Consider the following 162,314-nt stretch of genomic DNA (forward strand, 5'->3'; position numbering starts at 1 on the left):
AGGCGCCGGTGGTGCGGTTCTCGGCGAAGGGATCGAAGGCGATCGGCGTCCGCGTCGAGATGTTGCAGATGCCGACTTCGTTCATTTCGAGCGACTTGGCCGCTTCATGGGCAAAGTCGTTGACGTTGATCCGGTATTTCAGATCGGTGACGGTGGCGCTGGTCTGATCGGTCTCGGTGCGCAGGATGTAGGAGCGACCGGGCAGCAGCGCATGCTCGTCGAACCAGACGATGTTGGCGGCGAATTGGTCTGCGACCTGCGGCCGTGCGGCAGGCGAAACCAGCATGTTGCCGCGTGATATCTCGACCTCGTCGTCAAGGACCAGCGTGACGGCCTGGCCGGCAGCCGCCTGGGCAAGGTCGCCGCCATACGAGACGATCCGCTTGACGCGCGAGGATTTGCCGGACTTGGCGACAACGACTTCGTCGCCTGACGCAACCGAGCCGGAAGCGATCGTGCCGGCAAAGCCGCGAAAGTCGAGATTAGGGCGATTGACATACTGAACCGGAAAACGGAACGGCAGTTCGACCACCGCCTCATCGACCGACACGGTTTCGAGATGCTCGATCAGCGTCGGGCCGGAATACCATTCCATGCTGTCCGAGCGGCGGCTGACATTATCGCCGTAACGGGCCGACATCGGGATCGGCACCATGGTCTGGAAGCCGAGATCGCGCGAGAATTGCCGGTAGTCTTCAACGATCCGGTCGAAGATCGCCTGATCGAAATCGACGAGATCGATCTTGTTGACGGCCAGCACGATGTGGCGGATGCCGAGCAGCGAGGCGATGATCGAATGGCGCCTGGTCTGGCGCAGCACCCCTTGCCGGGCATCGATCAGCACGATCGCCAGGTCGGCGGTCGAGGCGCCGGTCGCCATGTTGCGCGTGTACTGTTCGTGGCCGGGCGTGTCGGCAACAATAAACTTGCGCTTCGGCGTGGCGAAGAAGCGGTAGGCGACGTCGATGGTGATGCCTTGCTCACGCTCGGCCTCGAGACCGTCGACCAGCAAAGCGAAATCGATGTCGTCACCGGTGGTGCCATGCTTGCGCGAATCGCGCTCGAGCGCGGCGAGCTGGTCCTCGAAAATCTGCTTGGTGTCGGAAAGCAGGCGCCCGATCAGCGTCGACTTGCCGTCATCGACGGAACCGCAGGTCAGGAAGCGCAGCAGCGATTTCTTCTCTTGCGCCGCCAGATAGTCGCGAACGCCGTCGGTGGGTGCGAGGCTCTTTGCCATGATGTGGCGCATGGTCAAAAGTACCCCTCGCGCTTCTTCTTTTCCATCGAGCCGGCCTCGTCGCGGTCGATCAGGCGGCCCTGGCGTTCGGAGGTGCGCGCGGTCAGCATTTCGCCAACGATGGCTTCCAGCGTATCGGCATCCGATTCGATGGCCCCGGTCAGCGGATAGCAGCCAAGCGTGCGGAACCGCACCAGCCGGTTTTCCACCGTCTCGCTGGGGCGCAGTTTCATGCGCTCGTCATCCCTGAGGATCAGCATGCCGTCGCGTTCCACCACCGGCCGCTCCTTGGCGAAATAGAGCGGCACGATCGGGATACTCTCCTGCAGGATGTACTGCCAGATATCGAGTTCAGTCCAATTCGACAGCGGAAAGACGCGGATCGATTCGCCCGTTGCGATGCGGGTGTTGAATATCTTCCACATCTCGGGGCGTTGATTCTTCGGGTCCCATACATGCTGGGCGTTGCGGAAGGAGAAGATGCGCTCCTTGGCGCGCGATTTCTCTTCGTCGCGACGGGCGCCGCCAAAGGCCGCGTCGAAACCGTATTTGTCGAGCGCCTGGCGCAGCGCCACGGTCTTCATCACATGGGTGTGCGTGTTCGAACCATGGTCGAACGGATTGATGTTGTCGCGTACGCCATCTTCGTTGACATGCACCAGGAGATCGAAGCCGAGTTTCTGCGCCATCTGATCGCGAAAGGCGATCATCTCGCGGAATTTCCACGTCGTGTCGACGTGAAGAAAGGGAAACGGCGGCTTAGCGGGATAAAACGCCTTCATCGCCAGATGCATCAGCACGGATGAATCCTTGCCGACCGAATAGAGCATGACCGGCTTGGAAAAAGCGGCCGCAACCTCGCGGAATATGTGGATGGATTCGGCTTCAAGCCGCTGGAGATGCGTAAGCGCTGTTGTCATGGACCGTGAGCGTTCTTTCGTGCCTTCCGACAGAAGATCTTGCCTCAAATCATCGAGCTTTGCGCCCGGTTCAAGCCTTGCTTCTGGACAATCTCTCTCGTGCCGGCGTTCTAGCAGATCGCCGTTGTCTAGAACAATGCAAGACTGGCCCTGGGGCGCATGGTTCGGGAATGAATTTTCCACGAATGCCGGAAAAACCGGAAATTCCTGCTCGCTAGGCTGACAGCTGAGAAAATGCCGGAAAAATATTGCTTGAATAGACCGGCTAAGGCCCTTCCGGGAACCTCCCTCCGATCGACCCCGCGCCGGCCGCTGTTTTTCGGTGACAATCGACCCAACATACTATCGAAAAAGAAGCCCAGCCGCTATACCAGCCCCAGGAAGCGGGCAAGTGCATCATGAGGCATGGGCAGTCTCGAGGCGAGCGCATTCTGCTTCGCTAAACAAGATCCGCCGCATGAAACTTCCCGAAAATAGCGAGCCCGAAAATTTGAGCCGGCTTTCATCCCTGAGACAGCAATTCACGCCTTCGCGGGTCAATATCTACTTCTCCATCCTTTGCTTCTTTTTTCCACCGGTTCTGGGATCGGTGGTCAGTTTTGTTTTCAACGGCGGAGCCCTGGCTTCCGTCGTACTGATTGCTTCTGGGAAAAGGCACTTCAACGCGGACCGGCCAATGATTTGGCTGACGGTCGCGATCTATGCCTACTGCGCGGCCAATCTCCTGGCCACCATCGTCAACAATTCGTTCGTCCGCGATGCGCCACACCTTATACCGCTCGTCACCTTCCTGTTTTTCCCCGTCTCCTATTCGACCTGGAGCATCACGCAGAAAACCATGCTTGCCCGCACCATCGTTCTCAGCTGCATGGCCGCCTGTTTTGTCGCGCTGCTCATGGCCGTCATCCAGCAATATTGGATCGGGGTCAGGGCCGAGGGCGGGGCCGGCAACCCGATCGTCTTCGCAACGGTCGTCTGCCTTGCCGTGGCGGTCTGCGTGGCCGGCGCCTTGTCAGGCATAGAGCGAGCCCGTAACCCCCTTTTCTACGCCGCATTGGCTGGGACGATCGCCATCATCTATTCCGGTTCGCGTATTGCCTGGCTGGCTCTGCTGATTGCCGGCATCGCTGTTTTGCTTATCAACCATCGGAGGCTCAGAGGCAGGAATGCCGTTCGTGTGCTTCTGCTGCTGGTGGCAGTCGGCATCGTGGTCGCCGCTTTCGGCTTCCAGGCGATATCCGGGCGCATCGACTTTCTGCAATCCGATTGGAATGCGCTGGGCGCGCAGGGCAATTACGACAGCTCGTTGGGAATACGTGTCGCGCTTTGGGAGATCGGCCTCAGAGCATTCCGTGACATGCCGCTGTTCGGACATGGGGTGGGCGCGACCCAGCTTTTGATCAAGCAGGGCTTTCATGATCAGTTCGCAATGGAGACAGGCTTTAACCATTTTCACAATGGCTTCCTGACCGCCTTGGTGCAAGCAGGAATTCTGGGCGCCGCAACGCTGGCGGCGATCTTTGTCGTTGCCGCTGGAAATGCCGCCCGGGTCTTGCGAAACAGCAGCGATCCTGTCGAGCGGTTCGGCGCCACCATGATTGTCATCGTGGTGATAACCTATCTCACCGCCGGGATGACGGGTATCCTGGTCGGCCATGACATTGTGGACTCGGTGCTGATGGTCTTCCTGGTGTGTGGAACGTATCTTGCCTCCGGCCGTCAGGCTCCGTTGATGGAAAAGCATGCACCTCCACCAGTGATGGAAGAGCAGGAGCTTCCGGCAGCCAGCCAAGAGTTGTTGCGGGCAAGGCAATGAAGGTCCTGGTCACCGGCGCGACGGGTTTCATCGGGCGCCTTGTCGTGCACAAACTTCGCGAATCCGGCGCCGAGCTTCGTCTCGCTTCCCGCCATCCGGAAAGGCTTGGGTCGGGGGACGGCGCGGTGCTGTTGCCCAATTTCGATGCACCGGCCGCGGCCTTCCTGGCACTCACCAGGGGTGTGACCCACGTCGTCCATTGTGCCGGCCTCAACAACGATCAAGGCAATGCCACCGAAGCAGACTATTGGGCGGCCAATGTGGAATTGAGCGCACGGCTGGCGCATGCCGCGGCCGCGCAGGCAAGCGGACGCTTCATCCATCTCTCCTCGATCCGGGCCGTGATCGGCGCTCGCGTCAGCGCGACGATCGACGAGAACACGCCTCCCGCCCCGCAATGCGTCTACGGGCGCTCGAAGCGCGAAGGCGAGATCAGGATCCTGGAAGCCTATGCATCGCATGGCCGCTCCGACGCCGCCGTGTTGCGCCTGCCGCCGGTCTATGGGAGCGGCATGAAGGGAAACCTGGCGACGCTGATGCGCTTGGCCGATACGGCGATGCCGCTGCCGACCGGCGCCTTGACGGGAATCCGCTCGCTGATGTCCCGCGAGGCCGTGGTGCGAGCAGTGTCGCATCTGTTGACCCATTCGGCGCCACTTCGCCCGATCTATGTCGGCGCCGATGTACCACCGGTCACCCTCGAAGCCATCATCGCCGCCTTTCGCCGGGGTTTGGGGCGGCCGATGCGCCTGATGACCGTGCCGGCAGGCCTGATGCGGCCGGCAGCAAGCGTGCTGGGCAAGCAGGCATTTTGGGACGGCCTGACCGCGACACAGATATGCGATCCCGCCCTGCTGATATCGCAGGGATGGGCACCCGAAACCGACCCGCTGGGGCGGCTGGCCGAACTGGCGCGGCTCGGTAAGTCTAGCTTCCCATCACTTTTGGGATCGTGGTTTGTTCAGCCTCGGTAGAGCGTTCCGAGCAGGATCCGAAGGTCAAGCCGGAACGACGCCATGCGGAGATACGCGGCGTCCGTTTCAGCCAGAAGCCGCGGGTTCGACATGTCGATGCCCCTGATCTGGGCCAGGCCGGTTATGCCTGGAACTGCCGCCAAAACCCCCAGCCGCCTGCGACACTCGATCAATTCCGTTTGGGTCGGCAGGCAGGGGCGCGGCCCGACCAGGCTCATCTCGCCCTTCAACACGTTCCAGAACTGCGGCAGTTCGTCGAGCTTGAATTTCCGCAGCACCTTGCCAACCGTTGTGACGGAATTCGCGGGCGCCTCATGCGAGGGCAATGACGGCGTCCCGACATACATCGTGCGCAACTTGTGACAGCGAAAAAGCCTGCCGTCGCAACCGACCCGCGTCTGCGAAAAAATAGCCGGACCAGGCGACGATACCCGAACGGCAAGGACGGCGAGCGCCAAAACGGGAGATGTGACCACCAGCAGCAGAGCCGCGCCGGCAAGATCGAAAATGTGCTTGGCTGCTTTCATGAACGGCCGATGGCGCTCCCTGTCAAAGTCCCGAGGCAACGCCGCGGGCCAAGCCCGTCAATCCGGTCGACGTAGCATGAGCTCATATCTTGACCAAGCGTGCCACGCAGCCCTTCGATGCTCAGATGCGCCCGAGGATGAAAGCGAGATAGAGCCCCAGGGTCCCGGAAAAAGTCTGCCGATAGACACCGCTTTTGCGCAAGGCTGCCAGGCGGCGAAAAAGACCGCCCTGCCGACCCCTGGTGAACAGGTCGAGGCATTGCGCCGCGTCCTCGGTCAGGAGGTCGCGATTGACGACAAGTCCTTCAAGGTTGAGGTCCGTCCAGTCGGCAAACTCGCCCTTGAACAGGCGGCCAAGCCGGGAAACCCTTGCCCTCCACGACGCGTTGGCGCCAACCAGGTTTGCCGCATGCTGCCGGTAGCGCACCAGTGGCCGCGGATCGTAGCGGACGATGCCGCCGGCGGCGGTCACGATGAGATAGGCCCACCAGTCGTGGCTGACGAACCCGGTCCGCGCGGAAGCCCTGGCCAGCAGGTCGCGCGCCGCGGCGTTGAGCAGGATGGTGTTGCCGCCGGCGATGCTCTGCACAAGTGCGTTGCGAAAGGATGGCGGCCGGGCAAACAGCGGCGAATGGCCAACAAGGCTTCCCGTTTCCGTCATGGTCGCGGTTCGCGAACAAAACATCAGCGGAGTTTTTGCGTCATGGGCCTGCATCCAGCGGATGGCGCTTTCCAACCTGTCGGGCTCCCAGATATCGTCCTGGTCGCAGAAAGCATAGCCGTCCGCATCGATGCGTCGATCAAGGATCATCGACCGGAAATTGGCGGCGAACCCTTGCCGCGGCCCCTCCACAAGGGTCATTCGACCCTTGGTCCAGCGGGATTTCCATGCCTCGATGATGGCGATCGTGCCATCGATGGAGCCATCGTCGGATATCCACAGGTCGACCAGAGGGTGCGACTGGGCGAGCAGCGACCGCAGCTGCTCATCGATGAAGGCGGCGCCATCTTTCGTGCCCATCAGGACCGCGATGCGCAGATCTGCTTTATCCACGAACGTCAAACACCTTGCATATGCCCGGGATTTTCAGATCCCCGAATCATGATCGCGTCGGAAGAGGAGCGGCCTAGCCCGCCTGCCCGACCGTTTTCGGGATCACGTCCTGACGAATGCTCCCCCTGGCCTTCTTGGCGCGGTCAAGGCCTGCCAGCACGGCGAGCGCGGCAGCCTTGTCCTGGTTTTTCGCCGTCTGCTGCAGCGCCGTGAGCGCGATCTGGACATCCGACCATTCCACCACGTCCGTGCTGAGGCCAAAAATCTTCGAAATGCCGAGTTCGACGAGTTCCTCATCTTCGCCATGCAGCGTTTCGTGGAGTTTTTCGCCCGGCCTTATGCCGGTGAACCGGATTGCGATGTCCTTGTATGGGCTCTTTCCGGACATGCGGATCATCGTTTCGGCCACTTCGAGAATCGGCACCGGCTTGCCCATGTCGAGCATATAGACGGCATAGTCATCCCCGCTCCGCCGCGACGCGGCATCGGCCGCCGACATGATGACGAGATCGACGGCTTCGGCCACGGTCATGAAATAGCGTGTCATGCGCCGGTCGGTGATGGTGACAGGTCCTCCAGCCTCGATCTGCGCCTGGAATATGGTCGCCACCGAACCATTGCTGCCAAAGACATTGCCGAACCGCACGGCTATGAACCTGGTGGCGGAGCGACGCCCGCCCGGCTCGGTCGCTGGCATCCCATGCAAGGCGCTGACGATCTGTTCGGCGGCCCGCTTCGTCATGCCAAGCACCGATGAGGGATCCACCGCCTTGTCGCTCGATATCAGGACAAATTGCGCAACCCCGCACTTGGCGGCGACCTCGGCACAGACGAGCGTTCCGAAAATATTGGTCTGGATGGCCGAATCCCAGTTTTCCTCGAGCAGCGGAACGTGTTTGAGCGCCGCGGCATGAAAAATGATATCCGGCCGGAATTCCGTGACGACACGCGTTATCTGGCGTCGGTCGGCGACATCGACGATACGGACCTTGAGACGGTCGTGGTCCTTCTCGTCGATATACTGGCTCAGCTGGAAGATGCCGAACTCGGAGTTGTCGGCGACCAGCACCGCCTCTGCTCCCAGTTCCAGCGACCGTTTGACCAGCGTTCGGCCGATCGAGCCGGCACCGCCCGTCACCAGAACACGTTTGCTGCCGACAAAGGCACCGATGCGCTCGATATCGGACGCGACTGTCGGACGGCGCAGGATCGTTTCCATCTCGACGGTGTCGAGAACCAGCTTGCCGTGCCGTTCCAGCTCCGAAAGACCGGAGAACTGCACCACACTTATATCGCCATGCCGGGCGACGCGGACGAGTTCCGAATACTCCTCGATCTCGTGCTCGGCGCCGCTGCCGAAAATCAGCAGATCCAGGCTTTTGGTGCCGCTCGCATAGTCTTCCAGGACATCGATCAGACGCGGCCGGGTCGCCACCACGGGAACACCCTGGATCCGCGTGCCCAACGGCGCGCCATGCTCGGTCGCCATGATGCCTGCGATGGAATAGTCGGCCGGCTGTGCCGTGCGCGTGAAGCGAATGATCAGGTCGGCTTCGCCGAGACGACCGACGAACAACGCTCGCTTGGCCTGCGTCCCGTCGGTCTTGCGGCTCAAAATGCCCCAGCTCGCGCCGTCACGCAGGAAGCGGTAGAACAGCCGGGGCGCCGATATGATCGTGAAGGAGACGAGGAAGAAGACGATGAACTGGCGCTCGTTGAGCCCCTGCACAGGCTGGAAAGAACGAACCAGCAGCGAAGTGGCATACAGAGCGAACGTCAAAATCGCGCAGCTTTTCAGGATGTTGAAAAAGTCCGGCGTCGACGCAAAGCGCCAGACGGTCGTGTAGAGGCCACAATATCTGAATAGCAAATGGCTGATGAGAACGACGCCCGCCCAGGTTGCCAGCCCCTCGTTGGAGAGCGCTTCGAACGAAAGATCCGACCGCGAAAGCACGAGGCTGAGCGCCACGGCGACCAGGACCATGACCACGTCCTGGACCATGATGAAGGCGCGCCGCATCTGTGGCCGGAGCCCGAATACTGATTCGAGGTAAGAATTCATTGGACGGCACTAGACTCCAGGCTCACGGATATGAACACCAGAAAAAGTGCGAACACGAAGATACTTCGTGGCCACTTTCTCAAAGTGCCATCCCCGGCCCCCGCCGTCCTGTATCGCATACTGCGGGGTTGAAGGCATAGCTAGATGTTTTTTTGGAAGTCGTATCCAGCTTCAGGCCGGGGCGTCCGCGAACGGTTGCGGTTCATGGGAACTTCTTGGGTCGTCAAAAAGATTGATGTAAAGGAGATGAATGCGCAGAGCCGAAATCGCCCAGAAATTCCCGTTCCTTCGACGACCAGTCGGTTTGATCAAAGAACTTGCAGGTAGGAGCCACAAACGCGTGATCAAAACAAATGAAGATGAGACGGTAGAATTTTGGTCAGAACGCTCACATGACGAACTAGCTCGAGTAGCGGCTGCGCTCCATCGCGATCGTCGCCAAGTCGAAGATAGAACCGGGCTTCACGAGGTCATCGGCGCAAGAACCATGATTTCAAATGCCTTTATCAGGGGCGTCGGCATTGAGGTCGGGGCTGGCAACAGGCCGTTTCCAGTGCCGCCCACGGCCACCGTGATGTACGGCGATATCCGCGACAATGAGACGTTAAAGACTCACTTTGCCGATCGAAACATCACCGAAGGCGGGTTTATCGATGCAGAAACTTTTGCAGGGACCAAGCCCGAAAGCCTCAACTTCATCATCTCCGCCCATGTGATCGAGCATCTGGCCAATCCTCTCGGCTCAATTCGTGAAGGGATGGCGCGGTTGAAGCCGGGGGGGATTTACATCATCGTTGTGCCGGATATGAGGTTCACCACCGACCGCGACCGACCGCCGACTTCATTTGATCATCTGAAGGAAGACTTGGCGACCGGTGGTGAGCCGACGTTGCTGGCTTCCTATGTCGAACATTGCCGGTATGTGCACCCGCTTTCGCAACCCGCATTCTCAAACGATGAACTGATGCCGGCGGCCGAAGATGGGCTAAAAAAGCGGATCGATATCCATGTTCACGCATGGACCAAAGAGACATTCTCTATGCATCTCGACCAGTTGGCGGAGCCGTTCGGCTTTACGAAGTGCTTCGAGTCGGCGATTCGAAACGAAGCGTTGTTTGTGCTTCGAAAGAATGCCGAATAGGGCTATTTCGCCGCAGCGACTGGCTCATTCGGACCCACTTCACTTTGTCTGACGGCGCAGTTTGGAAACGGCAGTTACGCATCGAAAGACAAGGCTAGTGATAATCGCGAGTACGCAATCGTCCGATAGAGCAAATGAAAAGAAGATGGCATATAAATGATACCAATTAATTACTTTCTGCGGATTAATAACGTTGGCGATAAATTCTCCCCCGAGATAGTACGAGCCATATCCGCGAAGGAACCAATCTGGACTTCAGACTTGGGGCGCCGACACTTGCTGGGCGTCGGCAGCATTCTCGCAAGCGCCACCGAACATTCATACGTTTGGGGTAGCGGAATCATGAACCCAAGGATGGGGGTAGGAAATCCCGCACCGTCCAGGGTTTTGGCTTTACGCGGGAAACTTTCCTATAGGGAATTGTCGCAGACTCTGCCGATGCGGCTGTTCGACATCCCACTCGGAGACCCAGGCTTTCTTTCCAATATTTTGGTGGACAAACCACAGCTAGGGGACCGAATTGATCTGGCCGTCATTCCCCACTACGTCGACCAAACAAATCCCTACGTGCAGCGCCTATCTGAATTGGACGGTGTAAAGGTTCTGGACGTGCACCAAGAGCCAAAGACATTCCTTTCTACTCTTGCGCAGTGCCGGTATGCGATCAGTTCGTCGCTCCATGGCCTGATCTTCTCCGAATCACTTGGCATCCCTAATGCTTGGGTCGAATTCTCCAATCTGGTGGCAGGCGAGGGTTTCAAATTTCAAGACTGGTTTTCGCTAGCAAGGAGACCGCAAGCGAACGCTGTTTCCATCAACCGCGCATGGTCACGATCAGAGCTGGTTGATCTCTGTCAGATCCACGAAATGGACATTGATCGCAATGCTCTGTCCGGAGCGTTAACAAAAGGAATAGATGAGCTTGAGTTAGAAATTCTTCCCAGTAAGCGCATATACGCCTTTGGCGAGTGCCGGTCTAGACCCGTGCCAATCTTCATAATTTCGTTCAATCGGGGCGATCAGTTGCTAAGATCGATCGACTCTTACAGGCGACTTAACACTGCCGTTGATATCGTTGTTCACGACAATGGAAGTTCCGACAAATATACACTAGGGATACTCGACGACTTAGAGAGATCCGGCGTAAAACTATTCCGATCTACTGCAATTACATCACCTGACGAGCTGAATAGTATCAACAGCACGATAGAGACGTATTTCTCAGACTGGGCTGAACCAAGTCGGTATGTGGTAACGGATGGCGACATTGACCTAGGGGGTGCCGATCCAGACATATTGTCGATTTTTGATGTTTTATTGGATAACTTTCGGGATGCGGCCTGCGTAGGGCCAATGTTAAAGATTCACGATATCCCCTCGACCTATGCCCTCTATAATCACGCAATGAATCGCCACATCGATCAGTTCTGGCAAAAAGAACCTTTATGGTTCACGCACGACGAAATTATGATCGCCTACCAAAGAGCACCAATCGACACGACCTTTGCCCTTTACCGCGCCGGAGAGCGCTTCCATCGATTGCAACAGGGATTGCGAGTTTACTACCCCTACGAAGCAAGTCACCTGGATTGGTACGAAGGCGAGGCCGAAGGCGTGGTATATCGGATGACATCGTCTCCGACCATTTCACATTGGAACTCGCAGGAACAGATCGATGCAAAGAAAAATGAGCCCCTGAGATTTTCTCAATATATACGGGTGGTGCCATCACCTGACGGCACCTTAGTCACACAAGATGAATTATTATAGAACCGCCGCCTTGATAGACGGTCCTAGGTCAAAATGCCCAGACGCAAGAAGATCAGACTCTGGTGCAACACGAAACACAATAGCATCAACGATACGATGCATTAGATTCTCATCAAAGGACGACTTCCCAAAAACGGAACCGCCAATAAAGTATGTACCCGGGAGCATCAAACAGTTAAACTCAAAGCAAACCGAAATTGTTGTTCCGGATTTCACTTTCATCAGGCGAAAAATATCTCTGTCTTTATTATTCGCTCCCGCTAAAATTAAACCAGAGACGGTTTTCAGAGCCATACCAAAAGCGATGTTGGTTGCATCGACTGAAAAACTGACTTTGAAGTCAAATGCATATCGTTTGCCTAGCTGAAGAACATTAACCTGATTGCCGGCCGTCGTCAGTATGCGAAGGTCGTGAATACGCGCACCGTGCTCTTCTGTCGCCGTCGCCGATTGAGTCTGTAGACTCTTGTCAAAATAGTCGGCGAATTCTGTTCGATCTTGCAAGAACGACGATATTGAAGGCGATGGGGGGGCATCCATTTCGCCGACGGTCTCCTCCCAGACAGAGGAGCCCTCTTTTTCAACGCTTCCTTCCACTGCGCTGTGGGGCTTGGCGGCAACCGACCGTGCAATGCTCTCTCGCATTTGCGCTGCCGTGTCGCCAGAGGCATTTACTAATCTCTGATATTGATTGACTACCGCTTTGGGACGCCCTTGGGAAATCAGTTCGCCGCCATCGATCAGCATAGCCCTCGAACACAGTTGCACTATAGTCTGGGCGGCATGGCTGACGAACAGGATAGTGCCACCTTTGTCCTTAATGTCCTCGATGCGGGCAAAGCACTTGCGCTGAAAGGCCTCATCACCCACCGAAAGCGCCTCGTCCACCACAAGAATATCCGGATCGACATTGATGGCCGTGGCAAAGGCCAGCCGCACATACATGCCTGACGAATAGGTCTTCACCGGCTGATCGATGAAAGGGCCTATGTCAGCGAAACGGGCAATGTCGTCAAAACGCCATTCCATTTCTTTGCGCGGCACGCCGAGGATCGCGGCGTTGAGGAAAACGTTCTCACGTCCGGTGAACTCGGGATTGAACCCGGCACCGAGTTCGAGCAGCGCGGCGATGCGGCCGTTCACTTCGACCGAGCCGCTGGTCGGCTGAAGCGTCCCACAGATGGCCTGCAGCAACGTCGACTTACCGGACCCGTTGCGGCCGATGATGCCGACGGTTTCGCCGCGACCGACCTCGAAAGAAATTCCAGACAGGGCGGCGAAGTCACGGAAATAGCGACGCGGCGGACGGCCTATAAGCTGTTCCAGCCGCGGAATTATCATTTGTTTGAAGCGGTCCTCGGGCCGTTCGAACATCACATAATGTTTGGACACATCACGCACGCGAATGGCGAAATTCGAGGTTTGCCCGTCCGCCTCGACGGCGAATTCATTAGAGAACATCGGCGAAGCCTCTACGGGTCTTCTGGAAAAATTGATAGCCGAGAAATGCGGCCGCAATCGCCACCAGTGAGTAATTGCCAAGGGCTACCCAATTTGGCTGCACGCCGAAAAGAACGACATCGCGGAAACTCTCAACGGGAATCGCGAGCGGGTTGAGCGACAGCCAAGGCTGCAGCCAGGTCGGCAGCGACGTCCTCTGAAAGAAAACCGGCGAGAGGAACATGGTCGCGGTCACCAGCGGTGTCACGATCTGACTCATGTCACGAAAATAGACTCCGATCGATGCCAATATCCAGGCTATCCCTAGCACCAGGACAATCAGCGGCGCGAAAACCACCGGCGCCAAAACCACCGTTGCGGGGATGCCGCCGAAGACGATGTAGGCGAAAACGAGTAACACCAGCAAACTGACGGCCGCGTGAAACAATGCTGCGCCAGCCGAAACCACCGGCAGAACCTGGATCGGAAACACAATCTTCTTGACGTAGTTGGCGTTGCCCACAATCAGGCTGGGTGACAGCGAAACCACTTCCGCGAAAAACTGAAAGACAATCAACCCGCAAAACAGGATGACCGCAAACTCGCCGGTTGAATGTGTCGCGCTCTGCTGGTCAGGCATCGTCCAGCGCGACTTCATCACCACACCGAACACAAAGGTGTAGACAGCCAGCATGAACAAAGGATTGAGCAGCGACCACAACAATCCTAGCGCAGAGCCACGATAGCGACCGGCCACCTCCCGACGAATAAGAGAAATACTAAGTTGAGTAAAGTTCATGATGCTGCTTGAATCTTTTTCTCATAGTCCGATACAAAATTCTGTATTGCATCAGAGATATCAAAATCCGTCCTCCAACCCGTATCACGCTCAATGGAGTCACAATTCAACTCCACGTCTCTGACAAGGAACGACTTCTCGGGAACATAATTTCGGCGGATTGGTCGCCCACAGACGTAAGAACAAAGATCTACTACTTCATTCACACTTAGCGATTTCCCCGCACCGACATTGTATATAGCTTGTTGCTGCCCTTTCTGCCTCAGTACCGTGTCGATCGCGGCACAAAGATCTCGAACGTCGATGTAGTCGCGCAATGCCTCTCCGTCGCCCCATATATCAATCGCAGTCCCCAGAAAGGCGGCCCGGACGGCGGCAGCCACCACACCTTGCCCCTTTTCAGACGACTGGTATTTTCCAATAGGGTTCGAAGGGCGGAGGATCGAGTAGCTCCATCCCTCCCCCACAGACAACGTCCTTATGGCGTTCTCGACCATCAACTTGCCGCATCCGTAGCTGCTTATAGGTAGAGTTGGGTGCTCTTCGCCAATCCTAGGCTGCTGGGGGATCCCATATATTGTCCCACCGGACGAAAGATAAACCACGTGCCGGATCGAGCTTGCACGGATACTTTGCAGAAATTTGACATGCGGGACGACATTCCGACTCACCTCGGAAACGAGGTCATTTGCAAATGTCGCTGGCACAGACGCGCTAACGAGTAACACGACTGCGCTCAACCCTTCGAGATGACGACGATAGGTTGCCGGATCATCGAAATCGATAAGTGTCATATTGGCGAGCTGACCAACGCCTTGTCGCCGAACAAAACCTCGGAACGGGATTTCTCTTTGATTGAAATAGTCGACGAGATTTCGTCCGATAAATCCGGATGCCCCAAAAATACCAATCATTCGCCACCCCTATTTAGAGGGGAGTGGGCTCCGACTCGTTCGCGCCGCTCGGAGCGACCGATTTCCGGACACACCCTCTGGCAAGACAAGATTCGCACATGAATCATGCTGCGCGATTCCAGTTATTGCCTAACTTCGATTCCAAACGCTGCAGTATTTCTCCTGCAAAAGCTTCGGACGAGAAATTGGCCGCGAAAACTGCCCTGGCGGCGTCCCCAATCTCGCGCCACTTCTCTCTATCGTCGAGAGCCCTCCTTAGAGCGGCTGCGAGGCTGGTCGGACTGGCATCTTTCGCGACATAGCCGGACACGCCGTCCTCTATAAACTCTGCGGTCCCAACAGCGGTGGAGCAAACTAGAACCTTGCCGGACCTCAGCGCGTCGATCGAAACCAAGGGCAAGGTGTCATCGCGTGAAGAGACAAGAAGTATGTCTGTTTCGTACAACGCTCTTTCGTATTCCGCGTGACTGAGAGCCCCTTCCGTGGAAACACCAACTCTGATGTTTGCCATCTGATCGATCTGCGCGTGGTAACCCGCGTTAAGGATTCGCCCTGCCAATCGCAATTCACACATACGCCGAACGCTCTTCTCCAGCTCGTCCAACGCCAGAATCGCCAAATCCTGTCCCTTGCGTGGCTCGTATGAGCCCAGCACTGAAACGACAATGCTTTTGCCAGCGCTCCAGTCTGGGTCGGAGGGTTCGGAAACTGCACCGATCGTCGACGTGCCATACGGAACAACGGAATAGTCTCGAAAAAACGGCTCGACGGCGCGGCCGGCAATGTTACTTCCGACCCAGACGCCCGCAGCTTTCTCAAGTGCCAATTTGGCCTCGGAATTCGAAGAGAAAAGATCCTTCGCGAACTCGCTTTCGTGAATATACCAAAAAACCGGAACCGACTCCGCGAGTTGGGATACAACCGGCCATCCAAGCACCGTGTTGACGATCACCGCGTCGAAGTTTCGGCCAAATTTGAGAACGGTGTCATGTCGATCGAACAGAATCTCATCAATAATCACCGTGATCCCTAGTTCATTAATATATGTACGCATCGGGCCATCTGCCGGCGCCGCCACGACAACAAAATTGTCCGCTGAAAGCGCCTTGGCCAGATCAAGAACAACACGCGGCGCGCCGCTCTCAGTCATGTCATGGGATACGATCAATATATCCAGACCACCTCGACGCCAGCAATCCGGAGTATCAAGAGTACCGAGCCCCGGAAAAACCTGAAACCCTTCCTGAGAATCACGATACAATAGCTCCTTCATCTTCTCTGTATAAAAAGGGTCCCGGCTAATTGCTTGCGGCCATCTCTTTAAAAGATTTATATCAGACTTATCTTTTTTAAATATCTTACTCTTTCTTTCTTTCTTCTCGGTCTCGCCTATAGAGGCGTGCCCCACATGATATAGACGTGAGTAAGGGGAATACACACAATCGTATCCCTTTTCTCGCACCTTCAAGCAGACATCAACGTCAGAATGAGAGACCGGAAAATTCTCCGCATCGAACCCATCGATCTCGATAAATATGTCGCGATCAACCATCAAGCATGCGCCGCAAATTAACGACACATCGCGAACGGATTGCGCAAAGTTGTAATGGTCCGTCGTCATATCGGGCAGACAGTGAAACGCGGTCCCCACTAGACCCCGAACACCGGTGACCATCCCTGCATGCTGGATCAAATTATTTTCGTAAAGCAACTTTGGGCCAACAACACCCACGTTCCCCAAAGTCGCTATCTCAAGGAGACTTGAAAGCCAATCCTTTGAGATCACCCGCACGTCATCATTAAAGAATACAACGTACTTTCCTCTCGCCTCGCGGGCTCCCTGATTGCACTTATCAGAAAAATTGAACGCCTTATCATACGTTGAGAATTTAACTTTCTCCGAAATTCCGGCAAGATCTCGTACTATTTCCCCGTTCGTAACTACAATAATTTCGAACAAATTGTAATCGGTATCATTAAGTATTGAGCTTATCGACGATCTGATATTTTCGATGCTATCCGAGGGAATTACAATTGACACGAAATTCCCAGATACCAGATCTGAGTCTCGATAGACTCTGTTCGCATAGGGTAATGCCAGTGCCTGGCCGCCGTAGTTTCGGCGTCGGATCGCATCTTCAAGTGCCTTGATGTTTGAGGTTCGAGCATAATCCTTGCCGCCTACGGACGCAGATCCCTCAATCATACGCCAGCCATAGAGCACGTGCTCTATATGCATGACCTTCTTAAAGTGCTCCGACACACGCAGCGCGAGATCGTAGTCTTGCGAGAAATCATATTCGCTGCGGAAGCCACCAACTTCCTGAACAAGGCTCTTTCTATATACGGTTAGATGAGCGGTATACATGCAGTTGAAAAGGAGGTGAGGACTCCAATCCGGCTTGCGAAAAATTTCAACAGGACGATCGTTTGCGTCAACCTTGCATTCGTCTGAATAGATAAAATCAACAACGGGGTCACCAACTATAACCTCTGCAACCCGTAGAAGTGCATCCTTGGTGAGAATGTCATCATGATCCAAAAGGGCAATGTACTCTCCAGACGATCGATCTAGCGCATGATTAGTTGCCTTTGATATCCCCCCGTTCTCAGCTAGACTACTAATCTTTATTCGCCGATCAAGCGATGCATATCTATTTAGAAGGCTTGATATCCCATCATCCTGCGAACAATCATCGACAATCACGAGTTCCCAATTTTGGTATTCCTGGGCTATCACGGACAGGACCGCCCGCTCAAGAAAATGGAGCGGGGACCTGTAAACTGGCATCAGTACGGATATGGCAGGGCCGGAAAAGCTCGATGGAGAAAAGGCGGACAGCGCAAAGCGAGAAGACACCTCTTCCCTTTCCCTGAACAAGTTTTCTGCGATACGCGCATCAGGAACACGAAGAAGAGAGACCCCGTCAAGCGTTGCCTGCTTCAGCCCCCTCGAGATCACCCGGCCATAGACGGCTTTTGCGACATTTAGCCAGCTGCCGCGGTGGATACGAGACTGCCGAAGGCGCTGAACAAGTTCATTAGAATTCAATCGCTCGGTCCAGCCTATGCGTAAGGATCCAGTCGCTCCGTCAGAGCTATTCGGAGGGCTCTCGCGCGCAATATAGGATTCCAATATCTCCTTCGAGCCTTCCGACAAAACTCGATTTCTTTCCACATCCAACTCTAATTTGGTCTTTTCAATAATTTCCGCCAGCTTGACATTGCTTTCGGTTGCGCTCGATAACTGGGAATTAAGTTGTCTTTTCTCTTCGATACTACTTTCAATAATCTTCTCTGAGGCGGCACGCTCTTCCGCTAGGCTATGACGATATCCAGCTATTTCCGCTTCTTTCTGCTGAAGCTCATCTGCAAGCTGAGTAGCCTTGGTCGCCTCCGCTTCGAGAGCACGCTGCAAGTTCAGCTGCGTTTCGGAAGAAATCTGCTGTCTGGCTCGAAGCTCCGGAAAGAATGCCTCACCGAAGACCGGCGAGACAGCATCGAACTCAGCTTTGACACGATCTAGGTCAGCCATAGCTTCAGCATCGTTGGCGTCTGTTTCTAGAGCCCTGAGTGCCGAGTACGCATCCTTTACCCAACTGGCAATTCGCTCGTCAGCGAAGAGCGCGCCGTCCGTCGCCGCATGGTGCTGATAGTCCTTTGATATATGGCCATCAATCTCGACCGCCGCCACCTCGGTCGGCCGTGGCCAAGTAACCGAGAGCGCTGTGGCGATCTTGTCCAACCTTGGCCGCCAACCTTGCATCATCCCTTCATAGGAGACGAACACACGTGGCGCGCCGCGTGTCGAGCGCTCCGCGTCCAGTTCATGGCGAAGCCAGAGCAGAGCACCGAAGCCGGGTGTTGAGCGATCCCGTTTGCCGAGCGAGGCGACAACCGCAAGCGGGTTGCGACTTGCGAGAACGTATCGCAAGTCGATTTTCATGGACTTAAAAATGAGCGCATAGAGCTGCACAAAACGGGAGATGCGCGGCTCCTTAAGCACCAATAGTGAAGCATCGCCATACTCCTCGTCTATAAGACGAGCGATTTCGGCCTTGTAGAATTGGGCTCGCGCCCTCGGCAAGTCGCCGAGATCGAAGCGCCGCCAGTCATCCCACCTGCTGCCGACCTCTGCGAGCATTCGGTCGTGCAATTCGATCAGCTTCAAGGGCTCCCAGTGGCCTGTTGGGTTTGTCGGATTTGCTCCCAACAGGTTCTTCGGCAGCTCCGCGCCAAGCAGACTGATCGCGCGCGTCAGCGCGCTGGTGCCCGAGCGATGCATTCCAAGCACCATGATGCACGTGCGTTTGGTCGCTTTCGGCTTTGCCTTGCGTGCTTTTGGCTCGTCAACGGGCGTCGCATCGCACGTGTTTTCCGGTGAAGGGTGCTTGTTCATGCCGTCAATGCCTGTTTCGTCCCGCCGATGAGAAGCCGGTGCACCACCGCTTCCGTCGATTGCCGCCACTCCGGCGCATTCCACCCAAAAGCCGAGGCGAATTTTGCGCTGGATAGCCGAGAATTGGCGGGACGGCGCGCCTTGGTCGGATAGTCCATCGTAGCAATGTCCCGTACCCGCGCCCAAGGACCACCAGACACGCGGCTTGTGTCCAGGATATGGCGCGCAAAGCCGCTCCAGTTCGTCTCGCCCGTGCCAGCCAGATTATAGGTGCCAAACGCATCGAAGGCCTTGTCGTCATGCAGCATCGCTGCCGCATGCAGGATTGCGTCGGCGATATCAAGTGCTGAGGTGGGGTTTCCCCACTGATCGGCCACCACCGCGATCTCGTCGCGGTCGGCGGCAAGCCGCAGCATGGTCTTGACGAAATTCTTGCCGAACGGGCTGTAGACCCATGCCGTGCGCAGGATCAGATGGCTCGGATTGGCTGATGCCACCGCCTGCTCGCCGGCAAGCTTGGAGGCGCCATAGACGCTGGCTGGCGCGGTCGCGTCGGTCTCGACATAGGCACTGTCCTTCGAGCCGTCGAAGACATAGTCGGTCGAAAGATGGATGACGGGAACGCCAAGCCGCCTTGCCGCTTCCGCCACCTTGCCGGCGCCGACGGCGTTCACCGCGAATGCCAGATCGGGTTCATCCTCGGCCTGATCCACCGCCGTGTAGGCGGCGGCCGACACGACGATGTCGGGCTTCGCGGCCGCGATGGCTTCGATCAGAGTATCGGGTTTTGCCAAATCGAGTTCCGGCCGGCCAATGGCGATGACTTCCACGGCGGCGCGTCGCTGGCCGGCCTCCAGAAGGCTTGCCGCGACCTGGCCTTCGCGTCCGGTGACAACGAGCCTCACGCCACCCCCTCGCGGGCCTCACCCAACCGTTCACCGGCGTAGCGCTGTTCGCGGATCGGCCCCCACCACCATTTGTTGTCGAGGAACCAGTCGACTGTTCTGGCCAGGCCGCTGTCGAAATTCTCCTTCGGCGTCCAGCCCAGGTCCCGGCTTATTTTCGAAGCGTCGATGGCATAGCGGCGGTCATGGCCGGGACGGTCGGTGACGAAAGAGATCAGGTCGCGATAGCTCTTGCCACCGGCCCGGGGACGCCTGATGTCGAGCAAATCGCAGATCGTCTCGACGACACCCAGGTTCGTCCGCTCGGAATTGCCGCCGACATTATAGCTTTCGCCCGGCTGCCCTTTCGTGGCGACAAGCTCCAGAGCCCGCGCGTGATCCTCGACGAACAGCCAGTCGCGCACATTGGCGCCGGCGCCATAGACCGGCAGTGGCTTTTCGTCGAGCGCGTTGAGGATGACCAGCGGGATCAGCTTTTCGGGAAAGTGGTACGGTCCATAATTGTTCGAACAGTTGGAAAGCACGACCGGCAGGCCATAGGTTTCGTGCCAGGCGCGCACCAGATGGTCCGAGGCCGCTTTCGAGGCGGAATAGGGCGAAGACGGCGCGTAGGGCGTTTCCTCGACGAACATGCCGCCATCGAAAGGAAGATCGCCGAACACCTCATCGGTCGAGACATGATGGAAGCGGAAGCGGCTCTTCCTGTCCTCGGGCAGGCCGCGCCAGTATTCCAGCGCGGAATTGAGGATCTTGTAGGTGCCGACGATGTTGGTCTCGATAAACGTACCCGGCCCGTCGATCGAGCGGTCGACATGGCTCTCGGCGGCAAGGTTCATGACGATGTCGATATCGTCCCGGCGGAGGATGTCGAGCACAGCTTTCTCATCGCAGATATCGGCCTGCGCGAAGCGGTAATTGTGCGCGTTCTCGATCGGCCGCAGCGAGGCCAGGTTGCCCGCATAGGTGAGCTTGTCGAGATTGGTCACCCGATAGGACGGGTTGGCGCACAAATGCCGGCACACCGCCGAGCCGATGAAGCCAGCACCGCCCGTCACCAGAAAATTCATGCCGCTGTCCTCATCCTTTGGCGATCCATCAGGCAAACACCTCGGCGGCGGCCAATAGCGGCGCCTTGAGATCCTTGTCGGAAAGCTGGAACCCGCCGGTCAATGACGGCCATTCGATGCCGATGGCGGGATCGTCGAAACGGATCGACCGGTCATGCGCCTGCGAATAGGTGTCGGTGACCTTATACAGGACCTCGGTGTCGGGCACGAGCGTCACGAAGCCGTGCGCGAAGCCTTTCGGCACCAGAATCTGGTTGCCCTTTTCGGCCGACACTTCGAGAGCGACCCATTTCCCAAAGGTCTTCGAGCCGCGGCGAATGTCGACCGCGACGTCGAGAATGCTGCCCCGGATGACGCGCAACAGCTTGTCCTGGGCCCGCGGCGCGAGTTGGTAGTGAAGCCCGCGCAGGACACCCGCGGCGGCGGAATAGGAATGGTTGTCCTGCACGAAAGCCAAGTCTATGCCGGCCTGCGCAAAGCGCTCGGCATTGTAGGTTTCCACGAAAAAACCGCGCGCGTCGCCATGCCGCTTCGGCACGATTTCCAGCACGCCATCGATGCCAAGGGACCTGACTTCCAGCATCTAGCCCTCCGACAGGTCCACGACACGCCGGCGCAGATAGGCGGCATATTCGTTCTTGCCCAGGCGGTCGGCGCGACGCAGAACCTGATCCGCAGTCAGCCAACCCTGTTCAAGGGCGATCTCTTCCGGACAGGCGACCTTGATGCCCTGGCGATGCTCTATGGTGCGCACGAATGAGGAGGCTTCATGCAAGCTGTCATGCGTGCCGGTGTCGAGCCAGGCGTAGCCACGCCCCAGCCGGTGCACATGCAACTGGCCACGCTCGAGGTAGACGTTATTGACCGCCGTGATCTCGAGTTCGCCACGCGCCGAGGGCCGGATGGAGGGAGCGATGTCGACGACGTCATTGTCGTAGAAATAGAGACCGGTGACAGCCCAGTTGGATTTCGGGTTCTGCGGCTTTTCTTCGATCGTCAGCGCCGTTCCGGTGGCCTTGTCGAAGGATACGACACCATAACGCTGGGGATCCTCGACGTGATAGGCGAACACCGAAGCGCCCTTTTCGCGCGAGGCCGCGTCGCGGCAAAGCTGCGACAGCCCATCACCGAAATAGATGTTGTCGCCGAGGATCATCGACACGCTGTCCTTGCCGATGAAATCCCGGCCGATGATGAAGGCTTCCGCAAGACCGTTGGGTTGCGGTTGCTCGGCATAGGACAGATCGAGCCCGAACTCCGATCCATCGCCAAGCAGATCGCGAAAAACCGGCAGATCACGCGGCGTTGAAATGACCAGAATCTCGCGGATGCCCGCGAGCATCAAAACGCTCAGCGGGTAATAGATCATCGGCTTGTCGTATATCGGCAGAATCTGCTTAGAGATCGCTAATGTTAGCGGATAGAGACGCGTTCCACTGCCTCCAGCAAGGATAATTCCTTTCAAGAAGCTCTCCTCGACATGCCAAAGCCCCCCGGCCCTGCCGCCCGTGCTTAGGTTCCAAGCAATGGCTTGTCAATCTCGGCAATCGACAAACGACCGGGCCACGTCCGGCACCGATGCCGGCGGCCAATTCCCGGCGAACCCACTGCTGTCATCTTGCCAAAGCCGACGGCCTGACGGGAACCAGCAGTTTGCCATGATGGGCGTCGGGCGACTCGCCTCTTGGGTTCAACCGCTCAGCAAAGCCCTTGTGAAAAATGATACCATTCATATAGGCAAAAGTCATGGCGAGCGCCGCTGTTCGCAAGGGATAGTCGACCAGCGAATGAACGAGAAGAAACGATACCGAGAGAAACGCGGCTTTCTGCAGCGGCACCCGCCGAACCCCGAGAGCCGACGCGAAAAGTAATATCAGGTAAACCGCGATCAGAAAGACAACAGGCGCGCCACCCTCGAGTGCCAGTTCCAGATAGTCGTTATGAGCGTGATTCACGTAGGGCTTGAAGATCATCTCGCCCTTTTCGTAAATCTGATAGACCTTCTGAAAACTGCCGAAACCCACTCCGATCGCCCAGTTTTCTTCAATTCCCGCGATCGTCGTTCGGGCGAATTCGGCTCGCCCAAATTCCGGATCAACCACCTCCGCATCGATCTTCGTCCACGCGCCCATCGAGTAGAGCGAAAGACCGATGAAGACAGCGAGGACGCCATAACCACCTAGCCTGGAGCGAGCGGACAGAAAGACCACCGATATTATGGTGATCGCCAATCCTATCAGGATACCTGCGCGCGAACCGGCGGCCAGAAGCAGCAGCAGCAGCGATATCAACCCGAGCGATCCGGACAGAAGGTGCCCGCGGAACAGTCCGTAGTAGACAACGAAAGGGATGGAGACGAAGAGCAACGCCGAAAAATGATTCTGGTTGGCAAACAGCCCAGCATTGATCGTGAACGGCAACAACCCCTCTATGGCAACCGTATCGGAGAGTGAATATTGGATCGCGGCGGCCAATCCGTTACAGATGACACCCATGAAAAAGAAAGGCAGAAGGCCGTAGACCTGATCCGGGCGCAAACGGATGACGCTCAGAAAGAATGCCGCCGCCGCCGAGAAATACAAAAAACACTCGATCGTGCGCCCCACGCCAACACTGACGAAACGCAGTCGGGTTTCGCCGGCCAGCCATGGATTTACGAGCAGCACCTCGGGCCGCAATCCACTCAACAGGGCTGCGGGCAGCGGCACGATTTGAAAACAGAACACGGCAAGGGCCAGGGCAAGCAGCCATGGGACCGGACGAGGGATCCTCTGCCCCGATGGCCTTGAAAAGACGGCCGCGGCCGAGACAATGGTCGCAAGCTCGATCAACGTTTCGGTGTAAAGGCCGCTCGCCGTGCCGCCGCCGATCAGCACCGACAGGAAAAGAACCGACCCAAGCAGATACTTTTCCCATTCCGTGGACGGCTTTGACCGCTCTCTCACAATGAAACTCTTTCGATGCTCAGCTTGTGCATGACCAACGTGCCGACGTATCGAAATCGCCAGCTCTCAGCGATGGCGGCTGTTTCCAGCCGCAGCAATTGCATCGGACACGCGCTCGGTCCGATCGCGAAATCCAGGCTCAAATCCTGCCGGTTGAATGTGCCTTCCGGAATGTTGAACCGGGCTATTTCGCTTGCCGGATCCGCGCAGCGGATGGACCAGAACAGCTGCTTTGGCAGCTTCAGGTTTCTCCCGGAGGCGGTCAAGGAAATCCTGTAGGAGCCGGGAGGCAGTTCGATATATTGCTGGAGCGCGGCATTCTTCACCGGCGTATTCAAAAATCGAACGGTCGCTCCGCTGTCGCTTTCGCCGACATCGCGCGACCCGGCAAAGGTAATTTCCAGACCGGAGCGATCGTGAACCTGCCAGTCGAATGGCTTGCCGCTGTGGACCGGTTCAAAGCCGCCGTTGAAAATGTAGCCACCCAGCGTCCGCTCCTGGTCGGACAGGCTGAAAAGGAACAGCCGATAGGCCGGCTCGTAGTCCTTTTGCCTGATATAGCCGTTGATCACCGCGGACAGATCCTTCGATGTCGGTGGTGAACTCGATCCGGCAAGGTCGAGCAACAGTTGGCTTGCGGCGCGAAGTCCCCGCGGATCCTGGCCTAGGGCGGAGAAAAGATTGGACCTCCACGGAGCCTCGATCTTCATGGCTGCCAGAACAGCCTGATATCCGTTTGGATTTGAAAGAATGGCCGGCATGCCCGCCGCGATGACTGGAAAACGGTCCGGCCACCGGCGCAGCAAGGTGTCGATCTCGCCGACGGCCATCGACAGATCACCTCCCTCGATCGAACGGTCGATCGATCTCTGAAGCGCATGGATTTCAGTCTTGGACAGCTTTCGAGCCTGATCGAAGAGTTCAAAAGCCTCGTCTTTCTCGCCTTGTCGGCACTTGATCTCGCCTATCAGGCTGTAGAGCCGGGCGTCCGCGACATTGAAGCGAAGCGCGCCCCTCGCCTTTTCAGCCAAAACGTCAAAATCAGCACCGTTGCCCGTTTCGTTCAACTGACCGGTTATTTCACCTATCAGGGCATCTATGTTCAACGGGTCGAGCGCAAGCGAGACGGCCGGCGCTCGGGTCTCAAGAAGCCGACTTAGCCCGATCGACGAAGCCGCCAACAGCAGAACGGATGCGACGAACCAAACGCCTGAACGCCGGAGATTTCGCGTGAGCGGGCTGACCTGCTCCGTCATCGACTTTGCCCTCAATTTTCGGGGTACTCGCGCCGTAGTCGTAGTACTGGTAGTTCATGTATTTGTAGGCATAGTTGTAGTCGAACTTGTTCACCGCAAACTTCGACATTGCCGCTCCGATGACATTCGCACCGGCCGCGCGCAGACGCTTGAGCGCCGTCTTGGCTGATTTGCGCGTGACCTTGTTGGTGGAAACGACCATCAACGTGCCTTCCGCAAGCCGGCTGAGGATTGGGCCGTCGGAAAGGCCGACGACCGGTGGGGCATCGATGATGATCAGATCGAAGCGTTTGCCGAGATTGGTCAAGATCAGCGCCATCTTCTGCGAAGAGAGCAGGTCGGCCGGGTTCGGCGGAATCGTCCCGGACGTCAGCACGGTCACGTTAGGGTATTTCGTCGTCCTGAAAATGCCCGCCAGATCATCCTTGCGAACGGTATTTGTCAGAAGGTTGCTCAGCCCGATCGCATTATCGAGGCCAAACAGCCGATGCAGGTTCGGTTTGCGAAGATCGCCATCGACAAGCAGAACCCTTGCACCGAGCGCCGCGAAATCCTGGCAGAGCTTGAACGAGGTGGTCGACTTGCCTTCCGAAGGTTCCGAACTGGTCACCAGCAGCGATCGCGGCGCGCCTTCCGCACCGGAGAACTGCAGCGATGTTCGCAGCGAACGATAGGCCTCCGAGAGCCCGGATTTTTGATCGGCGATGCTGGCTGTGAGTTCGCGGTCGTCGACAAGCGGCAGGATGCCGAGCATCGCCAGCCCCAGCTCTTTCTCGATCTGCTCCGGATTGGTGAAGGTGTTGTTCAGCAGCTCGATGATGTAGATGATCGATGCAGTCAAAGCCATGAAAAGCGCCAGGGCGATTGCAAGATTGATGCTCAGGCGTGGAGAATAGGGGGCGACGGGCAGCGAAGCGAAATCGACGATCGCAACGCTTTGCGTCTTGAGTTCCGAGCTAACCCCGACTTCATTCAGCTTGGCGATAAGGCTGTCGTATTGCGACCGATTGGAATCGACCTCACGCTTCAAGATCGTGTATTTGATATTCTTGTCGTTGAAGACGACCTGCTGTCTCTCCATCTCAGCGAGCTTGGACTTGAGGTCGGCCTCCTTGCTCTGCGCTTCCTGGTATTTCAGTCGTAACGAATCGGTTATGGCCAGCACGCCGTTGTTGTAGAGCCGCCGCAGCTCCTTGATCTGCGCTTGCAATTGCTGCATTTCCGGATAGCCAGGCTTCAGGATGCCCAGTTTCTGCTGATACTGGCTGGTCAGGTCCGCCAGTTTTTCGCTGAGCTTCTGCAGACCTTCGCTTTCCAGAACCGGGCCGAGGCTTGACCCGCGCCCCTTTTCTATCTGATCCACCACCCGTCCCGCATCGAGGCGCTCCTGGATTGCCGTCGCCAGCGCGGTGTTCAGGGCCTCGATGTTCGATCCGATCAGCGATTTGTCGTCGCCAGTGACCGTGATGCCGGCGTCTTTTGCGTAGGTGACCAATTCCTCCTCGGATTTCTGCAGCTTTTGCTTCACCTGCAAAACCTGTTCCTGGATGAATTGCCTTGCCAGATCAGAGGTTTCGCTGGTCTGGTCCAGGCGCTGGTCGATAAAACTCTGCGCGACCTGATTGGCTACGTCGCTTGCATATTTCGGTTTCTGATCGACAAAGGTGATCGACAGCAGGCTTGTATTGGTGACCAGATTGACCGTCAGGTCTTCCAGGATCCGCTTGATGGCAATTGCTTCGCGCTCTTCGGGCGTTTTCTCCTCGATGGAAGGCGACTTCGACATTCCGAATGCCCGGTAGACAATGTTGCTCAGCGAAAAGCTCGGCGTCGGAAACAGGAAGTCCGGCTTTTCGCCAAGCCCCAGCTGGAACGCCACGCGCTGAGCCAGCGCGCGGCTCTTCAGCTTTTCACGGGCGGTCAGGAAGGCCCTGACGTCGCTGTTTTCGGAAACAACCTCGATGTCCTGAAAGACCTTCGCCGAAGGGACCAGAACTTCAAGTTGCGTCGTTGCCTGATATTTTGGTGTCTGCATCATTGTCACGATGACGCCGGCAACAAGCCCGGCAGCTGCCATCATGACGATCAGCCAACGATACTGGACAATGTAGAACAGCAGCTTGAGCGGGTTGAACCCTTCATCCTGACCGGCATGGTCACCACCATAAGGACCGTAGTTTTGCGGCGCGTCGTAATAGAGGGCCGCGGACGGGGCCTGTCCGGGTCCGGCAAATTGGGATTGCCTGTTACGATCGAGCATGCGCGAGGTGATCCTGGGGTTGTTCGTATCGTGACCTGTCCTACGGAATGACCGCAATGCGGGCCGCGCTGGAGGCGAGGCCCAAGGCATCCTTCAAATTGTTCATCGCGATTTTCGACTTCGAAGCAAAAACGACGATCACATCGCCGCCATAGATGCGTGGGTTGCGATTTTTGCCGGCGCGGATTTCCTCGACATTGTAGTTTGCCACCAGCTTGTTTTGGCCGACATTGCGATAGACGAAGACCTTGCCGGCATCACCGACCGGATTGAAGCCTCCGGCAAGGGCGATCGCATCGAGCAAAGAAGCGCTGCTGGACACCGGATAGATGCCGGCCTTGTTGACTTCCCCATCGACCGTGATGCGCTGGCCAATCGATTCCTTGACGAAAATCGTCACATCAGGCGATTGCAGGTATTTTTCGCCATAGGCGGTCTCGATTTCCTTCTCGAGCTGACGCACGGTCCTGCCGGCCGCCGTCATCGTTCCGATCAGCGGAAGCGAAATCTGCCCGCCTGCGTCGACCTGAACAGTCCTGTTCAAATTGTCGACCTGGAACACGTTGACCTCCAGCACGTCATTGGCAGACAGGGGTTGCTCGCTGCCATTCTGCGTATTTTGCGGCGGCGGCAGATCCTTCACCATCTGCAGTGTGCCGCCGCCAGAAAGAGCCGTGGAGGACGCCGCCGGCTGAAGGGCGCTGACAGAATTTGTGGATGACGTCGATGTCAACGGGGTGCCGGCGCAAGCGGATATCGCCAGCGATGCGAGCAACGCTGACAGGATGCTTGCATGACGCCTTGCAAAATCGAAAATGCCCATCACAGGGACCCGCTCTTGAACAGCCGGCCAAATCCGCCGAAACGGCCTACGCTGCTGACACCCGACTTTTTCGCACTGTGCTTTCCAATGGGCACGAGCGGCCGGCAGGATGTGGTGTGGCGTTTCGAACAGGAAATAGCGGGATCCGTTCAACGCCGGCACGGTGCCAAGCATCAGTCGATCGGGAAGATCAGGCGCGATATGAACATCGGCGCCGACGTACAGGGTGAGCGGTATGGCAGCGTTACGGAGTTCCACCTCCAACGCCTGAACTGCCTCGGCAATGTTCGGCGTGGCATTCCTATAGACGCCCGGCATCACATGTGGTGTGCATGCCATGTGCGTCGTGCCGTCGGCCACTGCCAGCCGCGCCATCTCCAGCGACTCGGCGAGATCAGGAGAACCATCATCGAGACCGGGCAGGATATGTGAATGCAGGTCGATCATTGGCGTTTCTGGCTGCGGGGAGGCAAAGCCTCGGCTCGACAAAACACAAATGCGCCACCCGCATGAAGGCGAATGACGCGTTTGACAAAATTGCGCAAAACAGCGGGTGTCGGATCTCGGCTACCGGCTGACAGCGTCATCGTCGTCCTGCAGCCCAATAACAAGAGCGGCGGCGCCACCAACCGCGGCCCCGCCCAAGAGAGCTGGCAGCATGACAGGCTCCGAGCTGGCAGGCACAACCGTCGCAACTGGCGTATCGAGCGAAACGCACATGCCACCTTCGACAGGATCGACCTTGATCGTGGTGTTGCCAGGAATATCGAATGCGCAATTGGCACCCACCGCCAGCAAAGCGGACGCCTCTGCCCCGGTCATGATGCGCGCGCCCGAATACACTGGCGCTTCGGGACCCACGCCAGCATAGCCGCCGGCCTGGGACATCTGAACGTTACCATGGACCTGCGTAAGGCGACCTATCGCACCGGCGGACGCCGGCACGGTCGCAAGACAGGAACATGTCTCCTGAGCGAAAGCGTCGGGCGTTGCAAACAGAATGCCCTCTGCGGCGAGTACAACAAAAACGAAAACAGCCCCGAGCCCATGACGAATCGTCATTTTTACCCACCCAACCCTGCAACTCACCCTCTTGGGACGCTGACGTCGTCCTGCGTAGCCGAGAGCACGCCAGCGATCAGAAGCGCGCCGGCAAAAATCGCTTCCGGCAGGTCAACCCCATCACCAGACGGCTGAATGGCGGCCGTCTGTTCGAAAAACAAGCTTGAGACAAATGTTGTCGTCGAAGTGGAAAACATCGAGACTCGAATTGGCCTGCACATCCAGGTTGCAGCCGCCGAACCCGATTGACGCAACAAATACGGCAGGCGCAGTTTTGCTCACAGATTCATCTGCCTTTGATCCCCTCTGCATCACCTTTCTGACGCACCAATTCAAAGATAGCAGATCAGCACGTAGCAGTTTTTCGATCACAATTCCAACACATTTCGCGCGCGAGGCAATTTAGATCGATTCGTGACTGTCCGAGCACAGTACTTTAGCAAAATCGCATGAACAGTTTCGACCAAAAAACTCAGGAACCGGCGTTACCCAATAGAAGACCCACAATTACCCAAATGCAGGAGCCTGTCGGCCGGGGTTGGGCAGATCCATTCACTTCGCCGTAAGAGCACCCAGTCCCTACCGTTCAGCAAGACTTGTATCTTGGACCGGCTTGAACCGGCTGGTCGCAGAGAATTCGACCCTGCCTAGATATGGTAGCCAAGTCTTCCCCCTCGGCCGTCAAGCACTGCACAACAAGGGTATCGCCAACCCTGGAAGCGATCTTGCCATCGCAAGGCGTGCCGGCACCAACGGGTCTGCAGGTCAGGATCATCCCCTGATAGTCCCGGCGCGCCGCTTCCGTCACCAGGGCGCGCATCGCCTGGGGCCCGGAAAACGTCGCGCCGCATAGCAGGATCTTGCGACCGCCGACGCGAAGATCGTCGATCGAGGGAATGGCGAGCTTACCGTCAAACGGCTCGAGTACCACGACCGGGCGGCGGGCTGCCTCTCTGAATCACACCTATAGAGCCGGCAGCAAACAGAATAGCTACAATGGCAAGGAACGCTTCGCTCTTGGCTGACAAGACCGTCCTCCATCCGGCCCAACTGTCAGTCTGGCCCGTTCATTCATTTCGCCGCGCGGCCATCCAGCTTTTCTATCTGCTGGATGTACTTCGCGATGACGATCGTCTCCGAAAACTGCCGCTCCACCTTGTTTCTGCTCTCCACTCCCATCCGGCCCCTGGAGGCATCATCCATCTTCGCAAACTCGACCATCTTGCTTGCCAGATCATCAGGGTCCCTCACCTTGCACAGGAGGCCGTTGATGGCGTGGTCCACCACCTCCCTGCACCCGGGCACGTCGGTGGTGATCAGCGGCTTGCCCATCGCGGCCGCCTCGAGCAGCGAACGCGGCGTCCCCTCCCTGTAGGAAGGCAAGACGACACAATCGGCGGCACGCAGAAAAGGCCGCACATCGTCGGCGGAGCCTAGGTATTCGACCAATCCCTCACCGACCCATTGCTCGACATTCTGCCGGCTGACGGCGGTTCGGTTCTCTACATCAACAAAGCCGAGCAGTTGGAAACGGACTCCGGGCATCCCCCGGCGAACCAGACGGGCCGCCTCTATGAACTCGCCGACGCCCTTGTCCCAGAGAAGCCGGGCCACGAGAAGAAACACAATCGCGCCAGACCTGGTGCGATTTTCGGACGACGGAGCAAAACGCACGAGGTCGATGCCGGAGCCAGGCAGAAGCCCGGTCTGCTCCTTGCGAACCAGGTGCCCGTCGACGAACAGCATCCTGTCGTCGTCATTCTGGAAGAAAACCATTCTGGAGCGAGCCAGCGCCACCCGATACAAGGCCTTGGCAATTCTGAGCAGGAGGCCACCGCGGACGAATGCCGTCCCCAGTCCGGAAATGTTGTTGATGACCGGGACACCGTTCAGATTGGCCGCGATGGAGCCGAACACGTTGGGCTTGATCGTAAAGCCGACAAACGCCAACGGCCTTTCACGCCGCAAGAGACGCCAGTAGCGCCACAGAAGTGCCATGTCCCGCAAAGGCGACGTGCCGGAATTGTCCATTTCGAGTTCGACATAGCGGCAGCCCATGGCCGTTATCAGCGAAGAGTATTCGTCTCTCGGCGCCGCGATGACGACGTCATAGCCATGGCTCCGCAAGGCCTCGATCAGACCTTTGCGGAAATTGACGACGTTCCAGGATGTGTTTATCGAGATGATTATCTTGTTGCGAGCAGCGGACTTCATCTCTGCCCGCCCGGATATGACGAAGGCGCTCCCAACAGCATATCCGCAAATCGCCCAGGCGATCGTTCCGATAAGGTCTCTCCATACAAGGCCGACCGATCGCCGGCGTGAATGACCTTCAACAGTGCATCCGCAATTTCCAGCGGGCCAAATCCGGCTGAAATCGCCAGGCCGGACAGCATGTCCAGATCTCCCGCACAGGGCGTGGTGACGATGCCGGGGATCCGGCAAGCCATCATTTCCAGAAGGACGTTTGGAAATCCTTCGGTCGCCGACGTAAGCAGGCCGGCCCGCGATGCGCGAAACAGCGGAAATGGATTGTCTCTCTGGCCGAGCAGATTTATTCGGGAGGCCAGATCGAACTTGCCGGCATAGGCTCTTAGCTCCGCTTCCATGGGTCCGGCCCCCACCATGGCCAGCTCATAATCTTCGCCGGTTCTTCGTCTGACCTCGGCGAGCACATCAACCGCGATCGTTGGGCGTTTCACTTCAATCAGCCGGCCGCACCAGACTATCTGTGGACGGCGGGAAAATATCCTGGCATCGCTCTCCGGCAATGTCTCGGCGGACATTTTGACGATGAGATCTTCATCGACCGGATTGGGCAAAGTGCACAGTTTAGCAATGGCGCGCTGGGGCAACACGTCGCGCAATCGTTCATTCATATAGTTCGTCTGTGCGACAACCATGTCCTGGCTGCCATAGGCCGCGTATAGCGCCCTGTAAGCCAGTGCGCGAGGGCCTTTGAAACGATCGAGGAGTACCGTGGATTCGCGAGCGACCAGCCTGCGGCTTCGAAGAACCCCGACACTTCGGGCGGCGGCCAGGAACGAATTCAGCCGCGCGTGGCTCGACAACACAAAATCGTACCGATGCCGGATCAGCTGCGGGGCAAGCAAAAGCTCGCTCATCGCTTTGCCACCGCCAAAGCCGTAACCGCGCCGAATTCCATCCTGGTATGATCCAACGGCGTCCCCCGCTGCCTGGCCACCCAGAAAGCCGATTTCGACGTCCCAGTCGGGCCGGCTCGCAAGTGCACGCGCAACCAGTTTCAGGATGGTTTCGGCTCCACCTCTGATGTCGAGCGGAATGGCGATGAGCGCGAGCTTCCTTTTCATGAGTTGCAAGGATTCACTGTCTTCGCCGAAAGACATAGGCGTAGGTTTCAGCAGCATCCTTGCCGAGAAGAAGGGCCGAAACGCCTAGCCAGATGCGCCAGGCGAGAAAGGCCGGCACGAAAAAATAGAAATAGGAACTCTTCCAGAACAGACGACGCTCGATGAGTTCCAGGCCGTTCCGTTTTGCGATTACCTCGACCTCGCTGGGCAGGCACTTGTCGTAGAAAGCCGGAAACCCATCATGACCCTTGCCTTTTTCGGGATAGATCGCAAAAAGCAGCCGTCGCTTCAGCCCCTCCGGCAGGGACCGATTTAATCTGGCGAAAACAGCGTTGCGCGAGGGCGAGAAAATGGCAACCACGCCTCCCGGCTTCACGCAACTGGCAATGCCACGCAAGGCACCCTCACCGTCGCGCACGTGTTCAAGCGTCGCCTGACAGATCACAACGTCAGCATCACCCCTACCCTGAAACGAGGTAAGGTCCGCTTCAATCTCCTCGTCGTATATTCCGCGCGGCGCTTTCGATAATTCATGCGCGTCCAGGTCGAGCCCAACGACGAAAAGCCTCAGGCGCCGCTTCTCGGGGAGACTGACGAACGGCCTTGCACCTCCGCCAAGGTCGTAAACCCGAGCGTTTGGGGTAAGTAACGGAGGTGCCATCTCCGTCGCAAAGGTCCGGTTGCCGTCGATGCGAAGGCGGAGCGGCAGAGCCCTGTCGAGGAACTCGGACATGGCCACGTTCGCGCGAACGAACTTTCGCAATCTCGACACTGCCTCACCATCAGTTTCGTTCGCCGATCTGTGTCCACCAGGACTAGACATCCGCGCTATATCCTGTGGAACACATAGAGCCGCGTATGATGCGAAAATGGGCCGAGCAACCGATCGGCGGCAGCCCGCAAACCTCTCAGGATGCCGTTCCTGCTGTCGTACCAGGCCTGCATCGGCTTTGTGAAAAAAGTCTCGTCCTTCAATCCCTTGAAGCCACCCCTTGGCCGTGTCTCCAGAAGCTTGAAGCCGTGCTGTTCGAACCCGGAAACAATCGAAGATGGCTCAAGGATGAATTGGTAAAATCCGGCCCGTTCGCCTGAAAACCTGGGATAGAGACCCATACTGGCCTTCAATCTTCTGAGAGGAGAAATGCTGGGCACCGTCACGAAGGCAATCCCTCCCGATCGGATTATGCGCCTCATCTCCAATACGATCTCGTCATACCCGTCGAAGAAGTGCTCGATCACGCCGAGAGACCACACGCCGTCGAAGAATTCGTCCGCGAAGCCTGTTGCCCGAACATCTCCAACCGTTACCTGCAAATGCGGCGCGGCGCGATTCACCATCCCCACGGTCTTCCGCGCAAAGTCGATTCCGTATGCGGAAAAGCCCGCCTGATGCAGGCCATGGGCCGTATTGGCCAGGCCACATCCGGCGTCCAGGACCCTGGCCGGTCCTGTCAGATATCGCTTGGTCGTTTCTACGACAAAGCGATCCGGCCTCGACACAGTCCCTTCGGCCCAGTGGGAATCCCAATAGTCGTCGTCGGCTATCGTGCCGACATGGACGATGCGGCTGTTCTTCTCGTCATAGAATGCCTTCTTCTCATTCATTTCCGGCATCCGACCCGGCCATAAAAAGGCCTCGCTGCGTTGCATCAGGCCCGTTGTTCGCAATGACGCCCCTTAACGCGAAGAACGAACAAGCCGCGGCTATGACATATCCGGACAGGAATGCCATTTCGCTGCCAAGCGGTAGCCGCCACCACAGACTCAACGCCGCCAAACAGCAGCAAGCCAATGCTCCTATCGCGTAAGAATAGGTCAGCGTCATCGCGTTGTTCGAGCGGAGCGCAAAGGGATCAATGACCACCTTCTTCGTCCTGTTTATCAGGACAGCGCAAGAAACGATCGCAAAGACCGCTGGATCAAATGACCTCCCCAGCCATCCGGACGCATGGCCTGAAAAAAACAGGCCGATTATCCCCGCGGCAGACGCAACCGCAAAAATCAGCGCGATGGTCGCCCCCTCGAACAATCCGCGCCGAAACTCCCTGATGTTTCCATTTGCGGCACTGAGAAACGCGGTTGGCACGAAAACGAAGCTGGCCGCGTTCATGAAGAAGCCGACCGAGCGTTGCGAAAGATCGACACAGAACGAAAAGACGCCGAGATGGGTCTCGGAGCCAAACATCAAAATAATGTATCGAATACCGACAAACACACCGCTCTCGGCCAGATTGCTCAACACAAATCGCCAGCCTGTGGCCAGCGACCCACCAAGGTAGGAAAGGCGAGGCCGCCTCAGATTCATCGGCCCCAGGAAAGCAAATGAAATCAGCGCTCCGGCGACGTAGCTGAGCGAAAAGGCCGTGAGGGCGGAGCCTACTTTTGCATCTCCTGCAAGCAGGACCACAGCTCCCGCCTGGTATGCGACAGCCTGGCCAATCGCCGACCAACCATATGCCCACAAACGCAGCTGTGACCGCAAGATCTCTTGAAGTGCGGTGTGCAAGCCGAACGAAACGATGATGGTTGCGGCAACGACATTGCCAAGTCCGAACCACGCCAGTGCCGATCCAGCCAGGACCACAAACAACGCCAGAATGGCCAGCGCAGTCAAAATAGACGATACGTACTCTCTACCCATTCCCGTGGCATGCATTTTTGCGGAAACCGGCATTATCGAATAGGTAGCAGCTCCAAAAACAAGCGTTGAAATAAATGAAACTGTCGCAATCGTCGTGCTGAAAATACCATACTGTCCAGTTTCCAGATGGCTTCCGATGTATAGTAAAGTCACTATATTCAGAAGACCAGGCGCAATTCGTATGACGATGGCCTCCGCAAATTTCCACAGACTGACTCTTTTCATGAGATCACCTGTGCGAATGACCTCTTGAGCAAGAATGGGAAACTTAAGGCACCAAAGCTCAAGCAGGCAAGGAAGGCCTTGCCCAGGAATCGAACCGAGCGATATCGTCCAATCCAGAATGCCCTGACGTAGTTCAAATTCAGCAACAACATCGGGTACGGATTTTGCCGCTGAAGAAGCCGAATTCTTGCGGTCATTCCCTCCGGCAGGTACCTTTTTCGCCCGATATCGACGTTGACACAGATAACGTCATATTCGATCGCCAACCTGGACCAGAGAAGAGAGGTTGGAACACGGCGGAACCGCCCCGCAGGGGGCACGGCAACCCGTTTCAGCAAGGGAGTTCTGATGATCTCCTTCTTGTCTCCGACCACACCTTCATCGGCTCGCATCCTGATCAGGTTTGTACGCTCAGACGGAAACCGGTTTGCTGCCGCATCTGATCCGGCGAGAACCATAGAGAACACAAATCCCGCGATCCTCTCATCGGCACCTTGCCGGGAGAGACGCTCACAAACCTCCGGCAGGCGATCGATGAAGAGATCGTCATCATCATCGAAAATCATGCAATAGTCGCCAGTGGCGGAAGCGATCGCCGAAAACATCGCGACCCCTCTGCCGCTATTTGGGCCAGTTGTGACCACCAATCTGGCATCGCGAGATGCGATCTCGGCAAGCGCTTCGCTTGTCCCGTCGGTCGAACCGTCGACATGGACACATACTTGCAGTGGGCACTTCACGCGCAGCAGTTCCTGGACCAGCGCAGCAACGCGATCCCGCCGATTGAACGTGGGGATGCAAACGCTCAACAGCGCCTGGGACTGCAATGGACTGCAATCTGCCTGTTTGCGAGCCGTATCGATCCCCTCTCCCCCTGGTTACGCGGTCATGGAGCGCAGCTATGCGCGGATCAGCCGGCAACCGCCAAGAACGGGCCTATCCCCGTCCAAAATACGCCTGGTACCACTCGACGAACCGCCCGACGCCCTCGGTCACCGTCGTCGTCGGACGATAGCCCACCGCCTGCTCCAGCGCCGACGTGTCGGCGAAGGTATCGGGCACGTCACCGGGCTGCAGCGGCAGCAGTTCGACGATGGCTTTCCTGCCAAGTGCGTTTTCCAGCGCCTCGACATAGGCGGTCAGCTTCACCGGGTTGTTGTTGCCGATGTTGAATATGCGCCAGGGGGCGCTGCTGGTGGCCGAATCCGGACGGCTGGAGTCCCAGGCGGCATTGCCCGTGGCCGGGCTGTCGCTGGCCCGCACGACGCCCTCGGCGATGTCCTCGATATAGGTGAAGTCGCGCGTGTGGTTGCCGTTGTTGAACAGCTTGATCGGCTCGCCGGCAAGGATGTTCTTGGTGAACAGGAACAGCGCCATATCCGGGCGCCCCCAGGGGCCATACACGGTGAAGAAGCGAAGCCCGGTCGTCGGCAGCCCGAACAGATGACTGTAGCTGTGCGCCATCAGCTCGTTGGCACGTTTGGTCGCGGCGTAGAACTGCAGCGGGTGGTCGGCCGGCCGGTGCTCGGAAAACGGCATGTCGGTGTTGGCGCCGTAGACACTCGAGGTGCTGGCATAGGTCAGGTGCGCAACGGCGCTGTTGCGGCAGGCTTCCAGCATGTTGGCGTAGGCGATGATGTTGCTTTCGACATAGGCATGCGGATTTTCCAGGCTGTAGCGAACTCCGGCCTGGGCGGCGAGATGGATCACGCGGTCGAATGCGTGGTCGGCGAAGCAGCCATCGACCACTCCTCTGTCGGCGAGATTGCCGCGGATGAACTGATAGCCCGCATTGGTCTTGCGGCTCGCCTCCTCCAGCAGCCGCAGCCTCGCCTCCTTGATCTGCGGATCGTAATAGCTGTTGACGTTGTCGATGCCGACAACCTCGTCGCCGCGCTCCAGCAGGCGCTTGGCCACATGATAGCCTATGAAGCCGGCGGCGCCGGTGACCAGAACTTTCATCAGAAACGCCCATCCGTAACATGCCTGAGGAACAGACCCTTGATGTCGTAGATGACGCCCGGGGTCTTGCAAAGCGCCTTCAGGCCGTCGACGCCAAGCGCGCGGAACTGCCGGTGGCCGACGGCCACGATGACGCCGTCATAGCGCTCGTCGGGAATGTCCTTCATGCTCGTTATGCCGAAGGCACGCGCGCATTCCTGCGCATCGACCCAGGGATCCCAGATGTCGATGCCGGCATTGTACTCCTTCAGCCGGGCGACGACATCGGCGACCCTGGAATTTCTCAGCTCCGGACAATTTTCCTTGAAAGCCGCGCCCATCACCAGAATCCGGCTGCCGACGACTGGTATCCCCTTGCGCATCATCAGGCGGGCCGTCTGATCCGCCGCGTGCCGACCCCTGCCGTCATTGATACGGCGGCCGGCAAGAATCACCTCGGGATGATAGCCGAGTTCCTGGGCCTTGTGGGTGGTGAACCTCAGCCGCGAAGCTGCACTGATCTCATCGCTGCCGGCTTCCAGCGTATGATCCTCGCCACGCTCCAGAGCATCCACCCGCGACTGGTTGATGTCGAACCCGACGACATCCCTGGTGGCACCGAAGGCGACCGCCAGCGGCAGGCCGACATAGCCAAGCCCGATGATGGCTATTTTCCTGGAGGCAAGGTCCATCTGCTTCCTGCGCTTGCTATTCCAGAGTCATGCTTCGCATTGGCTATCGCGCGCCAAACCCAGTAAGCATTGTTTTCATTGTCTTGAGCGTTATCAGAACATCCAGCCAGGGCGAAAAGTTCTTTATGTAATAGAAATCATAGTGCAATTTTTCCATCACATCGTCAACGGCAGCCACATGCCCTTGATTTACTTGTGCCCACCCGCTTATACCTGGCCTGACAATATGCCTGTAGCGGTAGAACGGCAACTCAGCCTCGTACCACTGCGACAGGACGACGGCTTCCGGCCGCGGCCCGATCCAGCTCATTTCGCCACGCAGAATGTTGATGGCCTGCGGCAGTTCGTCGATCCTGAATTTTCGCAGGAAACGTCCGACGCGGGTGATGCGATCGTCGTCGCGCTTGGTGATCGCCTTCTCCTTGTCGCTGTCAGCGTCGCCGTGCTGCCGCATCGAGCGAAACTTGTAGACCGTGCAGAGCTTGCCCCGGTACCCCATGCGTTGCTGGCGAAACAGCACGGGACCCTCGGAGTCCAGCCGGATCAGCAGCGCTATCAGCGCCAGGACAGGAGACAGAACGACAATCAAGACAACCGCGGAAATCCAGTCGGCCGCCTGCTTGATTTTAAGATATGCCTGGTTCGGGTTAAGGGAGCCAAGCGTGTTTTCGGACAGGTGCTCGATCTCGACCCGACCGGTCAACGACTCCCGCACCTGCTTGACATGGTATACGGGCGTTCCCGAAAGGGCGCGATCCGCGATGTATCGTTCCCATTCCGCGCCAAGATCGGCACGCAGATCAACGACCACGCCGCTGGCTCTTTCAATGACCGTGCTGGTCGACACGATCCAGAACCAGTGCACCCCGGGCAAGGTCTTGAGACGCTCGACATCTCCTCCGGGAATCACGACGAGCCGGTGTGGGTCGAGACGCCGCGTCAACAGGCTCAGGCCGAAATACCAGAGCGTGGACTGCGTGAAACTGGCGGCGGCCTGGAACCGGCTGTACTCGAACCGAAAAAAGAAGATGGTCAGGAAAACAGCCCCGTAGGACAAGGCAAATGTCGGCAAGATGTAGCTTGCCGCGGCCACGCCCGGAAAATTGCCGATGCGGCGATAGGAGAGGAAACCCGCCAGGTGCGCAATCGCCGCGGCGGTCACCGTCACCTGAAGGTTTGCCGAATAGATAAACTCAGGATTGAAGACAATCCGGATAATGGCGGGCGCAAAAATCGCGAATGTCAGTCCGCCAAGCAGCTGAAATCGAATCCTGAACAGGAAATGCCGGCTTCCGACAATAGTTGACGCCGTGACATTCAACGCCTTGCCCCTTCCCCCGAAGTTGCCGTGTCGGCCCAGCCAGCGCGATTCTGCATCTGACCTGCCCGTTCGTTCGTAGATCGAATCGAACGTTTTCACCCCCGGCGATTCGACATAGTCGAAGACCACGGGTCTACGACAGTGCGATTGCACCAGCAAGTATCTATTACATATCAATAGTTAGTAGAAGTTTTGATCACCAGCATTGTTTGATGCTTCAGAAAAGCCGCTGTGCACGCAGCGCCGATGCGAGATGATAGGGCCAATGACGCTGAGCAGTTTTCAGCATTGCTTCGGAGATCGCATCCTTTAGCGATTGCGAGTCGCGCGGGAGCTTAGGCGAGAGCGGGGGATATTGTGTTCCCGAAGCCTTGGACCTCGGCGTCGGCGTAGACGCCTATGGCCGGCGGAAGCCGGGAAGGTGCCAATGATCGGCCAGAAGATCGGCCAAACATCCTGGCAAATTCGAAATATATGTTTATAATTATGCACTTAGTGGAAGCCAAGGTCGGCCGAGCATAGAAGAAATAGCTCGAGGCATCGAATCGGCACGCCCGAGCGCACGGCGCGTCGCGTGTTCAATGACGTGATCGCGCTCGGTCTGTTGGCGTCGGAAACACCCAAAGGCCCGGTGTCGCTACGCTTTCCGGCCGACGCATTGGATGCGCTGTTCCCGAAGCTGTTTCCGGAAACCTAAGTGAGATTACTTGGCGGACAGCAGACCGAAATCCGCCAGTCCAGCCAGGACTTGATTGCTCAAGCCGCTGGCCCCTTCTTCGGCGGCTCGCGTTTCAGCCGCGCTTCAGCAGCGACCACACGGCCGGTACAAGGCTTGCCGCGAGCGCCACCTTGATCAGGTCGCCGACGATAAAGGGCACGACGCCGAACTGCCACGACTTTTCCGGGCCGATCAGCAGCGCCAGCCAGGCGAAGCCCATGGCCATCATGACGATTTCGGCAACCAGCATGGCATTGAAAAGCTTGATCGGATGGCGGTCCCAGCCACGATCTGCGGCCCAGCCGACAATCGCCGCCATGACCACGAAGCCTGCGAGATAACCGCCGGTCGAGCCGAGCATGTAGGCAATGCCGAGACCCTTTTCCGGGGTGCTCTGGAAGACGGGGAAGCCCATGGCGCCCTCCGCCATGTAGAGCAGCAGGGTGGCGACGCCGAGACGCATGCCAAAGGTGGCGGCGATCAGCAGCACGGCCAGCGTCTGCATCGAAATGTCGACCGGTCCGAGCATCACCTTGGTCTTGGCCGACAAGGTCAGCAGCAGCGTTCCGGCGATGGCCAGGAAAAACTGCGTTGCCAGCCGCGCCGCGCCATTTTGCGGCAGAGCCAGAGAAACAAGCGGACGCATCGTAGTTGCAATTGCCATGGTATTTCCCCAATCCGGTTGCCGCTATCCGATGTTCGCGGCCTCACGTTCTCCTATATTGGCTTGCGTGTTATGCGGCAATCGGTTTTGCCGTTTCCTGAAACAAGGCACCTATGCATCCGCCATGGCACTCAGATTCGACACCGGCTTCGACCCCCATTATGGCCAGGGGATAAGCGTCGCGCCCGACATCCGGCGCATCACGGCCCGCAATCCGAGCCCCTTCACCTTTCACGGCACCAACAGCTACATCGTTGGCCGCGATACGCTGGCGGTGATCGATCCGGGGCCGGATGACGAGGCGCATCTGCAGACCCTGCTTGACGTGATCGCGGGCCGGCCGGTCAGCCATATCTTCGTCAGCCACACCCACCGCGACCACTCCCAGCTGGCCGCCAGGCTGAAAGAGCGCACCGGCGCGCCCGTATTGGCAGAGGGACCGCATCGCCCTGCAAGACCCCTGCATATCGGCGAGACCAATGCGCTAGACGCCAGCGCCGACACGGCTTTCGTCCCCGATATCGCATTGCCCGACGACAAGGTGATCGACGGCGACGGCTGGTCGATCAGGACGGTTCTGACCCCGGGCCACACCGCCAATCACGCGGCTTTCGCGCTGGAAGGAACCGGCATCCTGTTTTCCGCCGATCATGTCATGGCCTGGGCAACCTCCATCGTCGCCCCGCCGGATGGGGCGATGGCCGACTATATGGCCTCGCTGGACCGGCTGATCGAACGCGAGGATCGTTTGCTGCTGCCAGGACATGGCGGGCCGGTAACCGCACCGCGCGCTTTCATGCGTGGATTGAAGACACACCGCAGAATGCGCGAGCGCGCCATACTGGAGCGGGTCAGAGCGGGCGACCGGACGATCGTGGACATGGTCAAGGCGATCTATCGCGACACCGACCCGCGGCTGCATGGCGCCGCCGGATTGTCGGTGCTCGCCCATCTAGAAGACCTGGTGGCGCGCGATCTGGTCACGACAGACGCCGCACCGGCCATCGACGGCATTTTCGCGCCGGCTGGCTAAAGCCTTCGGCGCCATTCGCTCTAGAATCGGCTGGAGCGCTCTGCTGGCTGAGGCGACTTCAAGCCCTGGCAAGAGCATTCGGGATCAGATGGAAGTCGTGCCGCAGTCTCCAGAGCAACTCGCGAGGCTGTCATAGAGAGCTTCGGCAGCACGTCCTTTTGCAACAATTCCTGGCGGTTGCGGTCCATATAGTCGTTGAAACCCGCGGTCACGAACGCAAAGGGCACGAAACACGCGCCGATCTCGCGCGACAGGGTCGCCTCAGGGGCGATCGAATGGTTGAGCACATCCGCTCCCATGCTTCGATACGCCAAGGCTTCGGCCGGGGTGGTCAGTCGCGGCCCGTAACAATGGGCAGCCACCAACTGCTGTTCGATGCCATGGATACGGCATTCCGCTGGCCAATGACGGCGGGCCGTTTGGACCAGAACCGCCGCGCATCTTGGACATACGATCTGCTTGCCCGAGCAGTCGAAGCTCTGTCGGCCGGGAAGGAGTGAAAACGGCGTCTGCGTCAGTTCGATGATATCGGCGGTCACAACCATGTCGCCGGGTTGGATCGCTTTGTTGACAGCGCCAATGGTCGAGCAGGACAGGACTTGCTTTACACCCGCGGTCATCAATACCCAGAACGCGCGGCGATGGCAGGAATGGTCGATATGGTCGCGCGGATTGCCGTGCGAATACATGCACAACGCACGTTTCGTTTTGCCTTCCGAGGTAATCGAGGCATCGAACTCGAGCAATTTCCAGTGGTCGCTGCGACCGAAAGGCGTTTCAAAACTCATGTCTCGCCGCAAGGTGCGCACGCCATCGACTTCGACATCTTCCGGGAAGGCAAGCCCCCAGTTTGCCGAACCGGTGATAATCGCCAACCCAGCCTTCGGTATGTCCGTTGGATGATCCGCCTGATCGTCGGCTGCGTTATGATTGTCGGGCATGTTTCCGGTCTCGATCATGATTTTTGGCGGAGAGTCACGATCAAGACTGCGACCACGACGATACCGGTCCACACTGTCGAGATCGCCGCGATGGTTGGATCGATCTGATCTCGCAGGGACAGAAACATGAGCTTCGGCAGCGTGCTGTTTTGGCCACTTGCGACGAAGATCGAAATGACAGACTCGTCGAGCGAAGTCAGGAAGGCCATCAATGTGGCCGACAACAGACTGATCTGAAGTTGCGGGACAATTATTCCGCCAATGGCCCTCGCCCAGTTTGCGCCGAGGCTGCGCGCCGCCTGAACCTGGTTCCAGTCAAAGCGGACCAGAGCGGGCAGCAACACAATGCACGCGACCGGGATGGCCAGCACCACATGTCCGACCAGCACGCCGAACAGCGTTCCGACCAGACGTTGCGCCGCCAGCACAAAGAAGAGACCGATCGCGAGCAGGATTCCCGGCACGATGGAGGGGATGAGCAGAATGCCCTGAATGGTAATGGCGGCTTTTCCGCCGAGCCGATTTATCGAAATGCAGGCCAGCAGCCCCAGGGGCACGGCGACCATCGCCGTCAATGTCCCAAGGATCAGGCTCGTCCTGAGCGCGGCCATCCATGTCGCCGAACCGAAGAAAGTCTCGTACCAGCGCAACGAGTATGCGCGCGGTGGGAACTCGAGAAGATTGGACGCCGAAAAGGAGAGCGGGACGACGACGAGCGTCGGCAGCATCAGGAACGCCAATACAAGCGCGCAGAAACTCCACAGAAGGATGCGGGCCAGCCTGTTGTCTGGATAGGCTTCAAGCATGGGCTGTGCCGACTTTGCGCCCGGCAATCAGCCGCCGTGCAGCCAGGAACATCACACCCATCAACGCCATTAAAATGAGGAGCAGAATACCCAAGACGCTCGCCGATCCCCAATCCTGAAAGGTCGACAGCGTGCGCTCGATCCGGATGGAGAGAGGATTTACCTTGCCGCCGCCAAGCACCGCCGGCGTGATGAAGAAACCTATGGTGTAGATGAAGACGATGATCGAACCCGAGAAGATACCGCCGGCCGAAAGAGGCAGAATGACCGTGCGGATCGCTTGCCCGATAGTGGCGCCCATGCTCGCCGACGCGCGAATGAGGTTTGCGTCGATATCGCGCATCGCGGCATAGACTGGCAGGAGAAAGAGCGGCAGCATGTAGTGAACCATGCCGATGAGCGTTCCCGTGAAGTTGTAGGCCAGCGGCAATGGCTCCGTTGCCAGGCCCGAACCTGTCAAAGCCGCGTTGATCAGGCCATCGCGCCGCAAGAGCACGAGCCAGCCATAGGTGCGCACCAGAATAGAGGTCCACAACGGCAGCATGACGAGGGCCATCAGCAAATTGGCCACCCTTGGCCTGGCGCTCGCCAAAGCGAGGGCCAGGGGGATACCGAGAAGAATGCAGATCGCCAGCGTGCCCAGGGACAGCTCAAGGGTTGTGACGAGTGCCGACCATGTCAATCCGCTCGAAAGCACCTTCTCGTAATTGCCGACGGTGTATTCACCCCCTGTGGTCAGGAAGGATTGTCGGATGATCCAGACGATGGGCAGTATCGCCGCCAGTCCAACGATGAAAAGCGCGGGCAGTGAAAGCGAGAGGAAGAACCGCCGCTCGCGTCGTGCGTCTGCCGCGAGCGCAGGATCCGCGAGGACGGTCACGCTTTCGCTCCCGGTATCGCGTGAACTTTCGCTGCTGGTGCATATGCGGTCATTTGCTGACCGATGGTAAGCTCGGCGCAGCCACTGGCCAACGCCGCCGGAATGCAGACAAGAATCTCTTGCCCGCCGTCAAGCGCCAGCGTCAAAAGCCAGTTTTCGCCGCGAAACGCCTTAGCGCACAGCGTTCCGTCGAGCGCCACCCCGTCTCGCCCGACGAGCTTCGCATCAAGATGGAAGCTCTCCGCGCGGATCATCAGAGCTTCGCGTGACGCATCGGCGCCGTCTATTCTGCGCACCGAGCCCGGGGCCACAATGTTGGCCTCACCCATGAACTCCGCGACGAAGCGGGTCGATGGACGATCATAAATCTGCTGTGGCGTATCGATCTGCTGAATGCGGCCGGAATTCATAACCGCGACCCGATCTGACATAGTCAATGCTTCGCGCTGGTCATGCGTCACATAGATTGTGGTGATCCCCAGATCATCGTGCAGACGCCGGATCTCGTACTGCATGGTTTCGCGCAGATTCTTGTCGAGCGCCGACAGCGGCTCGTCCATCAGCATCACGCGTGGTTCGAAGACGATCGCCCGCGCCAACGCCACCCGCTGGCGCTGGCCACCGGACAATGCGGCAATATTGCGCTCCGACAGACCTTCCAGCTTCACGCGGGCCAAGGTGTCAAGCGCCCGCTGGCGTGCCTCCGCTTTCGGCGTCTTGCGCAGCGCCAACGGATACTCGACATTTGCCAGAACGTTCATATGGGGAAACAGGGCGTAGTTCTGGAACACGATGCCGATGTCCCGCTTGTTGGGGGCCAGGCGGGTAATGTCCCGATCACCCAACAGGAGTTTACCGGAATCGGGCCGGACAAAACCGGCCAAAGCCATGAGCAGCGTGGTCTTGCCCGACCCCGACGGCCCCAGCAGCGTGAGGAATTCGCCGGCCCGAATGTCGAGCGAGACATCGTCCAGCGCGACGTAAGATCCATAGGTCTTGCGCACGCTGTCGATGGTGATCGGGAGCGACTTCATCATGCGCTCAAGCCTTAGAGCTGAGACTCAGCGGGCCATCATCTCATCAAAGGCTTTTTGCGCAGCCTCGCCATTCTTGACCCACCAGTCCGCACTCGAAAACACCGAAGTGCCAGCATTTTCAGGTGCGGTCGCCAGGGTCTTGAGACGGTCTTCGGGGATAAGGCCACCCTCATAGGCAGCGGGGTTGACCGGGCCATAGGCGATGAAATCGGTCAGCTTCGCCACGCGCGCGGGCTGTGTCATCGCCGCGATGAGCTTCATCGCTGCTTCCTTGTTCGGCGCTCCCTTCGGCACCGCAAGGCAGTCCGTGCCGATGACCGAACCCTTGAACGTGTAGTCGGCCGCGCCGCCATCCGCTTTCACGGTTTGGGCCCGTCCGTTCCAGGTAACGACCAGGTCCGCCTCACCATCTTTCAGCAATTGCGCGGACTGCGCTCCCGAGGTCCACCACACGGCGACATTTGGTTTGATCGCTTCAAGCCGCTTGATGGCGCGTTCTAGCCCCTCCGGCGTGCCGAGCACGGAATAGACGTCTGCCGGCGCCACGCCATCGGAGAGCAGCGCTATCTCGATCGAGTCTTGCGCATTGGCGCGCAGGGCGCGACGGCCAGAAAATTTGGCAACATCCCAGAACTCCGCCCACGTCTTCGGCGGATTCTCGCCATAGGTTTTGGTGTTCCACGACATGACGGTGCCGTAGGAGTCGAACGGATAGCAGTAATCGGACTTTGCACCATCCGGCACGGACTTGGGATCGATAATCTTGTAGTCAAGCGGCTCCAGGAGCGACTGTGCCGCCGCCTGCGCGCCTTCTGGTGATCCCAGGTGGATGATGTCGGTCGTCACCGCACCCGCGGTAACCTGCATCTTCAGGGCGGCCAGTCCGTCGCTTTGCGTCTCTTCTCGGACATCATAGCCAAGCTCTTTTGCAGCGGGGGCCCACATGGCCGTTTTCATGGCGTTGCCATAATCGCCACCCGCGGTCGTGATGGTGACTGTTTGCGCGTGGACGGGCAACGCAGCAGAGATTGCGAATGCTGTTAAGGAAATGCGTAACCAGGACATAGATTCTCCTCCCCACTTTTTCCAAATGTCGCTCGAAAGGGCCATTTATTTGTAATCGTAACGTTACGATTTCATCTTAACGCAAATGAGTCAAGCTGCTTTCCCAAGGGAGTTCGGATTGACCGGGATGTCGAATCCGGTAACGCTATGGAGGTCAGCAATCAGCCGGCGCTTTCGAAGTCGGGCGAACAATGGCCAACCTAAAGCAGATCGCAGCGGAACTTTCCCTGTCGGTGACCACGGTGTCCCGCGCTCTGAAGGATGGGCCGGAAGTACAGCCCTCGACCATAGCCCGCGTCAAGGAGGTGGCTAAGCGGGTTGGCTATGTGCCAGATCATCATGGCCGTGCGCTGAAAACCGGTCGGACGCTGACGCTGACGGCAGTGCTCCCGATGGAGACACGAGACCACCTGTCCGATCTGTTGAAGCTTCCCTTGATCGAAGGCATGACGCTGGCTGCCCGGCAAGCCGGTTATAGTCTGTCCATCTATTCCACCACTCCCGACGACGACCCCGTTGAGAGTGTGCAGCGGCAGCTTCAGGCGCGCAGCACAGACGGACTGATCATCACGCGCTTGGTGTCGGCCGATCCGCGCGTCAAGCTGCTGCTGGATCAACGCATGCCATTCGTCGCGTTTGGAAGAACCGACCTGGACATCGCATACCCCTATGTCGATGTCGACAATGAACAGATTGCGTACGAGGCGACCCGACGGCTCATGGATAAGGGCTGTCGACGCATTGCGCTGCAACTTCTCGTTCCGGAAGATCAGGCGAGTGCCATGCGTCTTTCCGGGTATGGAAGGGCAATGGCCGAGGCCGGTATTCCGATCGACCAATCGCTGATCGGTCATGGCATGTTCACGATGGAATCCAGCGCAGGCTGGTTCGATCACCTACTGGCGTCGTCAGATCCGCCGACAGGCTTGGCATGTGCCAACGAACTGGGCCTTCTAGGGGCGTTACATGCCCTTGGCAGAAGAGGTCTCGTGCCGGGGAGCGACGTCCACATAGTCACTCGTGACAGCACGCGGCTGGCACGCTTCCTGCCGGCAAAGATCGGAGTTCATTTCGTGGATATGGCGGCGGTTGGACGCAAACTTATCGAAGTCCTGGAGAGCCGGATCATCAATCCGCTTGGGCCGGTCGCAGCGATCTTGGTGCAGGGCAGATTCGAGCCCGCCGAATAGTCTGCCCACAAGCTGCATTCTGCGGCGATATGCGAATCCGCCTAACTACAACACTTTCTGAACATTACTCGACCGGCGCCGCGCCAACCTGACCGGCGACTTCCTGGTCGAGTTCGGCGAGGAATTCGACGATGCGCGCGGCGTTGTCGCCGAGGTCGAAGCGGCCGTATCGCGAGGCTGACCGCATGTCGACGATGACCGCATCGCCATCGTCGGTCACGCGGATCGCAACGTCGGCCGGAAGACCGATCACGAACCCCTTGGCGACGGCGGTAATGGTCACGTCGTTTTGCCCGGCGAGGTCGGGATAGGGTTCGGACAGATCCCAATCGCGCCGGTCAAGGACGGTTTCGACGGCATTGACGACAGTGTCGAATGGCAGGGCGTAGCTGCGTGCGCTGACCAGTGGATAGCTATCGGTCTGCAGCCGCTGTTCACCAGGCGTCGATGGGGAAAGCACGTTCATGTCCTTCGTCCGGTCGCCCACGTCGAGCGCCGGCGGCTCGTCGAAATCCGTCGAGATATCCCTGAGCGGCGGGTAGATTGTCGCCCAGTAGGCGGCGACGCCGTAGGGTGCGAGCACCAGCAGCGCCAGCAGGGCGCCGACCGTCAGGTCGCGACCGCCGCGATCACCGAAGTTCCACAGCCGCGAAAAGGCAAATCCGGCAAACAACAGTGCCAGGGCCGCCAGCAGCGCGACAATGCCCAGCACCCACAGGAAGACCGGTGTTTCCACGAGATCGAAGCGATGGCCGACGAAGACCGTCAGCAGCAGCACCAACGAAAAAGCGGCTGTGCGCCGCGACCATCCGGCCGCCTTCGACGTTTGCCGTTCAGGAATGCTAACCATCGTTTTCTGCGCTGCCCCAACCCGAACGGAGACTTAGAACCTTTTCGCGATGGCTTGAAGCCGAAACACGCGACATCCCGTCAATCCGTCGGCAAGCGATAGTCCTTGAACTGCTGGCGCAAGGTGATCTTCTGGATCTTGCCGGTGGCGGTGTGCGGAATTTCGCCGACGAAGGCGACATCGTCCGGCATCCACCATTTGGCCACCTTACCGTCCATGAAGTCGAGAATATCAGCCTTGGTCGGTTCCTTGCCAGGCTTGCGGACAACGACCAGCAACGGTCGCTCGCCCCATTTCGAATGATAAACGCCGATGGCGGCCGCCTCGGCGACATCGGGGTGGCCGACAGCCAGATTCTCGAGGTCGATGGTGGAAATCCATTCGCCGCCGGATTTGATGACGTCCTTGGCGCGATCGGTGATCTGCATATAGCCGCCGGCGTCGATATGAGCGACGTCGCCGGTGTCGAACCAGCCGTCCTCGTCGAACTGCTCCGCGCCGACGCCGCCATAATAGGCGCGCGCAACGGCCGGTCCGCGCACTTTCAGGCGGCCAAATGTCTTTCCGTCCCAGGGCTGCTCCTTGTTGTCGTCGTCGGTCACCTTCATTTCGACGCCGAAGGGCGGATAGCCCTGTTTCTGCTGGACATCGAGCCGGGCATCGCCCTCAAGACCGGCATAGTCCGGCTTCAAGGTGCACAGCGTGCCGAGCGGCGACATTTCGGTCATGCCCCAGGCATGGATGACCTGGACATCGTAGTTCTGCTGAAACTTCGTCATGATTGCGCGCGGACAGGACGAGCCGCCGATGACGACCTTGTTGAGATAGGGAAGCTTCTTGCCGGTCTCCTCCAGGTGCTGCAGCAGCATCATCCAGACGGTCGGCACGGCGGCGCTGAAGGTCACCTTCTCGGTGTCGAGCAGTTCATAGATCGAGGCGCCGTCCATCTTGCAGCCAGGCATGACCAGCTTGGCGCCGATCATCGGTCCGCTCTGGCCAAGCCCCCATGCATTGGCGTGGAACATCGGCACGACCGGCAAGATCGTATCGCGCGACGACAGGCCCATGGCGTCGGGCATGGCGGCGATCATGGCGTGCAGCACGTTCGAACGGTGGCTGTAGACGACGCCTTTGGGATCACCTGTCGTGCCCGACGTGTAGCACATGCCGGCGGCGGTGCCTTCGTCGAAGGTCTTCCAGGCGAAGTCGCCATCCGCCTCGTCAAGCCAGTCTTCGTAGGCGACCACGTTAGGCAGTGTCGTCCGTGGCATGTGCGCCTTGTCGGTCAGCACGATCACCTGTTTCAGCGATTTGACCGCACCGGCAATCTTCTCCAGCAGTGGCATGAAGGTCAGGTCGACGAAAACAGCCTTGTCCTCGGCATGGTTCATGATCCAGACGATCTGCTCGGGAAACAGCCGCGGATTGAGCGTATGGTAGATGGCGCCGATGCCCATGATGCCGTACCAGGCCTCGATGTGGCGCGCGGTGTTCCAGGCGAGCGTGGCGATGCGATCGCCCAGGCGATAGCCGTCACGCTCCAGCCGCTGGGCGACTTTCAGGGCGCGACGATGGATGTCGGCGTAGGTGGTGCGCACGATCGGCCCCTCGATCGAGCGCGACACGATCTCGCGCACGCCATGCTGCCGCTCGGCATTGTCGATGAGCTTATGGCAAAGCAGCGGCCATTCCTGCATCAATCCCAGCATTCGATCCTCCCTTCACGCTTTTGCGTGTGCTTTTTGTGCCATTGTGGAGCGAACCGCCGGATTGTCCAGCCGCCAGCGCGGCCTGGCGCTGCATTGGTGGAAAACCGCCACATTCCGGCCATCGTCGGCGTTAAGCTTCGTTAACGGGCAAGGGGCGATTGGCGACTGAAAGAGGTTCGCATGGACGCGCAGCTCGACGACGAAGCCCTTGAGAGTACGCTTGCCGAAAGTCTGGCCGATCTGTCGCCGGATACAAAGACTGTTTCCGAAGACGAATTTGTTGAAGTTGTCGGCGGCGCGCTCGAAGCGGTCGGCGGCACGCTGCTGTTCAAGATGTGTGTCCAGAACCAGGGCGAAGGCCAGCATGTCGCGGCCGCATCCGTCGGCGACGGCGGCAATCGCCAGTTCCTGCTGCTGACACTGCCGACCGGCGGCGGCCCATTGAAGGTCGAAACCGCGTCGAGAAGCAGCAACCCGGTCGCCGGCATCGCTGCTGCCTATGCCGGTCTCATGGACGTGTTCAAGGCCGCTGCCTGACTGCTGGCGGCAGGTATTTCAATTTGCTTCGAAGGCACAATCCGTTTGCTTCGAAGGCACAATCCGTCGGTATCCCCGATTGGGTGCGTGTTGTATGGCCACGGCGGGCCTTGAACAACGCCCTTGCGCGACACATCTGAAAATCGACGCAAGGAGACCCCGCATGGACCAGATCACCAACCCCGCCCCCGGTTTTCAACGCAATCCCGACAAGGTCATCACCATCGAGCCCTTTGCCGGCACAGTCACCGTGCGCGCCGGAGACGCGGTCATCGCTTCATCCACGAGGGCCAAGGTGCTGAGTGAGCCGCCCTATCCCGCGGTCTTCTACATTCCGTTCGCCGACATCGATTTCGGCAAGCTCGCCGGCACCGAACACTCGACCCATTGCCCCTACAAGGGCGACGCAAGCTATTGGAGCGTGCTGCCTGCCGGCGAAACCGGCCAGAACGCCATGTGGGCCTACGAGCATCCTTTCGACGAAATGGCTGAAATCCGTAACCACGGCGCGTTCTACGCCAGCAAGGTCGCGATCGAAACCAAACCGGACTGACCGACTGCGACCGCCGCGTGAGGTGCGTTGAGATTCAGGTCAGGCCGGCTTCACCTGAAGATCAAATGCACCGGTCAGTCGGTGGTGCCGTGATCGCCGATTCCATCGGCATCGGCATCGTCGAGCCGCACAAAGGTCAAGCCCTTGGCCTTGAGCGCCAGGAGCCCCTGCACCACGCCTTCGCCGGCGGCGTGGGTCGGCTGGTTGATGTGCGAGATAATCACGTCACCGTCCTTGGCCGCCGCGATGCGCCGCGCGGTTTCCTTGGCGCCAAGTAATGAGCCGCCGTCGCCGTTTATCGAGAAGCCCGCGATCTTGAAGCCAAGCTTGCGGATCATGGCGATTGCCGACGGACTGTATTCGGCGGTTGCGCCCCGAAACCATTTCGGCGCCGGCTCGCCGGTTCCGGCAAGAGCGGCGGCACCCGACTCGACCTCGGCCAGCACCGCGTCCGGGCTGCCGGCGCTGCGGATACCGTAGATTTTCCGTGGCGTGTCGACCGCCGGGATATGATGGCCGCCGTGATTTTCAAGCTCGAACAGATCGGGATGGGCCCGCATGATCTCGACGGCGGCGGCGTTTCGCTTCAGCCAGATACCGGTCACGAAAATGGTGGCGGGGATCTTGTTGTCCACCAACGCCGAAAGGATCCGGCTGTCGGTCTGCCCGCCGCAGGCATCTAGCGTGAGCGCAACGCGGCCTGCTCCGCTCGCCTCCGGCCTGATGTGCAGCGTGGGCTCGACGAGCGGCGCGGCATGGCCGGCGGATACCATCGCCAACGACATGGCGATCATGCAGAGATTTTTTTGCAGCAGGCGCATCAAACCGAATTCCTGACCGGTCGTTTCAAGCCGGCATCCCAAGACGTGCATGAAGGCGGAAATCGGGATGGTGGATAGCGGAAAAGTGGCTGTCGCGGCAATTTGACCGTTCGCGTGGTGAACGGGCCATTCCGCGATAGCGGTTGTCCGCGCGACCATGATTTCAGATGGCGCGCCCCAGCCTCATTTCGGAGCGCGAAAGAAGCTCGCGCACCGCGTCGACCACAGGCTTGACCTCCAGACCCCAGACGCAGCACGCCTTGCTGGGATCCGGCGCGCGGCAGAGGCCCTTGGCCAGGCAGTTGCAAGGCAACGGCGGCTGGAGCGAAATGCTGGGCACGCCGACGGGCCCCCAGCGCGACGGACGCGTCAAACCGAACAGCCCGACAACCGGGGTTCCGGTGGCGGCGGCCATGTGCATCGGGCCGCTCTCGTTGCCGAGAAACAGCCGGGCTTGCTTCAGCACCGCCAGCAGACTTTCAAGCGACAGGTCCCCGACGAGATTGACGACCGACGGCTCGGTCCTGGCGACGATACGTTCGGCAATCTCCTGCTCGTCCGGGCCGCCCACCAGGACGACGTCCAGACCGGTTTCGCCCATAATCTCGCCGATCGCCGCGGCAAACCGCTCGGGCTGCCAACGTCGCCCCTCGAAGCTTGCACCCGCATGCACGGCGATGAAACCGTTTGGCCGCAGATGGTGCTTATCCAGCAGCGCCAATGCTTTCGCCGTCTCCAATGGCAGCGGCTGAAGGCTCGGAATCACCTTGCGGAGTTCGATTCCGAGCGCTTCGAGCGGCGAGAGATAGCGGTACAGAAAGTGCTGGCCATCAAAGCCGTAGGGCTTGGCAAAGACGTTGGCGGGCTGGCGCTCCAGCATGCGCAAGGGTCTTTCGGAAGGATTGTAGCCGACGCGGGTTCTTGCGTTGACGAGCCCGCTGACAATGCGCGACGTCTTTGAATCGGTCACGTCGATCGTCAGGTCGAAGCGGAAGCGGCGCAACGCGCGGACCATGGCGTAAAGCTCCTTCCCGCGCTCGAGGTTGGTGCCGCGCATGCGGGCGCGCTTAAACGTGACCACCTCGGAAGCGATGCCATGAGCGATCACGAAGCTCTCGAAGCTAGCCTCGCACAGAAATACGATCCTGGCGCCGGGGAATTCGAGCCGCAAATTTTCCACAAGTACCGAGGCGAGGACGATATCTCCCATGAACTTCGTTTGAATGACCAAAATGGAGCGGAACGGCGCGGGTGAGGTCTGCAACATCGGCTTCCGGGGACAATCGCGGGGTATCCGCAAATTGGGCGGGAACAGTGTCGAAATTATGCAATGCCGTCGGCACGTTCGCGTGAATTGGCTTACAAAACGGCAAGCTCGTCCGGGATAGATCTATCCGCGGCCTGACTTGGAGCAGTTCACCGTTTCTCGAAACGGTTGACGCAATTCCCTACGGGAAAGCGCTACGCGCTTTCCCGGGAAAACCGTTTCACACTTTTCCTGGAATTGATCTAGCGACCAGCACCGCTGCCTGCGCGGCCGCCAGCCTTGCGATCGGCACGCGATAGGGCGAGCAGGATACGTAGTCGAGGCCGATCTCTTCGCAAAAGCGGATCGAGGCCGGGTCGCCGCCATGTTCGCCGCAGATGCCAAGCTTGATGTCGGGCCGCGTCGCCCTGCCCTTTTCGGCAGCCATGCGCACCAGTTCGCCGACGCCGTCGATGTCGAGCGAGACGAACGGATCCTGGTCGATTATGCCTTTCTGGCGGTAGGTTTCCAGGAACGAGGCCGCATCGTCGCGCGAAATACCGAATGTCGTCTGGGTCAGGTCGTTGGTGCCGAAGGAGAAGAACTCGGCGGACTGCGCGATGACATGGGCGCGGATCGCCGCACGCGGCAGTTCGATCATGGTGCCGGTGAGATAGTCGATCTTGACACCGGTTTCCTCCATGACGCTCTTGGCGACCGCATCGATGCGCGCCTTGACGTAGTCGAGTTCCTTCACCAAGCCGACCAGCGGCACCATGATCTCGGGGACCACAAGCGCGCCGGCCTTCTTGCCGGCCTCGACGGCCGCCTCGAAAATGGCGCGCGCCTGCATCTCGGCAATTTCGGGATAGGAGACGGCCAAGCGGCAACCGCGATGACCGAGCATCGGGTTGAACTCGTGCAGCGCCTCGGTGCGCTGCCTGAGCTTGTCCGGCGACACCTTCATGGCGGCGGCAACCTCGGCCACCTCTTCCTCGGTCTTGGGCAGGAATTCGTGTAGCGGCGGATCGAGCAGACGGATCGTCACCGGCAGGCCGGCCATGATCTCGAACAGTTCGAGAAAATCCGAACGCTGCATCGGCAAGAGCTTGGCGAGTGCTGTGCGCCGGTCCTTTTCGGTGTCGGCCAGGATCATCTCGCGCATGGCGACGATGCGGTCGCCATCGAAGAACATGTGCTCGGTGCGGCAAAGGCCGATGCCTTCGGCGCCGAAGGAACGCGCCATGCGCGCGTCGAGCGGCGTTTCGGCATTGGTGCGCACCTTCATGCGGCGTACCGCGTCCGCCCATTCCATGATGGCGGCGAAATCGCCGGAAAGTTCGGGCTGCAGCATCGGCACGGCGCCCTTCAGCACCTGGCCATTGCCGCCGTCGATGGTGACGATGTCGCCCTTGCGGAAGGTCGAGCCCATCGCCATCAGCGTGCCTGCCTTGTAGTCGACGCGCAGCGAACCGGCGCCCGACACGCAAGGCTTGCCCATGCCGCGCGCCACAACCGCGGCGTGGCTGGTCATGCCGCCGCGCGTGGTCAGGATGCCTTCCGCGGCATGCATGCCGTGGATGTCCTCGGGGCTGGTTTCGATGCGCACCAGGATCGCCTTGCGGCCTTGCGACTTCAACTCCTCGGCGTCGCCCGAGGAAAAGACGATCTCGCCGGTGGCGGCACCGGGCGACGCCGGCAATCCGATGCCGATGACGTCACGCGCGGCCTTGGGATCGATCGTCGGATGCAGAAGCTGGTCGAGCGATGCCGGGTCGATGCGGGCGACGGCTTCCTCTTTCGTGATCAGCCTGTCCCGCGCCATCTCGACGGCAATTTTCAGCGCCGCCTTGGCGGTGCGCTTGCCGGACCTTGTCTGCAGCATCCACAATTTGCCGCGCTCGATGGTGAATTCGAGATCCTGCATGTCGCGGTAGTGCTTTTCCAGGCTGTCGGAGATGGTGACGAAGGACTGAAACGCGTCCGGCATCAGCTTCTGCAGCGATGGCTTGTCCGAGCCCGCCGCTATGCGCGCCGCTTCGGTGATGTTCTGCGGCGTACGGATGCCGGCGACGACGTCCTCGCCCTGCGCGTTCACCAGGAACTCGCCATAGAGCATCTTCTCGCCGGTCGACGGGTTGCGGGTGAAGGCGACGCCGGTGGCCGATGTCTCACCCATATTGCCGAACACCATGGCCTGGACATTGACCGCCGTGCCCCAGCTTTCGGGAATGTCGTGCAGGCGCCGATAGGTGATGGCGCGGTTGTTCATCCAGCTCGAGAAGACGGCGCCGATCGCGCCCCACAGCTGCTCATGCGGATCCTGCGGGAACGGCTTGCCGAGCTCTTCCTCGACCTTGGCCTTGTAGAGCGCGATGACGCCTTGCCATTCGAGCGCCGTCAGTTCGGTGTCGAGCTCATGCCCAAGTCCGCCCTTCTGGTCCTCCAGGATTTCCTCGAACACCTCATGGTCGAGGCCCATGACGACGTCGGAATACATCTGGATGAAGCGGCGGTAGCTGTCATAGGCAAAGCGCGCGTCGCCGGAATCGGCGGCCAGCGCCTCGACCGTCTCGTCGTTCAGCCCGAGATTGAGCACTGTGTCCATCATGCCGGGCATCGACGCGCGGGCGCCGGATCGCACCGAGACCAGCAGCAGTTTCGACGGGTCGCCGAAGCGGCGGCCAGTCAGGTGTCCGATGTGATCGAGCGCAACCGCGACATCGGCTTCCAATCCGGCCGGATAGCTGCGGCCATTGGCATAGTAGGCGTTGCAGACCTCCGTGGTGATGGTGAAGCCCGGCGGCACCGGCAGGCCCAGGCTGCACATCTCGGCCAGATTGGCGCCCTTGCCGCCCAGCAGATTCCTGTCGCCGGCACGGCCTTCCGCCGCACCATCGCCAAAGGTGAAAACCCATTTGGTCATGCATTGCTCTCCGGTTGCAGGAGATTGGAAAGGTTGGCGAAACGGATAGTTCCGCCGGTCCGACCCTGGAGCGATATGATGCTGCAGTGCGAAAGGCAAGGCGTCGGCGAAGCCGCCCGGCTCCTACAATCGATTAAGCAAAACCCCGGCCCGAGGATGCGTCAAAAAGACTTGCCATTCCCGGGCTTTTAAAGTAGAACATATGGGGAACAAACAGGTGAGTCATGAAACTGTCTGGAAAACTCGACTATCTGGAAATGCCTGCGACCGGCGGAACGCTGGACCGGCTCAAGGCCTTCTACAGCAATGCCTTTGCCTGGTCGTTCACCGACTATGGACCGACCTATTCGGCTTTTGCCGAAGGCCTGGACGGTGGCTTCCAGGCCGACGCCGAGGAAGCGCCCGCCAAGCCGCTACCCGTGCTTTACAGCAAGGATCTGGAAGATACGCTCGGTGCCGTCGAGAGTGCCGGCGGCATGATCGTCAAGCCGATCTTTTCACTCCCCGGCGGCCGGCGCTTCCACTTTGTCGATCCGGCCGGCAACGAGATGGCTGTGTGGTCCGAATAGCCGCCGCATGTCGGCCGGCGGCGCTGCTTTGCCTGACCAAATTTGATCGTTCTGACTGTCGCTCATAAGGATTGTGCTTTTCGGCTGCTCTGCTAATAACGCGCCGCACCAGCGACTCTGACGGCAATTGGGGCGTCGCCAAGTGGTAAGGCATCGGTTTTTGGTACCGACATTCCCAGGTTCGAATCCTGGCGCCCCAGCCAATCTGGATGCCCTGTGGATAATTTCATCTTGGTGGCATCGCTCGACGCAGCAGCCGGCAATACTGTTCCCACAGCGCCGCGCGTGCCGACAGCATCGCGTCCATCAGTTCGGTCGACAGCGGATCGTCCGCCACTAAGGGTCGCCGTGCCGAACTCGATCCAGCCACGCTGCCGGGCACGGGACAGCGCATCGACTGGATACAGCGCTGCGCCGCCCATGCTTTCGAAGAGGACGGCGTCCGGTCCATCCGCCTGGCCTACCTTGAGCAATGGCACTTTGCCGGTCGGCGAAAGCGCCAGAAACCAGTCGGGCTTGCCCGCAAGATCGACGTCGATCTTGTCGAACGACACGCCCTTTTCAAGAAGGACAATCGCCGTCCGTTGAACGAACGGGCAAAGCAGGTGGCTGATGAGCGTGAGGCTGGTGTCGGGCATGATGGTCTCTCGAAGTGCCGGCAAGGAACGGGCGATGTTGCGCTGGCGCTACAGCAACTGCCCGCCCGAAATGTCGAAGGTCGTGCCGTTCGCCCAACCCATATCCTCCGACAGGATAGCGGCGACCGCGCTGCCGATGTCGTCCGGCAGGCCGACGCGGCCCAGCGCGATGCCCTGCGCCACATAGGCATTGACATCCTCATTGTCGCGCACCGCACCACCGCCGAAGTCGGTGGCGATGGCGCCGGGCGCGATCGCATTGACCCGGATTCGGCGCGCGCCAAGCTCCACCGCCATAAATCGGGTCAGCACCTCGACCGCAGCCTTCATCGCCGCATAAAGGCTGTAGCCCGGCAGCGTGAAGCGCACGAAGCCGGACGAGACGTTCAGGATGCGCCCGCCGTCCTCGATCAGCGGCAGCAGCTTCTGGGTCAGGAAGACGGGGCCGCGCAGATGCGTGCCGACCAACGATTCGAATTGCTCTTCGGTCGCCTCGGCGAAGTTGGCGAAAAGACCGTTGCCGGCATTGTTGACCAGGAAATCGAAGCGTTCGCGACCGAAATCAGTCTTCAGGGTTTCGACCACCTTCCCGGCAAATGTCGGGAAACTCGTCGTATCGGTGACGTCGAGCGCCAGCATGGCGGCCGTGCCGCCCAGCGCCTCGATCTCCTGGCGCAGCGCGTCGGCTTCCGCCGCGCCGCTGCGGTAGGTGCCGACGATGTGGACACCGCGTCTGGCGAGATGCAGCGCCATGTTGCGGCCGAGGCCGCGGCCGGCGCCGGTGATAAGTGCGATTTGCTTGGTCATGGTCTGCCCTCATTGGATGGTCACGGTGCGAAGCGGCGCCGCCAAGGCACCCTCCCGATGTCCCAAAGGTAGGCGACGCCGGCTCGACGAACCCGCCCGATACGCTCAACATCTTGCCCGATTGTCTCAATCGCTTGCCTGGCGGACTGACGATGGTATGGTCTGACGATGACAGACCATCTCAAGCCGCATCTCGACATCGCGCTGCGCCACGCGCCATCAGGGATAACCATCACGCCGATCCCGCGGCTGGAGATCAGCGTGGGACAGGCGACCACCGGCAAGGCACCGTGCCTGTACCGCTCGATGATCTGCTTCATCCTGCAGGGTTCGAAGCATGTGGCGATCAACGACGATCTTTTAAGCTACGATCCCGCGCACTACCTCATCAGCGCCCTCGATCTGCCGCTGATCGGCCAGATACTGGATGCCGATGACGGCCAACCCTATGTCGCGGTGTCGCTGGTCCTGGACCCTGCCATTCTGGCCGATGTTGCGTCGACCATGCCGCAGGTGCGCGACATTGATCCCCAAGGGATCGGCATTGCGATCAATCCGATGACGGCGCCGCTGCGCGACACCTTGCTGCGCCTGCTGTCGTTGCTCGACACCCCGGCCGACATTCCCGTTCTTGCTCCCATGGCGGAACGTGAATTGCTCTATCGTCTCCTGCAAGGTCCGCAGGGTCGCCTGTTGCGTCAGATCGCGCGGCCCGAGGGTGCGCTGGGCCGTATCCGGCGAGCGGTGGGATGGATAAGGGACAATCAGAATACCCGTTTGCGCATAGAGGCGCTATGCGATGCAAGCGGCATGAGCCGCGCCAGCCTGCATCGCCATTTTCTGGCAATGACCGGTCTCAGCCCGCTCCAGTATCAGAAACAGCTTCGGTTGCAGGAAGCGCGGCAGTTGTTGCTCGCTGGCGACCATAGCGCATCCGATGTGGCCTTCGCGGTCGGCTACGAGAGCGCCTCGCAATTCAGCCGCGAATATCTCCGGCAGTTCGGCGCACCGCCAGCGCGCGACGTTCGTCAGATCAGGCAGGCGATCGGGGAGCCGGCGTTGGCCTAGCCGGCATGTTAGGCCGACTTGCCAAGAGCTTTCAGGCAAAATCCAATCTGCGCGCGCAAGCCCACTTCGGTATCCTCGCCGTGTTCGAGGCAGCGCTCGATCAGCACCGGATGGAGGAACGGCGTGAACGCGGTGTGGACGGCACGCGCCGCCGCAGCGGAATCTTCGACGTTGAATTCACCCGATTCGATGCCCTCGCGGATGACGATCCCTAAAGTCGTTACCATGTCCTCGATATACGCCTTGATGATCGCCCAGTTCTCCTGCATGGCGGCGACAATCAGGTCGTGCATGCGCTTTTCCTTGACCAGCGTCCTCTTCTTGTGGTGGTGAACGGCGGTCAGTAGCTGGCCGAGTTTCTCCCCGGCTGGCGCGTTCGTGCGTGCGATTGCGAGGGCGATGTCAGCTACCTCGTTCAAAGCTTGGCCGCAGATGGATTCTTTGATTGCGTCCCTCGAGGGGAAGAAACGGTAGACGTTCGCCGTGCTCATGCCGAGTTCGGAGGCGATATCGGCAACCGAAGTCTTATGGTAGCCGATGCGGCGAAAGTGCTCCTCCGCCACCTCCAGAATGCGCCGGCGCACCTCGTTTCGATCAGGTCGCTTTCGATCCGGGCGATCCATTGATGTCTCCAGTGCTGATGCCCCTCTTCGCGGCTCGCGTGGACAGTCATCGGCAGACGGCAAGATCGTGCAGCTGGCTTGCAAATTTCAGGCCAGCGGGCAAGAACTTGAACCGTCTTTTCCGACAACAGTGCGCTATTCGGCCGCCATCGCTGTTTGCAATTCCGGTTCTTCGGTCGAAGCCTGATGGGCCTCATCTGCAGTCGGCTTGATCCGGAACCACGCGGCATAAAGAGCGGGAAGGAAGAGCAGGATCAGCACCGTGCCGGCCGCCGTGCCGCCGATCAGTGTGTATGCCATCGATCCCCAGAACACGGAGTGCGTAAGGGGGATGAAAGCCAGCACGGCGGCGAGAGCGGTCAGGATGACGGGCCTCGTGCGTTGCACGGTGGCCTCAATGACGGCGTGATAGTCGTCAAGACCGGCAGCACGGTTCTCCTTGATCTGTTCCGTCAGGATCAGCGTATTGCGCATCAGGATGCCGGCCAGTCCTATGAGGCCCAGAATGGCGTTGAACCCGAAAGGCTGGTTGAAGGTGAGCAACATCGGCACGACGCCGACGAGGCCAAGCGGTGCCGTCAGCACGACCATGAACATCGTCGAGAAGGATCGTACCTGCAGCATGATGACGATCAGCATGGCGGCGATCATGGCCGGGAAGATCTTGCCCAAAGCAGTGTTGGCCTTGGTCGCCTCCTCAATTGATCCACCCATTTCGATGCGATAGCCGGCCGGAAGGGAAGCGATCAGCGGCTGCAGGGCCGTCATGATCTGCTTGGAGACCTCTGGAGGCTGCGTTGCCTCATTGATATCCGAGCGAATCGTGATGACCGGCAGACGATCGCGGCGCTTCAGGATCGGCTCTTCCAGGCGGACCTCCGAATGACCGATCTGGTCGAGGGGAATCTGGCGGCCGTCCCGGCTCATCAGCGAGAAATCCGCCAGACGCGACGGATCCAGCCGCTCAGCCCCAGCGCTGCGCGCCACGATCGGGACATTGCGAATGTCCTCGCGGACCTGTGTGACGGGAATGCCGGTGAGCAGGAACTGGAGCTGCTGGGCCACCTCCGCCGGCGACAGCCCGATGAGGTTCAGTCGATCCTGGTCAGGGATGAAGCGCAGTACGGGCGTGCGGTTGCCCCAGTCGCGATTGGCCTGCCGCACGTCCGCGACGCCTCGCATCGCATCAAGTGCTTTTTCGGAGATGGCATATAGTTGCGCGGGATCAGGTCCCATGACCCGGAACTCGACAGGGAACGGCGTGTAGGGTCCGAACACAAGCTGCGTGACGCGGACATTGGCCTCGGGCGCGAGCCCCTGCGATACCGCCTCCCGGAGCCGGTGCTTCAGCGCCTCGCGTGCCTCCGCGTCCGGTGTCAGCACGACGATCTTGGCAAAGGCAGGATCAGGCAGTTCCGGTGCCATCGCAAAGAAGAAGCGCGGAGCGCCCTGACCGACGTAACTCGTGACGATCCTGGCTTCGGGTTGGCCGTCCAGCCAGTGCTCCAGCTTCTCCACTGTGGCGGTCGTCGTCTCGATGCTGGTGCCTTCCGGCAGACGAACCTCGACCAGCACTTCGGGGCGGTCGGATGTCGGGAAGAACTGCTGTTTCAGGCTGCCCATACCGACAACCGAAAGCGCGAAAACGATGGCGACGACACCGCAGGTCACGAACTTGTGGCGCACGGCAAAGATGATGAGCCGCCGCAGGCGCCGATAGTTCGGTGTGTCGTATATGGCGTGAACGCCGCCTTCGATCGGCTGGATCGCGGGCAGCATCTTGACGCCAAGGTAGGGCGTGAAGACCACCGCGACGATCCAGGAGACAATGAGGGCAAACCCCACGACCCAGAAGATGTTGCCGGCGTACTCGCCGGCCGTCGAGCGTGCGAAGCCCACGGGCAGGAACCCAGCGATCGTCACGAGCGTTCCCGACAGCATCGGCGCCGCGGTATGGCTCCAGGCATAGGCCGCCGCCTTGATGCGATCCATGCCCTCTTCCATCTTCACCACCATCACCTCGATGGCGATGATGGCGTCGTCCACGAGAAGGCCGAGCGCCAGGATGAGGGCGCCGAGCGTGATACGATCGAAGAACCGGCCGGTCTCCAGCATGATGAGGAACACGGCGGCAAGCGTCAGCGGGACGGCGGCCGCCACGACGATGCCGACGCGCCAGCCCATGCTGAGCAGGCTGATCAGCAGCACGACGCCGAGCGCCATTGCGAACTTCAACATGAATTCGTCGACCGCCGAGGTGATGTTGACGGCCTGGTCGGACACCTTGTCGAGCGTTATCCCAAGCGGCAATGTCCGTGCGATGGCCGCCGTCCTGTCCTCCAGCGCCTTGCCGAGCGCGCGACCGTCCCAACCCTCCTGCATAACGGCCGCGAGCATGATGGTGGGCTCGCCCTGGCGTCGGATGAGATAGGTGGGAGGGTCCTCGTAGCCGCGGCGGACCTCGGCAACGTCGGAAAGCTTCAGCGTCCGCCCCCCGGTAACGATCGGCGTGTCGGCGATAGCCTGGACACCGTCATAGGCGCCGTTGAGCCTGATGAAGACCTGCGGCCCCTGAGTATCGATCGAGCCCGCCGGCGTGACGGTGTTCTGCCTTTGCAAGGCCGCAACGATATCTTGTGCGGACACGCCGAGGGTTGCCAGCTTGGCATAGGAGAACTCGACGAATATCTGCTCCGGACGTTCGCCGAGTATGTTGATCTTCTTGACGCCGGGCACGTGCAGAAGATCCTGGCGAATGGTCTCAGCCTGCCTGGCCAGTTCACGCATCGGCATGCCTTTGGCCTTCAGCGCATAAAGTGCGAAACTCACATCCGAATATTCGTCGTTGACGAAGGGGCCGTAGACGCCGGGCGGCAGGTTGCGGGCTTCATCCCCGAGCTTCTTGCGGGCCTGGTAAAATTCTTCCTGCACGGCGGATGGCGGCGTGCTGTCCTTCAGCGTGACCGTCATATAGGCGTATCCCGGCCGCGTGGTCGTCTCGACCCGATCGTACCAGGTGAGCTCCTGAAGCCGCTTCTCCAACGGCTCGGCGACAAGGTCCTGCATCTCGCGGGCCGTCGCGCCCGGCCATGCCGTTGTGACCGTCAGGGTCTTGATGGTGAAGTTGGGATCCTCCGCCCGCCCGAGCATGAGGAAGGCGTATGCGCCGGCAGCCACCAGCAAGAGGATGAAGAACAGGGTGACGGCGCGTTCGCGAACGGCGATCGCGGAAAGATTGAGGTTCATCGTCAGTTGCTCCCGCTTTCGGAAGCAGTCCTGACGCGGGCCCCCTCCTGCAGGAGATGAGCGCCGAGCGAGACAATGGGAACGTTGGAGTTCAATCCGGAGATCACAGCGGTTTCGCTGGTTACACGAACAAGCTGGACGGGCTGAAAGTGTACGGTTGAGGTGGCGCTGTCCAACACCCAAACGCCGGTCTTGCGGCCGTCATCAAGCACGGCCCCCAGTGGCACCTGGACCTCTGGCTGTTTCACCTGGCTTGCGAGCCGAATGGTTACCGTCGCGCCAAGCGGTGCCGCGGCAGCCTCGCCGTCGAGCACATAGCGGGCCTCATACGTGCGGGTCTGGGCATCGGCGGAGTCCGACAACTGTCGGAGATGCGCTGAGTAACGACGCTCGTCGCCACCATACACGCTGGCCTCGGCCGCCGAGCCGATCGCCGGCCGAATGGTTTCGGGGAGCGCGACAATTGCTTCGCGCGGGCCTGCCTTGGCGGTCCGGATCACTGGCTGGCCGGCTGCGACGACCTGCCCCGGCTCGCCAAGCGTTTCAACCACCGTCCCATCCGCGTCCGCCAACAGGACTGCATAGGCCGCCTCGTTCTCGGCGACCCGTGCGTCGGCTTCGGCGGCGGCGAGTTGCGCTTGGGCTGTTTCCATCGCAGCCTTAGCCTGCTCGTAGCGCTGCGGTGTAATCCACCCACTGCCAAGCAAACTGGCGTATCGCCGTTCATCCGGCTGTGTCTGAGCGACTGTCGCGCGCGCTGCCGCGACGGCATTGCGTTTCGCCGAAAGCGCAAGGCGCAGATCGGTATCGTCAATCCGCATCAGCGGCTGACCGGCTTTAACTTCCTGACCGACATCCACCAACCGTTCCACGATCTTGCCTGGAACCCGGAAGCCGAGATTGCTCTGCACCCTCGCCGCGATGATGCCGGTGAAGCCACGTTCCGACCCGGTGACCGGCGCTGCCGACACAAGCCTGACGAATGGTGCTTCCTGCCTTGGATCGGTCACCAAAGAGGCTTCCTGCGCGGGAGTGGCAAGCGTGACGAATGCCGCCGCCCATGACATCGCCGTCAGGGTCGATCCCAATACGAAAACGGTTCTCTTTTTCACGCTCGTCGCCTCATCTCGAAATAGATTGCATTCGACCTCTATACCGATTATAGATTACGAACGCAATCAAAAAGGAGAGCGATGATGCGAGTGAGCCGAATTCAAGCCGCGGAAAACCGCGAGACCGTCATCAATGTGGCAAGCCGGCTTTTTCGCGAGCGCGGTTTTGACGGCATCGGCCTCAAGGATTTGATGAAGGGTGCCGGGCTGACGCAGGGCGCCTTTTACAAGCAATTCGCGTCAAAGGAGGACTTGGCAGCCCAGGCGTCCAGGCGGGCGATGGAGAGCGCCACCCACAGGTGGTCGGCCGCAACCGCGGCAAACCCTGAGAATCCGCTCGACGCAGTGATCTCATTCTATCTCAGTATGGACCATCGCGGAGAAAAGACGGACGGCTGCCCGGTCGTTGCGCTCGGCTCGGATGCTGCCAGACAGGGCGCCGAGGTGAAGGCGTCATTCGAGGCCGGAATCAGGGAATACCTCGAGATGCTCGGCCCTTGGGTTGGCGAGGCCGACGACGAAAAACCCGGCGATAAGGCCATGGCCATTCTCTCGACAATGGTCGGTGCCGTGCTCCTCTCGCGGGTCGTCAACGACCCCGACCTCGCGCAGGCCTTTCTGAATGCGGCAACCGATCAGGTTCGCGAAGCAGTCGCCGCTTGAACGGCGGCGGCAGCGCTGCCCGCGCACCCAAGTGACAGGAGAATCGATGCGACGGATTGTTGTTACAGGCATAGGGGCGGTCACGCCCCTTGCCGCCAATGTCGAAGCGTCATGGTCGCGGCTGCTGGCCGGTCGCTCGGGCATCCGTAGGCTTTCGGACGACGTCGTGGGAGACCTGCCGGCGAAGATCGGCGGCGTGGTTCCCTCCGTGGAAGAAGACCCCGACGCCGGCTTCGATCCTGACGGCATCCTGTCCGCGAAGGACCAGCGCAAGGTAGATCGATTCATTTTCTTTGCGCTGGCAGCGGCGGAAGAGGCCCTTGCGCAGGCGAAATGGAAGCCTGCCTTGGAAGCGGATCGCCTGCGCACAGCAACGGTCATCGCTTCAGGGATCGGCGGCTTCCCCGCCATCACCGAGGCGGTGCGCACAGTCGACCTGCGTGGCGCCCGCCGCCTGTCGCCCTTTACGGTGCCCTCCTTCCTGGTGAACCTAGCAGCGGGCCACATCTCAATCCGTCATGGCTTCAAAGGTCCACTCGGCGCACCGGTGACGGCGTGCGCGGCCGGCATCCAGGCGATCGGCGATGCGGCCCGTCTTATCCGCGCGAACGAAGCTGATATCGCCGTTTGCGGAGGCACGGAAGCGTGCATGAACATCGTCAGTCTTGGTGGGTTTGCTGCCGCACGCTCTCTTTCGACCTCCTTTAATCACCGTCCTGATCAAGCCTCTCGTCCGTTCGACGTATCGCGGGACGGCTTCGTCATGGGTGAAGGGGCCGGTGTCCTGGTCATCGAGGAATTGAGCCATGCGCTTGCGCGCGGTGCGAAACCGCTCGCCGAGGTCGTCGGATACGGCACGACGGCGGATGCGCATCATGTCACCTCCGGTCCCGAGGATGGCGATGGCGCGCGCCGGGCCATGGAGATCGCGATTGCGCAAGCCGGTATTTCATCGCGCGAGGTTCGTCATCTCAATGCGCATGCGACCTCCACGCCGGTGGGCGATCTGGGTGAGATCGAAGCGATCAAGAGCGTATTCGGGCGCGATTTCGCGATAGCAGTCAGCGCAACGAAATCGGCGACCGGACATCTGCTGGGCGCGGCCGGCGGGCTTGGTGCCATCTTCTCGATCCTGGCGATCAGGGACCAGGTGGCACCGCCGACACTCAATTTGAGCGCGCCCGATCCGGCCGCCGACGGCATAGATTTCGTCGCGAACGAGGCCCGGCCAATGGAGATGGACTACGCGATCTGCAATGGCTTCGGCTTTGGCGGTGTGAACGCCAGCGCCTTGTTCAGGCGCTGGACGGGATGATCCGACCGGCGCGAGCACCGGAGCGACCGGTGATTGAAAACTTCACCGCTGACCGCTTGGCAATCCGGCCGCTTGCGATCGCGGCCCTATTCCCTGCCGGAAACGGAAGTTTCCGGGATTCGTATGTTCCGCGCATGCCCGGCAAGGCTGATGGGCGTGCATCTTATGGAGATTCGCGATGACTGCCCTCCCCAACATCATTGAGCTGAAGCCAAGGATCACCGTGATCGGCGTGGGCGGAGGCGGCGGAAACGCCGTCAACAACATGATCCTCCAGAATCTCGAGGGCGCGGAATTCGTCGTTGCGAACACCGATGCCCAGGCGCTTGCCATGTCGAAGGCATCGCGCCTGATCCAGTTGGGCGCCAACACGACAGCGGGATTGGGAGCCGGCTCCCTCCCCGAAGTCGGCCAGGCGGCCGCTGAGGAATCGATCGATGAGATCATGGACCATCTTGCCGGCACCCATATGTGTTTCGTGACGGCGGGCATGGGAGGCGGAACTGGAACCGGGGCGGCACCCGTCATTGCCCATGCCGCACGTCGGGCCGGCATTCTCACCGTGGGCGTCGTCACCAAGCCGTTCGTCTTCGAGGGCGGGCACCGGATGCGGGCGGCGGAACAAGGTATCGAGCGCCTCCGCGAGTGCGCGGACACGGTTATCGTCATCCCGAACCAGAACCTTTTCCGGGTCGCCGATGCGAAGACGACCTTCGCGGACGCCTTCGCCATGGCGGATCGCATTCTCTATGCGGGAGTAGGCTGCGTCACCGACGTGATCGTGAAGGAAGGGTTGATCAATCTCGACTTCGCCGACGTGAGAGCTGTGATGCGCGATATGGGGCGCGCCGTGATGGGCACCGGCGAGGCGACCGGACTGAACCGCGCAAAGATCGCCGCGGAAGCCGCGATCGCAAATCCGCTTCTCGATGAAGCGTCGATGCGAGGTGCAAGAGGCGTCCTTGTCTCGATTTCCGGCGGACCGGATATGACGCTGTTCGAAGTGGACGAGGCGGCGACCCGCATCCGTGAGGAAGTCGACGCGGACGCCGACATCATCGTCGGCGCCACATTCGACGACGCACTCCAAGGAAAGTTCAGGGTGTCCGTCGTTGCGACCGGGCTCCGGCAGACGGCAGAGGTGATCGAATTCGGGCGGAAGTTCGCATGAAGGCGACATTAGACGCCATCGTACCGGCTCGCCACGGCTCGCACTTTCATCGACGCCGACAAAAGTTGAGCGAAGATCGCCCAGGGCCCATTCGAGAAACCCTCCAATAAAATAAAAGAGAGAGATAAATGCTAACCTCCTCGTCCATAATCGAACCAAGCCTCTTGCAAATATCGGACACGCTCAGTCTGCGTTATGAAAAGACCGGCAATGGGCCGCCATTGGTCCTTATGCATACGATCCGCACACAGCTCGAGTACTTTCGCGATTTGGCGCCCCTGCTCACCGAGTCGTATACGGTGTATGCCATCGATCTGCCTGGACACGGCCATTCGCCGATCGACCGGCTCGCGCGCTTCGATGAGCCGTATTTCAGGCAAGGCGTCATCGGCTTCATCGAGAAGCTGAACCTCACCGGCGTCACGCTTGTGGGCGAATCGATCGGGGGTGCATTGGCTCTCACGGTCGCGGCCGCAATTCCGCAGCGGGTCGAGCGCGTCTTCGCCAGCAATCCTTACGACTACGAAACCCGTTACGGAGATGGGCTCCGACGTGGCAACTGGTTCGCGAATTTCATCATCGGAAGTTTGCAAGTCCCAGTTCTGGGCCCGTTCAATGCGTGGATGGAAAACAAGATGGTGCTCGGGAAAATAATGGGCGGCGGATATCACGATCCGCGTAAACTTCCTTCCGACCTTCTCACCGAGTTCGGCCGGGTGGCCAACCGCCCTGGATACAGGCGCGTCGCGCGCAAGGTGCTGGCAGGGTGGCGATCCTGGAGCAAGGCGCGGGACCAGTATCGGCTCGTCTCAGCGCCCGTGACGCTGATCTATGGCGACAGCGACTGGTCGCGCCCGAACGAAAGGGAGCGAACCCGGGCACTGCTCCCTGACGCGCGACTGTTTACGCTCAAGAATACTGGACACTTTTCAGCGGTGGAGAATCCATCGGAACTGGCGGGCATCATACTGGGGACCAGCGCCCTTTGAGCCGTTCAGCCGAGTGGTCTTGCCCTTGGACATAGGGTCCGCTCCGTGTCGCCATTCGCAGTCTCTACCTCATCTGGCTCATGAGGGGTTGACCAGTCTCATGCCATCCCCTATATAGTTGAGTATCTACTCACTCAATATCGCTAGACGGAAATATGGCGCGTCCCCTCAGTGAAGAAAAGCGACAGGCACTGCTCGATGCAGCGGCCGAGTTCGTGGCCTGCCTGGGCACAGGCGCGTCCACGGCCAAGATCGCAAAGGCGGCTGGCGTTTCCGAGGGGACGCTGTTCACTTACTTTCCAACCAAGGACGATCTGCTCAACCAGCTCTTTCTCGAGATCGAGGCCAACTTCACAGAGACGATGCTGGCCCCATATCCGGCGGACTCCTCCGCCAAAGACCGACTATTCGCGTTTTGGAACCGCCTGATCGACTGGGGACTGGCTCACGCTACAGCGCGCAAGGCCCTTCGCCAGTTGAAGGTGTCGGATCGCGTGACAGCGGAAAGCCGGAACCGGTGCCACGCCATGCTGCGGGATGCGCGGACGATGGTGGAGGAGTGTCTCGCCGGCCATGCCGCGCCTGACAGGATCGCCTTCTACATCGATACCATTCTCTTCGACTTGGCCGACATCAGCATCAACGCGGTCACGGCCAGACCCCAGGAAAGTGACGCCATCCGGCAGGCCGGGTTCGACCTGTTCTGGAAGGGGTCCGCCGCCTGAGTTTTAACTGATAAATGAGCATGTAGGCACTCACACATAAGGATCGAAAATGTCGAATAGTAAGGGTTTTACCGAAGCCGACGTCCCCAAACAGACGGGAAAAAGCTTCATCGTCACAGGCGCCAACGCCGGCGTCGGGTTCGAAATCGCGCGGGTGCTTGCCGCCAGTGGCGCGCGCGTCCTGCTTGGCTGCCGCGAGCAAACCAGGGCGCTGGATGCCATCGCGCGGATCAAGCGGATCACGCCGAACGCCGATCTCGTCTGGTTGCCGCTCGACCTCGGTGACCTCGACAGCGTTCGCACCGCAGCCGAGATCGCCGCGAAGGAGCCACGGATCGATGCGCTCATCAACAATGCCGGGATCATGAACCCGCCGCTGACGCGCACGAAGCAGGGGTTCGAATCGCAGTTCGGCGTCAATCATCTCGGCGTGTTCGCGCTCACCTCGCTGCTTCTGCCTAAACTGGCGGAGACCCTGGGAGCGCGGGTGGTCGTGACCTCCAGCGTCGCGCATCTGAAGGCCAAGATCGACTGGGACGACCTCAACGCCGACAAGAGCTACATCAAGAACGATCGCTACGGCGCCAGCAAGCTGGCGAGCGCGCTGTTCTTCTTCGAACTGGATCGCCGCCTGCGCGCGGCGAAGTCGCCCGTCACTGCAATCGGCGTTCACCCTGGCATCGCCAGCACAAGTCTTGGCCGTCACATGGGAGTTGTCCAGATCGCAGGCCCAATCGTCGGCCTGTTGCTCAACAGCGCCGACAAGGGCGCGTGGCCGGCACTTCTGGGTGCGACCGGCAAGGTGAAGCCCGGAGGCTATTACGGTCCCACCGGCTTTGGCGGAATCCGCGGTGTAGCCGGCGAGGCAAAGCGCGCGCCGCATGCGGAAGATCCCGCGCTCGCAAAGCGGCTCTGGGACGCCTCCATCGCCATGACCGGCATCGATCCAGGCTTGCGGACCACACCCAGTTCGCCGTCGCCAGCTGCGGCATCGAGCATATCGACAACATCATGCGCCCATTGAATGCCGCCAGATTTGACGCTATATTACGTCATAATATGCGTCGATAGGAAGCAGCTGATGGGCTTAATTCAATATTCCGACAACGGGTTTTTCGTGCCGCGCAAGATCGCGGAGGCTCTGCGAACGACCAGCGAGGAAGTTGCGAAGACTGCCGGGCTTGGCAAGGACGCCGTCCAGCGCAAGGACCGCGTTCGGTCGGACAAAACCCAGCGCCGGCTGCGCGAAATGGTGGAGATCGTAAATAAGGTCGAGCCGCGCCTCGGCTCGGCTCTCATGGCCTATGCATGGTATCGATCCGAACCGTTGCCCGGCTTCTCCGGGCAGACGGCCATGCAACTGGTCCGTAGCGGTCGGGCTGACGAGGTGCTCGACTATATCGACGCCGTCGATGCCGGCATCCACGCCTGACCCGGTGAATGCAGTATCGAGGCAAGCTCTATCGGGCGCTAAACCCCATTTACGCGCGCGCGCCGCTTTCGGGTCGCGGTGCTGAGCTTTACGGCGGTCGGTTTAATCCGAAGGGTACTCCCGCACTCTATACATCTCTGTCCGTGCTGACCGCGCTGCGGGAAGCAAATCAGGTCGGCAATTTGCAGCCGACCACGCTAGTCTCCTACGACGCAGACATCGAGCAGATATTCGACAGCCGGGACGAACAGGTGCTTCTGGCCGAGAGTGTTGATGCCGGCGCGCTTGCTGATCGCTCCTGGCGCGACCAGATGAAGGCGACCGGTGAGGCAGTGACGCAGGCATTTGCCCGAAGACTGATCGGCCTTGGCTATCACGGATTGCTCGTCAGGAGTTTTGCGCTGGGCGCGACCGCGGACGATGTCAATCTCGTGCTCTGGACGTGGGGAGATGCCCCGCCCTCTCGCCTGACTCTTATCGACGATGAGGGTCGACTGTCGCGGTGAGCTGGTACGGCGGCCCGGAAGATCGGTCTCCTCGGCGGCATTCTCACCTGTGCAGTGGAGCTCGGGATCATCGAGCGGCACCCAGTGCATGGCGTTCGCACCGAAGGACAGCGTCAACGCCCGCCGTCTCAGCGAACAGGAGTATCGCACGCTCGGCGACATTCCGAGGCGGTCGACGACGGACAAGGCTTGCGGAAAGAACGAACTCCTGCCGTTGTCGGTACAAGAATTAGTCTGAACGGCTTTCGAAAATCCGGCCGAAGATATGCCTGAGAGTTACGCCAATGTTGGCGTTCAGCCTAATGTACACCTCGCTCCGCTACGGACACGCCGTCCATGACTCTATCACTCGGATGCAGCACCACGCGATCGCCTGCGACAATGCCTGACAGAACCTCCGCTGTCCGGTTGTTTCGCTGACCGATCTTAATGATGGTCGCCCTTGCACGGCCGTCCCTGACCGCGAACACCGCCCAGTCATCCCCCAGTCGGAACAGGGCGCCCACCGGCACGGTCAGGACGCCATCGGCTTTCCAAATCGTGACATGCGCGATCACCCGATAATCATGTCCTAGCGCCGACCATTTCGCGGGAGGGTCGGTGAAGTCGATGGTCGTGCGGACGCGTTGTTCCTCGATGCCAAGTGCGGAAACCTTGGTGAACCCGGCTGGATCGACTCGTTCGACGCGACCCTGGACCGCCGGCCCACCCCAGTTGTCTATCCAGACGGGTGCGCCAGGCTTGATCCGGACCGCATCGGTCGACAGCAGGTCCGCGACGATTTCGAGATCGAGTGGATCGCCGATTTCGATCAGGGGTGCACCAGCCTGGACGGCTCCTTCGCTCTCCTGGATGATGTTCAGCACGCTGCCGGTTACGGGAGCGCGCAACTGTATGCAGCAGGCCGGATCCGGCTCTGGCGCGGCGTCGGACTGTTCACCAAGCCGGGCTGCAACGCTGTCACGCTCGTTGCGGCGAACCTCCAGTTGAGCCTTCGCACTGGCCAGCGCTGCGTCATTGGTTTCGACGTCGAACTTGGCTCCGTCGAGGGCCTTGATAGAGATTGCCTCGGTGCGCGCAAGCGCTTCGGCCCGCCCGAGCTCCGTTCGCGAAAATACAAGTCCGGCCTTGATCCGGGCTATTTCGGCAGCTGCAAGGTTTATCGCGGCATCGGCCGCAGCCAGCGCCGCCCGCAGTTCTTCATGCGTGCGTGCATCGTGAAAGCTCGGCAACGTCGGTTGCATCACCGCCATGACCGTTTCGTCCTTGGTGACGTGGTCTCCGATGTGGCGGGGTGGAGAGATCCGTAGGACCTTGCCGGTGATCGGGGCTGACACTGTATAGACGTGACGTACGCGCGTTTTCGCTTCGTCGTCGATCGTGACTTCCATGGGACCTTTCGTCAGCGTTGCCAGATCCACTGCAATCGGCCGCGGCCATGCGAACCAGACGGCGCCGGCGCCCAAGATGGTCAACGCTGCAATGCCCAACGTTCGCTTCATCCAGATCGTGTGCATGGTTCAATCCCGTGTTTTGAGAACGCTGACAAGGTCCAGCTCGTTGAGCCTTCGGCGAACGACGAGCGCGGAAAGCACGGCCGCGGCGATCACGATCGCGCTGGCGAAGACGTAGGTGGACTGCTCAACGATCAGGCGTACCCGCATCAGCTCGCCGGCCAGGTTCTTCTGCATGATCCAGGCAAGACCATAGCCAATGAGCCATCCAGGCGGCTGCGCGATCAATGTGAGCAGGGCGAGTTCCAACAGGAGGATGCGCAACACTTCACCCCGGGTGAAGCCAAGGACGCGCAAGCTGGCCAACTCCCGCGCCCGTTCGGAAAGCGAGATACGTGCGCTGTTGTAGACGACACCGAACGCGATGACGGCAGCCAGCCCGGTGTAGATGCTGGCCATTGTCGTGATCAGAAGGGCAACCAGCTTGCGGAAATTCGCAAGCGACACACGCTGCAGAGCCAGGCCGCCGACAATCGGCAGGTTCTTGATGGCGGCATAGAACGTTTCCCGGCTGTTCTGGTCGAGGCTGACATTGATGCTGTTCACCGACGGCGCTTCGCGCATCAGGCGCGCGAGCGTCTCTGAATCCATCATCCCGCGGATGCCGAAGTAATCTTCGACCATGGCTGCCACAGGAACGACAACGGTCCGCCGCGTTCCTTCGAGCAAGTCGACCTCGACGGAATCGCCGACCCTCACCCCGAGAATTCTAGCAAGCATGCTCGAGATCGCCAGGCCCGCTTCCGGCAGGACGACCGGCCGCAGGTCGACATCAATGATGCGGTTGAGCTCGGCGTCACGCGGCCTGCCACTGATCATGATCCGTCGCTCGATGTTTCCGTTCCTGATGCGGACAGGCACCTCGCGGTAAGGCTCGGCGGCGAGAACGCCCGGAAGCCGCGCGATCTGCAGGACGACGTTCAGCGGGCGTTTTTCCACGAAGCTCACGGTGGCGTCCTGGCGGTCGGCCAGGAAATACGTCACATCGATCAACTCCTCCATCGCATCGCCGGTGAAAAGTGAAACAATCAGGATGGCTGTCGCCAATGCAATTCCAAGCGTCGTGAACAATGACCTGACTGGATGGCGAGTGATGTTGCGCAACATCATCGTGGTCGGTTGCGACATGAACCTGTCGACGCCGGAGCTCGCCGGCAGGAGTCGCCGATAGCGCGGAGGCGCCGGCGCCTGCATCGCTACGGCAGGCGCCAATCGCACGACCTCGCGAAGCGCGCGCACCGCCCCGATGATCGCCGCTACGAGGCTGAGCGCGGCGGCAATGACGTAAAGGTCCGGGCTCTTGGTGAAGACGAGGAACGGAAAATGGAAAAAGTCGCCGAACAGACTGGTGATGCGCATCCCCAGCCAAGTGCCCGCCGCACTGCCCATCACAATGCCGATCATCACGATAACGACGACGAATTTGAGGTAGTGCATGACGATGCCGGCATTGTTGTATCCCAGCGCCTTCATCAGCCCGATCTGCTCGCGCTCCAGCACAACGAGCCGGCTGAGGGTGAGATTGACCAGAAATGACGACACCAGAAGGAAGATCGGTGGCAGCGTCCGGCTCATATTGTTGAGCATATCGAGTTCGTGGTTCAGCCAGGCGTGCGAAGTCTGGTCCTTCCGGCCATAGGCCGCTCGGCCACCATAGCGCTCGAGCATCGCGTCGAGGCGCATCATGACCTCGCTCTCGGATGCGCCCCGCAGTAACTTCAACGAAACCGAGGAGAACGCATCATCGAGGTCATAGGCGCTGGCGAGCGCTTTTTCCGACATCCAGATGAGGCCGAAGCGGCGGTCGTCCGGCATGATGTCGCCTGGCCCGACCGCGTAGATAAACTCGGGAGACAGCGCGATCCCGACAATCGTCAATTCGCGCTTTCGGCCGTTCAATATTGCCGAGAAGCGGGCCCCGGGCTGAAAGCCATGGGACAAGGCAAAGCCTTCGTTGACGACCACCTCTTCGGCTCGTCCAGGCTCCGGCATGCGACCAACACGCATGTAGAGCAGGTTGAGCGAAGCCTCACCGATCTCCGGCAGGGAGATGACTTCACCCGTGGCCGGCTCCAGATAGTCTGGTATGTCAAGCAGCACGAGCTTGGCTATCCGCGCGTCGACCGAAGCAACCCCGGGAATCTCGGCAATCTGGTCGACAAGCGTCCTTGGCGCGCGGCTCACCGTGGCAAAGACGTCAGCAAACCGGTAGCGTTCGTAGTATGCGGTGCGCGTCTCGTCGAGAGAACGGTAGGAGCCGACCGCGAGAATGAGCGTCGCCACGCCTCCGGCAATGACGAGCGCAATCGCCAGCGCCTGCGCCCAGAGCCGGCCGAAATCGCGAAGAAGCTTGATGTCCAGCGCGCGCATCCGGATCACCAGACAAGCTCGGCGGCAGTCCGGCGCACCTCGTTCTTGGCAATTCTGGAGATTTGGCCATCGGCAAAAAACAGCACACGGTCGGCGACATCCTGGATGCTGGCGTTATGCGTGATGATAAGTGTCGTGGTGCCAAGCTGCGCATTGATGCTGAGCAATGCCTCGATCACCCGGATGCCCGTTTTGGAATCCAGCGCGCCGGTCGGCTCGTCGCAGAGCAAGACATCGGGACGCTTGGCGATGGCGCGGGCAATGGCCACCCGCTGCTGCTCGCCACCCGAGAGCTGAGCCGGGAAATGGTGCATCCTCGGTTCAAGTCCAACCAGCGCCAGGGCCTCGTCCGGGCGCATCGGATGATCGGAAATCTCCGTGACCAGGGCGACGTTCTCATAAGCCGTCAGGCTGGGGATCAGATTGTAGAACTGAAAAACAAACCCAATGTGCTGCCGTCGATAGGCAGTCAGCCCCCGATCGTCGAGGTTGGTTAGCTCCTGGTCCCTGAAGAACAACTGTCCGCTCGTGGCATGGTCAAGCCCGCCCATGATATTGAGCAGGGTCGATTTCCCGCTGCCCGACGGGCCAAGCAGGACGACCATCTCTCCCGCCGAAATCTCTAGGTCCAGCTTACGCAACGCAAACACCTGCGTCTCACCCGAGGTGTAGGTTTTGGTCAGCGCTCTTGCGGTGAAGACGGTGTCAGCCATGGCTGCTGGGAATCGGATGTTCGAGGCATTTGTCGCGTCGGCGCTAAGATGAATCCGCGATGTCGCGTGCCACAGTCACCCGTCGAGGTGCGCGCGACATTGATCCAAATCAAAACAGGGATTCGAAGGCCGTGACGTGTGTCGGCACCCCAATCGAAAAGTATTGGAAGTGACGGTTCAAGTCGCCCAAACACGTTGATTCTGGGCCGGTATTGATTTGCCTCAAAAAAGAAAGGGGGCGTCTACGCTACGATATCACGAATTGGCGCTCGGCGCCCGTTCACTCGAACTAAGCTGGGATGAAGGCGGATGAAAGCAAAGGATGTAATGACTGCAAAGGTTGTTACCGTGTCGCCTGACCACAGCATAAGACACGCAGCACGGATCATGCTGGATCATCGCATCAGCGGCATGCCGGTCCTCGACGACGACAGCCGCCTGGTTGGGATTGTGAGCGAAGGCGATTTCCTGCTCAGGTCGGAACTCGGTACCGCGGCGATCTCGCCAAGCGAGGCGCGTGGCTATGTGAAGAGCCACAGCTGGAAAGTGGCGGATCTGATGACTCCGGATGTCGTCGCGGCCGACGAGGAAACCCCGATAGAGCGAATTGTCGCGCTGATGCGGGAGCACGGCATCAAGCGCATTCCGGTCATGAGGGGGCGGCGCCTGGTCGGCGTTGTCAGCCGTGCCGATCTTTTGCGCGTCGTCATTGCGGCGAAATTCCACGATGATACCGCGGCAGGTGACGATGCGATCCGGCGCAGCATTCTTACGCGGTTGCAAAAGGACGCAGGCTTCAAAGGAGACGCCATAACCATTACGGTCAGCGATGGTCTGGTGCATTTTTCGGGAATGGTCTCATCGCAGAATGAACGGGACGCTGTCCGCGTGGTTGCCGAAGGCGTCAGGGGCGTCAAAGGTGTGTTCGACCACCTGTATCTGGCCCATCTTTGAACAGCGGTCCGGGAGGGCGTACAGCGATGCGATCGCATCCTCCCGAAACCGATCATCCGGTGAACACCTCTGCCATGCAAGACGATCTGGCGATATTGCAGCGGGAGACATTCGACTATTTTATCCATGAAGCAAATCCCGCCAACGGTCTCGTTCTGGACAAGACTGAAGCGAATTGGCCCGCAAGCATCGCGGCCACCGGCCTTGCGCTGGCGTCCTATCCAGTGGGAGTCGAGCGCGGATACATGAGTCGAAGCGCGGCAGCGGGACGCAGTTTGGCAACGCTGCGCTTCTTCTGGAACAGTCCACAAGGGCCTGAGCCAGACGCTACGGGATATCGTGGCTTCTACTATCACTTCCTAGACATGCAAACTGGCCGGCGGGCCTGGCAATGCGAGCTGTCGACGATCGACAGCACATTCCTGCTGGCGGGCGCGCTGGCTGCAGGGCAGTATTTCGATGCCGACACCGAGGCCGAAGCCGAGATCCGCACGTTGGCAGAGGCGCTCTATCACCGAGCCGACTGGCGCTGGGCGCAGGATGGGGGAGAGACCGTCACCCATGGTTGGACACCCGAGCACGGATTCCTGAAGTATCGCTGGGAAGGTTATGACGAAGCGCTCCTGCTCTATGTCCTGGGGCTAGGTTCGCCGACACACCCCTTGCCCTGGAGCAGCTACACGGCCTGGACCTCGACCTTCAGATGGGAGCACTGTTACGGCTACGACTATCTCTATGCGGGACCGCTGTTCATCCATCAGCTCTCGCACGTATGGATCGATCTTCGGGGCTTGCAGGATGCTTTCATGCGCAGCAAGGGAAGCGACTATTTCGAGAACAGCCGACGCGCCACCTTCGTCCATCAACGTTACGCAGTCGAAAATCCGCGTGGATTCGAGGGTTATGGCGAACACTGCTGGGGCATCACCGCAAGCGAGGGTCCTGGCCCTTCCACGCTCAAGCTGAACGGCATCGAACGCAGGTTCGAGGGCTATGTCGGGCGGGGGGTCCCGTATGGTCCCGACGATGGCACGCTCGCTCCGTGGTCCGTCGCCGCCTCCTTGCCGTTTGCTCCCGAAATCGTCCGACCGGCGATCAGCTTCTGCATCCACCAGGCCAAGCTCAAGGCCGCCAATGCCTATGGTTTCAAGGCGGCCTTCAATCCCACGCATCCGGGAACATCCGGAAACGCCTTTGGATGGTGGGTTTCGCCTTGGCATTTCGGCCTCAACGAAGGTCCCGTCGTGCTCATGATCGAGAACGAATGCAGCGGGCTCCTGTGGCGATTGATGCGCTCGTGCCGGTATATCCGCAGCGGCCTGCAGCGGGCGGGATTTGAAGGCGGCTGGCTGAAAGAATTTGGTCCGGAGCCTACGCCGGATGCTTGAGCGGCCCCGAAGGGGAGGAGCATATTTGGTGGGAGACTGCCCGCTAGGGAGCACTCCTTCCGGGAACGACCAAAGGGTCGGCCCGCTCTGGCACCGGCGGTAGCCGCAGCCTCTGGCTTGCGATTGCGGCGAGACCCATGGCTGCGGCAGCGACGAGGAAGGCGGCGCCTTCCAGATCGTGGTAACTGAACAGCAGGCCGGCGGCCGCGGAGCCCACTGACAGCCCGAGGCTGACAGCTGCCGACTGGATGCCGAGTTCCATACCTTGGCTTCGTGCGCTGATGCGCGACACCCAGTAGGCGAGCAAAGGGCTGATCACGCCGGCCGAAGCCGAAACAACGGAAACCGCAAGCAGCATTTCCGTGAGTCCGGCAAGTGTCGGCATAACCGCCAGACCGATCGCCATCACCAGGAAGGCAGGCGCCACAAGCAGCCTCGTCGCTGCCGGTTTGACGAGCGGCGAAAAGACGAGGCCCTGGACCGCAAACATCACAACGCTGCATGTCGCGAACATGAGGCCGAGCGCGGCTGGACCCATTGCGAGTTCAACGTTTCGCAGCGTGAGCCCGACCTCGAATGCACCAAGCCCTGCCGCGGCCACGGCGGCAAGAGCGAGCAGCCGTATCTCTCCAGATACGAACATTGAGGATCCGGGTTTGCTCGTCTCAACACGGGGGCCGGGCAGCATGTGTCCAGGCAGCGCAGACCACACGCCAAGAGCTGCCGCCACAGCGAGGCCGGACGCAAGGAGGAAGGGAATGGTCTGTGGCGGGACAGCCGCCACGCCCAAGTCAAGTTTCAGTTCTGCCACGAGCCCGCCGAGCATCGGCCCGACCAGAAAGCCCGCGATCGATGCCATGCTCATCCAGCCGAATATTCTTGTGCGGCGATCATCCTCACCTTCGGTGTCGGCAACGAACGCAAGAGCCGTTGGCCCCACGGCTGCCGCGAAGCCACCATTCAGGATCCGCCCGATATAAAGAACGGGCAAGCTCGGTGCCAGCGCCGATGCCGCCAAGGTCACGGCAAAGCCGATCAGGCCGATGACAAGGACAGGTCTGCGACCGATGAGATCCGACCACTTCCCCCAGAGGAAAGCGGCGACCACGGGCGCAGCGACATAGGCAGCGGTCAAAAGGCCAATCTGCCGCGCATTGAATGCCGGGTCGGTGGACCCGGCAAGCCGCTCGACCATCATCGGCAGGACCGGCAAGACAATTCCGTAGCCGAGCGCAACGACAAAGGCCGAGGCCAGGATCGCGCCCAAGCTCCATCGAGACGTGGGCAGGCGAGCTTGCATCGGCACGCTCATGCCATCGAGCCGCGCGGGTGCTGATGAGCGACGCCTTCGGTCGTCGATGCGGCGGCAGGTCGAATGCCTTCTAGCCTGGTTCGCTTGAGCAGCAGGGCGTTGATGGCCACGAGAGCCGAACTGCCCGACATTGCCAGCGCCGCTAGCTCGGGGCTCAGCAGGAACGGGTAGAACACGCCCGCCGCGATCGGGAAGGCGATGAGATTGTATCCGACCGCCCACCACAGGTTCTGGTGCATCTTGCGCAGCGTGGCGCGCGAGAGCGTCATCGCCCCGACCACATCGTAGGGATCGCTCCTCATCAGCACGATGTCGGCACTCTCGATAGCGACATCGGTGCCCGCACCGATGGCGAAGCCGACATCGGCTTGCGTCAGAGCCGGCGCGTCGTTGACGCCGTCGCCGACCATGCCGACCTTCAGGCCCTGGCCTTGCAGTTCCTTGATCTTTTCCGCCTTCTGCCCTGGCAGCACGTCCGCGAGCACGATGTCGATGCCGAGTGCGTCGGCGATGCGTTTCGCGGTGCCGGCGTTGTCGCCGGTGAGCATGGCCACGCGCACGCCCTGCTCGTGTAGTTTGGCAATCGTTGCAATGGCCGTCGGGCGCGGCGTATCGGCGATCGCGATCAGCCCGAGCAGCTTGCCGGACCGTGCAACATGGATGACGGTGCGGCCTTCGCCCTTTAGCGCTTCGGCTGTTTCGCCCAACGCCAGAAGATCAATCTTCTGCTCGTCCATGAGGCGCCGGTTGCCGAGGAAAGCCTGGTCTCCACCAATCGTGGCACTGGTGCCCTTGCCTTCGATATTCAGGAAGCCCGACACGTTGGGAAGCTTCATAGCCGTGGCTCGCTGGACGATGGCGACGGCGAGCGGGTGATCCGACCCTTGATCCACGGCAGCTGCGACCTGCAGAACCTCGTCGGGCGAAACGCCGGCAGCCGAGACGATTTCGACGACCTTGGGCTGCCCCATGGTGAGCGTGCCGGTCTTGTCGAAGACGATTACGTTGAGCTTGGTCGCCTCCTCGAGAGCGGCTGCGTTTTTGAACAGAATCCCTTTTGCGGCACCAAGGCCGGTGCCGACCATGACGGCCATGGGTGTAGCGAGGCCGAGCGCATCGGGACAAGCGATGACGAAGACGGTTATGGTCAAGGTCATTGCGAACAGCAGAGGCTGGCCGAGCCACCAGAACCAGACGGCGAAAGTCGCAAGCCCGATGAGGATCGCGGCGATCACCAGCCATTGCGAGGCGCGATCGGCGAGCAACTGCGCCGGGGCCTTCGAGTTCTGAGCCTCCTGGACCAGCTTGACGATCTGGGCAAGCGCAGTGTCGGCACCCACCTTGGTAGAGCGGTAGCGCAGCATCCCGCTCTTGTTGATCGTCGCCCCGATGACCTTGTCCCCGACCTTCTTGGTCACCGGCATCGACTCGCCCGTCAGCATCGATTCATCGATCGTCGATGTGCCCTCGATCACCTCGCCGTCGACGGGAAGCTTGTTGCCGGGTCTCAGGACCACGATGTCGCCGAGCACGACGTCGGCGGTCGCAACCTCGACCTCCTTGCCATCACGGAAAACTGAGGCCTTGGGCGGGGCGAGGTTGAGCAGGGCCCTGATCGCGGCCGACGCCCCGGCGCGGGCGCGCATCTCCAGCCAATGTCCGAGCAGAATGAACACGAGCAGCACGCTCGCCGCCTCGTAGAATTGCTGCCCCTCGAAGAAGAAGGTCGCGCCGACGCTGAACAGGTAGCCGGTGCCGACGCTCAGCACCACCAGCACGGCCATGTTGAGGACGCCGTTGCGCAGGGCTCGCCAGGCGGCGACCAGGAACGGCCAGACCGGGTAGAGGATCGCGGCGCTGGCGAGGAAGAACATCGCAAGGTCTTCGCTGAGGCCGAAGGGCGGACGCAGCCAGGGCTCGCCGAGGCCCATCGGCTCCATGGCGAAAATCGGCAGCGCGAAGACCAGGCTGATGAAGAACCGGTTGCGCATGTCCTCGACCATGCCCTGCATGTCCATGCCGGCGCCGTGTCCCATCTCATGGGCCATGGCGTCGTGCGGTGCCTTATCTGCAATCGCCCTCGGACCCGCTGCACCGGGTTCAGTCATGGCGGCGTGCCCCCCATGATCGTGCTCGGCGTGATCATGCACGACATGCCCGGAGGTTGCTTGCGGATACCCCGGCGGAATGGTCGTGCTGCCGGGAATGCACAGATGCCGCGGCACGACCTCGCCACGGCAATGGAAGCCGCAGGCCTTGATTTCCAGAGCAAGGGCTTCCGGGCTCGTCTGCCCCTCGTCAAATTCGACGGTCGCGGTCGTAGACCCCGCGTTCATGGCGACACCGGCGACGCCCGGCAGAGCCGCCAGACGTTTTTCGACCGCTGCGAAATCCATCATGCCGACAAGGTCGCGCACTTCCAGATTGACCTTTTTCATCATCGTTCTCCGTGCCGCGGTTCGGGGCGATCGCACCGCCTGAATTGTTTCAGCCTCGGTAGGCAAAGGTCGACATCATGCCGCTCGCCATGTGGTAGAGATGGTGACAGTGAAACGCCCATTTGCCCGGATTGACTGCATCGACGGCGATGGTGATCGAGCGCATCGGCGGCACCAGCACGGTGTCGCGAACGGCGCCCCGGAAGCGCTGCCCGTCAATCGCGACCACCTGGAAATGATGGCCGTGAAGGTGCATCGGGTGAGCCATCATGGTGTCGTTGCGCAGCGTGACCTCGACGCGATCGCCCTTGTCCACAAGGATGGGAGCACTGGTTTCGAGTCCCCAGCGATAGACAGCCATATCGCCGGTCAGCGCCATTTCGAACGTCTTTTCGGCAGGGCGTGATGCAAGCGGCGACATTGCCCGAAGTTGCGCCTCGAGCGTCAGGTCCAAAACCGGGGCGTCGACATCAGCCGCCGTCCCGAGCTTGGCCACCGCCGCCCCCGCCGGACGCAGGACCATTCCGGTGCGCTCCTTGCTTCCCTCGCGCAGCGCCAAGATCGGAAAGGAGGAGCTGAGGTCGCGCGGCAACCGCACGCGCACGTCGATGCGCTGTCCCATCGTCATTGGAAACCGCCGGCCTCTGACGGGTTCGACAGGCTGACCGTCGACCGCGATCAGTTCGCCTTCAAGTTCCCCGAAATCGATTGTAAACGCCGTCGCCGTAGCGCCGTTGATGATCCGCACCCGCACGCGTCCGCCTCGTTCGACCGGCACGATCTCGGGGTCGTTCAGGGACCGGTCATTGGCCAGATAGGCGTCATACTCGATGTCATTGATATCAGTCGTCATGCCGCCATCGTTCATCCCTGCCATGGCGTCGGCTTGCGCTCCCGACATATCCATGCCGTCCATCGGCATGGAGCCGCCGGTGTTCTTGCTCTGCAGCCCAGCCAGCAGTTCCTGAGGCGATGCGAACGAGAAATCGTGGAGCAGGATGACGACCTCCTGCTCGTCTTTTGCGTCATCGGCGGGATCGGCGACGATGAGCGGCGCGGCCAGCAGCAATTGTTCCTGCAAGGTATGAGCGTGCATCCAGAAGGTGCCGGGCTCGCCGACCGGAAAATCGAAACCGCGATCGGCGCGAGCGCCGATGAGCGGCAGTGGCGCGTCGGCTACTCCGTCGCTCGGCCACGGCGGCGTCAACCCGTGCCAATGTATGATCGTCGGCTCGGCAGTCTCGTTTCGAAGCAGCACGTTGAAGGCATCCCCCGCCCGCAAGCGCAGGCCGGGCGCGCCGTCAGCCCGTTGCAGGCCGAAGACGCTTGCAGCTTTGCCGTTCACCTCGATCGTGCGGCGCGAGATGCCGAGCGGCTGGCCGTCTGACTGACTGGCGGAGGCTGCCGAGAGCAAGCTCGATGGGATTGCAAAAACTGCGGCGCCTGCCACCGCGCCCTTCAGGATATCTCGACGTTTCATAATGATTTCCTCGCTTCGATTGGGAGTTTCGTTGTTTCGTTCAGCGCATAAAGATCAGGTTCAAACGCGTCGGCGATGAGCCGGTGCGATCAGGGCGCACTGCGCCCGCCGGCCGAACCGAACAACCTGGTCACATGCGGAAAAAAGGCGGGCACACGGGCCGCGTAACGGTCGTATGCGTCGCCGAATTCCTTTCTCGCTTCACGCTCTTCGATGAAGGAAAGCCGCACATACATGCCGACCAGTATAGGGAACATCGCCAGCGTCAGCAGCGTCGGCCATTGCACGAGGAATCCCGCCATGACGAGGACGAAGCCGACATATTGCGGATGCCGGATGGAAGCATATGGGCCGTCCGTTGCGAGGCGATTGTGATGCTGCGCGTCGTAAAGCACTCGCCACGCGGTCGAGATCAGCATGAAACCGGCGCCGATCAGGATGAAGCTGAGAACGTGAAACGGGCCGAAATGCGGATTGAGACGCCAGCCGAACATCATTTCCGGAAGGTGACCGGCGTCATGCGAGAACCAGTCGATGCCGGGGTATCCTGACTGCAGCCACCCCGAGAACAAATAAATCGTCAACGGGAACCCATACATCTCGGCAAACAGCGCCACCAGGAAGGCGCTGAATGCACCGAAGGAACGCCAGTCGCGGCCGGTCCGCGGCTTGAAGAAGCTGAATGCGAACAGGATGAAAATCGCCGAATTGATTATGACCAGGCCCCAGAGGCCGTAGGCGGGAGATTGCTCGACCATCGTCATGCTCCTTTATGGTGGGTGGTGCTGTCTTGCGCGCCCGGCTCGGGTTCCTTGTGCCTTGGATGACCGCTGTGACCGCCGTGCCCGCGGTGAAACATGTGAAGCAGAGGACAGGCGAGCAGCAACAGAAACGGCAAGACACCGAAGGTATGCGCCCGGTGCTCGGTGAGAAGGAAAAACGCGGCGATCAGCAGGAAAGCGATCGTGACCAGGCCGGTTTTCGAGGCCCAAAATCCGCCTGCCTCCGGTTCTGGTTCGGACCCGGTCGGGGGACCCGACATGCGGTGAACATTGTTGGTATTCATGGGATGGGTTCCTTATTTGTCATCGATTGTCGTTGCGGGAGCTTTCGAGCCCATACGCGATGAGGCTTACGGCCCAGACCAGCGCGCAGGCGAACAGTGGCCACCTGAAGTCGGAGCCGATCGTGAAGTTGACCATCGACATCAAGCCGATGGACGACGCTCCTCCGATCAGAGCGCCGGCCACCGCGACCGGATGGCGCGCGCGGAACGCGGTGATTGCCAGCGCAACCAAGAGAACGCCGGTGGCCAAGGCGTAGCCGCCGAGCACCCGGAAAACCTGGGTGAGCCACATGGCAAGCCGTGGACCGATGGCTTCGAGTTCGGCCGCCGAGAGGTTGATATAGCGGACGTCCTCGGGCAGCAGGGGTGGCCTGAGGGCGATGAAATACAGTCCGATCCCGGCGATGATCATCCCCGCCAGGGCAAGAGTGACGGACGACGTCGTCCATGGATTGACTGTGGCTTTCATGGGCTGAACCTCGACTTGCTTACCGGCGCCCTGTGGCGACGACATTGTAGATCGAGGCGTAAACGACACCCGCAAGCACCCCGACGATGCCAAGCCCGAGAACGCCGTAGAGAACTCGGACGGGGCTCATCGGCGCCGTAGACCTGACCGCGCTGAGGTCGAGCCCGTGCATGATGGCGCCGAAGAAATCGAGTGTTGCCTCTGGCCAGATAGCGACGGCCAAAGCGCAGAGCATGCTCATCAGGGCCGACGTCACGCCCAGCGCAATGCCGACGGACAGGACACTGAGTTTGTCCATGTCTTCCTCCTGTCATTTCGCGTGTTGCTTGAGCCATTCCTGCATGGCGGCTATCTCGGACTGCTGAGCCGTGATGATTTGATTGGCCCAAATCTTGACCTGATCATCCTTGCCGAATTGCAGGACCGACCGTGCCATATCGATGGCGCCCTGGTGATGAGGGATCATCGCCTGGACGAACGCGACATCGGGATCGCCGGCCTCGATGCCCCGCATCATCGGCGCGTCCATTCGTTTCATCGCCTCCATATAATTTCTGGAGGCCTCTGACATGTTGGCGGCGTCCATCGGCATGTTCGTCATGCCGCTCTGACCCTGCATCATCCCGCCTTGCCCACCCTGCATCATTCCGCCCTGCGTCATCTGCTGCATCATCGGCATCATTTGCTGCATCATGGGAGCCATCTTCTCCATCATGGGCATCATCTTCTGCATCGTGGACATCATTGCCGTGCACTGCTCGGGCGACCCGCCAGACATCGCCTCCGCGGCCGGTGCCGTTGTCGTGGTTTGTGGTGCGTCGGCCGCCGGATGGTGCGGATCTGTCTGAGCAAAAACCGCACCCGAAAGGGTTGCGCATACGGCAAGCGTGATCAATCGAAGGTGGGTTTTCATGGCTGTTTCCTTGTCGTTGATGTGAAAACCGACAGGCGAATTCAGGATGCGCAAGGCAGCCCGGATCGCCGCTACCGGTATGGTTTCGCGGATCGTTCGCTCGTTATGGGGACTTGATGGCACTGCTGGATTCAATAGTCCCGAGCACCCCGACGGCGCGATATCAGGCGAAGGTCTGGGGAGGTCGCAGGAGGGCCTCGGGGTCGATGCCCGTTGCCTGAAAAGCCTTGCCCGGCATGAAGCGGACGGCAACCGGCGCGTCGTGAAGAACGCCGCATTCGCCGGCGGAAATGCCTGCAGCACAACAGCCGGAGCCGGTCGAGTGCACGCAATCCAGGCAGCCATCACATGGCGCGCGATGGTTGTCTTGGTCTGTCAACGCGATGTGACCCATCACCTTGTGCAAGGCGCTCGTCGTGAGCGTCGCAACGTCAGTTGTGACGCCGGCATCGGCGCCAATTGCAGAAGCGGCAACGGCACCGCCCGCGATCAGGAGGATCACTGCCACCCATAACCGAAGCTGAGCCAACGCGATTTTCATGCATTCAGTCTAGCCCAACCGTGCGCCACCACTTTGATGCAAATCAATGCCGCGGCTCTGGGAGAGCGCCTAGTTTCAGCGAGCCTCTTTTCCCAGCTCTTCCTTGGGGAATGAACTGGAGCTGAAACCATGTCGGCAAAGCCGCGTTCCACCGAGACTCCCGTCAGGATAGAATCGCCGGCCGACCCTTCGTATTCATTTCGGCCTCATATGAGCGCTTCGTCATGGACGACGCTTGGTTCGAAAATGGACTACGAGTGCGACGCAGGCGAAGCTCGTTGGGTTGGCCCCAAGTTCGGATTCCATGGAACCGAAGGAGCACGCAATCCCGACGATCGAGCATCTAGAAGGTCAACCGAACAATGACGGACTGAATGGTGCGCGAACGCGTCCATTCGCTAGGGTTCGATAAGCGCGGGCGCGTCGCGATCCGGCGGCATTCCCAACCGGCAACGAGAGACAGGCATGACCCAGCACAAGACAATACCTATCCCCACCAGCCGGTTGTCCGAACACGAACTGAGTGACATCGATGCCTATTGGCGCGCCGCCAACTATTTGACGATTGGCCAAATTTACCTGCTCGACAATCCGCTGCTTCGCGAGCCACTACGGCTGGAGCACGTCAAGCCGCGCCTGCTCGGTCACTGGGGAACGTCTCCGGGCCTGAGCTTCATCTATACCCATCTCAACCGCGCCATACGGCTTCGAGACACGAACGTCATCTATGTCTGCGGTCCCGGCCATGGCGGCCCGGCCATGGTGGCAAACACCTATCTGGAGGGCACCTACAGCGAATTAAATCCCGACATTTCGATGGACGAGCAGGGAATGCGCAGGCTGTTTCGACAGTTTTCATTTCCAGGCGGGATTCCTAGCCACGCCGCTCCCGACGTGCCGGGTTCGATCCACGAAGGAGGCGAGCTGGGCTACGCACTATCTCATGCCTATGGTGCTGCCTTCGACAATCCTGATCTCGTCGTGGCCTGTGTCGTCGGCGACGGCGAGGCGGAGACCGGACCGCTTGCCACCGCATGGCATTCGAACAAGTTTCTCAACCCGGCACGCGATGGTGCGGTGCTGCCGATCCTGCATCTGAACGGCTACAAGATCGCCAATCCCACCATCCTGGGCCGCATTCCCGAAGAAGAATTGCGAGCGCTGTTCGTTGGCTATGGCTATGAACCGCTGTTTGTCGAGGGGCATGATCCGGTATTGATGCATGAGCTGATGGCGACCACGCTGGACGATGCGCTGGACCGTATCCGCGCGATCCAGCACGCCGCGCGCGCTGGTTCGGCGCCGGCGTCGCGACCAAAATGGCCGATGATCGTGCTGCGCAGCCCCAAGGGCTGGACTGGGCCGAAAGAGGTTGACGGGCTGAAGACCGAGGGCTTCTGGCGCTCGCACCAGGTTCCCTTGTCAGGCCTTGCCGAAAACCCGGCGCATCTGAAGCTGCTTGAGGAGTGGCTGAGAAGCTATCGACCTGAGGAACTGTTCGACGATGCCGGCGTCGCCATCGCATCGATCCGTGCCACCACGCCCGCGGCCACGCGGCGCATGGGATCCAACCCGCATGCCAATGGCGGCCTGCTGCGCAGGTCACTCGACCTGCCCGCGCTGCACGACCATGCGGTTGCGGTCGAACAGCCAGGTGCGGTGAAAGCGGAGTCGACGCGGGCCATGGGCAAGTTCCTGCGTGGCGTGATGGAACTGAACCAGTCAGCGAAGAACTTCCGCATCGTCGGGCCTGACGAGACCGCCTCGAACCGGCTTCAGGACGTATTCGAAGTCACCGAGCGCGCCTGGATGGAAGCGATCTTGCCCGAAGACATTCATCTCGGCCGCGACGGCAGGGTTCTGGAAATCCTCTCCGAGCATACCTGCCAGGGCTGGCTTGAAGGCTACCTGCTGTCCGGGCGGCACGGTCTGTTTTCCTGCTACGAGGCGTTCATCCATATCGTCGATTCCATGTTCAATCAGCATGCGAAATGGCTGGATGCCTCCCGACACATTCCGTGGCGGCGGCCGGTCGCATCCCTGAACTACCTGCTTTCGAGCCATGTCTGGCATCAGGAACACAATGGCTTTAGCCACCAGGATCCCGGCTTCATCGACGTCGCCCTCAACAAGAAGGCCGACATAGTGCGCGTCTACCTTCCGCCGGACGCCAACACCTTGCTTTGCGTGACCGATCACGTGCTGCAGACATGGAACCGCGTCAACATCATCGTCGCTGGCAAGCCGCCGTCGTGGCAGTGGCTGTCAATGGATAAGGCCATCGTCCATTGCAAGACAGGGATCGGCATCTGGGACTGGGCATCGACCGAGAATGGCGAAGAGCCGGACGTGGTCATGGCGTGCGCCGGCGACGTTCCGACCCTCGAAACGCTTGCGGCCGTGCAGATCCTCCGGCATCACGTCCCCGAGCTCAGGATCAGGGTGGTCAACGTCGTCGACTTGATGACACTGCAGCCCAAGGAGCATCATCCGCACGGGCTGCCAGATCGGGATTTCGACGCATTGTTCACCGCCGGCAAACCTGTCATCTTCGCCTATCATGGTTATCCCTGGGCCATTCATCGCCTGACCTATCGGCGCACCAACCACGACAACATCCACGTGCGTGGCTATAAAGAAGAGGGCACGACGACGACGCCCTTCGACATGACCGTTCTGAACGGCCTCGACCGGTTCCATCTCGTCAAAAGCGTGCTTGAACGCGTTCCGGAACTCAAGAGCGTTCAAGTCGGTCTCAAGCAGGCGATGGACAGCAAGCTGCTTGAACATCGAGCCTATATTCGCGCCCATGGGCAGGATATGCCGGAGATACTTGATTGGAAGTGGGATCAGGACCTGGATGTGGTGCAAATCCGCCCAGCTTGAGCCGATGCCGCGTCTTCAGCGAACTGCGTTGACAGCACATCGGACGGCTTCATGATTGACGCTATCCTCGTCCTGAACGGCGGTTCCTCCAGCCTGAAGTTCGCTGTCTTCGAGGCACGCGACGGCCTCCCCCCGCTGCTGCGCGGCAACATCGCCTCGCTTGGCGGACATCCGCAACTGAATGCCGAGGCTGCGGGTGACAGGCCGAAGATCTTCAGGAGCCTGGGCGATGGACCGATCGATATCGGCGAAGCATTCACTGCCGTAGTCTCCCTCCTTGCCGACCGCGATCTCCTGCGCCGCATAGACAGCGTGGGGCATAGGATCGTTCATGGCGGCCGCGACTTCACCCAAGCGACGCTTCTGGATGCGCCGGCGCTCGACGCACTCGCCCGACTCGAGCCGTTAGCGCCGATCCATCAGCGGATCAATCTCGAAATTGTGGCGCTGGCTGCCGATCTCCTCCCGCAAGCCATGCAGGTCGGATGCTTCGACACAGCGTTTCATTCAACCCGCCCGAGCCTTGCGAAGATCTACGGCATTCCACGCGCGATGACCGAGGCGGGTATCGTTTCCTATGGCTTTCACGGCTTGTCCTACAGCCACATCGCTTCGCGGCTGCGCGACCGCTATGGCGCTGGCGCCGGCGGCCGGGCAATCGTCGCCCATCTCGGCAGCGGCGCCAGCGTGTGCGCCATGGACGCCGGACGAAGCATTGCGACGACGATGGGGTTTTCGACGCTGGATGGCCTGATCATGAGCACGCGTTGCGGCGCGCTCGACCCGGGGATCATTCTCCACCTCCTGCAGGACAGGAAGCTGTCGGTCGGTGAATTGGTCGCACTGCTTTACGAGCAGTCAGGCCTGCTCGGCGTGTCGGGAATATCCGGGGACATGCGGACGCTCATCGGCTCGGACGACCCTGCCGCCGCCGAGGCGGTCGATCTATTCGTCTATCGCATTGGGCGCGAGATCGGATCGCTGGCCGCTGCCCTTGGAGGTCTTGATACGGTGGTGTTTACCGCCGGCATCGGTGAAAACGCGCCATCGATCCGGGAAAAGATCGGATTTGCTGCCGGCTGGCTTGGCGTCGGTATCGATCATGACCAGAATAGAAGAGGCGAGGAGATCATCAGCCTTGCCAATTCACGCGTCGAGGTTCTTGTAATCCCTACCGATGAAGAGAGAGCCGTTGCCAGCCAACTGCTCTCTGCGCCTTCGCCGAGGCGGGCAAGACCCAGCTTTGCCCTGCCGTCGCGGAGGAGACATTGACTTGCTTCCAGTCTCCGGCGTGGCGGAAGCCGCCATGGGCGAAGCCGCCGTCACGAGACAGCCACACCAAAACAGCACGCTACCAAAATAGCCGGCCTGAAGAAGCCTAAGCGGGACTCCGAGCCAAATCTTCCGGCCCCAATAAAAGTCCCGCCGGACCCTTGATCGCCAGAAAATGAATCCCAAGTGGGTACCAACCCGCTGGTCCGGGCCCCTCTGGTGAGAGCCTCGTACTCTTGCGATGTCGGACCGATTTTCTGACAGCTCGTGCCGACAGGGGATTGCCCTTGAGTTTCTCATTTTTGTTCGTCGAGTGGCTAGGAACGCCGCTGTGGATGTGGTCGAGCTTTTTTGTCCTCGTCATCGCTATTCTGTCGTTCGACCTTGGAATTCTTCACAGGCAGGACAAGGAAATCGGCGTCGGCGAAAGCGTGATGCTTTCCGGCCTCTATGTCACGCTCGGGCTCGCCTTCGGTGGCTGGGTATGGTGGTATCTCGGCTCCGACGCCGGCCTCGCCTATCTGACAGGCTTCGTCGTCGAAAAGACGCTGGCGCTCGACAATGTCTTCGTCATTGCCCTGATATTCTCATTCTTTGCTGTGCCGCGCATCTACCAACACCGGGTGCTCTTCTGGGGCGTCCTCGGCGTCTTGGTGCTGCGGGCCATCATGATCGGTGTCGGCGCGATGCTGGTCGCCGAGTTCGCTTGGGTTCTTTATATCTTCGCCGCGTTCCTGATTATCACCGGCATCAAGATGCTGATCGTCAAGGAGGCAGAACCCGACCTGTCGAAGAACGTCCTCTTCCGCTTCATGCGCAATCGCTTTAACGTCACCGACGAGCACCACGGCGAACGGTTTTTCGTCAAAAAGACGAATCCCGGGACGGGCCAGGCGAGCTGGTTCATCACGCCGCTCTTCATGGCGCTGGTGATGGTCGAGGTGGCCGACGTCATATTCGCCGTGGATTCCGTCCCTGCGATTTTCGCGATCACAACCGATCCGTTCATCGTCTACACCTCGAACGTCTTTGCGATCCTCGGCCTTCGCGCCCTCTATTTCGCGCTTGCGGCGATGATCCACCGCTTCCGCTACCTGAAGCCCGCGCTCGCTATCGTTCTGATCTTCATCGGCTCGAAGATCTTCGTCGCCGATCTCCTGGGCCTTGAGAAGTTCCCGGCCGCCTTCTCGCTCGTCATTACCTTTGCGATCATCGGCGCCGGCGTGGTCTGGAGTCTTGTCAAGACGCGGGATCAGCAGCGACAGTCTGCGCGACCGGGGCTGCAACGACGAACACCGTTAGCTAAGGAACAGCAAGGAAACAGATATGATTTCTGACTTCATCAGCTGGATTTTTGCCATGCTCGTCATCGGCCCCCTGGAAACCCAGATACAGGAACAAGCTGAGCGCGCGAGGCTTCCGGTGGAAATCGCTCGCCAGTCCCAGAACTGCCTGACGTCTCAGGGCCCGCAACTGATTGGGCGCGCCGCCGGCGACTACGGCTGGGCGGCGGTCACCGCCATCAACATAGCGATTGGCCGTACCGCGCCGGTGGAGCTTCTGGACAGCCAGGACCCGCAATGCGCAGCCCTTGTCCGCGCTCTGAACAGAGCTGGCGAGGATGCGTAAGGAACGGCTGCGTGCGTGAGATGTCCGATCAGGATGGGAACAGAAGACGTCAAACCAACAGGAGGTTTGGAACTGACGTCACGACACGGGAGGGACGCGATAAAGAGTCGATGTCTGGTCAAATTTCTCTAAAATCGAATCTGATATCCGAATTTCTCCCATAAGCGCATACAATCCCGGCGGGGGCGCGACCCAAAAAGTTCGAAAAGCTTCCAAGAACCCCAGCCATCCCTTTAAGGTCCGTTCCGGACACATGGGCTACGGTTTATACCGGAGACATGGGGGTAACACTTTTGGCCCGAAGGGTTTGGAGTGGCTCGAGCCTCCCAGTGCAAATCGCGGCAAACGGGGATCGTCACTTTGCACATGGTCTGAATAGTATTGAACATCTCCCTCTTTTCCATACAAGGTCGTCGAAGAATCGACCAAGAGGGGTGGCGGCTCAACATGGAACTTCAATGAACCTTCCTATCTTCGCCATCAACGTCGATCGCGAGACCGGTCGCTGGAGCGAATTGGTCGCCAGCGCCGAGGTGGCCGGCCTGACCTTGCAGCGCATTGCGGCCATCGACGGCCGCGCCCTCGCTAAGGAGGAATGGACGGAGATCGATCTTCCAACCGCGCGCAAGCTAAGCGGGCGCGACATTCTGGCCGGCGAATATGCCTGTTACCGCAGCCATATCCAAGCGCTGGAAACGTTCCTGGCCAGCGGCGGCGCCCATGGCCTGATTGTCGAGGACGACGTCCTCTTCAGCGAAAACACCATACCGCGCATCGAGGCCATCATCGCGGCGGTCCCGGATTTCGACGTCATCAAGCTGATCAACCATCGCATGAGCTTCTTCATGCGCGCCGTCGAGACGACGGAAGGCGACGAGATCGGTCGCGCGCTGCATGGCCCGCAAGGCTCAGCGGCCGCCTATCTGGTTACGCGGGAGGGGGCGCGGGGACTGTTGTCGGCGCTCGCCGTAATGAAAATGCCATGGGACGTCGCACTCGAACGATTTTGGGATACCGGCCTGAAAGTCTATTCGGTCCGCCAAAACGTGCTTGGCTTCGCCGCCAGCAGCAAGATTTCCGGCATAGCCGGTCCCTCGGGAAGCTACAAATTCGCAAGGCTTGGCGGGCCGAGCCGGCTACGCGCCGGGGCGTTGCGGGCCAGCGACGAGCTGCGCCGCCTGCATCACGTCCTGCTGCGGCCCCCTTTGCCGCGAGAAACCCCGGATTATGCCAGGGGCGCCGCGCCGCGCAACACCCTGCTTCTGTTGCTTGCGGCACTCGCTATTCTCGCCTTGGTCTCCGCGGTCTGGCGCGAGGCCGACACCTACCGCTATGCGGGGCTGGCGCTGGCCTTGGTCGCAGTCGTCCGCTGGTTCAGGGTGGACCTGTGGACCTACAGCAAACCGCTGATCGGTTGGGTCGGCGGTCTGTGCATAGGTTGGTCGCTCTATGTCTTCATCCGACTGGCGATCGTCTATTTCGGCACCCACCAGTTGGGTGGCGCCGAAGGCATTTACCTGTTTCCGCTGTTCTACGCGACGACCGGCTTCGCGTTTCTGCTGTTTGTCAGGCAGCCCGCGCGGCTCGTCCTCTGGTTCATGATCCTCAGTCTTGTCTTCCTGGCGGCGGACACCCCCTATTCGGACATGCTTCATGGCATCCAACCGGCGCCGCGGCTTTTCAACAATCCTATCCACGCGTCGGTGGCGGCCGGTTTCATCTTCCTTTGCACGCTACAATTCATGGCATACACAGCCCAAAGAACGGACCTGAGGAAAGCAACCAAGAACCTGCATTGGGCGCTGTCGACAGCCATCCTGCTGTTTGCCCTCGTCAACATCATTGGGATGCGGTCAAAGGGTGTCTGGCTTGCGCTTGCGCTGGTCCTGCTCTTGTTGGCGGTCATGACCCTGGCGAGAGGCCATCGCCGCGAACTGTTGGTTTCGGGTGGCGTTCTGGCGATCGTGGCGGCCGGCGTTGTAGCAACACACAACATCTTCTCGTCCACCGCCGGCGACACCATGATCTTCGCCAAGGCCCTGGTTCCGGATGTCTTGAGGCATGGCGTCCTCCCGGCCTTCGACCGCGCCATCGCGAGCGATACGGTTCCACTTGCAGCCAAGGAACGGCTGATGCTGTGGGCGGACGCGATCGAGATCTGGAAACGCCACCCGATCTTCGGAGCCAGTTCCAGCTGGCTGACCGAATGGGAGCACAGAACCTATCATCCCATGATCTTCAACGTCTTCCACAACGGTTATCTAGAGATTGCCGTGCGTTATGGTGTGGTCGGACTGGCGTTCTTCGCCTTTCTCTACACGTGGTCGGCCAGGCAGGTTCTGCTGGCCATGCGGGCCAAGCTTATCGCTCCGGCCGCATGGTCCTGCTACATCTCAACACTGGTCTTCTTCGCCCTAACCATCCTTACCAATTCAAACAACCGGCTGGCTATGGGTGAGGCTTTCATGTGGTTCGCCGCGGCGTTCGGCTTCTATTGTTTCTATGTTCGCCAGCAGAACAACCTTGTCGCGCCGCGAACCTATTTCTAGGCCAGACGGGCCGGCGTGGCGCGCGACGAGTCAGCTCGCCTCGCGCATCGCTTCGGCGGCCTGCAGGTCGACCGATACAAGCTGGCTGACGCCCTGCTCGGCCATGGTCACGCCGAACAGCCGGTTCATGCGGGCCATGGTGATCGGGTTGTGGGTGATTATGACGAAGCGCGTCTCGGTGGTGGCAGCCATTTCGTCCATGAGATTGCAGAAGCGCTCGACATTGTGATCGTCGAGCGGGGCGTCGACTTCATCGAGCACGCAGATCGGCGCCGGATTGGTCAAGAACACCGCGAAGATCAGCGACATCGCCGTCAACGCCTGCTCGCCGCCGGACAACAGCGTCATGGTCTGCGGCTTTTTGCCGGGCGGGCGGGCCAGGATTTCGAGCCCTGCCTCGAGCGGATCGTCGGATTCGATCAGCTGCAGCTCCGCCGTGCCGCCGCCGAACAGATGCGAGAACAGCCGCTGGAAATGGCTGTTGACGACGTCGAAGGCGGCAAGCAGCCGCTCACGGCCTTCGCGGTTGAGGCTCTGGATTGCTTGCCTGAGCTTGCGGATCGCCTCGATGATGTCCTCGCGTTCCGACACGATCGCCTCGAGCCGGTCGGAAAGCTCCTTCTGCTCTTCCTCGGCGCGCAGGTTGACGGCGCCCAGCCGTTCGCGCTCGATCTTCAGCCGATCGAGCTGACGCTCGATCTCGGCCATATCAGGCATCGGGCTGTCAGCCTCCAGACCGGTATGGCGGATGACCAGATGCGGCGGCGTGTTCAGCGTCTCTTGGATGCGTGCCTCGACCTCCAGCCGACGTTCGTCGGCCGCGGTCAGCCGCTCTTCGGCGCGAACGCGGGTCTCGCGCGCCTCGGCCAGGAACTGGATGGCGCCGGTGGCGGCCTTGTCCAGTTCGGATTGCCGGTTCTCGGCTTCCTGCAAACGGTCGGCCGCCGCCTTGCGCAAAGTCTCGGCCTCGGTGAGCTGCGACAGCAGCGCGCGCCGCTTGGCGTCGATTTCATCGGGCGCATCCGCCAACCGCTCGCGTTCGGCCTCGGCTTCGGCCTTGCGTTCGCCAAGCGATGCGATCTGTGTCGAGGCGTTTTCAGCCCGCTCCAGCCAGTTGCCGCGCTCGGCGCCAATGGCATCGAGCCGGCGCGCGCGCGCCTCGGCTTCGCGCCGCAGACCCTCGTGCACCGCACGCGCATCGGCAAGCGTGGCGCGGTCGCGGGCAACATTGGCCGAGGACTGTTCGAGCTCCAATTGCAGGTCGCCGAGATCGGGCGCGTCCTGCAGCAGCATTTCCGCCTCGGCGAAGGCCGCCGAGGTCTCCTCATGGCTGTCGACGATGCGCGCACGCGCCTCATCCAGTGCGGCGCGGCGGCTCTGCAATTCGCCGCCGGCCCGTTCGGCCTCAGCCAGCGCATTGCGGGCAGCGTCCAGCCGATGCTGGGCTTCACGACCGGCCTGGCGCGCATTGCGCTCGGCCTCGCTCGCCAGGCGAAGCGCCTGTTCGGCCTGCGCCAACGCTTCTTCGGCCTGACGCAGGACAAGCGTCGCCTGTATCGCCTCGGCATCGAGCTCGGCCAGCCGGTTCTTCTGCGCCAGCCGCTGTGCGGCGGCGGTCGGTGCGTCGGCACTGGCGGTCAAGCCATCCCAGCGCCACAGCGCGCCCTCGCGGCTGACCAGCCGCTGGCCGGGAGCAAGAAGGGCCTGCAGGCGGCGGCCATCGCCTGATACAACGATACCGATCTGCGCCAGGCGGCGGGCGAGCTGTGCCGGGGCGTGAACCACGCTTGCAAGGCTCCTGACGCCCTCGGGCAGAGCCGCGTCGCCGGGCTGGATTCCGCTTTCGCCCCAATGCACCGGCGCGCTGCGGTCGAGCGGCACGTCGAGGTCTTCGCCAAGGGCCGCACCAAGCGCCGTCTCGAAACCGCGCTCGACGCTGATCTGTTCCAGCACGGCCGGGAAAAGGTCGCCGCTGGCGGCATTGAGTATCTTGGCCAGCGTGCGCGCTTCCGTCTCGATCCGCGCCAACTCGGCCCTGGCATCCTGAAGCGGCGGCCGGGCAGCGCTTTCGGTGGCGCGGGCATCGATAACCGACTGTTCGGCCTCCAATACGGCAGCCTCGGCTTCCTCCAGCAGCGCCATGGCCTGTTCGACCAGCACGCGCTTCTCGGCCGGATCCGGCAGGCCGGCGACCTTGGAGAGTATCTCCGACAATTCGCGGTCGACGTCGGCAAGCTGACGCGCGAAGCGGTCGCGGCGCTCGGCGGTGTCGCGCAGCGTCCGTTCGATCTGGTTGCGCGCGGCGGCGGCCTCTGCCCGCTCGGCGGTCAGCGTGGCGAGCTTGGCTTCGCTTTGCGAAAGCGTCGATGCCGCCTGTTCGAAGGCGGCGCGGGTGCTCGCCTCGCGCTCGGCGGCACCGGCATTTTCGGAATTGAGCGTGGCTTCCTCGGTGCGCAGGCGTTCGAGGATGTCCGCATTGTCGCGAACCATGCGCTCCTCACGGGCGATGTCGCCGTCGAGTTGCTGCAGCCGGCGCTCGAGTTCGCTCTGACGGGCACGGATACGGCCGGCTTCCTCCTCGATCTGCGACTTGGCGATCGACAGGCGCTGGAAGGCAGCGGCCGCGGCGGCTTCCGCGTCGCGCAGATCGGGCAGGCGGTGAGCGCCGATGCCTTGCTCGCGGGCGGCGGCCATCTGTGCGGCGGCACGGTCGCCGACAAGTGCCGTGGCAACGGCAAGTGCCGAGCGCGCATCGCCCTCCTGGGTCTTGGCCAGCGTCCAGCGCAGATGCAAGAGCGTTGCTTCGGCCTTGCGGATATCGGCCGACAGGTTCTTGAAGCGGGAGGCCTGGCGCGCCTGGCGCTTCAGGCTTTCGATCTGGCTTTCCAGTTCGCCGACGACGTCGTCCAGCCGTTCGAGGTTCTGCTCGGCCGCCTTCAGCCGCAGCTCTGCCTCATGGCGGCGGGTGTGCAGGCCGGAAATGCCGGCCGCCTCTTCGAGAAGGGCGCGGCGCGCCTGCGGCTTGGCCTGGATCAGTTCGCCGATACGGCCCTGACCGACCATCGACGGCGAACGCGCGCCGGTCGACTGGTCGGCGAACAGAAGCTGCACGTCCTTGGCGCGCGCTTCCTTGCCATTGATGCGATAAAGCGAGCCCGCCTCGCGCTCGATGCGGCGCGACACCTGCAATTCGTCGGCATCGTTGAAGGCCGCGGGCGCCGAGCGATCACTGTTGTCGAGGAAAAGCGTGACTTCGGCGGTGTTGCGTGCCGGGCGCGTGCCCGAGCCGGAAAAGATGACATCGTCCATGCCGGACGCGCGCATGTTCTTGTAGGAGCTTTCGCCCATCACCCAGCGCAGCGCCTCGACCAGGTTCGACTTGCCGCAGCCATTCGGCCCGACAATGCCGGTCAGTCCGCGTTCGATGACGAACTCGCCGGGCTCGACGAAGGACTTGAAACCGAGGAGGCGAAGGCGCGAAAACTTCATTCGCGCCGCCCATTAAGAGGGTTTGCGCGGTTTTGCAAAAGGAATTCGCGGCACGACAAGAAGCCGCGCACGCCGGAGCGCCGCAGCCTCAGTGCTGACTGGACATCAGAGCAGAGGGTCGATGATGGCCGACATTTCCTCAATCGACATCGCCCCTTTGTAGGTCTTACCGTTGATGAAGAAGGTCGGCGTCGAGTCGACCTTGAATTCATTAGCGCCGCGCTTCTGGACCGATCTCACATCGTCCAGAAGTTTCTGGTCCGTCAAGCAGGCCTCGAAGGACTCCTGTGTAAAACCGGCGAGCTTCGAGATTTGCAGCAGCGCATCCTTGGTGTTCTGAACGCCAACCCAGTTCGCCTGCTGCCTGAACAGGACGTCGACCATAGGGTAATAGTTATCCTTGGCGCAGCGCGCCAGCATGAAACCGGCTTCGGCACTCGGATCGAACGGGAATTCGCGCAGGATGTAGCGCGCCTTGCCGGTGTCGATGTACTTGGTCTTCAGTTCCGGAAAGGTGGTCTCGGCGAAATGCGCGCAGTGTGGGCAGGTCATCGAGGCATATTCGACGATGGTAACCTTAGCGTCGTCCTTGCCAAGCTGCTTGTCGGGCAGCGCACCCGGCTTCATCAGTTCCGCCATATCCACGGTGCCCTGGGCTTCCGGCGCGGTTGCGGCGGCCGGCGTGGCGGGCTTCGCGGGAGTGGCAGGGTTCGCGGGCTTCACATCCGCGGCCTTGGCTTCCTCGCTGGAGTCGCTGCAGGCGGCGAGCAGGGCGACCGCCGGAATGGCGGCCAGCGAAGACAGGACGTTTCTGCGAGACAAGCTTTGGCCGAACGGGGGACGGTTCATACGAATCACCTGACAAGGGTTGGATTTTGCAATGCAAAGGCACGAAAAGGCGAGAGTTGGCGCGAATTAAGGCATCTCCATCCCCAATCCAATCGCGAAACCTGACAAGGGCGATCACGAATGCGAGATATTGACGACAAATCCATGACGTTCTTCAGGGGGTCTATGACTTCCTCTCCCCGATAATGGTCGCGCCAAGTCTTTCCAGCGAGGCGCGCAACTCATCATTGTCGACAAGGCCGACAGTGCCGGACAATTTCGTCTTCTCGGCCGCCGTCAGTGGCCTGAGGGCCGGTCTGCGCCTTCCCTTGTCGGCTGTCACCGGCTTCTGCAGGATCCGGATGCGGCTGATGGCGGTGAAACCGAGGAAGGCGTTGACCCGGTTGATGATCTCGCCGGTCTCGTGCTGCAGATGAAGCGCCGCCATGCCTTCGCAGGCGATGACCAGCACCGCCGGCTCGAACGGATCGTCCTCATGCATGCGGCGCGGCCACTGGATTTTTTCGGGGCGCGAGTGGCTGGCCAGCCGTGGCCCGGCAATCTCTTCCCATGACTGGACGAGGCCGATCGAAATGCCGGCCCGCTTGCGCAGCACCGGATCGAGGATCTTGGTCGCGAGATCGCTGACCGGGACGGGATTGCCGTAGGGCGTTCTCCCTGCCATGTACGTTCTCCAGCCACAACCTTCATCAGTATCGGCCAAGGCCAATTCCCGATCAATGGCACCAGCAGACCAGACCCGCAAGACCGCATCCCGAGATAGCAGCCCAGTCGCATCTGGAGATAGCGACGATATCGCATACCGCCTGCTCGGCTGGTATGATGTGCATCATCGCGAGCTGCCGTGGAGGATCACGCCACGCGAGCATGCGCGGGGCGTGAGGCCCGATCCCTATCGCATCTGGCTGTCCGAAGTCATGCTGCAGCAGACCACGGTCGAAGCGGTGAAGGCCTATTTCCGGGTTTTCGTCGAGAAGTGGCCTGACGTCGTGGCACTGGCCGCGGCGCCGACCGAGGACGTGATGAAAGCCTGGGCCGGGCTCGGGTACTACTCCCGCGCCCGCAATCTCAAAGCTTGTGCCGATCTGGTGGCCCTGCGTGGCGGCCGGTTCCCCGACACCGAGACGGGGTTGAGAGAACTGCCCGGCATCGGCGCCTATACGTCGGCGGCCATCATGGCAATCGCCTTCGACCGCCCTGCCGCCGTGGTCGATGGCAATGTCGAACGCGTCATCTCCCGGCTGTTTTCGATCACGACGCCGCTGAGCGAGGCCAAGCCCGATATCCGCGCCCATGTCCAGCGCATGGTGCCACGGACAAGGCCGGGCGACTTCGCCCAGGCGATGATGGATCTCGGCGCCACGATCTGCACGCCGCGCCGACCGCGCTGCATGCTGTGCCCGCTTAGCGAAGACTGCAGCGCGGTCGTTTCAGGCGATCCCGAGCACTTCCCAGTGCGCCTGCCCAAGGCCGACAAGCCCCTGCGGCGCGGCGCAGCCTTCGTCGCCGTGCGGGGCGACGGTGCCATTCTTCTGCGCAAACGGGCGGAGAAGGGCTTGCTTGGCGGCATGACCGAGGTGCCGACGACAGGCTGGACCGCGCGGATCGATGGGGGCACGACGCAAGCGGCCGCGCCTTTCCCTGCCAACTGGCGGCGTGCCGGCCAGATTGCCCATGTCTTCACGCATTTCGCTCTCGAACTCGAAGTCTTTCACGCCCACATCAAAGGTGATGCGCCGGAGGGGCATTTCTGGTCGCTCGCCCACGAGATTTCCGGCGAGGCGCTGCCCACTGTCATGAAAAAGGCAATCGAGGCTGCGATACCCGGCGCGACGAAAAAGCCGTCGCCACACCATGCAAAGAGGCCCCATGACTGAAATACGCCACATCGTTTTCGACATCGGCAGGGTGCTGATCCACTACGATCCCAACATTCCGTTCAACCGCCTCATTCCGGATGCCGAGGAGAGAAGGTGGTTTTTCGACAATGTCTGCACGCATGACTGGAACATCGAGCAGGACCGCGGCCGGACGTGGGAAGAGGCCGAGGCGCTGCTGATCGCGGACCATCCCGATCACGCGGAAAACATCCGCGGTTTCCGCCGCCACTGGCACGAAATGGTGCCGCACGCCTATGACGACAGCGTCGCCATCATGCTCGGCCTGATCGAGGGCGGCCACGACGTGACCATGCTGACCAACTTCGCCTGCGACACGCTGGCCGAGGCACGCGAGCGCTTCGATTTTCTCGACCGGCCACGCGGCGTGACCATTTCCGGCGAGATCGGCATGATCAAGCCGGATCGCGGCATTTACGACCATCACGTCGCCGCATTCGGCCTCGAACCGGCCGCGACGCTGTTCATCGACGACAGCCAGAAGAATGTCGACGGCGCCAAGGCTGCCGGCTGGCAGTCGGTGCTGTTCACCGATGCGAAGACGCTTCAAGCCGATCTTGAGCGTCTCGGAATCAAGGTGTGATTCCAGCGATCCGTTGAACCTTTGAACCAACGGAATTCGAAACCATTGGCAGGGGCTCAGGCCCCTGCCCGCTCCATGCCAAGCCGTGCGATGCGGCGAAGCTCGTCGATCGGGGTGAGGCCGCCGCTGCGCTCATAGTGCCAGAAGGTCCAGCCGTTGCAGGCATCCAGCCCCTGCACTTCGGCGCCGATCTTGTGGATCGAGCCGGCGCTGTCGCCGATCGCCACCGTGCCATCGGCGCGCACCTTGGCGGCCCAGCGCTTTTTGGCGTCGTAGAGCGTCGCGCCCGGCATCATCAGCCCGGTGTCGATCAGGCTGACGAAGGCAACGCGCGGCTCGGCTCGCTTGCCGGTAAGCACGGTGAGATCCGCACCGTCCAGCGGCCGCACCGCATCGATGCGCTCGTTGGCGGCGTCGATATAGGCCTGCTCGCGTTCGATGCCCACGAAATGGCGGCCGAGGCGTTTTGCGACCGCGCCGGTGGTGCCGGAGCCGAAGAAGGGATCGAGCACGATGTCGCCCGGTTTGGTCGAGGCCATCATGATGCGGGCGAGCAGCGCTTCCGGCTTCTGCGTCGGATGCAACTTGTCGCCATTGTCGTTCTTCAGCCGTTCGCCGCCGGTGCAGATCGGAAACAGCCAGTCGGAGCGCATCTGGATGTCGTCATTGGACGCCTTCATGGCTTCATAGTTGAAGGTATAGCCCTTGCCCTTCTGGTCGCGCGAGGCCCAGATCATCGTCTCATGCGCGTTCTGGAAGCGGCGGCCGCGGAAATTCGGCATCGGATTGGTCTTGCGCCAGACCACGTCGTTGAGGATCCAGAAGCCGAGATCCTGCATCTTGGCGCCGACCCGGAAGATGTTGTGATAGGAGCCAATGACCCAGATGGTGCCGTTGGGCTTCAGGACCCTCCGCGCCGCCAGGAGCCAGGCGCGGGTGAAGGCGTCATAGGCCTCGAAACTCTCGAACTGGTCCCAGTCGTCATCGACGGCGTCGACCTTCGACTGATCAGGGCGGTGCAGGTCGCCGTCGAGCTGCAGATTGTAGGGCGGATCGGCGAAGATGACGTCGATCGACTTTTCGGGCAGCCGGTCGAGCGCGGCAACGCAATCGCCCTTGAGGATCGTGTCCAGCCATTCGGATTGCTGGGGAGCATGGGATAGCTCGTCGAGAAGACGCACGGCAGACATTCTGACACCCAAGGCACGCGTTACTGTTTACTCTCCGTTATGGTTACCGATCAGCGTAAATATTCGGTGAAGACTGCAGAGTTTGCGAAGGTGGCCCTGTTGGTGTATGCCGCGCCGCCTGAGCCTCCCGAGCCCCCTTCATCCTCCCATTGTCCGGATCACCATGCCCCAGCCAGACCTTGTCATCTTCGATTGCGACGGCGTGCTCGTCGATTCCGAAATCATCGCCGCTCGCGTCGAGGCGGAACTGCTGACCTTGGCCGGGTACGAAATCTCCGCGGAAGAGCTCGCCGAGACCTACGCTGGTCTGACGTTCAAGGACATCATGATGCGGGTCGAGGAGAAGTCCAGCATCCCGTTCCAGGTATCGTTGATCGACCGCGCCGAAGAGCTGGTCGACCGTAAATTGCGCAGCGACGTACGCGCCATCGATGGCGCGCGCGAGGCAGTCGCCGCGGTGACCATGCAGCGTTGCATCTGTTCCAATTCACGCTCGGAGCGGATCGAATTCATGCTGGAGAAGGTTCACCTGATGCCCTTCTTCAAGGACCGCATTTTTTCCGCGATGGAAACACCGACCGGAAAAACCAAGCCTGCCCCAGACGTGTTCCTGTTCGCGGCGGAGAAACTCAACGCAAACCCGTCGAACACGTTCGTCATCGAGGATTCCGTGCACGGCGTCCACGGCGCCAGGGCGGCCGGCATGCGGGTGATCGGCTTCACCGGCGCCACCCATAGCTATCCCGGCCATGCCGACGCGCTGACCGAGGCCGGCGCCGAAACGGTGATCCGCCGATGGGCGGAGCTGAAAAGCGTGATCGCCGCGCTGTCGGAATGGTCGGACGCCTGAGAAGCGTGCGCCGCGACGCACGCCTCGTGCAACTGCCGCGATCAAGTCTAGTTCGTCGCGGCAGCTCTCTTCCTGTGGGTCTTCTTCGGCTTGTCCGTCGTTGCCTTCGGCGCGTTTTCATCATAGCCGGCAAAGGCCTGATAGTCCTGCGCCGTCGGCTCGGGCACGACGACATTGGAATCGGTGAAGACGAACTGGGTGGCGACCGAGGGGTCGGTGACCTGGACCTGATACTGGTGAAGCTGCGAGTAAAGGACCTCGGTGCCATGCATCACGGCGGTGCGGATCGGCATGGTGATGGTGCCGGGCGAGAATTTCGGTCCCGGCACGATTTTGCCGGCGACCGCGATCTTCATCGTCAACTGGCCGTTGGCACGGCTGCAGTCGCGTGTCACGTCGCTGACCGATGCCTGGTAGATGATGTTCGCCGACTCGTCGGGCGGAGTAGCAGCGGCGGCGGCGGCCTCAGCCTGGGCCGCGGCGTCCTGCGCGGCGTCTCCCGTCTTCTTGAGCCTGGGCTTGGGCTTCTGGGCGTCCTTGGAATAGGTGTTGTAGAATGCCGTGCCGTCTCGCACCGTCACCCTCGGACAATAGGCCTGCAGCTGGCTGGCCAGTATTTTGGGATCCTGCGGCGGCGGTGGCGCGGTTGGGTCCTTCTTGCCGATGCCAAGGTTCAGGATGCCATTGTCGCCCGATTGGCAGCCGGCGGCGGCAAGCATAAAGCCGGTGAGCGCAAGACCCGCCAAAAAGTGACCACTGAATGTACGAAACGCCATGAAACTGCACTTCCCTCTCGCAAAGCTGGTGACGTATATCAACCGCGCGGCAAAAATGCGACTGAGCCAGCGCGGAAATTAACCACCTTGCGGTGGACGGAAAAGCCAAGCAGTAACGGATTTGTGACATGCAATATGTGAGTACCCGCGGGGAAGCCCCCGTTCTTGGATTTTCCGACGCCGTGCTGGCTGGCCTGGCGCGCGACGGCGGGCTCTATGTGCCGCGCGAGTGGCCGCAGTTTTCCGCGGCCGATATCCGCGCCATGCGCGGCCTTGCCTATCCCGATCTTGCCATCCGCGTGCTGTCGCCGTTTCTCGGCGACGAAATCCCCGCACCCGTCTTCGAACGCCTGGTGCGCGAAGCCTATGCCACCTTCCGCCACGAGGCCGTCTGCCCGCTGGTGCAAACCGGCCCCAACACCTTCATCCTGGAGCTCTTCCACGGGCCGACGCTCGCCTTCAAGGACGTGGCGATGCAGCTTCTGGCCCGGCTGATGGACCATGTGCTTACCGAACGCGATCAGCACGCCACCATCGTCGGCGCCACCTCGGGCGATACCGGCGGGGCGGCAATCGATGCGTTTGCCGGGCGCAGCCGCACCGACATCTTCATCCTTTTCCCGCACGGTCGCGTCTCGCCGGTGCAGCAGCGGCAGATGACGACATCGACGGCTGAAAACGTCCACGCGCTGGCGATCGAAGGCAATTTCGACGATTGCCAGGGCCTGCTCAAGGACATGTTCAACGATCATGGCTTTCGCGACCGGGTTGCGCTTTCTGGCGTCAATTCGATCAACTGGGCCCGCATCATGGCCCAGATCGTCTATTATTTCTCCTCGGCGCTGTCGCTCGGCGCGCCGGACAGGCCGGTCTCCTTCACCGTGCCGACCGGCAATTTCGGCGATATCTTCGCCGGCTACGCAGCCAAGAAGATGGGCCTGCCGATCGAACGGCTGGTCATCGCCACCAACGACAACGACATCCTGGCGCGGACCTTCGCGACCGGCGAATACCGCACCAAAGGCGTCTTTGCGACCACCTCGCCGTCGATGGACATCCAGGTGTCGTCCAATTTCGAACGCTTGCTGTTCGAGGCCTCAGGCCGCGACGCCGCGACCGTGCGACGCTACATGGACGGCCTGAAGCAGTCCGGCGCTTTCACCATCGAACCCCAGCAAATCGCCGGGATGCGGTCCGATTTCGATGCCGGCCGCGCTGATATGGACGAGGTCGCCGCCACCATCCGCTCGACGCTCGCGGCCAGCAACTACCTGCTTGATCCGCACACCGCGGCAGCCGTGCATGTCGCGGCGGGCAAGGCGTCAGGCGCCGTGCCGATGGTGGTGCTGGGCACCGCCCACCCGGCAAAGTTTCCGGCCGCCGTCGAAGCAGCCAGCGGCGTGTCGCCCGCACTGCCCGCATGGCTAGGTGGGTTGATGACGTCGGAGGAAAAATACACGGTACTTCCATCCGACCTGAAAATGGTGGAAGATTACGTCGGCCGCCGTGCACGGGCGGCGCGTTAGGGAGTAGTAGCCATATGGGTGTTGAGGTAAGCCGTCTGTCGAACGGCCTGACAGTCGCCACCGAAACCCTTCAAAGCATCGAATCGGTTGCCCTTGGAGCCTGGGTCAAGTCGGGTGCCCGCAATGAACGTGACGACGAGCATGGCATGGCCCATCTGCTCGAGCATATGGCGTTCAAGGGTACGAAAAGGCGAAGCGCCTTCGAAATAGCCTCGGAGATCGAGGACGTCGGCGGCGAGATCAACGCCGCCACCAGCGTCGAGACCACCTCCTACTATGCCAGGGTGCTCTCCGACGATGTGCCGCTGGCCGTCGACATTCTTGCCGACATCCTGCAGGAGTCCGAGTTCGACCCACAGGAACTCGAACGCGAGCAGCATGTGATCCTGCAGGAGATCGGCGCCGCGCACGACACGCCCGACGACATCGTCTTCGACCGCTTCACCGAGACGGCGTTTCGCCACCAGACCATCGGCCGCTCGATCCTTGGCACGCCGGAAACCGTCAAATCCTTCACCTCGAAGCAGTTGCACGATTTCATCGAACGGCAATATGGCGCCGAGCGGATGGTGATCGTCGCTGCCGGCGACATCAAGCACGACAATTTCGTGCGCGAGGTCGAAAAGCAACTCGGCGGCTTCCGCAGCAAGGCCGACAGCACCATCCCGCAATATGCGCAATATGTTGGCGGCGACTTCCGCGAGGATCGCGACCTGATGGATGCGCAGATCGTGCTGGGGTTCGAAGGCCGCGCCTATCATGTGCGCGACTTCTACGCCTCGCAGGTGCTGTCGATGATCCTCGGCGGCGGCATGTCGTCGCGCCTGTTCCAGGAGGTCCGCGAAAAACGCGGCCTGTGCTATTCAGTCTATGCCTTCCATTGGGGCTTTTCCGACACGGGCGTCTTCGGCGTCCATGCCGCCACCGGCCAGAGCGACATCGCCGAACTGGTGCCTGTCATCATCGACGAACTGCAGAAGGCCGGCGAGAAAATCCTGCAGGAAGAACTCGACCGTGCGCGTGCCCAGTATCGCGCCGGGCTGATCATGTCCGCCGAAAGCCCGGCCAGCCGGGCTTCGCAGATCGCACGGCAACTGCTTCTGTTTGGCCGGCCGATCGCCAAGGAGGAACTGATGGAACGGCTGGCGGCGCTGACGATCGAGCGGCTGACCGATCTGTCGTCGCGATTGTTCTCGACCAAGCCGACGCTTACCGCTGTCGGGCCTGTGGGCACACTGGCGCCATACGAAACGATCCTCGAATCGCTCGCAGGCACGCAGACCACGGCCCGCAAGCTCGCCGTCTAAGCCCCTCAAAGCGCCATGTTCGCGCTCCCTTTCTTCCGCCGTGATCTGCCGGCGCTGAAAGGCGACCGCGTCACGCTACGCGTGCCATTCACCAATGATTACCGCGAGTGGGCGGCGGTGCGCGGTGAAAGCCGCGCCTTCCTCGAACCTTGGGAGCCCCGCTGGACTCCCGACGAACTCGACCGCAACGCATGGCGGCTGCGCATCAGCCGCTACCGCGAAGACTATGCGCAAGGGACGGCCATCGCCTTCTTCATCTTCGAAAGGAGCAGCGGCAAACTGGCGGGCGGCATCACGCTCGGCAACATACGCCATGGCGTCTCGCAAAGCGGCCATGTCGGCTACTGGATCGGCGAGCGCTTTGGCGGCCGCGGCTTGATGACCGACGCGGTCAAGGTGGTGACCCGCTTCGCCTTCGATACGCTGAGGTTGCACCGGATCGAAGCGGCCTGTATTCCCGACAACGCCCGGTCGATCCGCGTGCTTGAAAAAGCCGGATTCCGGCGCGAAGGACTTCTGCGATCCTATCTCAGGATCAACGGCATCTGGCAGGACCACTACCTCTACGCCCGGATCGCGGACGATCCGCCGGGCGTTGGAACGAAGGACTGATTTTGACGAATTTCCTGCGAAACGGGCCGCTGTTCGCCTTTGTCCTCACGACAATCCTGACGCTGTGCGCGGCGACCTCGGCCTTCGCCGTCGAACCGATCAAGATTGCCCGCGACGACGTCGCGCTCGATCTTTCCGGTGCCGTCGAGATCTACCGGAACCAGGGCGAGAATTTCCAGGTGTCGACCGCTCCGGGTCCGGATGGGATCGTGCGGCGCATCGAGGTCGAGGCCAATGACGCGCGTTCGACCGGCGACTGGGCGGTGTTCGCGCTGGCCAACACCACCGACCAGCAACTCGACAGGCTGATCGTCGCACCGCATTTCCGCCTGGTGAATTCGGGCATCTTCTGGCCGGATCTCGGCTCGACCCGCATCGCCGCCATCACGCCTAGCGAAGGCTTCGCGCTCGACCGCCAGACCAGCCCCGACGCCGACGTGTTCCGGGTGACGCTGAACCCCGGCACGGTCATCACCTTCATCGCCGAGTTGGCCTCGCCGAAGCTGCCGCAGGTTTACCTGTGGGATCCGGAATCCTACAAGGACTCGGTCAATTCCTACACGCTGTTTCGCGGCATCGTCATCGGCATCGCCGGCCTGCTGGCGCTGTTCCTGACCATCCTTTTCGTGGTCAAGGGAACCTCGATGTTCCCGGCGACCGCAGCACTTGCCTGGGCGGTGCTGGCCTATATCTGCGTCGATTTCGGCTTCCTCAACAAGATCATCGAAATCTCGCCCGGCAACGAGCAGATGTGGCGGGCGGGAACGGAGGTGGCGCTGGCGGGAACCTTCGTGGTGTTCCTGTTCGCCTACCTCAACCTCAACCGATGGCACGGCCATTTCAGCTACGGTGCATTGGTCTGGATCCTCGGACTGGTGCTGATCGCCGGCGTCGCCATCGTCGACCCGGCGGTCGCCGCCGGCATCGCCAGGCTGTCCTTCGCCGCCACGGCGCTGACCGGGCTCGGCCTGATCATCTTCCTCGGCATACGCGGCTACGACCGCGCCATCATGCTGGTGCCCAGTTGGGTCATGGTGCTGTTGTGGCTGTGCGGATCGTGGATGGCGATCACCGGCATGCTCGACAACGATATCGCCCAGCCGGCCTTGGGCGGCGGGCTGATCCTGATCATCCTGTTGATCGGTTTCACCGTCATGCAGCATGCCTTTGCCGGCGGCGCGCTGCATCAGGGCCTGTTTTCCGACCTCGAACGGCAGGCACTGGCCGTGGCCGGATCGGGCGACACGGTTTGGGACTGGGACGTGCTGCGCGACCGCGTCGTCACCAAACCCGATGTCAGCATCCAGCTCGGCCTGGCGCCCAACAGCCTCGGTGGTGCCGCACGCAACTGGCTGCCGGTGCTGCATGCCGACGACCGCGACACGTTCCGCACGACGCTCGACGTGGTGCTCGAACACCGGCGCGGCCGGGTGTCACAGAACTTCCGACTGCGCGGCGCCGACGGCCATTATCACTGGTTTTCGCTGCGCGCGCGCCCGGTAATCGGATCGGACGGCGAGGTCATTCGCTGCGTCGGCACCATGGTCGACGTGACCGAGCAGAAGAAATCCGAGGAGCGGCTGCTGCACGATGCCGTGCACGACAATCTGACCGGCCTGCCGAACCGCGAATTGCTGATGAACCGGCTGGAAGCAATCATCTCGATCGCGCGTACCGAAGAGAAAGTGCGCCCGACCGTCTTCGTCATCGACATCGACCGTTTCAAGCAGGTCAATGACGGTCTCGGCATCTCGGCCGGAGATACCATCCTTTTGACCATCGCACGCCGTCTGCACCGGCTGCTCAAGCCGAAGGATTCACTGTCGCGCTTTGCCGGCGACCAGTTCGCGCTGATGCTTTTGTCCGAACAGGACCCTGCCCGCATCGCGGCCGTCGCGGACGCCATCAAGCATGCCATCAACAACCCGATCACCTTTGCCAAGCGCGAGATCGTGCTGACGGCCTCGATCGGACTGATCACCTGGAACTCGCCGCAAATGTCGGCCGAGGACATGGTCAAGGATGCCGAGTTGGCCATGCATCAGGCCAAGCGCTTCGGCGGCGATCGGATCGAGCCGTTCCGCCCGGCCTTCCGCACCGTCGGCACCGATCGGCTGCAGTTCGAATCCGACCTGCGGCGCGCCATCGAGCGGCGCGAATTCACGCTCGCCTACCAGCCGATCGTGCGGCTGGAGGATGGCAGCGTCGCCGGCTTCGAGGCCCTGCTGCGCTGGGACCATCCGCGCCGCGGCATGATCCCGCCGGCGGATTTCATCCCGGTCGCCGAGAGCTGCGGGCTGATCGTGCAGCTTGGCCTGTTCGCCATGCAGCAGGCGGCGGAAGACCTCGCCGGCTGGCAAAAACAGATCGGCGACGCGCCGCTGTCGGTCTCGGTCAACCTGTCCAGCCGCCAGCTGATCCGCCGCGACCTGGTCAGCGACGTGCGCTCGGTCATCGCGCGCGCCAATCTGAAGCCGCGCTGCTTCCGGCTCGAACTCACCGAATCGCTTGTCATGGACAATCCCGAGCAGACCGCCCATGTGCTGACCAAGCTGAAGCAGCTCGGCATCGGCCTGTCGCTGGACGATTTCGGTACCGGCTATTCGTCATTGGCCTATCTGACGCGTTTCCCCTTCGACACCATCAAGATCGACAAGAGCTTCGTCGACGACAACACGCCGAAGCGCGCGGTGCTGCTCAAATCGATGGTCAACATGGCGCATGAACTTGGCCTGTCCGTCGTCGCCGAGGGCATTTCGGACGAAAGCGATGCGCTGGAATTGCGCCAGATGGGCTGCGAATATGTTCAGAGCTTCATGTTCGGCGCGCCGATGCCGGGCGACCAGGTGCTGAAGACGCTGAAGGAGCAATATCCGCTGACGCAAGCGTGAGAAGCTTAGGCGTGTCCGGCGGCGAGGCTGAGATGGGCGAGATCGATGCCGATCGCGGCAAGAATCCGGTCGTATTTGCGCTCGATGTCGGTGTCGAACAGAAGCTCGGCATTGGCCGGGCAGGTCAGCCAGCCATTCTCGGCGATCTCGGTCTCCAACTGGCCGGCGCCCCAGCCGGAATAGCCGAGCGCCATTAGCGCGTGACGAGGGCCGCGCCCGGACGATATGGCGCGCAATATGTCGACGGTCGCAGTCAGGCAGATGTCGTCCGAAACCGTCAACGACGATTCCACCCGGTAGTCGCCCGAATGCAGGACGAAGCCCCGGCTGCGATCCACGGGGCCGCCATTGCGCACGACGAAGTCGCGCGCCTGCGCCGGCAGGCGGATCGCCTCCTGTTCGTTCATGATGCCCAGTTGCACGAGCAGGTCCGGAAACAGCATCTGCTGCGTCTGGTTGATGATCAGCCCCATGGCGCCTTCATCGGAGTGCGCACAGATATAGACTACCGAGCGCGTGAAACGGTCGTCCTTCATGCCGGGCATGGCAATCAGGAACTGATCGTCGAGAAAGCCGCGGCTGGCGGCCGTCTTCTTGTGGCGCAACAAGTCCATGAAAGGGAGCGTAACGCGTTTCCAAAGCGCCGAAAAGATGCACTGTGCGCGATTCGACCAAAGCCCATGCCGGCGGCTGGAGCATTTCTCCCCTCAAGGTCACGCAAATATGATACCGGCAAGGTCATGAGATCATTGCGCGGCCACGAACGGACGATCAAATCACCGCCATGCAAAGCTTGAAAATCCTGCTGCTCGGCGCCGCCATCGGCTCGGCAACCGCTCTTCCCGCCGCCGCCTCCTCATCGGCATGGTACAACAGCGAAGGCGGTAAGGTCCGGCTGGTGACATCAGGCCAACCCGACGACGCCGGCCGCATCCAGGGCGTTCTCGACATAGCGCTCAAGCCCGGCTGGAAAACCTACTGGCGCGACCCGGGAGACGCGGGCGTGCCGCCCCAGCTCGACATTTCCGCCAGCACCAACATCGCCGACGCCGCTCTGTCGTTTCCTGCTCCCCAGCGCCACGACGACGGCTATGGCAAATGGGCAGGCTACAACTATCCGGTTTCGCTGCCCGTGACATTCACGCTGGCGACGCCGAACCAGCCGGCGGTGATCGATGCCGACATCTTTCTCGGTATTTGCGAAACGATCTGCATCCCGGTGCAGACGCGGCTGACCGTTGATCCTGCCTCCGACCCGGACAACGCCGAGGACGCGGCGCTGGTGAAGGCAAGTTTTTCGGCATTGCCGGCGCCCGCAGGGGCCGATTTCGGCATCAAAGTCCTGCCGGGCGACCACGAAACGCTGATTGTCGAGGCGAGTCTTCCCGGCGATCCGGAGGCGGCGGATTTCTTCGTTGCCGGCGAGCGGGATTATATGTTCGGCACCCCAGCGCGCAGCGAAAAGGACGGCAAGCTGATTTTCACCGTGCCGATCCTCAATCGCCCGTCGACGACGCCGACGGACGGCGGGCTTCACTACACGCTGACGAGTTCGGCGGGCGCGGTCGAAGGGCTTCTGCCTTTCCCTTGATCCAGCCTGCCCGAACGGTTGCAGGAAGCCATTGAGTTCGCTACGCAAAGACACACCCTTCCCGATTTTCCCAAGCGAGGAATTCATGACCATTTCCGTTGGCGACAAGCTGCCTGACGTGACCTTCAAGACAATGACCGCCGATGGCGCCAAGCCGATCACCGGGGCCGAGATCTTCTCCGGCAAGAAGGTGGTGCTGTTTGGGGTTCCCGGCGCCTTCACGCCGACCTGCAGTAACAACCATTTGCCCGGCTATCTCGAGAACCATGACGCCATCCTGGCGCGCGGTGTCGACACCATCGCCGTCGTTTCGGTGAACGATGCGCACGTCATGGGCGCCTGGGCGCGCTTCACCGGCGGTGAGGGCAAGATCCTGTTCCTCGCCGACGGCAATGGAGATTTCGCCAAGGCGACCGGCCTCGACTACATCAGCAACGATATGGGGCTGCGCTCGAGGCGCTTCTCAATGGTCATCGACGATGGCAAGGTCACCGCGCTCAATGTCGAGACCAAGCCCGGTGTCGACGAGTCCGGCGCGGCTCATATTCTGGGACAGCTCTGAACTTCAGCGAGGCGTCGGGCGTGGACCGCAACCACGATCGCGCCTGTAGTCCAGGGTTTGCCTCTGGGGAGACCTTAGCGATGTTTGACATCTTCTGGCGCGCTATCGCGATTGGCATCGGCGCCACCGTGGCGATGGACCTGTGGGCCATCTTCCTCCACAAGGCATTCGGCCAGCCACGGCCGAACTGGGGGCCGGTCGGTCGCTGGGTCTGGCATCTCCGCGACAAAGTCTTCCACGACGATATCGGCAATGCAGTCCCCTACGCGCATGAAAAGGCGCTGGGCTGGGCCTTCCACTATTTTGTCGGCATGGTCTACGGCATCATCCTGGTGGTGCTGGCCGGAGCGGGCTGGCTTGCAGCGCCGACCTTCCTGCCAGCCTTTATCCTCGGCATCGTCACCGTCGGCGCCGGCTGGTTCCTGCTGGCGCCCGGCCTGGGCGCCGGCTGGGCGGCCTCGAAGCGGCCCAATCCGATGCAAATCCGTGCCCTCAATTTGGTATCGCACACGGTGTTCGCGCTCGGGCTGTATGGCACGGCGTTGTTGATCCGTTAGAGCAGTTCACCGTTTCACGGAAACGGTAAAACTGCCGTCCGGCTCCCGGAATCAATAGCTCTGGGTCGAACGCCGCACCTTTGCGACGGCCGGCTGTGTTGCCTGCGCGGCTGGCTTTGGCGCTGCCGCAGGCTTGAACGGGCCTTTCTTGAACGGTGCCATGCCCTCGCGCGCGAGTTCGTCGGCGCGCTCGTTTTCAGTATGGCCGGCATGGCCCCTGACCCAGTTCCAGGTGACCTTGTGGCGCCTGTTGGCCTCGTCGAGCGCCTGCCAGAGTTCACCGTTCTTCACAGGCTTCTTGTCGGCGGTCTTCCAGCCGTTCCTCTTCCAGCCGTGGATCCACTTGGAAATGCCGTCCATGACATATTTGCTGTCGGTGTGAAGCTCGACCGAGCAAGGTTCCTTCAGCGCGTTCAGCGCCGAGATGGCGGCGAGAAGTTCCATGCGGTTGTTGGTCGTCTCGGCCTCGCCGCCGGAAAGCTCCTTGGTGGTGCCGTTGAAGCGCAGGATCGCGCCCCAGCCGCCGGGGCCGGGATTGCCCGAACAGGCGCCGTCGGTGAAAATCTCAACCTGTTTGCTCATGACACCCCATATTCGGCCAATCCATATTCCGAAGGAGATCTGATGGCCCGGTGAAAACGCATCCTGCGGATATACTCGGTCGGATCGCGTTTCATCACCAGCCCGCCATTCGGAACAGTCAGCCAGTCGTACAGCCGGGTCAGCATGAAACGTAGCGCCGAACCGCGCGCCAGTATCGGCAGCGCCGCCCTCTCCTGGTCGCTTAGGGGACGCACGCTCTGATAGCCGGCAAGCAACGCCTTGCCCTTGGTGAGGTTGAAGGAAAAATCCTTCTCGAAGCACCAGGCATTGAGGCAGGTGGCGACATCGTAGGCATAAAGGTCGTCGCAGGCGAAATAGAAATCGATCAGGCCGGACAGCTTTTCGCCGAGGAAGAAGACGTTGTCCGGGAAAAGATCGGCATGGATGATGCCTTGCGGCAGGTCTTTCGGCCAGTTCCGCTCGAAATCGGCGAAGTCGGCATCGACCTCGGCCGCTAGGCCCGGCTCGACCTCGTCGGCGCGATCGCGCGCCGCGTTCCAGAGCTTGCGCCAGCCGTCTATGGCCAGCGCATTCGGACGCGTCATCGAAAAATCGGCACCAGCTAGATGCAATTGCGCCAGCGCCTTGCCGACCTCGGCGCAATGCGTTGCTGTCGGCCGCCGCAGCGAAAGCCCTTCGAGGAAGGTGATGATGACCGCCGGCCGGCCCGCGAGCGTGCCGATGACGCTGCCGTCATCCGCGGTCACCGGCAGCGGGCAGGACACGCCCTTGTTGGCGAGATGGCTCATCAGCCCGAGGAAAAACGGCAGATCCGCCTTCTCGACGCGCTTTTCATAAAGCGTCAGGATGTAGGAGCCACTAGAGGTGTGCAGCAGGAAGTTCGAGTTCTCGGTGCCTTCGGCGATGCCCTTGTAGGACAGGAGCTCGCCGACCGGATAGTGCTTCAGGAACGCGCCAAGTTCGCCTTCCGCAACGTCGGTGTAGACCGCCATGTGCCTTACGCGGCTCCATTGACGAAGGCCATGTCGGCCCGCGTCAGTTCGACATCGCGCAGTACCCGCATGACCGGAAAATCCTCCGTTTCCGTGGCCGTGATGGCCAGATCGATCGTGACATCGAAGCGTTGCCGGAACGCATCGATGATCTCGTCGACGATGATTTCGGGCGCCGACGCGCCGGCCGACAGGCCAAGCGTCGAAATGTTGGCGATGTCATTCCACGGAATCTCGGCGGCGCGCTGCACGAGAAGCGACATCGAGGCGCCGGCACGTTCCGCCACTTCGACAAGCCGCCGCGAATTGGAGGAATTGGGCGCGCCGACGATCAAATAGAGATCGGCGCCAGCCGCGGTCTCCTTGACCGCCTCCTGGCGATTGGTGGTGGCGTAGCAGATCGATTCCGCCGCCGGCGCTTGCAGGGCCGGAAAGCGATCCTGCAAGGCGCGGATGATGCCGGCGGTGTCCTCGACCGACAGCGTGGTCTGGGTAACGAAACCGAGCGCCCGCGGGTCGGCGGGCGCGAGCTTTGCCGCATCGGCTTCTGTCTCGATCAGCGTCACCGCGCCGTCCGGGAGTTGCCCCATGGTGCCGATCACCTCGGGATGTCCGGCATGACCGATCAAGAGCACATGCCTGCCAAGCCGCTGATGGCGCATTGCCTGCTTGTGGACCTTCGACACCAGCGGGCAGGTGGCATCGAGATAGAAAAGGTTGCGCGCCTGGGCATCCGCCGGCACCGACTTCGGCACGCCATGCGCCGAGAACACGACTGGCGACTGCCGGTGTTCGGCCGGGATCTCGGAGAGCTCCTCGATGAAGACGGCGCCAAGGCTTTGCAGTCCCTCGACGACGTAACGGTTGTGCACGATCTCGTGACGGACATAGACCGGCGCGCCATATTTCTTCAGCGCCAGCACGACGATCTGGATGGCACGGTCGACACCGGCGCAAAAACCGCGCGGCTGGCAAAGCCGGATCGTCAGGGGTGGTTTGGTCGTTGCTTGAAGCATGAATCCAGGCCGGTTGATCAGAGCCGAAATGAGGTGCCTACCCCCGCCCTGTCAAGGGCATCGGTAGAGAGAGGGGGCGTCGGGCGCGTTCATTCCTCTTTCGCGGGACGGCGAAGCCGCAGGATGAGCACGGCGGCGAGTGCCGCGGCAAGGCCATACCAGGTCATCGCATATTGCAGATGGCTGTTCGGCAGATCGATGATGGTGACGCCGCCAACCGGCAATCCGCCTGGATTTGGCGTCTTGTCGGCATCGATGAAGATCGGCACCAGCGCGGCGCCCGCCGGCAGCCCGGCGCTCGCCGCCATCGCGTCGCGGTCCTTCCAGTAGAAGATGTTCTTCGCCACATCATTGTCGGGAAGCATCATCGACGGCTTTGCCGGCAGCGGATTGCGGGCAAGGCCCATGATCGTCACCCTGCCCGTCACCTGTCCCTTGGCGCGCTTGGCGGCATCCTTCAGCTCGTACGGTACGAAACCGCGATTGACCAGGACGAAGCGGCCATCGTCGAGGCCAAGCGGCGTATAGACGTTGAAGCCGGCTTCGCCTTCCCAGGTCGCGTAGAAATGCCGTTCGCCTTGATGCAGGAACGTGCCGGTGACGGTGACCGGCGTGTAGTCGACGTCGCCGGTGGCGGCGAATTCTTTCTCGATTTCGGCTAGCGGCCGTGGCGCTGAATGGGTGCGCTGGTCGATGGTCTGGAGAAGACCTTCCTTCCAGTACAGGCGCTGGACCTGCCAAGTGCCGAGCGCCAGCAGGATCAGGAACAGCGCCAGACCAAGGCCGAACAGCAATGCCGTCCGTGGCCGCGAGCGGCCACCGGCTTTGATGGACGCCTCGCTCATTCGCCGCGATCCAGCCGCCCCTCGGCCGCCTTGTTGCGGTATTGCAGGGTGAGCAGAACGCCCTTGATCAACCGCAGCGCCGTCAGGCACAACACGACAGCCAGCGGGATCCAGACCAGCAGATGCAGCCACAGCGGCGGGCTCAGCGTGACTTCAACCCAGAGCGCCAGACCAACAATGAGGAAGCCGATGATCAGGATGACGAAAACCGCCGGTCCATCGCCGGCATCGGCGTAGGAATAGTCGAGGCCGCAATTGACGCAGCGCTTGCCGACGGTGAGGAAACCGGAAAACAGCCGCCCCTCGCCGCAGCGCGGGCAGCGGCCGTGCAGGCCGGCCGAAATCGGGTCGACCGGCGGCCAGATCGCCCTATCTTCACCCATTGAAGCGTCGTCGTCGCTCATTGCTTACCGCTCGATCTCGATCGGTGTGCCATCGGCCACCATTGCCCAGATTTCGTCCATGTCGGAGTCCGTAACCGCAATGCAGCCGTCGGTCCAGTCGACCAATTGAAGCAGCTCGGCAACATCGTGAGCATGAATGCGCAGATGGCAGGGAAGTGTCGGCCGCATCGTCCATCGATCGGCGATCATTGCGCCGGAAAGAAGAAGGCGGCCACGTCGCCGCGGCCGCCCCTCCCCAAATCGAAATCCTAAAAGCTAGATCAGTGGGCTTCGACCACCGCGCCGACCGATCCCCACACGTAGATCGATGCAAACAGGAACAGCCAGACCACGTCGACGAAGTGCCAGTACCAGGCGGCCGCCTCGAAGCCGAAATGCTGCTTTGGGGTGAAATCACCCTTCATCGCCCGGATCAGGCAGACAGCCAGGAAGATGGTGCCGATGATGACATGGAAACCGTGGAAGCCAGTCGCCATGAAGAAGGTGGCGCCATAGATGGAATCCTTGAAGGCGAACGGAGCGTGCATGTACTCATAAGCCTGCACCATGGTGAACAGCATGCCGAGGCCGACGGTCAGCACCAGCCCGTTGATCAGTCCCTTGCGGTCGCCATGGATGAGCGAGTGGTGCGCCCAGGTTACCGTGGTGCCTGACAGGAGCAGGATGACGGTGTTGTAGAGCGGCAAATGGAAGGGATCGAGAACCTCCATGCCCTTCGGCGGCCAGACGCCGCCGGTAAACGCGGTGCGGGCGTATTGCTGGGCTTCGCCGGCGAAAAGGCTGGCGTCAAAATAGGCCCAGAACCAGGCAACGAAGAACATCACCTCCGAGGCGATGAACATGATCATGCCGTAGCGCAGATGGAGCGACACGACGCGCGTGTGATGGCCCTCGTGCGCTTCCTTGATCGTGTCCGACCACCAGGCGAACATGGTGTAGAGGACGATCACGATGCCGATGAAGAACAGCCACGGATTGGCGATGTTGAGGCCGAAAATCGGGAAGCTGCCGCCCTTCAGATATTGCATCAGACAGACGCCGCCAAAGGCGGTGACGAGCGCTCCTACCGATCCCAGGAAAGGCCACGGGCTCGGGTCGACGAGATGATAGTCATGCTGTGGTTTTGCGTGCGCGTCTGCCATATCAACCCCCGAGATTTGCTTCGGTATTCGAAATTGTTTTGCTCTTGCCTTGAACCGGCTCCGACGACGCTACCGGCTTGTTCTTCTCGACCGGGAACATCGTATAGGACAGAGTGATCGTCTTTACGTCCTTCAGTTCCGGCACGTTGACGATGTCAGGATCCACGTAGAACAGGACCGGCATGTCCAGGGTCTCGCCGGGCTTCAGCGTCGTGTCGGTGAAACAGAAGCACTCGACCTTGTTGAAATAGGGCCCTGCCAGTTCCGGTTGCACATTGAAGGTGGCGCGGCCGGTCACGGGGCGATCGAACTTGTTGGTCGCCTTGTAGTGCGCTTGCACCGTCTCGCCGATCTTCATCGTCATCGAGCGCTGGACCGGCTGGAAGTCCCACGGCACGCCGGCGATGTTGGCATCGAAGCGAACGGTGATCTCACGGTCGAGCACACGGCCGGCATACTGCTTCTCGGCACGTTGCGTCGTGCCGCCATAGCCTGTCGCCTGGCAGAACATCTTGTAGAGCGGCACCGCGGCATAGGCCATGCCGATCATGCCGGTGAAGAAGGCAAGGCAGACGGCTGCGACGACGACGTTGCCGCTCTTCCCGGCAGGCCTTTTAGACGTCTCGACGCTCATCACATCGTGCCTGACAGATTGTGGCCGAACTTCACGATCGTCGCGATATAGAAAATGACGACCAGCACAGCCAACGCCACGCCGATGGCGACCGAACGGTTGCGTCTGGCCTTCCTCTGCCGCTCGGTCAGCGTGACCAGTTCGAGCTTTTCTTCGATCATGGTCATGCTCCGCTCATGGCAAGCGCGCGCTCGACGACGCTGTCGGCCAGATAGGCAGCGAAGATGGCGAAGAGATATAGCAGCGAATAGGCGAACAGAGCCTTGGCCGGTTTCATGACTCGGTCGTCATCGGCCATGCCAAGCACTTTCCAGGCATACCAGACAAAGCCGACCCCGAGCAGCGCGGCGGCCACGCCATAGACCGGCGTGGTGTAGCCAAGCAGCCAGGGCAGCACACCGACGGGGGCCAGAACCAACGCGTAAGCGAAGATCTGGCGACGGGTCGAAGCGTGTCCGGCGACGTTCGGCATCATCGGGATACCGGCCTTGGCGTAGTCCTCGGACTTGAACAGCGCCAGAGCCCAGAAGTGCGGCGGCGTCCACAGGAAAATGATCAGGAACAAGACAATGCTTTCAAGACTGACCGTCCCGGTCGCCGCGGCCCAGCCGATCACCGGCGGAATGGCGCCCGCGGCACCGCCGATGACGATGTTCTGCGGCGTCCAGCGCTTCAGCCACATCGTGTAGACGACGGCATAGAAGAAAATGGTGAAGGCCAGCAGCGTTGCCGCCAGCCAGTTGACCAGCACGCCGAGCGTCATCACCGACAGCACCGACAGCACCAGACCGAAGCTCAGCGCCTCGTGCGGCTGGATGCGACCGGACGGCACCGGACGGCTGGCGGTCCTGGTCATCACCGCGTCGATGTCGGCGTCGTACCACATGTTGAGCGCGCCCGAGGCGCCAGCACCAATGGCAATAGCCAGGATGGCGATCACGGCCAGCAGCGGATTGATGGTCACGGGTGCCGCGACCATGCCGACAAAGGCGGTGAACACCACCAGCGACATGACACGCGGCTTCAGCAGGGCGAAGAAATCGCCCGCTGTTGCTTCCGACATGCGAAAGCCCGCTTCGTCAATCAATGGGTCGTCGACAAGGGCCATGCGTACTTAAGTCCATTATTCCGTTGGCCAAAACCGCCGGCGTACCGGCGGTTTCGTATTCGAGCGGGCAGCCGCCTTACTTGATCTTCGGCAGTTGTTCCCACTGGTGGAAAGGCGGCGGCGAAGGCAGCTGCCATTCGAGAGTCGTTGCACCCTCGCCCCACGGGTTGGCACCGGCGATCCGCTTCTTCTGGAAAGCCTCGAACACGCAATAGAGGAAGATCAGGACGCCGACGGCCGAGATATAGGAGCCGATGGACGACACGTAGTTCCAGCCGGCAAACGCGTCCGGATAGTCGATCGTGCGGCGCGGCATGCCGGCGAGGCCGAGGAAATGCTGCGGGAAGAAGATCAGGTTGACGCCGACGAAAGTGACCCAGAAGTGGGTGTTGGCGATGACCGGCGAGTACATGTAGCCGGTCATCTTCGGGAACCAGTAGTACCAGCCGGCGAAGATGGCGAACACCGCGCCCAGCGACAGCACATAGTGGAAGTGGGCAATGACGAAATAGGTATCATGCAGCGAGCGGTCGAGACCGGCATTGGCCAGCTGGACGCCGGTAACGCCACCGATGGTGAACAGGAAGATGAAGCCCAGCGCCCACAGCATCGGCGTCTTGAACGAAATCGACCCACCCCACATCGTCGCGATCCAGGAGAAGATCTTCACGCCCGTCGGCACCGCGATGACCATGGTGGCGAAGACGAAATAACGCTGCGTGTCGAGCGACAGGCCGGTCGTGTACATGTGGTGGGCCCAGACGATGAAGCCGACGGCGCCGATCGCGACCATGGCGTAGGCCATGCCGAGATAACCGAACACCGGCTTCTTCGAAAAAGTCGATATGACGTGGCTGATGATGCCGAAGCCCGGCAGGATCAGGATGTAGACTTCCGGGTGACCGAAGAACCAGAAAAGGTGCTGGAACAGGATCGGATCGCCGCCGCCATCGGGAGCAAAGAAGGTCGTGCCGAAATTGCGGTCGGTGAGCAGCATGGTGATGCCGCCGGCCAGAACCGGCAACGAGAGCAGCAGCAGGAAGGCGGTGATCAGCACCGACCAGGCAAACAGCGGCATCTTGTGCAGCGTCATGCCAGGCGCGCGCATGTTGAAGATGGTGGTGATGAAATTGATGGCGCCAAGGATCGACGACGCACCGGCGATGTGGATCGACAGGATCGCCAGATCCATCGCCGGTCCGGGCTGGCCCGAGGTCGAAAGCGGCGGATAAAGCGTCCAGCCGCCGCCGACGCCAAAGGCTCCCGGCGCGCTCGGCACGAACATCGAGGTGAGCAGCAGGATGAAGGCCGGCGGCAGCAGCCAGAAGGAGATGTTGTTCATGCGCGGGAACGCCATGTCGGGCGCGCCGATCATGATCGGAACCATCCAGTTGGCAAAACCGCCGATCAGCGCCGGCATGACCATGAAGAAGATCATGATCAGCGCGTGCGCGGTGGCGAAGGCATTGTACATGCTCTTGCCGCCGTCGATCGCGGCGTCACCGTTCATGCCGTAGACCATCTGCGCCAGACCGCTGAAGATCTGGATGCCGGGCTCCTGCAGCTCCATGCGGATGGCGACCGACAGGGCACCGCCGATGATGCCGGCCATGATCGCGAAGATCAGGTAGAGCGTGCCGATGTCCTTGTGGTTGGTCGAATAGACCCAGCGCACCCAGCCGTGATAAGGCTTGTGGTCGTGCCCGTCGTGAGCTGCAGCGTCTGCCATGTTCCGCTCCGTTCCCTGATCTTTTCTGGCCGCGGCATCAGTTGCCGGCGGCCGCTACCTTGTTCTGGCCGTCGACCTCGGCCATCAGCGTCTTGTTGGCGCCGGGCAGATCGGTCTTGGCCGCCGTCAGCCAGGCCTTGAACTGCGCATCGGAGACGACACGGATGGCGATCGGCATGAAGGCATGGTCCTTGCCGCAGAGCTGCGAGCACTGGCCGTAGTAGAGGCCTTCCTTCTCCGCCTTGAACCAGGTCTCGTTGGTGCGGCCCGGAATGGCGTCGATCTTGATGCCGAACGACGGCATGGCAAAGGAGTGGATGACGTCGGTCGCGGTGACAAGCACGCGGGTCATGGTGTTGACCGGCACCACCATCTCGTTGTCGACGGCCAGCAGGCGCGGATATTCCTTGCGGTCCTCTTTGCCGGCGGCGGTGCGGTCGGTGTCCTGGAGGATCGCGGAGTTGAAGGAGAGCGTGTTCTCGGTCTGGTACTCGTAGTCCCAGTTCCACTGGTTGCCGGTCGCCTTGACGGTCAGCTTTGCTTCTTCCGGCGGCGTGTACTGCGCGGTCAGCAGCTGGAACGAGGGAATGGCGAGGCAGAGCAGAACGACGACCGGGCCGACAGTCCAGATCACCTCGATCAGCGTGTTATGGCTGGTCTTGGACGGGACCGGGTTCGCACTGGCGCGGAATCTCACGATGCAATAGGCGAGGAGAAGCAGCACCAGGATGGTGATCGGGACGATGAACCACATCGTGTAATTTCCGAACCATTCGATCTGCCGCATCATGTCCGTCGCCGGCGCCTGGAAGGTTGTCTCCCAGTTCTTTGGCTGGTCGGCATGGGCGGAAGTGCCGGCGAAAAACGTGATAGCGGCACAAGCACTTAGAAGCTTGGCACTTGCTGGAAACTTGGCGTTTGCCAGGAAATTTCTCATCGCCCTCATCGTCTCCCAGTTCCTCGCAGCTGTACCCACGAGAATAACGAACAACGCCGGGACGGGAATCCCGACTGTCTCAAGTTGGTTCAAACCATACTCTTTTTCCCTCCGCAAGAAAGGAGCGGGCAAAACCGTGCGGCATTTTTGCGCGCAAGCCCGGATGCGCCTTTGAAGGCAGCGGCGGCGGCCCCGAATCGCCTATGTTGGGCCAACGGTTGCATTCCTGCGGGCCGCTCGTACCGGGCGTCGCAATTCGGGCGAATTTGGCAGGGAAAAGCGCCGGATTGGCCTTTTCAGGGCAGACCGGTTGCGGTCTCATCCTTTACTTGGCTTTGGCGCGGCTTAAAGTGCCGTGATTCGCAATGGAGCCGTCATGAACTCTTGGCTTTCGAGAACCTTGGCGAAGGTCATCTTTCTCGCCGCCTTGTCCACGACGGGCCTGCCCGGCACGGCCACTGCCGCGCAGCCGAGCGGCACCGTCCGCTCGACGCACGGTGCATGGTCGATCATTTGCGACACGCCAGCTGGCGCCACGTCGGAACAATGCGTGATGATGCAGAACGTCGTCGCCGAGGATCGTCCGGAGATGGGGCTGTCGGTCGTCGTGCTGCGCACCGCCGACAACAAGGCGGAGATCCTGCGCGTGCTGGCGCCGCTCGGCGTGCTTTTGCCCAACGGGCTCGGCCTCAATGTCGACGGCAAGGATATCGGCCGCGCCTATTTCGTGCGCTGCTTCCAGGACGGCTGCTATGCCGAGGTCATTCTCGAAAAGCCGCTGCTCGACACGCTGAAGACCGGCACGTCGGCCACCTTCATCGTTTTCCAGACCCCGGAAGAAGGCATCGGCATCCCCGTCGATCTCAAGGGCTTCGCCGACGGTTTCGCCGCCCTGCCCTGACAGCTTAGCACTCGCTGGAAACCCAGCTCTGCAACTGGGATTCAATGGCTAGCGACATCAAGGACTTCATCAACCAGGAGTGACGTCGAGAAGCTGTCGGCGGAACGCATTTGTCTTCGCAATGCGACGGGACGATTGTCTCGACGCGCCTTCGCGCCTACATCGTGGCAAAGACCCATTCCTCCTGTGAACGGACGCGCCATGAACAGCCTGATCGGCCAATTCGACATTTCAGACGATCGCATCAAGCAGATCGTCGCCGAGACCATCAATGGTACCGACGACGGCGAACTGTTTCTCGAATACAGCGAAAGCGAAGCGCTGATGTTCGACAATGGCCGGCTGAAGACCGCCAACTTCAACACCGACCAGGGGTTTGGCCTGCGTGCCGTCGCCGGCGAAGCCAGCGGTTACGCGCATTCCAGCGATCTTTCCGAGGCCTCGCTGCTGCGCGCGGCCGACGCCGTTTCAACCGTCAAGGGCGGTTATTCCGGCACGCTGGCCGCCGCACCTGCCCGCACCAACCGCCATCTCTATGGCGACGAGAACCCGATCCCCTCGCCTTCCTTCGAGGCCAAGGCAAAGCTTTTGCAGGAAATCGACGCCTGGCTGCGCGCCGAGGATCCGCGCGTGCGCCAGGTTTCGGCCTCGCTCGCCGCCTCCTGGCAGCATGTCGAGATCGTGCGCGCCGACGGCCATGTGGTGCGCGATATCAGGCCGCTGGTCCGCATCAACGTCTCTGTCGTGGTCGGCAATGGCGACCGCCAGGAGAGCGGCTCCTACGGCATGGGCGGTCGCAAGGCCTTTGGCGAATTCCTGGTCGAGGACAGCTGGAAGCACGCCGCCAAGGAGGCGCTCAGGCAAGCCCTGGTCAATCTCGAGGCGATACCAGCGCCGGCCGGCACCTTCGACATCGTGTTGTCCAGCGGCTGGCCGGGCGTCATGCTGCACGAGGCTGTCGGTCATGGGCTGGAAGGCGATTTCAACCGCAAGAAGACCTCGGCCTTCGCCGGCCTGCTGGGCCAGCAGGTCGCCGCCAAGGGAGTGACCGTCGTTGACGACGGCACCATGCCCGAGCGGCGCGGTTCGCTGACGGTCGATGACGAAGGCACGCCTTCGGCCCGCAACGTGCTGATCGAGGACGGCAAGCTGGTCGGCTATATGCAGGATCGCCAAAACGCCCGGCTGATGGGCATGAAGGCAACCGGCAACGGCCGGCGCGAAGGCTATGCCCACCAGCCGATGCCACGCATGACCAACACCTATATGACGGCGGGCGACATGGAGCCGGACGAAATCATCGCCTCGGTCAAGAACGGCATCTATGCCGTGTCCTTCGGCGGTGGCCAGGTCGACATCACGTCGGGCAAATTCGTCTTTGGCTGTACCGAGGCCTACATGATCGAGAACGGCAAGGTGACGCAGCCGATCAAGGGCGCCATGCTGATCGGCAACGGTCCGGATGCCATGCATCGCGTTTCGATGATCGGCAACGACATGAAGCTCGACACCGGCATCGGCATGTGCGGCAAGGCCGGACAGGGCGTGCCGGTCGGCGTCGGCCAGCCACATCTGCGCATGAATCAGATGACGGTCGGCGGCACCAGGGTCTGATGCGATGGCCACTGGAGAAAAGTCCGTTGCCTCCAATTCAACCGACGATCAGGTCACACGGCCTGCTCCGGTCTTTCCCCCAACGCGACCGGAGGATGTGTTCGGGTCGCTGCCCAACAGAGGCAAGTCGAAAACACTGAGAGAAATGGAAACGGGCGTGCTCGCGGAAGCACGGCGTCGCCAAACCAGCGAATGATCTACCGTCGCCGTTTCGGCTTCTCCAGCAGCGCCACCGCCTCGACATGTGGCGACCACAGAAACTGGTCGATCGGGGTGACGCTTTTCAAGGTGTAACCGCCGTCGATGAGGATGCGCAAATCCCGCGCGAGCGTCACCGGATTGCAGGACACCGCGGCAACGTAGGGAACATCCGAACGGGCGATCTGCTTCGACTGGTCCTCGGCGCCCGCCCGTGGGGGGTCGAACACCAAGCCGTCGAAGGCATTCAATTCCTTGAATGTCAGCGGTCGGCGGAACAGGTCGCGGCGTTCGCCCGTCACCCGCTTCAGCCCGGTCGCGAAGCGCGATCCCCGGTCGAGTGCCGAAAGGGACGCCGCATCACCTTCCACCGCATGGACTTCCGATTTGGTCGCTAGCCGCAAGGCAAAGCTGCCGCAACCGGCGAAAAGATCCGCTACCTTCTTGGCATGCTTCAGATGTCCGCCGACGATATCGGCCATCGCCTGTTCGGCGGCCTCGGTCGCCTGCAGGAAGGCGCCCGGTGGAATGGCGACGGCCACGCCGCCGAACATAACCACCGGCTTTTTGGGTTCGATGACGATCTCGTCGTCGATCGAAAGCCGGGCAAATCCCCGGGCCATGACGAAGTTGGAGGCGACCCGACGTTGGTTCTCGCCCAGTTTGCCTGACTCATAGACCGCGACATCGAGCCCCGAACCTGTCACGGTGACCGCCATGCGGAACGATTTGGTGGTGGCGCAGACCAATTCAGCGAGTGCCTTCAAGCGATCGAGCGCGGCGACGATCTTCGGCAGCGAGATCGGGCATTCCTCGATGGAGATGATCTCCGGCGACAGATGCCGATAGAAGCCGAGCAGCATGCCCGTGTCGGTGCGCCGGGCGGCAAGCACGACACGGCGGCGCGTGTGCGGCGCGCAGGCGACCAGTTCGCCGATCTCGCAATCGATGCCTTTGCCCTTCAGCGCGTGCACCACCTTTTCGCGTTTCCACTGACGATAGGCTTCGGCTTCGAAATGCTGGAGGGCGCAGCCGCCGCATTCGGTGAAATGGCGGCAGGCGGGATCGATGCGCAGCGGCGAGGCTTCCAGCACCGCCATCAGCATGGCGCGATCCCTTTCGCGCGCGGCGGTGACCGTTTCGCCGGGCAGTGTGAAGGGGATGAACAGATCGCCTGTCTCGGTCTCGGCGATGCCGTCGCCCTGGGCGCCAAGTTTCCTGATGCTGAAGCGCGCGCTCATCGATCCTTGATCCCACCGAGCAGGAATTCGCGATTGCCGTCGCCGCCCTCGATCGGCGACAAATGCAGCCCGAGCGCGCGCCAGCCGGGAACGGCGTCCAGCCAATCCTGCAGCAGGCCGGCGACACGGGAGGCGTTGTAGGGATCTTTCAACAGACCACCCTTGCCGATCGCTTCGCGACCAGCCTCGAATTGCGGCTTGACCAGAAACATGGCCTTGGCGCCAGCTTTCGCAAGGCCAAGCGCCGGCGGCATCGCCAGTTTCAACGATATGAAGCTGACGTCGGAAACGATGAAATCCGGAATACGGCCGCCAAGATCGGCGACGGTGAGATCGCGTGCGTTCAGACCTTCGATCACCGTCACACGCGGATCTCCCCCGACATCAGGGTGCACCTGACCATGCCCGACATCGATGGCGGTGACGTGGGCAGCGCCGCGCTCCAGCAGAACCTGGGTGAAGCCGCCCGTCGAGGCGCCGATGTCGAGCGCCTCACAGCCGGCGGGATCGAGGCCGAAATGGTCGAGCCCGCCGATCAGCTTGAGCGCCGCGCGCGACACATAGCCTTGCGCCGGATCATCGATGGCGATGAGACATTGCGGCGAAACGCTCTGACCGGGCTTGCGGGCAAGGACGCCGTCGACAGTCACCGTGCCGCGTTCGACCGCGTCGCGGGCGCGCGAGCGGCTGGCAAACAGCCCGCGCTGAACGAGCAAGTCGTCGAGCCGCTGGCGTGCGCTGGCTGGCAGAGGTGAAGTCATCGGCCTTCATGGCGAAAGCGGACGACGATGGCAAGGGCACTAGCCCGGCATCGACGGGAAGCATTTCGTCTCCCATCCCTACCACCATGCCAAGCATTGGGCTTGAGACGACGGCGAGTATTTCTGTCACGCCCACCATCCTTTGAAAACTACACGCGGTGGCGCGCGTGGCTGCCGAAGCACCAGGCGTCGCCGTTTTGCGGACCACTGTCCCGAGTTCCAGAAATCTCATGGATCGTTAACCTATTTTTGTCGCATTTGCTTGAGGACTTAAATGTTATGACTGCGACAGCCCGCAAAACGGAATGAAGAGGCGGCAATCTTGGGAATGGCCAGCGAAATCGTCTACAAGGTGCTTGACCGGATTTCCGGTGCTGGCCTGCTGGCGACCGGACTTCTGTTGCTGACCGCTTTGCTCAGCGCTCTCGTCGCCTATTGGCGCACGGTCGAGAAAAAGAGCTGGAAAGAATTCTTCGAGTTCGCGGTCCCGCACGAGGTGATCACTCATCCCTCGGCTAGGGCTGACCTTTTGTTCTGGGTGACGAGGAAGGCCCTGATGCCATTCCTCATGCTGCCTGCCGGCATCGTCTTCGTCAGCGCCGTCGGCTATGCGACGAACTGGCTGCTCTCGACGCTCCTGGCGATCCAGCCGCCCCTTGTGGAAGGCCCGGCAGGGCCAGTGACGGTGACCATCTTCACCATCACCATGCTGCTCGCCTACGACATTTCGTACTATCTCTATCACGTCGCCCAGCACCGCTATCCGGTGCTCTGGGAACTGCACAAGGTGCACCATTCGGCCGAGGTGATGGTCGGCATCACCAAGGATCGCGTCCACCCGCTCGACGAATTGATGAACCGGGCCTGGGACGGCGTCATTCCCGGCATCTGCTTCGGCATCTGGTCGCTGGTCGCGTTGAACCTCGTCGAACTGACGATCTTCGGCGTCAACGTCTACATCATACGCAACATCCTGATGATGGATTTCGTCAGGCACACGCATTTCAAGATTTCGTTTGGGCCGTTGAACAACCTGATCTTGTGCCCGCACTGGCATCAGTTGCACCACAGCACGGACCCGCGCCATTACGACAAGAACTTCGGGCTGCTCTTCTCGTTCTGGGACCGGCTGTTCGGAACTCTATGCGTCCCCAGACCGGACGAGGATTTCAAGTTCGGGTTGATCGAACGCAACGCGCGCGACTATCAGTCGCTCGCAGGCCTCTATATCCTGCCGCTGAAACGGATGTGGCGGCAGATCGCCAGACACTTCCGCACCGACAAGCCCGAGCCACGGCAATTGCCGCAAAGGGGCGAGCCTTGAACGGGCCTGTCGTGTGCCGGCTGCCGCGAACGCACCGGATCGAGGTCGCGACCTCGGCCGCGCGCCTGGCGGAAATAGCGCCGGCCTGGACGGCGCTCTGGCAACGCGCCGGCGGCCTCGTTTTCCAGCATCCGGACTGGATCTCGGCCTGGTGGCGCACGACGCCGCATCAGGACCGGCGCGGCCTCAGGATCGGGTTGGTCTGGAGCGACGAGCGGCTTGTGGCCGTCATTCCACTCGCGACCTTCAAGCGCTCCGGCATCCGCATCCTGGAATGGGCGGCGAAGGATCACTGCGACTATGGCGATGTCTTGCTCGCCCCCGACTGCGATCCGCAGATCCTGCCGCAGCTCTGGCAACGCATTGTCGACGATGGCGGCTTCGACGTCGTCTATCTGAATCGTTTGTTGCCGGATGCCCGGTTCCAAGCCCTGCTCGATCCCGCCGTCCCAGGCCGCGGCACGATCCTGCAGCCAAACCATCGCAGCGAGATCAGCTATCGTGTCGTTGGCACCTGGCAAGACGGCGCGCAATGGTTCGAAAGCCAATCGAAAAAAACCCGGCAAAACTATCGCCGTGGCCACAAATTCATGGAGGAAGGCGGCGCGCTGCGCTTCCGGCTGATGGATGCGCACGAAGACCGCGAGCCGGTGCTCGAGCGCGTCGCGGCGCTGAAGCGGCTATGGTTGGCAAAGCACGGCCGCGCGTCGGACCTCTTCGACGAAGGCTCCACCGCTCTGGCGGCGCTGGTCTCCGTCCTGGCCGGGCTCGGATTGCTGCGCATCTTCGTGCTCGAACGCGACGATGCGATCATCGCCATCTCGATCAATTTCGAGCAGCATGGAACGATGATGGCTTTCGTCACGACCTATGACCCGGCCTTCGAGCGGGCCTCGCCGGGCATGGTCTTGATGATGGACTATATCCAGTGGTCGCTAGACCAAGGCTTGACCACGGTCGACTTTCTCTGCGGCGGCGAGGATTTCAAGCGCCGCTTTTCGACGCATTCGGTGACCTTGTCGTCGGTGATGGGTGGGCGAAGCCTGCGCGGGCGCCTCGCTGCCTTGGCCGACCGGGCCCACCACGCCACGAAATCATGGCGCTCGGAGAAACCGTCGAAACGAGCGGAACTGGCGGAGGAGTAACGCCGGCATGGCGGCTGGGACAATGAAAAGGCATCGGCCGGAAACCGATGCCGATCATACCTTGCTAAGCGGCTCCCAGGCTTACTGGTCTCATTGGAACTTAGAATTAGAATATGGTTCGGGAAACCTGCCGTTCCACGGCGGGCGACAGACCGTCATCCGGCTTGCCCGTGGCTTCCTCGAGTGGGCGTTCGGTCACGGCCGCCGGCGCTACGCCCGGCACGACCACAAGCTGCGGCACCTGCTTGTAGGAAAAGCCGCCGCGAATATCGCCCATCTTGCCGGCGACAATGCCCATGGCCGCCTTTTCGAGGCTGCGATCATAGCGCGTCTCGGCGGCGGCCGGCGCGACGATGACGGCGCAAAGCGCTACGCCGCACAGAAGCGTTTTCATTTGTCGTCTCCCTGCCTGATCAACGATCTAGCAGGGCGTCGTTGAAAAACGGCCAAGAGACACGGTAAGCGAAAAGCCAAATTGCAGCGTAAACAATGGGTTAAGGTCGCGGTCCGGCTAACTTATTCGTTGAGGCTTTGATTCAGGCGCGCTGAGCGCGAACTGTATGACCGAGCGCGACGAACACGGTGCGCACGATGCCGGCCGCGTCTAGCCCGGCATCGGCGTACATCTTTTCCGGCTTGGCGTGGTCGGTGAACGCGTCGGGCAGCACCAGCGGACGCACCTTCAGGCCGCTTTCCAGCAGACCTTCATGGGCGAGGAACTGCAGCACGTGGCTGGCGAAGCCGCCGACGGCGCCCTCCTCCACCGTCACCAGAACCTCATGCGAGCGGGCCAGCCGCCGGATCAGATCCTCATCGAGCGGCTTGGCGAAACGGGCATCGGCGACCGTGGTGGAAAGTCCGGCGGCACCTAATTCCTCGGCGGCGATCAGACAATCCTGCAGCCGCGTGCCGAAGGACAGCAGCGCCACCTTGGTGCCCTCCCTGACGATGCGGCCCTTGCCGATTTCGAGAACCGAGCCACGCTCCGGCATGTCGACGCCGATGCCGTTGCCGCGCGGATACCGGAAGGCGATCGGGCCCTCATCATAGCTCGCCGCGGTCCGTACCATGTGGCGCAGTTCCGCCTCGTCGGCCGCCGCCATGACGACGAAAGCCGGCAAGGTCGCCAGGAAAGTGGTGTCGAAGGCGCCGCAATGGGTCGCGCCATCGGCGCCGACGAATCCGGCGCGGTCGATGGGAAAGCGCACCGGCAATTTCTGGATGGCGACGTCGTGGACGACCTGGTCGTAGGCACGCTGCAGGAAGGTCGAATAGATCGCCGCGAACGGCTTGTAGCCTTCGGTGGCAAGGCCGGCGGCGAAAGTCACCGCGTGCTGTTCGGCGATGCCGACATCGAATGTCCGCGACGGAAACGCTTCGCCGAACAGGTCGAGGCCGGTGCCGCTCGGCATGGCGGCGGTGACGGCGACGATGCGGTCATCCTCGCGGCCTTCCTGAACCAGGCTTTCTGCGAACACCTTGGTGTAGGCAGGCGCGTTGGCCGGCGCCTTGGCCTGCGCGCCGGTGATGACATCGAACTTGTTGACGCCGTGATATTTGTCGGCGGCGGCTTCCGCCGGTGCGTAGCCCTTGCCCTTCTGGGTGACGACATGGATCAGCACCGGGCCTTCGCCATTGTCGCGGACATTTTTCAGGACCGGGATCAGATGCTCCAGATTGTGACCGTCGATCGGGCCGATGTGATAGAAACCGAGCTCCTCGAACAGCGTGCCGCCGGTGACGTAACCGCGCGCATGCTCGACCGCCCTTGTGATCGCGCGGTCGGCGCGCTTGCCGAGGTAGGACGTCAGTTTCTTGCCGAAGTCGCGCAGGCCGATATAGGCCTTGCCCGAGGCCAGACGCGCCAGATAGGCACTCATCGCGCCGGTCGGCGGCGCAATCGACATGTCGTTGTCGTTGAGGATGACGATGAGCCGCGCGTCGAGCGCGCCGGCATTGTTCATCGCCTCATAGGCCATGCCGGCAGACATCGCACCGTCGCCGATGACGGCGATGACATTGTTGCGGCCGCCGGAGAGATCGCGGGCGGCGGCCATGCCGAGGCCAGCCGAAATCGATGTCGAGGAGTGGGCGGCGCCGAAGGGATCGTACTCGCTCTCGGCGCGGCGGGTGAAGCCCGACAGACCGCCTTCCTGGCGCAACGTGCGGATGCGGTCACGGCGACCGGTCAGGATCTTGTGGGGATAGGCCTGGTGGCCGACATCCCAGATCAGCCGGTCATCGGGGGTGTTGAAGACATAGTGCAGCGCCACCGTCAGCTCGACCACGCCAAGGCCGGCGCCAAGATGACCGCCGGTGTGGGAGACGGCGTCGATCAGCTCGGCGCGAAGCTCGGCTGCCAATTGCGGCAGCTCGCTTTCGGCAAGCGTGCGCAGGTCGGCAGGGATGCGGACCTTGTCGAGAAGCGGCGTATGCGGCGTTGCGTTCACGGGTGCCCAGGCTTTCTGTTCATTGGCGAAATAGGCCGCCGGCCGGAGAATGTAAATGCATGTCAGTGACGCGGATCAGGCCGTGGTTTTTGTTTTGATGCACGCCGTTCGCCCAAAAACCGGGGCCACCTTTGGGCGACATGCATCAGCTTTCCGGCAGAGGAATGAACTCTTCTTCATCGCCAGGAACAATATCGAAGCGTCCCGTCTTCCATTCCTGCTTGGCCTGCTCGATGCGTTCCTTCGACGATGAGACGAAATTCCACCAGATGTAGCGCTGCGAGCCGAGCGAAGCGCCGCCGAACAGCATGAAATGCGCGCCGGTCCGCGACGATACGACGATCTCGTCACCGGGCCGAAACACCAGCAGCCGTTCGGCCGGGAAAATGTCGCCCGAAATCGAGACCTCTCCTTCCAGTGTGTAGATGGCCCGTTCTTCCGCATCGGCCGGGATCTTCACGCCGGCGCCTGGCGCAAGGCGCAGGTCGGCATAAAGCGTCTCGGAGTCGGCCCTGACCGGGGACCGCAATCCCTGGAAATCACCAATGACGATGCGCCCGCTGACGCCTTCGGCGTCGATCTCGGGCAACCGAAGTGCTGCGGTGTTCTCGAAAACCGGGGCTACTTCTTCCTTGCCGTCCGGCAGCGCCAACCAGGTCTGCAAGCCGGAAATCGACATCGGCGCGCCGCGCAGTTCTTCGGGGGTGCGCTCGGAATGGACGATGCCGCGGCCGGCGGTCATCAGGTTTACGTCACCGGGCTGGATGACCATTTCGGTGCCGAGTGAATCGCGATGCCTGATCCTGCCGTCGAACAGATAGGTGACCGTCGACAGGCCGATATGCGGATGCGGACGGACATCGAGCGCCTGCCCGGCGCGCAGGATCGCGGGGCCCATCCGGTCGAAGAAGATGAACGGTCCAACCAACCGCCTCTTGGCGGTCGGCAGGGCGCGGCGCACCTGAAAACCGCCAATGTCCTTGGCATTCGGGATGACCATCAGTTCGATCTGGTCGCTGGCGAAGGCGTCGCCGACTTCAGGGTCTTTCCCCGGGAAAAAGCTCATGAACTCTCCTCGTCGACGCCAGAGGCAGCCTGGACGCATCAGGCAAACCGGATCGCCGATTTCGCCCTTAGTTTGGCCGCCACTTCTTCGCGATTGCGCGGATGCTGATGGGTTTCGAGTGAATCGAGCAGTTCGCGCGCCGATGCCGCGATGGCTTCGACCGCGTGGTCGAAGGCATGCTGATTCTGCTTCGAAGGCCGCGTCGTTCCGCTCAGCTTGCGGACGAACTGAAGGGCTGCGTCGCGGACTTCGTCGTTGGTAGCGGGCGGATCAAAATTGAACAGGGTCTTGATGTTTCTGCACATCGCTTCCGTATCTCCTCTTGTCCTGGAGCGCTTTCAATCGGGACGCGTTCTATCCTCGATCATGATCATGTCCAAAAGCCGGTGAGGCAAGACCACCGTTCGGACCGCCTCAATCCGCGTCAAGCGGCTCCGTTCCGACCGGCTTGCCATCGCGCGACAGCCTGATCTTCTCGACCTTGTCCTCGGCGGCCTTCAGCAGCCGGTCGCAATGCGCTTTCAGTGCCTCGCCGCGCTCATAGATCTTAATCGACTGGTCGAGCGGCACGTCGCCACGCTCAAGATCATCGACGATCTTTTCGAGTGCGTCGAGTGCCTGTTCGAAGCTCATCGCCTTGACATCTTCGTTGGTCTCACCGGCCATCATTCATCCTTTCATCAGTCGCCCGACATGGGCGGCGACCGAAAATGCCAATCCCTGCAGATCGTAGCCACCCTCGAGCAGGCTGACGAGCCGGTTGCCGCTGTGACGCGCGGCGCGCTGCATCAGCTGGCCGGTCGCCCAGTCGAAATCGTCCTCGGTCAGGTTGATCTCGGCCAGCGGATCGCGGTGATGCGCGTCGAACCCGGCCGAAATGATGATCAGATCGGGCGCGAAATTGTCGAGCGCCGGCAGCACGCGCGACAGGAAGGCATCGCGAAACACCTCGCTGCCGGTCTGCGGCGCCAGCGGTACGTTGACGATGTTGCCGGCGCCGGTTTCGTTCTTCGCGCCGGTGCCGGGGTAGAGCGGCATCTGGTGCGTCGAGCAATAGAGCACCGACGGATCGTCCCAGAAAATATCCTGCGTGCCGTTGCCGTGATGCACGTCCCAGTCGACGACGGCAACCCGCTCGACACCATGCTTCTTCTGCGCATAACGCGCCGCGATCGCCGCGGTGTTGAACAGACAAAAACCCATCGACGTGGTTTTTTCGGCATGGTGGCCGGGCGGCCGAGCGGCTACGAAGACATTGTCGGCGCGGCCTGCAAAGACGTCGTCGACGGCGGCGTTGGCTGCACCGATCGCGGTGATCGCCGCCTGCCAGCTCTTCGGGCTGGCGGTGGTGTCGGCGTCGATGCGGGCGATTCCCTCGTCGGGAATGGCGGCGCGCACGCGGGCGACGAAATCGGCGGGATGGGCATAGAGGATGGTGGCCTCGTCGCCTTCCGGCGCCTGGATACGATCGAGCGCGGCAAAAGCTTCGTCGTCCAGCACGCGCTCGATGGCGCGCAAGCGGTCCGGCCGCTCGGGATGGCCGGGCGGCGTGAGGTGCTCAAGGAAGACTGGATGCGTATAGAGACGGGTAGCCATCGTCCTAATCTAGTGACCCGGATCGACAAAGGCCATGCACGGGCGGCCGATGATTGGGGAAAATCGCGCCTGCGTCCATTCGCGTCGCTGCAGGCATTGGCGTCGTCCGCGCTTCGGCGTAAGGTCCGTGGCACTGCCTGGTGCCCGCCGCAAGCGGGAGAATCGGGAACACGGTTGAACTCCGTGGCGTGCCCAACGCTGTAAGGGGGACCGCGCCGGTATGTGCCACTGTCGATGACGGGAAGGCACCGGACGCGGGTTGATCCCAAGCCAGAAGACCGGCCTGGCAGGCATCGTCATCCGCATGGTCAGGCGGATGGCATTGATTGCAATCGCAAGGGGACAAGCGATGCCGGAACACATGACCGCTGCCGTTGGCGATGGATTTGAGCAGATTGCGCGCGATGCGGTGTATCGCGCCATGTTCACGCGGCGTGATGTGCGCAGCCACTTCCTGCCCACCGCGCTCGACGATGAGGTGCTGGCGCGGCTGCTGCTTGCCGCTCATCACGCGCCGTCGGTCGGCTTCATGCAGCCTTGGAATTTCATCGTCATTCGCGATGCCGAACGACGGGAAAAGGTGCGCGACCTGTTCCTGGCGGCGCGCGAGCAGGAATTGCCGGCCATCGAGGAAGAGCGCCAGGCGCTCTACCGCAAACTCAAGCTGGAAGGCATTTGCGAAAGCGCGCTCAACATCTGCATCACTTGCGACCGGCAGCGCTCGGAAGGTTCGCCGCTGGGACGCTGGCACAATCCGGAGATGGACCTCTACAGCACGGTCTGCGCAGTGCAGAATTTCTGGCTGGCGGCGCGCGCCGAAGGCGTCGGTGTCGGCTGGGTCAGCATCATCGAGGCGCGAGCGCTGAAAGACCTGCTGTCAATTCCGGAGCATGTGACCCCGGTCGCCTATCTCTGCGTCGGCCGTGTCTCGGAGTTCGCGCCAAAGCCGGACCTTGAAACGCATGGCTGGGGACGGCGGCTGCCGTTGCCGGAACTGATCATGAGCGAGGTTTTTTCCGGGCAAGGTGAAGCGTTGCTCAAATCGACCGTGGCGCGCCTCAACACCGTTGCTGCCACGCCGGCGAGCCTCGCCGATCAGCTTGTCGCGCCGGCCGTGCCCCAACGCGAACCGCCGAAGGAGGCCAGCGCCTTATCCCTAAGCTCCCTGAACTTCGATGACGCCTCGGCCAGCCGGGCATCCCAGTCGGGATCGGGCACCTGGCCGGCGATGGTCTTGAAATAGACCTGCATCAGGCAGGCGATGGCGAAGGGCTCGATGAACGCCGCCTTGAAAGCCCAGGCGAAGACGATGGCGAGCACGAAGGCCCAGCCGGCGAGTTGGCCGGGCATCAGGAAAAGAATGGCGGCGGCCGGGGCCAGCATGAGCAGGAAAATGACGAAGGACACGCCCCACATGATGACCGCCAGCCAGACGGCGTTCTTGACCATGACCTTGCCGTTCTGGGCATAGAGCACGACGCCCTGGCGCGCCGTCTCGAACGGCGAGGACGAATTGATGCGGATGTTGTAGCCGAGGATGATCTCGTCGACATAGGTCAGGGACAGGCGGATCACCGTGTTGATGAAGGAGACCAAGCCGCCCAGGCCCGGGATAGGCAAGAAGGCGGCGATGCCGCCGATGAGGCCGGTGATGGCGCGGATGGCGCCCTTGACCAGTTGGTCGACGACGAAAAGGATGTTGGCCTCCGCGAAACGCTGGGTCACGATGTCCTTGGCGTAGGCGATCTGGTCCTGGCCGCCGGGAATGTCACGGCCGTCGATCAGATGGACCATGACGGCGATGTGGCCGGCCTTGACGACATAGAGGATGTATTCGCGGATCCAGTAGACGGCGATCGAGACGATACCGAAACCGACCACGCCGCCCCACAGGGCAAAGGACAGCGGCCCGTCGGGATCGGTGGAGATATGGCCGACGCCATAGCCGACGCTAGCGCCGGTGCCCGTCGCCATGATGTAGGCCAGCGTAATGCCGAAATAGACGATCATGCGAAAGACAATGAACGGCCAGGTTCGCATCATGATGGACACCGACCCGCCGATATCGAAATCCCACATGCCCCGAATCTCCCCTCAGAGGTGGTCGGAAAGGATGGACCCAACCCGGCGATTGTCAATTGCCGGGTTGGCGCCCGGGCAACGAACTCGGGTTAACGGGTTTCCTTCGCAGCCTTCGCCGGCGCGTTGGCTGACGGAGCATCAACCGAAAAACCCGCCTGTGCGGCGGGTCACTGGCGCAAATCAGCACCATGGACGAATATGTACCATAGCTGAGGTCATGGAATCAAGAAAAAATTCCTATCGTGAAAAGCTGCCGGCACCGCCGAACTGGCTGTCGTAAGGTCTTTTGAGTTCGAAGCCCTACCGTGGCGCCGGGCCACCGATGGGATTTCAGTTCGATTGCGAACCCGGCTTTTTGAGCAGGCCTTCGAGCAGTTGCTTGAACGCCGTCACCACTTTCTTCGAGGTCGCTTCGGGGTCGTTCGAATTGGCGATCCGTTGCGCCGCCTGGCTGCTCGCGCCGTTGATCAGCCGCGAGGCCGTTTCGGGGTCGAGGCTGGAGACGACGACTCCCTCCTCCTGCAGCGCCGTCAGATGGCTGGTCATTGAAGCGATGCACGCATTGGCGTTCGGCCATTGTGCCGGATCCCCGAGAACGGCCGGGCCATCCCGGAACATGATGCGCTGGATTTCCGGCTCAAGCGCCATCTCGATATAGGTCGTGCATTCGTCGACAAAATGCTGCCAGCGGGTCGGCGCTCTCGACGCGACCTCATTGATGCGTGCCGCCATCTCGCCGTCGATTTCGGCGATAACCGCCTGCAGCAGTCCCTTCTTGTCGCCGAAGTGATGATACAGCGCGCCGCGCGTCAGCCCGGCTGAGGCAGTGAAGTCATCCATCGAGGCTTCGGCATAGCCGACCGTGCCGAAGGCATGGCGGGCGGCCGCGATCAGCTTGGCGCGCGTCTCGGCAATCATCTCCTTGCGAGGTTTGTGCATGGCTCTGGCCCTACCAACATACGTGCCGTATGCCAATTGACATACGCGGCGTATGCTTTATTTGATATTCATACGCACCGTATGTAATTGTCGAATCGTGCTTTGTCGAGGAACCAACCCATGCAAAATCCCTATGCGGAGATCTTTCGTGCCCCCGGAGCCAAGGGCTTTGCCGCCGCAGGCTTCATAGCGCGCCTGCCGATCGCCATGGCACCAATCGGCATCGTGGCAATGCTGTCGCAGACGCGCGGCGAATATTGGCTGGCCGGCGCCGTCGCCGCGACATTCGCGCTCGCCAACGCTTTCCTCGCGCCGCAGATATCAAGACTGGTGGATCGCCTTGGCCAGACGCGGATCGTAGTGCCCACCACCATCATTTCCGTGCTGGCCTTCGCCGTCCTGATAGCGGCGGCAAATCAGGACTGGCCGGTATGGACGCTGTTCGTGTCGGCACTGCTGGCTGCCGCGATGCCCAGCATCCCGGCAATGGTGCGCGCGCGCTGGACCGATATTTTCCGCGGGCGGCCGCAGATGAACACCGCTTTCGCCTTCGAGTCGGCAGCCGATGAGCTGGTCTATATCGCTGGGGCATCGCTGTCGGTGGGCCTGAGTGCCGCCCTGTTCCCGGAAGCGGGCATGCTGGTGAGCACCTTGTTCCTTGCCTTCGGCTCGACCGCCTTCATCCTGCAGCGCTCGACCGAGCCGCAAGTGCAACCGGTGGAACAGGGCTCTAGCGGCTCGGCAATCCGCCTGCGGCCGGTGCAGATCCTCACCTTCGCCCTGATCTTCATCGGCGCGACGTTTGCAACGACCGAAGTAAGCACGGTGGCGATCACCAAGGAGCTTGGCCAACCGGGGGCCGCGAGCCTCGTCATCGGCGTCTATGCGCTGGGATCGTTCGTGTTGGGCATCGTCGTCGGCGCGCTCAACCTGAAAGCGCCGCTGCAACGCCAGTTGGCCATCGCAGTCGCCCTCGTCGCGCTCGGCACGCTGCTGCCGCTCACCGCCGACACCGTGCCTCTGCTGGCGCTGACCGTGTTCATCAGCGGCGTGGCGATCTCGCCGACCTTCATCACCGCCTTCGGCCTGATCGAGCGGCATGTGCCGGAAGCGATGCTGACCGAAGGCATCACCTGGGTGATGACCGGGATCGGCGTCGGCATGGCCATCGGGTCCTTCGCCGCCGGTGCGGTGGTGGACGTGTTCGGCGCCCAGAACGGGTTCTGGGTCTCGGTGGCTTCAGGCACAATCGCACTGGCCACCGTGCTGCTTGGGCAGCGCAGCCTTGCCACTCAGGAGTGCGAACTGGACGGATGCGAAGCCACCGCGATTGCGGCGGAATGATCGACGGGCGCCCGGTTTGAAACCGGGCTCTGTCGGCCGGAGGCTCAGAGAATCTCGGTCTTGGCGATATGGATGCCAAAGCCCTCGAGGCCGACATAATGGCGTTCGCGCGAGGCGATCAGGTTGATCGAGGAAATGCCGAGATCCTTGAGTATCTGCGCGCCGAGCCCGATCTCGCGCCACTCGTTTTCGCGGCGGCGCGCCTCTTCGTGATCCTCGCGGTCGCCGCTCGCCGGCCGCTTGCGCTCCTGATGGGCGACGCCGACGGAGCCTTCGCGCAGATAGACGATGACGCCGCGCCGGCGCTCGCCCATCGCCTTCATGATGGCGTCGAGCCGGTGGCTGGTGCCGAACACATCCGTCACGACATCTTCTGAATGCAGGCGCACCGGCACGTCCTCGCCGTCGCGGATGTCGCCGAAGACAATCGCGACATGATGCATGGAGTCCCAGGGCAGCGTATAGGTGAAGACCTGCGCCTTGCCGCCGAGCGTGTCGATTTCGGAGCAGGCTACGCGCTCGACCAGCGTCTCCTTGCGCTGCCGGTAGGCGATGAGATCGGCGACCGAAATCTGCTTCAGGCCATGCTCCTGGGCGAAAGCCTGCACCTGCGGGCCGCGCTTGACGGTGCCGTCATCATTGACCAACTCGGAAATGACGCCGACCGGCGGCAGGCCGGCGAGCTTGCAGAGATCGACCGCGGCTTCGGTATGGCCAGAGCGCATCAGCACGCCGCCCTCGCGCGCGATCAGCGGGAAGATGTGGCCGGGCCGGACGAAGTCCGAGGCGCCGACATTGCCGTTGGCAAGGTTGCGCACGGTCAGCGTGCGGTCCTCAGCCGAAATGCCTGTGGTCGTGCCATGCTTGAAATCGACGCTGACGGTGAAAGCAGTGGTGTGGGCCGAATCATTGTCGGCGACCATCGGCTGCAAGTTGAGCCGCTTTGCTTCCTCGCGCGGCATCGGCGTGCAGACAATACCGGACGTGTGGCGGACGATGAACGCCATCTTTTCCGACGTGCAGTGGACGGCGGCGACGATCAGATCACCCTCGTTCTCGCGCCCGTCATCATCCATGACGACAACGATCTCGCCGCGTTCGAAAGCGCGCAGGGCTTCGACGATTTTCTTCTGATCGTAAGGCATGAACGCTCGCTTCGCTCGCAGGGAATAGGGAGTAGGCAGTAAGGCAGTAGGGAAAGGAAAATGACTGTATCGTGCGGCCTACTGCCTATTCCCTACTGCCTATTCCCTTCCCTGTCTGTCCCCGATGACGCAGATAGTGATCGGCGATCGCGCAGGCAACCATCGCCTCGCCGATCGGCACGGCGCGGATACCCACACACGGGTCGTGGCGACCCTTGGTCATGATCTCGACGTCCTTACCGTCCTTGTCGATCGACTTTCGCGGCGTCAGGATCGACGAGGTCGGCTTGACGGCGAAACGGGCGACGATCGCCTGGCCGGTCGAGATGCCTCCCAGGATGCCGCCGGCATTGTTGGACAGAAACACCGGCTTGCCGTCATTGCCGATGCGCATCTCGTCGGCATTCTGCTCGCCGGTGATGCGGGCGGCCTCGAAGCCGTTGCCGATCTCGACGCCCTTGACGGCGTTGATCGACATCAGGCCGGACGCGATGTCCTGGTCGAGCTTGGCATAGATCGGCGCGCCGAGGCCTGCTGGAACGCCGTCGGCGACGATCTCGATCACCGCACCTACCGAGGAGCCAGCCTTGCGGATGCCGTCGAGATATCTAGTGAAGACGGGAACGGAAGCCGGATCGGGGGTGAAGAACGGATTTTCGGCGTCGCCGAGGAAATTCCAGTTCCAGTTGGCGCGGTCGATGGATTTTTCCCCCATCGACACCAGCGCGCCGCGCACCACCACGCCCGGCACAACCTTGCGGGCGAGCGCGCCGGCCGCCACGCGCGCCGCGGTCTCGCGAGCCGAGGAGCGGCCGCCGCCACGATAATCGCGCACGCCATATTTGACGTCATAGGTGTAGTCGGCATGGCCGGGCCGGTATTGGCGGGCGATCTCGCCATAATCCTTTGAACGCTGGTCGACATTCTCGATCAGCATCGAGACCGGCGTGCCGGTGGTGATCATCGTCTCGCCGTCCTCGTCGAGGATGAAGCCTGACAGCACTTTCACTTCATCCGGTTCGCGACGCTGCGTCACGAAACGTGACTGTCCCGGCCGGCGCTTGTCGAGTTCCGCCTGGATGTCAGCTTGAGTAAAACGGATGCCGGGCGGACAGCCGTCGACCACGCAGCCGAGCGACGGGCCATGGCTTTCGCCCCAGGTGGTGACGCGGAAGAGGTGGCCGAACGTGTTATGAGACATAAATGACCCTGCCCGGCATCGGAGCCTGCTTGGCGCATGACCCCGAAAATCGGAGCGATTTTCGGAAAGGATCATGCGCAAAATCAAAAGTGCTACAGCGTCCTTTGCGCGTCCAAGAGGACGCGCGGCGCTGTAGCTTGCCTTCTATTGGCGTTTTTCACAGGGGTCAAACTGTGATCTGGCGGATTTAGTTTTGACACATTCGGTTGGTTTCTGCTCTGCTCCATCCGCCGTTGAACGTCCGCCGCCATGCCGGTGCAATGATAAAGAGGAACGATTATGCGTACCCTGATTGGCGCCGTTGCCGCCACACTGCTGCTTTCCACCGCCGCTTTCGCCGGCCAGACCGAAGGCTTGATCAAGAACGTCGACAAGGACGCGCTGACGCTGACGCTGGATGACGGCAAGTCCTACAAGCTGAACTCCGAGACCGATCTCGACGCGCGGAAGCCGGGCATGGACATCGTCATCGCCTACGACGTGACCAATGGCGAAAACGTCGTCACCGACATGGAACTGCCGGACAGCTCGGCGAATTAAGGCTTTCTGCCAAGATCGGAGCGATGGTTCCGCACCTCTAAGCGCGTCGCGTTCGAACGGATTCAGGCGACGCGCTTCGGGTCATTGATTTTGCGCATGTCATTCCCCCATTTTGGGTAACATACATTCAGTGGCTTACAGCCACTCCAGGCTCTTGCCTTCGAGCTTGAGCAGGCGATCGTGCGGTATGTCCAGGTTCGCTGCCTCGTCCTCGGCCAGTCCCAGAACGAAGCGAAACAAGGCGCGCATGACGCCGCCATGGGTCACGCAGATCGTCGGGCGTTGGATCGCGTCGAAGCAGGGCCTCACCCGTTCGAGCAGCATCTGGTAACTCTCCGCGCCTTTGCCCGGCGGCTGAAAGTTCCATTTGTCCAGCGCGCGCGTCCTGCTCGCTCCGGGATACCGTGTCTCAAGCTCGGCAAAGGTAAATCCCTGCCAATCGCCGAAATTGACTTCGACGAGGCGCGGGTCGGTTCGATAGGCATCCGGATCGAGCTTCATCGCGGCGCGGACCCGCTGCATCGTTTCGCGCGTCCGTTTCATCGGGCTGGCGACGAAGTCGAATTCCCAGGAATTTTGGACCAGTCCGGCGAGCCGCTGGCCGTTTCCGGTCGCCTGTTCGCGGCCAAGAGCGTTGAGATCGGTGTCGGCCTGCCCCTGAAGCCGGAATTCGGCGTTCCACGCGGTTTGGCCGTGGCGCGCGATATAAACCAGCGGATACATCAAGTCTTCCGGTGCGGGATCGGGACGGACGACGGTTGGCGGTTAGTCCTTGACCGTCGAAATGTCGGGCGCGTCGACCGCCTTCATGCCGACGACGTGGTAGCCCGAATCGACGTGATGCACTTCACCGGTGACGCCGCGCGACAGGTCGGACAGGAAGTAGACGCCGGAATCGCCGACTTCCTCCTGCGTCACCGTTTGCTTCAGCGGCGAATTGTACTCGTTCCACTTCAGGATGTAGCGGAAATCGCCGATGCCGGAAGCGGCCAGCGTCTTGATCGGGCCAGCCGAGATGGCGTTGACGCGGATCTTCTTGGCGCCGAGGTCGACGGCCAGGTAGCGCACGCTGGCCTCGAGCGCCGCCTTGGCGACACCCATGACGTTGTAATGCGGCATTACCTTTTCGGCGCCGTAGTAGGTCAGGGTCAGCAGCGAGCCGCCATTGGTCATCAGCGCTTCGGCGCGCTTGGCAATGGTGGTGAAGGAGTAGACCGAAATGTCCATGGTGCGCAGGAAATTGTCGCGCGTCGTCTCGACATAGCGGCCGGTCAGCTCGTCCTTGTCGGAGAAGGCAATGGCGTGGACGAGGAAATCAAGCTTGCCCCAATGCTTGGCGACATTGGCGAAAACCTCGTCGAGGCTCGCCGGATCAGTGACGTCGCAATGGCCGGCGACAAAGGCGCCAAGTTCCGCCGCCAGCGGTTCGACGCGCTTCTTGAACGCCTCGCCCTGATAGGTCAGCGCGATCTCGGCGCCATGATCGACGCACGACTTGGCGATGCCGTAGGCGATCGATCTGTTGTTGGCGACGCCAAGAATAAGGCCGCGCTTGCCGGCCATTAGGCCCTGTCCACCCGCCATGTGAGCGCTCTCCGCAAGGTTTCTGCTTTGTGGAGTGCCCTATCGCACAGGCACAGAGCCCCTTCAAGCGCTCAAACCGGACAGTTCAGGGGACAAAAGCCGTCGATCAGCCTTTTTGGCCGCGCAACAGCGTTTCGAGCGCGCTATCGCCGCCCTCCGGCAGCATGATCCGCACATGGGCGTAGAGATCGCCGTGGCCGCCGGCCTTTTCCGGCAGGCCCCTGCCCTTCAGCCGCAGGACCTTGTCCGAGCTCGACCAAGCAGGGATGTTGACCGCGAGCCGGCCGGTCGGCGTATCGACCGGCACCTTGGCGCCGAGCACCGCATCCGCCAGTGCCACCGGCAGATCGGCGTGCAGGTCGCGGCCCTCGATGCGGTAGCGCGGGTGGCGGCGCAGATGGATCTTGACCAGCGCGTCGCCCGGCTGGCCTGGCCCTTGCTCGCCCTGCCCCTTCAGACGGATGGTCTGGCCGTCCTCGACATAGACCGGCAGCTTCACCGCCACCTTGCGGCCGTCAGGGAACATCGCCGTCACCTTTTCGGCGGTCGCCGCTTCCTCGATGGTCACGTCGAGCGTCACATTCAGGTCGGCAGCGGTCGCCGGCTGACGGCGATCGCCCGTGCCGGCACCGCGCGCGCCCGAAAAGGCATCACCGAATATCTGGCTGAAGATGTCGCTGTTGCCGTCGAACGGATCGCCGCCCGGGCGGCCGGAGCGGAATTCGAATCGCGAACCGCCCGGACCTTGCTGCCGGCGAAATCCGCCGAAGGGATCGCCGCCACCGGCAGCGCCCTCGAAGCCCTGGAATCGCGGCTTGCCGTCGGCGTCGATCTCGCCGCGATCGAAAGCGGCGCGATTCTTCTCGTCGCCGACGATCTCGTAGGCCTGGTTGGCCGCGGCAAAACGGTCCTTCGCCTTGGGATCATTCGGATTCTGATCCGGATGATGCTTCTTGGCGAGTTTCCGATACGCCGATTTTATGTCCTTGGCCGATGCGTTCTTGGCAACGCCCAGCACCTCATAGGGGTCGCGCATGCTTACTGCCCTGGAGAAGAGTTGAGTCTCTGGTTGCCCCCTATATGCGCTCGCATAGGAAGAAATTCCAGTGCTGGAGCAGCATATCAAAAGCGGAAAATCAGAGCCTGATCCGAAAGTCGGCGGCTGAGGATTGGTGACGGATTTTTGTCGGTCCGGAAGGAGCCGATCGCAGCCGATATCGGGATATCGGCAAGATTGGCGACGCAGCGGCCGGCGAAAAGACCCACCGAGCCGACCCGATCGACTCTCGGATCAAGCTCAGAGCGCCTTGAAGTCCTGCATGCGCCAGCCGCCGGCGCTGGCGAGGCACAGTTCGCCCTCGAACATGGCGACGCCGTCAAAGCTCTCGCGCGAGACCTTGAAACGGCGGCATATCTGGCCGTTGTCCTTCAATTCGGCCAGCCCGGTGATGGAACCGCGTGACCCGGTACCGGCATTGGCCCACGGCACGGCCTGCCCGCCGAGCTGCTCGATGTCGGCCGAGGACACCGCGTTGCCGATCGTCGTCTGGTCGGAGTCGCGATCCAAATTGGCCGGCGCGGCCGAGGCCGATGTGCTGCTGGTCAGGATCGAGCGGTCGACTTCGGCCTTTTCCAGGCTGAAGCCACCGGCGCCACAGGCGGCAAGCGGCAAGGCGAACGCCACGATCGCGACTTTCGTGCTGGCCGAAGCGATAACGCCCCATTGCCTGCTGTCAAAAGCTTGCGCGATACGCGACAATCGGCAACCTCCCCCTGCTTCTTGAAAATCTGGGCTTCGTAAAAAATTCTGGGCTTCGTGACAAATTGAGAAAAACTATGAGTGACACAGAGTTAACAAGCGGTGACTTTACCGAGGCCGCGGAGCCGTTTCGCCTCTTTGCCGCATGGCTGGAGGACGCCACGAAGAGCGAATTGAACGACCCCAACGGCGTGGCGCTGGCGACCGTCGATGCCGACGGCATGCCGAACGTGCGCATGGTCCTGCTCAAGGGGTTCGATGAAAGCGGGTTTGTCTTCTATACGAATTTCGAGAGCGCCAAGGGCCAGGAAATTCTTGGCAGCATGAAGGCGGCGATGTGCTTCCATTGGAAATCGCTGCGCCGGCAGGTGCGCATTCGCGGACCGGTCGAGATCGTCAGCGACGCCGAGGCCGACGCCTATTACGCAACGCGGCCTCGCGGCAGCCGCATCGGCGCCTGGGCCTCGAAACAGTCGCGACCGCTGGAAAGCCGTTTCGCCCTGGAGAAGGCGGTGGCCGAATACACAGCGCGCCATGCGATGGGCGAGATCCCTAGGCCAAAGTACTGGTCGGGCTTTCGCATCGTCCCGCGGACGATCGAATTCTGGCACGACAGGCCGTTCCGGCTGCACGACCGCGTGGTCTTTTCCCGCGATGCGAAAGGCGGCTGGGACAAGACGAGGCTTTACCCCTGAAAGAGAGGCTCAGGCCTTCTTTCTCGTCATGAACGCCGTGAGCGCCGCGCGCGCCTCATCCGATTTCAGCCGCTCGCGAAAATGCTCGCTTTCCTCGCCGATGCGGGCGAGGAGATCGTGGCGCGAGCCGCGCATCAGGTCGCGCGCGATCTTCAGCGCCTGCGGCGGCTTGGCCGCGATCTGGCCGGCGGCCGCCAGCACCGCGGCTTCAAGTGCTGCTTCCTCGACCACCTCGTAGATCAGGCCGGCGGCCTTCGCCCGTTCGGCCGAAAAGCCCTCGCCGAGGCCGAGCAGCGCAAACGCGCCCTGCTGTCCCAGGATTCTCGGCGCCAAGAGGCTGGATCCCGCCTCCGGCACCAGGCCAAGATCGACGAAAGGCGTCCTGAACACGGTGCGCGGCGTGGCGAAGGTCAGGTCGCAATGCAGGTTGAGGGTCGTGCCGATGCCGACCGCGATGCCGTCGACGCCGGAGACGATGGGCTTTTCCACCCTGGCCAGCGCCATCAGAAAGTCCCAGACCTCGGTGCCGCCATCGCCGCCGGTGGCGACGACCATGAAATCGGCGAGATCGTTGCCGGAGGAGAAGGCGCCGGGCACGCCGAGGAATACATGGACGCGGATCGCTGGATCGGCGTCGCCTTCGGCCAGGGTTTTTGACATTTTCTCATACATGGCGCGCGTCAGCGCGTTCTTCTTGTCCGGCCGGTTCATGCGGATGATCTGGATGGCGCCCTGGCGCTCGACGAGGATATGATCTGTCACGGTCTTTTCCTTGTGAACGTCAGGCAGAAATGAGCGTCTTGCCGGCTACGGCGAGGCTCTCGGCGCCTTCGACGACGCGCTCCTTCAAGGCACTGACCTCGCCGAGCAGGTTTTCGGCGAAGAAGCGGCAAAGAGCGATACGGCCCTGATCGGCAAGAGCGCCCCGCGCCAGATAGGCGCCGCCGGCGGCCAGCGAGATCAGCCTGAGATAGGGCGTAGCACCCGCCAGCGCCTCGTCCGAGCGGCCGTCGGCCGCCAGTTTTTGCAGGAAACGGGTCGCTTGTGTCAGATCAGCAAATGCTGCGTCGAGAGCATCGGCGGTGCGGCCGAAACCCTGCAGGTTCGAGGTTCGCACCGCTCCTGCCACCGCTGCCAGTTCATCGATATAACCATGCACATGGTCGCCGCCGCCGAGCGGCAGCTTGCGCATGACCAGATCGATCGCCTGGATGCCGTTGGTGCCCTCATAGATCGGCGCGATGCGCGCATCGCGGTAGAAGGCGGCCGCGCCCGTCTCCTCGATGAAGCCCATGCCGCCATGCACCTGGACGCCGAGCGACGCAACCTCGACGCCGACATCGGTCGAGAAAGCCTTGGCCAGCGGCGTCAGCAGATTGGCACGGTCGCGCCAGTGCGCCGCCTCGTCGCCGTCCGAGACGCGGGCCAGGTCGATGGCGTGGGCACAGGAATAGCTGATCGCCCGCGCGATTTGCGTCAGCGCCTTCATGGTCAGGAGATTGCGCTGCACGTCGGGGTGATGGACGATGGGCGCCATGCCGGCACCAGCGTAGCTTGCCGCTTTGCCTTGCCGGCGCTCGTTGGCATAGGCTATCGCCTTCTGGGTCGCGGCTTCCGCGACCGCGACGCCCTGCATGCCGACACAAAGCCGCGCATTGTTCATCATGGTGAACATGCAGGCGAGGCCTTTGTTCTCCTCGCCGATCAGCCATCCGACGGCACCCGGCTTGGCGCCCTGGAAGCCGTCACCATAGATCATGGTGCAGGTCGGCGAGGCATGAATGCCGAGCTTGTGCTCGAGGCCGGAACAGAAGACGTCATTGCGCGCGCCGAGCGAGCCATCGTCGCCGACCAGGAATTTCGGCACCAGGAACAGTGAGATGCCGCGCGTGCCGGCCGGCGCATCGGGCAGCCGCGCCAGCACAAGGTGGATGATGTTGTCGGTGAAATCGTGCTCGCCATAGGTGATGAAGATTTTTTGGCCGAAGATGCGGTAGCTGCCGTCGTCGGCCGGCTCGGCGCGGGCACGCAAGGCGGCGAGGTCGGAGCCGGCCTGCGGCTCGGTCAGGTTCATCGTGCCCATCCATTCGCCGGACACGAGCTTTTCGAGATATTTTGCCTTGAGGTCTTCGGAGGCGTGTTTGTCGAGCGCTTCGACCGCGCCCATGGTCAGCGTCGGACCGATGCCGAAGGCCATGGCGGCGGAGTTCCACATTTCGAGCGCCGCCACGCCAAGCATGGTCGGCAGTGCCTGGCCGCCATACTCCTCGGGCCCCGAGAGCGCGTTCCAGCCGCCGTCGATCCAGCGGCGATAGAGCTCCTTCCAGCCGGGCGGCGTGGTGACGGCGGCACCCTTCAGCACCGTACCTTGTTCGTCGCCGATCTTGTAGAGCGGTGCCACCTCCTCGGTGGCGAAACGGCCAGCCTCGGCAAGGACGGCATCGACCAGATCCTCGCCTAGATCGCCGAACCTGCCGGCGTCGAGGGCGGATTTCATGCCCGACACGTGCTTCAAGGTGAACGCGATATCCTCGACCGGTGCTCGATACATGCCGCTTCCTCCTCCCGATACATCGGCCCGGTCAACCCTGGAGCCGGTGCCGCTGCAAAACCATCCGCCCTTTGGTCAGTCTCTCTTCTTCTTTTTACGTAAACGTCAAATTTTGTCACGCTGATTTTGCAATCGCGTTCGCATGCATTAGATTCGATCAGGCACAAACCATCGACCCGAATGTCCCATGCTCGCCAGACCCGACGCCTATCGCTGCAGCGAATGCGGCCTGCCCTACCGGTCGGAGGGATTCTGGTATTATCAGGGCAAGATCGAGAACGGCGCCGCCTACTGGTCGGATCGCGGCATATTGTGCTCGCCGCAATGCTCGCTGGCCCACCACCGCAAACGCGCGACCGATGGCACGTTGCGGCAAGAACCAGCGCCTGACCCGTTCGAGGTTCAGCCATTCACGCAACGCTGAACGCGGCACTTGATATGTACGGTCAAAACCCGTACATATCGTCCTAGAGGTGATCGTGATGCCAAACCAACAGACCCGTACCGCCCGTCTCGAAGCTCGGATCTCACCGGATATGCTGAGTGTGGTGAAACGTGCCGCCGAAATCCAGGGCCGCAGCGTCAGCGACTTCGTGGTCTCCGCAGCGCAGGAAGCTGCACAACGCACCATTGAGGAGACTGCTATCATCCGCCTGTCCATCGAGGATCAGCACGCTCTGGTAGAAGCCATTCTCAATCCACCCGAACCCAATGAAGCGCTGCGCAAAGCTGCCGACGCCTACAAGCGACTTGTCGTCGAATCCCGGTGAGTCTAGACCTGATCATCGCGCCGCTGGGCGGATCGTATGATCGTAAGGCATTCAGTTGTGGCGTGCTGGCACTCGACCACTATCTACGCGAGCAGGCGAGCCAGGACGTCAAACGCCGAATCAGCAACTGCTTTGTCGCCGCAGACCGTGATGTCGATCTCATTGCCGGATATTACACTCTTGCAGCGTCAAGCGTGCCCATAGCTTCGCTGCCACAAGACCTGACAAAACGCCTACCGCGTTATCCAGTCCTGCCCGTCATATTGATCGGAAGGTTGGCAGTCGATACCCGATATCAGGGACAACGAGTTGGATCGATATTGATCGTGGATGCGCTCCGGCGCTGCGCTCAAGCTGCTCCTGCCTGCTTCGCGCTGATCGTCGACGCCAAGGACGACAAGGCTGCGGTTTTCTATCGCAAACATGGTTTCACGCCATTTCAAGGCCACCCATTGTCGATGTTCCTATCGGTAGCGACGGCGTTGAAGCTGTTCGACTGACGCACCGCATTGCCTTGAAAGCATTTCCTTAACCATAGCGGTTCAGGATTTGCCTTTGATCAACGGGGATCCCCTGTTTGAAAAGGACGGCGCGCCTCCTTCGCCGCGCAGCGCTTCTCGCTTTCGCGGCGACGATGGCGCTGTCGATGGCGGCAAAGGCCTCGGATTTTTCCGAGCCCTGGAAGAACGCTGATCGCGCCCTGGTCGTCGACGCCTACGAATACAATTCCATCGACTGGGCCCAGCTCGCCACCGACAAGCGGGTCGTCGGCTTCATCAACAAGGCGTCCGACGGCATGCCGCCGCCCTATTTCTGTTTGGGCGACGACACCGAGGTGAAACTGTGCAAGGCACTGTGGAAACGCCACGCGGTGACGCGCGAGTTGTTCCAGACGCGCAGGGTCGTGGCCAAGGCGCTTGGCCTGAAATGGGGCGCCTATCATCTCGCCCGCCCCGGCAATCCGGTCGAGCAGGCCAATAATTTCCTCGATTTCGCCGAACCCGCGCCGGACGATCTCATGGCTCTCGACATCGAGGGCAATGATCCTTCGCAATGGATGTCGCTCGACGATGCCGAGGAATTCGTGCGCCAGGTGCATCGGCGCATCGGCCGCTTCCCGGTCATCTACACCAACGGCAAGACGGCCCGGTATATTGCCGACAACAGCTACAGATACAGGCTCCTGTCGCGGTTGCCGCTCTGGTATGCCCGCTACGTCAACGACATCGACGTGCATTTTCCGATGGGCAACTGGCAGGGCTACGCGCTGTGGCAGTTTTCGGCGCAAGCCAATTGCGGCAGGTTCCGCTGCCCTTACAGGGTCGCCGGCACGCCCAAGGACATCGACGTCAATGTCGCGCCGACGGACGCGGCCACACTGCGTGCTCAATGGCCGTTCGGTGGGGTCATCGACGTGCCGCCCGACTATCTCGCCTCGATACCGCTGCCGATCTCACGCGAAGCCGGCCTCGCAGGCAACGTCACCATCACCTATGCGTCGGTAGCAGCACCACCGACCTTCGAGGAGATGGTGGCAGCGCTGGGCACGCGCTGGACGAAATTTCGCGACGGTTTCCGCATGCCTGTCGTGAAGACGGTGCCGCGACGGCCGGGCTTCGGCATTGTCCAGTATGTCGCCTGGAAGCGGACCGAACAGCGTTCCCCCGCCCAACTCGACGCCGCCTTTGCCGTCGCCGATCCGCTCAGCACCGCTTCGACCGAGATATATCGCCGCCAGCGGTAGACTGCCGTCTCTCCAATAGAGATCTTCAGTTTGCCTGTTCGCGCGCCACGGCCTGCCAGCCGATGTCGCGGCGGCAGAAGCCATCTGGCCAGTCGATGCGGTCTAGCGCGGCATAGGCTCGTCTCTGCGCCTCGCCGACCGTACTTCCTGTCGCCGTGACATTGAGGACGCGGCCGCCATTGGCAACCAGCGCGCCGCTGTTGATGGCGGTACCGGCGTGAAATATCTGAACGCCGTCGCTCGCCGCGTCTTCGACGCCGCGGATGACCGACCCCTTTTCCGGCGTGCCCGGATAGCCCCTGGCCGCCATCACCACGGTGAGCGCGGCCTCGTCGCGCCAACGCACCGAAGTATGCGCAAGCTGGCCGTCGGTTGCCGCATTGAGCAGGACCAGCAGATCGTCCTTCAGCCGCATCATCAGCACCTGGCATTCCGGATCGCCGAAACGAGTGTTGTATTCGATCAGCCTCGGCCCCGTGTCCGTGATCATCAGCCCGGCGAACAGCACGCCGGCGAAGGGCGCACCAAGTTCAGCCATGCCGCGCATGGTCGGCTCGACGATCTCGCGCATGGTGCGCTCGACCAGTTCCGGCGTCATCACCGGCGCAGGCGAATAGGCGCCCATGCCGCCGGTGTTGGGGCCGGTGTCGCCATCGCCGACGCGCTTGTGATCCTGCGCGGTGCCGAAGGGCAGCGCGGTCTTACCGTCGCAGAGGCAGAAGAAGCTCGCCTCCTCGCCGGTCATGAACTCCTCGACCACCACCTCCGCGCCAGCGGCACCGAAGGAACCGTCGAAACAGCCATCGAGTGCGGCCCGCGCCTCATCCAGCGTCATGGCGACGGTGACGCCCTTACCGGCGGCTAATCCATCAGCCTTGATGACGATCGGCGCACCCATCTTTTCGACATAGGCCTTCGCGGAGGCGAGATCGCCGAAGCGGCCATAGGCAGCGGTCGGGATGTTGTATCGGGCACAGAGGTCCTTGGTGAAACCTTTCGAGCCTTCCAGCCGTGCGGCGGCCTTGGATGGCCCGAAGACACGAATGCCTTGCGCGCTCAGATCATCGGCAATGCCGGCGACCAGCGGCCCTTCCGGGCCAACCACGACGAGGTCGATTTCTTTCTCCCGGCAGAACGCGGCTACAGCGGCATGGTCGGCTATATCCAGTTTCACCAGTTCGGCCTCGCCGCCAATGCCCGGATTGCCGGGGGCTGCGTAAAGCCTGGTCAGCAACGGCGATGCGGCGATCTTCCAGGCGAGCGCATGTTCGCGGCCGCCGGAGCCGAGAAGAAGAACGTTCATGGCCACCTCTTGATGCCGATCTCTTACAGCACCCGCTATTGCTCTCTGGACGACGGGTCAAGGCATCAGGATGCTTTGATCGGAATTGCGCACGGGAACGTTATCCCCAGCCGAATATGGGCGCCGAACACGGCGCCCATATTCTGGCTCGAACTCAACCCTGGTAGACGATCGGAAACCAGTCCTCACGCAATCTCTGTCCCGGCTGCATGCCATGGCCATGATAGGGCGGCGAGGTGCGCCCCGGCCGTTCGACGTAGCGCGCATCGTCACCGACCCAGCGCAGCGACAGCGCCCGACGCCGCGCCGCGGTCAGATTGCCGCGCGCGCCATGCGCGGTCCTGAAGTCGAACAGGATGGCGTCGCCAGGCTCCATTTCCCATTCGAGAACCTTCAGGGACGGATCCTTGTCGGGATCGGGCACCGGCAGATAGTCGCCCTCGCCGGCATAGAAATTGCTGTCGTCGAGCCAGCGCACCGGCAGGATCATCTTGTCCCATTTGTGCGAACCGGCGATCAGCCGCAGCGTCGCCTCCTTCACCGGATCGATGGGTATCCAGAAGCTTACCGTCTGGCGGCCATCGACAAAGTAGTACGGAATGTCCTGATGCCAGGGCGTCGGCTTCTGCGTGCCGGGCTCCTTGACCAGCACGTGGTCGTGGAAGAACTGCGCGGTGCGTGACCGCATGACCGCCGCCGCCAGTTCGGCGGCCGGTGATTTCCGCACAACCTCGGCGAATTCGGGAATGCGCCCCCAGTTGCAGTAGTCGTCGAAGAAACTGCCGCGGCCGTTGGCGATGTCGGATGCTGCGGCGCTGCGGTTCCGCATGTTGCGCTCGATGCCGGCGGCAATCGTGTCGACCCAGCCCTTGAAGGCGCCACGGATGCAGACGGCGCCGTCACGCTGATAGTCGGCAATCGTCTTAGCGTCGATTGTCTGGGTGTCGATTGCGGAAGCCATGATGTTCTCCTCTTGGAAATGAACCGACTATCGCAACCAGCCTTCATTGAGTAAAATAATAATTTTCCATTCAGCACATAGAGTGTGCCTATGAACGTGACCCTTACGCAGTTGCGCTACCTTGTCGCCGTGGCGCGTCACGGCAGTGTCACCGGCGCGGCAAAGGTGCTGAACGTCTCGCAGCCGTCGATTTCGGTGGCCATCGACGCGGTCGAAAAGAATTTCGGCCAGAAGCTGTTCGTCCGCCAACGTGGAAGCGGCGTGTCACCGACATCGTTTGGCCGCGCCGTCGTGGCCAAGGCAAGACAGGTTCTCACCGAAACGGACGAACTCATCGGCCTGGGTTCAAGCAAATCAGCTGTCAGCGGTGAGCTCGTGCTGGGATGCTTCGAGGACTTGGCACCTTTCTTCGCGCCGGCCCTGATCCGCGCCTTCTCCGAACGCTATCCAGCCGTCAAGGTGATCGTTCGCGACGAGACGTTCGAGACGCTTGGGCGGCGACTCGGCGATGCGGCCATAGATCTCGGCCTCACCTATGATCTCGGCCTGCCGACGCATTTCGCCCGAATCCTGCTGCGCGAACTTCGCCCGCACGCGCTGTTGCCGCTAGGCCATGCCCTGGCGGATCGCCCATCGGTCAGCCTTGCGGATCTGGCCGCCTATCCGCTGATCACGACGGACCAGCCGCACAGCTGGCAGCACATGCTCGACCTGTTCCGCAGCCGCGGCCTGGCGCCAGTGGCCGATACGACGACAAGCTCGTTCGAACTGCAGCGCAGCATGGTCGCAAACGGTTTCGGCGTCGCGGTCAGCTATACCCGCCCGCACGGCGACCGCAGCTATGACGGGCTGCCGCTGATCTGCAAGCCGCTGTCCGATCCGCTACCGATGCAGCGGATCCTGCTCACCTATGACACGCATCAGCGTGTGTCGAATGCGGCGCTGTCCTTCATCGAAATAGCCAAGGGTTGGTTCGCCACCCGCGACATCTTTGCTTCGTGAAAGGGCGACGGACGCCACTCCTACGCTTGCCGCTTGACGGTTTCCGCCGCTGCTGCCACTCCATGGACATGGAAACTATCCAGTCGAAAACGGCGCAGGGCCGTGTCGCCGATGCGCCGAACGGCCACTGGGTCTATCGCGTGCTGCCGCGCTCGATATGGCCCTATGCGCAGCTTGCCCGGTGGGACAGGCCGATCGGCTGGCAGCTGCTGCTGTGGCCGTGCTGGTGGTCGGCGGCACTCGCGGCGAGCGCCTATCCGCGCCCCGGCGACCCGCTGCTGTCGCTGCTGCCGGCGCCCTGGTATCTCGTGCTGTTCCTGGCCGGCGCCATCGCCATGCGCGGCGCCGGCTGCACCTACAACGACCTCGTCGATCAGGACATCGACAACCAGGTCGAGCGCACGCGCTCGCGGCCGCTGCCGTCGGGCAAGGCGACGCGCCGGCGGGCATGGCTGTTTGTTGCCCTGCAGGCGCTGGTCGGCCTCGCGGTGCTCGTCCAGTTCAACAGCTTCGCCATCCTGCTCGGGATCTGCTCAGTGGCTGTCATCGCCATCTATCCGTTCATGAAGCGGATAACCAACTGGCCGCAACTGGTGCTTGGCCTTGCCTTTTCCTGGGGCGCGCTGATGGGATGGGCGGTCGAGTTCGGCGATCTCGATGGACCCGCGATCATGCTCTATATCGGCTCGATCCTATGGGTGATCGGCTACGACACGATCTACGCGCATCAGGACAAGGAAGATGACGCCATTGTCGGCGTGCGCTCGACGGCACGCCTGTTCGGCGACAACACCAAATCGTGGCTGGCAGGGCTCTATGGCGGCGCGCTGATCTGCTTTGCCATCGCCTTCGCCTCGGCGCAGGCGCCGGTGGTGGCGCTGGCCGGACTGATCGCCGCCGGCGCCCATCTGGCCCGGCAGATCGCGGTTCTGGATATCGACAATCCGGACCAATGCCTGCGGCTGTTCAGGTCGAACAACCAGGTCGGCTGGCTGATCTTCCTCGGCCTGATCGGCGGCGCTGTGTGGGTGGCGGTGAAGCCGCTGGTTTAGCGCTAAGTCCCTCGCCCAGGCCCTTCGCAGGCTCAGGGCGTTCGAAGCTCGAAAAGCCAAGCAATTGGCTTTTTCGTCCGCTGTCGCGGACCGCTTCTCACTCCCGCGAAATGATTTCCTGGCCGTCGATGACCAGCCTGAGACCGAGGGCGCCAGCCCTGCGGCGGGCGAGGAAGCGCGGGCGGCGCGTGTGGGAAACGCGGCCCTTGCGGCGATCCTGCGGCGGCAGCGTCTTGATGGCGGCGCCAAGCGATTCTTCCAGGGTACGGGCAACGCCGTCCGACTCGATCAGCAGCATCGGCAGACGGTAAGCGTCGGCCCAGGCGCGCCAGTCGGCGGCGACATCGTCGAGATCGTCGGCAACCAGCAGCGGCACCGACAGCATCGGATCGTTGTGCAAGAGTTCCAGGGTCACGGTGACATTGCCGTCCGGATCCTCCATGGCGCGGGCGGCAACGCCGCGGAACGCATTGGCGGGCAGCACGACAATCGCGGGCAGGCCGCTCATCTCGAGCATGCGGCGGATCACGGCGCCACGCTGGTCGATGGTGAAAGTCACGTCGCCGTAGTCGTCGCGGGTCGCGTAGCTCACCACTTGCGGCAGGCGAAATGGGTCGAGACGCATGTTGCGTCCCGCCCAGACTGGCTTCAGTCCGGTGTTCATAGATTGCCTTCCTGTCTGTCTCCTGAGAGCCGGTGTCCGGTTCTCTCCGGGCCGGTTTTTCCAGCCTCGTTTGTACGGAGACAGTAGCGCGGGCTCCTTACCGCCCCGCTTAAGAAAGTCGGTTAAATTTTGCTGATCTCAGGGATGGTTATCGGAATGCCACCAGCCACAAGGCGTTGAAAGGATCAGATAACCTTACCGGGATTCATGATGCCGGCCGGGTCGAAGGCGGCCTTCACCCGGCGCATCAGATCGATCGCTATCGGTGGCGCGGTGGCGATCAGCTCGTCGCGCTTCAACTGGCCGATGCCGTGCTCGGCCGAGATCGAACCGTGCAGGCTGCGCACGACGTCGTGCACCGCCTTGTTCATGGGATGATAGAGGGCAAGAAATGCCTCGTCGTCGCCGTCGACAGGCCGTGAGATGTTATAGTGGAGATTGCCGTCACCCATATGGCCGAAGCAGACCACGCGGGCGCCGGCGCTCACCGACGCCACCGCGGCGGCTGCTTCTTCGATGAAGCGCGGGATCGACGCGATAGGCACCGAAATGTCGTGCTTGATCGAGGCACCCTCCGGTTTCTGCGCCTCGGGCAGTACCTCGCGGAAATTCCAGAAGGCATCCCCCTGCCCGAGACTCGCAGCGATGACGGCGTCGCCGACGAATTCCTGTTCAAGACCGGCCGAGAGCACGTCCTCGATCAAGGCTCTCGAATCTTCCGATGAACGGCCGGACGAGATCTGCATCAGCACATACCATGGCCAATCCTCGATCAGCGGCCGCGTCACGCCTTGGGTATGCGCGAGCGTGAAATCATATGGCCGCTTGCCGATCAGTTCGAAGGCGGTCAGTGCTGCCCCGGCGCGGTCGAATGCCAGGCTGAACAGGGAGAGCGCGGCTTCGGGCGACGACAGGCCGACGAAGGCGACGTCCCGACCCTTCGGCTTCGGAAACAGCTTGAGCACGGCGGCGGTGATGACGCCGAGCGTGCCTTCGGCGCCAACGAACAGGTTCTTCAGATCGTAGCCGGTGTTGTCCTTCTTCAGCTTGCGCAGATCGTCGAACACCTCGCCGGTAGGCAGCACCACCTCGACACCGAGGCAGAGTTCGCGCGCATTGCCGTAGGCAAGCACGCCGGTGCCGCCGGCGTTGGACGACAGGTTGCCGCCGATCTGGCAGGAGCCTTGCGCGGCCAGCGACAGCGGAAACAGCCGGTCGGCGGCATCGGCCGCCTCCTGCAGCGTCTGCAGGATGACGCCGGCCTCGACCGTCACTGTGTTCGACAGGACATCGATCTCGCGGATGCGGTTCAGCCGCGAAAGCGACAGGATGATCTCGCGGCCGGACCTGTCCGGCACCTGGGCGCCGACCAGCCCGGTGTTGCCGCTTTGCGGCACGACCGGCGTGCCTGTCTCGGTCGCCAGCCGCATGATCCGGCTGACCTCGTCGACGCTGCCCGGCCGCAACACCAGCGATGTCACGCCGTGCCAGAGCCCGCGCCGCTCAATGAGGTAAGGCGCGATATCCTGCTCGCCACGCAGCGCATATTTGTCGCCGACGATCGCCGCGAAGCGATCGATGAGTGCGGGATCCAGTTTGGCTGAATTTTCGGTCATGCGGAAAACTATGTCGTGGGCAGCGTGTTGTCACGAGGGGCGGCGGCACGCAAAAGCCGGTCGTTGATCGCCTCGCCCAGGCCGTCGAAGGGAACCGACTCGACGGCGATGGTCCGCGCGCCGCTGCGGTCAAGCTCCTGCATAAAGGCGAACAGGTTGCTCGCCGCTTCGCGCAGGTCTCCGGTTTCGGATAAGTTGAGGAAAGCGGCGGCGTGTCGCCAGCCTGCCGCCCGTTGGCCGCCGAAGCCGAGCAGGGCTTCGCCTTCGCTGACCGTCCCGGCATTGAGCCGCATCGCAGCACACGGCGCATAGTGCGAGGCAAGCATGCCGGGCGCCTCGACGCCAGCGGCGCCGCCGCGCAACAATTCCATGCCGATGGCCGCCTCGATCTCCCCGGCGGCAATGCCACCGGGCCTCAGCAGCCGCATTCTGTCCCCCTCGGCCTTGACGATGGTCGATTCCAGCCCAACCGGCGTCGCGCCGCCATCGACCACCAGCTTTATCCGCGCGCCGAGATCGGCCGCCACCGCTTGCGCGGTCGTCGCGCTGATCCTGCCGGATGAATTGGCGCTGGGCGCGGCAAGCGGGCGACCGAGCCTGGCGATCAGGTCGCCGCCAAAGCCCCTCGGCATGCGCAAGGCGATCGTATCGAGCCCGGCCGTGACCAGCGGATGGATGCCGTTGCCGGGCCGTTGCGGCAGCACCAGCGTCAGCGGCCCGGGCCAGAATGCCAGCGCCAGCTTCTTCGACAGCGGATCAAACCGCGCGAGGCGCTCTGCCATCGCCATGTCGGCGACATGGGCGATAAGCGGGTTGAAGCGCGGCCGTCCCTTGGCTTCGAAGATGCGCGCCACGCCGATGCCGTTGGTGGCATCGCCGGCAAGCCCGTAGACGGTTTCCGTTGGGATGGCGACGACATCGCCACCCCTGAGCAGCGCCAGCGCCTGCTCCATCGCCTCGCCGACGGCAAGAATTTCAGCCACTCTCGTCACCTCGCAGATGCGGGTGCGTAATACGATGGCAGCCGTTGGGCAAGTCGGCTGTTGGGCAAGGCGCTGTTTGGCAAATCGGGCATTGGCGATTTATCAATTCCTAAAATGCGATGCTTCCACGAAAGCCGGCATCAATTCCGGCCCGCTATTGTGCAGCTTCTGGGCAAAGGGGAGCGGTCATCGTGTCTGTGCGTATCCTGCTGGGTATAATTCTTGCGGCGCTAACTGGCGGGGCCCAGGCCTCGTCTCTCGTTTTTCCGGGCGCGTCGTCCTCGACACCGTCGATCATCAGGCTGGGCGCACCTATGGCCAGCGGTGCGAAGTCGGTGGTGGCGGTCGGTGATGCCCAGCCCGACGTCACCTTTGAGAAGGTGGCGGCGATCCCGGACAGGCCCGAGGCCAGGCATGGTTTCCAGCCGGGCCCGATGGTCATTCGTGGCGGCGTTACCGGTCCCGCCTTCTCGGCACCGGCGCCAACCGCCGCACCCGCGACAGATGTCGCGCCGGCGGCAGGCACCGCGCCGGCGCCAGGCATGGCGCCGGCAACAGCCACCGCCTCCGCGGCCCCCCCGGGGAACGCCGAGAACCAGTCCACCCCGCCGAGCGCCCCAGCGCAGGCAGCAGGTCAGCGGCTGCCTCCCAACGGCTATACCAAGTAGCCTTGGCTCGAAGATTAGCCTGGCATTGATGGCGTGACTTGACGGCGGTCCGGCGCCCAGCGCACCATTGCCGGGCAAATCCCATCCCGGTTTATCGCCGCTGGATACCATCGCCTAGATTTCGTCAGGCGGCTCTGGCAGACGGGATTTCATCGTTAGGGGTAAAGGGGGTTGATCATGAGAAAATCTGGAATCGTCACCGCGGCCGGGCTTCTGCTGGCGTCGTTGCTTGGTGGCGCGGCTCATGCCGACGACATGCTGGGATCTTATGTCGCGCGCATTTCCGATCGGGACCATCAGGCGAGTGACGGCTATGCACTGGACAACGCCGCGCAAATGGTGCGGCAGGACCGCGCCAACTGGCACAAATTCCACCGCCGCGACAGCGACGATGAGGGCGATCGCTGGTTCAGGACCAATGCCCAGCGCGCCGATCTGCAACGCATGCTGGAGCGTGGCGGCGCGATGAGTTCATCGACCAAGCGTGCCATCGTCAATGGCGAACCGCTGATCCAGGTCGACGTCTACGAAAACAGCGTGCGCGTCAGCGTTCTCGAGAACTGACCGGGCCGTCACCCGGGACGACTGACAAGTCGGCATCGGGGAAGACTGACGAAAAAGGCGGCGCGTCAGCGCCGCCCTGCCATCGATAGGATCGACAGCTGAAAAAATCAGGCTGCTTCTTCCTTGTCGTCGTTCTCTTCGGACTCGCCGTCTTCAGCTTCTTCTTCGGACTTTTCGTCCTCGCCTTCAGCCTTCACGCTGTCCTCGGCGTCGTCTTCATCTTCGCCTTCTTCATCGTCGCCGTCTTCGTCGTCATCCGACAGGTCAGCGGCTTCGACCGCGGCGGCCGCGGCATGATCGAGGATGGTTTCGGAAGCAGATTCAAGCGCCTCGGCGGGAGCCGGGGTTTCTTCTGTCACTTCGATGTCGTGATCGGAATTCATGGAAGCCTCCGTGGGTTGGGGAACATGTCCCTTTTGCCACGGAGAGATCATCGTCATATGACTGTAAGCCGGCTCGAACGGCCGGTGGCAAAGAATATTTTCTTCGCCTTAACCGGCAATCTTCGAGAAATCCGCGACCTGACCGGTGGCCGCGCGGATGCGGGCGAGCAGGGCCAGTCGGTTGCCGCGCACCGCCTGGTCCTCATCATTCACGAGAACATGTTCAAAGAATGAATCAACCGGTTCGCGCAACACGCTAAGCGCCAGCAAGGCGGCGGAAAAGTCATCGTTTTGAATCGCTTCGCCGGCTTGCTTCTCAGCCTGATTCACCGCTGCAAACAGAGATTTCTCGGCATCCTCGCGCAACAGCGCCGGCTCAACGGTTTCGGCGACCGCCGTTTTCTTCTTCTCCTCGGCGGCCAGGATGTTGGCCGCACGCTTGGTGCCGGCTAACAGGTTCTTGCCATCCTCGGTGTCGAGGAAGGAGCCGAGCGCCTCGACCCGACGGACGATCTGCAGGAGGTCGTCGTTCGGCGAATGGCCAATCTCTCCCCTTGTGGGGGAGATGGCCGGCAGGCCAGAGGGGGGCGCTTCGCGCTGAGAGGTCGGCGGGACAGCGCCCCCCTCTGTCGGCTTCGCCGACATCTCCCCCACAAGGGGGGAGATTGGGCGCGAACCTGCCGCCAGCACCGCGTCGATCAAGTCGTGCCGGGCGCCCTGATCGCGGAGGTAGACTTTCAGGCGGTCGTGGAAGAAGGATAGGAGGTCCCGATCCGCGCCGCGACTAGCCTTCTCAAGTTCGAACGCACCAGTATTGAACAGTAGGTGGCACAGCGATTGCGAAAATGTGGAAAAGGGGAAAGGCACCAACATCCCCGCCACTTGCACGGTGATTCCCGTCTCTGAGTTCATGACGCGCGGCCAAATTTTGCCCTTGTGCTCAAGCCATTCACGAAATTCACTAGGTGATAAATTGAGTAGCGCTATTTCGCGCGCCAGGGCTATCTCATGTTCGGCATAGTTTTGTGCCGCACTATCGATCAGATCGAACAGGCGAAGACTTAACCCATTCTCCACTATCAGCCTAACCACACCCAGCACCGCTCTACGCAGCGCATAGGGATCCTTAGATCCAGTCGGTTTTTCGTCGATGGCCCAGAAGCCAACCAGTGTATCCAGCTTGTCGGCAAGGGCGACAGCCACCGACACCGGATCGCTCGGCACATAATCGGACGGGCCTTGCGGCTTGTAATGTTCCTCGATGGCTGCGGCCACGGATGGATGTTCGCCCTGGAGCAGGGCGTATTTGCGGCCCATCGCGCCTTGCAATTCGGGAAACTCGCCGACGACTTCAGTGGTGAGATCGGCTTTGGCGAGAACCGCGGCGCGACTTGCAAGCTCGGCAATCTCCCCCCTCGAGGGGGAGATGTCGCCGACGCCGACAGAGGGGGTCGGCACGACTGGACGCGACGCCCCATCGCGGCCAGAGCATGCCGGCGCTTCATGCGCGGCGACCCCCTCTGGCCTGCCGGCCATCTCCCCCACGAGGGGGGAGATCG

General features: G+C 61.2%; 149 protein-coding genes, 1 tRNA gene, 2 pseudogenes and 1 riboswitch. Of the genes and pseudogenes, 53 read left to right on the plus strand and 99 right to left on the minus strand.

Features of this window, described 5'->3' with window-relative positions; all coding sequences use genetic code 11:
* Together cysN and cysD are read right to left on the minus strand one after the other, a co-directional pair.
* A partial coding sequence (gene cysN, locus NKH02_RS06835; RefSeq protein WP_352877371.1) for a sulfate adenylyltransferase subunit CysN occupies positions 1 to 1,249 on the minus strand: 1,249 nt, incomplete at its 3' end.
* Between the two features lie 2 nt (positions 1,250 to 1,251).
* The gene (cysD, locus tag NKH02_RS06840; protein WP_352877373.1) at positions 1,252 to 2,157 is read right to left on the minus strand and encodes a sulfate adenylyltransferase subunit CysD; all 906 of its coding nucleotides are present in this window, start codon (positions 2,155 to 2,157) and stop codon (positions 1,252 to 1,254) included.
* A 490-nt stretch (positions 2,158 to 2,647) separates the two neighbouring features.
* Here cysD and NKH02_RS06845 point away from each other — a divergent pair, with 490 nt between their 5' ends.
* Together NKH02_RS06845 and NKH02_RS06850 are read left to right on the plus strand one after the other, a co-directional pair.
* On the plus strand, positions 2,648 to 3,973 hold the full coding sequence (locus tag NKH02_RS06845; protein WP_352877625.1) for an O-antigen ligase family protein: 1,326 nt from the start codon (positions 2,648 to 2,650) through the stop codon (positions 3,971 to 3,973).
* Positions 3,970 to 4,947 (plus strand): NAD-dependent epimerase/dehydratase family protein, encoded by a 978-nt coding sequence (locus NKH02_RS06850; protein ID WP_352877374.1) that lies wholly within the window; start codon positions 3,970 to 3,972, stop codon positions 4,945 to 4,947. The genes NKH02_RS06845 and NKH02_RS06850 overlap by 4 nt, the downstream gene beginning before the upstream one ends.
* Here NKH02_RS06850 and NKH02_RS06855 read toward each other — a convergent pair.
* The 3 genes from NKH02_RS06855 to NKH02_RS06865 form a co-directional block, all read right to left on the minus strand.
* Positions 4,935 to 5,474 carry a sugar transferase gene (locus tag NKH02_RS06855; protein WP_352877377.1) on the minus strand — a complete coding sequence of 180 codons (540 nt, stop codon included), beginning with the start codon at positions 5,472 to 5,474 and terminating at the stop codon, positions 4,935 to 4,937. The genes NKH02_RS06850 and NKH02_RS06855 overlap by 13 nt on opposite strands.
* 121 nt (positions 5,475 to 5,595) lie before the next feature.
* Positions 5,596 to 6,528, minus strand: coding sequence for a glycosyltransferase family 2 protein (locus NKH02_RS06860; protein WP_352877378.1), 933 nt, complete (start codon positions 6,526 to 6,528; stop codon positions 5,596 to 5,598).
* Positions 6,529 to 6,601: 73 nt separating this feature from the next.
* Positions 6,602 to 8,590, minus strand: coding sequence for an SDR family NAD(P)-dependent oxidoreductase (locus tag NKH02_RS06865; RefSeq protein WP_352877380.1), 1,989 nt, complete (start codon positions 8,588 to 8,590; stop codon positions 6,602 to 6,604).
* A 250-nt stretch (positions 8,591 to 8,840) separates the two neighbouring features.
* Here NKH02_RS06865 and NKH02_RS06870 point away from each other — a divergent pair, with 250 nt between their 5' ends.
* Entirely contained in the window at positions 8,841 to 9,731 is an 891-nt protein-coding gene (locus NKH02_RS06870) for a class I SAM-dependent methyltransferase (protein WP_352877382.1), read from the plus strand.
* A gap of 438 nt (positions 9,732 to 10,169) precedes the next feature.
* Positions 10,170 to 11,501 carry a polysaccharide pyruvyl transferase family protein gene (locus NKH02_RS06875; protein WP_352877384.1) on the plus strand — a complete coding sequence of 444 codons (1,332 nt, stop codon included), beginning with the start codon at positions 10,170 to 10,172 and terminating at the stop codon, positions 11,499 to 11,501.
* Here the strand turns inward: NKH02_RS06875 and NKH02_RS06880 are convergent.
* From NKH02_RS06880 to NKH02_RS06990, 23 genes are all read right to left on the minus strand, one after another.
* Positions 11,496 to 12,962: an ABC transporter ATP-binding protein gene (locus tag NKH02_RS06880; RefSeq protein ID WP_352877386.1), complete on the minus strand. Its 1,467-nt coding sequence runs from the start codon at positions 12,960 to 12,962 to the stop codon at positions 11,496 to 11,498. The two genes, NKH02_RS06875 and NKH02_RS06880, sit on opposite strands and share 6 nt — an antisense overlap.
* Entirely contained in the window at positions 12,952 to 13,740 is a 789-nt protein-coding gene (locus NKH02_RS06885; protein ID WP_352877388.1) for an ABC transporter permease, read from the minus strand. Before NKH02_RS06885 ends, NKH02_RS06880 begins: the two co-directional genes overlap by 11 nt.
* Positions 13,737 to 14,654, minus strand: a complete 918-nt coding sequence (locus tag NKH02_RS06890; protein WP_352877391.1) for an NAD-dependent epimerase/dehydratase family protein — start codon at positions 14,652 to 14,654, stop codon at positions 13,737 to 13,739. The genes NKH02_RS06885 and NKH02_RS06890 overlap by 4 nt, the downstream gene beginning before the upstream one ends.
* Positions 14,655 to 14,757: 103 nt before the next feature.
* On the minus strand, positions 14,758 to 19,122 hold the full coding sequence (locus tag NKH02_RS06895) for a glycosyltransferase (RefSeq protein ID WP_352877393.1): 4,365 nt from the start codon (positions 19,120 to 19,122) through the stop codon (positions 14,758 to 14,760).
* A complete protein-coding gene (gene rfbD, locus NKH02_RS06900; RefSeq protein WP_352877395.1) occupies positions 19,050 to 19,958 on the minus strand; it encodes a dTDP-4-dehydrorhamnose reductase in 909 nt (302 codons plus the stop codon). The genes NKH02_RS06895 and rfbD overlap by 73 nt, the downstream gene beginning before the upstream one ends.
* The gene (gene rfbB, locus NKH02_RS06905) at positions 19,955 to 21,025 is read right to left on the minus strand and encodes a dTDP-glucose 4,6-dehydratase (protein WP_352877396.1); all 1,071 of its coding nucleotides are present in this window, start codon (positions 21,023 to 21,025) and stop codon (positions 19,955 to 19,957) included. The genes rfbD and rfbB overlap by 4 nt, the downstream gene beginning before the upstream one ends.
* 28 nt (positions 21,026 to 21,053) lie before the next feature.
* Entirely contained in the window at positions 21,054 to 21,608 is a 555-nt protein-coding gene (gene rfbC / locus NKH02_RS06910) for a dTDP-4-dehydrorhamnose 3,5-epimerase (RefSeq protein WP_352877398.1), read from the minus strand.
* Entirely contained in the window at positions 21,609 to 22,490 is an 882-nt protein-coding gene (gene rfbA, locus NKH02_RS06915; RefSeq protein WP_352877400.1) for a glucose-1-phosphate thymidylyltransferase RfbA, read from the minus strand.
* A 148-nt stretch (positions 22,491 to 22,638) separates the two neighbouring features.
* Positions 22,639 to 23,970, minus strand: a complete 1,332-nt coding sequence (locus NKH02_RS06920) for an O-antigen ligase family protein (RefSeq protein ID WP_352877402.1) — start codon at positions 23,968 to 23,970, stop codon at positions 22,639 to 22,641.
* The gene (locus NKH02_RS06925) at positions 23,967 to 25,226 is read right to left on the minus strand and encodes a tetratricopeptide repeat protein (protein ID WP_352877404.1); all 1,260 of its coding nucleotides are present in this window, start codon (positions 25,224 to 25,226) and stop codon (positions 23,967 to 23,969) included. The genes NKH02_RS06920 and NKH02_RS06925 overlap by 4 nt, the downstream gene beginning before the upstream one ends.
* Complete coding sequence (locus NKH02_RS06930) at positions 25,114 to 27,486, minus strand: GumC family protein (protein ID WP_352877405.1); 2,373 nt, start codon at positions 27,484 to 27,486, stop codon at positions 25,114 to 25,116. Before NKH02_RS06930 ends, NKH02_RS06925 begins: the two co-directional genes overlap by 113 nt.
* Before the next feature lie 40 nt (positions 27,487 to 27,526).
* Positions 27,527 to 28,756, minus strand: a complete 1,230-nt coding sequence (locus tag NKH02_RS06935; RefSeq protein WP_352877406.1) for a CpsB/CapC family capsule biosynthesis tyrosine phosphatase — start codon at positions 28,754 to 28,756, stop codon at positions 27,527 to 27,529.
* A 120-nt stretch (positions 28,757 to 28,876) separates the two neighbouring features.
* Positions 28,877 to 29,371, minus strand: coding sequence for a hypothetical protein (locus NKH02_RS06940; protein WP_352877408.1), 495 nt, complete (start codon positions 29,369 to 29,371; stop codon positions 28,877 to 28,879).
* Positions 29,372 to 29,394: 23 nt separating this feature from the next.
* Positions 29,395 to 29,568 carry a hypothetical protein gene (locus tag NKH02_RS06945; RefSeq protein ID WP_352877411.1) on the minus strand — a complete coding sequence of 58 codons (174 nt, stop codon included), beginning with the start codon at positions 29,566 to 29,568 and terminating at the stop codon, positions 29,395 to 29,397.
* Between the two features lie 874 nt (positions 29,569 to 30,442).
* Entirely contained in the window at positions 30,443 to 31,585 is a 1,143-nt protein-coding gene (locus NKH02_RS06950) for a glycosyltransferase family 4 protein (RefSeq protein WP_352877413.1), read from the minus strand.
* Positions 31,582 to 32,739: a glycosyltransferase gene (locus NKH02_RS06955; RefSeq protein WP_352877416.1), complete on the minus strand. Its 1,158-nt coding sequence runs from the start codon at positions 32,737 to 32,739 to the stop codon at positions 31,582 to 31,584. Before NKH02_RS06955 ends, NKH02_RS06950 begins: the two co-directional genes overlap by 4 nt.
* The gene (locus NKH02_RS06960) at positions 32,717 to 33,436 is read right to left on the minus strand and encodes a class I SAM-dependent methyltransferase (RefSeq protein ID WP_352877418.1); all 720 of its coding nucleotides are present in this window, start codon (positions 33,434 to 33,436) and stop codon (positions 32,717 to 32,719) included. Before NKH02_RS06960 ends, NKH02_RS06955 begins: the two co-directional genes overlap by 23 nt.
* A gap of 95 nt (positions 33,437 to 33,531) precedes the next feature.
* Positions 33,532 to 34,353, minus strand: a complete 822-nt coding sequence (locus NKH02_RS06965) for a class I SAM-dependent methyltransferase (protein ID WP_352877420.1) — start codon at positions 34,351 to 34,353, stop codon at positions 33,532 to 33,534.
* Positions 34,301 to 35,569, minus strand: coding sequence for an MATE family efflux transporter (locus tag NKH02_RS06970; protein ID WP_352877423.1), 1,269 nt, complete (start codon positions 35,567 to 35,569; stop codon positions 34,301 to 34,303). Before NKH02_RS06970 ends, NKH02_RS06965 begins: the two co-directional genes overlap by 53 nt.
* Positions 35,566 to 36,378, minus strand: a complete 813-nt coding sequence (locus tag NKH02_RS06975; protein ID WP_352877425.1) for a glycosyltransferase family 2 protein — start codon at positions 36,376 to 36,378, stop codon at positions 35,566 to 35,568. Before NKH02_RS06975 ends, NKH02_RS06970 begins: the two co-directional genes overlap by 4 nt.
* A gap of 127 nt (positions 36,379 to 36,505) precedes the next feature.
* Positions 36,506 to 37,531 carry an NAD-dependent epimerase gene (locus NKH02_RS06980; RefSeq protein WP_352877427.1) on the minus strand — a complete coding sequence of 342 codons (1,026 nt, stop codon included), beginning with the start codon at positions 37,529 to 37,531 and terminating at the stop codon, positions 36,506 to 36,508.
* Positions 37,531 to 38,202 carry a UDP binding domain-containing protein gene (locus NKH02_RS06985; RefSeq protein ID WP_352877429.1) on the minus strand — a complete coding sequence of 224 codons (672 nt, stop codon included), beginning with the start codon at positions 38,200 to 38,202 and terminating at the stop codon, positions 37,531 to 37,533. The genes NKH02_RS06980 and NKH02_RS06985 overlap by 1 nt, the downstream gene beginning before the upstream one ends.
* Positions 38,203 to 38,245: 43 nt before the next feature.
* A complete protein-coding gene (locus tag NKH02_RS06990; protein ID WP_352877432.1) occupies positions 38,246 to 39,652 on the minus strand; it encodes a sugar transferase in 1,407 nt (468 codons plus the stop codon).
* Positions 39,653 to 40,097: 445 nt separating this feature from the next.
* Between NKH02_RS06990 and NKH02_RS06995 the strand changes: the two genes are divergently transcribed.
* The gene (locus NKH02_RS06995) at positions 40,098 to 40,220 is read left to right on the plus strand and encodes a hypothetical protein (protein ID WP_352877434.1); all 123 of its coding nucleotides are present in this window, start codon (positions 40,098 to 40,100) and stop codon (positions 40,218 to 40,220) included.
* 94 nt (positions 40,221 to 40,314) lie between these two features.
* On the opposite strand, the gene NKH02_RS07000 is transcribed toward NKH02_RS06995, so the two are convergent.
* Positions 40,315 to 40,905 (minus strand): biotin transporter BioY, encoded by a 591-nt coding sequence (locus NKH02_RS07000; RefSeq protein WP_352877436.1) that lies wholly within the window; start codon positions 40,903 to 40,905, stop codon positions 40,315 to 40,317.
* A 124-nt stretch (positions 40,906 to 41,029) separates the two neighbouring features.
* Here NKH02_RS07000 and NKH02_RS07005 point away from each other — a divergent pair, with 124 nt between their 5' ends.
* Positions 41,030 to 41,938, plus strand: a complete 909-nt coding sequence (locus NKH02_RS07005; protein ID WP_352877437.1) for an MBL fold metallo-hydrolase — start codon at positions 41,030 to 41,032, stop codon at positions 41,936 to 41,938.
* 20 nt (positions 41,939 to 41,958) lie between these two features.
* On the opposite strand, the gene NKH02_RS07010 is transcribed toward NKH02_RS07005, so the two are convergent.
* Genes NKH02_RS07010 through NKH02_RS07030 form a run of 5 tightly spaced genes read right to left on the minus strand, consistent with a single transcriptional unit; the run spans position 41,959 to position 46,667 of the window.
* Complete coding sequence (locus tag NKH02_RS07010; RefSeq protein WP_352877439.1) at positions 41,959 to 42,897, minus strand: phosphorylase family protein; 939 nt, start codon at positions 42,895 to 42,897, stop codon at positions 41,959 to 41,961.
* Positions 42,894 to 43,685 (minus strand): ABC transporter permease, encoded by a 792-nt coding sequence (locus tag NKH02_RS07015; RefSeq protein ID WP_352868693.1) that lies wholly within the window; start codon positions 43,683 to 43,685, stop codon positions 42,894 to 42,896. Before NKH02_RS07015 ends, NKH02_RS07010 begins: the two co-directional genes overlap by 4 nt.
* Positions 43,678 to 44,565, minus strand: coding sequence for an ABC transporter permease (locus NKH02_RS07020; protein ID WP_352877441.1), 888 nt, complete (start codon positions 44,563 to 44,565; stop codon positions 43,678 to 43,680). The genes NKH02_RS07015 and NKH02_RS07020 overlap by 8 nt, the downstream gene beginning before the upstream one ends.
* On the minus strand, positions 44,562 to 45,599 hold the full coding sequence (locus NKH02_RS07025) for an ABC transporter ATP-binding protein (RefSeq protein ID WP_352877627.1): 1,038 nt from the start codon (positions 45,597 to 45,599) through the stop codon (positions 44,562 to 44,564). Before NKH02_RS07025 ends, NKH02_RS07020 begins: the two co-directional genes overlap by 4 nt.
* A 27-nt stretch (positions 45,600 to 45,626) precedes the next feature.
* Positions 45,627 to 46,667 carry an ABC transporter substrate-binding protein gene (locus tag NKH02_RS07030; protein WP_352877442.1) on the minus strand — a complete coding sequence of 347 codons (1,041 nt, stop codon included), beginning with the start codon at positions 46,665 to 46,667 and terminating at the stop codon, positions 45,627 to 45,629.
* A gap of 191 nt (positions 46,668 to 46,858) precedes the next feature.
* Between NKH02_RS07030 and NKH02_RS07035 the strand changes: the two genes are divergently transcribed.
* Positions 46,859 to 47,857 (plus strand): LacI family DNA-binding transcriptional regulator, encoded by a 999-nt coding sequence (locus NKH02_RS07035; RefSeq protein WP_352868702.1) that lies wholly within the window; start codon positions 46,859 to 46,861, stop codon positions 47,855 to 47,857.
* Between the two features lie 64 nt (positions 47,858 to 47,921).
* On the opposite strand, the gene NKH02_RS07040 is transcribed toward NKH02_RS07035, so the two are convergent.
* Both NKH02_RS07040 and NKH02_RS07045 read right to left on the minus strand, forming a co-directional pair.
* Positions 47,922 to 48,707: a DUF1499 domain-containing protein gene (locus NKH02_RS07040; protein ID WP_352877445.1), complete on the minus strand. Its 786-nt coding sequence runs from the start codon at positions 48,705 to 48,707 to the stop codon at positions 47,922 to 47,924.
* A gap of 80 nt (positions 48,708 to 48,787) precedes the next feature.
* On the minus strand, positions 48,788 to 50,416 hold the full coding sequence (locus tag NKH02_RS07045) for a fatty-acid--CoA ligase (protein ID WP_352877446.1): 1,629 nt from the start codon (positions 50,414 to 50,416) through the stop codon (positions 48,788 to 48,790).
* 180 nt (positions 50,417 to 50,596) lie between these two features.
* Here NKH02_RS07045 and NKH02_RS07050 point away from each other — a divergent pair, with 180 nt between their 5' ends.
* The gene (locus NKH02_RS07050) at positions 50,597 to 50,953 is read left to right on the plus strand and encodes a hypothetical protein (protein ID WP_352877448.1); all 357 of its coding nucleotides are present in this window, start codon (positions 50,597 to 50,599) and stop codon (positions 50,951 to 50,953) included.
* Positions 50,954 to 51,116: 163 nt separating this feature from the next.
* A complete protein-coding gene (locus tag NKH02_RS07055; protein ID WP_352877449.1) occupies positions 51,117 to 51,506 on the plus strand; it encodes a DUF427 domain-containing protein in 390 nt (129 codons plus the stop codon).
* A gap of 74 nt (positions 51,507 to 51,580) precedes the next feature.
* Here the strand turns inward: NKH02_RS07055 and NKH02_RS07060 are convergent, their stop codons facing one another.
* From NKH02_RS07060 to ppdK, 3 genes are all read right to left on the minus strand, one after another.
* Positions 51,581 to 52,327: a polysaccharide deacetylase family protein gene (locus tag NKH02_RS07060; RefSeq protein ID WP_352877450.1), complete on the minus strand. Its 747-nt coding sequence runs from the start codon at positions 52,325 to 52,327 to the stop codon at positions 51,581 to 51,583.
* Positions 52,328 to 52,490: 163 nt separating this feature from the next.
* On the minus strand, positions 52,491 to 53,537 hold the full coding sequence (locus NKH02_RS07065) for a glycosyltransferase family 9 protein (RefSeq protein WP_352877451.1): 1,047 nt from the start codon (positions 53,535 to 53,537) through the stop codon (positions 52,491 to 52,493).
* A gap of 277 nt (positions 53,538 to 53,814) precedes the next feature.
* Positions 53,815 to 56,499 carry a pyruvate, phosphate dikinase gene (gene ppdK, locus NKH02_RS07070; protein ID WP_352877453.1) on the minus strand — a complete coding sequence of 895 codons (2,685 nt, stop codon included), beginning with the start codon at positions 56,497 to 56,499 and terminating at the stop codon, positions 53,815 to 53,817.
* Positions 56,500 to 56,723: 224 nt separating this feature from the next.
* Here ppdK and NKH02_RS07075 point away from each other — a divergent pair, with 224 nt between their 5' ends.
* Both NKH02_RS07075 and NKH02_RS07080 read left to right on the plus strand, forming a co-directional pair.
* Complete coding sequence (locus NKH02_RS07075) at positions 56,724 to 57,068, plus strand: VOC family protein (RefSeq protein ID WP_352877455.1); 345 nt, start codon at positions 56,724 to 56,726, stop codon at positions 57,066 to 57,068.
* A 128-nt stretch (positions 57,069 to 57,196) separates the two neighbouring features.
* Positions 57,197 to 57,271 (plus strand) — tRNA-Gln (locus tag NKH02_RS07080).
* A gap of 228 nt (positions 57,272 to 57,499) precedes the next feature.
* Here NKH02_RS07080 and NKH02_RS07085 read toward each other — a convergent pair.
* Positions 57,500 to 57,706 (minus strand): annotated as a pseudogene (locus NKH02_RS07085) (glutathione S-transferase family protein); the annotation flags it as partial.
* Positions 57,707 to 57,754: 48 nt separating this feature from the next.
* Positions 57,755 to 58,513: an SDR family NAD(P)-dependent oxidoreductase gene (locus NKH02_RS07090; protein WP_352868727.1), complete on the minus strand. Its 759-nt coding sequence runs from the start codon at positions 58,511 to 58,513 to the stop codon at positions 57,755 to 57,757.
* Positions 58,514 to 58,681: 168 nt separating this feature from the next.
* On the opposite strand from NKH02_RS07090, the gene NKH02_RS07095 reads away from it, so the two are divergent.
* Positions 58,682 to 59,581 carry an AraC family transcriptional regulator gene (locus NKH02_RS07095; protein ID WP_352877456.1) on the plus strand — a complete coding sequence of 300 codons (900 nt, stop codon included), beginning with the start codon at positions 58,682 to 58,684 and terminating at the stop codon, positions 59,579 to 59,581.
* Between the two features lie 8 nt (positions 59,582 to 59,589).
* On the opposite strand, the gene NKH02_RS07100 is transcribed toward NKH02_RS07095, so the two are convergent.
* From NKH02_RS07100 to NKH02_RS07110, 3 genes are all read right to left on the minus strand, one after another.
* Complete coding sequence (locus tag NKH02_RS07100; RefSeq protein ID WP_352877457.1) at positions 59,590 to 60,204, minus strand: TetR/AcrR family transcriptional regulator; 615 nt, start codon at positions 60,202 to 60,204, stop codon at positions 59,590 to 59,592.
* Between the two features lie 135 nt (positions 60,205 to 60,339).
* Positions 60,340 to 63,450 carry an efflux RND transporter permease subunit gene (locus tag NKH02_RS07105; protein ID WP_352877458.1) on the minus strand — a complete coding sequence of 1,037 codons (3,111 nt, stop codon included), beginning with the start codon at positions 63,448 to 63,450 and terminating at the stop codon, positions 60,340 to 60,342.
* Between the two features lie 2 nt (positions 63,451 to 63,452).
* Entirely contained in the window at positions 63,453 to 64,517 is a 1,065-nt protein-coding gene (locus NKH02_RS07110) for an efflux RND transporter periplasmic adaptor subunit (RefSeq protein WP_502913787.1), read from the minus strand.
* A 129-nt stretch (positions 64,518 to 64,646) separates the two neighbouring features.
* Here NKH02_RS07110 and NKH02_RS07115 point away from each other — a divergent pair, with 129 nt between their 5' ends.
* From NKH02_RS07115 to NKH02_RS07150, 8 genes are all read left to right on the plus strand, one after another.
* Positions 64,647 to 65,225: a TetR/AcrR family transcriptional regulator gene (locus NKH02_RS07115; RefSeq protein ID WP_352877463.1), complete on the plus strand. Its 579-nt coding sequence runs from the start codon at positions 64,647 to 64,649 to the stop codon at positions 65,223 to 65,225.
* Positions 65,226 to 65,271: 46 nt separating this feature from the next.
* Complete coding sequence (fabF, locus tag NKH02_RS07120) at positions 65,272 to 66,540, plus strand: beta-ketoacyl-ACP synthase II (RefSeq protein ID WP_352877629.1); 1,269 nt, start codon at positions 65,272 to 65,274, stop codon at positions 66,538 to 66,540.
* A 178-nt stretch (positions 66,541 to 66,718) separates the two neighbouring features.
* The gene (gene ftsZ, locus NKH02_RS07125) at positions 66,719 to 67,711 is read left to right on the plus strand and encodes a cell division protein FtsZ (RefSeq protein ID WP_352877466.1); all 993 of its coding nucleotides are present in this window, start codon (positions 66,719 to 66,721) and stop codon (positions 67,709 to 67,711) included.
* Positions 67,712 to 67,839: 128 nt separating this feature from the next.
* Entirely contained in the window at positions 67,840 to 68,700 is an 861-nt protein-coding gene (locus NKH02_RS07130; RefSeq protein ID WP_352877468.1) for an alpha/beta fold hydrolase, read from the plus strand.
* A gap of 155 nt (positions 68,701 to 68,855) precedes the next feature.
* Positions 68,856 to 69,425 (plus strand): TetR/AcrR family transcriptional regulator, encoded by a 570-nt coding sequence (locus tag NKH02_RS07135; protein WP_352877470.1) that lies wholly within the window; start codon positions 68,856 to 68,858, stop codon positions 69,423 to 69,425.
* A gap of 49 nt (positions 69,426 to 69,474) precedes the next feature.
* Complete coding sequence (locus tag NKH02_RS07140) at positions 69,475 to 70,449, plus strand: oxidoreductase (RefSeq protein ID WP_352877472.1); 975 nt, start codon at positions 69,475 to 69,477, stop codon at positions 70,447 to 70,449.
* A gap of 57 nt (positions 70,450 to 70,506) precedes the next feature.
* Positions 70,507 to 70,857: an MbcA/ParS/Xre antitoxin family protein gene (locus NKH02_RS07145; RefSeq protein ID WP_352868753.1), complete on the plus strand. Its 351-nt coding sequence runs from the start codon at positions 70,507 to 70,509 to the stop codon at positions 70,855 to 70,857.
* 8 nt (positions 70,858 to 70,865) lie between these two features.
* Positions 70,866 to 71,363: an RES family NAD+ phosphorylase gene (locus NKH02_RS07150; protein WP_352868755.1), complete on the plus strand. Its 498-nt coding sequence runs from the start codon at positions 70,866 to 70,868 to the stop codon at positions 71,361 to 71,363.
* Positions 71,364 to 71,662: 299 nt separating this feature from the next.
* Here NKH02_RS07150 and NKH02_RS07160 read toward each other — a convergent pair whose 3' ends face one another.
* Genes NKH02_RS07160 through NKH02_RS07170 form a run of 3 tightly spaced genes read right to left on the minus strand, consistent with a single transcriptional unit; the run spans position 71,663 to position 75,960 of the window.
* Complete coding sequence (locus NKH02_RS07160; protein WP_352877474.1) at positions 71,663 to 72,880, minus strand: efflux RND transporter periplasmic adaptor subunit; 1,218 nt, start codon at positions 72,878 to 72,880, stop codon at positions 71,663 to 71,665.
* Between the two features lie 3 nt (positions 72,881 to 72,883).
* Positions 72,884 to 75,247: an ABC transporter permease gene (locus NKH02_RS07165; RefSeq protein ID WP_352877477.1), complete on the minus strand. Its 2,364-nt coding sequence runs from the start codon at positions 75,245 to 75,247 to the stop codon at positions 72,884 to 72,886.
* A 5-nt stretch (positions 75,248 to 75,252) separates the two neighbouring features.
* A complete protein-coding gene (locus NKH02_RS07170) occupies positions 75,253 to 75,960 on the minus strand; it encodes an ABC transporter ATP-binding protein (protein WP_352877479.1) in 708 nt (235 codons plus the stop codon).
* Positions 75,961 to 76,269: 309 nt separating this feature from the next.
* Here NKH02_RS07170 and NKH02_RS07175 point away from each other — a divergent pair, with 309 nt between their 5' ends.
* Complete coding sequence (locus tag NKH02_RS07175) at positions 76,270 to 76,914, plus strand: CBS domain-containing protein (protein WP_352877482.1); 645 nt, start codon at positions 76,270 to 76,272, stop codon at positions 76,912 to 76,914.
* Between the two features lie 26 nt (positions 76,915 to 76,940).
* A complete protein-coding gene (locus NKH02_RS07180; RefSeq protein WP_352877485.1) occupies positions 76,941 to 78,302 on the plus strand; it encodes a glucoamylase family protein in 1,362 nt (453 codons plus the stop codon).
* A gap of 43 nt (positions 78,303 to 78,345) precedes the next feature.
* Here the strand turns inward: NKH02_RS07180 and NKH02_RS07185 are convergent, their stop codons facing one another.
* From NKH02_RS07185 to NKH02_RS07225, 9 genes are all read right to left on the minus strand, one after another.
* Positions 78,346 to 79,614, minus strand: coding sequence for an MFS transporter (locus NKH02_RS07185; RefSeq protein ID WP_352877488.1), 1,269 nt, complete (start codon positions 79,612 to 79,614; stop codon positions 78,346 to 78,348).
* A complete protein-coding gene (locus tag NKH02_RS07190; protein ID WP_352877491.1) occupies positions 79,611 to 82,052 on the minus strand; it encodes a heavy metal translocating P-type ATPase in 2,442 nt (813 codons plus the stop codon). The genes NKH02_RS07185 and NKH02_RS07190 overlap by 4 nt, the downstream gene beginning before the upstream one ends.
* A gap of 49 nt (positions 82,053 to 82,101) precedes the next feature.
* Complete coding sequence (locus tag NKH02_RS07195; RefSeq protein ID WP_352877494.1) at positions 82,102 to 83,532, minus strand: multicopper oxidase family protein; 1,431 nt, start codon at positions 83,530 to 83,532, stop codon at positions 82,102 to 82,104.
* 89 nt (positions 83,533 to 83,621) lie between these two features.
* Positions 83,622 to 84,290: a methyltransferase family protein gene (locus NKH02_RS07200; protein WP_352877496.1), complete on the minus strand. Its 669-nt coding sequence runs from the start codon at positions 84,288 to 84,290 to the stop codon at positions 83,622 to 83,624.
* A 2-nt stretch (positions 84,291 to 84,292) separates the two neighbouring features.
* Positions 84,293 to 84,598, minus strand: coding sequence for a DUF2933 domain-containing protein (locus tag NKH02_RS07205; protein ID WP_352877499.1), 306 nt, complete (start codon positions 84,596 to 84,598; stop codon positions 84,293 to 84,295).
* Positions 84,599 to 84,617: 19 nt separating this feature from the next.
* Positions 84,618 to 85,067: a hypothetical protein gene (locus tag NKH02_RS07210; protein WP_352877501.1), complete on the minus strand. Its 450-nt coding sequence runs from the start codon at positions 85,065 to 85,067 to the stop codon at positions 84,618 to 84,620.
* Between the two features lie 19 nt (positions 85,068 to 85,086).
* On the minus strand, positions 85,087 to 85,365 hold the full coding sequence (locus NKH02_RS07215) for a DUF5676 family membrane protein (RefSeq protein WP_352877504.1): 279 nt from the start codon (positions 85,363 to 85,365) through the stop codon (positions 85,087 to 85,089).
* A gap of 12 nt (positions 85,366 to 85,377) precedes the next feature.
* A complete protein-coding gene (gene copM, locus NKH02_RS07220; RefSeq protein WP_352877506.1) occupies positions 85,378 to 85,980 on the minus strand; it encodes a CopM family metallochaperone in 603 nt (200 codons plus the stop codon).
* Positions 85,981 to 86,143: 163 nt separating this feature from the next.
* Positions 86,144 to 86,521, minus strand: a complete 378-nt coding sequence (locus NKH02_RS07225) for a hypothetical protein (RefSeq protein ID WP_352877509.1) — start codon at positions 86,519 to 86,521, stop codon at positions 86,144 to 86,146.
* A 465-nt stretch (positions 86,522 to 86,986) separates the two neighbouring features.
* Here NKH02_RS07225 and NKH02_RS07230 point away from each other — a divergent pair, with 465 nt between their 5' ends.
* From NKH02_RS07230 to NKH02_RS07250, 5 genes are all read left to right on the plus strand, one after another.
* Positions 86,987 to 89,407, plus strand: coding sequence for a phosphoketolase family protein (locus tag NKH02_RS07230; RefSeq protein ID WP_352877512.1), 2,421 nt, complete (start codon positions 86,987 to 86,989; stop codon positions 89,405 to 89,407).
* Positions 89,408 to 89,458: 51 nt separating this feature from the next.
* Complete coding sequence (locus NKH02_RS07235; protein WP_352877514.1) at positions 89,459 to 90,679, plus strand: acetate/propionate family kinase; 1,221 nt, start codon at positions 89,459 to 89,461, stop codon at positions 90,677 to 90,679.
* Between the two features lie 287 nt (positions 90,680 to 90,966).
* Positions 90,967 to 92,016, plus strand: coding sequence for a TerC family protein (locus tag NKH02_RS07240; RefSeq protein WP_352877517.1), 1,050 nt, complete (start codon positions 90,967 to 90,969; stop codon positions 92,014 to 92,016).
* Complete coding sequence (locus NKH02_RS07245; RefSeq protein ID WP_352877520.1) at positions 92,006 to 92,308, plus strand: hypothetical protein; 303 nt, start codon at positions 92,006 to 92,008, stop codon at positions 92,306 to 92,308. The genes NKH02_RS07240 and NKH02_RS07245 overlap by 11 nt, the downstream gene beginning before the upstream one ends.
* Positions 92,309 to 92,766: 458 nt before the next feature.
* Positions 92,767 to 94,857, plus strand: coding sequence for an O-antigen ligase family protein (locus NKH02_RS07250; RefSeq protein ID WP_352877523.1), 2,091 nt, complete (start codon positions 92,767 to 92,769; stop codon positions 94,855 to 94,857).
* Between the two features lie 30 nt (positions 94,858 to 94,887).
* On the opposite strand, the gene smc is transcribed toward NKH02_RS07250, so the two are convergent.
* The 3 genes from smc to NKH02_RS07265 all read right to left on the minus strand — a co-directional run bounded on the left by smc (position 94,888) and on the right by NKH02_RS07265 (position 99,859).
* Positions 94,888 to 98,346, minus strand: coding sequence for a chromosome segregation protein SMC (gene smc / locus NKH02_RS07255; protein WP_352877526.1), 3,459 nt, complete (start codon positions 98,344 to 98,346; stop codon positions 94,888 to 94,890).
* A 105-nt stretch (positions 98,347 to 98,451) separates the two neighbouring features.
* Complete coding sequence (locus NKH02_RS07260; RefSeq protein ID WP_352877529.1) at positions 98,452 to 99,195, minus strand: DsbA family protein; 744 nt, start codon at positions 99,193 to 99,195, stop codon at positions 98,452 to 98,454.
* Positions 99,196 to 99,358: 163 nt separating this feature from the next.
* On the minus strand, positions 99,359 to 99,859 hold the full coding sequence (locus NKH02_RS07265; RefSeq protein ID WP_352868822.1) for a DUF721 domain-containing protein: 501 nt from the start codon (positions 99,857 to 99,859) through the stop codon (positions 99,359 to 99,361).
* A 55-nt stretch (positions 99,860 to 99,914) separates the two neighbouring features.
* Here NKH02_RS07265 and mutY point away from each other — a divergent pair, with 55 nt between their 5' ends.
* Positions 99,915 to 101,072 (plus strand): A/G-specific adenine glycosylase, encoded by a 1,158-nt coding sequence (gene mutY, locus NKH02_RS07270; RefSeq protein WP_352877531.1) that lies wholly within the window; start codon positions 99,915 to 99,917, stop codon positions 101,070 to 101,072.
* Complete coding sequence (locus NKH02_RS07275) at positions 101,065 to 101,676, plus strand: HAD family hydrolase (protein WP_352877534.1); 612 nt, start codon at positions 101,065 to 101,067, stop codon at positions 101,674 to 101,676. The genes mutY and NKH02_RS07275 overlap by 8 nt, the downstream gene beginning before the upstream one ends.
* 56 nt (positions 101,677 to 101,732) lie before the next feature.
* Here NKH02_RS07275 and NKH02_RS07280 read toward each other — a convergent pair whose 3' ends face one another.
* Positions 101,733 to 102,866, minus strand: coding sequence for a site-specific DNA-methyltransferase (locus tag NKH02_RS07280; RefSeq protein WP_126068412.1), 1,134 nt, complete (start codon positions 102,864 to 102,866; stop codon positions 101,733 to 101,735).
* 163 nt (positions 102,867 to 103,029) lie between these two features.
* Between NKH02_RS07280 and NKH02_RS07285 the strand changes: the two genes are divergently transcribed.
* Positions 103,030 to 103,716 (plus strand): HAD family hydrolase, encoded by a 687-nt coding sequence (locus tag NKH02_RS07285; protein WP_352877536.1) that lies wholly within the window; start codon positions 103,030 to 103,032, stop codon positions 103,714 to 103,716.
* Between the two features lie 47 nt (positions 103,717 to 103,763).
* Here the strand turns inward: NKH02_RS07285 and NKH02_RS07290 are convergent, their stop codons facing one another.
* Complete coding sequence (locus NKH02_RS07290; RefSeq protein WP_352877539.1) at positions 103,764 to 104,492, minus strand: hypothetical protein; 729 nt, start codon at positions 104,490 to 104,492, stop codon at positions 103,764 to 103,766.
* Between the two features lie 128 nt (positions 104,493 to 104,620).
* Here NKH02_RS07290 and thrC point away from each other — a divergent pair, with 128 nt between their 5' ends.
* The 4 genes from thrC to NKH02_RS07310 are packed head-to-tail and all read left to right on the plus strand — an operon-like array spanning position 104,621 to position 110,828.
* Positions 104,621 to 106,018: a threonine synthase gene (gene thrC, locus NKH02_RS07295; RefSeq protein WP_352877542.1), complete on the plus strand. Its 1,398-nt coding sequence runs from the start codon at positions 104,621 to 104,623 to the stop codon at positions 106,016 to 106,018.
* A gap of 14 nt (positions 106,019 to 106,032) precedes the next feature.
* Complete coding sequence (locus NKH02_RS07300) at positions 106,033 to 107,325, plus strand: M16 family metallopeptidase (protein ID WP_352868840.1); 1,293 nt, start codon at positions 106,033 to 106,035, stop codon at positions 107,323 to 107,325.
* Between the two features lie 15 nt (positions 107,326 to 107,340).
* The gene (locus tag NKH02_RS07305) at positions 107,341 to 107,937 is read left to right on the plus strand and encodes a GNAT family N-acetyltransferase (RefSeq protein WP_352626599.1); all 597 of its coding nucleotides are present in this window, start codon (positions 107,341 to 107,343) and stop codon (positions 107,935 to 107,937) included.
* A gap of 2 nt (positions 107,938 to 107,939) precedes the next feature.
* On the plus strand, positions 107,940 to 110,828 hold the full coding sequence (locus NKH02_RS07310; protein WP_352877544.1) for an EAL domain-containing protein: 2,889 nt from the start codon (positions 107,940 to 107,942) through the stop codon (positions 110,826 to 110,828).
* Positions 110,829 to 110,833: 5 nt separating this feature from the next.
* On the opposite strand, the gene NKH02_RS07315 is transcribed toward NKH02_RS07310, so the two are convergent.
* The gene (locus NKH02_RS07315; protein WP_352868845.1) at positions 110,834 to 111,442 is read right to left on the minus strand and encodes a YqgE/AlgH family protein; all 609 of its coding nucleotides are present in this window, start codon (positions 111,440 to 111,442) and stop codon (positions 110,834 to 110,836) included.
* Between the two features lie 170 nt (positions 111,443 to 111,612).
* Between NKH02_RS07315 and NKH02_RS07320 the strand changes: the two genes are divergently transcribed.
* The 3 genes from NKH02_RS07320 (at position 111,613) to NKH02_RS07330 (ending at position 113,538) form a co-directional block, all read left to right on the plus strand.
* Positions 111,613 to 112,419, plus strand: a complete 807-nt coding sequence (locus NKH02_RS07320) for a protein-disulfide reductase DsbD domain-containing protein (protein WP_352877546.1) — start codon at positions 111,613 to 111,615, stop codon at positions 112,417 to 112,419.
* Positions 112,420 to 112,504: 85 nt separating this feature from the next.
* Entirely contained in the window at positions 112,505 to 112,981 is a 477-nt protein-coding gene (locus NKH02_RS07325) for a peroxiredoxin (RefSeq protein WP_352877549.1), read from the plus strand.
* Between the two features lie 80 nt (positions 112,982 to 113,061).
* Complete coding sequence (locus NKH02_RS07330) at positions 113,062 to 113,538, plus strand: DUF2938 domain-containing protein (RefSeq protein ID WP_352877552.1); 477 nt, start codon at positions 113,062 to 113,064, stop codon at positions 113,536 to 113,538.
* A gap of 51 nt (positions 113,539 to 113,589) precedes the next feature.
* Here the strand turns inward: NKH02_RS07330 and rnhA are convergent, their stop codons facing one another.
* The 12 genes from rnhA to coxB form a co-directional block, all read right to left on the minus strand.
* Entirely contained in the window at positions 113,590 to 114,120 is a 531-nt protein-coding gene (rnhA, locus tag NKH02_RS07335) for a ribonuclease HI (protein WP_352877554.1), read from the minus strand.
* Positions 114,117 to 115,094, minus strand: coding sequence for a homoserine kinase (locus NKH02_RS07340; RefSeq protein ID WP_352877558.1), 978 nt, complete (start codon positions 115,092 to 115,094; stop codon positions 114,117 to 114,119). The genes rnhA and NKH02_RS07340 overlap by 4 nt, the downstream gene beginning before the upstream one ends.
* Positions 115,095 to 115,099: 5 nt before the next feature.
* Positions 115,100 to 116,110 (minus strand): 4-hydroxy-3-methylbut-2-enyl diphosphate reductase, encoded by a 1,011-nt coding sequence (gene ispH / locus NKH02_RS07345; RefSeq protein WP_352870327.1) that lies wholly within the window; start codon positions 116,108 to 116,110, stop codon positions 115,100 to 115,102.
* A gap of 89 nt (positions 116,111 to 116,199) precedes the next feature.
* Positions 116,200 to 116,955 carry an SURF1 family protein gene (locus NKH02_RS07350; protein WP_352877561.1) on the minus strand — a complete coding sequence of 252 codons (756 nt, stop codon included), beginning with the start codon at positions 116,953 to 116,955 and terminating at the stop codon, positions 116,200 to 116,202.
* On the minus strand, positions 116,952 to 117,338 hold the full coding sequence (locus tag NKH02_RS07355) for a DUF983 domain-containing protein (protein ID WP_352870403.1): 387 nt from the start codon (positions 117,336 to 117,338) through the stop codon (positions 116,952 to 116,954). Before NKH02_RS07355 ends, NKH02_RS07350 begins: the two co-directional genes overlap by 4 nt.
* A gap of 24 nt (positions 117,339 to 117,362) precedes the next feature.
* Positions 117,363 to 117,527 carry a L,D-transpeptidase family protein gene (locus NKH02_RS07360; protein ID WP_352877564.1) on the minus strand — a complete coding sequence of 55 codons (165 nt, stop codon included), beginning with the start codon at positions 117,525 to 117,527 and terminating at the stop codon, positions 117,363 to 117,365.
* 92 nt (positions 117,528 to 117,619) lie between these two features.
* Complete coding sequence (locus tag NKH02_RS07365; protein WP_352877567.1) at positions 117,620 to 118,501, minus strand: cytochrome c oxidase subunit 3; 882 nt, start codon at positions 118,499 to 118,501, stop codon at positions 117,620 to 117,622.
* Between the two features lies 1 nt (position 118,502).
* Positions 118,503 to 119,135, minus strand: a complete 633-nt coding sequence (locus tag NKH02_RS07370) for a cytochrome c oxidase assembly protein (RefSeq protein ID WP_352877568.1) — start codon at positions 119,133 to 119,135, stop codon at positions 118,503 to 118,505.
* On the minus strand, positions 119,135 to 119,302 hold the full coding sequence (locus NKH02_RS07375) for a cytochrome c oxidase system small membrane protein (RefSeq protein ID WP_023759130.1): 168 nt from the start codon (positions 119,300 to 119,302) through the stop codon (positions 119,135 to 119,137). The genes NKH02_RS07370 and NKH02_RS07375 overlap by 1 nt, the downstream gene beginning before the upstream one ends.
* Positions 119,299 to 120,243 carry a heme o synthase gene (locus NKH02_RS07380; protein WP_352870331.1) on the minus strand — a complete coding sequence of 315 codons (945 nt, stop codon included), beginning with the start codon at positions 120,241 to 120,243 and terminating at the stop codon, positions 119,299 to 119,301. The genes NKH02_RS07375 and NKH02_RS07380 overlap by 4 nt, the downstream gene beginning before the upstream one ends.
* A gap of 76 nt (positions 120,244 to 120,319) precedes the next feature.
* Positions 120,320 to 121,972: a cytochrome c oxidase subunit I gene (gene ctaD / locus NKH02_RS07385; RefSeq protein WP_023759128.1), complete on the minus strand. Its 1,653-nt coding sequence runs from the start codon at positions 121,970 to 121,972 to the stop codon at positions 120,320 to 120,322.
* A gap of 37 nt (positions 121,973 to 122,009) precedes the next feature.
* Positions 122,010 to 122,909 carry a cytochrome c oxidase subunit II gene (coxB, locus tag NKH02_RS07390; RefSeq protein ID WP_502913788.1) on the minus strand — a complete coding sequence of 300 codons (900 nt, stop codon included), beginning with the start codon at positions 122,907 to 122,909 and terminating at the stop codon, positions 122,010 to 122,012.
* A 376-nt stretch (positions 122,910 to 123,285) separates the two neighbouring features.
* Here coxB and NKH02_RS07395 point away from each other — a divergent pair, with 376 nt between their 5' ends.
* Together NKH02_RS07395 and tldD are read left to right on the plus strand one after the other, a co-directional pair.
* The gene (locus tag NKH02_RS07395; protein ID WP_352870332.1) at positions 123,286 to 123,810 is read left to right on the plus strand and encodes an invasion associated locus B family protein; all 525 of its coding nucleotides are present in this window, start codon (positions 123,286 to 123,288) and stop codon (positions 123,808 to 123,810) included.
* Positions 123,811 to 124,011: 201 nt separating this feature from the next.
* A complete protein-coding gene (gene tldD / locus NKH02_RS07400) occupies positions 124,012 to 125,424 on the plus strand; it encodes a metalloprotease TldD (protein WP_352877572.1) in 1,413 nt (470 codons plus the stop codon).
* A gap of 197 nt (positions 125,425 to 125,621) precedes the next feature.
* On the opposite strand, the gene NKH02_RS07405 is transcribed toward tldD, so the two are convergent.
* Positions 125,622 to 126,863: a class I SAM-dependent RNA methyltransferase gene (locus tag NKH02_RS07405; protein ID WP_352877575.1), complete on the minus strand. Its 1,242-nt coding sequence runs from the start codon at positions 126,861 to 126,863 to the stop codon at positions 125,622 to 125,624.
* The gene (locus NKH02_RS07410; RefSeq protein ID WP_352870335.1) at positions 126,860 to 127,624 is read right to left on the minus strand and encodes a TlyA family RNA methyltransferase; all 765 of its coding nucleotides are present in this window, start codon (positions 127,622 to 127,624) and stop codon (positions 126,860 to 126,862) included. Before NKH02_RS07410 ends, NKH02_RS07405 begins: the two co-directional genes overlap by 4 nt.
* A 328-nt stretch (positions 127,625 to 127,952) precedes the next feature.
* On the opposite strand from NKH02_RS07410, the gene NKH02_RS07415 reads away from it, so the two are divergent.
* Positions 127,953 to 128,948, plus strand: coding sequence for a sterol desaturase family protein (locus tag NKH02_RS07415; protein WP_352877577.1), 996 nt, complete (start codon positions 127,953 to 127,955; stop codon positions 128,946 to 128,948).
* Complete coding sequence (locus tag NKH02_RS07420; RefSeq protein WP_352877580.1) at positions 128,945 to 130,093, plus strand: GNAT family N-acetyltransferase; 1,149 nt, start codon at positions 128,945 to 128,947, stop codon at positions 130,091 to 130,093. Before NKH02_RS07415 ends, NKH02_RS07420 begins: the two co-directional genes overlap by 4 nt.
* Before the next feature lie 106 nt (positions 130,094 to 130,199).
* Here the strand turns inward: NKH02_RS07420 and NKH02_RS07425 are convergent, their stop codons facing one another.
* The 6 genes from NKH02_RS07425 to NKH02_RS07450 all read right to left on the minus strand — a co-directional run bounded on the left by NKH02_RS07425 (position 130,200) and on the right by NKH02_RS07450 (position 135,205).
* Positions 130,200 to 130,487, minus strand: a complete 288-nt coding sequence (locus tag NKH02_RS07425; protein WP_352870338.1) for a hypothetical protein — start codon at positions 130,485 to 130,487, stop codon at positions 130,200 to 130,202.
* Positions 130,488 to 130,629: 142 nt separating this feature from the next.
* Positions 130,630 to 132,543, minus strand: a complete 1,914-nt coding sequence (gene dxs / locus NKH02_RS07430) for a 1-deoxy-D-xylulose-5-phosphate synthase (RefSeq protein ID WP_352877582.1) — start codon at positions 132,541 to 132,543, stop codon at positions 130,630 to 130,632.
* Between the two features lie 145 nt (positions 132,544 to 132,688).
* Positions 132,689 to 133,609: a pirin family protein gene (locus NKH02_RS07435; protein ID WP_352870340.1), complete on the minus strand. Its 921-nt coding sequence runs from the start codon at positions 133,607 to 133,609 to the stop codon at positions 132,689 to 132,691.
* 38 nt (positions 133,610 to 133,647) lie between these two features.
* A complete protein-coding gene (locus tag NKH02_RS07440; RefSeq protein ID WP_023759114.1) occupies positions 133,648 to 133,914 on the minus strand; it encodes a DUF2277 domain-containing protein in 267 nt (88 codons plus the stop codon).
* A 109-nt stretch (positions 133,915 to 134,023) separates the two neighbouring features.
* Positions 134,024 to 134,275: an exodeoxyribonuclease VII small subunit gene (locus tag NKH02_RS07445; RefSeq protein WP_027046614.1), complete on the minus strand. Its 252-nt coding sequence runs from the start codon at positions 134,273 to 134,275 to the stop codon at positions 134,024 to 134,026.
* A 3-nt stretch (positions 134,276 to 134,278) separates the two neighbouring features.
* Positions 134,279 to 135,205 carry a histone deacetylase family protein gene (locus NKH02_RS07450; protein ID WP_352870341.1) on the minus strand — a complete coding sequence of 309 codons (927 nt, stop codon included), beginning with the start codon at positions 135,203 to 135,205 and terminating at the stop codon, positions 134,279 to 134,281.
* Positions 135,206 to 135,326: 121 nt separating this feature from the next.
* Positions 135,327 to 135,506, plus strand: a riboswitch (cobalamin riboswitch).
* A 60-nt stretch (positions 135,507 to 135,566) separates the two neighbouring features.
* On the opposite strand from NKH02_RS07450, the pseudogene bluB reads away from it, so the two are divergent.
* Positions 135,567 to 136,184, plus strand: a pseudogene (gene bluB / locus NKH02_RS07455) (5,6-dimethylbenzimidazole synthase); the annotation flags it as partial.
* Positions 136,185 to 136,300: 116 nt separating this feature from the next.
* Here the strand turns inward: bluB and NKH02_RS07460 are convergent.
* Entirely contained in the window at positions 136,301 to 137,284 is a 984-nt protein-coding gene (locus NKH02_RS07460) for a hypothetical protein (RefSeq protein ID WP_352877585.1), read from the minus strand.
* Between the two features lie 333 nt (positions 137,285 to 137,617).
* Complete coding sequence (locus tag NKH02_RS07465) at positions 137,618 to 138,226, minus strand: TetR/AcrR family transcriptional regulator (RefSeq protein WP_352870343.1); 609 nt, start codon at positions 138,224 to 138,226, stop codon at positions 137,618 to 137,620.
* Between the two features lie 120 nt (positions 138,227 to 138,346).
* Between NKH02_RS07465 and NKH02_RS07470 the strand changes: the two genes are divergently transcribed.
* Positions 138,347 to 139,570, plus strand: a complete 1,224-nt coding sequence (locus NKH02_RS07470) for an MFS transporter (protein WP_352877586.1) — start codon at positions 138,347 to 138,349, stop codon at positions 139,568 to 139,570.
* Positions 139,571 to 139,614: 44 nt separating this feature from the next.
* Here NKH02_RS07470 and ribB read toward each other — a convergent pair whose 3' ends face one another.
* Positions 139,615 to 140,715 (minus strand): 3,4-dihydroxy-2-butanone-4-phosphate synthase, encoded by a 1,101-nt coding sequence (gene ribB, locus NKH02_RS07475; protein ID WP_352877588.1) that lies wholly within the window; start codon positions 140,713 to 140,715, stop codon positions 139,615 to 139,617.
* Positions 140,716 to 140,800: 85 nt separating this feature from the next.
* Positions 140,801 to 141,916, minus strand: coding sequence for a chorismate synthase (aroC, locus tag NKH02_RS07480; protein ID WP_352877591.1), 1,116 nt, complete (start codon positions 141,914 to 141,916; stop codon positions 140,801 to 140,803).
* A 279-nt stretch (positions 141,917 to 142,195) separates the two neighbouring features.
* Here aroC and NKH02_RS07485 point away from each other — a divergent pair, with 279 nt between their 5' ends.
* Positions 142,196 to 142,456, plus strand: a complete 261-nt coding sequence (locus NKH02_RS07485; protein WP_352877592.1) for a DUF1344 domain-containing protein — start codon at positions 142,196 to 142,198, stop codon at positions 142,454 to 142,456.
* 135 nt (positions 142,457 to 142,591) lie between these two features.
* Here NKH02_RS07485 and NKH02_RS07490 read toward each other — a convergent pair whose 3' ends face one another.
* The 4 genes from NKH02_RS07490 to NKH02_RS07505 all read right to left on the minus strand — a co-directional run bounded on the left by NKH02_RS07490 (position 142,592) and on the right by NKH02_RS07505 (position 145,799).
* Entirely contained in the window at positions 142,592 to 143,179 is a 588-nt protein-coding gene (locus NKH02_RS07490; protein WP_352877594.1) for a histidine phosphatase family protein, read from the minus strand.
* A gap of 42 nt (positions 143,180 to 143,221) precedes the next feature.
* Positions 143,222 to 144,040, minus strand: coding sequence for an enoyl-ACP reductase FabI (gene fabI, locus NKH02_RS07495; protein ID WP_023808634.1), 819 nt, complete (start codon positions 144,038 to 144,040; stop codon positions 143,222 to 143,224).
* 106 nt (positions 144,041 to 144,146) lie between these two features.
* Positions 144,147 to 145,076, minus strand: coding sequence for a DnaJ C-terminal domain-containing protein (locus tag NKH02_RS07500; RefSeq protein ID WP_352870349.1), 930 nt, complete (start codon positions 145,074 to 145,076; stop codon positions 144,147 to 144,149).
* 261 nt (positions 145,077 to 145,337) lie between these two features.
* Complete coding sequence (locus tag NKH02_RS07505) at positions 145,338 to 145,799, minus strand: RT0821/Lpp0805 family surface protein (protein WP_352877595.1); 462 nt, start codon at positions 145,797 to 145,799, stop codon at positions 145,338 to 145,340.
* A 77-nt stretch (positions 145,800 to 145,876) separates the two neighbouring features.
* On the opposite strand from NKH02_RS07505, the gene pdxH reads away from it, so the two are divergent.
* Positions 145,877 to 146,494 (plus strand): pyridoxamine 5'-phosphate oxidase, encoded by a 618-nt coding sequence (pdxH, locus tag NKH02_RS07510; RefSeq protein WP_352877598.1) that lies wholly within the window; start codon positions 145,877 to 145,879, stop codon positions 146,492 to 146,494.
* Between the two features lie 9 nt (positions 146,495 to 146,503).
* Here pdxH and NKH02_RS07515 read toward each other — a convergent pair whose 3' ends face one another.
* On the minus strand, positions 146,504 to 147,256 hold the full coding sequence (locus tag NKH02_RS07515; RefSeq protein ID WP_352877601.1) for a crotonase/enoyl-CoA hydratase family protein: 753 nt from the start codon (positions 147,254 to 147,256) through the stop codon (positions 146,504 to 146,506).
* A 19-nt stretch (positions 147,257 to 147,275) separates the two neighbouring features.
* Positions 147,276 to 149,045, minus strand: a complete 1,770-nt coding sequence (locus tag NKH02_RS07520; RefSeq protein ID WP_352877604.1) for an acyl-CoA dehydrogenase family protein — start codon at positions 149,043 to 149,045, stop codon at positions 147,276 to 147,278.
* 187 nt (positions 149,046 to 149,232) lie between these two features.
* On the opposite strand from NKH02_RS07520, the gene NKH02_RS07525 reads away from it, so the two are divergent.
* The 4 genes from NKH02_RS07525 (at position 149,233) to NKH02_RS07540 (ending at position 151,559) form a co-directional block, all read left to right on the plus strand.
* Positions 149,233 to 149,469, plus strand: a complete 237-nt coding sequence (locus NKH02_RS07525) for a hypothetical protein (RefSeq protein ID WP_352877607.1) — start codon at positions 149,233 to 149,235, stop codon at positions 149,467 to 149,469.
* Between the two features lie 58 nt (positions 149,470 to 149,527).
* A complete protein-coding gene (locus NKH02_RS07530) occupies positions 149,528 to 149,815 on the plus strand; it encodes a type II toxin-antitoxin system TacA family antitoxin (protein WP_352626533.1) in 288 nt (95 codons plus the stop codon).
* The gene (locus NKH02_RS07535) at positions 149,812 to 150,315 is read left to right on the plus strand and encodes a GNAT family N-acetyltransferase (protein WP_352877609.1); all 504 of its coding nucleotides are present in this window, start codon (positions 149,812 to 149,814) and stop codon (positions 150,313 to 150,315) included. The genes NKH02_RS07530 and NKH02_RS07535 overlap by 4 nt, the downstream gene beginning before the upstream one ends.
* Before the next feature lie 134 nt (positions 150,316 to 150,449).
* A complete protein-coding gene (locus NKH02_RS07540; protein ID WP_352877631.1) occupies positions 150,450 to 151,559 on the plus strand; it encodes a glycoside hydrolase family 25 protein in 1,110 nt (369 codons plus the stop codon).
* A 25-nt stretch (positions 151,560 to 151,584) separates the two neighbouring features.
* Here the strand turns inward: NKH02_RS07540 and purD are convergent, their stop codons facing one another.
* On the minus strand, positions 151,585 to 152,862 hold the full coding sequence (purD, locus tag NKH02_RS07545) for a phosphoribosylamine--glycine ligase (protein ID WP_352877610.1): 1,278 nt from the start codon (positions 152,860 to 152,862) through the stop codon (positions 151,585 to 151,587).
* 154 nt (positions 152,863 to 153,016) lie between these two features.
* Positions 153,017 to 153,823: a phytanoyl-CoA dioxygenase family protein gene (locus NKH02_RS07550; protein WP_352877613.1), complete on the minus strand. Its 807-nt coding sequence runs from the start codon at positions 153,821 to 153,823 to the stop codon at positions 153,017 to 153,019.
* 90 nt (positions 153,824 to 153,913) lie between these two features.
* Here NKH02_RS07550 and NKH02_RS07555 point away from each other — a divergent pair, with 90 nt between their 5' ends.
* Together NKH02_RS07555 and ubiA are read left to right on the plus strand one after the other, a co-directional pair.
* On the plus strand, positions 153,914 to 154,825 hold the full coding sequence (locus tag NKH02_RS07555) for a LysR family transcriptional regulator (protein WP_352877614.1): 912 nt from the start codon (positions 153,914 to 153,916) through the stop codon (positions 154,823 to 154,825).
* Positions 154,826 to 154,893: 68 nt separating this feature from the next.
* Positions 154,894 to 155,877, plus strand: coding sequence for a 4-hydroxybenzoate octaprenyltransferase (ubiA, locus tag NKH02_RS07560; protein ID WP_352877633.1), 984 nt, complete (start codon positions 154,894 to 154,896; stop codon positions 155,875 to 155,877).
* Positions 155,878 to 155,974: 97 nt separating this feature from the next.
* Here ubiA and NKH02_RS07565 read toward each other — a convergent pair whose 3' ends face one another.
* From NKH02_RS07565 to NKH02_RS07575, 3 genes are all read right to left on the minus strand, one after another.
* Complete coding sequence (locus tag NKH02_RS07565) at positions 155,975 to 156,541, minus strand: DUF6101 family protein (protein ID WP_352870358.1); 567 nt, start codon at positions 156,539 to 156,541, stop codon at positions 155,975 to 155,977.
* 185 nt (positions 156,542 to 156,726) lie between these two features.
* Positions 156,727 to 158,157 (minus strand): FAD-binding oxidoreductase, encoded by a 1,431-nt coding sequence (locus tag NKH02_RS07570; protein WP_352877616.1) that lies wholly within the window; start codon positions 158,155 to 158,157, stop codon positions 156,727 to 156,729.
* A gap of 8 nt (positions 158,158 to 158,165) precedes the next feature.
* Entirely contained in the window at positions 158,166 to 159,140 is a 975-nt protein-coding gene (locus NKH02_RS07575) for an L-threonylcarbamoyladenylate synthase (RefSeq protein WP_352877618.1), read from the minus strand.
* A 191-nt stretch (positions 159,141 to 159,331) separates the two neighbouring features.
* Between NKH02_RS07575 and NKH02_RS07580 the strand changes: the two genes are divergently transcribed.
* Both NKH02_RS07580 and NKH02_RS07585 read left to right on the plus strand, forming a co-directional pair.
* Positions 159,332 to 159,808 (plus strand): hypothetical protein, encoded by a 477-nt coding sequence (locus tag NKH02_RS07580; RefSeq protein WP_352877619.1) that lies wholly within the window; start codon positions 159,332 to 159,334, stop codon positions 159,806 to 159,808.
* A gap of 177 nt (positions 159,809 to 159,985) precedes the next feature.
* Positions 159,986 to 160,372, plus strand: a complete 387-nt coding sequence (locus tag NKH02_RS07585) for a hypothetical protein (protein WP_352877621.1) — start codon at positions 159,986 to 159,988, stop codon at positions 160,370 to 160,372.
* Positions 160,373 to 160,479: 107 nt separating this feature from the next.
* Here the strand turns inward: NKH02_RS07585 and NKH02_RS07590 are convergent, their stop codons facing one another.
* Complete coding sequence (locus NKH02_RS07590) at positions 160,480 to 160,755, minus strand: ATPase (protein ID WP_352877623.1); 276 nt, start codon at positions 160,753 to 160,755, stop codon at positions 160,480 to 160,482.
* A 108-nt stretch (positions 160,756 to 160,863) separates the two neighbouring features.
* A partial coding sequence (locus NKH02_RS07595; protein WP_352877624.1) for a glycine--tRNA ligase subunit beta occupies positions 160,864 to 162,314 on the minus strand: 1,451 nt, incomplete at its 5' end.

The organism is Mesorhizobium sp. M1396 (genome assembly GCF_040317725.1).
Lineage (GTDB): Bacteria > Pseudomonadota > Alphaproteobacteria > Rhizobiales > Rhizobiaceae > Mesorhizobium.

Bases quoted from the DNA above. Each gene is read 5' to 3' on its own strand.
- cysD (WP_352877373.1), bottom strand. From the start codon at position 2,157: ATGACAACAGCGCTTACGCATCTCCAGCGGCTTGAAGCCGAATCCATC.
- NKH02_RS06850 (WP_352877374.1), top strand. From the start codon at position 3,970: ATGAAGGTCCTGGTCACCGGCGCGACGGGTTTCATCGGGCGCCTTGTC.
- NKH02_RS06855 (WP_352877377.1), bottom strand. From the start codon at position 5,474: ATGAAAGCAGCCAAGCACATTTTCGATCTTGCCGGCGCGGCTCTGCTG.
- NKH02_RS06865 (WP_352877380.1), bottom strand. From the start codon at position 8,590: ATGAATTCTTACCTCGAATCAGTATTCGGGCTCCGGCCACAGATGCGG.
- NKH02_RS06870 (WP_352877382.1), top strand. From the start codon at position 8,841: ATGCGCAGAGCCGAAATCGCCCAGAAATTCCCGTTCCTTCGACGACCA.
- NKH02_RS06875 (WP_352877384.1), top strand. From the start codon at position 10,170: ATGCGGCTGTTCGACATCCCACTCGGAGACCCAGGCTTTCTTTCCAAT.
- NKH02_RS06880 (WP_352877386.1), bottom strand. From the start codon at position 12,962: ATGTTCTCTAATGAATTCGCCGTCGAGGCGGACGGGCAAACCTCGAAT.
- NKH02_RS06885 (WP_352877388.1), bottom strand. From the start codon at position 13,740: ATGAACTTTACTCAACTTAGTATTTCTCTTATTCGTCGGGAGGTGGCC.
- NKH02_RS06890 (WP_352877391.1), bottom strand. From the start codon at position 14,654: ATGATTGGTATTTTTGGGGCATCCGGATTTATCGGACGAAATCTCGTC.
- rfbB (WP_352877396.1), bottom strand. From the start codon at position 21,025: ATGAATTTTCTGGTGACGGGCGGTGCTGGCTTCATCGGCTCGGCGGTG.
- rfbC (WP_352877398.1), bottom strand. From the start codon at position 21,608: ATGCTGGAAGTCAGGTCCCTTGGCATCGATGGCGTGCTGGAAATCGTG.
- NKH02_RS06925 (WP_352877404.1), bottom strand. From the start codon at position 25,226: ATGACGGAGCAGGTCAGCCCGCTCACGCGAAATCTCCGGCGTTCAGGC.
- NKH02_RS06930 (WP_352877405.1), bottom strand. From the start codon at position 27,486: ATGCTCGATCGTAACAGGCAATCCCAATTTGCCGGACCCGGACAGGCC.
- NKH02_RS06935 (WP_352877406.1), bottom strand. From the start codon at position 28,756: ATGATCGACCTGCATTCACATATCCTGCCCGGTCTCGATGATGGTTCT.
- NKH02_RS06940 (WP_352877408.1), bottom strand. From the start codon at position 29,371: ATGACGATTCGTCATGGGCTCGGGGCTGTTTTCGTTTTTGTTGTACTC.
- NKH02_RS06945 (WP_352877411.1), bottom strand. From the start codon at position 29,568: ATGTTTTCCACTTCGACGACAACATTTGTCTCAAGCTTGTTTTTCGAA.
- NKH02_RS06950 (WP_352877413.1), bottom strand. From the start codon at position 31,585: ATGAAGTCCGCTGCTCGCAACAAGATAATCATCTCGATAAACACATCC.
- NKH02_RS06955 (WP_352877416.1), bottom strand. From the start codon at position 32,739: ATGTCTTTCGGCGAAGACAGTGAATCCTTGCAACTCATGAAAAGGAAG.
- NKH02_RS06960 (WP_352877418.1), bottom strand. From the start codon at position 33,436: ATGTCCGAGTTCCTCGACAGGGCTCTGCCGCTCCGCCTTCGCATCGAC.
- NKH02_RS06965 (WP_352877420.1), bottom strand. From the start codon at position 34,353: ATGCAACGCAGCGAGGCCTTTTTATGGCCGGGTCGGATGCCGGAAATG.
- NKH02_RS06970 (WP_352877423.1), bottom strand. From the start codon at position 35,569: ATGAAAAGAGTCAGTCTGTGGAAATTTGCGGAGGCCATCGTCATACGA.
- NKH02_RS06980 (WP_352877427.1), bottom strand. From the start codon at position 37,531: ATGAAAGTTCTGGTCACCGGCGCCGCCGGCTTCATAGGCTATCATGTG.
- NKH02_RS06985 (WP_352877429.1), bottom strand. From the start codon at position 38,202: ATGGACCTTGCCTCCAGGAAAATAGCCATCATCGGGCTTGGCTATGTC.
- NKH02_RS07000 (WP_352877436.1), bottom strand. From the start codon at position 40,905: ATGGCAATTGCAACTACGATGCGTCCGCTTGTTTCTCTGGCTCTGCCG.
- NKH02_RS07005 (WP_352877437.1), top strand. From the start codon at position 41,030: ATGGCACTCAGATTCGACACCGGCTTCGACCCCCATTATGGCCAGGGG.
- NKH02_RS07010 (WP_352877439.1), bottom strand. From the start codon at position 42,897: ATGATCGAGACCGGAAACATGCCCGACAATCATAACGCAGCCGACGAT.
- NKH02_RS07015 (WP_352868693.1), bottom strand. From the start codon at position 43,685: ATGCTTGAAGCCTATCCAGACAACAGGCTGGCCCGCATCCTTCTGTGG.
- NKH02_RS07025 (WP_352877627.1), bottom strand. From the start codon at position 45,599: ATGAAGTCGCTCCCGATCACCATCGACAGCGTGCGCAAGACCTATGGA.
- NKH02_RS07030 (WP_352877442.1), bottom strand. From the start codon at position 46,667: ATGTCCTGGTTACGCATTTCCTTAACAGCATTCGCAATCTCTGCTGCG.
- NKH02_RS07035 (WP_352868702.1), top strand. From the start codon at position 46,859: ATGGCCAACCTAAAGCAGATCGCAGCGGAACTTTCCCTGTCGGTGACC.
- NKH02_RS07040 (WP_352877445.1), bottom strand. From the start codon at position 48,707: ATGGTTAGCATTCCTGAACGGCAAACGTCGAAGGCGGCCGGATGGTCG.
- NKH02_RS07045 (WP_352877446.1), bottom strand. From the start codon at position 50,416: ATGCTGGGATTGATGCAGGAATGGCCGCTGCTTTGCCATAAGCTCATC.
- NKH02_RS07050 (WP_352877448.1), top strand. From the start codon at position 50,597: ATGGACGCGCAGCTCGACGACGAAGCCCTTGAGAGTACGCTTGCCGAA.
- NKH02_RS07055 (WP_352877449.1), top strand. From the start codon at position 51,117: ATGGACCAGATCACCAACCCCGCCCCCGGTTTTCAACGCAATCCCGAC.
- NKH02_RS07060 (WP_352877450.1), bottom strand. From the start codon at position 52,327: ATGCGCCTGCTGCAAAAAAATCTCTGCATGATCGCCATGTCGTTGGCG.
- NKH02_RS07065 (WP_352877451.1), bottom strand. From the start codon at position 53,537: ATGGGAGATATCGTCCTCGCCTCGGTACTTGTGGAAAATTTGCGGCTC.
- ppdK (WP_352877453.1), bottom strand. From the start codon at position 56,499: ATGACCAAATGGGTTTTCACCTTTGGCGATGGTGCGGCGGAAGGCCGT.
- NKH02_RS07075 (WP_352877455.1), top strand. From the start codon at position 56,724: ATGAAACTGTCTGGAAAACTCGACTATCTGGAAATGCCTGCGACCGGC.
- NKH02_RS07090 (WP_352868727.1), bottom strand. From the start codon at position 58,513: ATGACCAAGCAAATCGCACTTATCACCGGCGCCGGCCGCGGCCTCGGC.
- NKH02_RS07095 (WP_352877456.1), top strand. From the start codon at position 58,682: ATGACAGACCATCTCAAGCCGCATCTCGACATCGCGCTGCGCCACGCG.
- NKH02_RS07100 (WP_352877457.1), bottom strand. From the start codon at position 60,204: ATGGATCGCCCGGATCGAAAGCGACCTGATCGAAACGAGGTGCGCCGG.
- NKH02_RS07105 (WP_352877458.1), bottom strand. From the start codon at position 63,450: ATGAACCTCAATCTTTCCGCGATCGCCGTTCGCGAACGCGCCGTCACC.
- NKH02_RS07110 (WP_502913787.1), bottom strand. From the start codon at position 64,517: ATGTCATGGGCGGCGGCATTCGTCACGCTTGCCACTCCCGCGCAGGAA.
- NKH02_RS07115 (WP_352877463.1), top strand. From the start codon at position 64,647: ATGCGAGTGAGCCGAATTCAAGCCGCGGAAAACCGCGAGACCGTCATC.
- fabF (WP_352877629.1), top strand. From the start codon at position 65,272: ATGCGACGGATTGTTGTTACAGGCATAGGGGCGGTCACGCCCCTTGCC.
- ftsZ (WP_352877466.1), top strand. From the start codon at position 66,719: ATGACTGCCCTCCCCAACATCATTGAGCTGAAGCCAAGGATCACCGTG.
- NKH02_RS07130 (WP_352877468.1), top strand. From the start codon at position 67,840: ATGCTAACCTCCTCGTCCATAATCGAACCAAGCCTCTTGCAAATATCG.
- NKH02_RS07135 (WP_352877470.1), top strand. From the start codon at position 68,856: ATGGCGCGTCCCCTCAGTGAAGAAAAGCGACAGGCACTGCTCGATGCA.
- NKH02_RS07140 (WP_352877472.1), top strand. From the start codon at position 69,475: ATGTCGAATAGTAAGGGTTTTACCGAAGCCGACGTCCCCAAACAGACG.
- NKH02_RS07145 (WP_352868753.1), top strand. From the start codon at position 70,507: ATGGGCTTAATTCAATATTCCGACAACGGGTTTTTCGTGCCGCGCAAG.
- NKH02_RS07150 (WP_352868755.1), top strand. From the start codon at position 70,866: ATGCAGTATCGAGGCAAGCTCTATCGGGCGCTAAACCCCATTTACGCG.
- NKH02_RS07160 (WP_352877474.1), bottom strand. From the start codon at position 72,880: ATGCACACGATCTGGATGAAGCGAACGTTGGGCATTGCAGCGTTGACC.
- NKH02_RS07165 (WP_352877477.1), bottom strand. From the start codon at position 75,247: ATGCGCGCGCTGGACATCAAGCTTCTTCGCGATTTCGGCCGGCTCTGG.
- NKH02_RS07170 (WP_352877479.1), bottom strand. From the start codon at position 75,960: ATGGCTGACACCGTCTTCACCGCAAGAGCGCTGACCAAAACCTACACC.
- NKH02_RS07175 (WP_352877482.1), top strand. From the start codon at position 76,270: ATGAAAGCAAAGGATGTAATGACTGCAAAGGTTGTTACCGTGTCGCCT.
- NKH02_RS07180 (WP_352877485.1), top strand. From the start codon at position 76,941: ATGCGATCGCATCCTCCCGAAACCGATCATCCGGTGAACACCTCTGCC.
- NKH02_RS07185 (WP_352877488.1), bottom strand. From the start codon at position 79,614: ATGAGCGTGCCGATGCAAGCTCGCCTGCCCACGTCTCGATGGAGCTTG.
- NKH02_RS07190 (WP_352877491.1), bottom strand. From the start codon at position 82,052: ATGAAAAAGGTCAATCTGGAAGTGCGCGACCTTGTCGGCATGATGGAT.
- NKH02_RS07195 (WP_352877494.1), bottom strand. From the start codon at position 83,532: ATGAAACGTCGAGATATCCTGAAGGGCGCGGTGGCAGGCGCCGCAGTT.
- NKH02_RS07200 (WP_352877496.1), bottom strand. From the start codon at position 84,290: ATGGTCGAGCAATCTCCCGCCTACGGCCTCTGGGGCCTGGTCATAATC.
- NKH02_RS07205 (WP_352877499.1), bottom strand. From the start codon at position 84,598: ATGAATACCAACAATGTTCACCGCATGTCGGGTCCCCCGACCGGGTCC.
- NKH02_RS07210 (WP_352877501.1), bottom strand. From the start codon at position 85,067: ATGAAAGCCACAGTCAATCCATGGACGACGTCGTCCGTCACTCTTGCC.
- NKH02_RS07215 (WP_352877504.1), bottom strand. From the start codon at position 85,365: ATGGACAAACTCAGTGTCCTGTCCGTCGGCATTGCGCTGGGCGTGACG.
- copM (WP_352877506.1), bottom strand. From the start codon at position 85,980: ATGAAAACCCACCTTCGATTGATCACGCTTGCCGTATGCGCAACCCTT.
- NKH02_RS07225 (WP_352877509.1), bottom strand. From the start codon at position 86,521: ATGAAAATCGCGTTGGCTCAGCTTCGGTTATGGGTGGCAGTGATCCTC.
- NKH02_RS07230 (WP_352877512.1), top strand. From the start codon at position 86,987: ATGACCCAGCACAAGACAATACCTATCCCCACCAGCCGGTTGTCCGAA.
- NKH02_RS07235 (WP_352877514.1), top strand. From the start codon at position 89,459: ATGATTGACGCTATCCTCGTCCTGAACGGCGGTTCCTCCAGCCTGAAG.
- NKH02_RS07245 (WP_352877520.1), top strand. From the start codon at position 92,006: ATGATTTCTGACTTCATCAGCTGGATTTTTGCCATGCTCGTCATCGGC.
- NKH02_RS07250 (WP_352877523.1), top strand. From the start codon at position 92,767: ATGAACCTTCCTATCTTCGCCATCAACGTCGATCGCGAGACCGGTCGC.
- smc (WP_352877526.1), bottom strand. From the start codon at position 98,346: ATGAAGTTTTCGCGCCTTCGCCTCCTCGGTTTCAAGTCCTTCGTCGAG.
- NKH02_RS07260 (WP_352877529.1), bottom strand. From the start codon at position 99,195: ATGAACCGTCCCCCGTTCGGCCAAAGCTTGTCTCGCAGAAACGTCCTG.
- NKH02_RS07265 (WP_352868822.1), bottom strand. From the start codon at position 99,859: ATGGCAGGGAGAACGCCCTACGGCAATCCCGTCCCGGTCAGCGATCTC.
- mutY (WP_352877531.1), top strand. From the start codon at position 99,915: ATGGCACCAGCAGACCAGACCCGCAAGACCGCATCCCGAGATAGCAGC.
- NKH02_RS07275 (WP_352877534.1), top strand. From the start codon at position 101,065: ATGACTGAAATACGCCACATCGTTTTCGACATCGGCAGGGTGCTGATC.
- NKH02_RS07280 (WP_126068412.1), bottom strand. From the start codon at position 102,866: ATGTCTGCCGTGCGTCTTCTCGACGAGCTATCCCATGCTCCCCAGCAA.
- NKH02_RS07285 (WP_352877536.1), top strand. From the start codon at position 103,030: ATGCCCCAGCCAGACCTTGTCATCTTCGATTGCGACGGCGTGCTCGTC.
- NKH02_RS07290 (WP_352877539.1), bottom strand. From the start codon at position 104,492: ATGGCGTTTCGTACATTCAGTGGTCACTTTTTGGCGGGTCTTGCGCTC.
- thrC (WP_352877542.1), top strand. From the start codon at position 104,621: ATGCAATATGTGAGTACCCGCGGGGAAGCCCCCGTTCTTGGATTTTCC.
- NKH02_RS07300 (WP_352868840.1), top strand. From the start codon at position 106,033: ATGGGTGTTGAGGTAAGCCGTCTGTCGAACGGCCTGACAGTCGCCACC.
- NKH02_RS07305 (WP_352626599.1), top strand. From the start codon at position 107,341: ATGTTCGCGCTCCCTTTCTTCCGCCGTGATCTGCCGGCGCTGAAAGGC.
- NKH02_RS07315 (WP_352868845.1), bottom strand. From the start codon at position 111,442: ATGGACTTGTTGCGCCACAAGAAGACGGCCGCCAGCCGCGGCTTTCTC.
- NKH02_RS07320 (WP_352877546.1), top strand. From the start codon at position 111,613: ATGCAAAGCTTGAAAATCCTGCTGCTCGGCGCCGCCATCGGCTCGGCA.
- NKH02_RS07325 (WP_352877549.1), top strand. From the start codon at position 112,505: ATGACCATTTCCGTTGGCGACAAGCTGCCTGACGTGACCTTCAAGACA.
- NKH02_RS07330 (WP_352877552.1), top strand. From the start codon at position 113,062: ATGTTTGACATCTTCTGGCGCGCTATCGCGATTGGCATCGGCGCCACC.
- rnhA (WP_352877554.1), bottom strand. From the start codon at position 114,120: ATGAGCAAACAGGTTGAGATTTTCACCGACGGCGCCTGTTCGGGCAAT.
- NKH02_RS07340 (WP_352877558.1), bottom strand. From the start codon at position 115,094: ATGGCGGTCTACACCGACGTTGCGGAAGGCGAACTTGGCGCGTTCCTG.
- ispH (WP_352870327.1), bottom strand. From the start codon at position 116,110: ATGCTTCAAGCAACGACCAAACCACCCCTGACGATCCGGCTTTGCCAG.
- NKH02_RS07350 (WP_352877561.1), bottom strand. From the start codon at position 116,955: ATGAGCGAGGCGTCCATCAAAGCCGGTGGCCGCTCGCGGCCACGGACG.
- NKH02_RS07355 (WP_352870403.1), bottom strand. From the start codon at position 117,338: ATGGGTGAAGATAGGGCGATCTGGCCGCCGGTCGACCCGATTTCGGCC.
- NKH02_RS07360 (WP_352877564.1), bottom strand. From the start codon at position 117,527: ATGCGGCCGACACTTCCCTGCCATCTGCGCATTCATGCTCACGATGTT.
- NKH02_RS07365 (WP_352877567.1), bottom strand. From the start codon at position 118,501: ATGGCAGACGCGCACGCAAAACCACAGCATGACTATCATCTCGTCGAC.
- NKH02_RS07370 (WP_352877568.1), bottom strand. From the start codon at position 119,135: ATGAGCGTCGAGACGTCTAAAAGGCCTGCCGGGAAGAGCGGCAACGTC.
- NKH02_RS07375 (WP_023759130.1), bottom strand. From the start codon at position 119,302: ATGACCATGATCGAAGAAAAGCTCGAACTGGTCACGCTGACCGAGCGG.
- NKH02_RS07380 (WP_352870331.1), bottom strand. From the start codon at position 120,243: ATGGCCCTTGTCGACGACCCATTGATTGACGAAGCGGGCTTTCGCATG.
- ctaD (WP_023759128.1), bottom strand. From the start codon at position 121,972: ATGGCAGACGCTGCAGCTCACGACGGGCACGACCACAAGCCTTATCAC.
- coxB (WP_502913788.1), bottom strand. From the start codon at position 122,909: ATGAGAAATTTCCTGGCAAACGCCAAGTTTCCAGCAAGTGCCAAGCTT.
- NKH02_RS07395 (WP_352870332.1), top strand. From the start codon at position 123,286: ATGAACTCTTGGCTTTCGAGAACCTTGGCGAAGGTCATCTTTCTCGCC.
- tldD (WP_352877572.1), top strand. From the start codon at position 124,012: ATGAACAGCCTGATCGGCCAATTCGACATTTCAGACGATCGCATCAAG.
- NKH02_RS07405 (WP_352877575.1), bottom strand. From the start codon at position 126,863: ATGAGCGCGCGCTTCAGCATCAGGAAACTTGGCGCCCAGGGCGACGGC.
- NKH02_RS07410 (WP_352870335.1), bottom strand. From the start codon at position 127,624: ATGACTTCACCTCTGCCAGCCAGCGCACGCCAGCGGCTCGACGACTTG.
- NKH02_RS07415 (WP_352877577.1), top strand. From the start codon at position 127,953: ATGGCCAGCGAAATCGTCTACAAGGTGCTTGACCGGATTTCCGGTGCT.
- NKH02_RS07425 (WP_352870338.1), bottom strand. From the start codon at position 130,487: ATGAAAACGCTTCTGTGCGGCGTAGCGCTTTGCGCCGTCATCGTCGCG.
- NKH02_RS07435 (WP_352870340.1), bottom strand. From the start codon at position 133,609: ATGAGCTTTTTCCCGGGGAAAGACCCTGAAGTCGGCGACGCCTTCGCC.
- NKH02_RS07440 (WP_023759114.1), bottom strand. From the start codon at position 133,914: ATGTGCAGAAACATCAAGACCCTGTTCAATTTTGATCCGCCCGCTACC.
- NKH02_RS07445 (WP_027046614.1), bottom strand. From the start codon at position 134,275: ATGGCCGGTGAGACCAACGAAGATGTCAAGGCGATGAGCTTCGAACAG.
- NKH02_RS07450 (WP_352870341.1), bottom strand. From the start codon at position 135,205: ATGGCTACCCGTCTCTATACGCATCCAGTCTTCCTTGAGCACCTCACG.
- NKH02_RS07460 (WP_352877585.1), bottom strand. From the start codon at position 137,284: ATGTGGGATTTCGATATCGGCGGGTCGGTGTCCATCATGATGCGAACC.
- NKH02_RS07465 (WP_352870343.1), bottom strand. From the start codon at position 138,226: ATGCACAAACCTCGCAAGGAGATGATTGCCGAGACGCGCGCCAAGCTG.
- NKH02_RS07470 (WP_352877586.1), top strand. From the start codon at position 138,347: ATGCAAAATCCCTATGCGGAGATCTTTCGTGCCCCCGGAGCCAAGGGC.
- ribB (WP_352877588.1), bottom strand. From the start codon at position 140,715: ATGCCTTACGATCAGAAGAAAATCGTCGAAGCCCTGCGCGCTTTCGAA.
- aroC (WP_352877591.1), bottom strand. From the start codon at position 141,916: ATGTCTCATAACACGTTCGGCCACCTCTTCCGCGTCACCACCTGGGGC.
- NKH02_RS07485 (WP_352877592.1), top strand. From the start codon at position 142,196: ATGCGTACCCTGATTGGCGCCGTTGCCGCCACACTGCTGCTTTCCACC.
- NKH02_RS07490 (WP_352877594.1), bottom strand. From the start codon at position 143,179: ATGTATCCGCTGGTTTATATCGCGCGCCACGGCCAAACCGCGTGGAAC.
- fabI (WP_023808634.1), bottom strand. From the start codon at position 144,040: ATGGCGGGTGGACAGGGCCTAATGGCCGGCAAGCGCGGCCTTATTCTT.
- NKH02_RS07500 (WP_352870349.1), bottom strand. From the start codon at position 145,076: ATGCGCGACCCCTATGAGGTGCTGGGCGTTGCCAAGAACGCATCGGCC.
- pdxH (WP_352877598.1), top strand. From the start codon at position 145,877: ATGAGTGACACAGAGTTAACAAGCGGTGACTTTACCGAGGCCGCGGAG.
- NKH02_RS07520 (WP_352877604.1), bottom strand. From the start codon at position 149,045: ATGTATCGAGCACCGGTCGAGGATATCGCGTTCACCTTGAAGCACGTG.
- NKH02_RS07525 (WP_352877607.1), top strand. From the start codon at position 149,233: ATGCTCGCCAGACCCGACGCCTATCGCTGCAGCGAATGCGGCCTGCCC.
- NKH02_RS07530 (WP_352626533.1), top strand. From the start codon at position 149,528: ATGCCAAACCAACAGACCCGTACCGCCCGTCTCGAAGCTCGGATCTCA.
- NKH02_RS07540 (WP_352877631.1), top strand. From the start codon at position 150,450: ATGGCGCTGTCGATGGCGGCAAAGGCCTCGGATTTTTCCGAGCCCTGG.
- purD (WP_352877610.1), bottom strand. From the start codon at position 152,862: ATGAACGTTCTTCTTCTCGGCTCCGGCGGCCGCGAACATGCGCTCGCC.
- NKH02_RS07550 (WP_352877613.1), bottom strand. From the start codon at position 153,823: ATGGCTTCCGCAATCGACACCCAGACAATCGACGCTAAGACGATTGCC.
- NKH02_RS07555 (WP_352877614.1), top strand. From the start codon at position 153,914: ATGAACGTGACCCTTACGCAGTTGCGCTACCTTGTCGCCGTGGCGCGT.
- ubiA (WP_352877633.1), top strand. From the start codon at position 154,894: ATGGAAACTATCCAGTCGAAAACGGCGCAGGGCCGTGTCGCCGATGCG.
- NKH02_RS07565 (WP_352870358.1), bottom strand. From the start codon at position 156,541: ATGAACACCGGACTGAAGCCAGTCTGGGCGGGACGCAACATGCGTCTC.
- NKH02_RS07570 (WP_352877616.1), bottom strand. From the start codon at position 158,157: ATGACCGAAAATTCAGCCAAACTGGATCCCGCACTCATCGATCGCTTC.
- NKH02_RS07585 (WP_352877621.1), top strand. From the start codon at position 159,986: ATGAGAAAATCTGGAATCGTCACCGCGGCCGGGCTTCTGCTGGCGTCG.
- NKH02_RS07590 (WP_352877623.1), bottom strand. From the start codon at position 160,755: ATGAATTCCGATCACGACATCGAAGTGACAGAAGAAACCCCGGCTCCC.